Genomic DNA, 227033 nt, shown 5'->3' on the forward strand with positions numbered 1-227033 from the left:
AGCCATGGTCGGCAGCCGCCTGAGAGCCACACCCAGCTCCCCTGGGCGCCCTCACCCTACGAATGGGAGGACCAGCCCGCTCAAGAACGTAGAGCCGCCTGAGGGCCAGGCGGTGGGTGTCGCACAGAATGCGCAGCAGGCACAGCACCGTGGGCCGCGCTGAACAGCCGTGGCGTTGCGTCGGATGCGGCCTCTCTGAACGGGCTTGGGCTTGGTGTCCGCCATGCTCTGGAACCCACTGAAGGCTAACGCCACGGCTACGACGAGCAGCGCGCCTACCCGAGAGAGGTAAGCGCGCTGGTCAGACACAGTGCCCCCGGCAGGATTCGAACCTGCGACACCCGCTTTAGGAGAGCGGTGCTCTATCCCCTGAGCTACGAAGGCGGGGATCTCGGTGAGATCCGGCGACTAGCCTAGCGGATAAGGGATCGACAGTGGCAAGGTTCCCGTTTCCGCAGGTCAGACGGTCAGTCGGGAGGGCCTGCAGGGGACCGCCGAGGACGGTCGGCCCCCGTCACGGAGCGGTGAACAGCAGGACGGCGTTCTGGCCGCCGAAGCCGAAGGAGCAGGTGATGCCCGCGTCCGTTCCGGTCGGGCGTGGGCAGCCGGTCACGATGTCGAGCTTGTGGTCGCCGTCCTGGCCCTCGAAGTTCGCCACCGGCGGGACGCTGCCGTGGCGCAGGGCGAGGACCGTGTACGCGGCCTGGATCGCGCCGGCCGCGCCCAGGGCGTGGCCGATCACGCCCTTGGACGCGGTGACCGGGGGGACCTTTCCGCCGAAGACCCGGGTGAGGGCCGCCGCCTCCGCCGCGTCGTTGAGGGGGGTGGAGGTGCCGTGCGCGTTGACGTGACCGATGTCGCGGGGGCGGCAGCCCGCGTCGGCGAGGGCCGCGGCGAGGGCCCGGACCGCGCCGTCGCCGTCGGGGTGCGGGGCGACGGGGTGGTGGGCGTCGGCGGTGGCGCCGTATCCGCGCAGCAGTGCCAGGACGGGTGCCCGGCGGGCCCGTGCGGTGGACAGCCGCTCCAGGACGAGTACGGCGGCGCCCTCGCCGAGGACGAAACCGTCCCGTGCCGCGTCGAACGGCCTGCTGGCGAGGGGCGGGTCCGTCCCGCGCCGGGACAGCGCCCGCATCCGGGTGAAGCAGGTGGCGGTCATCCGGGAGCGTGCGGACTCGCTGCCGCCGGCCAGCACGATGTCGCACGTCCCCGACCGCAGCAGGTCCCGTGCGACACCGATCGCGGTCGCGCCCGAGGCGCAGGCGCTGGAGGTGGTGAAGCTGGGGCCGCGCGCCCCGAGGTCGATCGCGACCTCGCCCGCGGCCATGCTCGGCACACTGCGCGGCAGCGCGAGCGGCGACACCCGCTCCGGTCTGCCCGCGGCCAGATGGCAGAACTCGGTGACGTAGGTGCTCAGGCTGTTGGATCCGACGCCCAGGACGACCCCGACCCGGTCCCCGTGCCACGTACGGTGATCGAGGCCCGCGTCGGCGACGGCCCGGCGCGCGGCGACCAGGGCGAACTGGATGAAGCGGTCCAGGCGCCGCGCGGGCGACCGGCCGAGCTCCGACCCGGCGTCGAAGTCCCGCACCTGGCAGGAGAAGTCGACGGGCAGCCCGGCGAGTTCGGGGTCGGGGGCGGCCGACGAGCGGCCCCTGCACAGGGCCGTCCAGTTCTCCTCCGCGCTGTGGCCCGCCGGGGTCACCAGGCCCAGCCCGGTGACCGCGACCTCAGGCCGCATCCCGGAACGCCCGGGCCGCGTCACCGAGGGTCGAGCCGGGGGAGAGGTCCTGGGCGTGCTCTGGCAGGACGATCCCGTATTCCTCCTCGGCCGCCACCACGAGCTCCATCAGCGACAGCGAGTCCATGCCGAGGCTCTCGAACGTCGTCGTCGTGTACAGCTCGCCGGGATCGGCCGCCACGTCCAGATGGCCGGTCAGCAGGGCGATGAGCCGTTCGGGAAGGACGGGCTGTGCCGCCGGCCGCGTCCGTTCGGTCCGTTCCGCCTGCTGCGCTGACTGGGTCATGCCGAGGTCTCCTGTTCCATGGCCGCGAACCTCATACCGGTGCGCACGGTGTGAACGTCTGCACGGCAGCCAGGAAACGCTTCGCCACCCGTTCGAGCGAGAGAGACCGGCGCCGACGGTCAGGTCAGGGGTACGGGGGTGAAGCGGGCGGACACATGGAGGTCGGACTCGATGTGAGCGGCCGTCGTGCGCAGGGCGGGGACGAGGTGCTCGACGCATTCCTGGGGGGTGTGGCGGGAGCTGTGCATCGCCGTGTTGAGGGCGGCGACCGCCCGGCCCGTACGGTCGCGGACGGGCACCGCGATCGAGCGCAGCCCTTCCTCCAACTCCTCGTCGACCAGGGCGTATCCCTGCGCTCCGACCTCCTCCAGGGCGCGGGCCAGGGCCTGCGGGTCCGTGATCGTGCGGGGCGTCAGCGGGCGCAGCGGGCCGGTGCCCAGGTGGCGTTCGGCGGGCGGGAGGTCGGCGAGCAGGACGCGGCCCATCGAGGTCGCGTAGGCGGGCAGGCGGGTGCCGACCGTGATGTTCACGCTCATCACGCGGCTCGTGGCCACCCGTGCCGTGTACTGGATCTCGTCGCCCGCCGCCGTCAGGACCGCCAGCGACGTCGACTCGTGGATGCGGTCCGCGAGGGCGGCCAGATGCGGTGCCGCGATCTGCGGGAGGGACGTACGGGACAGGGGCGGGTAGCCGAGGGAGAGGACCTGCGGGGTGAGGCGGAAGGCGCCCGCGCGTGACTGGGTGACCATGCCCAGGTGCTCGTAGGTGATCAGCGCCCGGCGGGCGGTCGCCCGGGCCAGGCCGGTCGCCTTTGCCACCTCCGTCAGCGTCAGCTCCGCCCGGCCCTCGCCGAAGGCCGTCAGTACGGTCAGGCCCCGGGCCAGCGACTCGACGAACTCCCGGCCCAGCTCCTGCTTCGACGCACCCGTCCAGGTCGCGAGCCCCGAGGGGGCCGGCGCGGGCTCGGGCGGGGGCGCCGTGCGCAGGTCCTCCTCCATCGCCGCCACCGCCTCCCGCAGCCGCGGCAGCAGTGTGTCGCGCAGGCCGGCCGCCGTGTGCCGGCTGGTGTGGCTGACCACGCTCGCCGCACAGGCGATCCGGCCGGTACGGGGATCCCGTACGGGCACCGACACCGCCACGAGCCCCGGCTCGATCAACTGGTCGTCCAGTGCCCAGCCGTCCTGCCGGGCCTGCGCCGCCCGCCGCGCGAACTCCTCGGCCGGAGGGGGGTTCTCCCTCGGTGGTACGGCCGGGAAGCCGTGGTTCTCCGGGTCCGCCGCCCGGCGGGTGCGCCAGCGCTGCCAGTCCTCGGAGGTCCACTCCGTCGCGAACAGGGGGCCCGGCGCGGTGCGTTCGGCGGGCAGCAGGTCGCCGATGCGGAAGCTCAGCGACATCGCGCGGCGGCGGGTCGCCTGGTGGATGAAGCGGATGCCGTCGCCGTCGCGGACCGCCAGCGACACCGACTCGTCCAGTGCGTCGGCGAGGGCGTCGGCGCGCGCGTCCAGCAGCGCGGGCAGGCGCAGGGCGGCCAGAAAAGCGTTGCCGAGTTCCATCAGCCGGGGGGTGAGGACCGCGTCCCGGCCGTCGAGGCGGACGTATCCCATCCGGGCGAGCGTGGCCGTGATCCGGTCGACCGTGGAACGCGCGAGGCCGGTGGCCCGTTCCAGGGCGCTCAGGCTCAGGGTTCCGCCCGCCTCGGTCAGCTGCCGCAGGACGGCGATCCCGCGGATCAACGGCGTGACCGCCTCGGCCGGTACGGCGGGGGCGGCGGCCTCGTCGAGCGTGGGATGGGCGGACATCTGTTCTCCGGTACGGCGATCGCGGCAGGCCTACGGTAACGGCGGATCCGCCCGGCGGCGTTCCCGGTGGGCCGCCGCACCGGCTACCGCCGGGTCACCCGCACCATGTGGTTGCCGTCCAGGTCCGCGCCCGCCACCGCGATCCGTATGCCCCGCCGGGGGTCCTCGAAGGTCTCGCCGGGGGTGAAGGGGGCGTCGGAGAGTTCGGCGTGGACGTTCGGGCTGCGGGTGCAGCCGCCGCTGTCGCGCTGGGAGTCGAACACCTTCACCGGGCCGAGACCGGTGTCCACTTCCGCGTCCACCTTGTAGATCAGCACGCCTGCCCGGCACACCGCCTCGTCGTTGCCGTCGCGGGTGCGCAGTTCGACGGCGTAGCCCGTGCGCTTGTCGAGGGGTATGAAGACGAGCTTCGGGCCGCCCTCGCGGGCCAGCGGGGTCAGTGTGTGCTCGGTCGTGCCGTGGGCGGCTGCACAGCTCACCTGGGTCGCGTCCAGCCAGCCGAGCTTCCACTTGTGCCAGCCGAGGAGGTCGTTGTTGGCGCCCCAGTCCTCGCTCATGATGTCCCAGTGGCCGACCGCGCCCCCGCCCTCCTGGGTGTAGAGGTCGGGCAGCCCGAAGACATGGCCGTTCTCGTGCGGCAGGACGCGGAAGCCGGTCTTGTCGTAGGAGCCGGAGCCGTCGTCCTGGCGGGAGTAGACGAAGGACGCGTTCGCGAGGGGTATGCCGTCCGCCGTGGGGGCGTCGCCGTTGCCCGCGAAGGTGACGGACAGGACGGTGTCGAGCGCCGACGGGCCCGCGTTCGGCGTCACCAGCACGTTCAGAAGGTCGTACGCGCGGAAGTCGATCTTGGCGTCGGTCTCCGCCACGATGTCCTGGACCAGCCGGCGGTAGCCGGGTTCGAAGGGCGCGCCGCGCTCTATGCCGTACGCCTTGAACGACTTCGGCATGCGCAGCCAGCCGCGGACCGGGGTCTCGGGCCGGTAGTCGAGGCGGCCGTAGGAGCTGGTGCGGAACCACTCCCGGGTCTGCGGGAAGAACTCGTGGAAGCGGTCCATTGCCTTGCCCTGACCGGGCGCGTCCGAGAAGTCGATCATCAGGGTGAGGGCGCGGACGGTGCCGGTGGAACGGGAGTAGCCGTCGGAGGTCGGTATGCCCTCCGACATCTGGACGTCCAGATCGCTGCGGATCATGCACGGGGTGAGGGCGGAGGGGTGGGCCGGGAGGGTGAGCGGACGCGCCCCCGCCGACACCGAGCCCGCCGTGAGCCGGCCCGTGCCGGCCGATGTGCTGAGCGCGAAGGTCAGCGCGGTCACCGCCGCGAGGGCGGCCGCACGCCGCCTGCGTATCCGGGGGCTGGACGACTGCGGCTGCATGCTTGGACCTTTCGCTCCAGGCAGCCACCGGTCTCCGGCTGCACCCTCTCTCGCTCACCCTGTGCCGGGTGGGGCGCGGGCGCGCGCTGAAGGAGACCGATCGTGGGAATTTCGGGTGCGTAAGGGCCGGTCAGCGGGCCCTTACGGCCATATGGCCGACCTTGTGACGCGGGTCACAGGAAATCTCTCCCGGAGCGGGAAATAACCGGGGAGCGAATCCCCGTTTAACCATGCGTCCGAGCGAAACGGGGATTCGCTCCCCGGATCGTCAGCCCACTGAGCCCGTCCGCCTCACCAGTCCCAGGAGTACGCCGTGCAGACCGCCACTCCCGAACGCCGCAAGGCGAGCCGGCCGCGCGCCGACGCCCTGCGCAACCGGGAACGGATCGTCACCGCCGCCCGGGAGATGTTCGTCGAACACGGCCCCGACGTGCCGCTCGACGAGATCGCCCGCCGGGCCGGCGTCGGCAACGCCACGGTGTACCGCAACTTCCCGGACCGCGACGCCCTCGTCCGCGAGGTCGTCTGCTCGGTCATGGACCGTACGGCCCGGGCGGCCGAGCACGCCCTCGCGGAGAGCGGCGACGCCTTCGAGGCACTGGAGCACTTCGTGCACGCCGCAGCCGACGAGCGGATCAGCGCGCTGTGCCCGATGGTCGCCAGCACCTTCGACAAGCACCACCCCGACCTGGAGGCCGCGCGCGTACGGGTCGAGCAACTCGTCGCGGAGCTCATGGGCCGCGCCCAGGCGGCCGGGCAACTGCGCACCGACATCGGCGTCGGTGACCTGATGATCGTCGTCGCCCAGCTCAGCCGGCCCCCGGCCGGGTCGCCGTGCATGAGCGTCGACCGGTTCGTGCACCGTCATCTCCAGCTGTTCCTGGACGGACTGCGGGCGCCGGCGCCCTCCGCCCTGCCGGGCAGGGCGGTGACCGTGGAGGACCTGCGGCAGGCGTAGACGTCAACAGATCTGCACGTTCCGAAGCCCGACATCCCGAATTCCATTCCCGACGTTTCGAAGTTCCGAAGGTCTGAGTCTCCGAGTTCCGAATTTCCGTCCCGAAGTCCTGAAGTCCCGAAGTGGGTACATCCATGTCTGAAACAGCCCGAAGCGTCCCCGACGCCTCCGCACCCGCCCCTGATCCGGGCCGCTGGAAAGCGCTCGTCTTCATCGCGCTCGCCCAGCTGATGGTCGTTCTCGACGCGACCATCGTGAACATCGCCCTGCCCTCGGCCCAGCAGGACCTGGGTATCTCCGACGGCAACCGGCAGTGGGTCGTCACGGCCTACGCCCTCGCCTTCGGTGGTCTGCTGCTCTTCGGCGGCCGCATAGCCGACCTGTGGGGCCGCAAGCGCACCTTCGTCCTCGGCCTGGCCGGCTTCGCCGCCGCCTCCGCGCTGGGCGGCGCCGCCACCAACGAGGCGATGATGTTCGGCTCCCGCGCCCTGCAGGGCGTCTTCGGTGCCCTCCTCGCGCCCGCCGCGCTGTCCCTGCTCGCCGTGATGTTCACGGACGCCAAGGAGCGCGCCAAGGCCTTCGGCATCTACGGTGCGATCGCCGGTGGTGGCGGCGCCGTCGGTCTGATCCTCGGCGGTTTCCTCACCGAGTACCTGGACTGGCGCTGGACGTTCTTCGTCAACATCCCCTTCGCGGTGGTCGCCGCGGCCGGTGCCTGGTTCGTCATCCGTGAGCCCGAGGGCAGCCGCAACCGTTCCCCGCTCGACATCCCCGGCGTGATCCTGTCCACCCTCGGTCTGGTCGCGCTCGTCTACGGCTTCACCCGCGCCGAGTCGGAGGGCTGGAGCGACTCCGTGACGATCGGCATGTTCGTCGGATCCGCCGTGCTGCTCGCCGCGTTCGTGTTCGTCGAGGCCCGCGTCGAGGCCCCGCTGCTGCCGCTGCGGGTGCTCACCGAGCGCAACCGCGGAGGTGTCTACCTCTCGCTGGGCCTGGCGATCATCGGGATGTTCGGCCTGTTCCTCTTCCTGACCTACTACCTCCAGATCGTGAAGAGCTACTCGCCGGTCAAGACCGGTTTCGCCTTCCTGCCGATGATCGTCGGCATGATCGTGGGCTCGACCCAGATCGGCACCCGCCTGATGACCCGGGTCGCGCCGCGCCTGCTGATGGGCCCCGGCTTCCTGGTCGCGGCCGTCGGCATGCTGCTGCTGACCCAGCTGGAGATCGACTCCTCGTACGCGGCCCTGCTGCTGCCGGCGATGCTGCTGCTCGGCCTCGGCATGGGTACGGCCTTCATGCCGGCGATGTCCCTGGCCACCCAGGGCGTCGAGCCGCGGGACTCCGGTGTCGCCTCCGCGATGGTCAACACCTCGCAGCAGGTGGGCGGCGCGATCGGCACCGCCCTGCTGAACACGATCGCCGCCTCGGCGACGACCTCGTACATCGCCGACCACATCCGTTCGGCCACGTCCCCCGCCCAGCAGCAGGTCGTGCAGCTGGAGGGCATGGTGCAGGGCTACACCAGCGCCATCTGGGTCGCCGTCGGCATCCTGGTCCTCGCCGCGGTGATCGCCGTGACCTTCATCAACGCCGGCCGCCCGGACACCGCCGCGGTGACCGGCTCCGGTTCCGGTGAGGGTGCCGAGGACGAGGTGGCGGTGCCGGTGATCGCACACTGACGCCGTTCGCCGGCTCGTACCCCTTCGGGCCATCCGTACGGACGAGGAGGGGACGCCTCGTCCGTACGACCCCCAGGACCTGCCCTGGTTCCCTGAGCTCGCTCTAGCGGAGCCAGGGCAGGTCCGCTCCCGCGTCATCGGGCTGGAGTCCCTCGGCGACGATCTGCATGATCTCGCCGAGGGACTTCTGCTGTTCCGGGGTGAGCCGATCGAACAGCGCCTGGCGTACGGCGGCCACATGGCCCGGCGCGGACCGCTTCAGCACCTCCATGCCCGCATCCGTCAGCACCGCGAGCTGGCCCCGCTTGTCCGAGGGGCAGTCCTCGCGGCGCACCCAGCCGCTCTTCTCCAGGCGGGCGATCGCGTGCGAGAGGCGGGAGCGGGTGATCTTCGCCTTCATGGCCAGTTCGGTCATCCGCAGCCGGCGGTGCGGGGCCTCGGCGAGTCCGACGAGGAGCCCGTAGTAGACGTGCGGCATGCCCGCGTCGCGCTGGAGCTGGCGGTCGAGGTGGTCCTCGAGGAGCGTGGTGGCATGCAGGTAGGAGCGCCAGATGCGCTGCTCCTCCTCGGTGAGCCAGCGGGGTGCGTCAGCGGATGCGGGTGCCGTGTTCATGGATCCACTGTACGAGCCCTCTTCTTGAATTTTGAACAAACTCGGCGTAGTCTCTTGACCGACAGCTTGAGATTTCAAGTAATCCGTCAGGGAGCCGCCGTCATGTCCGCCGCAGCCGCCCAGGAGCGCATGCCCGCCCTCTACCTCAGCCACGGCGCGCCGCCCCTCGCGGACGACCCGGTCTGGCCCGGCCAGCTCGCCGCCTGGTCCGCCGACCTGCCCCGCCCCAAGGCGATCCTCGTCGTCTCCGCCCACTGGGAGGAGGCCCCCCTCGCCCTCGGTGCCACCCGGACCGTCCCCCTCGTCTACGACTTCTGGGGCTTCCCCGAGCACTACTACCAGGTGCGCTACGAGGCCCCCGGCGCCCCCGAACTCGCCGAGTCCGTACGCAAGCTGCTGCGCGCCCCCGGCATGCCGGTGCAGGACATCCCCGACCGGGGGCTCGACCACGGGGCGTACGTCCCGCTGGTGGAGATGTTCCCCGAGGCCGACCTGCCGGTCCTGCAGGTCTCCATGCCGACCCTCGACCCCGTGCAGCTGATGGGCATCGGCCGCCGGCTGGCCCCGCTGCGTGACGAGGGCGTGCTCATCGTCGGCTCCGGCTTCTTCACCCACAACCTCGCCGCGCTGCGCCACACCGGCGGGGGAGTGCCGAGCTGGTCCTCCGAGTTCGACGACTGGGGCCGGCGTGCGATGGAGGCCCGTGACGTGGACGCCCTGCTGGACTTCCTCCACAAGGCGCCGGCGGGCCGCTACGCCCACCCCCGCACCGAGCACTTCGCGCCGCTGTTCGTGACCATGGGCGCGGCGGAGGTGGCCGGTGAGCTGGATGCGCAGAAGTCGGTGATCGACGGGTTCTGGATGGGGATGGCGAAGCGGTCGGTGCAGTTCGGGTGAACCCCAGGGGGAGGGGCTACAGCTCCTTCTCGTACCAGGCGACGTCCCAGTACCGCCCGAACTTGCGGCCCACCTCCCGGTACGTCCCGACGTACCGGAACCCGAAGCGCTCGTGCAGCCGCGTGGACGCCTCGTTGGGCTGTGCGATGCCGGCGTAGGCACGGTGCAGGTCCTCGCCGGCCAGGGCCTCGAAGAGGGCCTTGTAGAGCAGCGTGCCGATGCCGCGGCGCCCGGCGTGCGGGGCGACGTAGACCGTGGCCTCCACGGAGGTGTCGTAGGCGGGCTTCGCGCGATAAGGGCTGGATGTGGCGTACCCCAGAATTTCCTGTGAGTCCGCGTCCGTGGCAACCATCAGCCGGTGCGGTCCGTCTTCAGGGTGGGAGAGCAGCCAAGGGCGGCGCTCTTCCGGAGTGAAGACCGCGGTATCGAATGTGATGGGCGTCTCACGTACGTAGTGGTTGTAGAGGTCGGTGAGGGCCTCGAGGTCACTCTCGACTCCTGGCCTGACCTGCACCTCTGTACGTCCCGGCCGCATCGCGCCTCCCTGCTCGGCGGGACAGGGTACTGCATGATCAGAAAAATCGAGGGTGGGTGGGGAATTCTGTCCGGATTCCAGTCGTTGTTTCCATCGGATGCAGGGCACCCGAAGAGCCTTAGAGAGCGCCGAGAGTGCTGAGCGTCCGCAGGACCACCCGCTGACCTCACCATCGCAAGGGAGCACGCATGGCAACCCGTGCCGTCGCCCGTCGTACGTCCGCCGCGGGCGAGACCGTCGACGCGCCCAGCAGTGTTCGCGCCCATGGCGGCGAGATCGCGGACCGCGATCTGGTCGGCATGTACCTCGACGAAATCGCGCGTACACCGCTGCTCGACGCCGCAAAGGAGGTCGAGCTGTCCCAGACGATCGAAGCGGGTGTGTTCGCGCGACAGGTCCTCGACGGATACGAGGAGACCCAGACCGACGCCACCCGCGCCGAACTGGAGGCCCTGGTCGCCGAGGGTGAGCGGGCCAAGGACATCTTCATCCGCTCCAACCTCCGCCTGGTCGTCGCCGTGGCCCGCCGCTACCCCCGGAGCGGTCTGCCGCTGCTCGACCTGATCCAGGAGGGCAACGCGGGCCTGGTGCGCGCGGTCGAGAAGTTCGACTACCGCAAGGGCTTCAAGTTCTCCACGTACGCCACCTGGTGGATCCGCCAGGCGATCACCCGCTCCATAGCCGACCAGTCGCGCACCATCCGCCTGCCCGTCCACCTGGTGGAGGAGCTGGGCCGGATCCGGCGCGTGCAGCGCGAGTTCAACCGTGAGCACGGCCGGGACCCGGAGCCCACCGAGGTCGCCGCCGAGCTCGGCTCGTCGCCGGAGCGCGTCATCGACGTGCTCGACTGGGCCCGCGACCCGGTCTCCCTGAACATGTCGGTGGACGACGAGGGCGAGACCCAGTTCGGCGACCTGCTCGAGGACACCTCCGCGGTGTCGCCGGAGCAGTCGGTGCTGACGCTGCTGCGCAGCGAGGAGCTGGACGACCTGATCGGCCGCCTCGACCAGCGCACGGCCTCGATCATCAAGATGCGGTACGGCATCGAGGACGGCCGGGAGCGCACGCTGACCGAGGTCGGCAAGGAGCACGGCCTGACCCGCGAGCGCATCCGCCAGATCGAGAAGCACGCGCTGCTGGAGCTGAAGAAGCTGGCGCGGTCCACCGGGTTCGACGCGGCGGCGTGACCGCCCGTCGGACCGGCGGTCGGCGCCCGACGGGCGCACGGCCCGTGCGGGCGCGTACGCGGGGTGGCGAAAGGCCGCGCAAACATGGCGATGTAACGCCGCTTCAAGCGGCGCGGGCCAGGGAACAAGACCTCCGAGCACGGGAGTTCGGGGGTCCGGCCCCCGGTCGCGGCCGGACCGCATTCGCAACCAGAGCCACGTCCCGACGCACTCCCCCCGGCGCCGGGACCTTCCCCAGCCGGGCTTCGGCGCCTTCCCCCGGGCGTCGGGGCCCGGCTGTTGCTCTTCCGGGCGCGGGCACGACTGGGCGGCGGGGCACCCCGTACCTGAACACCGGGGTGGCCCGCCGGATGGCAGATTGTGTCACATGGACATAGTCTGCCGACGTGAGCAACACCACCTCCGCGCAGAACCCGCGCCGTTCTTCGTCCCATACCTCCCGGTCCTCCGCTTCGTCCTCGCTGACGGAGCGGCGTAAGGCGGCAACGCGGATGGAGATCGCCCGGGCGGCGGCGGGACTCTTCGTACGACACGGCCTGCGCGCCACCCGCGCCGAGGACATCGCCCAGGCCACGGGCATCGCCCCGCGCACCTTCTACCGCTACTTCGCCACCAAGGAGGAGGCGGTCGCCCCGCTCTACGCGGCCGGCGCCCAACGCTGGGCCGAGGCCGTCCGCGAGGCCCCCGTCGGCCTCTCCATACCCGAGGCCCTGGAACACGCCATACGCCACACCCTGACCCCGGGCCTGGGCGTTTCGGCCGCCTCCTGGGAATGGGTCCGCACCCTCATCCACCTGGCCCACACGAGCCCGGCCATCGGAAAGGTGTGGGCAGAGGTGTGCCGGGCGTCGGAGGACATGCTGGCGGAGGTCCTGGCGGAAAGGGCGCGGGCTGGGGCGCCTTCGGTCACAGAGTGTCAGGACAACGTTGCCGACCGGATCACCGTGACCCCGGAACTCCGCTTCACCGCAGCGGTCGCGAGCGCATCGGTCCGCGTGGCCGTCGAATCCTGGGCATCAAGCCCGGCACTGGCTTCAGGCCCGTCCGGCCCAGCGGAGCTGGCGCTGCGAAACCTTGGGGCACTGCGGGGGTTCCGGTGGGAGGGGGCGGCCGAAGCGGGCGGCCACTGATCGCACCCACACGCCGTCAACCCGCGGGCATTCGTGCCTCCCCAGAGGGGCCCCCAGGGCGGCACGGGTGGGCGCGGGCGGCAACCCGCCAGCGCCGGGCTGCGCCGCCTACCCCCACGCTGCGCACCCGTCAATCCACGCCAGCCGCACCCCGCCCAAGCGAACCCGCGCCAGCCTCACCCGGCGTCCACCCCACCCCCACCCGCCCGACTCAACCGCCCACCCAACTCCCGTACGCATTCCACAAGTTCCCCCGGCCCCTCCACAGCGAACTCCACCCCCACCATCGCCAGCCGCACCGCCAACCACTCCACCGGATCCCCGTCGGCGCCCGCCAACCGGCACCGCCCCGCCCCCACCGCCTCCGGCACCCCCAGCCACCGCGGCAGCCGAGCCGCCACCACCTCCGCCGACGCCTCGAACGTGACGGCGAACTCGTACGTCTCCTGCCGCCGTCCGATCGACTGCCGCAGATACTCCGCCGCACTTCCCGTCGGCAACTCCCGCGGAGCGAACCGCACTCCGGTGGCGAACGGCTCGCTCACCCGGTCGACCCGGAACGTCCGCCAGTCCGCACGGTCGAGGTCGTACGCCACGAGGTACCACCGCCGCCCCGTCGACACCAGCCGGTACGGCTCCGTCAGCCGCCGCGACTCGCTGCCGTCCTTCGCCCGATAGGCGAACCGCAGCCGCTCCCGCCCGGCCACCGTGGACGCCATCGCGGTCAGCGTCTCGGGCGCGATACTCGGCCCGTCCCCACTGGTCAGCGGCGTGGTCGCGGCCTGCAGCGTGGTCACCCGGTGGCGTAGCCGAACCGGCAGCACCTGTTCCAGTTTGGCCAGGGCCCTGACCGACGCCTCGTCGACGCCCTCCAGGGCGTGCCCCGCCCCGGCCCGCAGGCCGACGGCGATGGCCACCGCCTCCTCGTCGTCGAGCACGAGCGGTGGCATCGCCTTGCCCGCGACGAGCCGGTAGCCGCCGTCGGCCCCTTTGGTCGCCTGCACGGGATAGCCCAGCTCCCGCAGCCGGTCGATGTCCCGTCGGACCGTGCGCCGCGACACCCCGAGCCGCTCGGCGAGCTCGCCGCCGGGCCATTCGCGGGGCGTCTGGAGGAGGGAGAGGAGCTGGAGGATGCGTGCCGGAGTGTCCGTCGTCATGAGTTCGAGGATGCCGCAGCACTAGGACATGATCTGGCCTAATGCGCCCGTAGGTTTCGGGACATGACCTCCACCGAGACCTCTTTGACCTCATCGGCCGGGGCCGGAGCGGCCGACCGCCGCCGCTGGTTCGCCCTCGCGATCGTGATGACCGCGGCCTTCATGGACCTCGTCGACGTCACGATCGTGAACATCGCGATCCCGTCGATCCAGCGGAACGAAGGCGCCTCCTTCAGCCAGATCCAGTGGATCACTGCCGGTTACGCGCTCGCCTTCGCCGCCGGTCTGATCACCGGCGGCCGACTGGGCGACATCCACGGCCGCAAACGCGTCTTCCTCGTCGGCATCGGCGGCTTCACCCTCGCCTCCGCGCTGTGCGGCCTCGCCGCGAACCCGGAGATGCTCGTCGCCTCCCGCATCCTGCAGGGCGCGATGGCCGCGCTGATGGTGCCGCAGGTTCTGGCGATCGTGCACGCCACGTTCCCGGCGCACGAACGCGGCAAGGTCTTCGGGCTGTTCGGCGCGATCGTCGGCCTCGGCGCGGTCTCCGGTCCGCTGCTCGGCGCCCTGCTGACCGAGTGGAACCTGTTCGGGCTCGAATGGCGCCCGATCTTCCTGATCAACCTTCCGGTGGGTGTGGCCGGCCTGGTCCTGGGCCGCCGTTTCATCACCGAGTCCAGGGCTCCGTACGCCCTGAAACTGGACCTTGTCGGCGTCGCCCTGGTCACGCTGGGTCTGCTGATGCTGCTCTACCCGCTCACCCGTGGCCGTGAGCTGGGCTGGCCGCTGTGGGGATACGTCTCGATGGGCGGCGCGCTGGTGGTGCTCGCGGCGCTGGTGGCGTACGAGCGGCGCAAGGCGGCGCGGGACGGCTCCCCGCTGATCGAACTGTCCCTGTTCAGGGTCAAGAGCTTCGCCGCCGGTATCGCCGTGCAGACCGTCTTCGGGGTCGGGCTCGGCATCTTCTTCCTGGTGTGGACGCTGTACATGCAGATCGGCCTGGGCTGGAGCGCGCTGCGGGCGGGGCTGACCGGGGTGCCGTTCTCGATCGCGGTGTCGGTGGCGGCCGGGATGTCGGTGCAGAAGCTGGTGCCGCGCTTCGGGCGCGGGGTGCTGCAGGCGGGCGCGCTGGTGATGGCGGCCGGGCTGGCGCTCTACGTCTGGGAGTCCGAGCGGTACGGTCTCGCCATCGCCTCCTGGCAGATGGCGCTGCCGCTGATCGTCATGGGCGCGGGCATGGGCCTGATCGTCGCTCCGCTCACGGACGCGATCCTGTCGGAGGTGCCGCGCGAGCACGCCGGTTCGGCGTCCGGCCTCATCAGCACCGTGCAGCAGATGGGCAACGCGCTCGGGCTCGGGCTGGTGTCGGTGGTGTTCTTCGGTGTCGTCGACGACCGGCCGGCTTCGGCGCAGCAGGGGCCGGCGTTCGTGGACGGCTTCCAGCATGCGGTCGGGTGGGTCGCCGTGGTGATGGTGGTGATCTTCCTGCTGATGTTCGCCCTGCCGAGGCGCCCGGCGCAGCATGTGGAGGGCGCGGGGGAGGACTCCCTTGCCTCCGACAGCGAGCCGGTGCTCGTGGGCTGAAGCCCTGGTGCCGTGCCCGTCCTCCGGCGCCGGAGGACGGGCGCACGACCATGCAGGGGTACCTGTTTTCCGCCCCGGAAGTGCACCTTGATATACCGTGATGCCCTCTATAGCGTGACGCCATGTCATCGAGGGAACACGTAACCCCCCGTGAAGCGGCGGGGTCCGGGGAGCCGCCATCCTGGCTCCCGTCCTTGTCGGGTCTGTCGCTCGAGGAGGTCGCGGCCCTTGATGACACCGTTCTTCGGCCGTCGATCGAGCGCCTTCAGAATCAGGTCAGCCGTCCCTTGTCCACGATCGCGGGCAGCGACGGCGGTTAGGGCCCCTGTCGCGACCTGCCGCAGCGTGCCCCGGCCACCTCATGATTCGATGAACGAGGAAATGTCGCGCCGATGCGCCTTCACCACCTCACCGACGCCGTCCTGCAGTCGCTGACCTCCGTCATCGAAGAGAAGGAAGCCGTCGCCTTTCTGCTCGACGCGGAGTCGAGCCGGCGGCTGCTGTTGCTGCGCGCGATTCTGGACGCGGTCAGTGGAGCCGATGCGCGACCGGGGGACGCCGACGAGGTGCGCCGGGCCTGGCGTCTGCTCGAATCCGCCGAGCGGTCGGCTCCGGCAGCCTTCCGCAGGGTGCTCCTCGATCCGCAGACGGGTGTGTGGGCGGCGAACCTGCTGCGCAGACTGTCCCGCCGGAGCCCGGAGGCGACCGCGGGTGAGGTACCCCTGCGCGTGGAGCTGGGGTACCTCAGGCAATGGGCGGCAGCCGTGTTCGCCGCCGCCGGCGTCGACTTCCGCACCCGCGTTCCGCTGCGTGACGGCGGGGTGTTCCTGCCAGGGCTGGGTCGGGCGACAGTCGGCGGCGATCCCTGGGGCACCGCCGAGGTGTGGGGCCGCGACGGTGTGGTCCGGGTCGCGGCGGGCGGCGTGACCGTGACCCTGCCGGAGGAGACGGAGCGCGACGTACCCGGTTGGGAGGGACAGCGGCGGCTGCGTGCCGAGCACGCGGGAGTGCACCTGACCCTCGCACTCGACGACCTCGGGCCGTACGTGCCGGTGCCGGAGCTGGGGGCACCCAGGAGGCTTTCGGAAGCCCAGTTCGCTTCCTGGCAGCACTGGTTCGAGTGCATGTGGCGTGTGCTGGTGGACGACCACACCGACAGTGCCCGGGCTCTGACCACGGGGCTGCTGTCCCTCGTACCGTTGCCCCGAGGGGAGCGGCTGCGCGCGCGGGCGGCCTCGTCGAGCGACGCCTTCGGGTGCCTGCTGCTGTCCGAGCCGGACGACGACGGCGTTCTCCCGGTGCAGCTCGGGGTGGCCGTCCTGCACGAGTTCCGGCACACCTTGCTCAACGGACTCCTCTTTCTGTCGCCGCTGTTCGAGGAGTGTGACGAGGCCTTCTACGCGCCCTGGCGGGATGATCCGCGCCCGCTCGGCGGGCTCGCTCACGGGGCGTACGCCTTTTCGGGGGTGGCGCACTACTGGCGCGCACGCGGTGGGGAGGGGCTTGCGGGCTTCGAGTTCGCGCTGTGGCGCAACGCCGTACGTACCGTGTTCGAGACGCTGCGCGACCATTCCGCCCTCACTCCGCTGGGACAAGCGCTGATCGGCAGCCTGGACGAGCAGACCGCGGGTTGGCACGCCGAGCCGGTGGGCGCGTGGGAACAGCGCCTCGCGCATCTCTCGGCCGTACACCATCGTGCGACCTGGCGCGCACACCATCTCCGCGTACCGTCGGCGCACGCCCGGGAGTTGGCGGATGCCTGGCGCGCGGGGCGGCCCGCGGACTCGGCCTCCCGCCCCGACCCCACGCTGGACGCCGACCCGCACGCCTGCCGGCTGGACACGCTGGCGCTGCTGGCGCGGCTCAGACTCGTCGCGCCCGGCGAGTTCGACGCCCTGCACGCGATGACGGACCCCGGGAGTGTGGTTCCCGGTGTGGTTCCGGCCGATCTGGCCCTGGTGGACGGCGACGCCGCGACCGCGGCCAAGCTGTACGCCGACGAGCTCACCTCACCCGGCGCCAGACCGGCAGCCTGGGCGGGGCTCGGCCTGGCCCTGGCCGAGTGCGGAGAGCGGGGCGCCGGGACCGCCCTCACCGAGCGTCCCGAACTCGCCCTGGCCGTTGGCCACTCGTTGCCCTCCCCGCCGGATCCGGTGGCGTTGGCCCACTGGCTCGCGGGGTAGCGGCACGCGCGGCTACGCCGGGGCGCGGGCGGTGCACCGGGCGCCGTGCCCGGGCGGCCGGCGCGGCCCGGGGCCGTCAGAGGGGCATCGGGTCGATGTCGCAGTCAGCGCGGTGGTCCCAGTCGGCGACCTGGGCGACCGCAGGGTGATCGCCGCCCAGCTTGCGACTCAGACGCTCGCGGGTGTCGGTGCGCATCGCCTCCGCCTCCTCGACGCGGTTCACCGCACGCAGGTCCATCGCGAGGTTCGCGGCACAGGCCAGGGTCGAGGGGTGGTCGTCGTCGAAGACCTCCCGGGACCGGCGCAGCGTCTCGGTGTCGAGGTCCAGCGCGTCGGCGGCGTCACCGAGGGCGTAGTGGTCGCTGGCGAGATTCGTGCGGCACACCAGCGTGGACGGGTGCGTCGGGCCCAGCTGCTCGGTGAGCTGTTCCAGGGCCACGGCGTCGATGTACTGCGCGGCCGCCGCGTCGCCCAGCAGGCGATAGGTGATGGCCAGGTTCACGGCCGCCGACAGTGCGTGGGGGTGGTGCTTGCCGTACGTCTCCTCATACCGATGGCAGATTTCCGTACCCAGCCGCAGCGCCTCCTCCAGGTTTCCCCGGTGCCGCAGGTGGATGGTCAGCTCCAGGGTGGCGGCCATGGACTCGGGGTTGCGGTCGCCGTACCGGCGCAGGAGCTCGGCGTGGATCTGTTCGGCCGTCGCCGCAGCCTCCTCATGCTCGCCGGCCTTGCGCAGTGCGACGGCCAGCAGGCGGACACAGTGCAGGGTGAACGGATTGCTGCTGCCGAGCAGCGTGGTGGCCTGCTCGGTTATCTCGTGGTGGTACATCAACGCCGTGTGATAGTCGCCGAGTTCACGAAGGTCGACGATCAGGCTCAGCCAGGTGCGCAGCGAGTGGATGTGGTCCTGGCCGAAGACCTCCGTGCGGCTGCGCCACGTCTGCTCGTCCAGTTCCAGGGCACGGTCGAACTTTCCCACCAGACGTAGGCTCACACCGAGGTTGTGCGCGGCGCGGAGCGTCTCCGGGTCGTCCGGACCGATGAGTTCCACATACTGCTGGTGCACGGATTCGGCGAGTTCGAGTGCCTCTGAGAACGCGCCGCGTACCCGGCGGTCTATGGCGACGTGCTGGATCGCGGCGAACGTGTCCTGATGGTGGGGGCCCATCGACCTGAGATACGCCTCCAGGGTCGCCGCGTTGAGTTCGGCGGCCTCCTTGTAGCGGCCCATGCTGAACTGGAGGAATCCCAGCAATCGGGCGATCTCCAGCGTTTGCGGGTGCTCTTCGCCCAGTCGGCCGGACCATTCGCCGTGGGCGGAGCGGGCCAGTTCCAGGCAGGACTCGTAGTCGCCCCAGCGCAGCAGGTACCCGACCTCATTCACGACCAGCCGGCGAACCCAGGTCTCGTCGGACCGCATCGCCTCGGAGACGACCACGTGGGGATACAGGGTGCCGTAACGGTCCCAGCGAAGCGCGTTGGTGGGGTCGTTGGGATCGCTCGCCACCAGCAGCATGTGGGCGCCGTGGCGCATGGTGGCCCGGTCCTCCTCGGTCATCCGGAACTGCAGGGCCGCCTGCACCAGCCGGTGCATCTGCAGGGAATTGGTGCGGTGGTTGAAGCGGGCCAGCGAGTAGCGGCCGATGTCGCGTATGGCCTGGCCGAGGCGGATCGGATCCTCCAGGGCGGCGTCCAGCTCGGGGGTGAGGGGGCTGAGCGGCATCCGCATGAACATGCTCCGGTCGATCGGCTCGGGAGCAAAGAAGGAGCACACCTGGAGCAGCTGGTACGCGGCCGGGTTCTTGACCTCCAGCTGGTCCAGCGAGATGTTCCAGGCGGCTATGACGGGATGCTGGTTGTCGAGCGGCGCCGTGCCCCGCAGCAGGTCCACGCGCTTCTCGTCGAGCAGGCGCAGGTACTCGTCCACGGGCATGCCGGTCTCGGCGTGCCAGGCGGCGGCCTGCTCGATGGCCAGCGGCAGGTCGCCGAGGGCCTGTGCGAGCCGGTCGGCGTCCTCGTCACTGATTTCGGGACCACGTACACGCAGCAGTTCCTTGCTCTCCTCCCGCATGAAGACGTCGACCTCCAACGGCCGGGCGAGGGAGGCCCATTGGGGATTGCGTGAGGTGACGAGGATGTTCCCGGGCCCGCCCGGTGGGAAGAACTGCCCCACGGCTTCCGGGCTTTCCGCGTTGTCGAAGACCAGGATCCAGTTGGCGTAGGGCACGCCGACGCGCAGGGCCTCCAGCACCGCGGCCACGGTCGACGAAGCGTCGGAACCGGTCGGCACGCCCAGCCGCGGGGCCAGTTCCACCAAGGACAGGGAGATCTGTGCCGTGCGTTCGGCGGAGATCCACCAGACCAGGTCGTAGTCGGTCATATGGCGGTAGAGATACTCGACCGCCAGCAGGCTCTTGCCGACGCCGCCCATTCCATGCAGCGTGTGGGGCAGCACAGCGGTCGCCTTCTCCCGCAGCAGCCGCTGGTGCAGCTCCTCGAGGAGTGCCTCGCGGCCGGTGAAGTTCGGATTTCTCGGCGGGATGTTTCCCCATACCGTGGGGGTGCTCCTGGTGCGTCCGTTGCCCACCGTGCTCGCCGGGGCCTGCTGCGGCATCACCGGCCTCCTCTCCCCGTGATCGGTCGGTCGGTCGGCGTCCCCCGACTGCCGGGCGACGGCATGACCGAATGCTGTGGGTGTGGTGGTGCCGTTCTGCTGTGCGTGCTGCGGGCCTTGCCGACCGGCCGTGGCGGCTGCGAGGGCCTCGTCGACCTCCCTCGCCGGCTTCAGGAACGGTCCGGACAAGGCGTGGAGCACCGCGCTCTCCGCCACGAGCCACGGCCCGGACTCCTCGTCGACCGGCGGAAGTCGGTGCACGGCGGCACCGCCCAGCAGCCGGGGCAGTCGCCACAAGTGTTCCCCACCGGATCCCCGGCGATCCCCCATCAGCTCGACGACCCGCAGGACGTCGGCGCGCCGCCCGGTGGCCAGCAACTCCTCACGGACACCGGGCAAGAAGGCGAATGCCGTGTCCCCGCAGGCCGTGGGAACGACCAGGCCGTACACCAGCAGGTGTGCGAAGTCGGCGACGGAGCTGCCCGGGACCAGTGCGCGCTGCACCTCGTTGATCAGCTCGGCGGTGAGGGGGACGGCGGCGAGCATGGTGGCGAGCGTGAACACGCTGCCGGGCACGGACGAGCGGAAACGCGCGACCCTGGCCGCCGGCGTGGGAACGGGCTCCTCCTCGGTCTCTGCGGACCCGGCGGGCACGCGCGCGCGGGGGAACATCACCGTCATCGGCAGCCATGCCGGTGGTGCCCCGCCCAGCAGCCTGGACCAGGCCTCCAGCCAGCGGGGGGTGAGTTCGAGCACCGGAACCGCCAGGTCAGGACGGTGGCCGGACGGCGTGCCTTCCTGGACGTCGGGGCCCAGTCCGCGGGGCCGCCAGCGCATCCGGTGGCCGGCCGCGCCCGGGGCGGGGGAGCGCAGCAGCACCTGCCAGCCGCGCAGCCCCGTCGCGTGCCACACCGAGTGGGGCAGCAGGTGGATGAGCGCGGTCGGTCCGGACTGTCCCCAGCGGCGCAGTAGCGGTTCCACCTCACGGGTGCGCCAGCGCGGGCCCGCGCCGTCGGTGAGGAGCAGCGTCAGCCGGGTGCCGGCACCATGACGCGGCAGCGTCGCCGGATCGGAGCTGTGGGCGAACGGCAGCCGGTGTGTGGTGATCCGCCCGAAGGAACCGTCCCGGTGCAGTTCCCTGGCGAAGTCGTGCGCCGTCTGCTGCCACAGGCCCATCGTCGGACCCGAGTCGACCACCAGCGCCACGTCCCTGATACGGCCCCGTCCGAGCGCGGTGCCGATGCGCCGTAGCGCGTCCGATAGCCCTGGTGGGAGGACGGCGGGAAACGGGCCAGGGGGAGACGGCTGCGCCCGCTGGGATTCCGGGGTCCGCCCGGGCGGCCGCGGTCCGGAAGCGGCGCCCGGTTCGACCGGGAGCGGCTGTCGGCGGGGTCGGTTCATGGCTCCTCCGGCGTGGTCCACCGCCACAGGGTCTCGACGGCCTCCTGCCAGTCGCCGTCCTCGGCCATGGCCTGCAGAACGCCGTCGGCGGCGAGCCGGAGGGCGTCCAGGAACCGTTCCACGACAGGCCCCTCGGCAGCGCAGGCCCGCTCGACGAAGGCGTCGACCACGTCCTCGGCCAGGCCGGGACCTCCCGGCTCCGGCGGGAAGCGGTTCGCGGCGAGGGCACGCAGCAGCTCCGGGCCGGGCCGGTGCGTCCGCAGGGTCACACAGCGGCGTACGAGATCCAGCGGCAGGTCCCGCTCGCCGGTGGTGGTGATCACGACGACGGGGAAGGCATGGCAGCGCACGGACCCGTCCGGCAGCTGCACCGCTGCCGACGGATCGTCGTCCGTCGACACCCGCAGGTCGGCGGGGACGGCGCAGGGCAGGACGAACCCCCCGCCTCCCAGCACCGTGCACAGGTCTTCGGGCAGCGCGATCTCGGCCCGGTCCAGCCGGTCGATCAGCAGCACGCGCGGCCTGCGGTACGGCAGGAATGCGGTCCCCAGCGGTCCGAGCCGGATCCCACGCCCGTACCCGCCCTCGTGCCCGTCCCCGTACAACCCCTCGCGAAGTGTGCTCAGGGACGTGATCCGCCAGTGCAGGACGCGGCCCAGGCCGAGTTCCCGGCTGATGCGGTACGCGAGGGACGACTTGCCGGTGCCGGGCTCGCCCATGAGGAGCAGCGGGCGACGCAGGTGCAGCGCCGCGTTCACGCGGGCCACCTCGTCCGGAGGGGCCGGCAGGGGCTGTCGTCCGGCGCCCAGCACCACGGGGGCATACGGGTCGTCGACGGGTGGTGGGGGAAGGTCGGGGCCGCCTCCGAAGCTGCGCCAGGCCGGTGCGTCGGGCCACTCCTTCTCGGTTGCCCCGGGCAGCCCCGTGCCTCGGTACGGTCCCCACGACTCGCTGTTCGACGGCATCTGCGGCGTCCCTCCGGATGACGGCTGGGGTGTGATGGGCGGACCGGACACGGCCGGACACGCTGGCAGGTGGTCACGGCGGCTCGGGAAAGACGGGTTTGCGGTCGGGGTCGTCCCACAGGACCGTGAGATGACGGCCGATGTGTGCCGCGCTCCTGTCGTCGGCGGAGTCGATGGCCGCCCGGCGGCGATAGGCGGCCATCCTGGCCGGGAACCGCGGCAGACCGTCGGCGAGGAGCCCGTCGAGAACGTCCCGGAACTGCTTCGTGGAGCGGCCCGCACGGTGCCAGATCACCACGGGCAGCCCGCTGCGCAGCGCCGCCTGCAACTCGCGGCGCCCGTGTTCGTGGCCGGGCAGCGGCGGCTCGCTCAGCACCAGGGCGACGCAGCTCTCGTTGTCGCTGAGGCGGGCCTCCAGACCGCGCAGATGGTTGCCGTTCCTGCGTGCGATGTTGACATACACCGACTGCGACGTGTCCTCGTCCCGCTGCAGCTGCTGCCAGCGGGTGCGCCAGAACCGGTACCAGTCGGGGTTCTGCAGCCGGTCCAGGCTGCGGACGACGACCGGGTAGTCCACCGCGAGCGGCACATGCGGCACTTCGGCGGTGTCCCGGGGCCACCAGTCCACCGGCAGGTTGAGCAGTTCGAAGGGCAGGACGAACTCCAGCCACACGTCGGCCAGTCGGTCGCCGCCGACTCCCTCGACCGTCTTGATGACGTGGCTCACGGCCTGCTGCAGCCCGTCGGTGGGCACCCGGGGGATCGGCTCGCCGTGCTTCCAGCTCGGGCCGTGGGCGTCGGACATGAGGGAGTGCGAGACGGTGTAGTGCCCGTTCTCCAGCGGGTCGGGCGTGATGTGGATCGCCAGGTACTCCTGGTTCGGCCTGACCGCCGGGGGGACCGGAGACCTGGCCCGGTCGAGATCGAGCAGCTCGGCCAGGCCGCAGCTCAGGGCCCACTGACGGTTGCGCGCGAGCAGCTCGCCCGCGAGTGGCCGGTCCATCACATCGGCGATGCGGTCCAGATAGACCATCCACGGCGGCAACCCACCTCGCGGAGCGCCCTGTCCTGCCATGTGCAGGAAGTCGTGCCAGCACGTCTCGGCCTGCGGCGGAGGCGCGGAGACCCTGGCGTCGGTGGCCACCCGGACGAGTGCGGTCCGCATGCCGTACGACAGCGTCAGCGCCCCGAGGGCGTCGCCGAGGAAATCCCAGGAATCCGTGACGTCGGGCAGGCCGTGCAGCGCGTCCACGGCCGTCCACTCGTCGGCGAGCCGTTGCACGACCTGCGCCTGCGCGCACCCCGGCTCCAGCAACGACAGCTTCCGTGCCAGGGCCGGCAGCCCATCCTGGTGCCGAGTGCAGAAACGGAACAACTCCAGCAACTGCAGCGGCACAGTGGTGTGCTCCCGCAGGTCGGCCCGGCGACCCACGGCCTCGCCGACCAGCTCGATCAGCAGGGCCCGCGCCGGCCGGTCCTGGAGCGAGGGGACCTCGAGCAGCGCGGCCAGCGTCTCCTCCCCGATCCGGTCCCGTATCCGTACCACCGGATTGCCGCGGTCCGCGCCGCCTTGTCCCGTCAACGTCGCCCCGCCGGGTCGGGGAAGGAAGGCGGGGAGGCGGCCGGTCCGGCGCGGCCTGTGGGGGTGGCGCCGACGGCGTGGAGCAGCCGGGCCCGGGCCTCGTCCTCGCCCAGCCCGGTGAGGTCGGTGTACGGCACCTTGGACAGGGGCCACTCGGGTCGGCAGGGCTGCACCACGACCGGCACGAGTGTGTCCGCGAGGCCTTCCGGATCCTCTTGGTGCATGACCCACCAGGGCCGGAGCACCTGTACGGATTCGATGTAGGCCGGGGACAGCAAGGCGATCACGCGTTCGCCCTGTTCCGGCTCGGTCCGCGGGCCGATGCTCGCGTTGCCCTCCAGGACGAGTACGCGCAGTCCCGCGTTCTCCAGCTGCCAGGCGGTCCAGCCGGCCCAGGAGCGGTCGGCCGCGACGCAGGACACGAGGAAGCGGACCGGTGCGCCGGCGGCGGCCGACCCCACGGGGCGGATCTGGTCCGTCCACGCCCTGCCGTCCCACCAGCGCTCGGTGGCGGGACCGTCACTTGTCCGTCCGGGGTCGGGGTACCACCCGGGAGGAACTACCTGCGGCACCGGGGCGGGAGTGGTCCTGGTAGCGAACTCCCGCACCAGACGACTGACGGTCTCGGCGGTCCGGCTGTGGCCTTCCAGCAGCGACACGGCGTGGGACAGCGCAGACAGCCCGTCGTTCCCCGCGCGGATGCAGAACCGCACCAGCTCGAGCATGTGCAGCTGCAGGGTGGCCTGCTCCCGCACCACCACCGGCCGCCCCAGCTCGTCGCCGATCAGCTCGGCCAGCATCGCCCTGGCGTTGCGGTCGTAGAGGATCGGCGAGTCGCACAGCGTGTGGACCACGGCTTGCTGCCAGTCATGGTCCGGGCGGGCACGGAGACCGTCCCTGTCCACAACACCCCCCGAGAAGCTGTGTCCCGGAATCCAGGATACGGACGCGGTGACACGGCGTCAGGGCTTCTGCAGTGCCGTCCGGCTTGATCCGGAGGTCCTGCTTCTCGGGCAGAAACCAAAGCCCGTTTGTGCCCGACTGAGTCTGAACCTGTTTACTTTCTGGAAATCCAGGCGTAGTCTCCGAGTGAAACCACACGTTCGGGCATGGTTCGGAGGCGATCGGGCATGTACGCACCGGAGCGGCAACAGGAGATCGTCCGTCTCGCCCGTGACGGCGGCCGGGTGGACGTGGTGTCGCTGGCCGAGGAGTTCCAGGTGACGGCGGAGACGATCCGCCGCGACCTGAAGGCCCTCGACCGTGCGGGCCTCCTCCGCCGGGTGCACGGCGGCGCCATCCCGGCCGGCCGGCTCGACTTCGAGCCGGACCTCGCCGAGCGCGAGTCCACCGCGGCCGACGAGAAGGACCGCATCGCGAAGGCGGCCCTGGCCGAACTGCCCACCGAGGGCACGATGATCCTCGACGCCGGTACGACCGTGGCGCGGCTGGCGGCCGCCCTCCCGCCGGAGTCCTCGCTCACCGTCGTCACACACAGCCTGCCGATCGCGGCCCGCCTCGCGGACCACCCCGGCATCCAGCTCCACCTCGTCGGCGGGCGCGTACGGCATCGCACGCGCGCCGCCGTGGACGCCTGGGCGCTGCGGGCATACGGCGAGATCCGGGCGGACGTCCTCTTCGTGGCCGCCAACGGCTTCTCCGCCGAGCACGGCCTGACCACCCCCGACCTCGCCGAGGCCGCGGTCAAGCGGGCGGCCCTCGCCGCCGCCCGCCGCGTGGTGCTGCTCGCCGACTCCTCCAAGCACGGCCAGGAGCACTTCGCCCGCTTCGGCGACCTGAGCGATGTGGACCTGCTGATCACCGACACCGAGCTGAGCCCCGAAGACGCCACCGCCATCGAGCGCGGCGGCACGGAAGTAGTGCGCGCATGATCCTCACCGTCACCCCGAACCCGTCCCTCGACCGCACCTACGAGGTCCAGGCCCTGAAGCGCGGTGAGGTCATTCGCGCCGAGACCGAGCGCGTGGACCCCGGTGGCAAGGGCGTGAACGTCTCGCGCGCCGTCGCGGCCGCCGGGCGGCGCACGGTGGCGGTGCTGCCGCTGGGTGGTGCGCCGGGGGCGCTCGTCGCGGACCTGCTCGACGCGCAGGGCATCGAGGTCGCGCCGGTCCCCGTTGCCGGCGCCACCCGCTCCAACATCGCGCTCGCCGAGGCCGACAGTGTCCTGACGAAGATCAACGCGCCCGGCCCGGAGCTGTCGGCCGACGAACAGGAGCTGCTCTTCGAGACCGTACGCCGGCAGTCGCGCGACGCCGACTGGATCGCCTGCTGCGGCAGCCTGCCCCGGGGCCTCGCGCCGTCCTGGTACGCCGACCTGGTCGCGCGGGCGCACGCCGACGGTGCGCGCATCGCACTGGACACCTCCGGCCCCGCGCTGCTCGAGGCGCTGCGCGAACGGCCCGACGTGGTGAAGCCGAACGCCGAGGAGCTCGCGCAGGCCGTCGGGCGCCCGCTGATGACCGTGGGTGACGCCGTGAAGGCGGCCGAGGAGTTGCGCCAGCGGGGGGCGCGCGCTGTGCTGGCGAGCCTGGGCGCCGACGGGCAGCTGCTCGTGGACGGTGCGGGCATCTGGTTCGGCAGCGCGCGCGTCGACGTCGTGCGCTCCAACGTGGGCGCCGGCGACTCCTCGCTCGCCGGCTTCCTGATCGCCGGCGGCAGCGGCCCGGAGGCACTCGCCTCCGCGATCGCGCACGGCGCGGCCGCCGTTCAGCTGCCCGGCAGCGTGATGCCGGCGCCGGGCGACCTGGACCCGGCCGCGGTGACGGTGACGGCCGAGGTCCCGGTGGACCGCGAACTGACGGAGCCGGCGTCATGACCGTACGGACGACGTCCTCCATGCCACCCCCCGAACCGGCCACGCAGCGGCGACACTCCCCGTTACTCGCCGCGGCCGCCGGACGGCAGGGCACCCTGAGCCGCCCTGCCGTCCGGTGGAGGCGGGGTCTCCCCGGCCCCGCCTCCACCTCACCCCCGACCCCCCACTGCACCCCCGTCCCCTCTTCCGCCCACCCCACTGACCGGGCGATACGCGTGCGAAGGAGCCCGCGATGAGCGACATGATCACCGCGGACCTGGTCGACCTCGACCTGTCCGCCGAGACCAAGGAAGCGGCGGCGCGCGCCCTCGCCGAACGCATGGTGACCCTGGGCCGGGTGACCGACCTGGAGGGCTTCCTCGCCGACGTGGCCGCCCGCGAGGCGCAGATGCCGACCGGCCTCGACGGCGGTATCGGCATCCCGCACTGCCGCAGCGAACACGTCACCGAGCCGACGCTCGGCTTCGGGCGCAGCGCCGCCGGCATCGACTTCGGTGCCGCGGACGGGCCCGCCGACCTGATCTTCCTGATCGCCGCGCCCGCCGGCGCCGACGACGCCCACCTGACGATCCTGTCGTCGCTGGCCCGGCAGCTGATGAACACCGAGTTCACCGACGCGCTGCGCTCGGTGGGCGACGCGGCGGCCGCGGCGGCGCTCATCCGCGGGGAGGAGCCCGAGGCGGCTACGGCCGAGGGCACCACCGAAGGCGCCGAGGGCGCCACCGAAGACTCCGTGGCGGCGTCGGTGGCGGCCTCCGCCGATGCCGCCACGGGTGACACCGCCGACGCATCCGACGGCAACCGCCCCTTCCGTATCGTCGCCGTCACCTCCTGCCCCACCGGCATCGCCCACACGTACATGGCGGCCGAGTCGCTGGAGAACGCGGGCCGCGAGGCGGGCGTCGAGGTGGTCGTCGAGACGCAGGGCTCGGCCGGATTCACCCGGCTCGACCCGAACGTCATCGCGGCGGCGGACGGCGTGATCTTCGCCCATGACCTGCCGGTCCGCGAGAAGGACCGCTTCGCCGGGAAGCCGACCGTCGACGTCGGTGTGAAGGCGGGCATCAACCGTGCCGCCGAGCTGATCGCCGAGGTGCGCGGCAAGGCGGAGCGCGGCGAGGTCACGGCCGCCGCCCGACCCGGCACGCCGGTGGAACGCGCCGGTGAGCCGGGTGAGGGCTACGGCACCAAGCTGCGCAAGTGGCTGATGTCCGGCGTCAGTTACATGGTCCCGTTCGTCGCGGCCGGCGGTCTGCTGATCGCCCTCGGGTTCGCGATCGGCGGCTACGAGATCAACAAGGCGCCGTCGGTGATGGACCACTTCGTGTGGACCCAGGCGGACAGCTGGGGCGCGCTGTTCTTCCAGATCGGCGGCGTGGCCTTCAACTTCCTCGTCCCTGTCCTGGCCGGCTACATCGCCTATGGCATGGCCGACCGCCCCGGCCTCGTCCCCGGCTTCGTCGGCGGCTCGATCTCGCTCACCATCAACGCCGGCTTCCTCGGCGGCCTGGCCTCCGGTCTGATCGCCGGTGCGGTGGTGATGGGTATCCAGAGGGTGCGGATCCCGGCGTCCCTGCGCGGCATCATGCCGGTGGTGGTGATCCCCCTGATCTCCTCGGCGATCGTCGGCTTCCTGATGTTCGTCGTGATCGGCAAGCCCATCGCCTCCGCGCAGGAGGGGATGACCGACTGGCTCAACGGCCTCACCGGCACCAACGCCATCCTCCTCGGCATGCTCCTCGGTCTGATGATGTGCTTCGACCTCGGCGGCCCCGTCAACAAGGTCGCGTACACCTTCGCCACCGCCGGCATCGCCGTCGCCAACCCCAGCGACTCCGCCATGAAGATCATGGCCGCGGTCATGGCGGCCGGTATGGTCCCGCCACTGGCGATGGCCCTGGCCACGACCGTGCGCGGCAAGCTCTTCACGCAGACCGAGCGCGAGAACGGCAAGGCCGCCTGGGTGCTGGGCGCCTCCTTCATCTCCGAGGGCGCGATCCCCTTCGCGGCGGCTGACCCGCTGCGCGTCATCCCCTCGTCGATGGTGGGCGGCGCGGTCACCGGCGCCCTGACGATGGCCTTCGACGCCACCCTGCGCGCCCCGCACGGCGGCATCTTCGTGGTCCCGCTGATCGGCAACCCGTTCCTCTACCTGATCGCCATCGCAGCGGGCGTGTGCGTCACGGCGGCCCTGGTCGTCGTACTCAAGAGCCTGCGCAAGCCGGCGGCCGGAGCGGTGGCGCCCGGAGTGACCCCTGTGCCGACGGAGACGAAGCAGGCCGTGGCGGCGTAACCGCCGACCGCTTCTCCCCACAGCACGGTCCGGGACTTCGGTCCCGGACCGTGCTGGGCTCTTGCTCATCTACGAAAGCTGCGCAGCTCTCCGCTCCATCGCGTCCCGCGCCGCGTCCTCCGTCGTGTACACCTCGCACATGTGCCGGCCGTCCGGTGTGGCCGTGTGCTCCACCTCCCAGAGGGAGATTTCCTGCCCGTCGTGCAGCAGGAACGCATGCTCGTAGAGCGAGAAGCACAACCCGGCACGCCCCGCGCGGCAGGGGCGCCCGAAGGCCTGCGTGATCTGGTGCGCGCATGCCGTGGCCAGCAGCGCGGCCGTCTGCGCACCGGGCCGGTCCGGGTTCTCCGCCCGGCGCAGCAGCCGACGCGCGTGGTCCGCCGAGTCGTCGGGCACGTACACATGCCGCGGTTCGAGAACCGGCGACAGCTGCATCACCATCGGCAGCTCGAAGTCCGGTGGGTCCGGCGGCAGCGGCAGCCGGGCGCCGGCGGCGCGCAGCTCCTCCGCGTCGACATACACCTCGTGCTGTGGGGCACCGCCCGGCGTGGTGTTGTGCACGAGCTCCCAGAGCGTGAGCGCCGAGCCGTCGGCGAGCAGCCAGGTGTGCCGGTACGTCTCGCGGTGCAGGCCCGCGCTGTGGTGCGCGGAGTGCAGCGAACTGTCATGTGCGAGCGCACCCTCGAGCCGCCCTATCGTCTCGTCGGGCAGCTCGAACGAGTTCAGGGCACGGCCGAGCAGTCGCGTGAGGTGCTCCTCCGGAGACTCGGGCGACTCGGGTGGTTCGTACGCTGCCGTCTCGTACGGAACGCTCAAGGTTTCTCCCGGCGTTGCTGCATGTCACCTTGTGGGTGCATACCGTAGCCCCTCGGTCGGACATCATGTCCGGGAACCGAGAAAACGTACGCCCGGAAAACGGGCGGGCCGCGGATGAGGTTCCCATGCGACCCGACGTCTCATCAAAGGCGGCTGGTGAGGGGCGACTTGCGGCGATCTGTTGATCCCGGCGGTCAGGTGGCGCTGCCGGCGATCCACTCGTTCCACGTCATGTTCCAGCCGTTGAGGCCGTTGTCCGGCGCCACCGTCGTGTCGGGAGAGTTCTTGACGATCACGACGTCCCCGACGAGCGAGTTGTCGTAGAACCACTTGCCGGGAGTGTCACCCTGCGCGCCCTGCACGTCCTGCAGCCCGACGCAGCCGTGGCTGGTGCCCTGGCGGCCGAAGGGCGGACTGCCCTTGCTGTACCAGTAGTTGCCGTGGATGAACGTGCCGGACCTGGTCAGTCGCATCGCGTGCGGCACGTCCGGGATGTCGTACTCCCCGCCGAAGCCGACCGTCGAGCCGTTCATCCGGGTCTGCTCGAACTTCTCGGAGATCACCATCCGGCCGTTGTACGTGCTGTGCTGCGGGCTGCCCGCCGAGATCGGCACCGTACGGATGGTCCTGCCGTCCCGCACGACCGTCATGGTCTGCGTGCCGGTGTCGACCGTGGAGACCTGCGAACGCCCGATGGTGAAGGTGACGGTCTTCTTCTGCACCCCGTAGACGTCGTTCGCGCCCTCCACGCCGTCCAGGTCGATCTTCATCGTGACCTTGGAGCCGGCCTTCCAGTAGTCCTCGGGCCGGAAGTCCAGCCGCTGCGACCCGAACCAGTGCCCGACCACCTTCTGTCCGCTGCTCGACGTGACCGTGATGTGCGACTGCACGGCCTTCTTGTCGCTGATCGCCTTGTCGAACTCGAACGACACCGGCATCCCCACCCCGACCGTCGTGCCGTCGTCCGGGGTGTACGTCCCGATGAAGCTGTTGGCCGAAGTGACGGTGGTGAAGACGGAGTCGGCGGCGGCGGTCCTGCCGTCCGCGTCCTTCGCGGTCGCCGCGATCTCGTACTTCGTCCCCCGCTCCAGCTGCTCCTTCGGCTTCCAGCTCCTGCCGTCGGAGGACAACACCCCCGGTACGGCCTGCCCGGTCTCCGCCACCGTCATCTTCACGTCGGTCAGCCGCCCGTCGCTGACCTTCACGCCCGTCGTGTTGATCGACGCGCCCGTCGAACCGTCCTTGGCCGAGATGGCGATCCTCGCCGCTGAGGTCTTCGCGTCGTCCTTGCCGCCGTCACCGCCCTTGCCGTCGCTGCTGGCCTTGGCGCTGCCGCCACAGGCGGTGAGGGCGAGGGCGCCGACCACCAGGGCGGCACTGGCCACCAGCGCGCGCCGCTTTGCCATGTCCGGCGTTGTCACGGGCTGCTCCCCATTTGTGTGATGTGCGTGATCCGCTCCAAGCGTCGAGAAAGAGGGGATCGGCGACCGGTGGGGTTCCCTCCGGTCGCGCTCAACGCCATCACGTGACAGAACCGGGACAAACGGCCCGGCCGGGTGGGCGCAGCACCCGATCAGCGCCGGGCCGCGTCACTCCCGTACAGCTCCGTGTACGACGGCCACACCCCACCCGGCCCGTCCACCGACTTCGCGGCGCGCACCGCGCGTACGATCGCGCGCGTCACCACATCCGCGCCGGCCGCGAGGATCTCGTTCAGCGCGAGGGGCTGCCCGGCGTCGAGCCCGCGCGCCCCCGTCGCCAGCGCGAACACCGTGTCGCCGTCGTTGAGCAGATGCACCGGCCGCACGGCGCGCGCGATCCCGTCGTGCGCCGTGCCCGCCAGCTTCTGCGCCTGCGCCTTCGACAGGTCCGCGTCGGTGGCGACCACCGCGAGCGTGGTGTTCAGCGGAGGCGGCGCGTTCCGGGCCGCGCACTCGGCGAGGCGCCGACGCGCCGCGTCCTGGACGCGCGCCTCGGGGTAGTTCACCCGCCCCTGGAACAACTCCCCGTACAGGACGCCCGTCTCGGGATCCGTCGCCGACCCCGCCGCGTTGGCCACCACCAGCGCCGCCACCGTGATCCCGGAGCCGAGGACCGTGCTCGCGGTGCCGACCCCGCCCTTGACCGGCCCGACCGTGGCACCCGTACCGGCGCCGACGCAGCCCTCCGCCACGGCCGCGCCGACCTCGCTCGCCGCGGCTGCCTCCACCGCGGCCCGCCCGAGGGCGGCGTCCGGCCGGGCGCGGAAGTCCCCGCCCCGCCCCAGATCGAAGACGCAGGCGGCGGGCACCACCGGCACGACGTGCGCCGGATCCGCCCCCACACGCACGCCCCGCCCCTGTTCCTCCAGCCAGGCCATCACGCCGGACGCCGCGTCCAGCCCGTAGGCGCTGCCGCCGGTCAGCACGATCGCCTCGACCTTCTGCACCAGGTTGCGCGGGTCGAGAGCGTCGGTCTCCTTGGTGCCGGGACCGCCGCCGCGCACGTCCACGGCGGCGACGGCCCCGCCGTCGGGGGCGAGTACCACCGTGGTGCCGGTGAGCCAACCGTCGCCGGTGCGGTTTGCGTGCCCGACCCGCAGGCCCGTCACGTCCGTCAGAGCGTCAACTGTCATGGGATTCAGTCTCGCCTGCTTCGGTGCTCGCCCCCAGGCGCGTGCCTCTGCGTCTGCCCACCGCACACGTGCTCGGCGTCAGGCCGTCGGTGTGGTGGCCCTCGCCGCGCGCCGTCCGACCGGCATACGCGCCGTCAACGTCTCCCCGATCGCCACGGTCAGCGCCGAAACGATGCCGGCTGCGAGGACCGCCCAGTCCCCCAGGAAGGTGCAGCAGATCACCAGCAAGGCCGCGGTCGGCAGCACCAGTTGCTCGGCGATGCCCACCTTGAAGTGGCGCGAGTGCAGTGCCCAGACGGTGAGCAGGTAGAGCGCCGTCGGCAGGGTCACCGCGGCAGAGGCGGACAGGGTGGAGATGTGTGCCTTGCCGACCGCCTGCTCGACCGCCACCTCCAGGCCGGCGCCGATCGCGGCCCCCGAGGCAAAGATCAGATAGTGGCCGTAACCCCACACGAACGCCTGTCTGCTGGACCGCAGATGCCCGTGAATGGGCACTACGAAGTAGATCCACCAGGCGGAGAACACGATCAGCAGGCCGCCCACCGTGATCGGCAGCAGTTCGCCGAGCGCGTCGTTCTCGTCCACGCCCGACTTCACGGCGACCGTGGACGCGGCGATCGTCTCGCCGAGCACGATGATCGTGAACAGGCCGTACCGCTCGGCGATGTGGTGCGGATGCCAGGACGTCATCGAGGCCCGCTCCGCGTAGATCGGCACGCACAGCTCGACGACCGCCATCACCAGGAACCACCAGGGGCGAGCGGGCTCGGGCAGGAGCACCAGCCCCACCCAGCCGACCAGGCAGAGCATGACGCCGACCGCGTACCGCAGTGCCGACGCTCTCGCCCTGCCCTCGGCGGATCTCGCGGCCCGCAGCCACTGGGCGGCCATCGCCAGCCGCATGACGACATAGCCGAGCCAGACGAAGAGGAAGTCATGGTCCTCGAACGCCCGCGAGATCCCGGCGGCGAGCACGAGCACGCCGGCGATCTGCACCAGCGTCACGACGCGGTAGAGGGCGTCGTCGTTGTCGTACGCCGAGGCGAACCAGGTGAAGTTCATCCAGGCCCACCAGATGGCGAAGAAGACCATGGCGTAGTTGAGGATGCCCTCGCCCGCATGTCCTTCGGCGACGGCGTGCACCAGCTGGATGCCCGCCTGTGCGACGGCCACGACGAAACACAGGTCGAAGAAGAGTTCCAGCGGCGTGGCGGCGCGATGTGCCTCGTCGCGACCGCGGGCCGTGAGTCGGCGCAGTGGGCTGCGAGGACGGCCCGGCGCGCCCGCCGACGAGGACGATGGAGTGGGACTGGACGTCATGATGCACAGCACAGCAGATATCGGCCGGAAAGTCGTGTGAACTGATCACGCGGAGGGGAGTCCTCGGCCCCGTACCCTGGGGGCATGAGCACCTCCCCCGCCCCCGAGCAGCGCGACCCCAAGGCCGCGCTGATTTTCGACGACCCGCTGAACGAGCAGTCCGCGGACGACACGGACCGTGGCTGGGGTGAGCGTCCGGGCACCGGCGGGGACACGACGGATGATCTGAAGCGCTTCCTCGACGAGAAGCCACCCCACCACCTGTGAACCGGCAGGGCCCGGCGGACAACCGCCGCCGGGGCCCCGGGAATCAGCCCTAATGCTCGGTGTGGCCCGAGCCGCGCTGCGCGACCAGCGAGTCGCGGATCTCCTTGAGCACCTCCAGCTCGGTCACCTCGATGATCTCGTGCGTGCCCTCCCTCGCCTTCCTGCGGGCCTCTACCCGGGCCAGGTACTTGGCCATCGGCAGGACCATCAGGAAGTAGACCACCGCCGCGGTGATCACGAAGCTGAGCGTGGCTCCCAGCACGGAGCCCCAGAGGATCATGACCCCGCGCGAGACCGAGCCGTCCGTCGCCAGCGTGCACGGGCCCTTCAGGCACGAGCTGTAGCTGTCGAGGTTCTTGGTGCCGATCGCTCCGACCAGCGGGTTGATGACGCCCTTCACCACCGAGTTGACGATGTTGGTGAAGGCGGCACCGATGACCACCGCTACCGCCAGATCGACGACGTTCCCGCGCATCAGGAAGGCCTTGAAGCCGTCCCAGACGCCCGGTTCCTTCTTCTCGCTCACCTCGTGGCCTCTCCTCTTCACCCGCACAGGTTGTGGAACAAACAGCTCCGCAACCTACGTCAGGGCGAGGCAGCACTGTCCAATCCGGTAGCTGGAACGAGGGACTTGTCGGCAATCGGCGCCCCGTCGGCAAGGCTCGGTTCAGCACAACGTCACCGCCAGCCGCGCCGTGGCGCTCGCGCCGGCGAGACGGGCCGCGGTGGAACGCGGTACCGAGAGCACCACCAGCGCACCGCTGTCGACCTCACCGTCCAGCGGCTCGGGCACCTTGGTCACCAGCGCCCCGCGTGCGACCACGCCGGCCTCTCCGCCCGTCGCCGTCTCCTCGGCGGCGACGACGTCGACCCGGTCGCCCGGCTGCAGCAGCCGCACCGTGGCCGCGTCGGCGATCCGTACCGGCGCGGAGACCCGCTCCACCGGTCGGCGCTCCGGCGACCGGTCCGCCACCGGATGGCCGCGGGCCTGCTCGTTGCGCTGGGGATCGGCCGGGCCGCGCGGGCCTGCCGCCACGAGCGCGGCGGCGGTCACCGCGAGGCCGGCCGCGAGGGCCCGCCGCCGGTGCCGTACGAGCCGGTGCAGCAGAAACCGCCCGCCGCGCACGCGGACGGGAGCGAAGTGCGGCACCTCGCACGTCGGGGGCACGTCGCCACCCGGCGGATGCGGATGCGGACGCCGAACGGAAGGAGAGGGGGAGGGCTCCGCCCAGGACGGAGAGGGAGAGGGAGAAAGGGACATGTGGACCACCACCTGCACTGCGGACTGGGCTTGCGAGGCCCACGATGAGGCTTCGCGCCGCAGTCCGCTGAGACAGGTGGACTACCGACAGGTTGTGGAAAACTCCCTCACCCGAACGGGACGTTCCGCGCTACGGCAGCGTGAACCCCGGATCCATCCCGCCGAGCGCCGTCGTGCACAGGCAGTCCCGCTCGTCGTTCGCGGGCAGTGCGGCCACCGCGTCGAACAGCACGCCCCGCAACCGGTCCACGTTCGCGGCGAACACCCGGAGCACCTCGTCGTGCGAGACGCCCTCTCCGGTCTCGGCGCCGGCATCCAGGTCGGTGACCAGGGTCAGCGACGTGTAGCAGAGCTCGAGTTCACGGGCGAGCGCCGCCTCCGGGTGGCCGGTCATGCCCACCACCGACCAGCCCTGCGCCCGGTGCCACAACGATTCGGCGCGGGTGGAGAAGCGCGGCCCCTCGATCACGACCAGCGCGCCGCCGTCCACGGGCTCCCAGTCCCGCCCGCGCGCCGCCTTCAGCGCGGCGGCCCGTCCGGCCGGGCAGTAGGGGTCGGCCAGCGAGACATGCACCACGTTCGGCACGGTGCCGTCGGGCAGCGGCAGCCCGTCGAAGTACGTCGACACCCGGGACTTCGTACGGTCGACCAGTTGGTCCGGGACGAGCAGCGTGCCCGGCCCGTATTCGGGCCGCAGGCCGCCCACCGCGCACGGGCCGAGCACCTGACGCACCCCGAGTGACCGCAGCGCCCACAGGTTGGCCCGGTAGTTGATCCGGTGCGGCGGAAGATGGTGGCCGCGTCCGTGCCGCGGCAGGAAGGCGACCCGTCGGCCGGCGATCTCGCCGAGGAAGAGGGAGTCGCTGGGCGGCCCGTACGGCGTCTCCACCTGGATCTCGGTCACCTCGTCGAGGAACGAGTAGAAGCCGGAGCCGCCGATTACACCGATCTCTGCGTTCGCCATGACCAGCACAGTAGCTGGCGCCCGACGACGCGCAGGGGCCGGTGCCGAAAACACCGAAGACCCTGCCGCCGTACGACGGCAGGGTCCCGTGCGTGTGAATCAGGCGGCGGTGCTGCCGGCCGAGGTGCCGGTGCCCGACGCCTTCGAGTCCGAGGACGACGAGGAGGAGGACGACGTCGACGACGAGGTCGACGGCTTCGACGACGCCGGCGAGCTGCTCGACGAGGAGCCGCGGCTGTCGTTGCGGTAGAAGCCGGAACCCTTGAAGACGATACCGACGGCGGAGAACACCTTCTTGAGGCGGCCACCGCAGTTGGGGCACTCGGTCAGGGCGTCGTCGGTGAACTTCTGCACCGCCTCGAGGCCCTCGCCGCACTCGGTGCACTGGTACTGGTAGGTCGGCACTTGTCTTCCTCCTGGCACTCTCACTCAATGAGTGCTAACGACGGTCCATAGTGACGTATTCCTCGGGTTCAGTCCACTGCGACCGGCGTGCGGTGACCGACGCCACGCGCGACGGTGCGGCTGTGCGGCCGTGCCGTGAGCCGCGAGCGAAGCGCCACCAGCGTCGCCAGGGCGAGTACCGTGCCGCCGAGCGGAACCAGGAACCCGGCGCCGTCCCAGAAGCGGTCCTCCAGCTGTCCGGCCACCGTGACCGCGCCCGCCTGGCCGAGCGCCACCGCGCCGGTCAGCCAGGTGAAGGCCTCGGTGCGCGCCCCGGCCGGAACCAGTCCCTCGACCAGGGTGTAGCCGGTGATCAGGGCGGGCGCGATGCACATGCCGACCAGGAGGCCGAGACCGGCAAGCAGGAGCACCGAGTGTGCCGCCCACAGGCCGGAGGCGGCCAGCGCGAGGGCCGCGTATCCGACGACCAGGCGCCGGTGGGGGGCCGCCTTCCACGCGATGGCGCCACAGGCGATGCCGGAGAGCATGTTGCCGGCGGCGAAGGTCCCGTACAGGACGCCGTTCAGGCCGGGCTCGCCGATCGACTCGGTGAAGGCGGCCAGCGACACCTGCATGCCGCCGAAGACGGAACCGATGCCCAGGAAGGCCACGATCAGAACACGCACCCCGGGGATCCGGAGTGCGGAAACGTGCTGCACACGCGCGTGCCCACCGGCGGAGACCGCGGGCTGGGTGCCCCTCTGCGCGGCGAACAGCAGACCTCCGACCAGGGTGAGCGTCGCCTCCGTCACCAGGCCGGCGGCCGGGTTCACGGCGGTGCACAGCGCGGTGGCGAGCAGCGGGCCGACGACGAAGGTCAGTTCGTCCGTGACCGACTCGAACGCCGCCGCCGCCGTCGTCATCAGCGGCGAGTCCTTGAGCTTCACTCCCCAGCGGGCGCGCACCATGGGGCCGATCTGCGGGACCGAGGCACCGGTGGGGACGGCGGCCGCGAACAGCGCCCACAGGGGGGCGTCCGCCAGCGCGAGCGCCGTCAGGGTGAGGCCGGACAGCGTGTGCACCAGTACGCCGGGGATCAGCACGGCGCGCTGCCCGAAGCGGTCCGCCAGGCGGCCGCTGTAGGGCGCGAACAGCGCCATGGAGACGCCGGTGACGGCCGCGGCGGCGCCTGCCACGCCGTACGAGCCAGTGGTGTGCTGCACCAGCAGCACGATGGAGATCGTGAGCATCGCGAACGGCTGGCGCGCCGCGAAACCGGGGAGCAGGAACGTCCAGGCGCCGCGGGTGCGCAGCAGTTGCCCGTATCCCGGGCGGGAGGAGGGAGCCGGCGAGTCCTTCGACGGCGTGACCGTGGACGCCACGGCCTGGGCCTTTCTGCCGCCTGGTAGCGCGCCCGTGCGGGTACGCCGAGAGCTGTCCTCTTGCGCGGAACTGCGGTAGATACCGGCGCCCACTGAGGGGGGCGTCCCGGCCGCCATACGGTCGCGCCAGCTCTGCGTCAGGCAGAGTTGGTTCGATCAGGGTGCCTTCATCGTACAGGGATCACTGGCCGGTGTACCTGTGAAAACGGGCACCATGGGGCTGTTCGCCTGTGATTGGCAGTAGCGTGAACTGTGCGAAACACACCCTTAACGCTCCGCCCCGCCACCGTTCACGCCCAGCCACCCGGCCAGCTTGCCGCCGCGGCCCACGGCGCGCAGTCGCCGCTCCGCCGCGTCCCGGACCGGATCCGTGGCCACCACGAGGAGCTCGTCGCCGCGCCGCAGTACCGTCGTGGGCAGGGGCACGAAGGACTTCCCCTCGCGCACGACGAGGGTGACCGCGGCCCCGGCCGGCAGCCTCAGCTCGCTGATCTCGACTCCGTGCATCTTCGACTCGGCGGGGATCGTCACGGAGAGCAGATGCCCGCGCAGCCGCTCCAGGGGCGCCGATTCGATGCCGAGGTCGGCGGCCGCGGACTTGTCGCCCAGGCGGAGTTTGCGGGCGACCCAGGGCAGCGTCGGTCCCTGGATCAGGGTGTAGACGACGACCAGGAGGAAGACGATGTTGAAGATCCGGTCGCTGCCCTCGACGTCGCTCACCACGGGAATCGTCGCCAGGATGATGGGCACGGCGCCGCGCAGTCCGGCCCAGGACATGAGGGTCTGTTCCTGCCACGGCACCCGGAACGGCAGCAGGCAGAACACGACGCTCAGTGGGCGGGCCACCATGGTCAGCACGAGCCCGATGACGAGCGCGGGCACGATGTCGTCGCCCAGTTCGTGCGGGGTGACCAGCAGGCCGAGCAGGACGAACATGCCGATCTGGGCGATCCAGCCGAGCCCGTCGGCGAACCCGCGTGTGGCGGGCCAGTGCGGGAGCCGTGCGTTGCCCATCACCATGGAGGCGAGGTAGACGGCGAGGAAGCCGCTGCCGTGCGCCAGCGCGCCCGCCGCGTAGGCCGCGACCGCGATGGCCATGACGGCGATCGGATAGAGGCCGGAGGCCGGGAGGGCCACGTGCCGCAGCGTCCATGTGCCCAGCCAGCCCACCGCGAGGCCGATGGCCGCGCCGATGGCCAGCTCCAGCGCTATTTCGCCGATCAGCACGTACCAGTGCTCGATCGGGCCGGCGGCGGAGAAGGAGACCACCAGGATGACGACGGGAGCGTCGTTGAAGCCGGACTCGGCCTCCAGCGTGCCCGTCACGCGCGCGGGGAGCGGGATCTTCCGTAGTACGGAAAACACCGCCGCCGCATCCGTGGAGGAGACGACCGCCCCGATGATGAGCGCCTGACGCCACTCCAGTCCGACCAGATAGTGCGCGGCCGCAGCTGTGATTCCGACGCTCACGGCGACCCCGGCCAGAGCCAGTGAGGTCGCGGCCGGCAGGACCGGTCTGGTCTCCTTCCACTGCGTGCCCAGACCGCCCTCGGCCAGGATCACCACCAGGGCCGCGTACCCGATGACCTGGGTCAGCTCGGCGTTATCGAAGCGGATGCCGCCGATCCCGTCCTCGCCCATGAGGACGCCGATGCCCAGGTAGACGAGCAGGCTGGGGAGCCCGCTGCGCGAGGAGATCCGGACCGCGGCCACGGCGACGAGCAGGACGATCGAGCAGACGAGCAGGAGCTCATTGAGGTCGTGGATACTCAGCGGCCGTTCCCTTCCCTGGTGCAGTTACTTTGTTACCTTACCTAACTCTTGACTGTTTCTTGACGCTTGCCAGGGCAAGATCGAACGTCCGTCCGTGCTGGTTCCCCAGTCCGCGTCAAGGCCCGTCGGGCCCTGCGCCTATGGTTGCTCCAGCGCTCATTCAAAGTCACAGCCCGACCTGCCGCTCGCGTTAGGACAGCAAGGACAGCGATGCCCCCCAACACCACCGCTCCAACGGGTCAGCAGCCCGGCAAGTCCGGCAGGAAGAAGGGGCGCAAAGCCCGTCTTATCGTGCTCGTGCTGGTGCTGGCCGTCGTCGGCGGCGTCGCGGGCGGGGCGTACTGGTCCATCAGCACCGTCCGCGCCTCCTTCCCGCAGACGAAGGGTTCGATCACGCTGGACGGCCTGTCCGGGCCCGTCGACGTCAAGCGGGACGGCCATGGCATCCCGCAGATCTATGCCTCCTCCGACGAGGACCTGTTCATGGCGCAGGGCTACGTCCAGGCGCAGGACCGGTTCTACGAGATGGACGTACGCCGGCACATGACCTCCGGGCGTCTGTCGGAGATGTTCGGCAAGGACCAGGTCGACAACGACGAGTTCCTGCGCACCCTGGGCTGGGACCGGGTGGCGAAGGAGGAGTACGACACCAAGCTGTCCGCCACCACGAAGAAGTACCTCCAGGCGTACGCCAAGGGAGTCAACGCCTACCTGAAGGGCAAGGAAGGCGAGGACATCTCCCTGGAGTACGCGGCCCTCGGCTTCACCAACGACTACAAGCCGCAGCAGTGGACCCCGGTCGACTCGGTCTCCTGGCTGAAGGCGATGGCCTGGGACCTGCGCGGCAACATGCAGGACGAGATCGACCGCTCCCTGATGACCAGCCGTCTCGGCCCCCAGCAGATCGCCGAGCTGTACCCCCAGTACCCGTACAGCCGGAACGAGGTGATCGTCCAGCAGGGCCAGTACGACGAGCTGAACGGGACGTTCGAGGGGGCCGGTGGCGCGGACGGCACCTCCACGGACGGCACGGCCGCCGGTGGCACCGGTACTCCCGCGAGCGGGACGTCGACGTCCTCCTCTGCCTCGTCGGCGCTGCAGAGCCAGCTGTCGGGCCTCTACGAGGTCCTGGAGGACGTCCCGACGGCCGTCGGCGTGAACGGCAACGGCATCGGCTCCAACTCGTGGGTCATCGGCGGAGCGCACACGATCACCGGCAAGCCGCTGCTGGCCAACGACCCGCACCTGTCGGCCTCCCTGCCGTCCGTCTGGTACCAGATGGGCCTGCACTGCCGCACGGTCTCCGACAAGTGCCAGTACGACGTCTCCGGCTACACCTTCGCGGGCATGCCCGGCGTGATAATCGGCCACAACCAGGACATCTCCTGGGGCATGACCAACTCCGGCGCCGACGTCACCGACCTCTACCTGGAAAAGCTCACCGGCGACGGCTACCTGTACGACGGCAAGGTGAAGCCCTTCGACTCCCGCGAGGAGACCATCAAGGTCGCCGGCGGCACCTCGAAGAAGATCGTCGTCCGGGAGACCAACAACGGCCCCCTGCTGTCCGACCGGGACGACGAGCTCGTGAAGGTCGGCAAGAAGGCCACCGTCGACACCGCCGCACCCGACCGCGGCGACGGCTACGGCATCGCTCTGCGGTGGACCGCGCTGGAACCGGGCACCTCCATGGATGCCGTCTTCGCATTGAACAAGGCGGCCGACTGGGACGACTTCCGCGCGGCGGCCGCCCTGTTCGACGTGCCCTCGCAGAACCTCGTCTACGCCGACACCCAGGACAACATCGGCTACACCCTGCCCGGAAAGATCCCCACGCGCGCGCAGGGCCACGACGGCTCGATCCCGGCGCCGGGCTGGGACGCCAAGTACGACTGGACCGGCTACATCGACCAGGACGAGCTGCCCTACGAGTACAACCCGGAGCGCGGCTACATCGTGACCGCCAACCAGGCCGTCGTGGACAAGGACTACCCCTACAGGCTCACCACGGACTGGGGCTACGGCGCCCGCAGCCAGCGCATCGCCGACCTGATCGAGTCCAAGATCAAGGGCGGCGGCAAGGTCTCCACCGAGGACATGCGCCAGATGCAGCTGGACAACAGCAGCGAGATCGCCAAGCTGCTCGTGCCGCAGCTGCTGAAGATCGACGTCGGTGACAAGGACGTCCGTGAGGCGCAGAAGCTCCTCGAGGGCTGGGACTACACCCAGGACGCCGACTCCGCGGCGGCCGCCTACTTCAACTCGGTCTGGCGCAACGTCCTCAAGCTCGCGTTCGGCCACAAGCTGCCCAAGGAGCTGCGCGTCAAGGGACAGTGCCTGTGGGTCGAGCCGGTCGACACCACCGGTCCCGTGGACGAGGAGCGCCGGGTGCGCGAATGCGGGGCGCGTGACGCCGACCAGGCGCAGCCGGACGGCGGCGACCGCTGGTTCGAGGTCGTGCGGAGCCTCATGGACGACGAGGACAGCGACTGGTGGACGACGCCCGCGTCGGGCGCTCGCGAGGGAGCGGACCGCAACCGCGACGACCTGTTCAAGCGCGCCATGATCGACGCCCGCTGGGAGCTGACCGCCAAGCTCGGCAAGGACATCGACACCTGGAGCTGGGGCCGGCTGCACCGTCTGTTCCTGAAGAACCAGACCCTCGGCGCCGACGGCCCCGGCTTCCTGCAGTACGCCCTCAACCGCGGCCCCTGGAAGCTCAGTGGCGGCGAGGCGACCGTCAACGCGAGCGGCTGGAACGCCGCCGGCGGCTACGGCGTCGTCTGGGTGCCGTCGATGCGGATGGTGGTCAACCTCGACGACCTCGACAAGTCGAAGTGGATCAACCTCACGGGTGCCTCGGGGCACGCCTACAGCGACCACTACACCGACCAGACGGACAAGTGGGCCAAGGGCGAGCTGCTGGACTGGTCCTTCTCGAGGCAGGCGGTCGCCGAGAGCACCAGCGACACGCTCGTACTGAAGCCGTGAGCCGCTGACGGCGAGCGACGCCAAGGGCCCTCCACGCGCGCGTGGAGGGCCCTTTCGCCTTACGAGTGCTACGACTCGCCGGTGAAGCGGCGGACCCCCGACGGCGTCACCACCGCGCGCACCGGCCGGTCGTGCGCCTCCGCGGGGACGCGCTCGACGACCTCGGAGTCGTACAGGAGCACCACCAGCGCCGACCGGGCGCCCGCGTCCTCCAGGCGCGCGAGCACACGGTCGTACGAGCCCCCGCCGCGCCCCAGACGCATCCCGCGCGCATCGACCGCGAGCCCCGGCAGCAGGACGACGTCGGCGGCGGTCACCGCGTCCGGTCCGAGGCGCTCACCGACGGGCTCCAAGAGGGCCATTTTCCCGCCGTGTTGGACGCGCGCGAGAGAGCCCTCCCCGGCGTATGCGCCCCAATCCAGGTCGTTGTCGGGCAGAAGCACCGGAAGCAGGACGCGTACGCCCCGGGCGTACAGTGTGTCGAGCAGTGCGAGCGTTCCGGGTTCGCTCCCCACGGAGACGTACGCCGCCACGGTGCCTGCCTGCGCCAGTTCGGGCAGATCCAGCGCACGCTGGGCCAACGCGACCGAGGCCGCCTGTACGTCATCCGCAGGCAACCTGCCTCTCACTGCGAGGATTTCTCGCCGCAACGTTCGCTTGTCAGGCTCGGCCGCGCGTCCGATGTGACTCATGAGTCGCTCCCGTACCGTCTTCAAAGTGCTCATATGAGAGCCAATTAACCGGAGCCACAGATTCCGCACAAAGGCACCGGATATGGTTGCGGGCATGACTCAGTCGCACCTCAGGATCAGCAAGGCCGTCATTCCCGCAGCAGGCCTCGGCACCCGCTTTCTGCCGGCCACCAAGGCCACCCCCAAGGAGATGCTGCCGGTTGTCGACAAGCCTGCGATCCAGTATGTGGTCGAGGAGGCCGTGTCGGCCGGTCTCGACGACGTTCTCATGATCACGGGCCGCAACAAGCGTCCCCTTGAGGACCACTTCGACCGCAATTACGAACTCGAGTCTGCTCTGCAGAAGAAGGGCGACGCCGGGCGACTCGCCAAGGTCCAGGAGTCCAGCGACCTCGCGACGATGCACTACGTGCGCCAGGGCGACCCCAAGGGCCTGGGCCACGCCGTCCTGTGCGCGGCCCCGCACGTGGGCAACGAGCCGTTCGCCGTCCTCCTCGGCGACGACCTGATCGACCCGCGCGACCCGCTCCTCAAGCGGATGATCGAGGTCCAGGAGCAGCGCGGCGGCAGCGTCATCGCGCTCATGGAGGTCGCGCCCGAGCAGATCCACCTCTACGGATGCGCCGCCGTGGAGACCACCGAGGACAGCGACGTCGTCAAGATCGGCGACCTGGTGGAGAAGCCGGACCCGGCCGACGCCCCCTCCAACTACGCGATCATCGGCCGGTACGTCCTCGACCCGCGCATCTTCGACGTCCTGCGCAAGACCGAGCCCGGCCGCGGCGGCGAGATCCAGATCACCGACGCCCTCCAGCTGCTCGCCCAGGACGAGAAGGTCGGCGGCCCCGTGCACGGCGTCGTCTTCAAGGGCCGCCGCTATGACACCGGCGACCGCGGCGACTACCTGCGTGCCATTGTCCGACTCGCGTGCGAACGTGAAGACCTGGGCCCGGACTTCCGGACCTGGCTTCGCAGTTACGTCACCGAGGAGATGTAGCCACCTTGAGCACCGCCGCGCCCCGCGCCACCGGCCAGGACCACCTGTGGTCGGTGGACGAACACCTGGAGGACATCCTCGAGACCGTCCGCCCCCTCGAACCCATCGAGCTGCAACTCCTCGACGCCCAGGGCTGCGTCCTGGTCGAGGACGTCACGGTGCCGGTCTCCCTGCCGCCGTTCGACAACAGCTCCATGGACGGGTACGCGGTGCGGGTCGGGGATGTCACGGACGCGAGCGAGGAGTTCCCGGCCGTCCTCGAGGTCATCGGGGACGTCGCGGCCGGCCAGGCGGACCTGCTCCAGGTGGGTCCCGGCCAGGCCGCCCGCATCATGACCGGCGCCCCGCTCCCGCCCGGCGCCGAGACGGTGGTCCCCGTCGAGTGGACCGACGGCGGCCTCGGCGAGGGCCCCGTCACCGGGATGCGGGCGCGCAGCCTCGCCCCCGAGGGCGCCACCGGGCACGTGCGCGTGCACCGGCCGGCCGAGGCACGCGCGCATGTACGCGCGAAGGGCAGCGACGTGAAGGCCGGCGACCGCGCCCTGGAGGCCGGCACCATCCTCGGCCCGCCGCAGATCGCCCTGCTCGCCGCCATCGGCCGCGGCACGGTACGCGTACGCCCGCGCCCGCGCGTGGTCGTGCTGTCCACCGGCAGCGAACTCGTCCAGCCCGACGAGGAACTGGGCAGCGGCCAGATCTACGACTCCAACAGCTTCGCCCTCACCGCGGCCGCCCGTGACGCCGGCGCCATCGCCTACCGCGTGGGTGCCGTCGCCGACGACGCCGAGACCCTGCGCACCACCATCGAGGACCAGCTCGTCCGCGCCGACCTCATGGTCACCACCGGCGGCGTGAGCGTCGGAGCGTACGACGTCGTCAAGGAGGCGCTGTCGCACGTCGCCGACGAGGACGAACCGGGCAGCGGCATCGAGTTCCGCAAGCTCGCCATGCAGCCCGGCAAGCCGCAGGGCTTCGGCTCCATCGGCCCCGACCACACCCCGCTGCTGGCCCTCCCCGGCAACCCGGTGTCGTCGTACGTCTCCTTCGAACTGTTCGTCCGCCCCGCGATCCGCACCCTCATGGGGCTGGAGGACGTCCACCGGCCCAGGACCCGGGCGACCTTGACCGCGGACAAGGCGCTGACCTCGCCGAAGGGCCGCCGGCAGTTCCTGCGCGGTACGTACGCCGACGGCAAGGTGACCCCCGTCGGCGGCGTCGGCTCCCACCTGGTGGCCGCCCTCGCGCACGCCGACGCGCTGATCGTGATCCCCGAGGACGTCGAGTCCGTCACGCCGGGCACCGAGGTCGAGGTGGTCCTGCTCGGCTGAGCGCCCCAGGTTGGCGGTACCGTGTCGCGCACAGCAGGCCCGTGCGCCGCACCGCGACGGGCCCGGACCGGGAGCGCCACACCATGACCGTGCCTTCCCGGGGGGAGACCCCCGGACCCCCTGTGCAGGACCGACTGACGCACATCGACGACGCGGGGGCCGCCCGCATGGTCGACGTGTCGGACAAGGACGTCACCGCGCGCACCGCGCGCGCGAGCGGACGCGTCCTCGTCTCGCCCCGTGTGATCGAGCTGCTGCGCGGCGAAGGCGTGCCCAAGGGCGACGCTCTGGCCACCGCGCGGATCGCGGGCATCATGGGCGCCAAGCGCACCCCGGACCTGATCCCGTTGTGCCACCCGTTGTCGGTGTCGGGTGTGACACTGGACCTGTCGGTCGCGGACGACGCCGTGGAGATCCTGGCCACGGTGAAGACGACGGACCGTACGGGCGTCGAGATGGAGGCCCTCACCGCGGTCTCCGTCGCTGCGCTCACCGTGATCGACATGGTCAAGGCGGTCGACAAGGGAGCGGTCATCACGGACGTACGGGTGGAGGAGAAGACGGGCGGCAAGTCGGGCGACTGGAGCCGGGCATGACGTATCGCGCTCTTGTGGTCACCGCCTCCAACAGGGCTGCCGCCGGCCTGTACGAGGACAAGGGCGGCCCGCTGATCGCCGAGGGCCTCAAAGGCTTCGGGTTCACGGTCGACGGACCGCAGGTCGTCCCCGACGGGGACCCCGTGGAGGCCGCCCTGCGCGCCGGTGTCGACGCCGGGTACGACGTGATCGTCACCACCGGCGGCACCGGCATCTCGCCCACCGACCGCACGCCCGAGGCGACCCGCGCGGTACTCGACCACGAGGTGCCGGGCATCACCGAGGCCATCCGTGCGTTCGGACGGGAGAAGGTGCCGGCCGCCGCGCTCTCCCGGGGGCTGGCCGGGGTGGCGGGGCAGACACTGATCGTCAACCTGCCGGGCTCCTCCGGCGGGGTACGGGACGGACTGGCCGTCCTGGAGCCCCTCCTGATCCACGCCGTCGACCAGCTCCGCGGCGGCGACCACCCCAGACCCAGCAGTGGGGGTGCGAGCTGAACAGCCCATCCTGGCCCGTCGAACTGGTGGAGGGCGATGTCGTCCTCCGGCCGATAAAGCTGCGCGACCAGCGGGCCTGGCGTGAGGTCAACCGGCGCAACCGTGACTGGCTGCGCCCCTGGGAGGCGACCATTCCGCCGCCCGCGCCCGGCGGGCCGATCGCACACCGGCCGACCTACCGCCAGATGGTGCGCCATCTGCGCTCCGAGGCGAACGCGGGCCGGATGCTGCCGTTCGTCATCGAGTACCAGGGGCGGCTGGCCGGGCAGTTGACGGTGGCCGGGATCACCTGGGGTTCGATGTGCTCGGGGCACATCGGTTACTGGGTGGACGAGTCCGTGGCCGGACGCGGTGTGATGCCGACGGCCGTGGCGCTCGCCGTGGACCACTGTTTCCGGACTGTCGGGCTCCACCGCATCGAGGTCTGCATTCGCCCGGAGAACGCACCCAGCCGCCGGGTCGTGGAGAAACTCGGATTCCGCGATGAGGGCCTCAGGCCCCGTTATCTCCACATCGACGGAGCCTGGCGCGACCACCTCGTCTTCGCCCTCACCGCGGAAGAAGTGCCCGACGGACTGCTGAGCCGCTGGCGGCGGAACCGGCTGCGGAGCACGGGCGAGAACGGGCAGAGCACGCCGCGCAACCCGCAGAGCCTGCCGTGGAACCCGCAGAACGCCCCGGGCAATCACGCGTAACCCCAGAATTGAATAAATGTTCGAAAATGATCGAGCGGTGACCACTCCGGGGCGTTGAATTCGCGACCTCGGTGACCTACTGATCGCATCGCTCACAAAAAAGCTCGAAATATCAGCCAGATCGTGCGACACACCGGCTCAATTGGCAGATGGCCTCACGCAAACCCCTCTACCGTGTGAGGCGTGAGCAGCAGCGGCCTCATCTACGCAGTCATTGTCGGGGCCTGGGCCGCCTACTTGGTGCCCATGTGGCTCCGTAGGCAGGACGAGCTGAACGAGGCCCGTCCGACGGAGCGCTTCAGCACCGCCATCCGGTTGCTGTCCGGACGGGCGGCCATGGAGCGTCGATACGCCAAGGACCTGCAGGCGCGCTCCACCGACGAGGGGGAGCCCGACCCCGACGACCCGGACGCCGTCACCGACTCGGTGGACGTCCGGGCCTTCGCTGTGTCTCCGGCCAGGCCCCGGACGCAGGCGACGGTCCAGGCGCAGGGCACGGAGCAGACGCAACCGGCACGCGAGCCCGCAGGCGCGTCCGCGGGCGAGGGCGACTCGGCGCCGACGGGCAACCGCGTGCCGTCCGCCCGGCGCGCGCCCACCGCGGAGGCCGCCGCCGCGCGCGCCCAGCGCTCGAAGGTGCTCGCGCGCCGCCGGCGTACGACAGTGGTGCTCTTCTTCGCGTTCACGCTCGGCGCGATCGTCGCGGCCGTGGGCGGGCTCGCCTTCCTGTGGGCGCCCGGTGTGCCCGCAGTGCTGCTCAGCGTGTACATCGCGTATCTGCGCACCCAGGAGCGCCGCCGCTTCACCTACCAGATGGACCGCCGCCGGGCGGAGGCCGCAGCGCAGCACCTGCGCGAGCGGGCACGCCAGCCCCGTCGGCAGGCGGCCGCCGAGATCGACGCCGGCGACCCTGACGAGGGACCCGAGCCGGAGGCCGACCCCGGGCTGTCGGCGCTCGCGGCGGACCGGCGGGCGCTCGTCGAGCAGACCGATCACGCCGAGTGGGTCGACCAGCAGCGGGAGCGGCAGCGCGGGCCAGGCCGGGGCGAGAGCTGGGAGCCGGTGCCGGTGCCACTGCCGACGTATGTGACGGCGCCGGTCGCTCCGCGGGCCACGCCCGATGTCGATCTGGGAGCGCCGGACGCGTGGAGTTCGGCGCGGTCGAGCTCCGTCGCGCGGGACCAGGAGGCCGGGGACGGGGCCTCCACGGCCTCCCCGGAAGGCATGGAGACGGCGGAGCCGGACGAGGCGGCGGACCGTACGGACGGTGACGACCGCAGCGACGCCCGGCGCGCGGCCTCGGCCCGCCGGGCACGGGAACGGGGGCGTACGCCCCTGTTCGACCAGTACGAGGACGGGGAGCGACCGCGGGCGGCCAACGAGTAGGGCACCCCGGGCCTCGGGGGAACGGATTTCCAAGCAGCCCGATCGGGGTGCTAAAGTTTCACTCGTTGCAAGGGCCTGTGGCGCAGTCCGGTAGCGCACCTCGTTCGCATCGAGGGGGCCAGGGGTTCAAATCCCCTCAGGTCCACCGCAACAACTGCCCCGGGGAAACCCGGAGTCGGTTGACAGGAGTCCGCCCGATCGGTTGATCGGGCGGGCTCCTTTTGTTGCCTGCCCCCGGACCGGCTGATGCCGGGTCAGGCGAGGGGCTTCGCGAAACAGCGGCTGGCCTCGTGGAAGCGGTAGTAGCCGAACTTGGTGCACGGCTCGTAGCCGCTGGAGGTGTAGAGGGCGATGGCCTCCGGCTGCTCTGTGCCGGTCTCCAGGACCATGCGGACGCGGCCGGCCGCGCGGGCGTCGTCCTCCAGGGCGGTGAGCATGCGCCGGGCCAGGCCGCGGCCACGCAGCTCCCTGATCACGAACATCCGCTTGAGCTCGGCGTCGCCGTCCTCGTTGCCCTCGCCGTTCTTGTCCTGGCTGCGCCAGCCGCCGGTGGCGACGGGGCGGTCGCTCTCGTCGTAGGCGATCAGGTACACGCCGTTCGGCGGCGCGAAGTCCGACGGGTCGAGGGGGGTGGCGTCGCCGCCGTCGCCGTAGCGCTCGTGGTACTCGGCCTGGACCTCGTCGTTGAGCTTGACGGCGTCGGGGTGGTCGAAGGAGACGCGGCGTATATTCATGCTGGGAATCGTACATCTATGCGGTGACCGAATCCGGACTTCGTCCAGTGTGCCGGTATCGTGCCCGGGTGCTCACTGTGACCTCTGTGAACGTGAACGGGTTGCGGGCCGCCGCGAAGATGGGCTTCGTGGAGTGGCTCGCCGGTACGCAAGCCGATGTGCTCTGCCTGCAGGAGGTGCGCGCCGAGCCGCAGCAGCTGCCCGAGCACGTCCGCGCGCCGCAGGGCTGGCATGTCGTGCACGCCCCCGCGGCCGCCAAGGGGCGCGCCGGCGTCTCGCTGTACACCCGGCGTGAGCCGGACGCCGTCCGCATCGGATTCGGGTCGGCCGAGTTCGACGACAGTGGGCGCTACGCCGAGGTCGACCTGCCCGGTGTGACGATCGCCTCCCTCTATCTCCCCTCCGGCGAGGTCGGGACCGAGCGGCAGGACGAGAAGGTCCGGTTCATGGGTGAGTTCCTCGCCCATCTGAAGGACCTGCGCGAGCGGGCCGCCGCCGACGGGCGTGAGGTGCTCGTCTGTGGCGACTGGAACATCGCCCACCAGCAGGCCGACCTGAAGAACTGGCGCGGCAACACCAGGAACTCCGGCTTCCTGCCGGAGGAACGGGAGTGGCTGGGGCGGGTCTTCGAGGCCGGGAGCGGCGGATACGTCGACGTGGTGCGGGCACTGCATCCGGACGTGGAGGGGCCGTACACCTGGTGGTCGTACCGGGGGCGGGCCTTCGACAACGACACGGGATGGCGTATCGACCTGGCGGTGGCGACGCCCGGGCTCGCCGAACGCGCCGTCAAGGCGGTCGTCGAGCGGGCGGCCACGCATGCGGAGCGGTGGTCGGACCATGCGCCGGTGACGGTGGTCTTCGAGCAGTGATACGGGCTCGCGGCTACGGCTTCTTCCGCAGCCGCCGGTCCATGGCCAGTGACAGCTCCGCCTCCACCACGCTGCGGGCCAGTGGGCGCAGGCGCGGCAGGTCGTCCTCGGTGGCGTGGCGCAGGACCAGGTCGGCGAACAACTCCGCCAGCGCGTCGGCGTGTTCGCGGACCCGTTTGCCCGCCGCCAGGACCTCCGCGAGCGGGATGCCCTCGCGCACCAGTGCGGCGGACACCTCCAGCAGGCGGCGGCTGATGTGGACGATCTCGTCGCCGTCGGTGCCGAGGTAGCCGAGTTCCATTGCGGCGGCGAGGTTCTCGGGGGTGGCCTGGCCCGCGAAGTGGTCGGCGAGTTCCTCGGGGGTGAGGCGGACGGGGGTTTCCTCGGTGGGGGCACCCAGGCCGAGCAGGTCGCCGACGTCCCGGCCGTTGTCGAAGGCCTCGGCCAGCTCCGCTATGCCGCTCAGGGTGTGGCCGCGTTCGAGGAGTGCGCCGATGGTGCGCAGGCGGGCCAGGTGGTGGTCGTCGTACCAGGCGATACGGCCTTCCCGGCGGGGTGGTGGGATCAGCTTGCGTTCGCGGTAGAAGCGCAGGGTGCGCACTGTGATGCCGGCCAGCCGGGCCAGCTCCTCCATGCGGTACTCACGCTTGTCTGCCACGACCGCACCCTAAGTCGTACCGCCGGTAACTTTCCTCGTACCGCCCTCTACCGATCAGTAAGGTCCTCCCCTACGCTCCCATTGCGCCAGTGTTCACTGGCAGAGTACGCAACTGCGCAGAGTCGCGTGGACAGGGAGGGGCGTCGGTATGGCCGAACACGAGCATGTGCGGGTGGCGGTCGTCGGGTCCGGGTTCGGCGGGATCGGGGCGGCCGTGCGGCTGCGCCGGGAGGGGATCACCGACTTCGTCGTCCTGGAACGGGCCGACAGCGTCGGCGGCACCTGGCGGGACAACAGCTATCCGGGGTGCGCGTGTGACGTACCGTCACATCTCTACTCGTTCTCCTTCGCGCCCAACCCGGACTGGCCGCGCACCTTCTCCGGGCAGGAGCACATCCGTGCCTACCTGGAGCGTGTCACCGACGTCTTCCGGCTCCGCCCACACCTCCGCTTCAACTCGGAGGTGAAGAAGATGAGCTGGGACGGCCAGGAGCTGCGCTGGGAGATCGAGACCAGCTCCGGCCGGCTCACCGCCGACTTCGTCGTCTCGGCGACCGGCCCCCTGTCCGACCCGAAGATCCCGGACATCCCCGGGCTCGACACCTTCCCCGGCAAGGTCTTCCACTCGGCCCGCTGGGACCACGACTACGACCTGCGCGGCAAGCGGGTCGCCATGGTCGGCACCGGCGCCTCCGCCATCCAGATCGTGCCGGCCATCCAGCCCGACGTGGCGAAACTGGTCCTCTTCCAGCGCACCCCGCCCTGGGTGATGCCCCGCATGGACCGCGCCATCAGCGGCGCCGAGCGCCGGCTGCACCGCGCCGTTCCGCTGACGACCCAGCTCCGGCGTGGACTGCTCTGGGGCATCCGGGAGTTGCAGGTCCAGGCCTTCACCAAGCACCCCAACGAACTGGGCCTGGTCGAGCAGTTGGCCAAGCGCAACATGGCCCGAGCCGTCAAGGACCCGGCCCTGCGCGCCAAGCTCACGCCCGACTATCGCATCGGCTGCAAGCGGATCCTGCTGTCGAGCGACTACTACCCGGCGCTCGCCCGGCCCAATGTGGACGTCGTGGCGAGCGGGCTCAGCCGGATCGACGGCTCGAAGGTCATCGCTTCCGACGGCACCGAGACCGAGGTCGACGCGATCGTCTTCGGCACCGGCTTCCACGTCACCGACATGCCGATCGCCGAGCGGGTCGTCGGGACGGACGGCCGGACGCTTGCGGAGGTCTGGAAGGACGGCATGGAGGCCCTCCGCGGCGCCTCCGCGGCGGGGTTCCCCAACTGGATGACGATCATCGGGCCCAACACCGGCCTCGGGAACTCGTCCATGATCCTGATGATCGAGTCCCAGCTGAACTACATGGCCGACTTCGTACGGCAGTTGGACGTGCTCGGCGGGCGCGTCGCCCTCGACGCCCGACCGAGCGCCGTGCACGCCTGGAACCGGCGGGTGCAGGAGCGGATGAAGCGCACGGTGTGGAACACCGGCGGCTGCACCAGCTGGTACCTGGACGCGGCCGGCCGCAACACGACCATCTGGCCCGGTACGACAGCGGAGTTCCGGCGCGCGACACGGCGGGTGGATCTCGCCGAGTACGCGGTGCTGCGGCCGCGCACCGATGCCAGGACCGGCGAGCAGGACGCCGTGGAGGCCGCCGTATGAGCCGTCTGCTGCACGTCTCCTCCGGCCCCTACGCCCCGCCCGTCCCCACCCGTGAACTGACCGTCACCTCCGCCGACGGCTCCCGCCTGCACGTCGAGGTGCACGGCCCCGAGCAGGCGCCGCCCGTCGTCCTGGTCCACGGCTGGACCTGCTCCACCGCCTTCTGGGCGGCGCAGATCCGGGCCCTGGCCGCCGACCACCGGGTCATCGCCTACGACCAGCGCGGCCACGGACGCAGCCCCGCGAGCCCGGCCTGCAGTACTGAGGCCCTCGCCGACGACCTTGAAGCCGTACTCGCCGCGACGCTCGCGCCCGGCGAACGGGCGGTGATCGCCGGGCACTCCATGGGCGGCATGACGGTGATGGCCGCGTCCGCGCGCCCCCGCTTCCAGGCGCACGCGGCGGCCGTCCTACTGTGCAGCACGGGCAGTTCACAACTGGTCGCCGAGTCGACGGTGCTGCCGCTGCGCGCGGGCCGGCTGCGCACCGCGCTGACGCGGCGCGTCCTCGGTTCCCGGGCGCCGCTCGGGCCGGTCACGCCGCTCGCCCGGCGGATCCTCAAGTACGCCACGATGGGCGCCGGTTCGGCCCCGCACATGGTGGAGGCCTGTGCGCGCATCGTGCACGCCTGTCCGCGCAAGGTGCGCCACGCCTGGTCGCACGTACTGAATCTGCTCGACCTCGACCACGGCGTACGGGGGTTGGCGGTACCGACGGCGGTGGTCGTCGGGTCGCACGACCGGCTCACTCCACCGGTGCACGCGCGGGCCCTGGTCGCCGCACTGCCACAGTGCGTCGGGCTCACTGAGCTGCCCGGGCTCGGGCACATGACACCGGTGGAGGCGCCCGAGCTGGTCACCGGCAGGATCCGGGAACTCGTCACCACCTACGCGAACAGCGCGGCGGACACCGACGTCAAGGAGGGCGCATGAGCAGGGTCAGCCTGGAGGGGCAGGTCGCGGTCATCACCGGGGCGGCGCGGGGCGTCGGCGAGCTGCTCGCCCGGAAGTTGTCGGCGCGCGGCGCCACGGTGGCGCTGGTCGGGCTGGAGCCGGACGCGCTCAAGGAGGTCTCCGCGCGGCTGCACGGCGACAGCGACCACTGGCACGCCGACGTCACCGACCACGACGCCATGGCGAGGGTGGCCCGCGAAGTCAAGGAACGCTTCGGCAAGGTCGACATCGTCGTCGCCAACGCCGGTGTCGCGACCGGCGGTCCCTTCGTCGACTCCGATCCGGAGGCGTGGCGGCGGGTCATCGAGGTCAACCTGATCGGATCCGCCGTCACGGCCCGGGCGTTCCTGCCCGTGCTGGTGGAGAGCCGGGGCTATCTGCTCCAGATCGCCTCCCTCGCCGCGATCACGCCGGCGCCGATGATGACCGCGTACTGCGCCTCCAAGTCGGGTGTCGAGGCGTACGCGCACAGTCTGCGCGCCGAAGTCGGCTACCAGGGTGTGAAGGTGGGCGTCGCGTATCTGTCGTGGACCGACACCGACATGGTGCGCGGGGCCGATCAGGACGATGTCATGCGGGAGTTGAGGCAGCGACTGCCGTGGCCGTCGAACAAGACGTATCCGCTGGGGCCCGCGGTCGACCGGATCGTCGCCGGGATCGAGCGGCGGTCGAGCCATGTGTACGGGCAGTGGTGGCTGCGCGGGATGCAGGGGGTTCGCGGGTATCTGCCGGGAATCATCGGGACGGTGGGGCAACGGGAGATGCGGCGGTTCGCGGACCGGTTGCAGGGGATGCGGACCGGGCTCGTGGGTGCGGGCGGGGCCGCCGATGAACAGGCCCGCGCTACAGAGCGTAGTTGATCGAAATGCGTGCTTAGTCCGTCCGTGTAAATCTGGTCGAGGCCCGATCCCCTCACCCGCATTGGGAGTGAATCTCATGGGCATGAAGGACCAGTTCCAGGACAAGGCCGAGCAGCTCAAGCAGCAGGCCAAGGAGAAGGTCGGTCGGCAGGACGAGCGTGAGCGCGAACGCAGCGAGCGCGGTGAGCCGATAAGCGAGCGCAGCCGGCGCGAGACGGAGCGCGAGCAGCGGGAGGCCGAGGACCGCTTCGACCAGGACTACGACGTGTGACGTCCGTCAACTTCCGCTCGGCATCGGCCGATTGACGCGGGGTGCCCTTGTGAGGGCGCCCCGCGTTCCTTCGTTCACGGGGGCGGCGCTCAGGTCCGTGGCGGGAGCTTGGGGCGGGAGCGGTTCGGGATGTCGCCGTGGTCCGGGGGTGTTGCCGCCGGATTGGTCGTCAGGAGCTCCAGGGCCAGCCGGACAGCGTCGTCGAGTTGGGCATGGCGGCCCTCCGCCCAGTCGAGGGGGGTACGCAGGGCCTCCAAGTCGGGGGCGACACCGTGGTTTTCGACCGACCAGCCGTAGGCGTCGAACCAGGCCGCGTTCATCGGGACCGTGATGACCGTGCCGTCGCCCAGGCGGTGCCGTCCGGTCATGCCGACGACTCCGCCCCAGGTGCGCTGCCCGACGACCGGGCCCAGGTTCAGGAGTTTGAAAGCGGCCGTGATCATGTCGCCGTCCGAGGACGTGGCCTCGTCGGCCAGCGCCACCACCGGCCCGCGGGGCGCGTTCGAGGTGTACGACACCGGCTGGGCGTTGCGGGTGAGGTCCCAGCCGAGGATCGTGCGGGTCAGCTTCTCGATGACGAGTTCGCTGATGTGCCCGCCGGCGTTGCCGCGCACGTCCACGATCAGCGCGGGCCGCGAGACCTCCATGCGCAGATCGCGGTTGAACTGGGCCCAGCCGGAGCCGCCCATGTCGGGGATGTGCAGATAGCCGCAGCGGCCTCCGCTCAACTCCCGTACCACCGCACGGCGTTTGGCCACCCAGTCCTGGTAGCGCAGCGGCCGTTCGTCGACGAGCGGGATGACGGCGACCCGGCGGGAGCGTCCCTCGCCCTCGGCCGGGGTGAACGTCAGCTCCACCGTCGTACCGCCCGCGCCCGCGAGGAGCGGGTAGGGGCCGGTCACCGGATCCACCGGGCGTCCGTCCACATGGGTCAGGACCGCACCCTCCCGGATTCCCGAACCGGCGAGCGGGGAACGGGCCTTGGAGTCGGAGGAGTCACCCGGCAGGATCCGCTTGACCATCCAACTGCCGTCCCGGCACACGAAGTTGGCGCCGAGCAGGCCCTGCCAGCGCTGGTACTGCGCCGGTCCCTCGTTGCGGCGGGCGGCGGAGACGTAGGCGTGCGAGGTGCCCAGCTCGCCCAGTACTTCGCGGAGCAGGTCGGCGAACTCGTCCGGCGACGCGACCCGGTCGACCAGCGGCCGGTACTGGTCCAGTACCGTGTCCCAGTCGATGCCGCACATCCCCGGGTCCCAGAAGTACGCGCGGATGAGCCGGCCCGCCTCCTCGTACGACTGGCGCCACTCGGCGCCCGGCTCCACCTCGTGCATGATCCGGCGCACGTCGATCCAGGTCGTCGTGTCGCTGTCGCCGGTCTCCGTGGACGGCACCGCGCGCAGGTCGCCCTCGTCGACCACGACGAGCCGGGTGCCGTCGCCGCTGACCGCGAAGAAGTCCAGGTGCTGGACGAGTTCCGACTTCTTCGCCTTGGTGATGTTGAAGTACTCGAGGGTGGGGCGGCCGCTGGTGTCGTCCGGGTTCACGAACGTCTCGCCCAGCGCGCCCGAGATCGGCCAGCGCAGCCAGACCAGCCCGCCGCCCGCGACCGGGGCCAGCGCCGAGTACTTGGAGGCCGCGACCGGGAACGGCGTCACCCGGCTCTCCAGGCCCTCGATCTCCACCATCACCGCGCCGGCCTCGCCGGGCTCCTCCTCGACCGGTTCCAGGCCCCCGGCGGCGGGGCGGCCGTCGGGGTTCAGGGCGAAGGGGGAGGGCGTGGCGGAGGAGAGCGGGACCAGGTACGGGCGGCAGCCCAGCGGGAAGGAGAGGTCGCCGGTGTGGACGTCGTACACCGGGTCGAAGCCGCGCCAGGAGAGGAAGGCGAGATAACGGCCGTCGCGGGTGAAGACCGGGTTCTCGTCCTCGAAGCGGCCGTTGGTGACGTCGACGATGAAACGGTCCCTGATGCGGGCCATCTTGATCTGGCGCAGGGTGCGCCCGATCCCCGGGTGCGACCACGTCAGCCACGCCCCGTCCGGCGAGAACGCCAGGTCCCGCACCGCTCCGTTGATCGACCGGATCAGCTCGGTCACTTCACCGTTGGACCCCTCCGTCGCGTCGATCAGCAGCAGCCGGCCGTCGTGCGCGGCGATCGCGAGCCGCTCGCCCTGCGGATCGCAGACCATCTCCAGGACGCGCCCCAGCTCCCCCTGTGCCAGCCGCCGCGGCCCGCGGTCGCCGGTGGCCCGCGGCAGATAGGCGATCTCGATCGCGTCCTCGCCCTCCGCGTCCGTGATGTAGGCGACCTGGCCGCCCGAGCCGAGCATCTCCGGGAGCCGGACCCGTACGCCGGGCGTGTCGGTGAGCGCGCGCGCCGGTCCGTCCCGGTGCGTCAGCCAGTACAGACTCCCTCGTACGACGACCGCGCTCGCGCGGCCCGTCTCGTCGACGGAGATGCCGTTCACGTGCTGGGCGGCAGGCACCTGGTACGTACGCCGGCCCGCGCGCGGCCCGCTCAGGCGCACATCGAGACGGCGCGGCGCCGAGTCCGCGGCCAGATCGTCGACGATCCACAGGTCGCCCGCGCACTGGTACACGACCCGCGTGCCGTCGCTGGACGCGTGCCGGGCGTAGAAGGCGTCGTGGTCGGTGTGGCGGCGCAGGTCGGAGCCGTCGTAGGCGCACGAGTAGAGGTTGCCGACGCCCTCGTGGTCGGAGAGGAAGGCGATACGGCCGCCGACGAACAGGGGGGAGTGCAGATGGCCGTTCAGGTCGGCGAGCAGGCGTTGCCCGTGCAGCCACAGCCGGCCCATCGCCCCGCCCCGGTAACGCTTCCAGGAGGCCGGTTCGTGGGGTGGGGTGCCGGTGAGGAGAAGGGTCCGGCGCTCCCCCTCGATGTCGGCGACCTGGATGTCGGAGACCGGCCCCCAGGGCAGCTTGCGGCCCGGGTCGCTGTCGGGGGAGACCTTGTAGGCCCAGGTGAAGTGGGAGAAGGGCTCGCCGTGCGAGGCGACGGCGAGGATGTCGCCGTCCGGGGTCCAGCCGCAGACCTGGGTGTCCGCGCTGCCCCAGTAGGTCAGCCGGCGTCCCGCACCGCCCTCCACCGGGGCGAGATGGATCTCCGGGACGAGGCTGCGCCAGCTCGTGTACGCGAGGTGGCGGCCGTCGGGCGAGAAGCGAGGATGGCCGATCTTGGTGCGGTCGACGGTGAGCCGCCAGGCGCGGCCCGGGCCGTCGAGTGGGGCGAGCCAGAGGTCGTCCTCGGCGACGAAGCACAGCAGGTCACCGCTGAGGTGGGGAAGACGCAGATAGGTCACCTTTCCATGCTTTGTCCGGGAACGAACCGTAGCAAATCGTGAAAAAATAACGATGCGTGACGCAGGACACGTACGAAACCGTTTCGTTTCGAATGCGGGCTGCGCTACATTCCTCGTGTACGAAACCGTATCGTTCGGAAGTTGGTTCGACGTGTCGTTCGGAACAGGAAGGTGAGCGGAATGGCTGAGGTCGCAACGCCGCGTCGCAGTCGTATCACTCCCGAGCGCGCGGCCGAGCTGTACGAGGCCGTGCTCGACCTGCTCCGTGAAGTCGGCTACGACGCCCTCACCATGGACGCCGTGGCCGCCAGGACACGCTCCAGCAAGGCCACGCTCTACCGCCAGTGGGGCGGCAAGGCCGAGCTGGTGGTGAAGGCCATCCGGCACAACAAACCCGGTTCCTTCGCCGACGTCGACACCGGCTCGCTCCGGGGCGACCTGCACGCCCACATGGAGCTGGCGGACGACTGCGAGATGGAGCAGAACGCCGCGCTCATGCGGGGTCTGGCCATGGCGGTGCACAACAACCCCGATCTCCTGCGGGAGTTCCGGGAACAGCTCATCGAGCCGGAGATGACGGAATTCCGTCGTGTGCTGCAGCGTGCCATCGACCGGGGTGAGATCCGTGCGGACAACCCGGCGCTGGAATTCGTGGTGCACATGATGATCGGCGCATTCGTCGCCAGGGGGCTGATCGAGGATCAGCCGCCGACCCGGGCCTTCCTCACCTCGTACATCGACGCCGTGGTCCTCCCCGCCCTCGGCGTTCCCACCACCTGAGCAGCATCCCCCTCAGTTAGTACCCGACCAGTACCTGACGCGACCGCTCACGTCGTCGGGCCGATCACCCCTGCCACCCACCGGGTTGATCAACCCTGCCCTGAACACCCCACGACCTGACCGGGAGACGCCCTCGTGGCCACGTTCCTCTACAAACTCGGCCGGCTCGCCTTCCGGCGACGGCATTTCGTCGCCCTGATATGGGTGGCGCTGCTGACGCTCGCCGGTGTCGGCGCCGCCAGTGCCCCCGCTGCGGGCACCACCTCCTTCTCCATCCCCGGCACCGAGGCCCAGAAGGCCTTCGACCTGCTGGAGGACCGCTTCCCCGGCATGAGCGCCGACGGAGCGACCGCCCGGGTCGTCTTCAAGGCGCCCGACGGCGAGAAGATGACCGACGCCGACAACAAGGCGACCGTCGAGAAGGCCGTCCAGGAGCTGTCCGACGGCTCCGAGGTCGCCTCCGTCGCCGACCCGTACCAGGCGCAGGCCGTCAGCAAGGACGGCACGGTCGCCTACGCGGCGGTGAGCTACGACGTCTCCGGCATGGAGCTGAAGGACTCCACCAAGGAAGCCCTGGAGGAGGCCGCGCAGAACGCGCGGGACGCCGGGCTGACCGTGGAGGTCGGCGGTGACGCGCTCCAGGCCACGCCCGAGACCGGCACCACCGAGATCATCGGTATCGCGGTCGCCGCGGTCGTCCTGGTGATCACCCTGGGCTCGCTGGTCGCGGCCGGGCTGCCGCTGCTGACGGCGCTCATCGGCGTGGGCATCGGCGTCGCCACCATCACGGCCCTCGCCAACACGCTCGAACTCGGCTCCACCACCTCCACGCTGGCCATGATGATCGGCCTCGCCGTCGGCATCGACTACGCGCTGTTCATCGTCTCCCGCTACCGGGCCGAACTCGCCGAGGGCCGTGACCGCGACGAAGCGGTCGGCCGGGCGGTCGGCACGGCGGGCTCCGCGGTGGTCTTCGCGGGCCTGACGGTCGTGATCGCCCTGGCCGGTCTCGCGGTCGTCAACATCCCGATGCTGACCAAGATGGGCCTCGCAGCCGCAGGCACGGTCGTCATCGCCGTACTGATCGCTCTCACCATGATCCCGGCGCTGCTCGGCTACGCGGGCCGCAAGATCCAGCCGGCGGGCGCGAAGAGCAAGCTGCTCGGCGGCGGCCGCAAGTCCAAGAACCAGAGCAGCCAGGACAGCCAGACCAAGCCGAACATGGGCACGCGCTGGGCGAGCTTCGTCGTCCGCCGCCCCGTCGCCGTCCTCCTCTTCGGCATCATCGGCCTCGGCGCCGCCGCGGCCCCGGTCGGCTCGCTCGAGCTGGGCCTGCCCGACGACGGTTCGCAGCCGACGTCGACGACCCAGCGCCGCGCCTACGACCTGCTGTCCGAGGGCTTCGGCCCCGGCTTCAACGGTCCGCTGATGCTGGTGGTCGACGCCAAGTCCAGCGACGATCCCCAGGCGGCCGCCGCCACGGTGACCGACGAGATCAAGGACCTGGAAGGCGTCGTCACGGTGACCCCGGCGGTGCCCAACAAGGCCGGTGACACCTACACGATCACTGTGATCCCGGACTCCAAGCCCTCGTCGACGCAGACCGAGGACCTGGTCCACGGCATCCGTGACGCGGGCGCGGACCTCAAGGCCGACACGGGCGCGGAGGTGCTGGTCACCGGCACCACCGCCATGAACATCGACTTCTCGCAGAAGATGAACGATGCGCTGATCCCGTACCTGGCGCTGGTGGTGGGCCTCGCGTTCCTGCTCCTGATCGCGGTCTTCCGCTCGATCCTGGTCCCCCTGAAGGCGGCCCTCGGCTTCCTGCTCAGCGTGCTCGCCGCACTCGGTGCTGTGGTCGCGGTGTTCCAGTGGGGCTGGATGGCCGACCTGATGGGCGTCGAGGAGACCGGCCCGATCATGTCGATGATGCCGATCTTCATGGTCGGCGTGGTCTTCGGCCTCGCGATGGACTACGAGGTGTTCCTCGTGACGCGGATGCGGGAGGCGTACGTCCACGGCGAGAAGCCCAGCCAGGCGGTCGTCACGGGCTTCAGGCACGGCGCGCGGGTGGTCACGGCCGCGGCGGTGATCATGATGGCGGTGTTCGCCGGCTTCATCGGCTCCAGCGAGTCGATGGTCAAGATGATCGGCTTCGGTCTCGCGATCGCGGTCTTCTTCGACGCGTTCATCGTCCGCATGGCGATCGTCCCGGCGGTGCTCGCCCTGCTCGGCGACAAGGCCTGGTGGCTGCCGAAGTGGCTGGACCGCGCCCTGCCCAACGTCGACGTCGAGGGCGAGGGCCTGCGCACCCGCTCCGACGACGACCGCAAGGACCCGGACGAGGAACGGGAGCTGGTACGCGTCTGACGCGCCGGCTTCCCTGAAGACCAGCCGGTGAGGGTTCCGTGGGGACGGGGCTGCCCTCACCGGCTTCCTTCATGCCCCGATTCCCGCACGCCCAGCTCGGCCCAGACCGTCTTGCCCGGCTGGAGCACCTGGGCCGACTTCCTGACGTACGTCGCGACGTGACTGTCGGGGCCGCTCGCTTCTTGGCCAGTGTCGTGCTTCCGCGAGGCGAGTAAAGGGCGCTGCGCGTCGCCTTCGGCGATGGCCCTGCGGGCCACCCTTGACTCGCCTCGCTCCAGCACGGGTGAGAAGCGAGCGAGCGGCCCGGAAAGGCGGGTGGCCGAGGCAGGCGGTCACCTCCGTCGGCTGCGGGGCTGGCCGGGGTTGGCGGGCGCGGCAGCGGGGTGGCGGCACGCCGGGTGGGCTCAGCTGCTTGCGGGCGGTGGGTAGTTGGCGAAGGCCGGGTCGGTGGCATCGGCAGGTCACGGAAGTCACACCAGCCTCAAGGATCGCACCCGGCAGGTAATTGGCCGATTTGGCTCACCGCAGGCAGTCTCCACCTGGGCTTTCTCCCCTGCTGGGTGAGCCAAATCGGCCAATTGCTGATCCAGCACCCGGCATCGGAGCCCCGGAGGAACTGGCTACCAGTCAGAGACCCCGGATGTTGCCCCCGCCCGCTGTCCGCTTGCCGCTGAGCCCACCCGGCGTGCATGTGAGGCGCTGACGCGCCCCCAACCCCGGCCAACCCCCCCAGCCCACCCGCATGGTCGGCCGACCTGGGGCACCCGCCTTTCCGGGCCGCTCGCTCGCTTCTCACCCGTGCTGGAGCGCCCTTTACTCGGCTCGTGGAAGCACGACACTGACAAAGAAGCGGGCGGCCCCGACGGTGACTCCTCCGACTGGCGTCACCTGCGACGACCCCGTGTGCTGATCAGCGGGTAGGAGTTGACGGCGAACGCCGGGTCCCTCAGGAGGGCGTAGAAGCGGGTCAGTTCCTCGTCCGTGACACCGTCCGCGCGCAGGGCGCTCGCCCAGCGAGCCGCTGGTAACCCGGTCGCATGTGCCGTACACGGAACGCTAGCGTGCCGTTCATGACCACTTCGGATGCCGGAACCTCAGGAGCCCATCCCCGTTTCGCCGAGGCCCTCGACGCGCTGGGGCTCCGTGAACTGCACGGTCGTGTCCGCCGGTTCCCGGACGCGACCCGTACCGCCGCCGAGGCCGCCGCCGCGATCGGGTGCGAGTTGAGCCAGATCTGCAAGTCGCTGGTCTTCGCGGCGGACGGGGTCCCGGTGCTCGTCCTCATGGACGGGGCGTCCCGCGTCGACGTGGAGCTCGTGCGGCGGGAGCTCGGCGCCGAGAAAGTCACGCGGGCCAAGGCGGACGTCGTACGCGAGACGACGGGGTATGCCATCGGGGGCGTACCGCCGTTCGGGCACCGGACGGCGACGCGGGTGCTCGCCGACCGGTCGCTGCTCGACCACGACGTGGTGTGGGCCGCCGCCGGGACGCCGTACACCGTGTTCCCGATGGAACCCAAGGCCCTGATCGCCCACGCAGGCGGCACCCTGGTGGACGTGCGCGAGCGGGCTGCGTGACGCCGCTGGTCACGGCGGCCGTGCTGCTGGCCGCCGTTGCCCACGCGAGCTGGAACGCGATCGCCCACCGCATCACCGACAAGCTGGTCGGGTTCGCGCTCATCTCGGGCGGAGGCCTGGTCATCGGGCTCGCGCTCGTGCCGTTCGTGGCCTTCCCGGCCGGGCGGGCGTGGCCGTATCTCTTCGCCTCTGCCGCCATCCACATCGCCTATTACGCGCTGCTGATGACGTCGTTCCGGCTCGGCGACTTCGGGCAGGCGTATCCGATCGCGCGCGGCAGTGCGCCGCTGGCCGTCACCGTGCTCGCCGCCGTCTTCGCACACGAGGTGCCGGACGGCTGGGTCGTCGCCGGTATCGCGCTGAGCTGCACGGGACTCACCGGCGCCGCGCTGTGGGGGCTGCGCGGGCGGCGGCCGGACTGGGCGGCGATCGGGGCGGCGCTGGCGACCGGGCTGTCGATCGCGGCGTACACGGTGGTGGACGGGCTGGGCGTGCGGGCGTCTGGCTCGTCCCTCGGGTACATCGCGTGGCTCATGGCGGTGCAGGGGATGGTGATACCGGCGTACGCCGTGTACCGCTGGCGTACACAGACGCCCGCGCGCCTGCGGCCGTTCCTCGGGCTCGGGCTGCTGGGCGCGGGGCTCTCCGTGGGGGCGTATGCGCTGATCCTGTGGGCGCAGACCCGCGCGGAACTCGCGCCCATCTCCGCCCTGCGCGAGTCGTCGGTCATCGTGGGCGCGGCCATCGGGGCAGTGGTGTTCAAGGAGCGGTTCGGTACGCCGCGGATCGTGGCCGCCGGGCTGCTGGTGGCCGGAATCGGGTTGATGCTGCGGTGAGTTGAGGTACGGCGTGGTCGCGGGCGGCCCGGCTGCGGGCGCCCGGATCGGGCTCGTGCCGCCGTGACCCGGATCGGCTCACGCCGCCGTGAGCTGCCCCGTTGCCGGATCCCGGGGGGCCGGGCGGGTGATGCCGGACAGGTCGTGGGCGCGGACGCTGTTGCGTTCGGTGACCGAGCGGCCGAGGGCGTAGTGCGGCCACAACCCGCCCGCCACCCGGCGGCTGCGTTCGGCCCAGGCGCGCGCGGGGGCGTCGCGGGGCGTGTAGTGGTTGAGGGCGTAGCCGCCGGTATGGAGCCGGAGCAGGCTGAAGCCGCCCGGGTAGTCCTTCACGGCGCTGACCTCCTGGAAGGTGACGTGCGGGGCCTGCGGCAGCACCGTGCGTTTGTTGCGGTGGGTGTGGCCGGCGTGGTGGAGGAAGACGCCGCGCGCGTCGGCGTACGCGGTGAGGATCGCGCGTGCCTCGCGCCGGGACAGGCGCTGGCCCGCGCTCACCGGGAAGAGCGAGTCCCGCACGGTCAGCGGGTGGTGGCCGAAGACGAGCGTCGGCTGTTCCCTCGCCTCCCGCAGTCGCGTCCGCAGCCATGACAGCTGTTCCGCGCCCATCCCGCCCGCGTCGGCGCCGGTGCCCGCCTTCGCGTAGGTGTCGAGGCCGATGATGCGAAGGCCGCCCAGGTCATGGGCGAAGTAGGGGAGGCCGGGGAAGCCCGTCCGGAACGCGTCGCCGTCGGGTCCGGCGCGGTCGTGGTTGCCGCGTACGACGAAGTAGTCGCGGCCGAGGGCACCGAAACCGTCCAGGATGCGGCGGGCCGTGGCCAGGTCGCGGGCCGCGCCGCCGGCCGATATGTCCCCGGCGGCCAGCAGGAGGTGCGCACCGCGGCGCCGTGCCTCCGTCACCACCGCCCGCGTCGTGATCTCCGGGTACGGCGCTCGGCCCGGGGCTTGGGAGACCCCGCGCAGCAGGGGCAGGCCGGCCACCAGACCGGCCGTGGTCTCGCCGAGGTGCAGGTCGTTGCAGAGGGCCAGGGAGAGCAGGTGGCGGCCGGGTGGGGGCTGGGGAGTGGTGAAGGAGTAGGGGCCGCCGGGGGAGCCGAGGCCGTGCCGGGAGGTGCCGACCGCGTTGCCGCCGGTCAGGTGGAGCGGGGTGGGTGTGGCGGCGACGCCCCGGGAACGGGCCTGGTAGTAGTACGTCTGGCCGGGCTCCAGGCCGGTGAGCTCGACGTGATGGTGGGCGGTGGGGCGGTCCTCGCCCGCGACCCGGTTCAGTCGCGCGGGATGGGTGCCGTACACCACCTCGCCCTCGGTGATCGCCGGCACCATCCGGCCGAGGCTGTCGTCGGTGCCGGGCACGCCGGTGAACCAGGTGAGGACGGCGTGGTCCTCGGTGAGGGTGACCAGTTCCAGGTGGACGGCGGTGACGACGTCGGCGTGCCGGGCGGGGGCCGGGGTGCGCAGGCCGTGCAGGAGGACGGGGGAGAGCAACGCGGCGGAGCGCAGGACGTGGTGGGGAGCGGGGAGCGCAGACAGGGCGGACAGAGCGGAGAGGCAGCAGCGCATGCCGTCTTCGTGCCCCACGGCAGTGAACGGCGGCCGTGGTCACGGCGGCGGCCTCGGGTCCGTAACGCGACAAGTGCGACGGGAACGCGACAACTCAGGCATCGAAGGAGCACCCTGGAAGCAACCCTGGAAACACGGGTTCCGGAGGAGATCGTCATGATGCACACCGCTGTGGGATGGCATGTCGAGCTGGAGTTCCAGGAAGACGACACGCACACGAAGGCAGCCGCGTTGGTGCGTTTGCCCGACGGGAGCGAGGTTCGGGCCCACGGGCACGCCAGCCGGCACCACACCGACCCTAATCAGCCGAGGGTCGGCGAGGAGATCGCCGGGGCGCGGGCGCTCAACGAGCTCGCGATGCAGCTGCTCACCAAGGCGCACGGCGAGATCGACGCGGTGTCCGGGCGGACGTCGCACCCGATCCACGTCTGATCGCCGTACGTCCTAGTCGTACGTCCTATCCGCGTACGTCCTGGCCGTACGCACAACCGGAGGTGGCCGTCAGGTCGCCCGACCGGGGGAAAGGCCTGGTCAAACGGGTCCAGGGCGGTTCACTGGAGGCGACGACGCGGCACGATCGGCGCATGACGCAACAGCCTCTGAGCCGACGCCGTGCGCTCGGCACCGTCGCCGCCACCAGTCTGGCCGCCCTGTTCACCGCCGGTGCCCCCCGGGCGGCGGCCGCCACGAGCCGGCCGGCGCCCCTTGCCGGCGGGACCTACACCATCGCCAAGAACCCCGGGCAGCTCCTCACCGCCCAGGGCGTCGACGAACCCCTCGTCATCCTGCCGCCCGGTGCGGCGCCGGGCGCCCAGGAGTGGGAGGTGGTGCGGCTCACCCACGGCAACATCGCCCTGCGCAACATCCGGCAGAACACCTACGTGGGCCATCAGGGCACGTTCCGGCCGCACCGGTTCGCCGTGACGACGAGCACTCCGTACGAGTGGGGGCTGAGCCCGGCGCCGCGCACGGGTAAGGGCTTCCTCGCCTTCCACCTCCAGGCTCCCGACAGCGAACTGGTCCTCGACCGGAGCCCGTTGGCGGTCTACCCGCCCCGCGTCGACCTTCAGCTCCCCCGGAAGGGCGACATGCGTCAGGCGTGGCAGTTCCGGGCCGTCACGAAGTGACCCACCCGTGGTCGCTACGCGATCGCCTGGCGTACCGCGCGTACCAGTGCCTGGGCTCTCGGGTCCGCCGTGACGCTCTTGCGGAAGCCGTTCGTGACATAGCCGAAGGCGATGCCGGCCTCCGGGTCGGCGAAACCGAGGGCGCCGCCGCGGCCCGGGTGGCCGAAGGAGGCCGGGGAGAGCAGCGGGGAGGCGGCGCCGTCCAGCATGTAGCCGAGGCCGAAGCGGGTGGTGACGACGAGGGTGCGGTCGGGGCCCGCGGACTGCTCGGCCCGGGCGAGTTCGGCCGTCTCCGGGGTGAAAAGACGCTGCCCGCCGTCCACGTCGCCGATCAGCGAGGCGTAGAAGCGGGACAGGCCCTCCGCCGTGCCGATGCCGTTGGAGGCGGGGAGGGCGGCGGCGCGGTAGGCGGCGTCGTTCTCGTCGGGCAGGGGCGTGATCGCGGCGAAGGCGCGCCGGGTGAGGGACGCGGGGTCGGCGTAGGCGTCGGCCACGGCTCGCTTGGGGCGCGTCTTCAGTGCGCCGGCCGTCTCCGGGGGCGCCACCTGCCCGACGCGTCCGACCCGGGCGGCCCGGTCCGCGGGGAGCCCGAGCCACAGGTCGGCGCCGACCGGGCCCGCGATCTCGTCCGCGATCCACTCACCGACCTCACGCCCGGTGACCCGCCGCATCAGCTCGCCGACCAGCCAGCTGTACGTCTGCGCGTGGTACCCGTGGTCCGCTCCCGGCTCCCACACCGGCGTCTGCGCGGCGACCGCCGCGGCGCCGAGGTCCGGGTCGGCCGCCTCCGACGGGGTCAGCGGACGGTCCAGGACCGGCACCCCCGCGCGATGCGTGAGCAGATGCCGTACGAGGGTCCGCTCCTTGCCGGCCGCCTTGTACTCCGGCCACCACTCGCCGACCGGCGCGTCCAGGTCCAGCTCGCCGCGCTGGTGCAGCAGCAGGAGTGCGGCGGCGGCGACGCCCTTGGTCGCCGAGCGCACGATCTGTGCAGTGCCCTGCTCCCACGGCTCACTGCCGTCGACGTCCTTCGTGCCGCCCCACAGGTCGACGACCTTGTGCCCGTCGCGGTGGACGACCACGGCCGCGCCGCGGTCGCCGAGCGCCTCGAAGTTCCGTACGAACGCTGCCCTGACCGGCTCGAAGCCCTCGGCAACCGTGCCGTGCACATCCACGTCCGTACTCCGTTCACTCACGCCTGTGACGGTGGGTGCAGCGCGGACGTACAGCCGGCGATTCCTTGGTTCCGGGTGGTTTTCGTCACCCCAGCAGAATCGTGACGTCGATGTTGCCGCGGGTCGCGTTCGAGTACGGGCAGACCTCGTGGGCCGCGTCGACCAGCTTCGTGGCGATGTCCGGGTCGAGGACCGGCAGGGAGACGCTGAGCGCGACCGCGAGGCCGTAGCCGCGCTGCTTGTTGGGGCCGATGCCGACCTTCGCGGCGACCGCGGAACCCGTCAGGTCGTAGCCCGCCCGACGGCCGACCAGGACCAGCGCGTTGTGGAAGCAGGAGCTGTAGCCGGCCGCGAACAGCTGCTCCGGGTTGGTGCCGTTGCCGTCGCCGCCGAGCTCCGGAGGCATCGCCACCTTCAGTTCGATCTGGCCGTCCTGACTGGTGACATAGCCGTCCCGGCCGCCGTGCGCGGTGGCCTCGGCGACATACATGATCTTCGTCGGGCGGGTGTCGAGGACGGTGTCGACGGCGGTGTCGACAGCGGTGTCTTCGGTCACGGCAGGACCTCCCCCAGAGCGGACACAACGGCAGACAGCACAGCGATGTGCAAGTACATCGTGCACAAGGTACTGGCGGGTAGGGCTTGTTGGGCTACTGGGGGGTAGTGACCGGAGGTAACACCGTGCGCGGTGCGCTGTGCGCGTCGTCAGCGGGCGCTCTCGGCCGCCGCCCCCGCCCGTTGTGCGAGCTGCCACAACTCCTCGCGCAACCGTGCGACTTCCGCCGCGCCGAGCCCCGTCGTCGCAAGCAGCGCGCCCGGCACGCGCGCCGCACGCTCCCTCAGTTCCTCCGCGCGCCCCGTGCAGGCAACCAGCACCGAGCGCTCGTCGTGCGCCGCGCGCTCCCGGCGTACGAGCCCCGCCGCCGCAAGCCGCTTGAGCAGCGGCGACACCGTGCCGTAGTCGAGCCGGAGCGCCGCCGCCAGCTCCTTGACCGTGGTCTCGCCGCGCTCCCACAGGACGAGCAGCACGAGGTACTGCGGGTAGGTCAGACCGAGCTCGTCGAGGAGCGGGCGGTATGCGGCCGTCACCGCGCGCTGGGCGGCGTACAGCGCGAAGCACAGCTGCTCGTCCAGCAGCAGCGACCCGGCGTCCTCGTGTTCCGTCACGCGCCCATTGTCACGGACGCCGGGGAACGGCGGTCACGGAAACGCGTCACGCGGGCCCCGACCCGGCCGGCACCGACCGCGGGTCGAAGCCGAAGGGCAGCTCCAGACGGTGCGCCCGCATGAGCTCGTCGTCGCCGAGCAGGTCGCCGGTCGGACCGTCGGCGGCGATGACACCGTCGCTCAGGATCAGCGAGCGCGGGCACAACTCGAGGGCGTACGGCAGGTCGTGGGTGACCATGAGCACGGTCACGTCCAGGGAGCGCAGGATGTCGGCCAGTTCGCGACGGGAGGCCGGGTCGAGGTTGGAGGACGGCTCGTCCAGGACGAGGATCTCCGGTTCCATGGCCAGCACGGTCGCGACGGCCACCCGGCGCCGCTGCCCGAAGGACAGATGGTGCGGGGGCCGGTCCTGGAAGCCGGCCATCCCCACCTGTTCCAGCGCCCGCTGCACGCGCGCCTGGAGTTCCGCCCCCGTCAGCCCGGCCGCGGCCGGCCCGAAGGCGACGTCCTCGCGGACGGTCGGCATGAAGAGCTGGTCGTCGGGGTCCTGGAAGACGATGCCGACGCGGCGCCGGATCTCGGCCATGTTCTTCCTGTCGACGGGCAGCCCGGCCACCCGCACCGAGCCCGTGCCGCCGCTCAGGATGCCGTTGAGGTGCAGCACCAGCGTGGTCTTGCCGGCACCGTTCGGCCCGAGCAGCGCGACCCGTTCGCCGCGTTCGACCCGGAAGTCCACGCCGAAGAGGGCCTGGTGGCCGTCGGGGTAGGCGAAGGCGAGGCCCGAGACCTCCAGCGAGGCAGAAGCAGTCACAACACCCATCCCAGCAGACAGACGACAAGAGCGGCACACGGCAGCGCGAGGGCGTACGACCACTGCGCCCGGGACGCGGTCACCTCGTCGATCACCGGCATCACACCGGCGTAGCCACGGCTGACCATCGCGAGATGCACGCGCTCACCGCGCTCGTAGGAGCGGATGAAAAGGGCCCCGGCGGACTTCGCCAGCACCCCCCAGTGCCGTATGCCGCGCGCCTCGAAGCCCCGTGACTCCCGCGCGATGCGCATCCGCCGCATCTCGTCGGTGATGAGATCGCCGTACCGGATCATGAAGGACGCGATCTGCACCAGCAGCGGCGGCAGCTTCAGCCGCTGCAGGCCCAGCAGCAGCTCCCGCAGTTCGGTGGTGGAGGCCAGCAGCACGGACGCGGCGACGCCCAGCGTGCCCTTGGCGAGCACGTTCCAGGCGCCCCACAGTCCGCTGACGCTCAGCGACATGCCCAGCACCTCGGTGCGCTCGCCCTCCGCGACGAACGGCAGGAGCACGGCGAACGCGACGAACGGCACCTCGATCAGCAGCCGTTTGAGCAGAAAACCGGCGGGCACGCGCGCGACGGCGGCGACGACGCCCAGCAGCACGGCGTACGCCCCGAACGCCCACATCGCCTCCCGCGGTGTGGACACCACGACCACGACGAAGGCGAAGGTGGCGGCGAGCTTGGTGTGCGGCGGCAGGGCGTGCACGAGTGATGACCCCGACCGGTAGAGCTTGTGGGCGTGGCCCGCACCCATGTCAGACGCCCGTGTTCGTGGGCGAGGCGGGCGACACGTCGGTTCCCTCGTCGTTGCGCCGGCGGCGCACCGCCCAGAAGATGCCGCTGCCCGCGACGACGGTGACGCCGACGCCGATCACACCGGCGAGGCCGCCGGACAGACGGGCGTTGTCGACGTCCTTGACGCCGTAGTCGGCGAGCGGGGAGTCGGCGATGTCGTGTTCCTCGGCGGACTCGGCGAAGCCCTTGTCCTCGGCGACCTTCTCCAGGCCGTCGGGGCTGGCGGAGGCGTAGAAGCTGACGAAACCGGCGAGGACGAGGGAGGTGACGAGGCCCGCGAGCCAGACCTTGCGGTGAGACCGCGCGGCGACCGCGACCGGCTCCGCGGCGGGCGCGTCGACGAGCTCGCCGCCGACCCGCAGCTTCAGCGGCCGGCGCAGGTCACGGGCGCCGTACACGAGGTCCGGCCGGACGGCGACGACGGCGCCGACGGTGAGCGCGGTGATCGCGGCCTCGCCGATGCCGATGAGGATATGGACGCCGACCATGGCGGTGGTGACCTTGCCGATGGAGACGTCGGTGGTGCCGCCGACCGCGTAGAACAGGGTGAAGGCGAGGGCGGCGGTCGGCACCGACACCAGCGCGGCGACGAAGGAGGCCGCGGTGACCGAGCGCCGGCTGCGCGGCAGCACCTTCACCAGGCCGCGGAAGACGACGTAGGCGACGACGACGCCGACGATCGCCATGTCGGTGATGTTCACGCCCAGTGCGGTCAGGCCGCCGTCCGCGAAGAGGACGCCCTGCATCAGCAGGACGACGGATATGCACAGGACGCCGGTGTAGGGGCCGACGAGTATCGCGGCGAGGGCGCCGCCCAGCAGATGTCCGCTGGTCCCGGCTGCGACCGGGAAGTTCAGCATCTGCACCGCGAAGATGAACGCCGCCACGAGACCGGCCAGCGGCGCGGTGCGCTCGTCGAGCTCGCGGCGCGCGCCGCGCAGGCTGACGGCGACGGCGCCCGCGGCGACGACTCCGGCCACGGCGGAGGTGGGGGCGTTGATGAATCCGTCAGGTACATGCACCGTTCGATGATAGTGGCTTAATGCGAATGCCTTGCAAGAGCGAGTCAGTCTCCTGTTGTTCCATGCGCATGCATGGGAGATCGCCCGTCCGGCGAGCGTAATCCCGAAAATATGGGACATTGGAGTGGAAGCGGATTCACAGCTTCCGCACAGCTCACGCAGGGTGAAGGGGCCGTCCGATGTCTGTAGTCGAACAGTACGCACGAGCCCAGATCGTCACGGACGAGGACGTCCAGGTACTCGAGGAGAAGGGAGCGGTTCCGGTCGTTCTGCGCTATGACCCCGATATCGACCCGCGCGCGGTCCGCATACGTCTGCCCGGCCCGCACGAGTGGTCCTTCTCCCGGTCCCTGCTCGAACAGGGCCTGCGCGCACCGGCCGGCTCCGGCGAGGTACGGGTGTGGCCGTGCGGGCGGGTGCAGGCCGTGGTCGAGTTCCACTCCGCGCAGGGCACGGCGGTCGTGCAGTTCGAGACGAAGACCCTGATCCGCTTCCTGCGCCGGACGTACATGGCGGCCGCGACACCGGTCCACAGCTGAGCGGGTCGGGCGAAGTGCCCTGAAGGGGCGCGGGGCTGTATCGATGTGCGGCTCCGCCGCGTGGGCGCGACCAGCCACGATGGCGCCGCAGACGACCGACGGCCCATGCCGGCACTCCCAGCGGAGCGCTTGCGCGTCAGCCGCCCTTCTTCAGCAGCGCCGCCACGATCGGCCCCGCCGTCTCCCCGCCGTGCCCGGCCGACTGGACGACACCCGCGGCGGCCAGGTCGCCCCGGTACGCGGTGAACCAGCCGTTGGGCTTCTTCTGACCGTCGACCTCGGCGGAGCCGGTCTTCGCACCGACGTCACCGGTGACTCCCGCCATCGCCTCCGCCGCCGTACCGTACGCCGCCGTGTAGGCCATCAGCTCCCGCAGCTGCGACAGCGCGGACGCGGACAGCGTGCGCGACGCCGTGGCCAGCTTGCGCCCGTCCACCGACGGGGCGACCAGGTACGGCTGGTGGAAGACGCCCGACTTGATCGTCGCCGACACCGACGCCATGTTCAGCGGGTTCATCCGCACCCCGCCCTGGCCGATGAGCGACGCCGCCATCTGGGCGTCGGACTGCACCGGCACGGCGCCGTCGAAGGTCGGTACGCCGACTGACCAGTTGTTCTGCGACAGACCGAACACCTGCTGCGCCTGCTTGGTCAGATCGTCGTCGGACAGCTCGGGCGCCTGGCTGATGAACGCCGTGTTGCAGGACCGCGCGAAGCTCGCCTTGAACGTCCCGTCCTTGATCTGGAACTTGTCGTCGTTCTGGAACTTCCAGCCCCCGTACGAGAAGTACTTGGGGCACGGATGCTGCTTGTCCGCGGACGCCAGCCCCTTCTCGATCAGCAGCGACGACGTGATGACCTTCATCGTCGAACCGGGCGCCAGCGAGCCCTGGAAGGCGGTGTTGAAGCCGCGGGAGGCGTTCGCGACCGCCAGGATCTCGCCCGTCGAGGGCCGCAGCACGACCACCGACGCCCGCGCCTTCGAGGCGACCTGGTCCTCCGCCGCCGCCTGCATCGACGGGCTGAGCGTCGTCTTCACCTTGCCCGGCGTGCCCTCGCTCAGCTCCAGCAGCGTCTTGTCGGACAGCTCCTTGGCCTGGGAGGCCTTCCCGCGGACCACCTGGAGCTCGACGCCCGCCTTGCCGCCCGCCGTCTTGCCGTACTTCTCGCGCAGCCCGTCCAGCACCGGCCCCAGCGACGGGTACTCCTTCGCCGTCAGCTCCCCGCCGTCCCGGTCCAGCGCCGTCACCGGCGGCGTCCCGGACTCGCCGGTCACGAGCCGGTCTCCGTCACGCAGGTCGGGGTGCACGACGGACGGCTCCCAGGCGACGATCGGCGTGCCGTCCGAGTCCTGTCGTACGACCTTCAGTGAACTCTCGTACGACAGCGGCTTGCTGACCCCCTTGTACGACACCGTGCCCTTCACGGTGAACGGGAGCCGGTCGCCCGTGCGGGTACCGGGGGTGAGCGTGACGTCCTCGAGGTGGGCGTCCTTGGCGTAGGCGGTCAGCAGGGTCTTCGCCGCGGTGGCGTCGTCCGTGGCAGCCGCCGCCTGTGTCACCTGGCCCTGCTGCCAGGCCGTGAGGAACTCCCGGGCGGCGGTGGTGACCTCGGTGGCCGACAGCGGGCCGGTCTTCACGGACTTCTTCCCGCCGGCGGAGGCCGCCGACGTGCCGTCCTCGGCCGCGGCCCCGCCACCGAACAGCGCGTAGGCGCCGATCCCGGCACCGCCGACGACCACGGCGATCATCCCGCCGATGACGGCGGGCTTCGTCTTCCGTCGCTCGGCGACGCGCCTTCTCTTGCCCACTGCTTCCCGATCCTCCGCGCATTCCCGGGTCACGCCGCCCGCATGGCCGGCTACGACCCGTGCGGCCGTACCGGCCTCGTAGCACTCACAGTCCCCAACGACGGCCCCACCCTAGAGTCCCGTCCTGTGTGGGGGACATGTGGGTGACATCAGCCACCCGCCCGCAGGACGGCCGCCACGATCGGACCGGCCGCGTCACCGCCGCGACCGCCCTGCTGGGCCATGGCCGCCGCCGCAACGTCGTTGCGATAGCCAGTGAACCAGCTGTTGGCCTTGGCCTGCCCGTCCACCTCCGCCGAACCGGTCTTCGCCCCGATGTCGCCGCCCAGCCGGGACATCACGCCGGCCGCGGTGCCGCTGGTGGCGGTGCGGTTCATCATGGCGCGCAGCTGGGCGACGGTGTCGTCCGACAGGCCCTGCGCCCGGGCCAGTTCACGGCCGTCGAGGCGCTGTGGCACGATCACCGGCTGCCGGAACGTGCCCGTCATCGCCGTCGACGTCACCGAGGCCATGTTCAGCGGGCTCATCTGGACCTGGCCCTGGCCGATCATGTTGGCCGCGGTGTCCGGGCCGCCGGAGGCGGGGACCGAGCCGTCGAAGGAGGGGATGCCGACCTGCCAGTCGTCGCGGCCGAGCCCGAAGCGGTCCTGCGCCTCCTTGGTCAGGGAGTCCACCTTCACCTCGTCCGCGAACTTGATGAAGGCCGTGTTGCAGGAGCGGGCGAAGCTCTCGGAGAGGGTCGCGTTCTCGTTGGGCGTCATGCCGGTGAGGTTGTGGAAGGTCTGGCTCTGCCATACCGCCGAGTCGGGACAGGGCGCCGGACCGTTCATGGAGGTGAGGCCGTTGTCGATGAGGGTCGCCGCGCTGACTATCTTCATCGTGGAGCCGGGTGCCACCTGGCCGAGGAACGCCGCGTTCCAGCCGTCCGTGCGGTTGTTGGCGACCGCCAGCACCTCGCCGGTGCTCGGTTTGACGGCGACCACGGACGACTCGTCGTACTGCTTGACCGCCTTTTCGGCCGCCGCCTGCGCGCTCGCGCTGAGCGTCGTCGGCAGTTTGCCCGGCTTGCCCTCGGACAGGGTCAGCAGCGAGGTGTCGGCCGCCTCGCCCGCCGTGTGCCGGACGGCGAGTTCGACGCCGGGGGTGCCGCCGGCCTTGTCGCCGTAGCGGGCGCGCAGCTCGTCCAGGATCGGACCCAGCGAGGGGTACTTCTCCTTCGTCAGGACGGTGCCGTCGCGGTCGACCGCCTCGATGGGCGGGTTCGCCGCCTCCTCGGTGACGAGGGTGTCGCCGTCCTTCAGGGCGGGATGGACGACGGACGGCTTCCAGTCGACCAGCGCCCGCCCGGTGGTGACCCCGCGGACGACGGTGAGGCGGCTGTCGTACGCGAGCGGCTTGGACTTCCCGCCGTACGACACCGTCGCCTTCACCGAGAAGGGGACCGTACGGCCGGTCGCCTCACCGGGCGTGATCTTCACTGCGGTGATGTGCGCGTCCTGCCCGAAGGACGTCAGCAGCGGCTCGGCCTCGGCCTCGTTGTTCGTGTACGACGCCGCCTTCACGCCATGCGCCTTCTCCCACGCGGCGAAGAACGCGCGCGTCGTCTCCTCGACCTCCGCACTGCTGGGCGGCCCGGTCTTGACGGCCTCCTCACCGGCCGAGCCGGCTGAGCCGTCACCGTTCAGCGCGGACACGAGGTTGAAGGCGCCGTACCCGGCCCCTCCCACCATCACGGCGAACACACTGCCGACGACGGCAGCCTTGACCCCCTTGCGCACGATGCGCCCCCTCCCCGTTCTCGATCTCCGCACTCTAAGGGGGACCTGTGAACGACGGGGCGGGTGTTTCTCAGATTGTTAGACCCGTCATCAGACCCAGGTGTCCAGCCACATCCGTGAACGCCAGTCGTCGATCGGAATCGCGGTGCCGGTGTACAGGGGCCAGAAGTAGACGAAGTCTGCGCGGTGGGGCCCGGCGGGGCCCCGACCAGCGCGTTTGTCTCCGGCCCGGGCCGGATTAGGCGGCCTGGGCCGTCTCTGGGCCGTGATCTTGAGGATTCGACGCCAGATAGAGGCTGTCGACGGCCTTCCGTGTGCGTCCCTCACTGCTCGGCATGAGGTGCGTGTAGGTCCGGAGTGTGAACCCCGGGTCGGCGTGACCGAGGTACGAACTCAGGGCCCGGATGCTCTCGCCCGCGTCCAGCAGCACGGACGCGTAGAAGTGCCTGAGCGCGTGCATGCCGTCTTCGGGAGCCGACGCGTACCGCTCACCCGGCTCCCGCGCCGGGATGATGCCTGCGGCAGCGAGAGCGGGCTTCCAATGGTGGTCGTTGAAGTTGCTCACACGGACGTGCCGTCCCTCGACTCCGCTGAAGATGAGCTGCTTCGTCACTGGGGGACCATCGGGCGTGCGCCACGGCAGAGTCACGTAGATCGGCTCGAACTCCTTCGAGTGGTCCCGGAGCGCGGTGGCCACTGCCTTGGGCAGCGGCACGTCCCGGACCTTGCCACCCTTCGGCAGGGCGAAGACGTACTTGCCCCGGATGCGCTTGAGCTGATGGCCCACGGTCAGCCATCCGCCCTCGTAGTCGAGTTCCTCGACGGCCAGACCGAAGATCTCACCCTGCCGCAGTCCGCAACCCGCCCCGATGTCCACGGCGGCCTGGTAGCGCTGGGGAAGGGCGGCGCGTACGCCGAAGACCTGCTTTGCCGTCCACGGCTCGACACGCGGCTTGCCCGGTTTCGGGAGCTTCACCGTACGAGCGCGGCAAGGGTTCTTGCTCAGTAGCCCGTCCTCGACGGCCGCGCTCAGCGCTGCAGAGACGGTACCGACGATGATGCGGCGATGCGACTCCGCCGGCACGGTGGCTTCCAGGTCGGCGATCCAGGCGCGGATGTGCTCCGGCTTGAACGAGCCGAGCGGGCGCGAGCCGATGTGGGGGTAGGCGTGCAGCCGCAGACGACGCTCCGCAGCCTCACGGCTGTTGATCTCGCCGGTGTGCGTCTTGACCCAGCGTTCCGCGTACTGCCGGAACGTCGTTCGAGCGGCGCGTGGGTCGACGTACTGACCGCGCGACATGTCCGCTTCGATCTGCGCGAGCCACTGCTTCGCCAGCCGCAGTTCCTTGTCGCGGAACGACTTGCTCTTTTCGGTGCCGTCCGGGCCGACGTACCGGGCGCGGTACCGCAGGCCGGTTCCGTGGCGGTCGGTCTTGACCTTGACGGGCTTTCTGTCAGGGCCGGTAACGGTCTTGAACCATCGGTCTTGGATGTGGCCAGCCATGTAAGGCGTAGTCCCTTCTGGCATGGGAAGGGGAGGGCCACGGTGTGACCCTCCCCGGGGAGTTGGGTGGTGCGGTGTGTGGCCGCGCTATGCGGCGTCGATGTCGGCGTTCTTGCGTTGGGTGACGTAGGAGCGCACGTCGGCGGGGTCGTAGCGGAGGTGCTTGCCGATGCGGAAGCCGGGCGGGCCGGTCCGCTTCTTGCGCCACTGGTAGACGGTTTCGAGGGGCACCTCGAACATCTCGGCGATGTCGTCGGGGGTGAGATACCGGTCCGGGAGGCCACCCCGAAGGGTTTCGCGCGGGTCGGCATGAGTAGGTGAGGGCGTGCTCATCGAATGCCCTTCATTGCGCATGTCGTCGTGGGGCCTCTGGAGAATCCGCAACATCCGCCACGCCGCAACATTGCAGGTCAGCGGCTTGAATCTGTTGCGGATGCCGGTTGTGTTGCGGATAGGTGCCGCCGCGCGGGGGCGCGGCGGCACGGTGAGGCGGGGGGTGGTCAGCCTGCGATGCGCAGTGGGCGTGTGTCGGCTTCCGCGAACATGTGGCGGTTCTCGGCAGGGGCTTCCGCCACGGATTCACCCACGCTGACCTGCGATGTTGCGGACGTTGCGGATGTTGCGGACTTCTCGGGGGGCGGGGGGCAGTAGCGGGCCCAGGCGTCAGCCAAGTCGTCCGCGTAATAGCCCTTCGGGGTCCCGCTGCCGACCCGGATACCCCGGGGCCGGATCGGGGTGTTGTCGGGACGGACGTACTGGCTCAGGAGCTTGGACAGGCCGCGGGCCGTGAGCGGCTTGCCGTCGTCGTTCAGGTCAGCCCAGGGCGCGTCATCAAGCCCGTGGAGGACTTCGAGGATGGCGGCGGTGGGCATGCGGTCGGCACCGCAGAACACGCGGTCGCGCAGGTCGGTCAGCAGACGCACCCCGAGGGAGGCTTCGTCGCCGTCTTGGGCGGCCTTGATGAGTTCGACGCAGGCGGCGCGGGCCCGCTCGGGCCAGTGCCCGCCGGCCGCGTCGGCGACCGCAAGGAGCGGTTCCCACACGTCGGCGGGCCGGTCGGAGACTCCCTCGGGCATCTCCGGCCACGCTTCGGCGACCTGGTCGTGCACGGTGGCGGCCCACTCGGCGAGCCGGTCACGCAGGGCGTGGCCCTGCTTTTCGTGGACGCGCCGCCGGTACGGTTCGGCCTTCTCGTTGGGGGCCTTCTTGCGCATCCGGATGATGACCGAACGGGTCAGGATCGTGTCCGGCAGCGAGCCGAGACCGGCCACGGCGACCGCGCAGAACGAGGAAAACCACTCCGTGCTCTGGTTCGAGCCGTCCCCGACGCAGCGCAGGGACTTAGCGCCGCGCCGGTACCCGGAGTTGAGGAACCCGCGGACCTCTTCGTTGCCCCCGGCCTTGGGACCGAACACGGTGTCGATCTCGTCGAAGAGCAGGGTCGGGGTTCCCCCGTCGGCCTCCACCAGCCGGAAGAGCGCGTTGGCGGAGGCGTTGACCGTGGTGGCCGCGCGCGGGGTGAGAGTCTCCACGATCTCCAGGGCGCGGGACTTGCCCGATCCCGGTTCCGGGGAGAGGAACGCGAGGCGGGCGGTGCCGTCGAACGCGTCGATGAGGTGCGCGTGCGCGTCCCACAGGGTGACGGCGACGTATGCGGCCTCGGTGGGGAAGACGTTGAATCGGCGGTGGAACGCTTCGACCTCGTCCAGCAGTGCGGCGCCGTCGATGGCGGGTGGGTTGGTGCTGGTCATGCGGCGTTCCTCCCTTCCTGGGTGGTGCGGAGCGGGCAGTGGTCGCGGTGGGCTTCGTGGTCGGCGATCAGGGCGTGCACCTTGCGGTGGCCGATGGCGCTGCGGTCCCGGCCGCACAGACACACCGATGTGGCGGTGGGGGTGGCGCCGCGGGGCGCGCGGATGTGGAGCCAGGCCACGGGGAAACGCCCGTCGCCCCGGGGCGGGGCGCTGGGGTGCTGGTTGGGTGGAAGGGCTGAAAGGACGCCCTGACGGGCGGCCTTTCCTCGGCCGCACCCCTCAGCCGGGCCTACCGCGCCGGTGGCGGAGTCCGGCCGATCGGCCGTGTCCGGTGGGCATTTGGGCTGCGGGCTGGGCGGGTTGTGGCTCATGCCGTCTCCCGGGCGCGGCAGGTGCGGGCGGAGTAGGCCAGCGCGTCGCGGATCGTGGCGCGGCACTCGGCCGCCGGCAGTCCGGCCGCCTCACCGGCCGCCCCAAATGCCTCCTCGACCACGTCTTGGGCGATCTCGCCCCAGACGACAAAGCGTCCGATGGCGATCGTGCGGGTGAGCAGGAGGTGATGGCGTTGCCCCTCCGGCGCCTTGCTGACCCGTGCGGTCTCCCGCTCCAGTGCCACCGTGGCCCGGCGGGTGGCCCCACCCGGGATCAGCAGCGGGGCGGGCGCCGCGGCCGGTGTGGGCGCGGGCCGGAGGCGGTGCAGCAGCCACGCGGGCAGCACCGCCACGGGCACGTTGTCGGCCACCTCGTACGCCCCGGACTCGGTGACGCTGCCCGCGGCGACGATGTTGCCGCCCCACGCGCGGGTGTCGACGTTCGGCGCCACGGTCTTGGCCGTGCAGGGCAGATGCACGCCGGGCGGGGCGGTGAAGTACAGGTGCATGCCGCCGGAGGGCGTCCGCACCGTGTAGGTGGTCGGCCAGGGCACTCCGGCGCGCTCGCAGAGCGCCGAAAAGGTCGTCGCGCCGCAAGGCGCGTCCGAACTGCCCTTCCCGCTTTTCTGCTTGGGCACGTCCAGGTCGACGACGACCAGGCCGGAGGGCCCGGTGGCAATGCCGACGTTGAACGCGCCCGCGGACCATGCCCGGCGGATGCGGTCGGGGTCGGTGGTGGCCCGCTGTTCCCACTTCACGTGGCCGCCAGCGCACTCACCGGTGTGGGGGCAGGCGTGTTCGCCGTGCAGGGCGGATGCCTTGCTCCCGGGCCGGAGCGGATGGACGTGCCAGCCGCGCGCGGCGGCTTCCAGCGCTGCGGACAGCAGCGCGTGGGGGTTGGGTTGGGGCATGCTGGAGGTTCTCCTGTTCTGTGGTCAGGACAAGGGAGCCGGGGCGGCCACGGACTTTGGCGAGACGGTGGCCGCCCCGGGCCGACCTAGAACGGGGGCTTGGCGGCGTTGCCGTCGGTGGCCCACGGGTCATCGGACGGGGTGCCGCCGTTGGTGCGCTTGCCGTTGATCGTGACCGTGGTGAAGCGCAGGGAGGCGCCGATCTCGTCGACCTCGACGGCGAGCATGGAGCGGTTCTCGCCCTCCGGGGTCTTCCAGTCGTGCTGACGGATCCGGCCGGACAGCACCACCCGCGAGCCCTTCGTCAGGGAGTCGGCCACGTGCTCCGCGAGCGCGCGCCAGGCGGCGCAGCGGAAGAACGTGGACGTGCCGTCCTTCCACTGGTTGGACTCGCGGTCGAAGGTGCGCGGGGTGGAGGCGACGGTGAACTTGGCCAGGGCCTGGCCGGAGTCGGTGACCTTCACCTCCGGGTCGGCGGTCAGATTGCCGATGATGGTGATCGGGGTCTCTCCGAACGACATGGGATCACTCGCTTTCGGGTGTGGTGGGCCGGTGGTCGGCGGTGATGTACAGGCGGGTGCGCTTGCCGTCGCGGGTGGGGTACTGGCGTGCCGGGCCGATGTCGAACGCGGCGGCCAGGGCCTGGCGGATGCGATCGGCGTCCTCCGGCGCGCAGATGACGCGGATCTTGAACACGGCTCCTCCTGGGCTCACTTGGAGCGAGCCAGTTTGAGGGTGATGCCGCCGACGCCGATGGGTCCGGCGGCGCCGGCGATGACGGTGGCGGTGTGCGCGGCGACGTCCAGCAGCCAGCACAGGGCGGCGACCACGCCCCACGTGCCGAGCGCGGCGGCACCGGCGATCGCGAACGGCAGCAGCAGGCGCCGCCAGGGGACGCCGGCGGTGGCGTCGTGGACGACGAAGACGACCGGCTGTCCGGTGGCTTCGGCGCGGCGCCAGTCGTCGGCGGGGATGTGCGGGGCGATGATCCCCGGCGGATCGCGGTGCGTCATCGGGGCTCCCTCGGGTAGGCCGCGGGCCCGCGTCAGGAGGTGGCGCGGGCCCGCGGAGGTGATGGGTTGTGGTGGTGCTGGCTTGTCGCGTTGCTTGTCGTCTTCCTTGTCGTGGGGCTTGTCGCTTGTCTTGTCTTGTCGCTTGTCGCCTTGCAGGTCACAAGCCGTTTCCGGGGCATTCAGACGCCCCGCAGCGGCATGTGTTTTGGCGTGGCGACAGGCGACAAGTGATCAGCTTTCGGGGGGCGGTTCGGGGGCGTGGGAGCGGTGGACGTAGCGGGCCTTGGTGCCCTCTCCGACGCGGACGGCGCTGCCGTCCTGCACCCATGCCTTGAGCCAGCCGACGACCGTCTGACGGGTGGTGCCGTGCTCGTCCGCGAGCGCGCGGGCGATCGCGGACGCCCCGGTGCCCTCCCGCCCGGCGGCGAGCAGCAGGGCGAGCGCGGCTTGTTGGGCGGGGCTGTCCTGCTCGCCCCGCAGCGCCGACAGGTTCAGCCCACCCGATCCGGTCGGCGGAGCCTGCTCGGTCGGGGTGTGCGGGTCGGGGGCGGTGGCGAACTGGGCGTCGATCTCCGCCCGGAACCGGCGCAGCATCTCGTCTTCCGGCGAGACCTGCTCCGTCTCCTGACTGCTCAGCGCGGACAGCTTCAGCCCCGCCGCGGACGGCCCGTCGGCGCTGTCGGTGCCGGGGGTGTGATCGCGCATCCATGCGGTGCGGTCGGCGTCCCAGCGGCGGGCGTAGGCGGGACCGGCGGCCTTGGCGGACACGTCATCGAGCGTGGGGTGGCGGTCGGAGGTGGCGGCGATGATCTCCCGGATCTGGTTCGGCAGGATCCGCCAGGCCTTGAACAGCGCGGCCGGGGACTCCGGGGTGCCCATGAACCCGGCGCCCTTGTACGGGGCCTGGTCCACGCGCAGGCCACGGGAGCCGGGGAACATCTTGCCCAGGTCCATGCCCTCGGTCTCACCGCCGGTGAGCGCGACGCGGACCTTGGCCTCCCGGCGGATCATCAGGTTGCCCAGCACGCTGCCGGTCGCCCCGAGCGCGGTCAGGACGGTGCGCAGGCCCATGGCGCGGGCGATCCGGATGACTTCCAGGATCTTCTCCGCGAGCTTGCGCATCTGCCGGTCGGGGCTGGCTAGGATCTCCGCGCCCTCGTCGATCACGAGCATGATCTGAGGGATTCGCGCACTGATCGGCAGCAGGTCCGTGTTGGCCTTGGCCAGCAGGTCCTGGTAGCCCATCTTGCGCTGCTTGGCGACCCGGACCGCGGTCTCCAGCATCGTCATGGCCTCGTCGAACGTGCCGGCGAGCCAATCGATGCCGGGCCGCACGGGCTTGCCGTCCTCACGCTCGATGTCGCCGTTGAGGGCGGGCAGCACCCAGGGCAGACCGGCCGATCCGGCGTTGAGGTCGATCACCCAGGTCAGCACGTCCTCGGCGCGGGCGAACCCGGCGAGGATCGCGTGCACCATGTTCGTCTTGCCCGACCCGGTCGGGCCGACCACGAGGGCGCACTGTTCGCGCAGGTAGGCGAGGATGCTTGCCGCGTTGGTGCGGTAGCCCCACGGGATGCCGGTGAGCACCGAGAGAGGGCCGTAGTCGGCGGGGTAGGTGCGCTCCTCTTCCAGGACGTTGACCGTGGTCACGTCGATGATGACCCGGCCCTGGTCGATGCCGGGCGAGGCGGTGGCGGTGCAGCCGTGCGGCAGCCTCGCGTCCGCGGAGAGACGCGGGGACTCGGCGGCGATCTTGTGCCAGGTGGCGCCGCCGGGCGGGAGCTCGGCGTCGATGGAGAACCCGGCACCGGTCTCCCACATCTCCACCCCCAGCACGCGCACGGTGATGGAGCACACCCGCTGGATGCGGTCCACCCACTCCGCGGCGATCGCCCGCCGCTCCGCGGACAGCTCCCGCGCGATCTGCCGCTGCTCCGCGGCAGTCGCCTCCTCCTCCCGCGCTTCCTCGTACAGCGCCGCGGAGCGGGCGGCGGCGCCGATGCCGACGCCGATCGTGGCCAGCGAGCCGAGCGCGGCCCAGGTCAGGGGCCCGTGGGTCATGGCCCAGGTGGTCCAGCCGGCGCCGACGAGCCAGGAGGCGGCGCGGGTGGCCAGGGTGCGGCCGGCGTTGCGCACCCGCAGCCCGACGACGGTGTGCCCGAGGGCGCCGGCGGCGCCGACCGCGAGTGCCCAGCCGGGGGGCATGCCGGTGGCGGCGCCGGTGGTGGCGACGGCGAAGGCTCCGGTGGTGGCGGACAGGGCGCCGGTCACGGGTCCGTGACCGGCCGCCCAATCCAGCACCGGGCCACTGCTGTTGTTGGCGGTGGCGGTGCTGCTCATCTCAGACGTTCCAGCCCTTCTCGGCCTCGGTGCCGTTGCGGGGGTCCTCGTGCCGGGCGATGTCCTGCTCGTGGACCTGCCGGAACAGCGGGCCCATGTCCTCGGCGACGGCGACGGCGCTCATCAGGGCGCCGAAGATGTCGTTGAAGCCGTCCGCGACTTCCTTCTCCAGCGGGAACTCGCTGTCGGAGCGCTCGGCGAGGATCTTCATCACGTTCGCCACGCTGGTCAGCGCGGCGGGCAGTCCCTCGACCATGGCCAGGATCTCCATGGCGTTCTCGGGGTCGTAGGAGTTGGCTGCCTGCTCCATCTCGGAGGCGGCCTCTTCGAACCGGAATCCGGACACGTGCTCTCCTTCGCTCACCTCGGGTGTGGTGCTGGTGGGGACTGTGGACGCGGGCCGCTCGACGCTGTCCGCGATGCCCTCCGTGCCGTCCTGCTCTGCCTCCGCATCGGCGGCGGCCTCCTGCTCGCGCAGGTTCTTGCGGGTGGCCTCGTCCCGGTCCGCGCGCTGCTCGCCCGCCGTGTCGACCATCCGCCGGTACAGGCGACGGCCGGGGTGCATCAGGCCCGGGATGTTGAACTTGCGGCCGATCCAGGTGGTCAGGCAGCCCAGCAGCCCGACGGGCAGGGCGAGCAGGGCGGCCAGCAGGCGGCGGCCGTGGAAGCGGGCCGCGGACCGGCGCAGCGCCTTCCGGGCCGCCTTACGGGCCGGGGCTTTGCGAACGTTGGCGCGCTGCGCCGCGATCGCGCCGCCGGTCTGGGCGTCGCGCCGGGCGCGGTGCTTGGCGATCGCCGCGTCCCGCGCGGCCCGCGCCTTGCGGGCGGCACCGCCCATCAGGCGGCCCGTCAGACCGGCACGCTTGCCCAACCGGGCGTTGCCGGCCGGGGCCTTGGCGTTGCGGCGGGCGTCGGCGACCGCGCGCCGTGCGGCGGTGGTCTGCGCCCGCTGCCCGGCCCGCGACCCGGCCGCGGCCTGCTGCGCGGCGCGCAGCGCCTTGACCTGCCCGACCCGGCTCGCGGCCTTACGGGCGCTGCCGGCCGCGTGCTTGGACGGGCCGTGACCGGCCTTGCGGGTCTTTCCGCTGGTGGCGGTGCTGCCGTGGCGGGCGGCCGGGCCGGTGCCGCGGCGGTGCTGGCCCGGCACCTTGCCCGACCGGCCACCGGAGCGACCGGCACGAGACCCAGCCGAACGGCTTGCGGACTTGCCGCCCGTGCTCGCACCGCCGCGCCGCAGGCCCGCGCTGCGGGCGGCCGAACGGCCGGCGGCGCGGGCCGCGGCCCGACGGGCATCCCGGCGGGCGTTGGGCGTGCGGGAGCGGGTGGCGGCGACCGTGCCGAGCACCACCATCCCGGTGGCGGCGACGGCCGCGGCGATCGGGCCGCCGGCCAGGGAGGCGGCGGCCACCGTGCCCACGGTGCTGTTGGCCCCGGCGACCGCGAGGGGGACAACCGGCCAGCCGCCGGGCGTGTGCTCCACCTCCGTCACATCCTGCGCCGTGGTGGGCGGTGTGTCGGGCGGCGGGGGCGGGGAAGTCGGGGCAGCCTGGACGGCTACCGGCTCGGTGCTGAGTTCCGTCATGCTGTGAGCACTCCTTTTGGGGAGTAGGGCCCGGCCGGTTGCTGTGGAAGGTGGGCGGCCGGGCCTGCCGAATACGGGGTGAGCGCGGCAGCTCAGCCGCACTTGGCTTTTCGCGGGATGTCGCCCGCGGAGGGTGTGGGGCCAGCTCGCCGGGTCTGCGAGGGTGCCGCTCGCCGGGGCTCACCGGGTCTGCTTCACTGGTGCGGTCGACTGCTTCCGGCAGTCGCAACGACGGCCAGCCCAATTCGCCTGGGCTGGCCGTCATTGGTGGTGCCGGACGGTTGTTACGCCTCCGCGTCCTCCGCGTCGATCAGGGCGGCGTAGGCCTTGCGCACCCGCTCTTCCTTCGCGGAGAAGCCGGCCGCGCGGTACGCGGCCAGAGCCTTGCGGTAGCTCAGCGGGGGATTCTCGGAGTGGCGCAGCCACCGCAGGACAACCGTGAGCTGTTCCTCGCTCAGCGGCTCACCCGGCTGCGGCGTCGCGACGCCCGCCACGGCCGCCACCTCGGCAAGCCCCGACAGGTCGAGCGGGGCGTGTCCCGCGCCCTGCGGCGCGGCGATGGCCGGTACCGAGGACACGGGCCCGACCTGCGGGGACACAGGGGACACACCGGGGGACACACCCTCCCCCGACCACTGGCCCAGCACCCGGGCGAGATCCTCATCCGAGAACAGCGCCGGAACCTCCTGCGGGACGTCGGCCACCGGGTGCTCCGCGGTGACCTTCGTCAGCTCCTCGGCCGCCTCGTGGCGCACCTTCTGCGCCTGCCCGCGGGCCTTGCGCTCCTCGCGCTCCAGGATGGCTGCCGTCTTCTGCCGGTCGACCTTGGCCCGGGTGACGGCACAGCCGATGGCGACCTGGTCCCGCGTAGCGCTGCGCACGGCGTCAATCTGCCGCTGCGCCTCAGGCGAAATGCGGGTGGCCTCCCGCTCCACCGCCATAATCAGCGTCGCCTTAGCGGCAGCCGGAACCACCGCGCCGATGACCGCGACGACCGGCGTCGCGTACATCAGGCCGTGCGTGAACAGCACACCGACCGAGGTGACCAGGAACAGCCAGCCGAGAACGGCGGGCAGCATCCCCTTGGATCCCTGCCGGCGGTGCGCGGTCTCCATGGCCAGCGCGTACAGCCACACCGCGTCGTAGATGCCGGCCACGGTCAGCGCGAGCGGCGCCGGGGCCTGGCGGGAGAGGATTTCCCCCACCGCGTAGACGGTCCACCCGAGCGACAGGCCGGTCAGACCGACCGGCAGGCTCCAGTGAACCGCCCTTTGCGTTGCTGCCTTCCAGTTCATGTACTCACTCCATTTCTTGTTGCTGGTCGTCGGGGTAGGCGCAGGGGACGCACACCCCGAGGGAGGTGGGGATGACGTATCCGGCGTCGGTGCGGCACTGCGGGCAGGTGCGGCGGGCGCGCATCGCGCACGCCAGCGCCCGGCGTTTCGCCTCAGTCATTGGCCGTACCGGCTTGGCCTTGTCGAGCCGGTAGAGGTAGGCGACCAGCGGCCCGCGCTGGTAGCGCGGACGGAGCAGCTGCGCTGCGACCGGCTGACCGCCGGGGCGCAGGCCGCGGGCCCGTAACTGCCGTCTGGTGGCCAACCCGTCCGGCGCACAGCGCCACGGGTAGGTCGGGATGCCGTGCCGGGCGCCAGCCGGGTCGAAGCACTTGCCCAGCGCCGCCATCAGACCGGAACCTCGGCCGTCGCCGGGTCGGGAACGGGGGCGAAGCCCACCAACTCCAGTTCGGCGCCCGCATACTCGACGGACACCCGCAGGACGCGCGTCCGTCCGCTGCTCTGTGTGCTGTGCTTCACGGCGTCCGGGGCGATGCCCAGTGCATCCCGCCACGCCTCGAACTCGGCCAGGTCGTCGTGGAGCGAGAGCTCCAGCCGGTTCGGGAAGATGTTGGACAGATGCACGGCCGGTGCTGGCAGGTGCCCGAAGTCTGTGGCCAGCAGGCGCAGTGCCCGCAGCGACACGACCAGGCCGTCCAGCGGCAGACTCTTGCTCATGCCGCAACCCCCTTGCGCGCCGCGCGGCGGCGGGCGGGGCGGGCCAGCGGGACCACGTTGAACAGGTCCGGGTGGTCCTCGATGACCCGTGCAGCCAGGTGAATCAGGTCGTCGGGCAGGTCGCAGTATTCGGGGTCGGCAAGGATGTCACGCGCCGCGTCCAGGCGCGCCGCGCGCTCCTCGTCGCTCTCGCCCTCCACCCCGAGCCACAGTTCAACCGGGGTGCCCAGCGCCAGTTCCGCGAACTCCGCTGCGGTGACGGCCTGATGACCGGCAACGATGTACTTCATGGAGGTCTCTCCTCACAGTGGAACGGCCCGAACGCGCCCGGAGGTGCCTCTACGGGGCGCGCGCCGTGGGAAAGGAACCGCACCGGATGCGGTGCGGGTGGGACCTTCGAAAGTCCTCATCAAACGGGCAGGGCGCCGACGTTGCTGCCGGCGCCCTGCCCGCATGACGAGTGACGGGGAAGCCCGTCACTGTCGTCTCGCGGCTCCGTACGCGCCTTGCTCCGCCTCCTTTGGACGGCGCGTCGGTGACCGCGCCACTCAGTCGCTACTCGCTGAGTGGTTGCTCCCATCCCTTCCGGGTGTCATGGACCGGGTGCAGCCCAATCACCGGGGTCCCCGTGATCCGGTCCCTGGGTCTACGCCCGAGGGTCAGACCAGCGGCTTAGCCGATGACACCGGTCGATCCGTGAAGACGACGGACTTTTACGTCTCCCCTGCCGCCCAGGCCGCGTGTAAGCGGGCCCGGCGGGGTCCTGCTGCGAGCACGCACCGCGAACGGGATGTAACTCGCCATCTGGTGCGCACCAGTAGACTGCATCTGGTGCGCACCAGAGTCAAGGTGGTTCGCCGATTTGGTCGGTGGACGCCCCTCGCCGTGCATCTCCAGGAGACAGTTCGAGACAGGGGGCTCGGTAGCCAACAGGGCTTAACTCCCGTCCTGTTAACCCCTGTTGACCTGCGGCGATGTGAGGCACCATGGGGGGCAGTGATCGGAACTAACGCCGGGCGGTGGCCTGTGAGTTCAGGACTTCGGAGTGCGCGAACGGCGCGCGGCTGGTCTCAGGAGCGGCTTGTTCGCGAGATCGAGCAGTACGCCCGACAGCACCTCACCGACGTGGCCTCAACCGCGAGTCTGCGGGTGTACGTGTCCGAGTGGGAGAACGGCAAGCGCACCATCTCGGACCGCTACGCCGAGATCCTGCGTCGCCTCCTCGGCGTCACGGACGCTGAGCTGAGGAGCAGTGCGAACGCCGTAGCCCTGCCCATGGTCGACGGATACGACGAACTGTTGAACAGGATCGATTCAGCCAGCAGCGTCAGTGAGTCCATGGTGAAGGCGTTCAACGACCAGACTGAACTACTACGCACCATGGACCGGCAGTTGGGAGCGTCCGGCCTTGTCGACCAGATGACGGGCCACCTTGCGCGCCTTGAGGACGCGCTGAACTTCGCGGTGCTGCCGAACACACGTCGGCCCGTGGCCCTTGCGCTTGCCGGAGCGTCCACCCTGGCGGCGTGGCAGGCGATCGACTCAGGCGCGGTCGAACGAGCCTGGCGACACTACGAGTTGGCGAAACGGGCAGCACGTGACGCTGAGGCTCCGATGTACCTGGCGCACGCCATGGCAGAGCAGGCATACGTGCTGTGCGAGGCTGGCCGGCCAGCGCTCGGTGTTGAGCTGGTTCGCGATGCACAACGCACCCTTGGCCAGGGCGGATCGCCCCGTCTCCGGGCATGGCTCTACGCCGCTGAAGCGGAGATGTGCGCCCATGTCCCGGGAATGGCGGACGATTGCCGACGCGCGCTCGATGCCGCCATGGCGAGCATTCCGCCAGGCCTTGAGGATCGCGACCCGGACATGTTGAGCATCTTCCTCAACGGCGCCCACCTGACGCGATGGCGCGGCAACGTCCTTGCCCTGCTGGGCGACGACGAGGCGGTGACCAGCCTCTATGACGCCCTGGAAGTCGTCGACCCGACGTTCGTCCGAGCGCAAGCCGGTCTGCACGCTGATCTGGTGCAGGCCCACTTGGCGCGAGCCGAGTACGACGAGGCGAACACCCACCTGAGGCAAGCGCGGCTGTTGGCGAGCCGCACCGGTTCGGTGCGGCAGCGCCGTCGTGTCGACCTGCTCAGTGCACGGCTGTGACTCCTTGCTTGCCGCGGTTCGCCAGGATGTGGAGCAGGGCTACGAGGGTCCCGGAACCCATCAGCTCTCCGCGAGCCATGAGCCCTGGAATGTCGGCCAGCGGAACCCACTCGATGTGGCCGGCCTCTTCGAGATCCGTCGGTGAACCGACCTGCTCAGCGCCGTAACCTACGAAGATCTCGTGAGGCGAGTCGACCATGCCGACCATGGGTTGATAGGTGACGACGTGTTCCAGTGACTTCGGCCGCCAACCCGTCTCTTCCACGACTTCCCGGAGCGCCGTCTTCGCAGGGTCCTCCCCTTCGTCCACGATGCCGCCCGGGAGCTCCCAACCGAACTGTTGCGGGACGAAGCGGTACCGCCACATCATCAGCACGCGGTCTTGGTCGTCCAGCACTGCCGTAACGGCAACGTGGTGCAGCTTCACCACGTGATGCTCGAACCGCTTCACGCCGGGTGGCTCCACGTCCCAGAGCTGAAGTTTGACCCATCGGTTGTCGTAGAGATCGCGTTCGCCGTGGATGCGCCACGGCTCCAGCCCCTCCGGGGCCTTCACGCTCACTGCCCCGGGAATCCGGTACGAGCTTCGGCCGCGAACCTCCAGGGCGCCCTCAGCGACGAGACGGGCAAGCACTTGCCGGAGCGCGGTCCGGCCGATGCCGAGCTCTTCAACCAGCGTGCGCTCCGACGGGAGCTTGTCACCGGGGGCGTACTCGCCGGAGGCGAGCCGTGCGCGAAGCGTCTCGTAGACCTTGGTCGTCTTCGGTCCCATCCGCGGAACACTCTCCGTTCTGCCGTGGTGCGTACCAGCGTAGCGGGCCAGTGTCACATCGCCTCCGGTCTCATATCGAGGTCATAGCCCTGGTGGCAGCGGGAGGGGAAGGCTTGAACCAGTGATCTTCTCCAGGTCATCGAGCAGGCCCAGCAGTGATTGAAGTCCTTCGGGGCCGGTGCTCTCCCAGCCACGAAGCAAGGCACGTACACGCTCGACGAGATCAGGATGGAGCACGGCAATACGCGGCCCGTCTTCAAGCAGGATCCGGAGCGCGTAGTCGAAGTCCCCCTCGAAGAGGCGGCCGTCAGCTTCGTAGGACGTCTCCAGCTCGCCGATCAAAGCGGCCGCTGCAAGGTGGTGGAGCGCGAGGTACAGCCCCCACGCAGCCTTTCGGGTGTCCTCATCCACGGCGCCACGGTACGCCTCTGGGCAGGAAGACAGAGGCGTACATGAGCGGCCTGTGTGACCAGGCGTCATCCGGCGAGATCGGGGGGCCGGAACCTGAAAAACGCCTGCCAGCAGGACTAACCCGCCACTAGGCTGCCGTCCCTGATCCAAGGGGGGACGCATGGGCGCATCAGGAGACATCTCAGGGTTCGTCGTCGAAGGGTCACAAATTCAGGTCACGACGCACCGGGCCGACCGATCTGGCCAGATTGCGATGAGAGCGGGCGTCGCTGGCGGTGTGCTGTCCGCTGTGGCAGTCCTCGGGGCAGTCGCATCGGACGATCAGAAATTGGGCCAGCCCATCGACCGCAGCGAACTACTCGTATTGGAGGTCATGGTCAGCGTTGGTCTCATCGTGATGCTGGCGTTCTTCATTCCGTGGTTTGTCACGCGGCGCACATACATGAAGAACCAGAACGTGCACTTCGCGGAAAGACTGAAAGCCGAGCAGGAGCGCCACCGTCAAGCGCTGGAACAGCTGAAGAAGACCACCGAACTGGCCACGCTCATGGAGCTGAACCAGGGGCAGATCAAGACGTACCACGACATCGTCACCGAACAAGCCGACAAGTCGTTCAAGTCGTCCCGCACCGCGATGCACGTCGGGCTGCTGCTCCTAGTGGCCGCCGCTGTCGGAGGTGTGAAGGTACCGATCGAAGAGATCCGCTGGTTCATCGGCGCACTCGCCCTCTTCAGTACCGTGTTCTCCGCCTACCTGTCCCGCACCTACCTGCTCCTGTACCGGGAGTCGATCAGTCAGCTCAACCGGTACTTCGATCAGCCGGTCCTGAACAGCTTCTACCTGACCGCTGAACGCCTCACCGCTGGTCTCGACGCGCGGCACGCCCAGACTGTACGGCAGCAGATCATCGACCAGGTCCTGGAGACCAGTACACGCATCGGCGGCAGGCCCCAGCCGCAGAGGGAACAGAAGCCGAAGTCCGTCACGACCAAGCCGAAGAAGCGACGGCCGAGGAAACGATCGGCTTCTGTGAACGGCACTCCGCAGGCATAGCCGTAGGCCGGCACTCGCGATGACCATGCGGGGGCCGAATCACGGTGCGGCGGGCGCACCAGGGGGTGGCGTTGTCCAGTCGTCGAAGTAGCCGAGCACCTGACCGCACGGCGTCCAGTGGTCCCGAGGGGCGGCGCCGCGGGCGTCGGCGTCGGTGCAGGCGCTCGGCGTGGGCAGGCTCGACAGGGCATCGTCGATGACCTCGTCCGGGACGTCGTCAGACAGGCTCGGCTGTATGACTGGGAGCTTGGTGACCGTGACGGTTGGCGCCGGAGTGGGCTCATCGTCGGAGCTGAACAGGAAGTTGAGCCCGCCGACGAACAGGACGCCGGCGCAGGCGGCGAGGAACAGCCACCAGAGGGCGACGAGCAGGCTGGGTTCCGGGGCGGGGCGGCGGGTTGGCATGGCTCATCTTCCCGTTCAGCGGGCGCTGGCGGCAGGGGTTGGCACGACGCGTTGTGCGCGCCTGCTGGGTCCCACTGGGTGAAGACGGCTTCGAGGCGAGAGGGAGCAGTCATGATCGTTCACAAACCAGGATGCACGCGGAAATCCGCAGGTCAGAGGGCTTGCAGTGGCACGATCTTGAGGGGACTGTAAATGCTCCACCATCCGACGGACGGGGCACGGCGCCACATTTGAGTTGGCAGGTGGCCAGCCAGCGGGCCCCGTGGGCACATCGCCGCTCGGGGGCGGAGAACTCGATGGCCTGTGGTTAGTGGCCCACCTTTTTCCGGTGGTTGGTGACACTTGCTGGCGCGCCGCGGTACTCGCACTCGGGGCACATCACCCAGATCGCGCAGGCACTTGCCGTCCACCGCGATCGCCCGGCGCCTGCGCCGCACCGGCTCGGCCTGGGTGGCAGCCTGGTGGGCCCGGCGCTGTTCGCGCTCTGGGCCGCCGTCGGGCATCAGCGGGGCGGGAGTTGCGCGCTCGTCGGGGAGCAGGGACTTCAGGTAGGCGAACCCGGCCGTGCTGAGCTCGGCCGGATCGAGGCGTCCCAGCACGCTGCGCAGGGCCTTCTCACTTGGCACCCGGTAGCGGCCCAGGAGCGGGTGGTAGGGCAGGCAGAAGGCGGCCAGTTCCTCAGGTGCCGCACGCCGGCACCACTCCGCTGCTTCTGGGGCTCGCCGCCGACATCAACCCATCCAAGTTCGGACGAGCCGGGCAAACGTTGGGGTTCTGGGTGACCGGGCCAGCGCGCGAGCTGACACCTTCACCTTCATCGAGACCTACTACAACCGCAGGCGCTGCGCAGGCACCCCGAGTGGGACTACCTCACGCCCCACGAAACCCGCCAGCGCCACCAAGGAACGAAACCAGACCACGCCCTCGCCGCGCGACAGAAGCGTGTCCAAGATCACGGGAAGCTTCAGTGGCGATGTGGGGCGCGCTCTGCGTATGGCCGTGCTGACCTCCTGCCGGCCGTGCTGACTCCTGTCTTGACAGTCCTGTCCGGGCTAACCAGAGTGAGGACAGTAGAAGTTCTCAATATGACGCGCCCGTCAGCGTGGTCGAGTGCCAGGGGCCGGGGCGCTGACGCTGCGGGGATAGAGCGGCCATGCAGGCCCCAGAGCACGGAACGCAAGCCCTTACCACCCAGAGTCTGCACGTGGTCAGCGGCCCGGGTTCGGGTACTAGGGTTCCTCTCGATCGGCCGGAGCTGTGGCTGGGATGGGACTCTCCGTTCCTGCATCCCGCTTCGGACTCGGGCCTGTCGCGGCGGCACGCACTGCTCCGCCGCACTTCCCAGGGAGCCTGGGTCATCCAAGACATGGGTTCAACCAACGGCACCTACGTCAACGATGTGCGCATCAGTGGGCCGACGGTTGTGAGCCCGGGAGACGAGATCTGCCTGGGGATGACCCGGCTCCGGCTCGTCGGCGACCCGATGGCTGCGCGGACCTCGGTGCTGCCTCCGTCGGGCGCTGCGGCCACATCGCCCGACCCCGCCCAGGCGATCGAGCGGGGGCGCCGGATGTACGCGGAGCGCCGGTACGAGGATGCGGAGCGCCTGTTCGCCCAGGTCGCGGGCAAGCCGCCCTACCAGGCCGAGGGCCACTTCGGCCTGGGGATGATCCGGTACGCGCGCGGCGATCCCGTCGGAGCCGAGCAATTCTTCAGACGCTGCCTCGATCTGGGTTCTCGGCACGCCGGTGCCCGCTACATGCTCGGCGTGCTTGCCGAGCAGCGGGGCGACCTTGCCGGTGCGCGAGCCCGGTACCAAGACGCCCTAGCCGCCCAGCCGGACCAGCCAGAGGCGGCTACAGCACTGGCACGCCTGGGAGGAACCCCAGCATCCCGGCCCGAACCCACACGCACCCCATCACCGCCGCCAGCTACTCGGTCCAGTTCAGTACCCAATCACGTGGCCGAGGCGTACGGCGTCTATGAGTACCTCTCCCAAGATCCATCACCGCTTTCCCGCAGGACACTGCGGACCATGGACGCCTTGCGGCTGCGACGGCACCCATCCGTGACCGCTTATCTGGGGCCGATTCTCGGCTGGGTAGCAGCGCTCATGATCGCCGTTCTGCTCGTGCGCATCCTTACGACGAACGTCGCCGTGCAGGGTGCCGACGAGTTGGCCCTATGGTCCGAGAGGGTCGGCTTCGCGGTAGTCCTGATCGGCGTCGCTGCGCTCGCCCTGTACCTGGTACGCATCCTCACCACCCGTTTCACCCTCGAACGGGGCCGACTCCAGATAGAGCAGGGCATCTTCCACCGGAAGCTGACCAACCTGGAGCTGTGGCGGGTGGAAAGCATCGAGCTGCACCGCACGCTGCTCCAACGGATGACCAGGGACGGAAAGCTGGTGATCGAGGAAGTCCACAAGTCCAAGAAACCGCTGGAGGTCGTCGGGCTAGCCCGGGGAAGCGAGCTGCGGCAGATCTACCAGGAAGTGCTGAATCTCGTCTTCCTGCTGCGCGGGAACCCGGTCGTCAAGGGCATTATTACCTGACGTCCGCCGCACAGCGGGGCTGCGGAGGCTCCCATGGCCACCAGCGCCGAAGGGTCCTACTCTGTCGATCTCGCCCGGGCCACCCGCGCCGAGCTGGAGAGCGCGCGCCAGGCCGTCGGGGAACGGCTGGCGCGACCCGGCAGCTACACCGACCGCGCCGCGGACGCGCGCACTCACGGTCAGTTGCAGCGGGAGCTGGCGCATCGCGAGTATCAGGATGCTCGAGTGCGGTTGGCCTCCGAGGAGAGCTACACCGACCGCGAACGCGACCAGCACTTCGTGGACGCCTTCAACCGCTCCTTCGATCAGGGGCTGTTCCACATTCAGCGGCACCTCAAGGACCGGCTCCTCTCCTCGGCCGACACTTTCAAGAAGGCGCTCACCCGCCAGGGTCGCAGCGTCGAGAACATCAGCATCAGCCGCGACTGGGCCCATCCCGGTGGCTATCGGATCTCCGCCACCATCCGGCTGCCGGGGATCACCCACTACCAGCCCCGCACCGGTGCCGAGTGGCACTCTCCCGATCGGTTGGAGGAGGTAACCATCGGCTACGCGTGGCCAATGGCTGATCGCCAGGGCTTCCCTGACGTCCGATTCGTGACCCCGGCCGAACGCGACTCGCAGCTGGGCGTTGCGCAGTCCGAGGACAACCCCATTGAGACCTTCTTGGACATCAAGGATCTGGTCACGCTCGTCCCTGGTCTGATCAAAGGGATGGTCAAGGGAGTGGTCAAGGAGGCTAGCGAGGCGGCAGCGGAGAAGATCACGCGGGAGATGGTCGAGGACGTGGGCAAGGGGGCGGCCAGCCAGATCGACGACATCGCAGGCCGCGAGGCGGGCGAGGCACTGGGAGGAAAGGCCGCAGGCCGCCAGGCCGGACACGATCCGTCACCCGAGATCTCGGAACGCGAGATCGCAGAAGGTACGGCAAGCACGCCGCCGAAGGAATCCGCAGACCACCCGGAGTGGTACCGGGGTGAACCCGCACCGCCCCCAGGCCGCCATGAGGTTGCACCGCAACCCAACATCTACACGGCCCACAACGACGCGGTCCGAAGCGTCGAAGCCCAAAGGGCGCATCTGGCCGAACTCGTCGCCGACAAGGATCAAATCATCGCCGAACAGGGGGCCGACGCGTGGCGCCGCGGGTTCGCGTCGGCCCGAACGAACCTCTACAACGCCCTTGAGCACCGATTCGTCACCGGCCTCCAGGCAACGCATATCGACCGGATCTTTTGGGAACAGGCCCGGATCATGGGGCTGCGCACCCCTGAGGGCGAGTTCCTTCCCGTCCCCTCCGGCCGTGCCCGCATCGCCGACTGGATCGAACTAAAAGACGGCTATGGCCAACTCGGCGAACTCAAATCGAAGTGGACCCTACAGCGCAGCGCTGGCGTCTCCCCGAGCCCCGGGCGGGCACCCGACTTCGACGAGGTCGTCGGCTCCTTCAAGTCCAGCTCCGCCATCGGCAGGCAGCTCGACAACGAGCGCTGGCTCGTCGAATGGGCACGCAAGCACCCCGGCGCCAAGCTGGAGATCACCGCCCGGGATCCCCGCGACGGAACCGCACGCACCATCCTGCTCGACGCGGACATGTTGAAGGGGTCCCGGGTCACCGACTACACGACCCACCCGGATACCCTCCTCGACGTCCAGAAGACCGAGCCCCCACCCGCAGCTGCCCCTGCTCCGGCTGCCCCCGCTCCGGAATCCGCCGAGACGGCATCGCTGATGTCTCGAGGGCCAGTCCTCGACGACCGAGCTGGCCCGGACATCGACTCTGGGGCCGAGGGTCTCCCGCCGGGCGCGTCCGACGCGATACCGACCGCCACCGCCACGGATCAGGGGTGGCCGTCCGGGCCGACGCTCGTGGACCAGTCGAGGGACGACGCTGCCAGCGAAGCGGGCGAACCTGTGTCGGACGCCTCGCACACCCCAGGCACCTCTCCGCCCGCCGACCAGAGCGTCTCCGCCCCCCCACCTGGCTTCCCCACCAGCGGTCCCATGTGCGTGGACGACCAGATATCCGAGCCACCTGCGAATACAGTTACAGTTCCGCAACCCTCAATGGAATCGGCATCGCAGCCAGCGCCGGGCCAGATGCCCGCGGACCCGGGTGGGCTCTGGAGCACACCCGATCCCGGAGGTGTCCAGCAGGCCGACCCTGGCGCTAGCGGCGGAGCACCGTGATCCCAATGGCGTCGGATGAATGGGAAGAGGCACGGTTCAAGCATGCCAAAGGTCGGTATGGGCGTTACGCCGCCTGCCTCGAGCCATGGCGTCGGCGGGCGATTGAAGGGCCGCCTTTCGTCGGTGCTGCGGGCGTCCGTGCCACGACCGGCGGGCGGGGAGGTGCGTGCCTACCCCGACTGATGGGGTCCCACTGGGGCACAACTTGTTCCGCCCTATGAAAGGCCAGTTCAGAGCGGGTTTCATGCGCGGTCTGTAAACCTGCTGAGGTTCAGAGCGGGGCCGCCCTCGGGCCGTCCGAGGGGGACCGACGACAGCCACTAACGACCAACAACGACCACGAGGGCGCGGCCGCCCGCCGCGCCCTCGTAGCGTGTCTGTCCAGCTAGACCCAGGTGTCCAGCCACATCCGCGACCGCCAGTCGTCGATCGGGATCGCGGTGCCGGTGTACAGGGGCCAGAAGTAGACGAAGTTCCACGCGATCAGCAGCACCAGCACGCCCGCACCCGTCGCGCCCGCCACCCGGCGGGTGTCGCTCGAGCGGGCCGGACCGACCAGCGCGCCGGCCAGCATCGCCACCGCCAGGCACAGGAACGGTACGAAGACCACGGCGTAGAAGAAGAAGATCGTCCGCTCCTGGTACATGAACCAGGGCAGATAACCCGCCGCGATCCCGCAGGCGATCGCGCCCGCCCGCCAGTCGCGGCGGAAGAACCAGCGCCACAGGACGTACAGCAGCGCGAAGCAGGCCACCCACCACAGCATCGGCGTGCCCAGCGCCAGCACCTCGCGGGCGCACTTCTCGCCCGCGTCGACAGGGCAGCCGTCCTTGCCGGGGGCGGGGGACTCGTAGAAGTACGACACCGGGCGGCCGGTGACGAGCCAGCTCCACGGGTTGGACTGGTACGTGTGCGGCGAGGAGAGGCCGACGTGGAACTCGTACACCTGGTTCTCGTAGTGCCACAGGCTGCGCCACCAGTCCGGGAACAGCCAGGACCAGCTGCTGTCCTTGCCGTCGGTGGCCGCCCAGTTGCGGTAGTAGCCGCCGGAGCCGTCCGTGGCGGAGAGGATCCAGCCGGTCCAGGAGACGATGTAGGTGGCGACGGCGACCGGCACCGTGCACAGGAACGCCCAGCCCAGATCGCGCTTGATCACCGCCATGTACGGGTGACGGGCGCCCGCGACCCGGCGCGAGCCGACGTCCCACAGCACCGCCATCACACAGAACGCCGCCAGGAAGTACAGGCCGTTCCACTTGGTGCCGATGGCCAGGCCCAGCATCAGACCCGCCGCCAGCCGCCAGGGGCGCCAGCCGATCCGTGTGTTCTCCGCCGTGTACGCGTCCGGGCGGACCCGGCCGTCGACGTCCGCCGGGAGCGCGGCGGCCAGTTTCTCCCGCGCCTTGTCGCGGTCGATCAGGAGGCAGCCGAAGGCTGCGAGGACGAAGAACATCAGCACGCCGTCCAGCAGCGCCGTACGGCTCATCACGAAGTGCAGACCGTCCACCGCCATCAGCGCGCCCGCGAGACAGCCGAGGAACGTGGAGCGGAAGAGGCGGCGGCCGATGCGGCAGAGCATCAGGACGGAGAGGGTGCCCAGCAGCGCGGTCATGAACCGCCAGCCGAACGGGTTGAACCCGAACATCAGCTCGCCGAGCCCGATGACGTACTTGCCGACCGGCGGATGCACCACATACGCCGCGTCCGTCGGGATCGGAACGTTTCCGTTCGAGGAGAGGATGAGGTCGTTGACGTTCTTGTCCCAGTTGACCTCGAACCCGCGGTGGACGATCGCCCACGCGTCCTTGGCGTAGTACGTCTCGTCGAATATCACCGCCTTCGGGTTGCCCAGGTTCCAGAACCGCAGCACGCCCGCGAACAGCGTCACCAGCAGCGGACCGCCCCAGCCCGACCAGCGGACGATCCGTTCGGCGAGCGTGTGCCGGATGCCGAGGCTCGCCCACAGCCGCGGGGAGGGCTCGGTGTACGGCGGCACCAGCCGGTCCCGGACATCGCCGCGGGATCCCGACGGCACGTATCCGAAACGGCGCAGCCGCTGCTGCCACGAGGGCCGCTGCTCGTGGGGGGCCTGCTCCTGCCGGGTGTCCGTGGAGGACGCGGTACTGGTCACCGCGCCATCGTAGGGAACAGGTCTGTGGGAGTCCCGTGGACCGCCCCTGCGAGGATGGAAACGTGACTGGAACCCTTGTACTGGCAGGCACTCCCATCGGCGACATTGCGGACGCCCCGCCCCGGCTCGCCGAGGAGCTGGCCGGGGCCGACGTGGTCGCCGCCGAGGACACCCGGCGGCTGCGGCGGCTCACCCAGGCGCTGGGCGTCACGCCCAAGGGGCGCGTCGTGTCGTACTTCGAGGGCAACGAAGCCGCCCGTACGCCGGAACTGGTCGAGGAACTGCTCGGCGGCGCGCGCGTGCTGCTGGTGACGGACGCCGGGATGCCGTCGGTGTCGGACCCGGGGTACCGGCTGGTCGCGGCGGCCGTGGAGAAGGACATCAAGGTCACGGCCGTGCCCGGTCCGTCCGCCGTACTCACCGCGCTCGCACTGTCCGGGCTGCCCGTGGACCGGTTCTGCTTCGAGGGGTTCCTGCCGCGCAAGGCGGGGGAGCGGCTGTCGCGGCTGCGGGAGGTCTCCGGCGAGCGCCGGACGCTCGTCTACTTCGAGGCTCCGCATCGGCTCGACGACACGCTCGCCGCGATGGCCGAGGTGTTCGGGACGGAGCGGCGGGCCGCCGTGTGCCGGGAGCTGACCAAGACGTACGAGGAGGTCAGGCGGGGTTCGCTGGGGGAGCTCGCGGAATGGGCCGCGGAGGGGGTACGGGGGGAGATCACCGTCGTGGTCGAGGGAGCGCCGGAGAAGACCGAGGCTGTCGACGCGGAGGAGATGGTGCGGCGGGTTCGGGTGCGGGAGGAGGCGGGGGAGCGGCGGAAGGAGGCGATTGCTGCGGTGGCGGTGGAGGTGGGGGTGCCTAAGCGGGTTGTCTTCGACGCGGTGGTTGCCGCAAAGCGGCGGTGAGGTTCGGCTTCGCGGCGGTCTGCGGCTTGTGGGTGGTTGATCGCGCCCACGCGGCGGAGCCGCATATTGACGCAGCCCCGCGCCCCTTTGGGATGCTGTCCCACGCGTGGGTAAAGAGCGCGGGCGTTTTGGCAAGGTACGGCCAAGTCCGGCCCAATACTGGACAGGTTTCGTGCGTTCGCTCCCGCCTGGGAGTCCACTGGGTGACGGGACGTAACCCGTCCCTCCAGCGGACAACAGGAGCTGGTAATGAGCGAGATCACTGGACAGACCGGCCTTCGCAACGGGGCGACCGCCGTGGCCAACGAGTCGTATTCCTTCGCCTGCATGCGCTGCGGGCACGGCTGGGAGCAGTCGTACGAGATCGAGCACCACACGGACGCGGAGGGCCGCGAGTTCGTGATGTACGTGGCGGACGGGCGGGTGGTGCCGTCGCCGCTGAGCCGGCCCACGTGCCGGAACTGTGACGGGCATGTGGTGCGCATCATGCGGGCCGGACAGGTGTCGTCGGTCCGTGATGCGGCGCGCCGGCGCGGGCCGGTCCCTCCGGCGAGGTCCGCCGAGGCGCCGACGGGTGACGGGGAGCACCGCCACCACTGGCACCTGTCCGATCTCCTGCACCCGTTCCAGCGCCGGGCCAGCTGAGACGGCCGGCGGCTCGGGGGAGGCGTGCCCTTTTCGTAGGATCGGGGCATGCCTTCCCCCGCCGAAGCCCCGCCCTTGCCCGACCCCCTCCGGGTCCCGGTCGCCGACTCCCACACCCACCTCGACATGCAGTCCGGCACGGTGGAGGAGGGTCTCGCCAAGGCCGCGTCGGTCGGTGTGACGACGGTCGTGCAGGTGGGGTGCGACGTGAACGGCTCCCGGTGGGCGGCCGAGACGGCGGCGGCGTACGAGAACGTCCACGCGGCCGTCGCGCTGCATCCCAACGAGGCCCCGCGCATCGTCCACGGCGATCCCGACGGCTGGTCGCGACAGGGGGCGCGCGAGCCGGGCGGTGACGCCGGGCTCGACGAGGCGCTCGCCGAGATCGACCGGCTGGCCGCGCTGCCGCAGGTGAAGGCCGTCGGGGAGACGGGGCTGGACTACTTCCGCACCGGGCCGGAGGGCAAGGAGGCGCAGGAGCGGTCCTTCCGCGCCCATATCGAGATCGCCAAGCGGCACGGCAAGGCGCTGGTCATCCACGACCGCGAGGCTCATGCGGATGTGCTGCGGGTCCTGAAGGAGGAGGGCGCGCCCGATCGGACCGTCTTCCACTGCTACTCCGGTGACGCGGAGATGGCGGAGCTGTGCGCCCGCGCCGGTTACTACATGTCCTTCGCCGGAAACGTCACCTTCAAGAACGCCCAGAACCTGCGCGACGCGCTCGCCGTGGCCCCGCTGGAGCTGGTGCTGGTGGAGACCGACGCGCCGTTCCTGACGCCGGCGCCGTACCGCGGACGGCCCAACGCCCCGTATCTCGTTCCGGTCACGGTGCGCGCGATGGCCGCCGTGCGCGGCATCAGCGAGGACGCGCTGGCGACGGCCCTCGGCGCGAACACGGCGCGTGCCTTCGGTTACTGACCCATAACTCACCACGCTGTGTAGTCGCGTCGTTTTGGAGAGTGACGACAGCTCGGCTAGGTTCTGGGGGCCCGATCCGGACCCCTCCGGCCCCTGGAGCGTGTCGGTGTGAGCAACTCGCAGTTCGAGATGTACAAGCCGTATGAGCCGTATGAGTTGTACGAGCCATATGAGACCTACGAGGCATATGGCACCTATGAGCCGTCGGCGTACGCCGGTTTTGATGTGCACAGTGCGCCGACGTTGGCGTATGGCGCCACGTATGACACATACGACACGTGCGACACAGACGGTGACACGTACCGGCCTGCTTACGAGATGCCCGATCCTGTGCTGCCCCGGCAGGGCGGGTCGCGCGCCGGAGCGGAGCGGCGGGGGGCGCGCCGGCGCAGGGGACGGTACGCCGAGCGCGCGGACGGTTCCGTGCGCCGTCTGCTCCCGCAGGCACTGGTCGTCGCCTTCCTCGCCGGTGGCACCACCGCGTTCGTCGCCGAGGACAAGGCCGTCGAGCTGAGCGTCGACGGCGAACCGCGCCGGCTGCACACCTTCGCCGACGATGTGACCGAGCTGCTCGCCGAGGAGGGCGTGGAGGTGGGGGCGCACGACGTGGTCACACCCGCCCCCGGCACGGAACTCGCCAACGGCGACGAGATCGCCGTGCACTACGGGCGGCCCGTCCGGCTCACCCTCGACGGCGAACGGCGCGAGGTGTGGACGACGGCGCGCACGGTGGAAGGGGCGCTCAAGCAGCTGGGGGTGCGTGCGGAGGGCGCGTACCTGTCCGCCTCGCGCTCCCGGCGTATCGGGCGTGCGGGCCTCACGCTCGACGTGCGCACCGAGCGGTCCGTGACGATCATGGCGGACGGCCGCGCCCGCACCATCCGGACCAACGCCGCCACCGTGGGCGAGGCCGTCGACGAGGCCGGGATCACCCTGCACGGCCAGGACGCCATCTCCGTCCCGGCCGACAGCTTCCCGCGCGACGGGCAGACGGTCAGCGTGCTGCGGATCACCGCCACGAGGGAGGTGATCGAGGAGCAGATTCCGTTCCAGGTGCGGCGGATCGAGGACCCGACGGTGTTCCGGGGCACGGAGGTCATCGAGCGGGCCGGGCAGCCGGGCCTGCGCCGGGTCACGTACTCCGTGCGCAGCGTGAACGGGGTCCGGCAGAAGCCGCGGCGGATCGGCTCCGAGGTCGTGCGCGAGCCGACCGCGCAGGTGGTGAAGGTGGGGACGCAGCCGTTGCCGACGTCCGTGCAGAGCGCCGACCACCTCAACTGGCAGGGCCTCGCGGCATGCGAGTCCGGCGGCCGCCCCGGCGCGGTCGACGCCTCGGGAACGTACGGCGGCCTCTACCAGTTCGACACCCACACCTGGCACAGCCTCGGCGGCACCGGCCGCCCCCAGGACGCCCCGGCCACCGAACAAACCCTCCGAGCAAAGAAGCTCTACGTACGCCGAGGCACGGCCCCCTGGCCACACTGCGGCAGCCGGCTGCACTCGTAACCCACTCAGCTGCGGGCAGTCGTGCCTCCCCCAGTGCCTTAAGGGCCTGGGGGACCCCCAGGGCGGCACGGGTGGGCGCAGCGGCACCCCGCAACGCCGGGCTGCGCACCCCCCGGCCGTCAGCCCCACCCCCGAGCAACCGAAGCACCCGGCCCACCCACCGCCCCGTACCCTTGTCGGGTGACCAGCCCCACCCCCGACGCCCTCCTGGGCCCCGCCGACATCCGTGACCTGGCGGAAGCCCTCGGCGTACGCCCCACCAAACAACGCGGCCAGAACTTCGTCATCGACGCCAACACGGTCCGCCGCATCGTCCGCACCGCGGACGTCCGCCCCGACGACGTGGTCGTCGAGGTCGGCCCGGGGCTCGGCTCCCTCACCCTCGCCCTGCTCGAGGCCGCCGACCGCGTCACCGCCGTAGAGATCGACGACGTACTCGCCGCAGCACTGCCCGCGACGATCGCGGCCCGCATGCCGGACCGCGCGGAGCGCTTCGCGCTGGTGCACTCCGACGCGATGCACGTGACCGAGCTGCCGGGCCCGCCCCCGACCGCGCTGGTCGCCAACCTCCCCTACAACGTCGCCGTCCCCGTCCTCCTCCACATGCTCGACACCTTCCCGAGCATCGAGCGCACCCTCGTGATGGTGCAGGCCGAGGTCGCCGACCGCCTTGCCGCGGCGCCCGGCTCGAAGGTGTACGGCGTGCCGTCCGTGAAGGCGAACTGGTACGCCGAGGTCAAGCGGGCCGGCGCCATCGGCCGCAACGTCTTCTGGCCCGCGCCCAACGTCGACAGCGGGCTCGTCTCGCTCACCCGTCGCCCCGAGCCGCTGAAGACGACCGCCACGAAGCGCGAGGTGTTCGCCGTGATCGACGCGGCGTTCGCCCAGCGCCGCAAGACCCTGCGGGCCGCGCTCGCGGGGTGGGCCGGTTCGGCGGCGGCCGCCGAGGCGGCGCTCGTCGCGGCCGGGGTCTCGCCGCAGGCGCGTGGCGAGGCGCTGACCGTCGAGGAGTTCGCCCGTATCGCGGAGCACAAGGAAGCCGGCGCCCAGCACAAGGAGTCCGAGTAAGTGAGCGCGAGCGTCACCGTACGCGTCCCTGCCAAGGTCAACGTCCAGCTCGCGGTCGGCGCCGCCCGCCCCGACGGCTTCCACGACCTGGCCAACGTCTTCCTGGCGGTCGGGCTGTACGACGAGGTCACGGTCACCGCGGCCGACGAACTCCGCGTCACCTGCGCCGGCCCGGACGCCGGCCAGGTCCCCCTGGACCGCACGAACCTCGCGGCCCGCGCGGCCGAGGCGCTGGCCGAGCGGTACGGCCGCACCCCCGACGTGCACCTCCACATCGCCAAGGACATCCCTGTCGCCGGCGGCATGGCGGGCGGCAGCGCGGACGGTGCGGGTGCGCTGCTGGCCTGCGATGCACTGTGGGGCACGGGCGCATCCCATGACGAACTCCTCGACATCTGCGCCGAGTTGGGCAGCGACGTGCCGTTCAGCCTGGTCGGCGGGGCGGCTCTCGGTACGGGACGCGGCGAGAAGCTGACGACGCTCGAAGTCGGCGGCACCTTCCACTGGGTGTTCGCGATGGCGGACCGGGGGCTGTCGACCCCGGCGGTCTTCCGGGAGTTCGACCGGCTCGGCGAGGGCATGGACATCCCCGAGCCGGTCGCCTCCCAGGCACTCCTCGACGCCCTGGCCAAGGGCGACCCGGACGCGCTCGCCGCCGCCGTGTCCAACGACCTCCAGCCGGCCGCCCTCTCCCTGTTCCCCGAGCTCGCCGACACCCTCACGGCCGGCCGCGCCGCCGGCGCCCTCACCGCGCTGGTCTCCGGCTCCGGCCCGACGACCGCGTTCCTCGCCCCCGACCCCGAGTCCGCGGCGAAGGTGGCCGAGGCGCTGCGCGCGTCGGGGACGTGCCGGACGGTGCGTACGGCTTCGGGGCCGGCGCCGGGGGCGACGGTGCTCGGCTGACCACGGCGGCGAGAGCTCGGCAACCTCCCTTTCCTTACCCGATCTCCACGAGAACTTCGGGTAGTTGTGGTGCTGGTGGGTCAAGCGGGACCACTAGATTTTCTTGAATGTTGGATGAATCCACCCCCTCCTCCCATCGCAAGAAGAAGCACCTGTCCCGCCGTGGTGTGATCGGCGCCGCCGGTGCCGTGGCCGCTGGGGCCGCGCTCACCCCGGTGGTCTTCGCGGCCGGCGAGTCCGACGACTCCGCCACCACCGCAGACGCCGGGACGAAGCCGGAGACCTTCCCGGCCACCCGCTCCGCCGCCGCCACCGGAACCGCCGCCACCGCTTTCGCCGCCTCCTACGTCGCCGTCCGCTGGAAGGGCGCCACGGACGGCGCCGGGATCCGCTTCGGCGACGGTGCCTGGCAGCCCCTGACCGCCGGCTGCGCGACCGTCGAGGACGGCGGTACGGCGCTGGTCGCAGCCGACGCGGCCACGTCGTACGAAGTGAAGGCGCCGGACGGAGCGACCGGTGTGCGCTCGCTCGCGATCGACACCACCGACGGACCCGACCGCACCTTCAGGGTGCCGTCCGAGCCCACGCGCATGCGGGGCGTGCGGTATCTGTCCCGCCCGGCGTGGGGCGCCGACGAGTCGCTTCGCTACAAGGACGGGCAGGTCAATTCCCCCGAGCAGTACTTCCCGTTGCAGACGATCACGGTCCACCACACGGCCACGCCCAACGCGGACCCGGACCCGGCGGCCACGATCCGGGGCATCTACGAGTTCCACGCCGTCACCAACGACTGGGGCGACATCGGCTACCACTTCCTCATCGACGAGGCGGGCGTCATCTACGAGGGCCGCTACTCCGGCGACGACGGCCTGCCCGCCTTCGACCCGGACGGCAACCTCGTCACCGCCTTCCACACCGCCGGCTTCAACTCCGGCAACCTCGGCATCGCCCTCATCGGCACGCTGAACGACCAGGGCCCCACGGACGCCGCGAAGGCCGCACTGACCCGGCTGATCAAGGTGATCGCCCGCTTCAAGGGCCTGGACCCGCAGGCGAAGGTCACCTTCGTCAACCCGGTCAACGGCGTGACCAAGAACGTGCCGGTGATCAGCGGTCACCGCGACTGGCTCCAGACCGACTGCCCCGGGCAGACGATGCACGACCTGCTCACCGAGGTCCGCGCGGCAGCGGCACCTCGCTGACCTGCGCGTATCAGTCACCTCCCGGCGCGCACTACGCTGGGAGGCTGACCGATCCCCGCGAGCAGGAGCGAAATGGCCGTCAATCTGGTCAATGTCGAGAACGTCAGCAAGGTGTACGGCACCCGCGCCCTTCTCGACGGCATCTCCCTGGGCGTCTCGGAAGGGGACCGCATCGGCGTCGTCGGCCGCAACGGCGACGGCAAGACCACGCTGATCCGGATGCTCGCCAAGCTGGAGGAGGCCGACACCGGCCGGGTCACCCACTCCGGCGGCCTGCGCATGGGCGTGCTCACCCAGCACGACTCCCTCGACCCCGAGGCCACCGTCCGTCACGAGGTGATCGGCGACATGGCCGACCACGAGTGGGCGGGCAACGCCAAGATCAGGGATGTGCTCACCGGCCTGTTCGGCGGGCTCGACCTGCCGGGGTTCCCGAAGGGCCTCGACACGGTCATCGGGCCGCTCTCCGGTGGCGAGCGGCGGCGTATCGCGCTCGCCAAGCTGCTCATCGACGAGCAGGACCTGATCGTCCTCGACGAGCCCACCAACCACCTCGACGTCGAGGGCATCTCCTGGCTGGCGCAGCACCTGCGCGAGCGCCGCTCGGCCCTGGTCTGCGTCACCCACGACCGCTGGTTCCTCGACCAGGTCTGCACCCGCATGTGGGACGTCCAGCGCGGCGCGGTGTACGAGTACGAGGGCGGCTACTCCGACTACGTCTTCGCCCGTGCCGAGCGCGAGCGGATCGCCGCGACCGAGGAGGTCAAGCGGCAGAACCTGGTCCGCAAGGAGCTGGCCTGGCTGCGCCGCGGCGCCCCCGCCCGTACGTCCAAGCCGCGCTTCCGCGTCGAGGCCGCCAACGAGCTCATCAAGGACGTACCGCCGCCCCGGGACAGCTCCGAGCTGATGAAGTTCGCCTCCTCCCGGCTCGGCAGGACGGTCTTCGACCTGGAGGACATCACCGTCCAGGCGGGTCCCAAGGTGCTGCTCAAGCACGTCACCTGGCACCTCGGCCCCGGCGACCGCATCGGCCTGGTCGGCGTCAACGGCGCCGGCAAGACCTCCCTGCTGCGCGCCATGGCCGACGCGGCGCGGACCGAGGGCGAGGCGCAGCCGGCGGGCGGGCGGATCGCCGTGGGCAAGACGGTCAAGCTCGCGTACCTGTCGCAGGAGGTCGCCGAGCTGGACCCGAACTGGCGGGTCCTGGAAGCCGTCCAGCGGGTGCGTGAGCGCGTCGACCTCGGCAAGGGGCGCGAGATGACCGCGGGCCAGCTGTGCGAGACGTTCGGCTTCAACAAGGAGAAGCAGTGGACGCCGGTCGGCGACCTGTCCGGCGGTGAGCGCCGCCGCCTTCAGCTGCTGCGCCTGCTCATGGACGAACCCAACGTCCTCTTCCTCGACGAGCCGACCAACGACCTCGACATCGAGACCCTCACCCAGCTCGAGGACGTCCTCGACGGCTGGCCCGGCTCGATGATCGTCATCTCCCACGACCGGTTCTTCATCGAGCGCACCACCGACCGCGTGTACGCCCTCCTCGGCGACGGCACGCTGCGGATGCTGCCGCGCGGTATCGACGAGTACCTGGAGCGGCGCCGGAAGATGGAGGAGGCGGCGGCCGCCGCGTCCGCCCCGGCCGCCCCGGCGAAGCCCGCCGCCGAGAAGAGCGCCGCCGACCAGCGTGCCGCCAAGAAGGAGCTGCAGAAGATCGAGCGGCAGCTGGACCGGATCTCCGAGAAGGAGACCAAGCTGCACGCCCAAATCGCCGAGAATGCAACGGACTTCGCAAAGGTGGCCGAACTCGACGCCGAGCTGCGGCAGTTGACGGGGGAGCGCGAGGAGCTGGAGCTGCGCTGGCTCGAACTCGCCGAGGACGCCTGAGCACCTGCCCGCGGGGCGCGCACGCCTCGTGAAGGGGGCGTGAAGGCGCGTAACGAGGGCATCACGGGCCGGTCCTCCCTTGGGAACAGGGGAGGAACCGGCCCCATGTTGTGTCGGTCCCGGGTGATAGAAAGGCCGTCTGAGAACCGTCTGAGAAGCATGGATGTGGCGGAAACACAGCGCCACCGGGCGCGGGCCACATCGGTCACATGCTCATCAGCCACAAGGGGGAACCGCTGATGACCCAGCCGCCCAACCAGCCGCCGAACGGCGGCTTCGGCGCGCCACAGGACCCGCCGCCGGGCGGCTTCGGCGCACCGCAGGACCCGCGGCAGGGCACACCCCCTCCGCCCGCCCAGCCGCCCCGGACGCCGCCGCCCCCGCAGGGCGCCCCGCAGCCTGGTTACGGCTATCCGCAGCAGCAGCCCGGCCCGTACGCCCAGCCGGGCCCGTACGGCACCCCCGGCCCCTACGGGCAGCCGAACGCCCAGGGCCCGTACGGCCAGCCGCAGCAGCCCGGCCCTTACGGCCAGCAGCCCGGCTACGGCTACCCGCAGCCCCAGTACCCCGGCGCCCAGCCGCCCGGCTCCGGCTCGCGCAACCCCTTCAAGGGCCGGCCCGCCCTGGTGATCGGTGCCGCGGTGGCGGCGCTGCTCGTCATCGGCGGCACCGTGTTCGCGGTGACCAGCGGCGGTGACGACGACAGGAAGAAGAAGCCGGTCGCCGGGCCGAGCGACGACGCCAAGCCCACCGCCTCCGACGACCCGGTCAACCCCGGGGACGGAAGCGGTGACGGCGGCGAGGACCCGGAGGACCTCAACGCGGGCCGCCAGGCGGGCGAGGCAAAGGTGCTCTGGTACAAGGAGGCGCCCGACGCGCCCGGTTCCGGCGCCGACGCCCCCGGTATGTGGATCACCGACAAAGCGGCGGTGAAGGCGGCGTACAAGCAGCTCCTCGCCTTCAACGTCGGTGACGGCAACCCCACTTGGGACCCCATCACCTTCCCGCAGAAGATCTGCGCAGTCACCCCGCAGAAGACGGCCGACGACAAGGTCGTCGTGGCGTACATGAACGGCGCCAGCGACCGCGCCAAGTGCAACCAGATCCAGCAGGTCGACCTCAACACCGGCGCGAAGGGCTGGAGCGGCGAGGTCGCCGACGGCGCGCTGTTCGACAGCGCGCTCACCATCGAGCTGTCGCTGACCGGCAACACGCTGATGGTGGGCCGCTCGCAGTCCGGCACGGCGTACGACATGGCCAGCGGCGACAAGCTGTTCGACAAGAAGAAGTACGGCGACGCCTGCTTCCCGTCCGCGTTCGCGGGCGGCAGCCGGCTGATCTCCGTCGCGTCCTGCGGTGCGGCCACGTCGAACGAGCACGACGAGATCCAGGAGCTGGACCCGCGCACCGGCCGGGTCCTGTGGACCCAGAAGTTCGACAAGGGCTGGCGGGTCGCCCGCACCTACTCCGTGGACCCCCTCGTCGTCTACAGCACCAACGACGACAAGGACGCCTGGAACATCTCCACGCTCGACGCCAAGGGCGGGTTCCGCTCCCAGGTCGCCGTCGACGAGGACTTCGCCCCCGAGTGCGGCTGGTCCGTCCTCCAGCGCGACCTGACCGGCTGCGTGGGCGTCGCCGCCGACGCGAACACGCTCTACCTGCCCACCGAGGCCACCGGCGGCGCCAACGAGATCGTCGCGATCAACCTCGCCAACGGCAAGGAGAAGTGGCGCGTCAAGTCCCCCGCGGACGAGTCGATGCTGCCGCTGAAGACCGAGGGCGGCAAGCTCATCGCCTACGTCGAGGCGTCGTACGACGCCGGCGGCCAGATCGTGTCCATCCCGACGACCGGCAGCAGCCACAAGCCGACGAAGCTCCTGCAGAACCCCGCCGGCGCAGCGGACGTCGAGGACAGCTTCTTCTCGCGGGACATCGACTGGGTGGACGGCCGCTTCTACCTCTCCTCCACGCGCCTGTCCGGCGACGACGAGGCGAAGGAGAAGCTGATGCTCGCCTACGGCAAGTGACGCGCTCCCCCGACTTCCTCCGTCCCCGTTCTTCCGAGGTACCCACGTCATGACCCAGCCGCCGCCCCCGCCGCCCAACCAGCCCCCGCAGGGGGGAGGTTACGGCGCTCCGCAGTCCCCGCAGGGCCAGCCCGCGCAGCAGCCGCAGCCGCCCGGCTTCGGTGCGCCTCAGGCACCGCAGACGCCCCCGCCGCTGGCTCAGCAGCCCCCGCAGACTCCGCAGCCTCCGCAGGGACAGCCCGGCTACGGCTACCCCCAGGCGCCTCAGGGCCCGCCGCAGCCCCCGCAGGGCACTCCGCCGCCCGGCTACGGCTACCCCGGCCAGCAGCCGAGCCCGTACGGCTACCCGGGCCAGCAGCCGAACCCGTACGGCCAGCAGCCCGGTTACGGCTACCCGCAGCAGACCGTGCCGATGCACCCGCAGGCCGGGGGCGGCCGGAAGCCGAACGCGCAGCTGCTCATCATCGTCGCGGCCGTCGTGGCGATCGCCGTGATCATCGGTGGCGGCGTCTGGTACGCGAACTCCTCCGGCGACAAGGGCAAGGACGACACCGCGAGCTCCAGCGGCGGCACCGGCGGCGACGACAAGGGCGGCACCTCCTCCAAGGGTTCGGAGAAGGTGCCGTCCGACCCGAGCTCCAAGGTGCTGTTCCAGATCCCGCAGCCGGAGGTCGCCGAGGACGAGAGCGTCGTGGTCGAGGGCTCCTGGCTCACCGACAAGGTGTACGCCAAGAGCGGTGTCGCCGAGATCGTCGGCTACGACCCCGACAAGGGCACCAAGCTGTGGACGATCCCGCTGCCAGGCCCGGTCTGCGAGGCCAGCCGGCACGTCTCCCAGGACAACAAGACGGCCGTCCTCTTCCAGCCGAAGATGCCCGCCAAGAACTCCTCCGAGGGCTGCAGCCAGGTCGCGGCGATCGACCTCGACACGGGCAAGAAGCTGTGGACGAAGACCGCCACCTCCGGTGACCAGCCGATCAGCTTCGACAACGTCACCGTCAGCGCGAACACGGTCGCCGTGGGCAGCTCCAGTGGCGGTGCCGCCTTCGACCTCGCCACCGGCGACGCGCTGTGGACGCCGAAGCCGGCGGACACCTGCTACGACGCCGGGTACGGCGGCGGCGCCAAGCTCGTCGCCGTGCGCAAGTGCGGTTCTTACGACGCGCGCGAGCTGCACATCCAGACCATCGACCCGAAGTCCGGGAAGGTGATCTCCGAGTACAAGATGGCCAGGGGCATCGAGTACGCCAGCGTCGTGTCGACCGACCCGCTGGTCGTCGCGGCCGACGTGGGCGACTCCGCGGGCGACGGCAGCGGCATCTCGGACTTCTTCTCCATCGACAACAAGACCGGCAAGCTGCTCACCCGTATCTCCGCGCCGGGCGACATCTACGCAGCCGACTGCGAGGGCATCACCCGGATCGAGGACTGCTCCGGGGTGGCGATCGGCAACGACCGGCTGTACCTGCCGACCGAGGAGGAGGACGGCTCCGACGACTACGGCCGGACCAACAAGATCGTCGTCTTCGACCTGGCCACCGGCAAGCAGACCGGCCAGCGTGCCGACGCAGGCGACGGTTACACGATCACGCCGCTGCGTATGGACGGCGGCAACGTGATCGCGTACAAGCGCGGGCCCTACGACAAGGGCGGTCAGGTCGTGTCCATCGACGGCAGCACCTTCAAGGAGACGAAGCTGCTGGAGAACCCCTCCACGGAGTCGGTGCTGGACGTGGAGCGGAGCATGTTGCCCGACTCCGCGGAGATCCTGTACGGGCAGGGCCGGCTGTTCATGTCGGACGTCTACGCGAGCGACTTTGGCAGTACCGGTGACGAGGTGGAGTACCTGGTGATCGCATTCGGCGCCAAGTGATCGTTGCTCGTGCCGGTGTTGCGGCCCCGTCCCTGCTCAGGGGCGGGGCCGTGCACTTACCGCTCATCACCCTCGAATGAGAGGAATTTCGGCGATCCGGGCACTTCTCACCAGTAGGGGCAGCGCAACGTCGAACAAGCGTGTAGCTTCCGGGGGCATGAAGGACGTCAGTGCCGGGGGGCCTGCGTCCTCGGGTCTGTCCGGGCCGGCTTTCCGGGTCCGTCAGACCCGCGTTCTGGGTCTGTCCGTGGGGACCTGTGGGCATCCATAGTGGGCGTCCACTGGGGGGACTGGGGGGTTCGATGGGAGTGCGGCTCATGGTGGTCGACGACCACCGATTGCTCGCCGAGGCACTGGCCTCGGCACTGAAGCTGCGGGGACATCGGGTGCTGGCCGCGGCGGCGCCGGCCGCGGGGGCGGCGGAACTGGTGATCGCCCGGGCGCCGGAGGTGTGCCTGCTGGGTACGGCGACACCGGCCGAGCCGGGGGCGTTCGACCCGGTGGTACGGATCAAGCGGGAGCGGCCGCAGGTGGCGGTGCTGGTGCTGGGCCCGGTACCGAGCCCGCGCGGAATCGCCGCAGCCTTCGCGGCAGGTGCGTCCGGCTACGTCCGTCACGACGAGCGCATAGAGGGCGTCGAGCGGGCGATCATGAAGGCGAGGGGAGGCGAGGCGGCCGTCGCGCCGCAGCTCCTCCAAGGGGCGTTCAGCGAGCTGCTGAACCCCGCGGCCCAGCCCGACGACGAGGGCCAGCGGCTGCTGCAGATGCTCACGCCGAGGGAGATCGAGGTCCTGGTCCGCGTGGCCGACGGCGAGGACACCCGCCTGATCGCCGCGGGCATGGGCATCGCCCCCTCCACCGCCCGCACCCACGTCCAGCGGGTCCTGATGAAGCTGGGGGTGGGGTCGCGGCTTGAGGCGGCGGCGTTGGCGGCGCGCACAGGGCTGCTGGACCGTGCAGGACCTCTCCCGCACGAACCGCGCCAATCGGATTCCTGATCCGCCCCTACGGCGGCGTACGCGTTGTGTCCCAGCCCTCGGCATAGATCTCGCCGGCGCTTGGCTTGGAGGCGGCCGTCGCCAGGAGGCGATCGTCGCGCCGCCCGCGCTGTCCTTCACGCCGTAGCGCAGGTACAGGCGGTAAGAGGCGTCGGAGCGCCGCAGCAGGTCGGGCGCGCCGTCGGCGTCGTGGTCGCCCACCGAGACGAGGTCCCGTTGGAGTCAGGCCGTTGAGGCAATCTTGGTGCCATCAGGAAGGACGATTCGGTGTAGCGCTCGAAGGCCGCAGTCACTACCGCCGCCAAGCCGCCCTTCCAACATGAAGCACGTGTCACCGGCGCTGATATCACCGCCCACGGCCGCCGCCACCGGCGACGGCCCGATCTCGCCTCCGAAACCTCTGGCACATTTCCCGGCCGCCTGGCTCTTCCTCGGCCAGCAACTCGACCACCGCACAGCCGGGCCTCCCCTGCGGCCAGCTACTTCTCCAGCCCGGCGATCTGCGAGCGCAGATCCTCCACCCGAGCACGCGACGCCGACGCCCTCGCCCGCAACCTCTCCAGCAGCGACACCACGAACCGCCTCTTCGCCCCGAGGCTGGTATCCACCGACTCACAGACGTGACTGCAGAGTTGAAGGAAGGCGCCCACCCCCTCGGACAGGGGGTCGCAGAACAGCGAAGGGCGCGCGGGCCGGTCCGATGACCGGGGCCCCGGCCTGCCAGCTGGAGAAGCTCGGCATGGCCTGGTCGGTGGCCGATGAGCAGTTCTGGGAGAACCTGGAAGCCGCCCGGGCGTAACTGCGACGAGCACTGGACGCTGTGCGCACCGCGTGGTGCTGGGAAAGCCCGTGGGGCAGCTTCTGTCGAATTTGCGCTGCCCTAGTGTGCGGGACAAGCATCCGGAACACGCCGCGGCGCTCGCGGACTCGCTGTTATCTGGGTCACATGATCATTTGAGGGATGGGTGGTGTGCTCTTGAACCTCTAGGATCCCCTGCGGCAGACCGTTCCAATCCAATTGCTAGGGGATCCTTGACACTTCGCCGTGGACTCACCGTGGGGGCCGCCGCTGTAGCGGCGCTTGCCTTCGCCGCGTCACCCGCGTCCGCCGCCGACGTGTACGCCCAGGCCGTCGGCTCCCAAGGCTGGGGCGACTTCTCCTACAACAGCAGGACCAGCGTGTACAGCATCATCCTGACTGTGCAGGACACCAAGGCTGACGGGCACCACGTCCGGGTTCGAGCGCAGTCCCAGGACCCGCTCGGCAGCATAAGCAGCTACTCGTGGCGTTACAACTACGAGGGCTACGGTGCCAAGATCAGTTGGTCGACCTCGCTGACCGACTCGAGCGGCATCAGTGCGATGCGCGTCCAGGTGTGCACGTACGAGGGCGACACCCCGCTTTCCTGCGACACCTCGGCATGGAACGCCAACCCCTACTACTGATCCCGCGAGCGGGCAGGGGTGGGTGCTGCCCCTGCCGTTGGCACAACAGCGAACCTCGCCGACAGCCGCCCGCAGCCAGAATGGCGGAAGGTACCCACCCGCATGGGCGGTGGGCCGTAGAACAGCAGCGCGCGTACGTGCCGGGCAGGTGCGGTTTGCGGGTCTGCGGCTCGCCGAGTGCCTGAGCGGCGCTGTGCGTGTCGCCGAGTCGCGTGGCGTGCGTCTGGGCGTGCCGTGCCTCGAGAGCAACGAGGACGTCGAGGACGACGAGATGGGCGACAGCAGCCCAGGAGGATCCTCTTGAGTCCCCGTGCCGTGTACCGCTTCATCCCGCACACCATCCGCCACGCACCGGAAGGCGGAGTGGTCTACGAGGCCCACTGCGCGCAGCCCGGCTGCTCGGCGGAATCCGGTGCCCACGAGGTCCAGGAGGCTGCCCAGGACTGGGCACTGCGGCACACCGGACGCACCGGTCACGCGCTGTTCCGCCGCGTCGTGACCGATTACGCGCGCGTCGCCCGCGCTGAGTAGTCCGTGCGAAGTGCGCCGGCCTGGCCCGGCGATCACCGGCGGACACGGACGCCGAGGACGCGAACACGACGGCACCAGCCACACGCGGTCGCACCGGCCCTCCGGGCCCACGGCCGCAAGGGGGGTGCCCCTACGGTGCCGGCACCCGGCGCCTCCGGGCCACCGGCCCGCACCCGTGCGCATGTGGTTCGCGGAAGGCGCGATACAGATTTCTGTATAGTCGCGGGTGTGAGTGATCCGTGGCTGATCGAGATCGAGCCGGAGGTGCGCCAGTGGCTGGAGCTCCTCTCGGATCAGCAATACGACAAGGCCGAGCGTGCTGCCGACATGCTCGCGGCCCAGCCGACCACCCTGGGGGAGCCCTACTCCCGGCACCTTGGTGGCAAGCTGCGAGAGCTGCGGTTCACGATGGAGGGGAACGCGGTCCGCATCACGTACTGGCTCGCTCCCGAGCAGCGGGTCGTGCTCCTGACGGTGTTCCGCAAGACCAGGCAGCGGGAGGAGGCCGAGGTCGAGCGGGCTCGGCAGGCACAGAAGGTGTGCGAAGCGGAGCATGGTCCGGCTGAGCACAGCTACGACCGGAGTGAGGAGGAGAAGTGGTGAACCACTCCCAGTGGAAGACCCGGCGGACCCGGAAGCTGCTGGGGGAGCAGGTCGAGGAGTCCGCGGCCTACGTGGAGGCCGGGTACGCGTTCGCCCTGGGACAGGCCGTCCATGACCGGCGTAGGGAACTCGGGCTGTCGCAGGCCGAGCTGGCGCGCCGCGCCGGAATGACCCAACCGCAGATCTCCAACATCGAGGGCGGCGACTCCGTACCGACACTGCCCCTGCTCACCCGTCTGGCCAAGGCTCTGGACGCATCGCTGACCATTGATCTCGATGGCGACAGTTCGACGTTCGTCTTCACTGCGCACGACCGCGACCGGTCGTCCGATGCTCCGTCGGACGGAGGCTCCTCTGCTGCTTGAGCCGCGCGCACCGCTGTCGTCATGCCGGGGCGTGTGAGGGTATCTCTGCGTGTGCCTGGGAGCAGGTGCCGAGCGCCGAGGGAGTGCCCGCCCCTCTTCATCGACAACGGGCACGGCCTGGGCGGACGTACATCTCCGTCTGGTGCGCCGAAGACCCGCAGATATGCCGGCCGGGCCGGAGCCCCCGGCGTGGGCTCCGGCTCCGTACCCGTACCCCCGACCGCGTTGTTACTCCGGCGTTTTCTCGTCCGGCAGGACAGCCGGCGGAGCCAGCGGCCGCAGCTTCAGCCACGCCAGGAAGAACAACCCGAGCAGCAGCATCCCCACTCCGGTCCACAGGTTGACGTTCACCCCCTCGGCCTTGGCGATCGCCGCATCGTCGTCGGTCAGCCCGGCGATCGTGACGATCACGCCGTAGATCACGAACAGCGCACCGATGGTCCGACGGATGTCGAACAGCCGTGCGGCGGTAGCGGACTTGCCCTCCAGCTCGGTGACTTCCCGCTGGACGTCCTTCTCGGAGAATCCGTGGTCCTCGGACATGGTCTCTCAATCCTCCCGCGGTCAGAACGAGAACGGGATGTAGCAGACGGCGGCCAGAATCACGGCACCCCAGCCGAGCAGCGCCGGCTTGCGGTACCACGCGTCGTCACCCACGGCGGGCGGCTCGGCCACACCGGGGGCCCGGGTGCCGTAGACCAGCCCCTGGAGTTCCTCCGCGGGCTTCGGCGCGGTGAAGAGCGACACGGCCACCATCACCACCGCACCGGCGACGAACCCGGCGATCGCGGAGACGAAGTTGGCGCCCTGGTCGGAGGGGATGCCGATGACGCCCTGCCGGTAGAAGACGAAGTAGTTCACCATCGCGGCGGTGGTGCCGGCGAGCAGACCCCAGAAGCCGGACTTCGCGGACGCCCGCTTCCAGAACATGCCGATGATGAAGGCGACGAACATCGGGACGTTGAAGAAGGAGAACAGCGTCTGGAGGTAGGCCATGATGTTCGAGAACGTCGACGCGAGGAACGCCGTGCCGATGGACGCGAGCACACCGATCGCCGTGATGAGCCGCCCGAACCGCACGTAGTACTCGTCCTCGCGGCCCTTCACCACGTACTTCGCCCAGATGTCGGACGTGAAGACGGTGTTGAAGGCCGAGATGTTGGCCGCCATGCCCGCCATGAAGGCCGCCAGGAGACCGGTGACCGCGATGCCCAGGACGCCGTTGGGCAACAGGTCCTGCATGAGGTACGGGATCGCGTCGTTGTACTGCAGGTCCGACTGGGGCGTACCGATCTGCGGCACCAGCGCCGCGGCGACCAGGCCCGGGATCATCACCAGGAAGACGATGAAGATCTTCGGGAACGCGGCGATCAGCGGCGTACGCTGCGCCGCGGACAGGTTCCTCGCCGACAGCGCGCGCTGCACCTCGGCGAAGTTCGTCGTCCAGTAGCCGAACGACAGCACGAACCCGAGGCCCAGGACGATCGTCAGCCAGTTCGCGCCGAGCGGGTTGTCGTGGCCGATGCCGGTGCCGCCCCACGCGGTCATGAAGTTCTCGCCGCGGCGTTCGGTCAGCGTGTCGGACAGCCCGTCCCAGCCGCCGACCTTCTTCAGGCCGAGCACCGAGATCGGGATGAGCGCGGCGAGGATCACGAAGAACTGCAGCACCTCGTTGTAGATCGCCGACGACAGACCGCCCAGGGTGATGTACGCCAGCACGAAGAAGCCGGCGATCACGATCGCCACCCACTGCGGCCAGCCGAGCAGCGCCTCGACGACGATCGCGAGGGCGTAGAGGTTGACGCCGGCGATCAGGATGGAGGCGCAGGCGAACAGGATCGAGCTGAGCAGGTGCGCCGACTTGTCGAAGCGCAGCAGCAGGAACTCGGGAACCGAGCGGACCTTGGAGCCGTAGTAGAACGGCATCATCACCAGGCCGAGGAAGACCATGGCGGGGATGGCGCCGACCCAGTACCAGTGGGTGGTGTAGACGCCGTACTGCGCGCTGTTGGCAGCCATGCCGAGGATCTCGGTGGCGCCGAGGTTGGCCGCGATGAACGCCAGGCCCGTGACCCAGGCGGGCAGGGAGCGGCCGGACAGGAAGAAGTCGAGGCTGGTCTTGACCGACCGGCGGGCGGCGAAGCCGATGCCGAGGACGACGACGAAGTAGATGCCGAGGATCGTGTAGTCGAGCCAGTTGGTGGGGAGCCGTAGCTCGGCGGCCAGGTATGTGGGGGTTTCCATACGCACTCGCTTCGTTGCGGGACTTCGTTGCGGGAACTGAGCCGAACCGATTCCTGAACTGATCCAGAGCGGAACCTACGCCTCCGCGTTCGCTAATTGAACACGCCCGATGTCGAGCTTTGATTGATTGTGATGTTGACTGTCGTGGTGAGTTGTGTTTTGGTGTGTTGAGTTCTGTTGATTGCTTTGGGTGGCTCGAATGAGGAGTCCGCGGTGAAGAAGACCTCGACCCGTCTCGCCGACGGTCGTGAGCTGATCTACTACGACCTGCGCGACGACGCCGTGCGCGACGCGGTCGACCGCCGTCCGCTGGACCGGACCGTCACGACCTCCGAGATCCGCCGTGACGAGCTGCTCGGCGACGCGGTCGCCATCGCCTCGCACCGCCAGGGCCGCACCTACCACCCGCCGGCCGACGAGTGCCCCCTGTGTCCGACGCAGGGCGACCGGCTGAGCGAGATCCCCGACTCGTCGTACGACGTCGTGGTCTTCGAGAACCGTTTCCCCTCGCTGGCCGGCGACTCCGGCCGCTGCGAGGTCGTCTGCTTCACCTCCGACCACAACGCCTCCTTCGCCGATCTGAGCGAGGAACAGGCCGGGCTGGTCCTGGACGCGTGGACCGACCGCACCTCCGAGCTGTCCCATCAGCCCTCCGTGGAACAGGTGTTCTGCTTCGAGAACCGCGGCGCCGAGATCGGCGTCACGCTGGGCCACCCGCACGGGCAGATCTACGCCTACCCCTTCACCACCCCCCGCACCGCCCTGATGCTCCGCTCGCTCGCGGCCCACAAGGAGGCGACGGGCGGGGAGAACCTCTTCGACGCCGTCCTGGAGCGTGAACTCGCCGACGAGCGGATCGTCCTCGCGAGTGAACACTGGGTGGCCTTCGTGCCGTACGCCGCGCACTGGCCGTACGAGGTCCACCTGTACCCGCGCCGCCGGGTGCCGGATCTGCTCGGGCTCGACGAGGCGGCGCGCTCAGAATTCCCCCAGGTTTATCTGGAACTCTTGAGGCGCTTCGACCGGATCTTCGGCGAAGGTGAACCGCCCACGCCGTACATTGCGGCCTGGCACCAGGCCCCGTTCGGCCAGCTGGAGGAGTTCGAGGGCGTCAGCCGTGACGACTTCGCGCTTCACCTGGAGCTTTTCACCATCCGCCGTACTTCCGGCAAGCTGAAGTTTCTCGCGGGTTCCGAGTCCGGCATGAGCGTGTTCATCAACGACGTGCCGCCGGAGCGCGCGGCCGAGCGACTGCGAGAGGTAGCGAGTTCATGAGCGGGAAGTACCTGGTCACGGGTGGTGCGGGATACGTCGGCAGCGTGGTCGCCCAGCATCTGCTGGAGGCCGGTCATGAGGTGACGGTCCTCGACAACCTCTCGACCGGCTTCCGAGAGGGCGTGCCCGCCGGCGCCGCCTTCGTCGAGGGCGACATCCGGGACGCCGCCAAATGGCTGGACTCCTCGTACGACGCCGTGCTCCACTTCGCCGCGTCCTCCCAGGTCGGCGAGTCGGTCGTGAAGCCGGAGAAGTACTGGGACAACAACGTCGGCGGCACGATGGCCCTGCTCGGCGCGATGCGCGAGGCGGGCGTACGCAGGCTGGTCTTCTCCTCCACGGCGGCGACGTACGGCGAACCGGAGCAGGTCCCGATCGTCGAGACCGCGCCCACCGCCCCGACGAACCCCTACGGCGCCTCCAAGCTCGCCGTCGACCACATGATCACCGGCGAGGCGAAGGCCCACGGCCTGGGCGCGGTGTCGCTGCGCTACTTCAACGTCGCGGGCGCCTACGGCGCTTTCGGCGAGCGCCACGACCCCGAGTCGCATCTCATCCCGCTGGTCCTCCAGGTCGCCCAGGGCAGGCGCGACGCGATCTCCGTCTACGGCGACGACTACCCGACGCCCGACGGCACCTGCGTCCGCGACTACATCCACGTCGCCGACCTGGCCGAGGCGCACCTGCTGGCCCTGACGGCGGCGACCCCCGGCGAGCACCTGATCTGCAACCTCGGCAACGGCAACGGCTTCTCCGTCCGCCAGGTCATCGAGACGGTCCGCCAGGTCACCGGCCACCCGATCCCGGAGGTCGTGGCCCCGCGCCGCGGCGGCGACCCGGCGGTCCTGGTGGCGTCGGCCGACACGGCCCGCGCCCGCCTCGGCTGGAACCCGTCCCGCGCGGACCTCGCGGGAATCGTCGCGGACGCGTGGGACTTCGCGCAGCGGCACGGCAAGTAGAACGTACGGAAGGTCAGGGGTCAGGGATATGAGCAGCGAGGCCGGCGAGGTCGCCGCAGGGACTGTCGCCGAGCGGTTCAAGGAGCTGTACGGGGCCGAACCGGACGGCGTGTGGGCCGCACCGGGCCGGGTCAACCTCATCGGCGAACACACCGACTACAACGACGGCTTCGTGATGCCGTTCGCGCTGCCGCACACCGCGGTCGCCGCGGTCTCGCGCCGCGACGACGGCGTACTGCGCCTGCACTCGTCGGACGTCGAGGGCGGCGTCGTCGAACTGGACGTCGACGCCCTGGAGCCGGAGTCGGACAGGAACTGGACGGCGTACCCGGCGGGCGTGGTCTGGGCGCTGCGCGCGGCCGGCCACGAGGTGACCGGCGCGGACGTCCACCTGACCTCCACGGTCCCGGCGGGCGCGGGCCTGTCGTCGTCGGCGGCCCTGGAGGTCGTGATCGCCCTGGCGCTCAACGATCTTTACGAACTGGACCTGAAGGGCTGGCAGTTGGCCCGCCTGTGCCAGCGCGCCGAGAACGTCTACGTCGGCGCCCCGGTCGGCATCATGGACCAGACGGCCTCCGCCTGCTGCACCGCGGGCCACGCCCTGTTCCTGGACACCCGCGACCTCTCCCAGCGCCAGATCCCCTTCGACCTCGCGGCCGAGGGCATGCGCCTGCTGGTCGTCGACACCCAGGTCAAGCACGAACACAGCACCGGCGAGTACGGCAAGCGCCGCGCCGGATGCGAGAAGGGCGCGGCCCTGCTGGGCGTCGACGCCCTCCGCGACATCCCGTACGCCGAGCTGGACGCGGCCCTGGCCCGCCTGGGCGACGAGGAGGAGGTCCGCCGCCTGGTCCGCCACGTGGTCACGGAGGACGAACGAGTCGAACGAGTCGTCGCCCTCCTGGAATCGGGCGAGACCCGCACGATCGGCCCGATCCTCACCGAGGGCCACGCCTCACTGCGGGACGACTTCCGCATCTCGTGCCCGGAGCTGGACCTGGTCGTGGACACCGCGCTTTCGGCGGGGGCCCTGGGAGCGCGCATGACGGGCGGCGGCTTCGGCGGCTCGGCGATCGTCCTGGCCGACGTCGCCGACGTGGACACCATCACCAAGGCAGTGGAGGAGGCCTTCGCAGCCGCCGGCTTCACCACGCCGCGCGTGTTCGAGGCGGTGCCTTCGGCGGGGGCACGACGGGTGAGCTGAGTTTCCGCCGGTCTGCTGGTGGCAGGCGGTGGCGGCGAATCAGAACTCGGTGCCACCGCCCGCGAAGCGCACCGGCGACACGAGGGCGATGCGGATCAGGCCGGGCTCGGGCGGCGGGGCGTCGTAGACGTAGGCAACGGTGAGAGCGGGGCGGGTGTCCGTTGCTTCAAGGCGCGTTGTGCAGAGCTTCATGTCCCCGACGGCGCTCCGGGCTCGCTTCGTTTCTCAGCGCCCCCCGAGCCTCTTCGTCAGCGTGAACTCCGTGATCCCCGGGGGATAGTCCGGGATCGCGCACACCACGTCGTACCCCTGTTTCTCGTAGAACTTCGGCGCCTGGAAGTCCCACGTCTCCAGCCGGGATGCCGAGCAGCCCCGCTCCGCCCGCGCCACCCGCTCCGCCTCGGACAGCAGTCGCGAACCCAGCCCCGCACCCCGGTGGCGTTCGTCGACCCACAGGTACGTCACGTGCAGCCACGCCGCCCACGTATGCCCCACCAGCCCGCCCGCCAGGGCGTCCGAGCCGTCCAACACCCACACGTGGAGGGGGACTTCGCGTTCGGCGGGGGTTCCACGCAGGTCGCGCAGGACGGGGGACGCGGCCGTATTGCTGTTGCGGAGCCGGGTGCGGAGAAGATCGCGCCGGGATTTGTCGACTTCTGTCTCCATACGAAACATGCGGCTCACCATAAACGCGTCGGACAACCAGTTCTGCAAATTACCTTCCGCTCCCGGTCCCCGGCCGTACTCTGATGAGCAGCGCCGGTGGGGGCCGGTGCTGTTCAGGGGGCGAGACGAGTTCGGGTACGACGCCCGAAGTGGGGGTAGCAGTTTCTGCACGGCGGCGGCCGTGCGGCTGCGGCGACCCCGTCCTGGGGAACGGCAGAAACAACAACCCGGGAGCGCTTCGGGCGTCGTACCCGCACCGGTCGGCGGCTCCCGACGATGGATCCCCTGCTCTTGGAGAGCGTGGGGGAGGGGGTTTTGTGGTTCGCATCCGAGTCCTGGTCGTCGACGACCACCGCATCTTCGCCGAGTCCCTCGCCGCGGCCCTGGCCGCCGAGCCCGACGTCGACGTCTCCGCGGCCGGCAGCGGTCCCGCCGCGCTGCGCAGCCTGGAGCGCGCGGCCGCCGAGGGCCGCCGGTTCGACGTACTGCTCGTCGACGCCGATCTGGGCGGGAACGTACCCGCAGTGCGGCCCACCGTGCCCGTGCCCGTGCAGGAGGGCGGCGTGGACGGGGTCGTGGACGGGATCTCCCTCGTCGCGGCGGTCCGGTCGGCGCAGCCCGCGGCGCGGATCGTCGTACTCGCCGAGAAGGACGATCCGCGGCGTGCCGCCCTCGCCCTGCAGGCGGGGGCCGGCGGGTGGGTCGCCAAGGACTGTTCGCTGTCCCGGCTGCTCACGGTCGTACGAGGTGTGCTGCGCGACGAGACGCATCTGCCACCAGCCCTGCTCACCGGGGTGCTGCGCGAGCTGACGGCCGCCCGGAAGCACCGCACCGAGAGCGAGCGGCTGGTGGAGTCCCTCACCCCGCGGGAGCGGGAGGTGCTGCGGTGCATGGTCGCGGGGCTCGGGCGCAAGGCCGTCGCCGAGCGGCTGTATCTGTCCCCGCACACCGTACGGACGCATATGCAGAACGTCCTCGGCAAGCTCGGCGTCCACTCCACCCTCGCCGCCGTCGCGCTGGCGCGCAGGGCGGGGGTCGGGCCCGTGGACCTAGCTGGGGATGTTGTCGAACGGGGCGGTCAACTGGCGTAGTAGCGCTGCCAGTTCGCTGCGCTGGGCGTGGGACAGCTCCGCGAGGATCGCCCGCTCCTGGTCCAGCAGGCCCGCCAGCGCCTGGTCGGCGCGGTCCCGGCCCTCGTCGGTGAGGCGGACCAGGACGCCACGCCGGTCGCTGGGGTCGGGCAGGCGTTCCACCAGGCCCTTCTTTGCCAGGCGGTCGATACGGTTCGTCATCGTGCCCGAGGTGACCAGGGTCTGGGTCAGCAGCTGTCCGGGGGAGAGCTGGTACGGGGTGCCCGCGCGGCGCAGTGCCGTCAGGACGTCGAACTCCCAGGGCTCCAGGTTGTGCTCGGCGAAAGCCAGCCGGCGTGCGCGGTCCAGGTGCCGGGCGAGTCTGCTCACCCGGCTGAGCACCTCGAGCGGTTCCACGTCGAGGTCCGGGCGCTCCCGGCGCCATGCTGCGACCAGCCGATCGACCTCGTCCTCCATGGCGATCAGTGTAGTGGTTGTGTCGACGTGAAGTCTCTTGACGTCAAGATACCTTGCGGGGCAAGCTGGGGCCGACCTACGGTGACTTCAAGGAAGGCCCGCCATGTCTGCCGCCGCCACCTGGGACCCCGCCCAGTACCTGCGTCACGCCGGCCACCGCGCCCGCCCCTTCGCCGACCTCCTCGCCCACGTCCCCGATCTCCCCGCCGGCCGGCCCCGCATCGCCGACCTCGGCTGCGGCCCCGGCAACGTCACGGCCCTGCTCGCCCGGCGCTGGCCCACCGCGCACATCACCGGCTACGACAACTCCCCGGAGATGCTCGCCGACGCCCGGGCCCAGGCGGGCCCCACCCCGGCCGGCGGCCGCCTCGACTTCGCCCACGCCGACGTGCGCACCTGGACGCCGACGGAGCCGCACGACCTGATCATCAGCAACGCCACGCTCCAGTGGGTGGCCGGCCACGCCGACCGCTTCGGCGACTGGATCGCCGGGCTCGCCCCCGGCGGCACCTTCGCCTTCCAGGTCCCCGGCAACTTCGATGCCCCCAGCCACCGCCTGATGCGCGACCTCGCCGCCGCCCACCCCCGCCTCTCGGGCGTCCTGCGTCACGACGAGGCGGTCCTGGCGCCCGAGGCCTACCTCGAACATCTCACCGCCCTCGGCTGCACGGCCGACGTCTGGGAGACCACGTACATCCATCTGCTGACCGGCGAGGACCCCGTCCTCGACTGGGTGAAGGGCACGGGCCTGCGCCCCGTCCTCACCGCCCTCGCGGACGACCCCGCGGCGAAGGACGAGTTCCTGAACGACTACCGAGCCGCCCTGCGTCGCGCCTACCCGTCAGGCAAGCACGGCACCCCGTTCCCCTTCCGCCGCATCTTCGCCGTGGCGTCCACGCCGCTGTGAGGTGCGGGAGGTGGGGATTCAGGGCGTTCGGCCCAGGTGGGTGACGAGGATGTGGATCACGTCGTCGTCGATGACGTACAGAACCCGGTAGTCGTTGACGTACAGGCGGCGCACATCTTGTGAGCCGTAGGGGACGGAACCGTGTGGGCGGGGTTGAGTGGCCAGGGCGTCCACAGCTTCGTAGACAGCGGCCAGCCCCGTGGGGTCGTCCTTGAGGAACCGCACGGCCGCGTTGGTGGCGCGCGGTTCCCAGATGATCTCGTAGGTCACTTACCGCAGTCCCAGCATTCGGCCGACCTCTTCGTGCGGGATGCCCGGCCCGAGTGTTCCGCGCTCCTTCTTGAGCTCGTACTCGGCCACCGCAAGGGCATCTTCGAGATCCTCTATTACCTGGGGTGAGATCAGGAGCGCGGCCACGTGTCCATGGTCGGTGAGGGCGATGGTCTCGCGGGAGTGGGCGGCACGGCGGACCAGGTCGCCGAGCTGGGAGCGGGCCGCGCTGATCGCAATCTCAGTCATGTGCACATGCTGACACAAGATTAACCTTGTTGTCTCTTGGTTCAGCTCTTTCGATGCCCGATCAACCGCGGCTTCTGCTCCAGCCCGTCCAGCCCGTGCCACGCCAGATTCACCAGATGCGCCGCCACCTCCGCCTTCTTCGGGCGGCGTACCTCCAGCCACCACTGGCCGGTCAGCGCGACCATGCCGACCAGGGCCTGGGCGTACAACGGAGCCAGCTTGGGGTCGAAGCCGCGGCTTTTGAACTCGCGGCCCAGGATGTCCTCCACCTGGGTGGCGATGTCCGAGATGAGAGACGCGAAGGAGCCGGTCGACTGCGGGATGGGGGAGTCACGGACCAGGATGCGGAAACCGTCCGTGTACTCCTCGATGTAGTCCAGCAGCGCGAACGCTGCCTGTTCGCACAGCTCACGCGGATGGCCCGCGGTCAGCGAGCTGGTCACCATGTCCAGCAGGCGCCGCATCTCGCGGTCCACGACCACCGCGTACAAACCCTCCTTGCCGCCGAAGTGCTCGTACACCACCGGTTTGGACACCCCGGCCTTCGCCGCGATCTCCTCCACCGACGTGCCCTCGAAGCCCTTCGCGGCGAAGAGGGTGCGACCGATCTCCAGCAGCTGCTGGCGACGCTCCGCACCGGTCATACGGGTACGGCGCGTGCGCCGCGGCTTCTCGTTGCTGGGAGTGCTGCTGGAGTCGGTCGCCACGCCGTCAATCATGCCGCCTCGGCGGTCTCCCGCCCGCGCCGGGAGCCGTCTCCCCCGGTGTTCCGGCGGGAATCGATACGCGAGCGTGATGGCCAGCGCACGTCGTAGGCCCACCCGGCCAGCTCGAACCAGCGGATCAGCCGGGCCGAGGAGTCGATCTGGCCGCGCTCCACACCGTGCCGCGCGGAGGTCGGGTCGGCGTGGTGCAGGTTGTGCCAGGACTCGCCGCAGGACAGGATCGCCAGCCACCACACGTTGCCCGAGCGATCACGCGACCTGAACGGGCGCTTGCCGACCGCGTGGCAGATCGAGTTGATCGACCACGTCACGTGATGCAGCAGCGCCACCCGGACGAGTGACCCCCAGAAGAACCCGGTGAACGCGCCCCACCAGGACATCGTCACCAGGCCGCCGATCAGCGCCGGCAGGGCCAGGGACACCACTGTCCACAGGATGAACTGACGGGAGATGTTCCGCAGCGTCCGGTCCTTGATCAGGTCCGGCGCGTACTTGTCCTGCGGCGTGCGCTCCTCGTCGAACATCCATCCGATGTGTGCCCACCACAGACCCTTCATCAGGGCCGGCACGGTCTCGCCGTAACGCCACGGGGAGTGCGGGTCGCCCTCCGCGTCGGAGAACTTGTGATGCTTGCGATGGTCGGCCACCCAGCGCACCAGGGGGCCCTCGACCGCCAGCGAGCCCGCGATCGCCAGTGCGATCTTCAGGGGCCGCTTGGCCTTGAACGAACTGTGGGTGAAATGGCGGTGGAAACCGATCGTGATGCCGTGGCAGCCGAGGAAGTAGAAGAAGACCAGCAGGCCGAGGTCCAGCCAGCTCACGCCCCACCCCCACGCCAGCGGCACCGCCGCGATCAGCGCGAGGAACGGGACGATGATGAAGAGCAGAAGCGCGATCTGCTCCGCCGAACCCTTGCGGTCGCCGCCCAGGGTGCCGACCGGCTGGGAGGCGGAGGTGTCCTGGGAGGTCGCCTTCGGGGCGTCGTCGATCACATCGGAGCTCGTGGTCATGGGGCGTCCCCTGTGGGGTTTCGAGGGTTGAGATAGGTGCCATGGCTGGGGGAAGTCCGCGAGAGGGGCTCGAAAGAGCCTTCCCTACGGTTCCGTAACCTACGGCGTCGTAAGTATGTCAGTGCGCCGCCCGGCGGCAAGAGCCCGTGAGCTGCGCGTCCCGGCCGACACCTATCCTGGAGTCGGTCGGACAGCGCGGTCCGCTCTGTTTACTTCCCGGATGATCCGGCCCGTATGCGGCACCCCGCCGCGCGAACGGGTCACCGGGTTCCCTCCCTCACGAGCTTCAGACGAGCTTCAACACTGCAAGGAGCCGCACCTGTGAGCAGTGCCGACGACCAGACCACGACGACCAGCAGTGCGCTGCGCGCCGACATCCGCCGGCTGGGCGATCTTCTTGGTGAGACACTCGTCCGCCAGGAGGGCCCTGAGCTGCTGGAACTCGTAGAGAAGGTGCGCCGCCTCACCCGCGAGGACGGCGAGGCCGCCGCAGAACTGCTGCGCGGCACCGAACTGGAGACCGCGGCCAAGCTGGTCCGCGCCTTCTCCACGTACTTCCACCTGGCCAACGTCACCGAGCAGGTCCACCGCGGCCGCGAACTGCGCGCCAAGCGCGCCGCCGAGGGCGGACTGCTCTCCCGTACGGCAGACCGGCTGAAGGACGCCGACCCGGAGCACCTGCGGGAGACGGTCCGCCACCTCAATGTTCGTCCGGTGTTCACGGCCCACCCCACGGAGGCCGCCCGCCGTTCGGTCCTCAACAAGCTGCGGCGCATCGCCGCGCTGCTGGACACCCCCGTCATCGACGCCGATCGGCGCCGCCACGACACCCGTCTGGCCGAGAACATCGACCTCGTATGGCAGACCGACGAGCTGCGCGTCGTACGCCCCGAACCGGCCGACGAGGCCCGCAACGCGATCTACTACCTCGACGAGCTGCACGCGGGCGCCGTCGGCGACGTCCTCGAGGACCTCACCGCCGAGCTGGAGCGCGTCGGCGTCAGGATCCCCGACGACACCCGCCCGCTCACCTTCGGCACCTGGATCGGCGGCGACCGCGACGGCAACCCCAACGTGACCCCCGAGGTCACCTGGGAGGTGCTGATCCTCCAGCACGAGCACGGCATCAACGACGCCCTGGAGATGATCGACGAGCTGCGCGGCTTCCTGTCGAACTCCATCAGGTACACGGGCGTCACCGAGGAACTGCTGGACTCCCTCCAGACGGACCTGGAGCGGCTCCCCGAGATCAGCCCCCGCTACAAGCGACTGAACGCCGAGGAGCCCTACCGCCTGAAGGCCACCTGCATCCGGCAGAAGCTGGAGAACACCAAGCAGCGCCTCGCCAAGGGCACCCCGCACGAGGCGGGCCGCGACTACCTCGGCACCAGCGAGCTGCTCCACGACCTCAAGCTGATCCAGACCTCCCTGCGCGAGCACCGCGGCGGACTGTTCGCCGACGGCCGCCTCGACCGCACCATCCGCACGCTGGCCGCCTTCGGCCTCCAGCTCGCCACCATGGACGTACGCGAACACGCGGACGCCCACCACCACGCCCTCGGTCAGCTGTTCGACCGACTGGGTGAGGAGTCCTGGCGGTACGCGGACATGCCGCGCGACTACCGTACGAAGCTGCTCGCCAAGGAACTCAGGTCGCGCAGGCCGCTGGCCCCGACGCCCGCGCCCGTCGACGCGGCCGGCGAGAAGACCTTCGGCGTCTTCCGGACCGTCAAGCGGGCCCTGGAGGTGTTCGGGCCCGAGGTCATCGAGTCGTACATCATCTCGATGTGCCAGGGCGCCGACGACGTCTTCGCGGCGGCGGTGCTGGCCCGCGAAGCCGGCCTGATCGACCTGCACGCCGGCTGGGCGAAGATCGGCATCGTGCCGCTCCTGGAGACGACGGACGAGCTCAAGGCCGCCGACTCCATCCTCGAGGACATGCTCGCCGACCCGTCCTACCGGCGCCTGGTCGCCCTCAGGGGCGACGTGCAGGAGGTCATGCTCGGCTACTCCGACTCCTCGAAGTTCGGCGGCATCACGACCTCGCAGTGGGAGATCCACCGCGCCCAGCGGCGACTGCGTGACGTCGCCCACCGCTACGGCGTACGGCTGCGCCTCTTCCACGGCCGCGGCGGCACCGTCAGCCGTGGCGGCGGCCCCACCCACGACGCGATTCTCGCCCAGCCCTGGGGCACCCTGGAGGGCGAGATCAAGGTGACCGAGCAGGGCGAGGTCATCTCCGACAAGTACCTGATCCCGTCGCTGGCCAGGGAGAACCTGGAGCTGACGGTGGCCGCGACCCTGCAGGCCTCCGCCCTGCACACCGCCCCCCGCCAGTCCGGGGAGGCGCTGGCCCGCTGGGACGCGGCGATGGACGTGGTCAGCGACGCGGCGCACGCGGCGTACCGCAGGCTGGTGGAGGACCCGGACCTCCCGGCGTACTTCTTCGCCTCCACGCCGGTCGACCAGCTCGCCGACCTGCATCTGGGGTCGAGGCCGTCCCGCCGCCCCGACTCGGGCGCGGGCCTGGACGGGCTGCGGGCCATCCCATGGGTGTTCGGCTGGACCCAGTCCCGGCAGATCGTCCCCGGCTGGTTCGGCGTCGGCTCCGGCCTGAAGGCGCTGCGCGAGGCGGGCCTGGACACCGTGCTCGACGAGATGTACGAGCAGTGGCACTTCTTCCGCAACTTCGTCTCCAACGTCGAGATGACGCTGGCCAAGACGGACCTGCGGATCGCCGGGCACTACGTCGACACCCTCGTCCCCGACGAGCTGAAGCACGTCTTCGACGCCATCCGCGCCGAGCACGAACTGACCGTGCGGGAGATCCTCCGCGTCACCGGCGAGGACGAACTTCTCGAGGCCCAGCCCGTCCTGAAGCAGACGTTCACCATCCGCGACGCCTACCTGGACCCCATTTCCTACCTCCAGGTGGCCCTCCTGAAGCGCCAGCGCGACGCAGCGGCCGCGGGCACCGAGCCCGACCCGCTGCTGGCGCGGGCCCTGCTGCTGACGGTCAACGGCGTCGCCGCCGGCCTGCGCAACACCGGCTGACCGGCCCGGACCCGACGGTGCCCCCGTGCTGTACGAGCACGGGGGCACCGCCGGTTGTGCTACGGCCGTCAGCTCTGGCTTGCCTTCCGGCGCCGGAAGACCAGGTAACCGCCGGCGGCGAGCAGCGCGGCGGCGGCGCCGGACAGCAGGCCCACCGGGGCACCGTTGCCGGTCTCGGCGAGATCGCCCTCGGCGGTGCCGCCCTGGGCGGACGGCGAGGAGGACGCGGCAGGAGCGGCACCCTCCTCGGCGGACGCGCTCGGGGAGGCAGCCGGAGCCTCGGTGCCTTCGACCGTCTCCGACGGGGTGGCGGACGGCGTCGTGTCGTCGCTCTCCTCCTCGCAGTCCGTCCAGAACACCTTGTGCTTGGCCGAGCCGTGCTCGCCGTCGAAGTTCCAGAACAGTTTGTAGTGCCCGTCGGGCAGCGACAGGTCGTCCGTACGGCCGTGACCGTCGGCGTCGAGGGTGAGGGCGCCGGCCGTGACCGTCTCGCCCTTGGTGGCGGCGGTCGGGGCCCAGGCCTCGATGTGCCAGTCGATCTGCTGGCCGGCGTCGAAGCCGAAGGCGTCCAGGTAGAACGTGCAGACGTGCGGCTCGTTCTTGCGGAGCTCCTCGCCGGTGGCGGCGTCGTGGATCTTGACGGTGCCGTTGTCGCCCGGGGCGGTCGCGTGGGCGACGGCCGGGGAGGCGAGGAGAGCAGCCGCGGCGACGGCGGACAGGGCGCCGGCGCGAGTGAGGGTACGCATGGGGCAGTCCATCTTCGAGAAACCAATGGGGAAGATGTGGAGGGGGCGGCTCAGCTTCCAGCCCGGCCCGTCGGCAGAACAAGCACGAACAGGCAACGCTCAGATCCTTCACAGACGTGGAGGTCGGCGATGCCGGCCCAGATCACTCAGATCACTCAGATCGCCCAGATCCCTCAGATCACGAGAAAAGCCGCCGTGATCAGCGCGAACCCCGACCCGGCCATGACCCACGCCGCCCGCGTCCGCCCCAGCCCGCCCGCGACCACCACCGACGCGAGCAGCAGCGCCCCGCCCAGCGGCACCCAGGAGTAGAGGATCCCGGCGGGACCGGACCGGACGACCTCGCTGCTGCTCGGCTTCATCACGACGGTGTACGTCTCGCCGTCCGCCACGGCGGCCGAGTTCTCGATCACGACCCGCTCCCGGGCCTGCGACCCTGCGGAGATCGGCGTGTAGGGCCCGGTGCAGGTGTCCGCACCGCACCCCGTCACCTCGATGGTCCCGCTCTCCCGCCCCTTGGTGAGCATCACGTACTGGGCGGAACTCCAGGACGCCCACACCCCCGCGATCAGGATCAGCGCGGCGACGACCCCCATCGCCGCGAGCCGCCCGAACCGCAGCACCGTGAACGCGCCCTGAGTGGAGACGACGGCAGTAGGCATGGCCGCAATCCTTGGCCATTGCCTTGCCCAAAGTCAATCTCGGCCGGACGGGAACCGGGGACAGGGGAGTCCAACGTTCTTAAGGTGAAGGGGAGATGGGGACCGGGCAACACGAGGGGGGAGCGGGATGACCGCGCTGCTGTTCGTTCACGGGACCGGTGTGCGCCGTGAAGCGTACGACGGGACGCTTGGCCTGCTGCGGGAGGGCCTGGCGCGCGTCGATGCGCAGCTGCGGGTCGAGGAGTGCTACTGGGGCGACATCTTCGGCGTCCCCTCCGGAGTGGGCGGCGCCGCACTGCCCGGCGCCGTCCCGGCCACCGAACTGGACACCACCACCGCCACCGACCTCAGCGAGACCGACCAGGACGCCGTGCTGTGGGGCCGCCTCTACGAGGACCCGTGGCTGGCGCTGCGCACCCCCGACGACCCCGACGACAGAGGGCGGCCCGCCCTCGGCGAACGCATGGGCCCCGAGGTCGAGGCCCGCGGCCGCACCCTCGCCCGGGCGGCCGAACTCCCCGCCGACCTGCGGCCGTTCCTCCCGGACGAGCAGGCCCGCACCGAATTCGGCGCCGCCCTGACAGCCGTACTCGACAGCCCGGCCGGCCGCCACGCCCTCACCCACGGCGCCGGCCGCGGCCGGCTGCCCCTCGCCATCGCCACCGCCACCGTCGCCTCCCACCTCGGCGGCATCCTCCAGCGCGGCCTGCCGCTGCCCTGGACACCGCAGGAACGCGACGACGTCGTCGGCATCGTCACCCGCGAACTGGGCGGCGAGGCCCGCGGCGTGGGCCGCCACATCTTCCGTACGTCCCTCTGGGCCGCCCAGCGGCTCGGCGTCATGCGGCTCGCCGACCGGCACCGCGCCGACCTCATGACCAAGGCCCACCCACAGGCCGGCGACGTCCTCAAGTACCTCGCCCGCGGCGACGGACTGCGCGCCGTCATCCGACAGCGCGTCGCCGAGACCGCCGACGCCCACGGCCCCGTCGTCCTCCTCGCCCACAGCCTCGGCGGGATCGCCGCCGTCGACCTGCTCGCCCTCGAGCACCTCAGCGGCGTACGCCACCTCGTCACCGTCGGCTCCCAGGCCGCCCACCTGCACGAGATCGGCGCGCTGCCGGGCCTCGCCCCCGGCAAACCCCTGCCCGAGCACTTCCCCACGTGGACCAACATCTACGACCGGCGCGACCTGCTCGGCTTCGCCGCCGCGTCCGTTTTCCCCGACCCCCGCGTCCAGGACCGGGAGTTCAGCTCCGGACAGCCCTTCATCGCCTCCCACAGCGCGTACTTCCGCAACCCCGACGTCCACGCCTTCCTCGCCGGCCTCCTGCGGGACGTACCGTGACGGCACTGCCCCGGGGCGCCTTACCGCAGAACACGTTCGCCGTCCTCGTCGGCGTCGAGGAGTACGAGTCCTCGTCCTTCCCCACCCTCAAGGGCGCCGCCGCCGACGCCCTCCGCCACGCCGAATGGCTGTGCCGGAGCGGGGTGCCGCCCGCCCAGATCCGGCTGTGCCTGTCACCCGACCACAGCCCCGACGTCCAGAACGCCGCCCGCCGCCTCGGCCTCACCGTCCGGCCCGCCCACCAGGCCGGCGTCGAGGAACTGCTGAAAACCGAACTGCCGCAGTGGGAAGGCGACCTGCTGTGGCTCGCCTGGTCCGGACACGGCGTCACCGACCCCCGCACCCGCGAACTCCTGCTGCCCTTCGGCGACGGCACCGACTACGCCGAACAGACCCTCGCCGCCACCAGCCTCCAGGACACCCTCCTCCACCACCCGCACTACCAGCGCATCCCGAAAAAGATCTTCTTCATCGACACCTGCCGCCTGCACGAACGGGTCGCCGAACACTACGGCGTCCTCAAACTCCCCGCCGCCCCCCACGCCACCACCGACACCCGACTCTCCGTCCTCTACGCCACCCAGGACGACGACTACGCCGCCAACGGCCGCCTCGGCTTCACCCAGGCCCTCCTCGACGAACTCAACGGCACACCCAGCCCCTGGCCCCCGGACGTCGACACCCTCGCCACCACCGTCCAGAAACGACTCGAACGCACCGGAGCCGGCACCCAACGCCTCCAACTGCACGTACGCAACTGGCAAGGCCACCGCCGCGACTACGAGATCGGCGACCGCCGCGACCGCCCCGCCTGGCTGCGCACCCACGCCAAAATGCTCACCAGGCTCGACAGCAGCTACCACAACGACCACCTGCCCTACGTCACCCCCCAAGGAGCCGCACACCGGCCGGAAACCCTCCTCGCCCGGCTCGAGAAGAACATCGACCCCGACACCGGGCTGCTCCTCGTCGGAGTCGCCGGCGCCGGCAAAACCCGCACCTGCCTCGAAGTCGCCGGCCTCGCCGCCACCCGACGCTGGACCGTCCTCCACGTCAGCCCTGACACCGACCTGACCGAACCCGTCCTCACCGAGCAGATCCGCCACGAGATCGACCACCGCCCAGGCCGGCCCATCCTGCTCGTCCTCGACTACCTCGACCGCTACAACCAGCTCGACCTGAAAGAACTCGCCGCAGGGCTACGCGGCGAAACCGGCGCCGGCGCACGCGTCGCCTGCCTGGCCGCCGTCCGCCCCGGAGCCCTGCAAAGCGTCCTCGACCGCGGCAGCGCCGACCTGTTCACCCCCATCGACATCGACAAGGACGAACAGCACCAGAAAAACATCACCCAGGCGATCTTCACCTCCTTCGCCAAGGAGCCCCTCGACACCTGGGGATTCGACGAGATGGCCGACATCTGCACCACCCGCCCCGGCATGGCCCGCCTCCTCGCCATCGCCGTCGACAAACGCTTCCAGCAGATGAAGGCCAACGGCGACGACGTCTCCAGCCCCCCGGCATCCATCCCCCGCGACGGCCTCGTCGGCTGGCTCCGCCGCCGCACCCAGGAAGACCTGCCCGCCGACGGCCCCGACCGCACCCTCCTGCACGCCGCCACCGTCACCGCCCTCAGCTGCCCCCACCCCCGCCCCACCGTCGAACACACCGTCGACCGCTACCTCGCACAACACGCCCCCGGCGACCGCGCCGCCGACACCCTCGCCGAACTCGAAGCCATCGGCTGGCTACGGCACGACACCGACGACACCGTCGACCTCGTCCACGACAGCGTCACCGACGCCTTCCTCGACCGAGCCTGCCGCAGCCCCCGCTCCACCCTCGACTCAAGCGCACTCCGCGCCTTCCTCGACGCCCTCCTCGGCAACCTCCACACCTACCGCCAGAGCATCGCCCACCTCGGCCGCTTCGCCGCCGACCTCCCCGAACACGACCACGTCGCCCGCCGCCTCCCCGGCGAATGCGCCACCTGGCTACGCGAACGCAAGCAGACCGTCCTCACCACCCTCCTCACCGAACCCCGCGAAGGCCTGCGCACCCTCGTCGCCATGGTCTCCGCCCCACCCTGGCGGCAAGCCGTCATCGACACCTGGACCGACCTCGCCCAACCCTGGATCGACGCCACCACCCCCACCGACCCGGCAGCCGTCCGCATCCTCCTCATCGACGCCGTCCGCAACCACCCCGGACCCCTCCCCGACGTCCTCCTCGACGCCGCCCGCACCTGGCTCGACCGGCACACCACCACCGACATCAACTCCCTCGCCCTCATCACCGCCCTCCTACGCTCACCCGGCCTCCACCACGACAACCCCGCACACCACACCCACCGCACCCACCTCGAAGAACGCGCCCAGACCTGGCTGCGCCAATACGGCAGACGCCGCGACGGCCTCGCCCGCCACCCCCTCCAAGCCCTGCTCCGCGCACCCGAATGCGGCCCCGCCGTCCTGCGGCCCGCCGCCACCACCGCCCTCGCCCTCGTCTCCCGCACCCCCCACAGACGCGAGAACGAATGGCTCCTCTCCGCCCTGCTCCGCTCCAGCCACCTGCCCGACGAAGCCTGGCCCCGCCTCGCCGAAACCACCCGGACCTGGCTCGCCGAACACGTCCCCCTGCGCTCAGCCACCTACGTCATCGACCGGGCACTCGAACAGCCCGCCATCCCCACCCCGAAAGCACAACAGATCGCCGACCTCGCCCTCACCTGGCTCACCCACAACAAAGAGGACGAAGCCGCCGACTTCGTCCTCTCCGCACTCCTCAAACGCGAAGGCCTCACCGACCCCACCGTCCGACAGGCCATCACCCACATCCACGCCTGGCCCACCTGGCGCAAAACCGCCCTCCGCGCCTCCTTCGTCCTCGCCCCCCTCCTCCACGAAAGCTGCGCCAGAACCGCCCCCGACCTCACCCCCACCAGCGTCGACCTCGCACTCCAGTGGCTCACCGAGCACGAAACCAAACCACAGGCCGGCTTCGTCCTCGCCCCCCTCCTCCGACTGCGCGACCCCGCCACCCACGACCAGGACGCCGCCACCGTCAAACAACTGGCGATCAACGCCGCCCTGCACTGGCTCGACCCCGACCGCCCCTGGGACCGGCGCCTGATCGGCTCACTCCTCGCCCAAGGGCCCCACATGAGCCCCGACCAACGCAACAAAGCCGCCGCCGCAGCCGTACACCGCATGCAAGCCGGCCTACAGGACACCGCCGCCGACACCGACCAGCACACCAGGCCCGGCACCCACCTCGACGACAGCTTCGTCCACCGCGAACTCCTCGAAATGCAAGGCCTGCCCCCCGGACTCCAGAACCCCGCCTTCACCCACGCCCTGACCTGGCTCGACCTCCACGGCGACGAAGCAAGGGCCACGTTCGTCATCGCCCCGCTGCTCTACCGGGCCACCGCCTGCCACGCCGGCCCACAACTCAGCGCCGCCGCCGACCACGCACTGCGCTGGCTGAACACCCACGCCCCCGCCAAAGAAGCCGACTACGTCCTCAGAAACCTCCTCGTCGCCCCCGCAACCCCAGCCGGCGACCTCGAACCCTCGACCGTCGCCCACCGCACCATCGACCACGCCCTCACCTGGCTCGCCGCACACGGCAACGACTCCGTCATCGACTGCATCAACGGCACCGTCACCTGGGGCGCATCCGTACTCGGCCATCTCCTCGACCGCAAGGACGACCTCACCACCGACCAGGCAGCCACCCTGCTCGACATCATCACCAGGCACCTCGGACAACACCCCCGCACCCCCGACACCGCCCACGAGGAGAACCACCTGCTGCGCCGGCTCCTCCGCTTCCCCCTCACACCCCAGCCCGCCGAAGCCCGCACCACCCGCTGGGCACTCGACCGACTCGGCCCCGACCCCCACCTGCCCGGCGACGACCTGACCATCAGCGCCCTCCTGCGCCGCCTCAACAGAACCGGCGCCGACGAACCCGAAGCGGTCCGCTCCGCACTCCACTGGCTCGCCACCCAGCCCACGAAACCGGAGGACTGCTACCTCCTCAGCCGCCTCCTCGAAGCCCCCCACCTCGAACCCCGCGCACGCCGGACCACCGAACAGCACGCAGCCAACTGGCTCAAGGACTACGGCACCACGCCCGAAGCCTCCTTCGTCCTGGCCGGCCTGCTGATCTCCGCCCGCACCACCGGCACCCCGGACCCCGACCTCGTCCACGCCGCCCACGACTGGCTGACCCGCCACCCAGACCTGGAAAGCGCCCCACACGTCCGCGCCGCCCTCGACACCGACAACCCCCGCAACGGCCACCCAGCCCCGACGACCACCAGGAACTGACCGGCAGAAGCTGACGATCAGCAGCCGACGTCAGAAGCCGACCGTCAGGAGTTGTACGTCCCCTGCGCCCGCTCCAACCCCTCGATCACCAGACACTCCACCGCATCCGCCGCCCGGTCCACGAAGTAGTCCAGCTCCTTGCGCTCCGCCGACGAAAAATCCTTCAACACAAAATCCGCGACCTGCTGACGACCCGGCGGACGCCCGATCCCGAACCGCACCCGGTGATAATCCGACCCCATCACCTTCGTCATCGACTTCAGACCGTTGTGCCCGTTGTCACCACCCCCCAGCTTCAACCGCAACGTCCCGTAACCGATGTCCAGCTCGTCATGCACCGCCACGACATTCGCCACCGGCACCTTGTAGAAATCACGCAGCGCGTTCACCGGACCACCCGACAGGTTCATGTACGACATCGGCTTCGCCAGCACCACCCGACGGCTCGCCGGCCCCGGCGGACCGATCCGGCCCTCCACCACCTGCGCCTGCGCCTTCCCCGCCCGCTTGAACCTGCCCCCGATCCGCTCCGCCAGCAGATCAGCCACCATGAACCCCACGTTGTGCCGGTTCATGGCGTACTCCGGCCCGGGATTCCCCAACCCCACGATCAGCCAGGGCGCACCCGCATCGGTCGTCACGTTCATATCTCCTTGATACGCGCCAGCCGCTGCCCCCACAGGGAACAGCGGCTGACAAAACGAGAAAAGTGAGGATCAGGCCTCGGCAGACGCCTCCGCGCCCTCACCCTCGGCAGCCTCCGCGCCCTCCGGAGCCTCCTCGGCCTGCGCGGCCAGCACCTGCAGGACAACCGCGTCCTCGTCGACGGCCAGCGTCACACCGTTCGGCAGGGTGATGTCCTTCGCGTGGATCGAGGCACCGGCCTCCAGACCCTCCACCGACACCGTGACGGCCTCGGGAATGTGGGTGGCCTCGGCCTCGACCGGCAGCGCGTTCAGCACGTGCTCCAGCAGGTTGCCGCCCGGAGCCAGCTCACCCTCGGTCTGCACCGGAATCTCGACGTTGACCTTCTCGCCACGCTTCACCAGCAGCAGGTCGACGTGCTCCAGGAAACCCTTCAGCGGGTCACGCTGCACCGACTTCGGAATCGCCAGCTCGTTGCTCTTGCCGTCGATGTCCAGCGAAATCAGAACGTTCGGCGTACGCAGCGCCAGCAGCAGGTCGTGACCCGGAAGGGTCAGGTGCAGCGGCTGCGAACCGTGGCCGTACAGAACGACGGGAACCTTGTTGTCGCGGCGGATACGGCGGGCGGCACCCTTGCCGAACTCGTTGCGCGTCTCGGCGGTGAGCTTCACCTCGGACATGATCACTCCTCGTAGAGGTCAGAAACGGACGGGGTCACCCGGCCACGAACGGCCTGCTACGAAGAGCGCGTCGATAACGGACCGCCGCAACCCGTCCCAGAACGGACCACGGCCTCCCTCGCCGAGCAACTGCAACAGAGTACTCGCCGAGGAAGGCCGTAGTGAAATCGATCAGACGTGAGAGATCTACTGCTCGTCGAACAGGCTCGTCACCGAACCGTCCTCGAACACCTCACGCACCGCACTCGCGATCGTCGGCGCGATCGACAACACCGTGATCTTGTCAAGATCCCCGCTCAACTCACCCGGCGTGGGCAGCGTGTTCGTGAACACGAACTCGCTCACCCGGGAGTTCTTCAGCCGGTCCGCCGCCGGACCCGACAGCACACCGTGCGTCGCCGTCACGATCACGTCCTCCGCACCATGCGCGAACAGCGCATCGGCCGCCGCGCAGATCGTGCCACCGGTGTCGATCATGTCGTCCACCAGCACACACACCCGGCCCCGAACCTCACCGACCACCTCGTGAACCGTCACCTGGTTCGCGACGTCCTTGTCACGCCGCTTGTGCACGATCGCCAACGGTGCGCCGAGGCGGTCGCACCAGCGGTCGGCGACCCGCACGCGGCCCGCGTCCGGAGAGACCACCGTCAGCTTCTCCCGGTCCACCTTCGCGCCCACATAGTCCGCAAGCAGCGGAAGCGCGAACAGATGGTCCACCGGACCGTCGAAAAAGCCCTGAATCTGGTCCGTGTGCAGATCCACCGTCAGGATCCGGTCCGCACCCGCCGTCTTCATCAGATCCGCGATCAGACGCGCCGAGATCGGTTCACGCCCCCGGTGCTTCTTGTCCTGCCGCGCGTAACCGTAGAAGGGCACGATGACCGTGATGGAGCGGGCCGACGCACGCTTCAGGGCGTCGATCATGATCAACTGCTCCATGATCCACTGGTTGATCGGAGCCGTGTGGCTCTGGATCACAAAACAGTCCGCACCACGCGCCGACTCCTGGTAACGGACATAGATCTCACCGTTGGCGAAGTCGAAGGCCTTCGTCGGAACAACCCCGACACCCAGCTGGTGGGCGACCTCCTCGGCAAGCTCGGGGTGGGCGCGGCCGGAGAAGAACATCATCTTCTTCTCGCCGGTCGTCTTGATCCCGGTCACAGCACTGTCTCCTCAGAGGTGTCTCAGCTGGGTGTTGACACGACGTCTCAACTGGACGAAAGACGTCGTCTCAGCTGGTGGGGTGCGGGTGTGCACTTATCACGGTACGCCGTCCCAGACGCACCTGTTTCCGGTCAGCCCTCACCATCCGACTTCCGGGACGCCACCTCGGCCGCCTTCGCCGACGCACTCCCCGGACGCTTACGAGCCACCCAACCCTCGATATTCCGCTGCTGACCACGGGCCACAGCCAACGAACCGGGCGGCACATCCTTCGTGATCACGGACCCGGCAGCGGTGTACGCACCGTCCCCGACCGTGACAGGAGCCACAATCATGTTGTCCGCTCCGGTCTTGCAGTGCGACCCGACGGTCGTGTGGTGCTTGCTCTCCCCGTCGTAGTTCACAAACACACTCGCAGCGCCGATGTTCGTGTACTCACCGATCGTCGCGTCACCGACATACGACAGATGCGGCACCTTCGTGCCCTCACCGATCGAAGCGTTCTTCGTCTCGACGTACGTACCGATCTTGCCCTTCGCGCCGAGACGGGTACCAGGACGGAGATACGCGTACGGCCCCACCGTCGCGTTCGGCCCCACCTGCGCACCGTCGGCCACGGTGTTGTCCACCCGGGCACCGGCATCGACACGCGTGTCCTTGAGCCGGCTGTTCGGCCCCACCTCCGCGCCCTCGCCCAGGTGGGTGGAACCCAGCAACTGGGTGCCCGGGTGGACGACCGCATCCTGCTCGAAGGTGACAGTGACGTCGATCCAGGTGGTCGCGGGGTCGACGACGGTGACGCCCTCGAGCATGGCGCGGGTGAGGAGCCGGTCGTTGAGGATCCGGCGCGCCTCGGCGAGCTGCACACGGTTGTTGATACCGGCGATCTCGCGATGATCGGCGGCCACGGAAGCGCCGACGCGGTGACCGGCCTCACGGAGAATCCCGAGGACGTCGGTCAGGTACTCCTCGCCCTGGCTGTTGTCGGTACGGACCTTCCCGAGAGCGTCCGCGAGCAACTGCCCGTCGAAGGCGAAGACGCCGGAGTTGATCTCACGGATCGCCCGCTGGGACTCGGTCGCGTCCTTGTGCTCGACGATCGCCGTCACGGCACCGGAGACGTCGTCCCGGACGATCCGCCCATAACCGGTCGCGTCCGGCACCTCGGCGGTCAGCACGGTGACGGCGTTCCCGTCCTGCTCGTGGGTCGTCGCGAGCTGCTTGAGCGTCTCGCCGGTCAGCAGGGGAGTGTCACCACAGACGACCACGACGGTCCCGTCGACGACACCGCCCAGCTCCTCCAGACCCATCCGGACCGCGTGCCCGGTCCCGTTCTGCTCCGCCTGGACAGCGGTGCGTACGTCCGGGGCGACCTTCGCGAGATGCTCGGTGACCTTCTCCCGGGCGTGCCCGACGACCACGACGAGGTTCTCCGGCGCCAACTCACCGGCGGCGGCGAGCACATGCCCCACGAGACTGCGACCGCAGATCTCATGCAGGACCTTCGGTGTGGCCGATTTCATACGGGTGCCCTCACCCGCTGCGAGTACGACGACGGCTGCCGGGCGAATGGCGCTCACGGGATGCCCTTCGGCTGTGGAGGGGGTGGGGTGGACATCCGCAGGATACCGGGGTGGTTCAGGGGGGAGATGGGAGCGGGCCCCGACTTGGCAGTCAGGGCCCGAACCGAGGTCTTGTGTGCTGTGGCTCCCCCGCAAGGATTCGAACCTTGTCCTGCTAGATCCAAAATCTAGTGTGCTGCCTGTTACACCACGGGGGACAGCGCTTCAGACCTTACCGGAGACGTGCTTGCGCGTGGGTGACGATCCCCCTCCACCAGCCCTCGATGCGGTTGTACAGGCCCGCGCTTCTTGCCACTCCGATGACCAGACAGCCGTGATAGTCGTCGCCGGTGTTCTTGCGGACGGTCTTCGGGTTGTGTTTCTTGAGCGTCGGCTTCGCGAAGACTGAGACGTCAACGTCGGCGATCTCTGCCCAGTAACGGTGCGCTTCGTCGACGTCTGCGGACTCGTGGATGAGTACGCGGAAGTGCAGGCGCTCCCGCTCCACGTCCAGCAGGTCGAGCCAGGCCAGGTACACCTGGATCACGCCGGGATCGCTGTTGACGAAGATGGCGCGCTCGCGTCGGTCGTACGGCTTGCTCTTGGAGCCCTCGGCCCAGTACAGCGCGACCCCTGCCATGAACAGCTCGCGGTCCGTCAGCTCCCCGATCTCCTGGTGCGCTGCGAACTTGGTCTTCTTGCGTTCCTCGTCCTCTGCTGCACGGCGCCTTGCCAACCCTTCCCGCATGAGGGCTCGCTGTTCTTCGGGCGTGTAGCGCGGCTCAGGCTTCGGCAGGTCCCGTACCCAGAGTGACACCGAACTCCTGGAGCAGCCCAGCTCTGCCTCGATCTGGTCGTACGTCCAGCCCTGGAGTCGCAGTTCCCGTGCCTTCGCCCGTAGGTCGTCCTTCGCGTTCGGTCGCTTCGTCCACTCCGGCGGCGGCTCCCCCTTCACCAGCTGGTTGAGGATGTCGTTGTTGAAGATCTTCAGCTCGTCGCGGATCTGCCGAAGGCTGTAGCCCCGCCGTCGCAGCGCCACCGCCTGCTCCCGCAGTCCCTCAAGGTCGGCGTATTTGCCCTGTGGATGTGCCATAGGCATACCGTCCGGCCGGAATGATCGATTCCGTGGTCGAACGGTGAGCGATTCAGCAGTTCGAGGGATACCAGCCGGTTTCGCTGTTATTCGATTACGGAGTGTGGTGTGAGCCGGTCGTTGAAACTCGCCGGAAAAGCGCATGCTGCCGCCCGTAGGCTGGAGGCATGACCACGACGGGGGAAGACGGCAAAGGGGACGCCAGGGCCTTGACCGGGCCCTGGTGGTGGACCAGATGGCGTAGTGCGGTGCTCGACGGGTGCCTCGCTTTGGTGTCCGCGGTGGAGTGTGCGGCCGAGGGGATTCCGTTTGCGCGGGATGCGGGGATTCCGTTGGCTGCGGGCGTGGTGTTCGGTGTGGTGGCGGGTTCGACGTTGCTGTTGCGTCGGATGTGGCCGATTGTCGTCGTGCTGGTGTCGGTGGCGATCGCGCCGGCGCAGATGGGTTTTCTGCTGACGGTCGTCGGTCTGTACACGCTGGCGGCGTCGGAGCTGCCGCGCCGGATCATTGCGTCGCTGGCGGGGATGTCGCTGCTGGGGACGTTGGTGGTGACGTTCGTGCGGGCGCAGCAGGACATGACACATGGCGAGTTGGATATGGGGGACTGGTTCGTCCCCTTTATTTCGGTTACTGCGTCTCTTGGTGTGACTGCGCCGCCGTTGTTGCTGGGTTTGTATGTGGGTGCTCGGCGTCGGCTGATGGAGAGTCTTCGGGAGCGGGCGGACAGTCTGGAGCGGGAGCTTCAGTTGCTCGCGGAGCGGGCGGAGGAGCGGGCCGAGTGGGCGAGGAACGAGGAGCGGACTCGGATCGCGCGGGAGATGCATGACGTCGTCGCGCATCGGGTGAGTCTGATGGTGGTGCATGCGGCGGCGCTTCAGGCGGTGGCTCGGAAGGATCCCGAGAAGGCGGTGAAGAACGCGGCGCTGGTGGGGGACATGGGGCGGCAGGCGTTGACCGAGTTGCGGGAGATGCTGGGGGTGCTGCGCATCGGGGATGGTGCGGGGGTGGCGCGGGAGCGTGCGGCGGTGCCGTTGGCGGCGGTGAGGGTGGCGGCGGCTGCGGCGGCTTCGCGTGCGGCGGATGAGGGGGGCGGTTCCGCGGACGGGCCGTGTCTGTCGGAGCTGGATGAGTTGATCGGGCAGTCGGCTGCTGCGGGGATGGTGGTCGATCTGTCGGTGGAGGGGGAGGTGCGGTCGTATGCGCCGGAGGTGGAGCGGACCGCGTATCGCGTGGTGCAGGAGGCGTTGACGAACGTGCACAAGCATGCGGCGGGTGCGAAGACGTATGTGCGGTTGGCGCATCGGGTGTCGGAGATCGCGATGCAGGTGGAGAACGAGCCGCCGTCGGAGGTGTCGTCGGCGCGGTTGCCGTCCGGGGGGAACGGGCTGGTGGGGATGAAGGAGCGGGTTTCGGCGTTGGGTGGGGTGTTTGTGTCGGGGCCGACGGATGCGGGGGGTTTTCGGGTGTCGGCGGTGATTCCGGCGTCGTAGGCCTGTCGTGGGCGGCCTGTCCTGGGCCGTCGGTCTCAGCCTGCGGTGAGGCGTACGGGTTCTGTGCCGGAGATGAGGCCGGTGAGGGCCTGGTCGATGGTGGGGCCCAGGTACCAGTCGCCGGTGTGGTCGAGGGCGTAGATGCGGCCTTCGGTGTCGATGGCGAGGATGGTCTGGGTGTCGGGTTCGGCGCCGAGGGGGCTGACGTCGGTGTCGAGGGCGCGGCCGAGGTCGGCGAGGGTGCGGGCCATGTGGAGGCCGTGGAGGGGGTCGAGGTGGAGGGTTGCGGGGGCGATCTGGCGGCCGGGTCCGGTGGGGGTGATGTGGAGGCTGCCGAATTCGGCCCAGGCTTCGACGGCGGCGGGGAAGACGGCGTGGCGGTGGCCGGCGGGTGAGGTGTGTTCGCGGAGGGTGTCGGCCCAGATTTCGGCTTGTTTGATGTCCCAGCGTCCGGGTTGCCAGCCGGCGGCGCGCAGGGCGGCGTCGACGGGTACGGCGAAGCGTGTGGTGGAGGTGCGGTCGGCGTGCATCTGCCCTCTATCTTGCGTTTGTTCGGGGTGGGGGTCAGGCGTCGGTCGCTGTGGGGTCGATGATGCGGACGCCGAAGTGGGCGCTGAGGGCGGTGCAGGCGCGGCAGGGGGTGGCGAAGCTGCCGTGGAGGGGGTCGCCGTCTTCGCGGATGCGGCGGGCGGTGAGTTTGGCCTGTTTGAGGGCTTTGCGGGCTTCGCCGTTGGTCATGGGTCTGCGGGCGGCGCGTTTGCTGCGGGCGGCGTCGGCGTTGGCGATGTGCCGGGAGATGAGGATGGTTTCGGCGCAGCGGCCGGTGAAGCGGTCGCGTTGGGCGCTGGTGAGGGTGTCGAGGAAGTCCTGGACGAGTGGGTGGAGGGTGGGGGGCTGGTCGCCGCGGGCGGCGGTGCCGGTGAGGGTGGTGCCGCGGACGGAGAGGGCGGCGGCGACGGTGGGGAGTATGCCGTCGCGGCGGTGGCGGAGGGTGGGTGCCTGGTGGGTTTCGGTGGCGCTCCAGCCGATGCGGGGGTCGCCGGATGTGCTGGTGTGTGGTCCCGTTTGCGTCGTGTTCATGATCGTATTTCCCCTCCCGTGCATCCCCCCGGCGGACACAGAGTGCCAAATGCCGTGGCTGGTGCGGAAGCTGGGGCGCTGCGACACGCCCGTGTTCGGGCTGGCTGTCACGGGAGGGTGACTGCTGGTCACGGTGGGCGGAGGGTGGGTTTCCGGTGCTGTGACCGGCGCCGGTGACCGGTTTCGTCGTACCGCATAGGCTGTCGGCACCGCGATGCGCGCGGTCAACGCGTTGGAGAGACAGTCGATACGGGGCGTAGTGGGCCTTAGGGGTTGCTACGGGTCGTACCAGAGTGCCGCAGGGGGCTACCGCCATGACGACAGGTCGGCTCGGGCAGCAAGCCGCGCCGCCGAACGCGGCCTATGCCGGGCAGGTCGTGCATTTCCCGGATCCGGTTCGGGCGGCCCGTCATCCGAGAGGGGTGCGGGTGGATGAGCACGGTTACCCGGACTTCTCGCCCTATGCGCGTGCGGCGGCGGAGATTGCGGAGCCGCCGGAGGGTTTCGGCGTGGACGAGTTGCGGTTGACGGACTATGTGTCGGCGAACGCGGCGCTTGCGGCTTCGGGGCATGAGTTGTGGGACACGGTGCCGTCGGTGGCGACGCCGCACGGCTGGACGTGGCATCACGTGGTGGGGTCGCGGCGGCTGGAGCTGGTGCCGGTCGAGGTGAAGGCGTTGCTGCGGCATCACGGCGGTATCGCGACGGCGGCGGTGGACCAGAGCAAGCGGGGGACGCGGCCGTTGCAGGAGACGCGGCCTGCGCATTTCGGGTTGCCGAAGTCGGGCGTGGCGGTGAGTGAGTCGCAGGTGCTGGGGGTCGAGGAGGATCTGGGGTATCGGCTGCCGGGTGCGTACCGGTCGTTTTTGAAGGCGGCGGGTGGGTGTGCGCCGGTGGGGACGGCGTTGGATGCGGAGTTGGGGCTGCTGATCGATCAGCCGTTCTTCACGGTGCGGGACGAGGCTGCGGTCAATGATCTTGTGTATGTGAACAAGTGTCTGCGCGACCATCTGACCAAGGATTATCTGGGTGTTGGGTTTGTGCAGGGCGGGTTGCTGGCCGTGAAGGTGAAGGGTGACCGGATCGGGTCGGTGTGGTTCTGCGCGTATGACGATGCGCGGGATGTGGATCCTGCGGTGCCGCCGGCGGAGCGGGTGGAGCGGTTGTTGTTGCCGTGCGGTGAGGATTTCGACGCGTTCTTGGCGCGGTTGGCGGGTTCTCCGCCGGAGTTGGAGACTGTGGCGAATCTGATGGTGGACGGTGGGTTCGCGCAGGTGGTGCCCGTCTCTTCGGCCGTGACTGCCGTGGGGGAGTGAGCTGGCGATGGTGACGTTCGCGCAGGCGCAGGAGCGCGCGGAAGAGTGGATCAACGGGGATGTGCCGTCGTACCAGCATCGTGAGGTGCGGGTGCGGGAGTTCGGGCTCGGGTTCGTGGTGTGGGCCGAGGACCGTGCGGACGGGCCGCGTTCGGACGGGGGTGCGCAGCGGCTGGTGATCGCGCGGGACAGCGGTGAGGCGACGCTGTGGCCGTCGCTGCCGGTGGGTGAGGTGATCCGCCGGTACGAGGAGGAGTACGGGGGGCGTGCGGACGCGGCCGCGGATGCGGCGCCGGCTGCTGCGGCTCGGGTGGATCTGAATCAGACGTCGTTCTTGCTGAGTCCGCCGGAGTGGTTGCAGGAGGCGGCGGACAGGTTGGGGATTCCGGAGCGGCGGGCTGGTGCGGGTGCCGGTGCGGCTGCGGGGGCTGGTTCCGTTGGTGGTTCCGGTTCGGGTTCCGGTTCCGGTGCCGGTGGGGCCGGCGCGGCTGGTAGTGGTACGGCGTGGCCGGCGGCCGGCTCCGGTAGTGACAGTGAGGCGGGCGCGGGGGCGCGTGCCGAGGCGGCCGGGGTGCCGGGTGCGCCTGCGGGGGCGACTCCGTGGGCCGGGACGGACACCAACGCGGATGGGGGTGAGGACCGTTCCGTGCCGTTGCCGGAGACGGTTTTCGCGCCGCCGTTGAGTGACGCGGACAGCGACGAGACGCCGCCCGCGGCGGCGCCGGACGCGAAGACGGCGCTGATGTCGGGCGGCAGCCAGCTGCCGCCGACGGCGGTCGCACCGGCCCTCGACGACGCGCAGGCGCCGGGCACGCAGGGTTCGCAGGGGGCGGGTGCGCCGGTCGGCGTCCCGCAGGGCAGCACGCCGCCGCCGGGGTCGGGTGCGTCGACTTACGGGTATCCGCAGGGTTCGGGTGCGGCAGGGGTGCCGGGGACGCCGCCGGGGCCGGGTGCGCCGCCTCCAGGGCCGTCGACTTACGGGTATTCGCAGGGTTCGGGTGCGGGGGCTGTTCCGGGGACGCCGCCTCCGACGCCGGGAGCGGGCACGCCGCCGGGGGGTGCTCCGGCGTACGGCTATCCGCAGGCGCCGGGTGCGCCCCAGCCGTCGGCCGCTCCGGGCGGGCCGGCCGGGCAGCCGCTCGCGCCGAGCGCCGGGGACATCGCCGATGCCGCGACGAGCAAGGCGGCGCCTCCGCCACGCCGTGCGCGGGGCGGCGGCGTGACTCCTCCGCCTCCGCCGGGGGCGCCCGGTGTTCCGGGTGCGCGGCCTGGGAGCACGCCTCCGCCGCCGGGTACGCCGGGAGCCCCGGGTACGCCGGGTGGGCTCGGTGCGCCGGCGGGTGGGTATGTGCCGACGCAGCTCGTGTCGGCGATCGGGCCCGACGGTCCTGAGGTGCCTGGCGGTCCGGGTGCGCCGCAGCCGCCGGGTGCTCCGACTCCTCCGGGTGCCCAGACTCCGCCTGGGGTTCCCCAGCCGCCCGGGGCTCCGGGTGCGCCGGGCGGTACGCCTCCCGGTGGTGTCCACCACGCCGCCACGGTGCTGGCCGATCCCGCCCAGATGGGCCCGGGTGGAGGCGCACCGCAGCCTCCGGGTGCCCCTGGTGCGCCGCAGCCGCCCGGCGTCCCGGGTGCACCGCAGCCCCCCGGCGCGCAGGGCTCCGCAGGCGGCGCGCGAGGTGCCGTGCACCACGCGGAGACCGTGCTGGCCGCACCCCCGGTCGGCGGCCCCGGTGCACCTCCCGTGGGCGGCCCCGGTGTACCCCCGCCGCCAACTCCCGGCGCCCCCGGCATGCCCACCGGCGCCCCGCAGCCGATGCCCCCGGCACCGGGTGCGGTCCCGCCGCCCCCCGGCCAGCCCATGCCCGGCGTGCCTGGCCACCCCGCACCTGGCCGGCCCGTGCCCGGCCAGCAGCCGCCGGCGTACGGCTACCCGCAGCCGGGCGGTCAGCCGACCGTGGGCCCCGGTTATCAGGCCGTGCTGCGCTACCGCGCGCAGGACGGCTCCGAGCAGCAGCTGATCCGGCGTTCCGCGCCGGGTACGCCGCACCCGGAGTGGCAGATCTTCCACGAGCTGCGGGCGATGAACGTGCCCCCGGACCAGGTGCTCGAGCTGCACACCGAGTTGGAGTCGTGTGAGCTGCCGGGTGCGTACTGTGCGCGGATGATCCGGGAGCAGTGGCCGCAGGCGCGGATCACGAGCATCGCTCCGTACGGTACGGATCACGCGAGCCGGCAGCAGGGCATGCAGCAACTCCTCGCTCACCAGGGCGAGTTGCACCAGGTCGCGGACGGCCCCGCGCGGCCTGCCCCGGTGCGGGCGCCGCTTCCGCCGGTGCAGCCGGCGCCGCCGGTTCCGCCGGAGGGTGTGGCGCAGGAGCTTGCGGGGGCGTTCGGGCCGGGGGTCTTCCGGTTCGAGCAGGCGGCGGTGTCCCGGCAGGGCGTGCCGCCGGTCGTGGCGCAGACGCTGGTGATGGCAGGGCTGCCGCTGGACATGGGGCCGTTCTTCTGGGCGCAGGCCCAGCCGGGGCGGCCGGTGCCGACGCTGGCGGAGCTGGCTGCCGAGCGGGGGGTGCAGCCGGCGTCGGACGCGGGCTCGTACCTGGTGATGGGCAGCGATTTCGGCAAGGCGATCTGTGTGCAGTACGGCACGGCGAACATCGTGGCGGTGCCGGTGGAGGCCGGGCCGGGTGGTGCGCCGGTGCCGCCGCAGTTCGTGAACACCGGGCTGCCGGAGTTCGTGCGCTGCCTGGCGCTGCTCGGGCGGATGTGGCGGCTGCGGTTCGGGCTGAACCAGGAGCAGGCGGGCCGTTGGACCGTCGACTTCCAGGCCCAGTTGGCCTCTCTCGATCCGGCAGCGCTGGGTTCGCCGGAGAGCTGGTGGTCGGTGCTGCTGGAGCAGATGTGGGACGGCTTGCTGTGACCCTGGGGTGACGACAGGACGTGTGAAAGGGCCGGGCCCGGTCGTATGACCGGGCCCGGCCCTTTGTTTACGTACCTTGTGCGCGGAGTGTCGCGTTATGAACGCTTCCGTCTGATCCATCAAGATGTGCGCGACATGGACGTCCTTCAAGGGGTTCGAGGGGTTCTGGAATGAGCAGCGCATCAGTGTCGTCGCATGGCTTCGTGACCGTCCGGGGGCGCGGTTATCGCCCCGAGCAGGTCGACGCGTACGCCTTCGCGCTCTGCGTGGATCGCGACGGGGCCTGGGAACGTGCGGCCCGCCTCACCGTGCTCGCCCGGGAGATGGAGACGGAGGTGGAGCGGCTGCGGGAGACGGTCGAGCAGCTCCCTCCGCAGACGTACGAGGCGCTCGGGGAGCGCGCCCGGCTTCTGTTCCAGCTCGCGCAGGAGGAGGCGGCGGTCCTGCACGAGGAGGCGCGGCGTGTGGCGGACGAGTGTGTTGCGGATGCCGAGTCGCGCGCCCTGGAGGTGCGCCGGGCCGCGCAGGAAGAGGCCGATGCGCTGCGCGCGGATGCCGAGGAACGCGCCCGTCAGCGAGTGCTCGCGGCGCAGGCCGAGGCCGACGAGTTCCGGGTCACCGCCCGGCATGAGGTGAAGGAGAGCCGTAAGGAAGCCGTCGCCGCGTTGCGTGAGGTGCGGCAGCGCACGGCGGCGATGCTGGCCGAGCAGGAGAAGGAGCACGCCCAGCGATGGGCGGCCGCCGAGCAGGAGGCCGAGGACAGGACGGCCGCGCTGGATGCGCACTTCGCCGAACGGATGGCCCGCGCCGAGGCCGCGCTGTCCGAGGCGGAACAGGACCTGGCCGCCGCCGCGGAGTCCGCCCGGCAGTGGCAGGAGCAGGCCCAGGCCCGGGCCGAGGAAGTTCTCGCGGAGGCCCGGGCCGAGGCGGACCGTATCGAGCGGGAGACGGAGGGGGTGCTGCGGGAGCACGGGGAGCAGTGGGACAAGGTGCAGGCGCACATGGACTACGTACGCAGCAGTCTGGCCAAGCTGATGGGGAACCGTGCGCAGGCGGAGTGACGTGGGGGCCGGCCGGTCTCACCCCCTGCGCCGCACCGCGCCGGCCAGGATCCACCCCTCCACCGCCTCGTACTGTCGGCGCTGTTCGTCCGACTTCTGCCGGCCGGAGGCGAGCGTGCCCAGCCAGCCGAAGGCGAAGCCGAGGGGGACGGAGATCAGGGCGGTCGTGGTGAACGGGAAGTAGTTGAAGTCGGCCTCGGGGAAGGCGGAGGCGGGGGACCCGGAGACGAGGTTGGTGCCCGGCATCAGCAGCAGGACGGACAGGGAGCCGCCGATGAGGGTGCTCAGCAGGCCGGTGCGGGTGTAGCGGCGCCAGAACAGGCTGTAGACGAGGGCGGGGGCGAGGGCGGAGGCGCCCAGGGAGAAGGACAGCGTCACCAGGGGCTGCAGGCTGCGGTGCTGGACCAGGGTCGCCAGCAGAATGGCCGGGACGCCGACGGCCAGGGCGGAGATGCGGGCGAGGGCCATCTCGCGGCGGGCCGACATCTCCTGTACGCGGCCGGCGAAGACGTCGTGGGCCAGGGAGTTGGCGCAGGCGAGGATCATGCCCGCGACCGAGGCGAGCACCGTCAGGAACACCGCCGTCGTGATCGCCGTGAACAGGAACGTCTCGGCCGTGGACACGTCCGGGCCGAACGCGGCCTGCGAGCCCAGCAGATACGCCGAGTTCCCCTGCGGGTCCGCCCCGGCGATCGTCTCGCGGCCGATCAGCGCGGTCGCGCCGACCCCGACGACCGTGATGACCAGGACGAAGACGACGACGCTCGACACCGCCCAGGACATGGACCGGCGCACCTGGCGGGCGCTGGACGCCGTGTACATGCGCATCGTGACGTGCGGCAGGCAGGCCGCACCGAGGACGACGGCCAGCTGGGAGGTGATCATGTCGAGGCGGGGGGCCGGGCCGCCCGCGAACTGCAGCCCGGAGCTGAGGAAGTCGGACCCCACACCGCTCTGCTGCGCCGCCCGGTCGAACAACGCGGCCGGATTCCAGTCGAACTTGTTCAGGACGAGTACGGCCACCACCGCGCCGGACCCGAGCAGCATCACCATCTTCAGTGCCTGGATGAGAGCGGTGCCCTTCATCCCGCCGATCGCCGCGTAGCTGATCATCAGGACGCCCAGCCCGATGATGCAGCCCGTCTTCAACTCGTCGCCGGAGAAGCCCAGCAGAAACGCCATCAGCTGCCCCGTGCCCGCGAGTTGCACCAGCATCATCGGCAGCAGCGCGGCAAGCGTCACCGCACAGGCGGTCACCCGCACACACCGCCCCGGCATACGGCGCGCGAAGGCATCTCCCATCGTGAAACGCCCCGCGTTCCGCAGAGGTTCCGCCAGCAGGAACATCAGCAGCATCAACGACAGCGCCGTACTCAGCGCGAGGACGATCCCGTCGTAGCCGTACAGCGCGATCACCCCGCCGGTGCCCAGCACGGTCGCGGCGGAGATGTAGTCCCCCGCGATCGCCAGGCCGTTGCGCATGGGGGACAGGGAGCTGTAGCCGGTGTAGAACTCGTCGAGGTCGTCCCGGTCCGGGCCGGTCATCACACACAGCAGCAGCGTGATCGTCACCACGGCGGAGAAGGCGACGAGGGACATCGTCTCCGCCGACTCGCTGAATCCGGTCATCGTCGTGCCGCCTCTCGCTTCGCGTCCACCCGGGCCTGGTGGCGGAGACGCTCCGCGAGCGGGTCGACACGGCGCCGCGCGGTGTGCTCGTACAGCCATATCGCCAGGCAGGTGACCGGCAGTTGCGCCAGCCCGAGCAGCAGCCCGACCGGCAGACCGCCGATCCCCTCGCTCGTCATGAACCCCGGCGCGTACGCCGAAAGGACCAGGAACAGCACGAAGTAGCCGAGCGCGGTGAGCGTCGCCACGCGCCGCTGCCAGCGGTAGGCGCTGCGCAGGATGCGCAGGTCGCTGTGGTGCCCCAGCGGGGCGTGGACCGGCCTTCGCCGGGGCTCGGGTTCGGGCGGGGCGGCGGGTTGCCACGGGTACGTCGGTGAGGAGAACTGGGGCGGGTGCGGGGAGTGCGAACGGTGCGGCGGGTACGACGAGTACGGGTCGGACGACATCCCGTTGCTCCTTGCGTGGCTCGGGTCCGTGGCGGCGGACCGCAGGGAGTGGGGGTGAGCGGGCCACGCACGCTACTCGGAGGGACGGGGACGCGCGACGCTTTGGCCAAACTGAGTGGTCGGTATGCGCTTACTTCGATGAACTGCGCGGTTCCCCACGCTGTTACCCGCGTTAACTCCTACTTTTGCGGGCCGGGGCGAGGCCCTGAACGAGCGAGTCCGGAGTCTTCAGTGGTCCTTGAGGACCGGGAAGCGGCGCGGCGCCAGCACCAGCAGGACCAGGAAGGCGAGCGCCGCCGCGCACGCCGCGCCCAGGTACACCGCGTGGACCGCGTCCGCGACGGCCCGTCGGGTCGTTTCGGACGCGGCGCCCGTGCCGAGGCCGTGGGCGATGGCGTCGAGGTCGCCGGCGTCGCCGAGGCGGCCGGCGAGGACGCCGTTGGCGACGGCGCCGAAGACGGATGCGCCGAGGGTCTGGCCGGTCTGCCGGCAGAAGAGGATGGACGCGGTGGCCGTGCCGCGTTCGTCCCAGCCGACGGTCGACTGGACGCCGACGATGAGGGGAAGTTGGAAGAGGCCGAGTGCGGCCCCGAGGAGGAGCATCAGGAGGGCCGGCTGCCAGGCCTCGCCGGGGTACGGCAGCAGGGGGAAGGCCAGCAGGATCAGGGTCGCCGTGCCGATGCCGAGCATCGCCGTGTTGCGGAAGCCGATCCTGCGGTACACGTGCTGGCTGAGCGCGGCGGAGACGGGCCAGCTCAACGTCCAGACGGACAGGACGAATCCGGCGGCCACGGGACCGAGGCCGAGGACGGACTGCGCGTACGTCGGCAGGAACACGGCGGGGGCCACCATGAGCAGACCCAGCGCCCCGAGGGCGAGATTGACCGCGGCGATCGTACGGCGACGCCAGACCCAGCCCGGGATGATCGGTTCGGCGGCCCGGCGTTCGACGAAGAAGACGAGTACGACGAAGGCAAGTCCGGTACCGAGCAAGGCGATCGACGGCGGCGACAGCCACGCCCAGGCGACTCCGCCCTGCACCAGCGCCGTGAGCAGGACTCCGCCGCACGCGAACACCACAAGGGCGCCCGCCCAGTCGACACGCGCGCGTGCGTCCGTTTTCCGCTGGGGCTCGTGCAGGTGGCGGACGATCAGCCAGAGGGCGAGTCCGCCGATCGGCAGGTTGACGAGGAAGATCCAGCGCCAGTCGGCGTACGCGGTGAGGACACCGCCCACGGCGGGGCCGGCGACCGCGGACACCGCCCACACGGTGGACAGCTTGGCCTGGATCTTCGGGCGTTCCTTCAGGGGGTAGAGGTCGGCGGCGAGTGTCTGGACCGTGCCCTGGAGTGCGCCGCCGCCGAGGCCCTGGACGATACGGAAGGCGATGAGCGCCCACATGTTCCAGGCGAGGGCGCACAGGAGGGAGCCGAGCAGGAAGACGCTCGCGCCCACCACGAGGACCGGTTTGCGGCCGAAGGTGTCGGAGAGCTTGCCGTAGACGGGCAGGGTGACGGTGACGGCCAGCAGATAGCCGGAGAAGAGCCAGGAGAAGACGGAGAAGCCGCCGAGGTCGCCGACGATCTGCGGTACGGCCGTGGAGACGACGGTGGAGTCGAGCGCCGCCAGTGCCATCGACAGCATCAGCGCGGCGACGACGGCTCCGCGCTTGTCGGTCCCGGTGTGCTGTGCTGTGCCGCGTATCGCGGGTCTGGTGCTGCCCACGCAGATTCCTTCCCCTTGCAGCTATCTGCCGTCGGACAGCTTCCCACTTGACCCTCCCGCGACGGGAGGGTGGAGCCTGAGTGGGCCGATGGGTGGACCCGACCCTGAGAAGGACTCCGCCTGAGGGGGGACTGCCCCTAGGGGTCCCTCCGTACCAGGGCTCGGGGAGGGTTCGTACCGGCGGAGGACGAGACGGTACGGGGGTCGTCCTTAACCTGGCTTTACGCCGCGGGGGCGGTGCACCGCACCTTCGGGGGTGGGGTTTTCCTCAGGGCAAGACGGGGTTGAACACCATCGAACGTCACCCCTGCTTGCCGCGAGACTCATCGGCGTAGTACTTCGCACGACTTCACACGGCACGGCTCAGTACGAGCCGCGTGCCGACCAACTGCTGACCGATATAGGAGACATACCGTGACATCGGCTGTAACCATTCCCAGGCACGGGGGCACTGGAGGGCGTACGGCCGTTGCCGCGCGGGCGCGGCAGGTCGTCAAGGCCTACGGGGCCGGGGAGACCCGCGTCGTCGCCCTCGACCATGTCGACGTGGACATCGCCCGCGGCCAGTTCACCGCCATCATGGGCCCGTCGGGGTCCGGCAAGTCCACGCTGATGCACTGCCTGGCCGGGCTCGACACCGTCACCAGCGGGCAGATCCATCTCGACGAGACCGAGATCACCGGTCTGAAGGACAAGAAGCTGACGCAACTGCGCCGGGACCGGATCGGGTTCATCTTCCAGGCGTTCAACCTGCTGCCGACGCTGAACGCGATCGAGAACATCACCCTGCCCATGGACATCGCCGGCCGTAAGCCGGACAAGGCGTGGCTGCAGCGGGTGGTGGAGACCGTGGGGCTCGCTGACCGGCTCAAGCACCGGCCGACGCAGCTCTCCGGCGGACAGCAGCAGCGCGTCGCCGTGGCCCGGGCACTGGCCGCGCGGCCCGAGATCATCTTCGGTGACGAGCCGACCGGAAACCTCGACTCGCGCGCGGGCGCCGAGGTACTGGGCTTCCTGCGGCGGTCCGTGGACGAGCTGGGGCAGACCATCGTGATGGTCACGCACGACCCGGTGGCCGCCTCGTACGCCGACCGTGTGCTGTATCTCGCCGACGGCCGGATCGTCGACGAGATGTACAACCCGACGGCCGATCAGGTTCTGGACCGCATGAAGGACTTCGACGCCCGGGGGCGCACGTCATGACCGTGCTGAAGACCTCGATGCGCAACTTCTTCGCGCACAAGGGGCGCATGGCCCTGTCGGCCGTCGCCGTGCTGCTGTCGGTGGCGTTCGTGTGCGGCACGCTCGTGTTCACCGACACGATGAACACGACGTTCGACAAGCTGTTCGCGGCCACCGCGTCGGATGTCACGGTGAGCCCGAAGGGCGCCTCGGACACCGGTGAGACCACCGCCGACAACGGCAAGCCGCCGGTCATGCCGGCCTCCGTCGTCGACGAGGTCCGCAGGACGGAGGGCGTGAAGTCGGCGCAGGGCACCGTCTTCTCGACGTCGGTGACGGTCGTCGACGCCGACAAGGACAGCCTCTCGCCGTCCGGCGGCGGGCCGACCATCGTCGGCAGCTGGAACTCCAACGAGGCCCGCACGATGAAGATCACCTCGGGGTCCGCGCCCGAGGGCGCCGACCAGGTGATGATCGACGCGGACACCGCGGACAAGCACGGCCTGGAGCTCGGCGACGAGATCGGCGTCATCACCGCTGTCGGCACGCACCGGGCAAAGATCTCCGGCATCGCCGACTTCACCGTCACCAACCCCGGTGCCGCGATCTTCTACCTGGACACGAAGACCGCCCAGCAGACCCTCGTCGGTGAGACCGGCGTCTACACGAACGTCAACGTCACCGCCGAGTCCGGCTTCACCGACGCCCAGGTGAAGAAGAACGTCGCCACCGCGCTCGACGGCGGCTTCAAGGTACAGACGGCCAAGGAGGTCGCCGACGCCAACGCCGAGGACGTCCAGGAGTTCATGGGCGTCATCAAGTACGCGATGCTCGGCTTCGCCGGGATCGCCTTCCTGGTCGGCGTCTTCCTGATCATCAACACGTTCTCGATGCTGGTCGCCCAGCGGACCCGCGAGATCGGCCTGATGCGGGCCATCGGATCCAGCCGCAAGCAGGTCAACCGGTCCGTGCTGGTCGAGGCACTGATGCTCGGTTTCGTCGGCTCCGTGCTCGGTGTGGGCGCGGGCGTCGGGCTCGCCATCGGGCTGATGAAGCTCATGGGCGCCATGGGCATGAACCTCTCCACGGACGACCTGACGGTCGCCTGGACGACGCCGGTGGTCGGACTGGTCCTCGGCGTCGTTGTCACCGTCCTCGCCGCCTACCTCCCGGCCCGCCGCGCCGGCAAGGTCTCGCCCATGGCCGCCCTGCGCGACGCGGGCGCCCCGGCCGACGCGAAGGCGGGTGTCGTACGGGCCGTGCTGGGCCTGCTGCTGACCGGCGCCGGCGGGTTCGGGCTGTATCTGGCGGCTGCCGCCGACAAGGCGAGCGAGGGCGCGCTGTGGCTGGGCGCGGGCGTGGTGCTGTCGCTGATCGGCTTCGTCGTCATCGGTCCGCTGCTCGCGGGCGGAGTCGTCCGGGTGCTCGGCGCGATCGTGCTGCGGATGTTCGGGCCCGTCGGCCGGATGGCCGAGCGCAACGCGCTGCGCAATCCGCGCCGCACCGGCGCCACGGGCGCGGCGCTGATGATCGGGCTGGCCCTGGTGGCCTGTCTGTCGGTGGTCGGCTCGTCGATGGTCGCCTCGGCGACGGAGGAACTCGACAAGAGCGTGGGGACGGACTTCATCATCCAGTCCGACAGCGGGCAGCTGATCACGCCGCAGGCGGTCACGGCCGTGAAGGACGCCGACGGCGTGGACCGCGTCACCGAGTACAAGTGGACCAAGGCCGACTTCAGGACCCCCGACGGGAAGACGTCCAAGGACACCGCCATCACGGCCGCCGACCCGACGTACGCGCAGGACCTGCGGGTCGAGACCGTCGCCGGCAACCTCGACGACGCCTACCGGCCCGACTCCATGTCCGTCCACGAGGAGTACGCCAAGGACCACGGCATCCGCCTCGGCTCCGAGATCGCCGTCGACTTCAAGGACGGCTCCACCGGCCGGCTGACCGTCCGCGCGATCACCAGCAGCGACGCGGTCATCGACCAGGGCGCGATGTACACGTCGATCGACACGCTGGCCACGTACGTCCCCGCCGACAGGATCCCGCTCGACACGGTGCTGTTCGCCTCGGCGAAGGACGGCCAGGAGGCGGCCGCCTACCAGTCGCTGAAGACGGCGCTGGACGACTACCCGCAGTACACCGTGCGCGACCAGACCGACTACAAGGAGGCCCTGAAGGACCAGATCGGCCAGCTCCTGAACATGATCTACGGCCTGCTGGCCCTCGCGATCATCGTGGCCGTCCTGGGCGTCGTGAACACCCTGGCCCTGTCGGTGGTGGAGCGGACCCGGGAGATCGGCCTGATGCGGGCGATCGGCCTGTCGCGCCGGCAGCTGCGCCGCATGATCCGTCTGGAGTCGGTCGTGATCGCCCTCTTCGGTGCCCTGCTGGGCCTGGGGCTGGGCATGGGCTGGGGCGCCACGGCGCAGCAGCTGCTCGCCCTGGAGGGGCTGAACGTCCTTCAGATCCCGTGGCCGACCATCGGCGGGGTGTTCATCGGCTCGGCCTTCGTCGGCCTGTTCGCCGCGCTGGTTCCTGCCTTCCGGGCGGGCCGGATGAACGTCCTGAACGCGATCGCGACCGAGTAGCCACCGCATACGGGGGTTGCGGGGGAGCGGCCCGGTGCCGGGGAGTCTTGCGGACTCCCCGGCACCGGGCCCCGCTTCATGCCCGCAGGAGCGGGACGTCGTACTTCCGGATCGAGGCGTCGCGGCAGTTCCAGGCACGCTCGGGCAGGTCGGGAGGGCCTTCGGCAACCGTCAGTCCACCGTCGTCGCCTCCCCCTCACGCGGCCGGCCTCATCACTCCCCCGGGTGACAACCGCGGCCGCGACGTACTCTGGAGACCCCCGGCCCGCCCCGCGTGTCGGGCCCTTCGCGTTGCCCACCCCCAGTCACCCCCTGTCATCCAGGACGGAAAGCCTCTCCATATGAGCCTGCACGGTCTGCTCGACGCCGTCGTCAAGGACGCCGCACTCGCGGAAGCGATCAAGGCGGCCTCGGACGGCAACCGGATGCACGTCGATCTGGTCGGCCCCCAGGCGGCCCGCCCCTTCGCGGTCGCGGCCCTCGCCCGCGAGAGCGGCCGCCCGGTGCTGGCGGTGACGGCCACCGGGCGCGAGGCGGAGGACCTGGCGGCGGCGCTGCGCTCGCTGCTGCCGCCGGAGGGAGTCGTGGAGTACCCGTCCTGGGAGACGCTGCCGCACGAACGGCTGAGCCCGCGCAGCGACACCGTGGGCCGGCGCCTCGCCGTGCTGCGCCGACTCGCCCACCCCCGCCCCGACGACCCCGAGACCGGCCCGGTCTCCGTCGTCGTGGCCCCCGTGCGATCCGTGCTCCAGCCACAGGTCAAGGGCCTGGGCGACCTGGAGCCGGTGGCGCTGAGGGCCGGGCAGACCGCCGACCTGAACGAGATCGTCGACGCCCTGGCCGCCGCCGCGTACGCGCGCGTGGAGCTGGTCGAGAAGCGGGGAGAGTTCGCCGTACGCGGCGGCATCCTGGACGTCTTCCCGCCCACCGAGGAACACCCCCTGCGCATCGAGTTCTGGGGCGACGACGTCGAGGAGATCCGCTACTTCAAGGTGGCCGACCAGCGGTCGCTGGAGGTCGCCGAGCACGGCCTGTGGGCCCCGCCCTGCCGTGAACTTCTGTTGACGGAAGACGTCCGCACGCGCGCGCGTGCCCTCGCCGAGGCGCACCCCGAGCTGGGCGAGCTGCTCGGCAAGATCGCCGAGGGCATCGCCGTGGAGGGCATGGAGTCGCTCGCGCCCGTCCTGGTCGACGACATGGAGCTGCTGCTCGACGTACTGCCGAAGGGCGCCATGGCCGTCGTATGCGATCCCGAGCGGGTACGCACGCGTGCCGCGGATCTCGTGGCGACCTCGCAGGAGTTCCTGCAGGCCTCCTGGGCGGCCACCGCGGGCGGCGGGGAGGCGCCGATCGATGTCGGCGCGGCCTCGCTGTGGTCCATCGCCGACGTCCGCGACCGGGCCCGCGAGCTGGACATGATGTGGTGGTCGGTGTCGCCGTTCGCCGCCGACGAAGAACTCGACGCGGACACCCTCAAGCTCGGCATGCACGCCCCGGAGACCTACCGCGGCGACACCGCCAAGGCGCTCGCCGACACCAAGGGCTGGCTCGCCGACGGCTGGCGTACGGTCTTCGTGACCGAGGGGCACGGCCCGGCCGCCCGCACGGTCGAGGTGCTCGGCGGCGAGGGCATCGCGGCCCGCCTGGACGCCGACCTGGGGGAGATCTCCCCGTCCGTGGTGCACGTGGCGTGCGGCTCGATCGACCACGGCTTCGTCGACCCGGAGCTCAGAGTCGCGGTGCTCACCGAGACCGACCTGTCCGGCCAGAAGGCGGCCGGCCGCGACGGCGCCCGCATGCCCGCCCGCCGCCGCAAGACCATCGACCCGCTCACCCTGGAGGCGGGCGACTACATCGTCCACGAGCAGCACGGCGTGGGCCGTTACATCGAGATGGTGCAGCGCACCGTGCAGGGCGCCACGCGCGAGTACCTCGTCGTGGAGTACGCCCCCGCCAAGCGTGGCCAGCCCGGCGACCGGCTCTACATCCCCACCGACCAGCTGGAACAGATCACCAAGTACGTCGGCGGCGAGGCCCCGACGCTGCACCGGCTCGGCGGCGCCGACTGGACCAAGACCAAGGCACGCGCGAAGAAGGCCGTCAAGGAGATCGCGGCGGACCTCATCAAGCTGTACAGCGCGCGCATGGCGGCCCCCGGGCACACCTTCGCGCCGGACACTCCGTGGCAGCGCGAGCTGGAGGACGCCTTCCCGTACGCGGAGACGCCCGACCAGCTGACGACCATCGCCGAGGTCAAGGAGGACATGGAGAAGTCGGTCCCGATGGACCGCCTGATCTGCGGCGACGTCGGCTACGGCAAGACGGAGATCGCGGTCCGCGCCGCCTTCAAGGCCGTACAGGACGGCAAGCAGGTCGCGGTCCTCGTACCGACGACGCTGCTGGTGCAGCAGCACTTCGGGACGTTCAGCGAGCGGTACGCGCAGTTCCCGGTGAGCGTGAAGGCGCTGTCGCGGTTCCAGACGGACACCGAGGCGAAGGCGGTCCTGGAGGGCCTGCGGGAGGGCTCGGTGGACGTCGTCATCGGCACGCACCGCCTCTTCTCCTCCGAGACCAAGTTCAAGGACCTGGGACTCGTCATCGTCGACGAGGAGCAGCGGTTCGGCGTCGAGCACAAGGAGCAGCTGAAGAAGCTGCGGGCCAACGTCGACGTGCTGACCATGTCGGCCACGCCGATCCCGCGGACCCTCGAGATGGCGGTGACCGGCATCCGCGAGATGTCCACGATCACGACCCCGCCGGAGGAACGGCACCCGGTGCTGACCTTCGTCGGGCCGTACGAGGAGAAGCAGATCGGCGCGGCGATCCGGCGTGAACTGCTGCGCGAGGGCCAGGTCTTCTACATCCACAACCGGGTGGAGTCCATCGACCGCGCGGCGGCCCGGCTCCGCGAGACCGTCCCCGAGGCGCGCATCGCCATCGCGCACGGGCAGATGTCGGAGTCGGCGCTGGAGCAGGTCGTCGTCGACTTCTGGGAGAAGAAGTTCGACGTGCTCGTGTCGACGACGATCGTCGAGTCCGGCATCGACATCTCCAACGCGAACACGCTGATCGTCGAACGAGGGGACACCTTCGGTCTGTCGCAGCTGCACCAGCTGCGCGGGCGCGTGGGGCGTGGGCGTGAGCGCGGGTACGCCTACTTCCTGTACCCGCCCGAGAAGCCGCTGACGGAGACCGCCCACGAGCGGCTCGCCACGATCGCCCAGCACACCGAGATGGGTGCCGGCATGTACGTGGCGATGAAGGACCTGGAGATCCGGGGAGCCGGAAACCTCCTCGGCGGCGAGCAGTCGGGACACATCGCGGGCGTGGGATTCGATCTGTACGTCCGGATGGTCGGCGAGGCGGTCGCGGACTACCGGCGGCAGCTGGAGACCGGCGAGATCGAGGAGGAGCCGCCGCTCGAGGTCAAGATCGAACTGCCCGTCGACGCCCACGTACCGCACGACTACGCGCCGGGTGAGCGCCTCCGGCTGCAGGCCTACCGCTCCATCGCCTCCGCCAACACGGAGGAGGACATCAAGGCCGTACGGGAGGAACTCGTCGACCGCTACGGCAAGTTGCCGGAACCGGTGGAGAACCTCCTCCTGGTGGCGGGCCTGCGCATGCTCGCACGCGCGTGTGGCGTCGGCGAGATCGTCCTCCAGGGCAACAACATCCGCTTCGCGCCGGTGGAGTTGCGGGAGTCGCAGGAACTGCGGCTCAAGCGGCTGTACCCGGGGACGGTCATCAAGCCGGCGGTCCACCAGGTGCTGGTGCCGCGCCCGAAGACCGCGAAGGTGGGCGGGAAGCCGTTGGTCGGGCGGGATCTGCTCGGGTGGGTCGGGGAGTTCCTGGCGTCGGTTCTGGGGTCTTAGCGGCCGCGGTGATCGAGGGGCGAAGGGCGCACGAAGCCGTCCGCGGGTGGTGGAGTACCGCGGACGGCCTCTGTTCCAAGGTGGTTCAGCGGGCCGCCGGCAGGGAGTTGTGCCCCGTGGCCGGCCAGGTGTCCTCCGTGGGTCTCCGGCCTACGGTTGCTCGGGCGGCCGGTCGCGGTCCATGCCGAGCTGCCCCTCGATCTTCTGCTGGGCGGCGTCGACTTGGCCCTCGTACTTGTTGCCCGTCTTCTCGTTGACCTTCTTCTCCGCGGCGTCGGACATTTGCTTGGCCCTGTCCTGGGCCCCCTTGTGCCTGAACCTGTCGAAGATGCCCATCCAGAGCTCCTTCCGGAGGTGACTCAGAACCGACGATACGCCCGACTTGCGAGGAATGCAGGGTTTGGGGTAACTGTGGTCTGGACCTCTCGGCCGCTACCGTGGCGTCAGGCACCACCCGCCCGTACGGGCGGCCAGGGCAGGCAAGGAGAGGGGCGCACCGTGACGCGTCTGAGGGACGGGGCCGCGGCCGCCGCTGTGGCGCTGCGCGCCGGGGGAGCAGGGAACGCGCGCTTCTTCCGCGCGGCGGCGGCGTTGGCCGCTGCCGCGCTCCTCGTCTCGGGATGCGAGGGTCTCGGCGAAGACGACTCCTCGGCGGGATCCGGACGGGCTGCGCAGGCCGGGCAGGCGGTCAGCCCGCTCAAGAATCCGGACGGTACGAAACCAGGGCTCGCGCCCCTGACGACGGACGCGGACAAGGCCGCGGCCCGCAACCTCATCGAGGAGCTGTCCACGAAGGGGCGGGGGCCGAAGACGGGCTACGACCGCGACGAGTTCGGCTATGCCTGGATGGACACGGCCGACGGGGTGCCGCTGGCGAGGAACGGCTGCGACACGCGTAATGACTTGCTGAAACGCGACGGTCGAAGCATCCGGTTCCGCGCCGGTTCCGACTGCGTGATCGTCTCGATGAAGCTGCACGACCCGTACACGGACAAGGACATCGCCTGGAAGAAGTCGAAGGCCACCGAGGTGCAGATAGACCATGTCGTGCCGCTGTCGTACGCCTGGCAGATGGGTGCGGCTCGCTGGGACGAGGAGAAGCGGCAGCGGGTGGCCAACGACGCGCTGAATCTCCTGCCGGTCTCGGGCTCCACGAACTCCGCCAAACGCGACTCGGGACCGGCTTCCTGGCTGCCACCCAGCAAGGCGATCCGCTGCTCGTACTCGGCGCGGTTCGCGCAAGTGGCACTCAAGTACGAGCTGCCTGTCACGGCGGCGGACAAGAACATGATGCTCCAGCAGTGCGGCGCTTGAGCTCCCCCTGTTTCGCGGCCTGCGGGCACCGCTGTCAGAGCGGTGTGGAACGGTGTGGGGCATGGGCGAACTGGTGGAGCAGGTCGACGATCAGGATCGGGTGCTCGGAGTTGTCGAGCGGGGCGAGGCGGTGCGAAGCGGGTGGCTGCACCGCGTCGCGACGACCGTCTGCCGTCGTCCCGACGGGCGGATCCTGGTGCACCGACGACCGCACACCGTGTCCCGCTTTCCGGGGCAGTACGACTGGCTGGTGGGCGGAGCCGTGGACGTCGGCGAGTCCTACGGGGATGCGGCAGCACGGGAACTCGTCGAGGAACTGGGCGTCAGAGCGTCACCGGAGTTCCTCTTCAAGTACCTGTGCCGTGGGGCCATCAGCCCGTACTGGCTGGGGCTCCACGAAGCAGTGATCACGGACGAGCTCGTTGTGGACGCGTCGGAGATCGCATGGCATGAGTGGCTCACGCCCGACGAGTTCCATGAGGCCAGACAGCGCTGGAGCTTCGTGGAAGACGGGCTCGAGGCATTGAGGCGGTACCCCCTCAACTTCCCCACCGGCGGCAACCCCACGCAGGCGTCGCACCGCTTCCACGCGGATTGAGTGAGGCCGGGTGCGCGAAAATCCGTTCCCCCGCCGCCGGGCCGCCGCTTAGCGTGGCCGTATGGAGCTGAAGGTATCGAGCCTCGCCGAGCGGCCGGACATGCTCGACCGGGTGGCCGGGATGGCCAACACCTGGCCGAAGTTCGTCATCAACGACCCGGTGGGGGACGCCTACTATCCGCAGATCGCCGCCGAACTGCCGCAGTACGTGCAGTTCGCCGAGGACGAGAACGGTGAGGTCGTCGCGCACGCCCACAGCGTTCCCTTCGCGCTCGCCGCCGAGGGCCGTGGTGAACTGCCCGCCCGTGGCTGGGACGAGGTCCTCCTGTGGGCGTTCGCCGACCTGCGTCACGGTGTCCGCCCCGACACGGTCAGCGCGATCTCGGTCACCGTCGCCCCGCATGCCCAGGGCCTCGGCCTGTCCGGCCGCATGCTCACGGCGATGCGCGACAACGCCCGAGCCCTCGGCTTCAACGAGGTCGTCGCCCCCGTCCGCCCCAGCGCCAAGCACCTCGAACCCCGTACGCCCATGGAGGAGTACGCCCACCGAGTGCGCCCCGACGGGCTCCCGCACGACCCCTGGCTGCGCGTCCACGCCCGGGCGGGCGCCACCGTCCACTCCGTGGCGCCGGCGTCGATGGCGGTGGCCGCCTCGCTGCACGACTGGCGCCGCTGGACCGGGCTGCCCTTCGACACCGCAGGCGACATCGAGGTACCCGGTGCCCTGGTGCCGGTGCGCTGCGAGCCGGAGCACGGGTTCGCGGTGTATGTCGAGCCCAACGTGTGGATGCGGCACCGACTGTGAGCGGCACGGGCCGGCGCGTGGTTCGCGGCGGACCTGTTCGACGGCAGTGATCAGTGCCACAACGGTATTGATCAGTGCGACAACGGTTCGGTACAACCCGGGACCGCTTGTCGGTGTCGACCTATACGCTCGAAGCGACAATCGCACGACTGGCGTTGCCCGACGCCGGCCGGCCTCGTACGCCCACCTCAGGCACCAGGAGCAGCCATGCACGGCCACGGCTACACGCAGCCGGTGAAGCAGCCGCCCCCGACGGCGTGGCTGGTCCTCCTGCGTGTGCTGTTCGTGGCGATCTCCGTCCTCAGCCTCGGGTTCCTGACCTGGACGATGCTGCTGCGCCTGGCGATCGTCACCCGCAGGTCGCTGGACTGGGGCCTCTTCGTGGCGGTGCTGGCCATCGACATCCTGGCCGTGGTGCTGCTCGGCAGCGAACCCGGCGAAGAGATCCACACCGCGGGCGGCTGGACCGGCCTCGCACTGCTGCTGGGCACGCTCGTGGCGGTGATCGCGTACTACCTCGCCGCGGACGTACGCCACTTCCACCAGCTCCGCTACGGCGGCGGCTACGCCCCGCAGCCCACCGCGGCGTACGGCTACCCGCAGCCGTCGGCCCAGGCTTCGTACAACACGGCCACGACCGTCCCGCAGCCCCCGCTCACCCGAAGCGCGCCCACCCCGCCCCCGATGTCCCAGGCCGCCACGCCCGTCACCCCCGGCCCGCCGATGCCCGCCCCGCCGCCCCAGCGCCCCGCGCCGGCCCGGATCGACCAGGTGCGTGCCGAACTCGACGAGCTCAGCGACTACCTGCGCAAGCAGGGCGGTCAGCGCGAGGGCCGGCCCGACGGCAACCACGAGGGCGGACGGTGACCGTGACGACAGCACGCGTCGTCGCCGGCCGCTACGAACTGGCCACGCTCATCGGACAGGGCGGCATGGGCCAGGTCTGGACGGCCTACGACCAGCGGCTCGACCGGCGCGTGGCGGTGAAGCTGCTGCGCCCCGACAAGGTGGCCGGGCAGGAGGCCGACGAGTTGCGCCGCCGTTTCGTGCGCGAGTGCCGGGTGACCGCGCAGGTCGACCACCCCGGGCTCGTCACCGTGCACGACGCGGGCAGTGCGGGCGAGGAGCTGTTCCTCGTCATGCAGTACGTCGACGGCGCCGACCTCTCCGACCATCTCGCCGAACACACCCCGTACCCGTGGCAGTGGGCGGTCGCCGTCGCTGCGCAACTGTGCGCCGTGCTGAGCGCCGTGCACGCGGTGCCGATCGTGCACCGCGACCTGAAGCCGCGCAACGTGATGGTGAAGCAGGACGGCACGGTCACCGTCCTCGACCTGGGCGTCGCCTCCGTCATGGACACCGACACCACGCGCCTGACGCACACCGGTTCCCCCATCGGCTCGCCCGCCTACATGGCGCCCGAGCAGGCGATGGGCGGCGCGGTCGGCCCGTACACGGACCTGTACGCACTCGGTGTACTCCTGCATGAACTCCTCAGCGGCGACGTCCCGTTCGCGGGTTCCACGGCGCTCGGCGTGCTGCACCGGCACCTGTACGAGCCGCCGCTGCCCGTGCGCCGGACCCGACCCGAGGTTCCCGAGGCGCTCGAAGCCCTCGTCCTGCGCCTGCTCGCCAAGGACCCGCAGCACCGGCCCGCCTCCGCGCAGGAGGTGTACGAGGACCTGGCGCCGCTCCTGCCCGCGCGCGGCACACCCACCGGGGCGCCCCTCGACCCCACGCGCCCCTTCCTGCGCCCTCACGCCCCGTGGCCGGACCGCGCGCGCACGCCCGCTCCCCAGCCCGCCCCCGTCACGCCGGTCGCCGAGCAGCCGGACGTCGCGAGCGCCGTCGACGAGGTCAAGCGTCTCCTGGGCGAGGGACGCATCACCCAGGCCGTGGACATCCTCGGCGCGATCCTGCCCGCCGCCGCGCAGCAGCACGGCGAGCACTCACCGGTCGTCCGCACCCTGCGCAAGCAGTACGCGGCCACGCTCATGGACGACGGCCAGTACCGGCGTGCGCTCCCCGAACTGCGCCGCCTCGCCGACGAACGTGCCGCCGAGGCCGGCCAGGCCGACCCGCAGTCCCTGCGGTTCCGCTACGAGGCAGCCCAGTGCCTCGAACAGCTCGGCGAACCGGCGGCGGCGCTCGCCGCGTACCGGGCACTGCTGCCGTACTACGAGAACCAGTACGTCTCCGGCGACCCCGAGCTCTCCCACGACGTACGCCGCCGCATCGGCCACCTCCTCCTCGCCGTCGGCGACCGCGCCGCCGCGCACGACACGCTGGCCCGGCTCCTGCACGACGTGGAACGGCTGAACGGTCCCGGGCATCCGCTGGCGGTCGAGGTACGCCGGACGCTGCAGTGGCTGGGCCAGGTACGCGGGTAGTCCTCCTGCGGCCGGGTGGCGCGGCGGTGCCCGAAGTCCTGGTGAATCGTTGGTCGAATGGGTTGGCCAAAGCTGGGCCGCTGCCTACTATCGATCACCGCAAGACTTTGTGCACCGTCGCACAATCTCCTCGGGAGGTTTCCTTGCACCGCCGTCGTCGCACCGCGCTCCTCCTGTCCGCCGCGATCGCCGTGGCCCCCCTCCTCACCGCCTGCGGAAACGATGCGCACCCCGGTGCGGCGGCCGTCGTCGGCGGTCAGCGGATCACCGTGTCCCAGCTCGAGAGCCGGGTGAACGAGGTACGCGCGGCGCAGCGGGCGGCGGTGAACGACGAGGCGCAGTACGCGCAGGCCATCGCCAACACCGGCACCCTGTCCCGCGACACCCTGCACAACATGGTCCTGGACCGGGTGCTGCACCGCGCCGCCCAGGACGCCGGCATCACCGTCAGCCGCAAGGAGGTCCAGGAGATGCGGGCCGGCCTGGAGGAGCAGGTCGGTGGCCCCAAGGCGCTTCGGACGGCCTGGCTGCAGCAGTACAGCATTGCGCCGGAGCGGCTGGACGAGAACCTCCGTCTCCAGCTCGAGGCCCAGAAGCTCGCCGCGAAGCTCGGCACCGACACCAGCCAGCCGGCCTTCTGGAACGCCCTGTCCAAGGCCTCGGAGAAGCTGAACGTCGACCTCAACCCGCGCTACGGCACCTGGGACGTCCAGCGGAGCAGCCGCGTCGACCAGCAGGCGCCGTGGGTACGGGACGTCTCGACGGCGCAGGCGCAGCAGCCGGCGTAACGGTACGGCGGCCTGCCTGTGGACAACTCGGGGGCTTGTCGGCGGCGTGGGTTACGTTCGGATCGTGAACGCAACCAGCTTCGAAGGCGCCCCGGACACGAGCCCCGACCTCATCCCCGGCCGGATCGTCCTGCTCACCACCAGTCACCGTGTCGCGCCCGGCCTGCTCTCCTGGCCGGCGTGGCAGGCGTTGCGCACCGCCGACCGGGTGCTCTGCGCGGACGGGGCACATCCGCAGCTGCCGTACCTGCGCGAGGCGGGGATACCCGTGGCCGAGGAGTCCCCGACCGCGGAGGAACTGGTCGACGTGTGCGCCGACGGGCACACCGTGGTGGTCGTCGCCACGGGCGAGGGCGAGCCCGCGCTGACCGACGGCCTGGCCCGCCTCGCCGGCACCGGACGCGTCCGCATGCCGGAGCTGGAGCTGCTTCCCGCCTCCTACGACCTGCCGGGCGCCCGCCTCCTCGACCTGGTGCAGGTCATGGACCGCATCCGTGCCGAATGCCCGTGGTCGTCCCGGCAGACCCACCAGGGCCTGGCGAAGTACGGCATCGAGGAGGCGTACGAACTCGTCGAGGCGATCGAGGACGGCGACCGCGAGGAGCTGCGCGAGGAACTCGGTGACGTCCTCCTCCAGGTCGTCTTCCACGCCCGGATAGCCGAGGAGGACCCGGACGCGCCCTTCTCGATCGACGACGTGGCGGCCGGCATCGTCGCCAAGCTCATCCACCGCCATCCGCATGTCTTCGGGGACGAGACGGCCTCGACGCCCGAGGAGGTCAAGGAGCACTGGCTGCGCACGAAGGCGCAGGAGAAGCGGCGGACGTCGGTGACGGAGGGCATCCCCCTGCACCAGCCGGGCCTGGCCCTCGCGGCGAAGCTGGCGTCCCGGGTGCGTACGGCGGGTCTGGAGGTGCCCCTGCCGAAGACCGAGGGCGTCGGGTACGAGCTGCTGGCGCTGGCGATGCGGGCCGAGGCGGAGGGCGTCGACCCGGAAGCGGCGCTACGGGCGGCGGCGCGGGCGTACCGGGATGCGATCAGGGAGACCGAGAGCCGGGGACAGGAGGCCGAGAGCGGGGGACAGCGGACGGATTCCGACACAGCCGGGACCGGCGACTGACGTCACCCGCCGACCGGCGACCGATGCCGACCGGCGACCGATGTCACCCGTCCCTCCGCCTCCGGATACCGTCAACGGGTGAGCAGCCAGCCCCACCGCCCGAGCCCCCACCAGGACGCCCCCGAGCTCTTCACGTGGGAGTTCGCCACCAACCCCTACCCGGCCTACGCCTGGCTCCGTGAGCACGCCCCTGTCCACCGGACACGGCTCCCCAGCGGTGTGGAGGCCTGGCTGGTCACCCGTTACGCCGACGCCAAGCAGGCCCTCGCCGACCAGCGGCTCAGCAAGAACCCCGCGCACCACGACGAGCCCGCGCACGCCAAGGGCAAAACGGGTATCCCCGGTGAGCGCAAGGCGGAGCTGATGACGCATCTGCTCAACATCGACCCGCCGGACCACACCCGCCTCCGCCGGCTCGTCTCCAAGGCCTTCACGCCCCGCCGCGTCGCCGAGTTCGCGCCCCGGGTGCAGGAGCTCACCGACGACCTCCTCGACCGGTTCGCCCGCAACGGCTCCGCCGACCTCATCCACGAGTTCGCCTTCCCGCTCCCCATCTACGCCATCTGCGACATGCTCGGCGTCCCCCGCGAGGACCAGGACGACTTCCGGGACTGGGCGGGCATGATGATTCGGCACGGGGGAGGGCCGCGGGGCGGGGTCGCGCGGTCGGTGAAGAAGATGCGCGGCTATCTTGCCGACCTCATCCACCGCAAGCGCGAGTCGCTCTCCGCCGAACCGGCCCCGGGCGAGGACCTCATCTCCGGCCTCATCCGCGCCTCCGACCACGGCGAGCACCTCACCGAGAACGAGGCCGCGGCGATGGCGTTCATCCTGCTGTTCGCCGGGTTCGAGACCACCGTCAACCTGATCGGCAACGGCACCTACGCCCTGCTCACCCACCCCGAACAGCGCACCCGCCTCCAGCAGGCCCTTGCCACCGGCGACCGCGGCCTGCTGGAAACCGGGGTCGAGGAACTTCTGCGCTACGACGGCCCGGTGGAGCTGGCCACCTGGCGGTTCGCCACCCAGCCGCTCACCATCGGCGGGCAGGACATCGCGCCCGGCGACCCCGTGCTCGTCGTACTCGCTGCCGCGGACCGGGATCCGCAGCGGTTCGCCGATCCGGACGCCCTCGACCTCGCCCGCCGTGACAACCAGCACCTCGGCTACGGGCACGGCATCCACTACTGCCTCGGCGCCCCGCTCGCCCGCCTGGAGGGGCAGACCGCGCTCGCGACCCTCCTCACCCGCCTCCCGGACCTCCGACTGGCCGTGGACCCCGGCGAGTTGCGCTGGCGCGGCGGCCTCATCATGCGCGGACTGCGCACGCTGCCCGTGGAGTTCACGCCCATTTCGTAATGGCAGCTCCCCGGATTCGGCCGGAATCCTCCACTCCGGCACCGAAAACGTGACACGACCTCAACTCTGTGATCTTCACGTGATCTGCGCGGCATTAACTTGTGACAAGTGATCGACTGCCGATACGTTCACCCAGCAGCGCGACGTCGAACACCAGTCGCCGCGCCGGTCACTGCTGTCTCGTGAAAGGTCCCCGCATGCTCTCCGGGAACGGTCGTCACCGTCGCCCCCGCCAGGCTCCGGCCCTCGTGGTCGCGGCCGGCGTGACCGGGTCCGCCATCGCCATCCCACTCCTCGGCGCCACCGGCGCGAGCGCGGCCAGCGGCACGACGTGGGACCGGGTGGCGGAGTGTGAGAGCGGCGGCTCCTGGAGCGCCAACTCGGGCGACGGGTACTACGGCGGGCTGCAACTGTCCCAGGAGGACTGGGAGCGGTACGGCGGCCTCGCGTACGCGGCCCGCGCCGACCAGGCCAGCCGTTCGCAGCAGATTGCCGTCGCCGAGCGGATTCTCGCGGACCAGGGTGTGGGCGCATGGGGCACCTGCGGGCTCACCGCCGGTCTCAACGCCGACAAGGGTTCGGCCGACGTGGACACGGGCGTGGCCGGTGACACCTCGTCGGACACTTCCGAGAGCCTGCGCAACTCGCTCGGCTTGTCCAACTCGTCTGGTTCCTCCAGCTCGTCCGATTCGTCTGATTCGGCAGAGTCTTCGCCTGAATCCACCGCGTCATCCCCGTCGTCTGACTCGTCATCGAATGCGACGGATGGTTCCGCGAGCCCGACGCCCACCGACTCCACCCCGGACAACTCTCAGGAATCCGATAGCTCACCCACAGCGGCCCCGAAGGCCACCGAATCGGACAACTCGGGGCAGACTGAAGGTGATTCCGGTCTGGTCGACACCGGTACGGGCAAGCATCGCGGCGACAGCGCCGACGAGGATGCCACCGGCGCTCGTACGACCGAGTCCTCGGGCCGCCACGCCTCGCGCGACAGCGCCTCCGCGCGCGATGCCGCCGACGGGTCGTACACCGTGCGCGAGGGGGACAGCCTCTGGGGCATCGCCGACTCCCTTGGCGTCCAAGGGGGATGGTCCGTGCTCTATGCGGACAACAAGGAGATCGTCGGCGCCGACCCCAACCACATCATCCCCGGTCAGACGCTGGATGTCGGGGTCGAACCGGGCGAAAAGTAGCGGGAGTTCACGTCATGCTTCGCGCCTAATGTCCGGTTTGGTGAAAGTGTGGGATGAGTCTCAGAGGCCCTGATCCTCTTTGAAATTCCGCCAATCGCGTGTCTACGGTCATGACCGCTCGCCAACGCGAGCCCCGGCTGCCGCAACGCCGAATCCTGCCAGCGGCCGTTCGGGAACAGTCGTCGCGTCAAGCGCCGTAGGCAGGAGCGGGGGACCCAAGGTAAGCGCCGCACCGGACAGTTGAGCCGGTACGGCTTGGGGTGAAGTCACGCCTCCCCACAGGGGCGTGGCCGGGCAACTCAACCGGCCCGAACCCGACAGCTCACCTCGCAGGCGTCGGTGAGGGGATCTCTCCATGCTGTTTTCCGGCAAGGGCAAGCACCGTCGTCCGTCCAAGGCCGCTCGCGCCATAGCCGTCGTCGGCGTCACCGGCGCCGCCGCCGTCGCCGCCCCGCTGATGGCGGCCGGCAGTGCCTCCGCCGCCACCGCCTCCGAGTGGGACGCCGTCGCCCAGTGCGAGTCGGGCGGCAATTGGTCCATCAACACCGGCAACGGCTACTACGGCGGTCTGCAGTTCTCCGCCTCCACCTGGGCCGCGTACGGCGGCACGCAGTACGCCGCCACGGCCGACCAGGCCACCAAGGCGCAGCAGATTCAGATCGCCGAGAAGGTGCTCGCGGGTCAGGGCAAGGGTGCCTGGCCGCACTGCGGCACGGGCCTGTCGAACGCCACGTACACCGGCGGTGGCGCGAGTGACTCCTCCCCGGAGGGCTCCTCGCAGAGCAGCACCGAGACCACCACCCGCTCGACCGAGCAGCAGCCGGCCTCCCGTTCGCAGGAGCGCCCGGCGCAGAAGACCGTCACCACCCCGACCGGTGAGAAGGTCGAGAAGGGCGACGGCGAGTACAAGGTCGTCACCGGCGACACCCTCAGCACCATCGCCGCGGAGCACGACGTCAAGGGCGGCTGGGAGAAGCTGTTCCAGCTGAACAAGGACATCGTCGAGGACGCCGACCTCATCTACCCGGGTCAGCAGCTGCACCTGAAGTGATCCGGATCCACCCGGGTCGGCAGCTTCGCCTGACCTGAAGTGATCCGGGCTTCGCAGACCCCCGTGAGGGTCCCCCGTCCCCACGGGCCCCGCCCCGGTGCGTGTTCCCCCGTACGCGCCGGGGCGGGTCTTTTGTGTCACCGCTCGCGCCTCGTTCTTCGCTCGGGGCCCTCGTTCTTCGCTCGGGCCCTCATTCTTGAGGAACCGTCTTTGTTCCGTTCGGAAACAATTTACGATCGGTTTCGTCCACGGGGTGGGCGACCGGCTGGCCGATCCCACGGAGCCGGTTAGGCTCATCTCGCAGAGCCGCTGCGGTCCTGCTAAACCGCGTCACATCCACGAAGGAGATGCTCGTGCCGTCCATCGACGTCGTCGTAGCCCGGGAAATCCTGGACTCCCGAGGCAACCCCACGGTCGAGGTCGAGGTCGGCCTCGACGACGGCAGCACGGGTCGTGCCGCCGTCCCGTCCGGCGCCTCCACGGGCGCCTTCGAGGCCATCGAGCTCCGCGACGGCGACCCCAACCGCTACCAGGGCAAGGGCGTCGAGAAGGCCGTCCTGGCCGTCATCGAGCAGATCGGCCCTGAGCTGGTCGGCTACGACGCCACCGAGCAGCGCCTGATCGACCAGGCGATGTTCGACCTCGACGCCACCGACAACAAGGGCTCCCTCGGCGCCAACGCCATCCTCGGCGTCTCGCTCGCCGTTGCGCACGCCGCCTCCGAGGCCAGCGACCTGCCGCTCTTCCGCTACCTGGGCGGCCCGAACGCGCACCTGCTGCCGGTGCCGATGATGAACATCCTGAACGGCGGCTCGCACGCCGACTCCAACGTGGACATCCAGGAGTTCATGATCGCCCCGATCGGCGCGGAGTCCTTCTCCGAGGCCCTGCGCTGGGGCACCGAGGTCTACCACACCCTCAAGAAGGTCTTGAAGAGCAAGGGCCTGGCCACCGGCCTCGGCGACGAGGGCGGCTTCGCCCCGAACCTCGGCTCCAACCGCGAGGCCCTCGACCTCATCCTCGAGGCGATCAAGGAGGCCGGCTACACCCCCGGCGAGCAGATCGCCCTCGCGCTCGACGTCGCCGCGTCCGAGTTCTACAAGGACGGCTCCTACCTCTTCGAGGGCAAGGCGCGCTCGGCCGCCGAGATGACCGAGTACTACGCCGAGCTGGTCGACGCCTACCCGCTGGTCTCCATCGAGGACCCGCTGTTCGAGGACGACTGGGAGGGCTGGAAGACCATCACCGCCAAGCTCGGTGACAAGGTCCAGCTCGTCGGCGACGACCTGTTCGTCACCAACCCCGAGCGCCTGGCCAAGGGCATCGAGGAGGGCGCCGCCAACGCCCTGCTGGTCAAGGTCAACCAGATCGGCTCGCTGACCGAGACCCTGGACGCCGTCGAGCTCGCCCAGCGCAACGGCTTCAAGTGCATGATGTCCCACCGCTCCGGCGAGACCGAGGACGTCACCATCGCCGACCTGGCCGTCGCCACCAACTGCGGCCAGATCAAGACCGGCGCCCCGGCCCGCTCCGAGCGCGTCGCCAAGTACAACCAGCTGCTGCGCATCGAGGAGATCCTCGACGACGCCGCGGTGTACGCCGGCCGCTCGGCGTTCCCCCGCTTCAAGGGCTGAGCAGGGCCCTGTAGGAAGCGTCGTACGTACGTCCCCGTACTCGGTCCCGTACCGTGTGCGGGGACGTACGCGCGTGTGTGACGGGAGTGGGAGATGGCCGCCAGGGACCGGGACCGTTTCTCCACCACGACCAGGATCCGGCTGCTCGGCGAGCAGACGGCCGCCCGCGTCTACCGCTCCCAGACCCGCCGCCAGGCCCGCCGCTCCCGGCTGACCGGCCGCGCAGCGCTGCTCGCGCTCGTCGTCTGCTCGCTGGTGGTCGCCCTCGCCTATCCGATAAGGCAGTACGTCGCCCAGCGCGCCGACATTGCCGACCTCCAGCGGCAGCAGGAACAGGCCCGGCAGCGGGTCGAGGAACTGCGCGACCTCAAGGCACGCTGGCAGGACGACGCGTACGCGGAGCAGCAGATCCGGGAGCGACTGCACTATGTGATGCCGGGGGAGACCGGTTACGTCGTGATCGACCCGGACGCGGCCGAGCAGTCGCACGCCGACTCCGGGGCGGCCGACCGCCCCTGGTACGCGAACGTCTGGGACGGCGTCGACAAGTCCGACGCCTCCGACCAGTGACCACAAGAGAAAGAACGTCATGGAAACCCCCCCGCCGCCCACCCCGCGCACCGAGCCCACCGACGCGGACGTCGAGGCCTTCAAGCAGCAGCTCGGCCGGCCGCCGCGCGGGCTGCGCGCCATCGCGCACCGGTGCCCGTGCGGGCAGCCGGACGTCGTGGAGACGGCCCCGCGGCTGCCCGACGGCACGCCCTTCCCGACGCTGTACTACCTGACCTGCCCCAAGGCGTCCTCGGCGATCGGCACCCTGGAGGCGAACGGCGTGATGAAGGAGATGACGGCCCGCCTGGAGACCGACCCCGAGCTCGCCGCCGCCTACCGCGCCGCGCACGAGGACTACATCCGGCGCCGGGACGAGATCGAGGAGCTGAAGGGCTTCCCGAGCGCCGGCGGCATGCCGGACCGGGTGAAGTGCCTGCACGTCCTGGTCGCCCACTCGCTGGCCGCCGGACCCGGCGTGAACCCCCTCGGCGACGAGGCCCTCGCCATGCTGCCGGAGTGGTGGCGCAAGGGCGCCTGTGTGACCGTCACGAACGAGGAGAACGACCAGTGACCCGAGTGGCCGCCATCGACTGCGGCACGAACTCCATCCGGCTGTTGGTCGCCGACGCCGACCCGGCCACGGGCGAACTCGTCGACCTGGACCGTCGCATGACGATCGTGCGGCTCGGCCAGGGCGTCGACCGCACCGGCCGCCTGGCGCCCGAGGCGCTGGAGCGGACCTTCGCGGCCTGCCGCGAGTACGCCGCGATCATCAAGGAGCACGGCGCGGAACGGCTCCGCTTCGTCGCCACCTCCGCCTCCCGGGACGCCGAGAACCGGGACGACTTCGTGCGCGGCGTCATGGACATTCTGGGCGTCGAGCCCGAGGTCATCACCGGGGATCAGGAGGCCGAGTTCTCCTTCACCGGCGCGACCAGGGAACTGGCAGAACACGACCATCTCCCCAAGCCCTACCTCGTCGTGGACATCGGCGGCGGCTCGACCGAGTTCGTCGTCGGCGAGGACCACGTCCGCGCGGCGCGCTCGGTCGACGTCGGCTGTGTGCGGATGACCGAACGGCACCTGGTCCGCGACGGCGTGGTCTCCGACCCGCCGACCGAGGAGCAGATCGCCGCGATGCGGGCGGACATCGAGGCGGCCCTCGACCTCGCCGAGGAGACGGTGCCGCTGCGCGAGGCGCACACGCTGGTCGGCCTGGCCGGCTCGGTGACGACGGTGTCGGCGATCGCGCAGAACCTGCCCGAGTACGACTCGGCCCGCATCCACCACTCCCGTGTCTCCCACGACAGGGTCCGCGAGATCACCGACTGGCTGCTGCACTCCACCCACGCCGAACGCGCGGCCGTCCCCTCCATGCATCCGGGGCGGGTGGACGTCATCGCCGCGGGGGCTCTCGTCCTGCTGTCGATCATGGAACGGATCGGCGCGGAGGAGGTCGTCGTGAGCGAGCACGACATCCTCGACGGCATCGCGTGGTCCGTTGCGTGAACTGCAGCGGCCGGCCGTGACTTCCTATACCGGCGCCGTCTTCAACAACGGGATGGTGGCGAGGCTCGTCGACATCCTCGCCTCGGCACGCGAACGAGGCGGGACGGCACCGTTCGCCGACGAGATCGCACGCATCAACCGAACACTGGACAGCTGCGCCACAGCGAGGTGGGCCATGCCGAGCGCCACGCTGGCAGCCCTCCTCGACCTCATCGCCGAGGAGCTGAAGACATCCCCGGACCAGGATCTGCCGCCAGGCTTCCTCACGAGGCTGGATGCGGCCGCCGGGGATCAGGACCGGCTGGAGTTCCTGACCCACACGGCCTCATCGCTTCGCACGTCGAAGCGAGAAGGGATCGCCCGCTTCGAGGAACTCCCGATGTCTTCCTGGGAGGCGGAGCTGCGGTACGCCCGCCTGCGGGACTTCTCCTGGTGGGTCGAGTCGGATGAGTACGAGACCTTCGAAGCAGGCGTGCTCGCCGGTGTGACCAGCGAGCATCCAGGAGGCTGCGCGCACCGGCTCCCTCCCCTGATCGCGGAGCTGCACGCGGCTCTGCTGCTCGACAAGGACACCCGCTCCGCCGCCTGTCTCCGGTCCGTGGTCCCCTGGGCCACGCCGACGATCCTGCGGGAAGTCCTGCGGGCCGCCTCCTCCCACCTCCTTGAAGCGCACTGAGGCCTGGCGGCGCGTGGTCGGTGACGCAGGTCGCTCGGGCAGGGTGGTCCGGGTCTCGTTTGCTACTGGCCAGTAGTCATCAGTTGAGCAGGTCGGCTAGCGTATGAGCTCATCCGAAGGGCCTCCGTGAGCCCCTTCGCGACGCCCCGTCGGAAAACTTCGTGAAGTTCTTCACAAGGAATTGGGCCCTGTCGGAGGGCGGAAAGGGCCCGGTTGCCCCTTCCAGGGGCCCAACAGCCCTTGAACGCGTTCAGAAGGCTGCTGTAGGGGCGTACTGGAAGGCTCTCGCGGAAGCGTGTTTCGACCGGCTCACAGGGGGGCCGGCGACCCAGAGAGGCAGCTCACGCGGCATTGACAACGGGTCGCACCGCCCCTCGGTTCCCGGGCGTGACCATGACCTGCGTCACGCGGGCCGGGGAGTGTAACACAGGGCATGCAGGAGCTTGTGAAGGGGCGCACGAACTACCCCCCTGAGGCGGGTGGATACTCGATGGCATGAGCACCACGGAGCGTCCCAGGATCCTCGTAGTAGGCGGTGGGTACGTAGGCCTGTACGCAGCTCGGCGCATTCTCAAGAAGATGCGCTACGGCGAGGCGACCGTCACGGTCGTCGACCCCCGGTCGTACATGACCTACCAGCCCTTCCTCCCCGAAACCGCCGCCGGCAACATCTCCCCGCGACACGTCGTCGTCCCGCTGCGACGCGTGCTCCCCAAGGCGGAGGTGCTCACCGGCCGGGTCACCACCATCGACCAGGACCGCAAGGTCGCCACGATCTCCCCGCTGGTCGGTGAAGCGTACGAGCTCCCCTTCGACTACCTCGTCGTCGCGCTCGGCGCGGTCTCCCGCACCTTCCCGATCCCCGGCCTCGCCGAGCAGGGCATCGGTATGAAGGGCATCGAGGAGGCCATCGGTCTGCGCAACCACGTCCTCGAGCAGCTCGACAAGGCCGACTCCACCACCGACGAGGAGATCCGCCGCAAGGCGCTCACCTTCGTGTTCATCGGCGGTGGCTTCGCGGGTGCGGAGACCATCGGCGAGGTCGAGGACATGGCCCGCGACGCGGCGAAGTACTACAACAACGTGTCCCGTGAGGACATGCGCTTCATCCTCGTCGACGCCGCCGACAAGATCCTCCCCGAGGTCGGCCCCAAGCTCGGCCAGTACGGCAAGGAGCACCTGGAGAGCCGCGGCGTCGAGATCTACCTGTCCACCTCCATGGACTCCTGCATCGACGGCCACGTGGTGCTGAAGAACGGCCTCGAGGTCGACTCCAACACCATCGTGTGGACCGCGGGCGTCAAGCCGAACCCGGTCCTGGCCCGCTACGGCCTCCCCCTTGGCCCGCGCGGCCACGTCGACACGGCGGCGACCCTCCAGGTCCAGGGCACCGACTACATCTGGGCCGCGGGCGACAACGCCCAGGTCCCGGACCTCGTCGGCCGCAAGGCCGGCAACGAGAACGCCTGGTGCCCGCCGAACGCCCAGCACGCCCTCCGCCAGGCCAAGGTCCTCGGCGACAACGTGATCTCCGGCATGCGGGGCTTCCCGCAGAAGGAGTACTCCCACGCCAACAAGGGCGCGGTGGCCGGGCTCGGCCTCCACAAGGGCGTCGCGATGATCGTCATGGGCAAGATGAAGATCAAGCTCAAGGGCCGTCTCGCCTGGTACATGCACCGTGGCTACCACGGCATGGCCATGCCGACCTGGAACCGCAAGATCCGGGTCCTCGCCGACTGGACGCTGGGCATGTTCCTCAAGCGCGAGGTCGTCGCCCTCGGCGCGCTGGAGTCCCCGCGCGAGGAGTTCTACGAGGCGGCCAAGCCCGCGCCGGTCGCTGCCGCGACCAAGACGGAGGAGAAGGCCAAGGCCTCCTGACCTCCGGTCACTTGAACACCCCGAAGGGGCCACCCGCCGTCCGTGGTGCGGGTGGTCCCTTCGGCGTTTGCTCAGTCAAGTCACCGGCATGAGCCGGGCGTACTGCCTGGGTGAATCGAGTACGAGCGCCCATGTGCCTGTTCAGCCCGTGCAGTTGGGTGGAGCACATGGGGACAACAGACCGAACGCTGCCGTGCCGCGTGCGTTGATCTCGACCGTGATTACGCTCCCGGCAAGCTTCCTGGCCTTCTTCTTCGGCGGGCTCACTCCCATAGCCTGCGACTCCTGCAACGGGGCGGAGGCCGAGCGTTTCAACCAGAGCTTCGACACGGCCTTCGCGGTCCTCCAGATGGGCCTCGCGGCCTCCTCCACCTGGCTGCCGGTCAGCTGGTGGCCAAGGAACGAGTAGAACACAATCCGCCGCGGCGCCTTCGCGGCACTGGCGCCGAACACCGTGTTGGCACTCGAGGTGAGTTGAGACTTCGAACACCTCCCTCAACGGCACGGGAGCCTCGTGCGTTGCGGACCCGATCCCCTCACCCGATCAGTGGCCACGCTGAAAGAGCTCCTTGACTCCGTGCTAAGGAGAAGAGGGGCCGCGGACGGGTCCCAAGCCGCGCACGGTGCAGTCCCGGACGACCTGGCCATGCCGGTGTCGGCAGCAGAAGACCCCGGGGCTGTGACGGCCCGGCGTCCTACGCTGAGGCTTCACCGATCGCACGCACTTCAGCCGCCTGTTCCGGGGCCACCTACGGGATACCGCGGGACTACAGAAATCTGCTGCCCAAGGCATGCGCGAATCGTCAACAATTCTGCACGGAATGACAAGGCCGGGTGCTGTCCTGTTCGGCATCGTGGATGCCGAACACCGAAACAGTCCTCATCCATGCCTTCGCCCAGGCCGCTGAGCCGTCGGCGCAGAACACGGTGTGGTTACTTAAGGGAGGGGAAATATGAGAGGCGACAATACATCAACCCGTACCAGGGGCTCCCGGAGTCTGCGGCACGCCGGGTACACGGCTGCAGTGGGGCTCGCCACTGGAAGCCTGATTCTCGCGACCAGTTCTGTGGCGAACGCAGCGGAGCTGACCAGATACAGCGGTAATTCCTGTGGGGTCGCCTTCCTCGACTACAACTACAGCCTTGAATCAGGTGGCACCTACCATATTAATTACGGGGGGAACTTTGGTTGGTACTCCGGGCGGCCGACATGTGGAAACTGGGACGACCCGTACGAGCCCGTGCTTCAATGGAAAGGTACGCGGTGGGGACAGTCTTTCGGGCCGACAGTGGCTCCTAACGGGTACGACGATGACGGCTGGATCGAGAACTTCTCAGGTTCGGGGTTCAATGATGTGAGATTCCGTGTGTGCAACCGGAACACGGACACCGGATATATCGGTACGTGCGGTAGCTTCTGACGCAGCCGGGCCGGAGTGCTACTTGTCGGGTGGTGGCAGCGGTGGCCGCCGGGAACGTGTTTGAGTTCGCGGTAGTCGCACTCGACGCGCCAGCGCATCTTGGCCCATCGCACCAGGTTGGCGATCGGGGTGCAGGGGGGCCAGTCGGTCGTTGCCGAGGAACCGGACGTCGCCGAACACCTCCCAGGGGTGCGCCCGTCGGTGACCTTCGTCAGCAGCACGCCGAGAAGCCTGCTGGTGTCGTCGGCGAACTTCCACCAATCGTCGTCCTCGATGCCCGTGTCGGCGATCAGGAGGGTGAGGTTGCGGATGCTGTACTTCCGTGCGACGCGGACGGCGACTGCGAGGGACCCGATGCCGCCGCTGAACTGGACGACGTGTCGCCGGACGGTGAGGCGTCCCCCGGCCGGGGGACGTCTGCAGGGACATGGGCGGAGCTCCCTCTCGTGAGGTGAGCCGGTGGAACCGTCGGCCAGGCGTTGCCGCACCTGGCCGACGGGTTGAGCATCGGTGCGGGACCAGGAGGGGCCCGGACCGCGGTGAGGGGTGGATCAGGCGGCCAGGGCCAGGCTGGGAAGCAGCCGTTCGCCGGGGAGCCGTAGCCCATGGTGAGTGGTGGTCCGTAGCTCGCCGATGGTGCGAAATGGGCGCAGAGATCTCGCAGCCGAGACTCGTCAGCCCTGTGCAATGGCTTCGACAAACACGGCAAATGCGTCAGCACTCACGGCGAGTCCGCGCCGGCCAGGAATCTTGGAATCGCGTATGCCCACCCACGCCGGGACGACGTGGGAAACCTCCACGCACTCGTTGTCTGCTGCGCTGTAACTGCTCTTGAACCAGCCTGCTGCTGCGAACTGGTCAGAGGTCGGCGTCTCGTTCATCGTGCGAGCTCCTGTCGTGCTGCGGCCAGCAGCTCGAGGCTGACCGACGTGTCGGCCGCTTGCGATCGCAGGTAGTCAAACATGAGTTTGTAGCTCTGCACATCGGCGGGAGCGTCGAGATAGAGCCCACGCTTGTGGAGTTCGAGATAGACGACGTTCATGCTGTCGAGCGGGTCGCCTTCGTCATCGCGGCCGAGGATCAAGAAGTGTCCGCCTGAGCCGGCCGCGTGTGCGCCCGCGGTGAACCGGAGCACCTGGATGTCCACGTTGGGACGCTGCGCCATGGCATGAAGATGGTCGATTTGCTCGACCATCACGTCGGTGCCGCCGACGCGGCGCCTGAGGACCGCGTCGTCGAGTACCACCCACAGGTGCAGTGCGGGGGAGCGTTTCAGGATGGTCTGACGCTTGATGCGGGCGTCCACTTTGCTTGCGATGACGTCGGCTTCGGTGCGGATGTCCTGTGCTTCGTGCAGGGCGAGTGCGTAACGCGGGGTCTGGAGCAGGCCCGGTACCAGTGAGTTCGCGAAGACGTGCTCGTATTCGGCGACATCCTCGAAGGACATCAGCGGATCCATGACCTCCGGCACGGCTGGATGGTCCATCCACCAACCATTCTCCTGGTTGCGGACGAGTTGGATCAGCGTGTCCAGCTCTTGGGGGGTGGCGCCGCACGTATCGGCAATCGCTCTCACTGTGGGGATCCTCAGCTTGGCGCGGTCTTGCCATGTCTCGTACCGGTTCACGGTCCCGACGGAAACCCCCGCGCGCTTGCCCACTTCGGACTGCGTGAGGCCGGCCCGGGTGCGAAGTGCCTTGAGCCCACGGGCGATCTGCATGCGGCCAGCGGGTCCCGCTGATCCTCGTACGGTCACCGTCTCGTCTCCCACTTGGCCGTCGTCGTTGCTGATCCCTTGTTCTGCGGAGCGGCATGCAGAGCGTACGCAGCGCCGGTGCTCACAGCTCCCGCCTTGAAGTTCACCTTGTCGGGGGAGAGTTGAGCCAATCGACCCTCGAAGGTTGAAATTCAATGGCAGCATACTCAACGAACGCGGTGCGTGATGAGTCGGTCGCCAATCGTGATGAACGGCGTTGCGTGTGTACAGAGTGCCGCGGGTCGCATCTCGCCAAAGGAGTCCTCATGCGACGACTGATCAGGCAACTCGTCAACCGGACACGGCTGTTCCTCACACCAGTCGGCCGCCATCGAGCGAAGTGCCTGCCGCCTCCGGTCCACCCGCCACGGGCCGTTCGCTCCTTGGCTCTTCATGCAGAGCCGTCCCGTCCGACCCTCGCATCGAGCGTCCGACGCTGGTACGAGCCCATCGACGGCACCTCCACGCCCCTCGTCCGCCCCTACCTCACCGCCCACGAACGCGAGGAGAAGGCCCGCCTCCAGCGCCTGCGCCGCGACACCCTCTGGTGTGCCACGTACGGTGTCGACCTCGATGCTCGTGACATCCACGCCGTACTGGGAGCGGCGTCATGAGTGAGGAAGCGGACCGCGTACGACTCCTGCCCTGGACCGCCGCACACGGTCAGCCCTGTCTGCTGCTCACGGACGGCGACGGCGGCCCCGCCTCCCGGCTTGCCGACCGGATCGAGGACGTGCAGCTCGGGCTCGCGGAGCGACTGCTGGGGCGTGCGCGTGAGGTGCTTCCTGGGTGTGGCCCAGGTGGTGGCGCGGAATGCGCCGGTCTCGCCGGTCAGTTGGCGGATGCGCTCCAGGACGTGTTGCTCATCGCCGTATCGCGGGGTGCCCTGCTCGCCAGGGATCGGCGGGCCCGAGAGGGCCGGCCGGCCTCCGCGTCGTTGCCGACTGTCCTTCACGACGCACTGGCGCACAGCCCCACCGAATCCCGCGCATTCGGTCTGCTCACACTCCGCGGTCGCGACCTCGCCTCCGCAAGCGCCGCCCGGCGCTACGTACGCGAGACGGCCCGGTCGTGGGGTCTGCCGGCCGGTACGACGGACGATCTGGAAACGATCACCGGAGAGCTCGTCGCCAACGCGTTGGAGCACACCGACAGCCGCACCATCACGGTCACCTGTGCTCTCACCTCCCGGATGGTCACGATCAGCGTCACCGACGAGGGCAACGGGTACGCGCCGATGCCGTCCCCGGGCACGGCAGGGCTGCCAGTCCTGGAGCAGGAGCACGGCCGCGGACTGCTGATCACCGCCGCACTGGCCGACCGGTGGGGAACGCGGCGGGCGGGTAGGGGGCTGACCGTCTGGGCCGATGTTGTCGTCGCTGGTGCGGATGCTGCCGGATGACCGTGCCAAGGACGGGGGGTCTGGCCCCGGAGCCCGAAGAGTCCTGACGTCACTCTTTGTAATGACGATCATCCATTCCGGCGGCTACCGTGGATGGGCAGGCCGAGAATCCCGCCCATGGGAGGAATCATGACCGCCGAGCCCCTCGCCGAGCCGACCTCCGAGCCCGGCTGCCGCTGGCCGGTGCCGCCCCGGGACGGATACACCGTGGACGACCTGTTCACGTTGCCCGACCTCCCGCCGCACACCGAGCTGATCGACGGGAGCCTGGTTTTCGTGAGTCCGCAGCGGGATTTCCACAGCACCATGATCGACCTTCTGGTGACCGGCCTGCGCCGTACGGTTCCCAGGGAGCTGAAGGTCCGCCGCGAGATGACCGTCGTCCTGGACCGCCGCAACGGCCCCGAGCCCGACATCTCCGTCGTCCGCGCCGAAGCCGTCACCAGCAGGGAGCAGACCCGCTTCCAGGCCGCCGACGTCTTGCTCGCCGCCGAGGTCGTCTCCCCCGACTCCGAAGCCCGCGACCGCGACACCAAGCCCCACAAGTACGCCGGCGCCGGCATCCCGTACTTCTGGCTGGTCGAGATGACCGGTGCGCACCAGCGCCCCGTCGTGCGGACGTACGAGCTCGACCCCGTGTCCAAGACGTACGCCCTCACCGGCACTCACCGCGACCGGCTCAAGCTCGACGACCCGTACGACATCGACATCGACATCACACCGGACGCGCTCGACGAACTCTGACAGCTCCCCCCTGACAGGGGTTTGCTCAGCCGTAACGCGCGTGGGGGACTGCCAGCAAGCCCCGCAGGTGCTTACGTGGTGTTGGACATTCCGGGATGACCGTCACGGAGGTGTGCGCCATGGCTGACGCCGCGCCGCGGCTGAAGGGGCTGCTCGAACAGGTGCTGGGAACTCCGATCCCGGTGCGCATCCGCGCCTGGGACGGTACGCAGGCGGGCCCGCCGGGCGCGCCGGTGCTCGTCGTACGCAACCGGCGGGCCCTGCGCCGGCTGTTGTGGAAACCGGGCGAACTCGGCCTCGCCCGCGCCTGGGTCGCCGGGGACGTCGATGTGGACGGTGATCTGTACACCGCCCTCGACCTGCTCGCCGGGCTGATCTGGGAGCGCGATGAGGACGCCCGCGGTCTCGCCGAGGCGTTGCGCGAACCCGAGGTGCGCGCCGCCGTCCGCGGCCTGGTGCGGCTGGCCGGGCCCGCGTTGCCGCCCGCCCCGCCCCGGGAGGAGGTCCGCAGACGCCGTCATCTGCACACCCGGCGCAGCGACAGGCGGGCCATCAGCCACCACTACGACGTCGGCAACGACTTCTACGAGCTCGTGCTGGGCCCGTCGATGGTCTACTCGTGCGCCTATTGGGAGGACGCCGGCACTCTCGAGGACGCCCAGCGCGACAAGCTCGAACTCATCTGCCGCAAGCTCGCCCTGAAGCCGGATCAGCGGCTTCTCGACGTCGGCTGCGGCTGGGGTTCGATGGCCATCCACGCCGCCCGCGAGCACGGCGTGAGCGTCGTCGGCATCACGCTGTCGCAGGAGCAGGCGGCGTACGCCCGTAAGCGCGTCGCCGACGAGGGGCTCACCGACATGGTCGAGATCCGGGTGCAGGACTACCGGGACGTCGGCGACGGGCCGTACGACGCGATCTCGTCCATCGGCATGGCCGAGCACGTCGGCGCCCAGCGCTATCTGGAGTACGCCGACGTCCTGCACCGCCTCCTCAAGCCGGGCGGCCGGCTGCTCAATCACCAGATCGCGCGTCGCCCGCACCGCGAGGAGTCGACCTACCACGTGGACGAGTTCATCGACTCCTACGTCTTCCCGGACGGCGAGCTCCAGCCCATCGGCATCACCGTCACCCAGCTGGAGCGGGCCGGCTTCGAGGTGCGGGACGTCGAGTCGATCCGGGAGCACTACGCCCTCACCCTGCGCCGCTGGGTCGCCAACCTGGAGGCCGACTGGGCGCGCGCGGTCAAGCTGACCAGCCCCGGTCGCGCCCGCGTCTGGCGGCTGTACATGGCGGCGTCCGCGCTGTCCTTCGAACGCAACCGCATCGGCGTCAACCAGGTACTGGCGGTCAGAACGCCCGAGTCCGGCGCCTCCGGGATGCCGCTGCGGGCGCGTACCTGGAATGCCTGACAACGACCGACGACGAAGGGCCCCGCTTCCCGGAGGAAGCGGGGCCCTCAGCGTCGTACCGAATCCTCGACCGGCTATTCGGACTTGATCGCGCTGAGCATGTTCAGGCGGGCCGCGCGGCGGGCCGGCCACAGGGCCGCCAGGACCCCGACCGTGGCCGCGAGGAGCAGGAAGACGGCCATCCGGGTCCACGGCAGGACCAGTTCGTACGTCGCCATCGTCGACGCCAGCAGTTCACCGGCCGCCCAGCCGAAGAACACGCCCAGGCCGATGCCGAGCACACCGCCGAACAGGGAGATCACCAGGGACTCCAGGCGGACCATCCGCTTGATGCCCTTGCGGTCCAGGCCGATCGCGCGGAGCATGCCGATCTCCTGCGAGCGCTCGAAGACCGACATGGCCAGGGTGTTGATGACACCCAGGACCGCGACGATCACCGCCATGGCGAGCAGGCCGTACAGCATGTTCAGCATCAACGTGAACATCTGGGCGATCTCGTTGGATATGTCCTTCTTGTCCTGGACCTTGATGGCCGGGTTGGAGCCGAGGGCCTCCTCCAGCCGGTCCTTCGTGGCGCCGGACGGGCCGTCGGACGTCTTGACCATGACCTGCATGTCGGTCGGGTCCGCCACATGCGGGGTGAGGGTCGCGTTGTCGAGCATGATGCCGCGGATCATCTCGTTGCCCTCGTAGACCCCGGCCACCGTCAGCTGCCGCTTCTTGCCGTCCTCGAACGAGGCGGTGAAGGTCGAGCCGGCCTTCCAGCCGTGCGACGCGGCGGTGTCGTCGTCCACGACGACGTCCGTGCCGCCGACCTTGAAGGTGCCGTCGTCGACCTTGAGGTCGGTCAGCTCGCCGATCGTGCCGCCGGTGACGCCGGTGAGGTACTCGGTCTCGCCGTCGATGCGCGAAGGCGCGTTGCGCAGCGGGCTGGTGGCGGTGACGCCGTCGGTGGCCTTCAGCTTCCGGTCGACGTCGGGAGAGAGGGTGTTGCCGTTCGCCATGGAGACGACGTAGTCCGCGCTGAGCGCCGACGAGGCCATCTTGTCGATCGACTGCTGCAGGCTGCCCGCCATCACCGTCATGCCGGTGATCAGGGTGAGGCCGATCATCAGCGCGGAGGCGGTGGCGGCGGTACGGCGCGGGTTGCGCACCGAGTTCTGGCGGGCGAGCTTGCCCGACACCCCGAAGATCCGCAGCACCGGGGCCGCGGCCGCGATCAGCGGGCGGGACAGCAGCGGGGTCAGGATGAACACGCCGATGATCAGCAGCACCGCGCCCATTCCCATCGGGGCCTGGCCGTCCGAACCGCCCATCGTCGTCGCCGCGAGGATCACGGCGACGCCGGCCGCGGAGAACAGGGCGCCGATCGTGTTGCGCAGCACCAGCGACTTCACGGTCGCCTGGGCGTGCACGCTGCTCATCGCCGCGACCGGTGGGATCTTGGCCGCTCGGCGGCCCGGCAGCCATGCCGCCAGCATGGTGACGAGGATGCCGACCGCGAGAGCGGCGCCGATCGTGCCGGGGGAGATCACCAGCGGTCCGGCGGGGACCGTGGCGTCGAGCGCGCCCATCAGGGAGCGCAGTCCGGCGCCGATGCCGACGCCGGCGATCAGGCCGGTCACGGCGGCGACCGCGCCCACCACGAACGCCTCGATCAGCACCGACCGGGTGACCTGCTTGCGCGAGGCACCGACCGCCCGCAGCAGCGCCAGCTCCTTGGTGCGCTGGGCGACCAGCATGGTGAAGGTGTTGGCGATGATGAACGTGCCGACGAAGAGCGCGATGCCCGCGAACACCAGCAGGCCCTGCTTCAGACCGCTCATCGACGAGGCGATCATCTCCGCCTGGTCGTCGGCGAGCTGCTTGCCGGTGGTGGTCTCGACGACGTCCTTCGGCAGCGCCTTGTCCAGTTCGGCCTTCAGTGCGGCCTGGGTGACGCCCGCCTTCGCCGTCACGTCGATCTCGTCGTACGTGCCCGTCTTGCCGAACAGCTGCTGGGCGGTGGCGGTGTCGAAGAGGGCCAGGCTGCCGCCGGCGGCGACATTGCCGTCGTCGGTGGTGAAGATGCCGGTGATCTTCGGGGTGAGGACCGGGCCGTCGACCGAGAGGCGCAGGCTGTCGCCCACCTGGTAACCGGCGCGCCGTGCGGTCTCCGAGTCGATGGCGACCTCGTCCTTGCCGTGCGGGGCGGCGCCGGACTTCAGCGGGTACCGGGGGTCCTTGTCACCCCAGTAGTTGCCGCCCTGCGACTGGAAGCCGCCGCCGATGAGCTTGCCGTCCTTGTCGGCGATGGCGGTGAAGCCGCTCACGACACCGGTGGCGGAGGCGGCCCCCGGCACCTTCGCGGCGTCGTCGAGGAGGGCCTGGGTCAGTTCGGGGGTCCTGCCGATCGTGTCGCCGGTGTCCTCCCGGCCCTCGGCCGTCACGGCCACGTCGACGTGGCCGAAGCCCTTGGCGGAGCTCTTCTGGTAGGCGTCCGAGATGGTGTTGGTGAAGACCAGCGTCCCCGACACGAACGCCACGCCGAGCATCACGGCGAGCACGGTCATCAGGAGCCGGGCCTTGTGCGCGAGTACGTTGCGCAGGGCGGTGCGGAACATGGGAAGTCTCAGTTCTCAGTGTGAGGGTGAGGGGGCGTCAGCTGGTGCGGCCCTTGGCGTCGAACTGCTTCATGCGGTCCAGGACCGAGTCCGCCGTCGGCCCGTACACCTCGTCCACGATCCGGCCGTCCGCCAGGAACACCACCCGGTCCGCGTACGCCGCGGCCACCGGGTCGTGGGTGACCATCACCACCGTCTGCCCCAGCTCCCGTACGGAGTTGCGCAGGAAGCCCAGGACCTCGGCGCCGGAACGGGAGTCGAGGTTTCCGGTGGGCTCGTCACCGAAGATGATCTCGGGCCGGGAGGCGAGGGCGCGGGCGACGGCGACGCGCTGCTGCTGGCCGCCGGAGAGCTGGGAGGGACGGTGACCGAGCCGGTCGGCGAGGCCCACCATCCCGATGACGGTGTCGAGCCACTGCTTGTCCGGCTTGCGGCCCGCGATGTCCATCGGGAGGGTGATGTTCTCCAGGGCGGTCAGTGTCGGCAGCAGGTTGAACGCCTGGAAGATGAAGCCGATCTTGTCGCGGCGCAGCTTGGTGAGCTGCTTGTCCTTCAGGGAGCCCAGCTCGGTGTCGCCGATGCGCACGGAACCGGAGGAGAAGGTGTCGAGACCGGCCACGCAGTGCATCAGGGTGGACTTGCCGGAGCCGGAGGGGCCCATGATCGCGGTGAACTCGGCCTGCCGGAAGTCGACGGAGACCCGGTCCAGGGCGACCACCTGGGTCTCGCCCTGTCCGTAGATCTTCGAGAGATCCGTGGCGCGTGCGGCCACGGCGGTGGCCCGGTCGGCGACGGGTGTGGTGGTCACGGAAAGGTGCTCCTGTCGGACGACGGTGTGGGGATGCGATCCATCGTCTCGGCCGTACGGCGCCCTGTAGTCACCCGCTGTTCCGGTTCCGAAGGCAGACTGCGGTCGGACCGTGGGTGCCGGTGTCATACCTGGGGATGACGGACGACCCCGAGGGGACGCCGCGTCGAGCCCGATGCGGAGGCCTTGTCGAGAACGGGTGGATCCCCCTCGTTCGGGCGGTGAAATTCCGTCATTCCGCATGCGCGGCCGACTGTCGCACGCAAGGCTATTGGCAAGTGCTGACGGCGCTTACCCAGTGCTGATGCACCCTCAGACGTCAATAAAATAAGACAACATCGGTCCGTGCTTCCGCTGTTCGGGGGAAGCGTCCCGATAGGCTCGGAACCTCGATGCGGAGTCCATGGCCTGCCCGGATGGTGGAATGCAGACACGGCGAGCTTAAACCTCGCTGCCCCTTGCGGGCGTACCGGTTCAAGTCCGGTTCCGGGCACTTCCGCCTGCACGACGTCCGGGCGAGAGCCCCCGCTGTCCCTCCCCGCGATCGGACGCCGGTCGGGCTGCACCCGGGGCGGTGAGCGGGGAGTATCGGTGGTGAGGGTGGTGTGAGCCGACGCGCTCCCCCCGAGGCGTCGACACCGTTCGCCGCCCGGCATCCCACGGGAGGGAGCCGACCATGAACATGCCCGGTACGCGTACCTCCGCCGACGCCAGCGCCCGCCCCGCGCCGCGGGTGGTGAGCGCCGGCGATGTCGGCATACTCCTGCTGCGGCTGGCAGTGGGTGTGATCCTGGCCGGCAGTGGAGCCCAGAAGCTGTTCGGCTGGTTCGGCGGGGCGGGCCTGGACGCCACGGGGAAGTACTTCACCGATCTCGGCTACGACCCCGGTGTCTTCTTCGCCGGCCTGGCGGGCGTCTCCGAAGTCCTCGGCGGGCTGGGGCTGGCCGTCGGCCTGCTGACCCCGCTCGCCGCGGCGGCCGCGGTCGGGGTCATGATCAACGCGATGGCGGTCGCGCCCGACGTGACGCTGTGGTCTGCCGAGGGCCCGGCCTTCGCCTACCCCATGATCTTCGCCGTCGCCGCGCTCACCATCGCTGCGGTGGGTCCGGGGCGTCTGTCGCTCGACGCGTTCTTCCCCTGGCGGGACGGTGGGTGGGTGCCCGCGGCGGTCGCGCTGGTCCTCGGCGTCGCCGGGGGAGTCGTCATCCTGGCGCTGTAGTTTCCCGCCCTGCCGCTTTCATCGGGGACTGCTGCCCCTCCTGTCGGCGACTTCAGTGCGGGGCCGTTGACACTCGGCTGACGGGAGCGGAGACTCATAACCGAAAATTGGTGAAGTAATTTTCACTATACGAACAATCGTCCATGGCTGAAACGACGCGGCAAAGACGCCCACCCGAAGGGAACGCCCGATGCGCACCACCGTCGGCATCATCGGAGCCGGCCCCGCCGGCCTGCTCCTCGCGCGGCTGCTCCACAACGCCGGTATCGGATCGGTCGTCCTGGAGAGCCGGGACCGTGCGTACGTCGAGCGGCGGCAGCGGGCCGGGATCCTGGAGCAGGGAACGGTGGACGTACTGCGTGCGGCCGGGGCCGCGGAACGCATGGACCGGGAAGGGCTGCGGCACGACGGCATCGAACTGCGCTTCGACCGCCGCCGTCACCGCATCGACTTCCCCGCCCTGACCGCCGGGCGCTCCGTGATGGTCTACGCCCAGACGGAGGTCTGCAAGGACCTCATCGCCCTTCAGCTCAAGGAGGGCGGGCCGTTGTTGTTCGAGGCGGAGGCGCTCGCCGTCGAGGGTGCCGAGAGCGAGCGGCCGTGCGTGCGCTTCCGGTACGAGGGACGCGAGGACGTCCTCGAGTGCGACTACGTCGTCGGGTGCGACGGGTTCTGGGGTGTCTCCCGCACAGCGGTGCCGGCCGCCCTGTCCCAGGTCTTCGAACGGACGTACCCGTTCGGGTGGCTCGGCGTCCTCGCCGACGTACCGCCCTCGCACGACGAGCTCGTCTACGCCCGCCACGACCGCGGCTTCGCCCTGCTGTCCATGCGCTCCCCGTCCGTCTCCCGCCTCTACCTCCAGGTGCCCGAGGGGACCGACGCCGAGGACTGGAGCGACGACGAGATCTGGGCGGAGCTGGAACAGCGCTTCGAGACCGCCGACGGCTGGCGCCTGGAACGCGGGCCCATCACCCAGAAGTCGGTCACGCCGATGCGTTCCTTCGTCCACGAGCCGATGCGGCACGGCCGCCTCTTCCTCGCCGGCGACGCCGCGCACATCGTGCCGCCGACCGGCGCCAAGGGGCTCAACCTGGCCGTCGGGGACGTCGTCACCTTCGCTCGGGCCCTGACGTACGAGAAGGAGACGGGATCCACCGAGCTGCTGGACGCCTACTCGGAGACCTGTCTGCGCCGGGTCTGGCAGGCCGAGCGGTTCAGCTACGACATGACGACGCTTCTGCACCGCGCACCCGGCGCCACGCCCTTCGAGGAGCGGCTGCAGCTCGCCCGGCTGGCGCGCATCACCTCGTCCCGCGCCGCCGAGACCGACCTCGCCGAGGCATACACGGGCTTCCCCCACGACTGATCAGCGGCCGGTGATCACCGGCCGGTTCCGGCCATGTTCCGAGTTCGTCATGAATGAGGCCCTCGGCTGCCGGGAATCACGGACCCGGCTAGCGTGTTGGCCAGCACGAGGAGGGAAAGATCCTCCCCAAGCACTAGGGTCATTCCTTTGCCTGTCCATTACTCTTGAGCCAAGGCTACGCAGGGTGGCCATGGAGGAGTGAAATGAGGAGCAGCAACCCGGTCTTCTCGCGACGGGGGTTCAGCCGCGACAACGGCTACGCGGGCTTCAACACCGCGCCGCAGGCCGGGGGCGCAGCTGTGGGCACACAGGGCAACCCGTACGCGCAGCCCAGCGCCGGCAACCCCTACGCCCAGAACCCTTACGCCCAGAACCCCTACGCCCAGCAGGACCTTCAGTACGGCGCGCCGCCGCAGGCACCGGTCACCACCGACCGGATGACGATGGACGACGTCGTCATGCGCTCGGCGATGACGCTGGGCACGGTCGTCGTCGGTGCCGTGCTCGCCTGGGCCGTGCTGCCGGTGTCGTCCAGCAGCTTCGGCCTGGCGATCGGTGCCGCGCTCATCGCCTTCGTCCTGGCGATGGTCCAGTCGTTCAAGCGCACCGCCTCGCCCGCGCTGATCCTGTCGTACGCCGCCTTCGAGGGCGTCTTCCTCGGCGTGATCAGCGAGATGTACAACAGCCAGTGGTCCGGCGCGCCCTTCCAGGCCGTGCTCGGCACCATGGCGGTCTCGGCCGCGACGCTGCTCATCTACAAGGCCGGCTGGATCCGCGTCACCGCGCGCTACGCCCGCATCGGCATGGCCATCGCCATCGCCTTCGTCCTGGTCATGGCGGTCAACCTGCTGCTCGTCGCGTTCGGCGTCGCCGAGGACGGCGGACTGCGCAGCATGGGCCCGCTCGGTGCGATCGTCGGCATCATCGCGATCGTGCTCGGCGCGTTCTTCCTGACCCTCGACTTCAAGCAGATCGAGGACGGCATCGCCTACGGTGCGCCCCGCAAGGAGGCCTGGCTGGCCGCGTTCGGCCTGACCATGACCCTGGTGTGGATCTACGTCGAGATGCTGCGGCTGGTCGCCATCTTCAGCGGCGACGACTGATCGACGCGGCGCGCTCCGCTGATGAGCGCGTGAGTGTGAAAGGGCCCCGGGTTCCCCTCCCGGGGCCCTTCGTCGTGTCCGGTGGGTTGACGGTGGTGCGCGCTCAGAGCAGTTTGCGCGCGGCCCTCCTCAGGTCGTACTCGTGAATGATCGCCTTGGCGTGGCCGTACGCGAGATTGTGCTCGTGGCGCAGCCAGCTGACCTTCTCCTCGAAGCGGAGAGCGGGGCCTTCTTCGACGGTGCGCAGCCAGTCGGCGACTTCACGACCGGTGCAGTGAGGGATACGAGCGAGCAGATTGCGATGGGTCTCCTCGGAGAAGACTTGGGACATCGGCGCCTCCGGACGCAATCGGGTGTAAGCCGGTCCTTCAGGTCACCGTGCCTGAGCGTTCGCCCGTTGGCAACAGTGCGGGAGCTGCGCGTAGTCTCGCGGCGTGGTGGATACGACGCGTCTGATCGGTGCGGTGGACCAATTTGCTGATCGGTTGAGGGCGGCGCCGCAGAGTCGGTTGCAGCGGGGGGCTGCCGCGGAGGCGCTGGCGCTGGCCCGGCGGTTGGCTGAGTGGGCGCAGGCTTTGGAAGAGCCGGGTGCTGAACCTCGTGAGATGCCGGATGCCGGGATGTTTGCGGCCGCGGATCAGATCACCGTTGCGGGGCGGGATTTGGCGGTTGTGTTGACCAGTGAGGCTGAGGTGGAAGAGGCCGTGCGGGTGGTGGGGGAGGCGCAGAAGCGGGCGGGGGTGTGAGGTTCGCCGGCGGGTGCGGGTTCGTTGTGGTTGATCGCGCAGTTCCCCGCGCCCCTATCGGGGCGCTTCCCACGCCCGGCGTTCCCGATCAGAAGGACGCTATGACCCTGTCCGCCAGGATGTAGACGTTTTCCTCGCCGCACGCGAACGTCAGGGTGTAGGCGCCTGAGATGCCTGAGCCGCCCAGGAGGTACGGGGATTCGCCGGAGTGGAGGGCGGTGGCCAGGCGGTCGGCGGTTTCGCGGTGGCCGGGGGTCATGCACAGGGTCGTGCCGTTGGCGAAGACGTAGACGTCGAGGGTGCCCAGCGGGCCGGGGCGGACGTCGGTCAGTTCGACGCGGGAGGCGGCCAGTTCCTCGAGGGTTTCGACCGTGCGCTCATGGTCGTTCACGACCGGTGAGGCGGTCGGCGTGAAGTCCGGGTGAGAGGGGTGGCGGCGGCGGGCCGCTGCCAGCTCCGGGGACTCCCCGGCGAACTCGTCGACCTCGGGGCTCGGCTCGGACACCGGCTCCAGCGGCTCCAGGGCCGCGAAATCGGCCTGTCGCGGGAGGAAGAGGTCGCTGTCCGTCAGGCCCAGCAGTGACGGTGCGTCGGAGACGTCACGCGCCTCCTGGGCGGCCCAGAAGGCGCGCGCCTCGGCCAGCTCCCGCTCCCGCTCCTCGGCCAGCGCCTCGGCCACGGCCGCGCGTATCTCGTCGGCATCGGCGGCCGTGCGGGCGGCGGGCACGAGGGTGCGCACGGCGGCGCGGCCCTCAGCGAGCTCGGCGTGCAGGTTCGCGACCTGGCGGCGCAGCTGCAGGAGGGTGCGCAGGACGGCGACGCCCACGGCGCCCGTGGCGGCCGTGGTGACCAGCAAGGCGATCGGCATGGGGCTCACTGACGTACTCCCGGTTCAAGGTCGACCCCCGACTTCCTACATCAGCTTGATGGGTGAACTAACCAGCTGTCAGTGCGTAACGTCACGAAACGGACAGGGAATTCTGTCTGACGTTTCTGGCGGGGATGCGCTGACCTGCGGTGATCCCTGTTGCGAGGGAGATAGGTCACATCCTGGGGGAGATTGGGTCACAAACCGGCCCAGAACCCCGGTGGTGACGAGGTTCTGGGCCGGTGGGTGACGCCGGGTGCCGGTGCGGCTACCCAGGGGTCAGCTGAGGCGCTCGATGACCATCGCCATGCCCTGGCCGCCGCCGACGCACATCGTCTCCAGACCGAACTGCTTGTCGTGCCACTGGAGGGAGTTGATGAGCGTGCCGGTGATGCGGGCGCCGGTCATGCCGAAGGGGTGGCCGACGGCGATGGCGCCGCCGTTGACGTTCAGCTTCTCCAGCGGGATGTTCAGGTCGCGGTAGGAGGGGATCACCTGGGCGGCGAACGCCTCGTTGATCTCGACCAGGTCGATGTCATCGATGGTCAGGCCGGCGCGGGCCAGGGCCTGCTTGGACGCCTCGACCGGGCCGTAGCCCATGATTTCGGGGGACAGGCCCGAGACGCCGGTGGAGACGATGCGGGCGAGGGGGGTCAGGCCCAGCTCGCGCGCCTTCGTGTCGGACATGATGATCAGGGCCGCGGCGCCGTCGTTCAGGGGGCAGCAGTTGCCGGCGGTGACCAGGCCGTCGGGGCGGAAGACGGGCTTGAGGCCGGCGACGCCCTCCAGGGTGACGCCGGGACGCGGGCCGTCGTCCTTGCTGATCACGGTGCCGTCGGGGAGGGTGACCGGGGTGATCTCGCGCTCCCAGAAGCCGTTCTTGATGGCTTCCTCGGCGAGGTTCTGCGAACGGACGCCGAACTCGTCCATCTCCTGGCGGCTCACGCCCCAGGAGTGGGCCAGGTTCTCGGCGGTCTGGCCCATCGCGATGTACGGATCGGGGATCAGGCCGTCCTCGCGCGGGTCGTGCCAGGTGGTGCCCTCCTGCTCGGCGACCGCGGCGGTGCGGGCCTCGGCCTCGGCGAAGAGCGGGTTGCGGGTGTCGGGCAGGCTGTCGGAGTTGCCCTTGGCGAAGCGGGAGACCGTCTCGACGCCGGCCGAGATGAAGACGTCGCCCTCGCCGGCCTTGATGGCGTGCAGGGCCATGCGGCTGGTCTGGAGGGACGAGGAGCAGTACCGGGTGATCGTGCAGCCGGGGAGGTGGTCCATCCCCATCTGTACGGCGACGACACGGCCGAGGTTGTTGCCCTGCTCGCCGCCGGGGAGGCCGCAGCCGAGCATCAGGTCGTCGATGTCCTTCGGGTCCAGCTCGGGGACCTTGGCGAGGGCGGCCTGGATGATCGTGGCGGTGAGGTCGTCGGGGCGCAGGTCCTTGAGGGAGCCCTTGAAGGCGCGGCCGATGGGGGAGCGGGCGGCAGAGACGATCACGGCTTCGGGCATCACGGCTCCATTGGCGTACGTACGGGTTGGGTGGGCTGGTTGGGAAGTTACCCGTACGTATGGTCTGGGTCACGTGTGTGGGTGTGTGACCCTGGCCGCAGTTTTCTAAGCGCTTGCTTTTTTGGTGCCGGGGGATGGGGCTGGGGTGGGGGTGGGATGGCGCAGCCCGGCGCTGCGGGGTGCCACTGCGCCCACCCGTGCCGCCCCAGCGGCACGACTGCCCGCAGCTGCGCTCGATTAAGAGGGTTGCGGTGCCGGCTCCGTGGCCGTGACCCGGCGGCGGCGTCGGCGTTTCAGGAGGGCCCACGGCCCCCGTGGTCCCGTCGGCATGGCTGCTGTGACCTCCGTGCCGGCCTCCGAGGCGGCCTCGGCGGCGGCGCGGGCGACGGGGAGGTAGCCCTCGTGGCGGGTGACGTCGGGGCGTTCCTCGTCCGCCGGCCAGAGGCCCAGCGCGGCGCAGAGGGTGGGGAGGACCGCCATCGCGGCGGTGGCGTAGCCCTCGGCCGAGGGGTGGTAGTTGTCGGGGCCGAAGAGTTCACGCGGGTTGGCGGCGAACTCGGGGCCCAGCAGGTCGCCCAGCGACACGGTGCGGCCGCCCTGTTCGACGACTCCGATCGTCTGGGCGGCCGCCAGCTGGCGTGATGCCCGTCGGGCCAGCCAGCGCAACGGCTGTTGCACCGGCTCGATGGTGCCCAGGTCGGGGCAGGTGCCGACCACCACCTCCGCGCCGGCCGTGCGCAGCCTGCGTACCGCCGCCGAGAGATGACGCACCGATTCGGTCGGCGGCATGCGGTTGGTGACGTCGTTCGCGCCGATCATGATCACGCAGACGTCGGGGACCAGGGCCGGGTCGGACAGGGACAGCGTCACCTGGCGGTCCAGGTCGTCCGACCGGGCGCCGGGCAGGGCGACGTTGCGCATCCGTACGGGGCGTTCCGCGACGGCGGCGAGGCCGGAGGCGAGCAGTGCGCCCGGGGTCTGGCCGACCCGGTGCACGCCCTGGCCCGCGGCGGTGGAATCGCCGAGGACGGTGAGGCGGAGGGGTGGATCGCCCTGGGTGTCGTACGTACGGCCGTACAGTCCGTCCGCGTTCGGCACATGGGGCTCCGTGCCGTTGCCCACATGGCGCCTGGCCAGCCGGACCTCGGCCAGCACCAGACCGACGACCGCGGCACCGGCCAGGCCGATACCGCCGCCGCCGTACGCCGCACCGGCCGCGATGCGCCGGGCCACCCTCGCCCTCGACATCCTCGTCATGCGTCGCCGACACCTCCTCGTACCCGTTCAACCACTTGCTTGCCCCGAAGCGACCGCCCGCCAATCTCAACGGCGAGTGAACGCAGGTGGCAGGTGGCAGGCCATAGGCTGGCGGCACTACAACGACCACCTCTTCTGCAGCATCCGGAGACAACGGTGCAGTTCCACGACTCGATGATCAGCCTCGTCGGCAACACCCCGCTGGTGAGGCTCAACAACGTCACCAAGGGGATCCGGGCGACCGTCCTGGCCAAGGTGGAGTACTTCAACCCGGGCGGTTCCGTGAAGGACCGCATCGCCCTGCGCATGATCGAGGCGGCCGAGCAGAGCGGGGAGCTCAAGCCCGGCGGCACGATCGTGGAGCCGACCAGTGGGAACACGGGCGTCGGGCTCGCCATCGTGGCTCAGCAGAAGGGGTACAAGTGCATCTTCGTGTGCCCCGACAAGGTGTCCACGGACAAGATCAACGTGCTGCGGGCGTACGGGGCCGAGGTGGTCGTCTGCCCGACCGCCGTCGCGCCCGAGCATCCGGACTCCTACTACAACGTCTCCGACCGGCTGGTGCGCGAGACGCCGGGTGCCTGGAAGCCCGACCAGTACTCCAACCCGAACAACCCCCTCTCGCACTATCACTCCACCGGCCCCGAGCTGTGGGAGCAGACCGAGGGGCGGATCACGCACTTCGTGGCCGGTGTCGGCACCGGTGGCACCATCTCCGGAACCGGTCGGTACCTGAAGGAAGCCAGTGACGGGCGCGTCAAGGTCATCGGCGCCGACCCCGAGGGCTCGGTGTACTCCGGTGGCTCCGGGCGGCCGTATCTCGTCGAGGGCGTCGGTGAGGACTTCTGGCCGACGGCGTACGACCGTACGGTCGCCGACGAGATCGTCGCCGTGTCCGACAAGGACTCCTTCCAGATGACCCGGCGGCTGGCCAGGGAGGAGGGGCTGCTGGTCGGCGGGTCGTGCGGCATGGCCGTCGTGGCCGCGCTGCGGGTGGCCGAGCGGCTCGGACCGGACGACGTCGTGGTGGTGCTGCTGCCGGACAGCGGCCGCGGATACCTGAGCAAGATCTTCAACGACGAGTGGATGGCCGACTACGGCTTCCTCGAGGACGAGGGCCCGAGCGCGCGCGTCGGCGACGTGCTCAACGACAAGGAGGGCGGCGCCATCCCCTCCCTCGTCCACATGCACCCGGACGAGACGGTCGGCCAGGCCATCGAGGTGCTGCGCGAGTACGGCGTCTCGCAGATGCCGATCGTGAAGCCGGGCGCCGGGCACCCGGACGTGATGGCCGCCGAGGTCGTCGGCTCGGTCGTCGAACGGGAGCTGCTCGATGCGCTGTTCACCAAGAGCGCCTCGCTGGAGGACCCGCTGGAGAAGCACATGTCGCCGCCGCTGCCGCAGGTCGGCTCCGGCGAGCCGGTCGGGGACCTGATGTCCGTGCTCGGCGAGGCCGACGCGGCGATCGTGCTGGTCGAGGGCAAGCCGACCGGGGTGGTCAGCCGGCAGGACCTGCTGGCCTTCCTCGCCAAGAGCGCGAAGTAGGGCCGGACGGCAAACCTGCGGTGAACGGACCGTGCCGGCGGCGAACTTGCGGCGACGTGCGTGTTTGTTGGTCTTCTCGGAAGTGGTACGAGCGTGTCACGTCCGCGCAGCACCCGCTTAACACGGGTCCGGCACAGTAGTGGGTGTCGGCAGGGCGGGAGCGGCTCCCCGCCCCGGCCGGCACCGAACGGCGCCAAGGACCTCCGGAGCGGCTCCCGGACCTCCATGGACGCCACGGACGCGCAAGCCCGGCCCTGACCCGGCCCGCGTCCCTCGCGGGGACCGCCGTCGTCCCGCCCCCCGTCAAGGGGGTGCGGCGGTCCCCGCGCACCCCCTTTGCGCCTAAACCGGCGCCGCTTTCGCGGTCGTGGTGCTCGCCGTCGTGGTTCCTCAATTGATGGTTGCGGTCGTCTTCGCTGGAAGAGCGCTTAGTCTTCCCAGCCGCTGTCCTGATTCGACTTGCCGCGCCTGCGGAACAGGCCCGGATTGACGCGGGCTGCCTGGAAGGCGTTGACGCCCACGATGCCTGCCCAGGCGACGAGGAGGCCCGGGAGCTGGGCCACGCCGCCGCCGATGGCGGAGAGCGGGACCGCCAGGACCAGCGAGACGATGCCGAAGCCGAAGCGCTCGCCCCAGGAGTCCGTCGGCTTCGGTGACCGGGAGTCCCGGGCCACCACCATCTGCTGCTCGGCCAGCTGCCGGCGCACCCGGCGCTCGACGGCGCTGTCGATGCGCTGGTCGACCTTCTCCAGGAACGAGTCGACCAGCGCGGACTCGTACTCCTCGCCCAGTTCCCTGCGGGCCTGCAGGGTGGCGTTGAGTTCCTTCTTCAGCTCGGCGTCCCGCGCGTCCATTCCGCTCATACGCACCACGGTAGGGAGCGGGCACGCGGGCCGCACTGGGGTTAGCCCCCCTGTCGCGAGCGGGTCAGCCGGTGGCCGTCAGCCCCTTGCGCTCCGCATACGCTCGGGCCACGTCCTCCGGGTCCTTCTTGTCCTTGTCGACCTGGCGGTTGAGTTCGGTGAGGTCGGCGGTGGTGAGGACGTTGCCGAGCCCGGCGAGCGCCTTGCGGACGGTGGAGTCGGCCTTGCGGTCGGCGATCAGGGGGACGACGTGCTGGCCGGGGATCAGGTTCTCGGGGTCCGTCAGCACCACCCAGCCCTCCGCCTGGATGTCGGTGTCCGTGGTGAAGAGGTTGGCCACGTCGACGTCGCCCTTCTTCAGCGCGCCCTTGACCAGCGGGCCGGAGGAGTCGAGGGACTTGAACTCCTTGAACTCCACTCCGTACACGTCCTTCAGTCCGACCACGCCGACCTGCCGCGTCTTGACCTCCGCAGCCGCGCCGATGACCAGCTTGCCGTTCTGCTTCTTCAGGTCCGCGAGGGAGGTCAGGCCGTACTTCTCCGCCGTCTCCCGGGTCACCGCGAAGGCGTCGGAGTCCTCGGCCATGCCGTACGGCAGGACCTGGAGACCGGACGGCAGCGCGACGGTCAGGGCGTTCTGCATCTCGCCCTCCTCCGTCGCCGTGGCCTCGGGGGCGACGTAGTGCAGCAGGGCGCCCTGGTACTCGGGGAGGAGGTCGATGTCGCCGCCCTTGATGGCGGGGATGAGGATCTCGCGGGTGCCGAGGTTGGGGCGGACGGTCGTCTTCACTCCGGCGGCGTCGAGGACGGCCGCGTAGAGGTGGCCGAGCACCTGGTTCTCGGTGAAGTTGGCGGTGCCGATGGTGAGGCCGCCCTCGCTGGAGCCACCGCCGGAGGTGGTCGTGCCCTCGCTGTCGAGGGAGGTGATGCCGCTGGAGCAGGCGGAGAGAGCGGGGACGGAGGCTGCGGCGAACAGGCCGCCGAGGAGAGTGCGACGGTTCATTTCGGGTTCCCTAGACGGTGCGGTGGCGGAAGAGGACGCGCTGGAGGGCACTCAGCAGAAGGTCCAGGGCGATGGCGACCACGGCGACCAGCACCGCGCCGCCCATCACCTGTACGAGGTCGCGCTGGGCCAGGCCGTCGAAGACGTACCGGCCGAGGCCGCCGAAGGAGACGTACGCGGCGATCGTGGCCGTGGCCACCACCTGGATCAGCGCGAGACGCAGGCCCGTCATGATCAGGGGGAGGGCCAGCGGGAGCTCCACCTGGAGGAGGACCTGGTGGCCGCGCATGCCCTGTCCTCGCGCCGCGTCCTTCACGTCCGGGTCGACGGCGGTCATTCCGGCGTAGGTGTTGGTGACGATCGCCGGGACCGCGAGGGCGACCAGCGCGACGTAGACGGGCCACATCGAAAGGCCGCTGGCGAGGAAGACCAGCACGACCAGGCCGACGGTGGGCAGCGCGCGGCCGAAGGACGACAGGTTGATCGCGACGAACGCGCCTTTGCCGGTATGGCCGATCAGCAGGCCCAGGGGGAGGCCGATCGCGGCGGCGATGAGGGTGGCGAGGAGCGAGTACTGGAGGTGTTCGGCGAGGCGGGTGGCGATGCCGTCGGGGCCGGACCACTGCTCGCCGCTGGTCAGCCAGTCACCGAGGTTCTTGAAGAGTTCGTACATCTCAGGCTCGCCGCCTCGTCCACGGGGTGAGTGCGTACTGGACGGCGACCAGAGCTGCGTCCGCCACCACGGCCAGCAGGAGGGTGAGGACCACGCCCACGATCACCGGGGTCGGGAAGTTGCGCTGGAAGCCGTCGGTGAAGAGCTGGCCGAGGCCGCCGTCGCCGATGTAGGTCGCCACGGAGACGAGGGAGATCGACATGACCGTGGCGATCCGGACGCCCGCCATGATCACGGGGAGGGCCAGCGGGAACTCGACGGTGAGCAGGGTGCGCAGCGGGCGCGTGCCCATGGCCTTCGCCGCCTCCTTGGTCTTCGTGGGGACCGAGTCGAGGCCCTCGACGGTGTTCCGGAGCAGGACGACCAGGGTGTAGATCGTCAGGCCGATGACCGTGGTGGTGCGGGTCAGGCCGGAGACCGGGAGGAGGAGCACGAAGACCGCGATCGACGGGATGGTGAACAGGACGTTCGAGAGGCCGAGCAGAAAGCCGCGCAGGGGGCGGACGCGGTGGGCGACCACCGCGAGCGGGAGCGAGATCAGCAGGCCGAAGAGAACGGCGGACAGGGCGGCCTGGAGGTGGGAGACCGTCAGGGTGGTCAGGTCGTCGGTGTGGTCGGATATCCAGGACCAGTCGATGGTCATGCGGCCACGACCTCGGTGTGCGCCCGGTTCGCGTGCTCGTGGATGTCGTCGCGGGAGGAGACCCCGGTGAGTACGCCGGCCGTGTCGACGCGGGCGATCAGGCCGGTGGGGGAGGCGACCGACTCGTTGAGCGCCGACAGCAGGGAGTCGGTGTCCTGCAACGGTCGTACGGGGAGTTCGGCGTCCTTCGACGCCCAGTGCAGCGGCTTGCGACCCTCGTCGAGTACGAGCGTCCAGGTCCCGCCCTCGGGTGCCGGGCCCTGGGGGACGTCCGCGAGGGTCCTGAGCGAGAGGAGCTTCAGGCCGCGCTCGGCGCCGAGGAAGTCGGCCACGAAGTCGTCGGCCGGGCGGGCGAGGAGTTCGGCGGGCTCGGCGCACTGGACCAGGTGGCCGCCGGTGCGGAAGATCGCGATCCGGTCGCCGAGCCGGACGGCCTCGTCGATGTCGTGGGTGACGAAGACGATGGTCTTGCTCAACTCCTTCTGGAGCCGGAGCAGTTCGTCCTGGAGCTGGGTGCGGACCACCGGGTCGACCGCGCCGAACGGCTCGTCCATCAGCAGGACGGGCGGGTCGGCGGCGAGGGCGCGGGCGACGCCGACGCGCTGCTGTTGGCCGCCGGAGAGCTGGTGCGGGTAGCGGCGGCCGGCCTCGGAGGTGAGGCCGACGGTCTCGAGGAGTTCCGCGGCCCGGGCGCGGGCCTTGCGGCGGCCCCAGCCGAGCAGCAGCGGCACGGTGGCGATGTTGTCGAGCACCGTGCGGTGCGGGAAGAGGCCCGACTGCTGGATGACGTACCCGATGGACCGGCGCAGCTCGGCGGCGTCCTGCTGCTGGACGTCCTTGCCGCCGACCAGGATGGTGCCGGAGGTCGGTTCCACCATCCGGTTGATCATCCGCAGGGTGGTCGTCTTTCCGCAACCGGAGGATCCGACGAGGACGGTCACGCCGCCCTCCGGCATGGCGAGGGAGAGGTCGTGGACTGCTGTCGTGCCGTTGGGGAAGCGCTTGTGGACCGCGTCGAACTGGATCATGAGTTGTCCCTTGCCCGGCCTGTATAACGTCATGCAGAGTTCTTGGTGTCTGAATAGGTTGTCAATGCTCCGGCGTTAATCCGCGGTTACGGATGGCCGATGGGCAAGATCAGGTGTCCGATTTGAGGAGGGTATGCGCGTGATGTCGTCTCGGATCGTGGACGCCCCGGAGGGTGTGGCCCCCGGCCTCGTCGTTCTCGACGGGCGTGGGCTCGGCGTCGCGGATGTCGTCCGGCTCGCCGACGGGGCCGCGCGGCCGGTGCCGGGGACCGAGGCGATGAAGCGCGCCGAGGAGTCCTGGGACGCCGCCCGCCGGATCGCCGCGACCGGTCGCGTCTACGGCCGCTCCACCGGCGTCGGCGCCAACCGGAACGAGGACGTACCCACCGAGGCGGCCGCCAGCCACGGCCTGAGGCTGCTGCGCAGCCACGCCGGCGCCATCGGGGAGGAGCTGCCCGCCCGGCAGGTACGGGCGATGCTCGCCGTACGCGCCAACCAGCTGCTGGCCGGGGGTGCCGGGCTGCGGCCGTCCGTCGTCACCGCGCTGTGCGAGGCGCTGGAGACCGGGGCGTACCCGGTGGTGAACGAGTTCGGGTCGGTCGGGACGGGAGACATCGCCGCGCTCGCGCAGGTCGGGCTGGCGCTCGCCGGGGAGCACCCGTGGCGGGGAACGGCCGCCCCCGCGCCCCAACCCCTCGACAACAACGATGCGTTGGCCCTGATCAGCAGCAACGCCCTCACCCTCGGCCAGTCCGCGCTCGCCCTGCACGAACTGCGCGGCCTGCTCGCCGCGACCCAGGTCGTCGCCGCGCTGTCCCTGCTGGCCGTCGACGGCTCCCACGAGGCGTACGCCGCCCCCGTGCACGCCGCCCGCCCGCACCGCGGCTCCGCCGAGGTCGCCCGGCGGATGCGGGAGCTGATCGGTGCCGCCGACCGGCCCACCCCACCGCTCGGCCGGATCCAGGACCCGTACGGCTTCCGCTGCCTGCCCCAGATCCACGGCCCGGCGCACGACGCCGCCGACGCCCTGGAGGACGTCCTCGCCGTGGAGATCAACGCAGCCGCGGAGAACCCGCTGATCTCCCCCGAGGACATGGCTGCGTACCACCACGGCGGTTTCTACCAGGCCCAGCTCGCTCTCGCCCTGGACCACTTCAGGCTGGCCATAACCCAGGTCGCCCGCCTGTCCACGTCACGGCTGTCGACGCTGAACGAGCCCGCCTACACCCGCCTGCGCCCCTTCCTCGCCGACCACGAGCCAGCCTCCTCCGGCGTGATGATCCTGGAGTACGCCGCCGGCGCCGCCCTCGGCGATCTGCGCGCGTTCTCCGCGCCCGCGTCGCTCGGCCACGCTGTACTCTCCCGAGGCGTCGAGGAACAGGCCAGTTTCGCCTCGCTCGCCGCACGGCAGACGCTGCGTGCGTGCGGCGCGTACCGTCTCGTCGTCGGCTGCGAACTCGTTGCCGCGGTGCGGGCGTTGCGGCAGCGCGATCTCCGCCCCGAGCCGGAGCTTCCGGCGGGCCGGGCGCTGGAGCTCGCCGAGTCGGTGCTGGACGCGGATCCGGCCGACCGGCCGCTCACGCACGACGTGACGGTGGCGTCCGAACTGCTCGACCGGTTCACGGACCTCTGGAGGGGGAGCACGTCATGAGCGGTACCGAGAGCCGTACCGAGGGGCGGATCGACAGCCCTGCCGCGCGGCTGCAGGCGCTCTTCGAGGGGCACCGACTCACGCCGACCCAGCGGCGCATCGCGCACAGCATGGTGCGGCGGGCCGCCGATGTGCCGTTCCTGTCCAGTGTCGAGCTCGCCGAACTCGCCGGGGTCAGCCAGCCGTCCGTCACTCGCTTCGCGGTCGCCCTCGGCTTCGACGGCTACCCGGCCCTGCGCAAGCACCTGCGCGAGGTGGCGCCCGCCGAACAGAGCGCGGACTCGGCTGCGTACAACGAGTACCAGCAGGCCGTCGAGGCCGAGATCGAGAACCTGAAGCACCTCGCGGAACTGCTCGCCGATCCGCGGCCGGTGCAGGAGGCGGGCCGGCTGCTGGCCGCCTCCCGCCCGCTGCCGGTGCTCGGCCTCAGAGCGGCGGCCTCCCAGGCGTACGGCTTCGCCTACTTCGCCGCCAAGGTCCATCCGGACGTACGGCTGCTCCACGAGGGCGGCACGATGATCCACGACCGGATCGACGGAGCCGTACGGGCCGGCGCCTCGGCGCTGCTCTGCTTCGCGCTGCCCCGGCATCCGCGCGAGGTCGTGGACACGCTGGCGTATGCGAAGGAGGCGGGCCTGTCCGTCGTGACCGTCGCCGACTCCGCCTTCGCGCCCGTCGCCAAGGTGTCCGACCTGCTGCTGCCGGCCGCCGTCGGCACGGGGCTCGCCTTCGACACGGCCTGCGCGCCGATGCTGCTCGGGCGGGTCCTGCTGGAGGCGATGTGCGACGACCTGCCGGACGCGCAGGCCCGGTTGGAGGAGTTCGACGCACGGGCGGCGGCGCGGGGGCTGTTCGTGGAGTAGGGCCTGTACGAGGGCTGCTTCTCAGACGCGTCTCACCTTCACTCGCTAATCTGCACGGCCGACAGGACTGTGCCAGGGCGACAAGGAGGCGGAACGTGGCACGCGGAGGTCAGGGGCTGGCTCGGGTGGCCTGTGTCGTACGGGCGGGGGCCGCACCACTGTGGTGGCTCGGAGTGTTCGCGGCCGGTATCGGCGTACTGGTCCCCGGCGTCACCGGGCGCAGGATCGGTGTGCTCGCCGGGGCGGCGCTGTTCATCGTCGCCGCCGTCACGGTGGCCTTCCGCCGCCGCAGGCGGTACGCCGCCCTCGCCCGCGGCGCGGCCCGCGCCGGGAAGCACGACGTGCTCCAGGACCGCGCGGTGACCGTCCGCAACTGGCGGCGCGGGCACCGCTGGTGGCTGCTGCTCGCCTTCCTCGCCGCGCTCGGCAGCTCCTACGCGGTGCCCGCAGCGGGCGGCATGCTGCTCGCCGGGACCGGTGCGGGACTGTGGCTGAAGGCCGCGTGGCTCGGGCGGCGCGAGCGGGCCGAGGAGGCGCTGCTGTGGGTGCGCGTCGACTGGCTCGCCCGCGACGGCGGCCGCCCGGCCGGCAAGGCGGTCAGGGCGTACCGCAGCACGGGCATCGCGGCGGGCGACGCAGCCCCGGGCGGCTCCCGCCGCCGCACCGCCGCGCTGGTCTGACCGCCCGTCAGACCTCGAGCTCTTCCTCGATCCGTCGCAGCTGGTGCCGGGCCATGGCGAGGTTGGACCGCTTGGCGTCCAGAACCAGGTAGAGGAAGAGCCCGTTGCCGCCGCGGCCGCTGAGCAGCCGGATCAGGTGGTACTGGTCCGACAGCGTGATCAGGATGTCCTCGATCTGGCCCTTGAGCCCGAGGTGTTCCATCGTGCGCATCTTCGCGCGGACCACGTCGGTGTTGCCGGCGGCGGCGACATTGAGGTCGAAGCTCTTGCTGCCGCCCATCGTGCCCAGGGCCATGCCGCTGGTGTAGTCGACGAGGGCGACTCCGGTCGCGCCCTCGATGGAGGCGAGTGCTTCTTTCAGCGCGGTCTCGGTGTTGGCCATGGCTGCGGTTTCCTCTCAACTTTCCGTGGTAGTGGGTGTGTTGGTGCGTGGGGGGCGTGGGGTTCGTGGCGTGCGGACGGCCTTCTGACGGGCGGGGGCGGGCTTGGCGGGCGGCTCGGGGGCCGTGTCCCGTACGGCGTCACCGACCAGTTCGCCGATGCGGGCGCCGGTGCGGCGGCCTTCCAGGTGCAGGCGGCCGACGTTGACGCGGTCCTCGGCGAGCAGCGTCAGCACGGCGGTACGTCCCGCCGCGTACGTCGCGACATAGCCGTCCACCCCGCGCACGAGCAGTTCCCGGAGGTCGCCCTGACCGGTCACGTCGGCCATCCGCACGGCGACGCCGAGTGCGGCTGCGGTGAGCGCGGCCAGGCCCTCCGGCTCCACGCCCGGGGTGTCGTGGGCGATGACCAGGCCGTCCACGCCGGCGGCGAGGGCGCCGGTCAGCTGGGGCATGCGGGTTCTCAGCCGGTGGAGTTCGTCGAGTATCGGGGGTTCCACCGCCATCAGGGGGCTCCTCTCGGCGGGCGGGTGAGATGGGTGGTGCGGCGCCCGCTGCCGCGGTTGCTGTCGTTCAAAGGGCCTCCAGCGCATCCCTGACCCTCTTCAGCAGCGCGATGTCGGGGGCGGCGGGGGGACCGTCGGGGGCGGCGATTCCGGTTCCGGCGCGGGCGGCCGCAGCCCCGGCGGGAGTCGGCGGCGTCCGTGGAGCCACCAGCCCGGCCGCTGCCAGTCGCCGTACCGCCACCAGGGTGTGGAACGCCGGCCTGCCCAGTTCGCGGGCGATGTCCGCCGCGGTGCGTATGCCGTCCACCCGGGCCAGCACCGCGCTCTGCCGGGGCGCGACCGCGGGGGCCGCGGCCGTGTCGACCCGTTCCAGGGGTGCGCTGTCGCTCGCCGGGTCCGGCCAGATGCGGTGCAGCAGGCTGCGCCGGCGGAGCGTCTCGTGCTCCACGGCGGCGACCGGGACGGGGTGGACCGATCCGAGCCAGTGCGTGGTGCCGTACTGAAAGCGGCCCGGCGTACTGCTCGGGCCGAGGGCGAAGTACGCGGCGTCGTACAGCGCGCTCAGATGGCACAGTTCCAGCGCGCCCGGGGCGAGACGGCCGCCGTCGAGCAGCAGGCGGTCGGCGTCATGCCTCCGGTCGGCCCGGTCGACGGCGTCCTGCCAGGCCCGCGCGTCGAGCGTGCCGTGCGCCGTGAGGATCACGTCGAGTCCGGGGGCGAAGGGGCTCTCGGCGTGCACCACCCGGCCCTCGGTGAGGTACAGCGTGCCGCCCTCACGGACCAGGACTCCGGTGGCCTGCTCGGCGGCGAGCCGGGTCAGCATCGGCGAGACGCCGCCCGAACGGCTCCCGGCCGCCTTGTTCCGCACCGGCAGCCGGGGCGGTGGGGTCGTGCCGACCATCGTCATCCCAGCACCAATCGTCCGGCCATCTCGCCCAGCCGGATGCGGGCCAGTGCGAGGTTGCCGTCCGCCCGGGCCAGCCAGAGATGCAGGAACACGCTGCTGTCGAACGACGTCCGCACGAACCGCAGCACGTGATAGCTGTCCCGGTTGCTGAGGATCAGGTCCTCGACCGGCGGGTCGGCCGCCTCCTCCCCGTCGTCGTCGGGTGCGAACGCCCGCTGCTCGGCGGCCAGGCGCGCCAGCTCCGCGGCCTCGGCGGCCGCCGTCTCGTGGTCGCCGCCCGGCGGTTCACCGACGGTGCCCAGGGCCAGTCCGCTGGTCCAGTCGACCAGTGCGGCCCCCCGCGCACCGGGCAGCCGCATGGCCTCCAGCAAGCACTCGTCGATTCCGGGCACCCTGACTCCCCTCCCGCCTGGGTTCGGCTGAGTAACCCTGAGGCTACGCAACGTGTGTGCGGCGGGTGAGGGTTCTGGCATTTTCCAGTGGAACTTGCCCGGAGCTACTAGGGTGGGTCAACTGGCCCTGTTTTCAGGCCAGTTGATCAACCACGTCCACCGGTCGGCGTCAACGGCGGTCCGGCGTGCGCAGGATGGTGAGCGCGGTCGCGTGCGCCCCTCCCGACTCGGCCACGATCTCCTCGAGGGTCTGCGGAGTGCGTACGGTCGCGAAGGCCACGCCCCCGGCACCGTCCGGGGCGAAGCCGTGAATGCCCGGCCGCGTGAGGGAGTTGTACGCGTAGTGGTGGGCGAAGTAGTACGCCCCCGTGTCCAGCGCCGCCGCGTAGTCCCCCTGCTCCAGCAGCGGCAGCGCACGCCCCTCGGCCAGCAGGTCCCCCGCGAAGCAGGCCGGTCCCGCCACGTCCTGCACCACCGCCGGCCCCTCCTTCGGCCGCCCCTTCGCGTCGTACGCGGCGATCCTCAGCGGCCACGCCCCCGGCGCGTACACCGTCCGCGTCGCGACCTGCACGCCCGCGTGCGTCACCGCGACGGGCCGCCCGCCCGCGCTCTTGGCGTACTCGACCCGCGCCACCACCGTCCCGTGCTTGGCCAGCAGGGACCGCCCGAACTCGGTCACCAGCCCGTACCGCCCGTCGAACAGCCCCGGCACCGCCTCCCTCAGCATCCGCGCGTACTGCGCGTACGACGGTGTCGTCGCCTCCGAGGCGAAGTTCACCGGCAGTCCGCCGCCGATGTCGATCGTGTCGACCTGCCGCCGCCCGATCCGCCGGTTGATCTCCTCCGCGAGCGCGTACGTCTGCGCCACGCCGTCGGTCATCCGGGACAGCGGGATGCCCTGCGAGCCGGTGTGCGCGTGCAGCCGGGTCAGCCAGGGGCGTTCCGCGTACGCCCGCACCACCCACTCGCGCGCCCCCTCGTCTCGCAGCGCCACCCCGAACTTCGAGGTCTCCGTGGCGGTCGAGAGCGCCTCGATGGAACCTCCGCCGACCTGCGGATTGACCCGTATCCCGATGGGAGAGTGGCTCGGGGCCGACCGCATGAGACCGTCGATGCGGTCCAGTTCTTGCGGGTTGTCCGCGTTGACCGCGATGCCCAGCGCCAGCGCCTCGCGCAGCTCCGCCGGGGTCTTCGCGGGCGAGTCCAGCACCGTCCGCTCCGGCGCCACCCCGGCCGCCCGCGCCAGCGCCAGCTCGCCCGGGCTCGCCACCTCCGCGCCGATGCCCTCGTCGCGCAGCAGCCGCAGCACCGGCACCAGCGGGGTCGCCTTCACCGCGAAGGCGTGCAGCACCGGCGTGCCGGGCGCCACGACGGCGTCGAACGCCGTGCGCAGCTCGGCCGCCGACTCCCGGATGCCGGTGATGTCGAGCAGGCCGACGATGGGGGTGCCGGGCCCGAGCAGCCCCTGCTCAACCGCCGCCCGTACCGCCTCGTCGCGCCGGGCGGCCCGCTCCCCGCCACCACCCACGTGATCCTCGTGGCCGTTGTCCATGCCGTCCCCCGTTCTGCCGATGTCCGAGCCCATGCATCCAGCCAAACATCCACCGTGCCCCCGCGCCGAGGGGCCAAGGTATTGACTAGGTCTATTCAGAAAGTCAGGATGTGAATAACCGCAGCAACATTCCGCCGGGAGCAATCCACCAGGAGGCAGACCATGTCAGGACCTCGCCCTGTCCGAGCGCCGCGCGGTACGGAACCGAGCGCCCTGGGATGGCAGCAGGAGGCCGCTCTGCGGATGCTGCAGAACAACCTCGACCCGGAGGTCGCCGAGCACCCCGACAGGCTCGTCGTGTACGGCGGGACCGGCAAGGCGGCGCGTGACTGGCGCTCCTTCGACGCGATGGTCCGCACGCTGAGGACCCTCAAGCAGGACGAGACGATGCTCGTCCAGTCCGGCCGCCCGGTCGGCGTCATGCAGACCCACGAATGGGCGCCGCGCGTCCTCATCGCCAACTCCAACCTCGTCGGCGACTGGGCCAACTGGGAGGAGTTCCGCCGGCTGGAGCAGCTGGGCCTGACCATGTACGGCCAGATGACCGCCGGCTCCTGGATCTACATCGGCACCCAGGGCATCCTCCAGGGCACCTACGAGACCTTCGCCGCCGTCGCCGCGAAGAAGTTCAACGGCACCCTCGCCGGGACGATCACCCTCACCGCCGGCCTCGGCGGCATGGGCGGCGCCCAGCCGCTCGCCGTGACCATGAACGACGGTGTGGCGATCTGCATCGACTGCGACCCGCGGGCCATCGAGCGCCGTATCGAGCACCGGTACCTCGACGTGCGCGCCGACTCGCTGGAGCACGCCCTCCAGCTGGCCGTCGAGGCCCGTGACGCCCGGCGCCCGCTGTCCATCGGCCTGCTCGGCAACGCGGCGGAGCTGCTGCCGCGCATGCTCGCCGAGGGGGCGCCCATCGACATCGTCACCGACCAGACCTCGGCCCACGACCCGCTGTCCTACCTGCCGCTCGGCGTCGACTTCGACGACATGGCGTCCTGCGCGGCGAAGGACCCGGCCGGTTTCACCACCCGCGCGCGTGAGTCCATGGCCCGGCACGTCGAGGCCATGGTCGGCTTCATGGACGCCGGAGCGGAGGTCTTCGACTACGGCAACTCCATCCGCGGTGAGGCCCAACTCGCCGGATACGACCGGGCGTTCGCCTTCCCCGGCTTCGTCCCCGCCTACATCCGGCCGCTGTTCTGCGAGGGCAAGGGTCCCTTCCGCTGGGCCGCGCTGTCCGGTGAGGCCTCCGACATCGCGAAGACCGACAAGGCGATCCTGGAGCTCTTCCCGGAGAACGAGTCCCTGGCCCGCTGGATCAAGATGGCGGGGGAGCGGGTCCACTTCCAGGGACTCCCGGCCCGTATCTGCTGGCTCGGCTACGGCGAGCGCGACAAGGCCGGTGAGCGGTTCAACGACATGGTCGCGAGCGGTGAGCTGGCCGCGCCGATCGTCATCGGACGCGACCACCTCGACTGCGGTTCCGTTGCCTCCCCGTACCGGGAGACCGAGGCGATGCTCGACGGGTCCGACGCGATTGCCGACTGGCCGCTGCTGAACGCGATGGTGAATGTGGCGTCGGGCGCGTCCTGGGTGTCCATTCACCACGGCGGCGGCGTCGGCATGGGGCGGTCGATCCATGCGGGGCAGGTGACGGTGGCGGACGGCACGGCGCTGGCGGGCGAGAAGATCCGGCGCGTGCTGACGAACGACCCGGGCATGGGCGTGATCCGGCATGTGGACGCCGGGTACGACATCGCGGAGTCGGTGGCGGGGGAGCGGGGCGTGCGGGTGCCGATGCGTGAGGGTGACGACGCGTGATCCAGGAGCAAGGCGGGCGCGGCAACCGTCCGGTGGAGGCTGAGGTCTCGTCGCCGGGTGCGGGTTCGGCTGTGCCCACCCGTTCCGCCCTGCGGAACGACTGCCCACAGCCTGTGGCGGGTGGCGGCGGCCCGCAGCCGATGCGGCAGCCCGCACCGACTGCCGACTCGTTCCACGAGATGTGGCGCGAGTTGCGCCCCATCGGTCGGCATCCCGATACCGGTGGCTATCGGCGCTTCGCCTGGACCGGTGCTGATGGTGAGTGTCGGGAGTGGTTCAAGGCGCAGGCGGAGTCGCGTGGGCTGACGTACGAAGTCGACCGCAACGGCAACCAGTGGGCCTGGCTCGGGGACCCCGCCCGAGGGGACGCCGTCGTCACCGGGTCGCATCTGGACTCCGTGCCCGATGGCGGGGCCTTCGACGGCCCCCTCGGCGTCGTGTCGTCCTTCGCTGCGCTCGACGAACTGCGCAGCCGCAACGCGCACTTCACCAAACCCCTCGCCATCGTCAACTTCGGTGACGAGGAGGGCGCCCGCTTCGGGCTCGCCTGCGTCGGGTCGCGGCTGACCGCCGGGCAGCTCACCGTCGAGCAGGCGCATCGGCTGACCGACGGCGACGGGGTCACGTTGCCGCAGGCCATGGAGGCCGCCGGGTACGACCCCGGTGCCATCGGACCGGACCCGGAGCGGCTTGCGCGCATCGGTGCCTTCGTCGAGCTGCACGTCGAGCAGGGGCGGGCGCTGGATCTGTCCGGCGACCGGGTGGGCATCGCCAGCGCCATCTGGCCGCACGGTCGGTGGCGGTTCGACTTCCGGGGCGAGGCCAACCACGCGGGAACCACGCGGCTGGTGGACCGGCGTGACCCCATGCTGTCGTACGCCGAGACCGTGCTGGCCGCCCGCCGGGAGGCGCAGCTCGCCGGTGCCGTCGCCACCTTCGGCAAGATCGCCGTCGAGCCGAACGGCGTCAACGCCATCCCCTCCCTGGTGCGCGGCTGGCTCGACTCCCGCGCCGCCGACCAGGCGAGCCTCGACGCGGTGGTCGGCGGCGTCGAGAGGGCGGCCCGCGAGTACGCCGACGCCCACGGCGTCGACCTCGACGTCGTCCGGGAGTCCTTCACACCCGTCGTGGAGTTCGACCACGCCCTGCGCGACGAACTGGCCCGCATCCTCGGCAAGGACACCGACCTCACGGTCCCCGTCCTGGGTACTGGTGCCGGACACGACGCCGGGATCCTCTCCGGGAGCATCCCGACCGCCATGCTGTTCGTGCGCAACCCCACGGGCGTCTCGCACTCCCCGGCCGAGTTCGCAGCCGAGGACGACTGCGTGGCCGGGGTGACCGCACTCGCCGACGTACTGGAAGGGCTGGCCTGCTCGTGACGCAGACGCAGACGTACTGGCTGGAGCACGCCTGGCTCGGCACGCACGTCGAGCCGGGCGTGGCCGTGGACACGGACGACGGCCGTATCACCGCCCTCCGGACCGATGTCCCCACCCCGTCCCCCGGCGCCGAGATCCTCCGCGGGCTGACGCTCCCCGGCCTGGCGAACGCCCACTCGCACGCCTTCCACCGCGCCCTGCGCGGCACCGTTCAGGTCGGCTCCGGGACCTTCTGGACCTGGCGCGAGGTCATGTATTCGTTCGCCGACAGGCTGACCCCGGAGACCTACCACGCCCTCGCCCGCGCCGTGTACGCCGAGATGGCACTGGCGGGGATCACCGCGGTCGGCGAGTTCCACTACGTTCACCACGCCCCGGGTGGCACCCCGTACGCCGACCCCAACGCCATGGGCGAGGCCCTGATCGCGGCCGCCGCCGAAGCCGGCATCCGTATCACCCTCCTCGACACCGCCTACCTGTCCTCCGGCTTCGGACAGCCCCCCAACACCCACCAGCTCCGCTTCTCCGACGGCAGCGCGGAAGCCTGGGCGGAACGCTGTTCAGTTCTCAAGGAACGGGATCACGCGCGGATCGGGGCGGCGATTCACTCCGTACGGGCCGTGCCCGCCGACCAGTTGGCGACCGTGGCGCGGTGGGCGGAGGAGCGGCGGGCCCCGCTCCATGTGCACCTGTCCGAGCAGACCGCCGAGAACGAGGCGTGCCTGGAGGTCCACGGCTGCACCCCGACGCAGCTCCTCGCCCTGCACGGCGTGCTCGGGCCGCGCACCACCGGTGTCCACAACACCCACCTCACCGCTGAGGACATCTCCCTCATCGGTGGCAGCGGCACCGGCACCTGTATGTGCCCGACGACCGAGCGGGACCTCGCGGACGGCATCGGGCCGGCCGTCGCCCTGCAGAACGAAGGCTCCCCGCTCTCCCTCGGCTCCGACAGTCACGCCGTGATCGACCTGCTGGAAGAGGCGCGCGCGATGGAGCTGAACGAGCGGCTGCGCACCCGTACGCGAGGTCACTGGACGGCGGCGGCCCTTCTGCGGGCGGCCTCGGCCGACGGCCACGCGGCCCTCGGCTGGGACGACGCGGACACCCTGGAGCCGGGCGCACGCGCCGACTTCGCGACGATCGCGCTCGACTCGGTCAGGACGGCAGGGCCGCTTCCGCGGCTCGGGGCCGAGACGGCCGTATTCGCTGCGTCGGCAGCAGACGTGTCGCATACGGTCGTGGGCGGTCGGCACGTCGTACGGGACGGGGTTCACACCCTCGTACCGGATGTGCCGAAAGCCCTCGCGGACGCCGTCGAAGCCCTGCGCGGATGACCCCGGGCCGCGCACCCGCGCGGCCCGCCTCCGCCTCCGCCCCCGAACCCGACCCCACCGCCGACCAGGCCAGCAAGGACGCCATGAGCAACGCGACGACCGTCAGCCCCGCCCACTCCGCGAGCACCGCAAGCACGCTCATCACCAACATCGCCGCCCTGGTCACCAACGACCCCTCCCTCGGTGACGGATCCCCCCTCGGACTGATCCAAGACGCGGCCGTCGTCATCGACGGCGACCGCATCGCGTGGACCGGTGATCAAAGCAAAGCACCCGCCACTGACAATCGGGTCGACGCCGGCGGCCGGGCGGTCATCCCCGGCTTCGTCGACTCCCACTCCCACCTCGTCTTCGCGGGCGACCGGACACAGGAGTTCAACGCCCGGATGTCGGGGCGGCCGTACAGCGCGGGCGGCATCCGTACGACGGTCGCGGCCACCCGGGCGGCGAGCGACGAGGAACTCGAGGCGAACCTCACCCGCTACCTCGAAGAGGCCCTCCGCCAGGGCACCACCACCTTCGAGACCAAGTCGGGCTACGGCCTGACCGTCGAGGACGAGTCCCGCGCCCTGCGCATCGCCGCCGCCCACACCGACGAAGTCACCTACCTCGGCGCCCACATCGTCTCCCCGGACTACGCCGACGACCCCGCCGCCTATGTCGCCCTCGTCACCGGCGAGATGCTCGACGCCTGTGCCCCGTACGCCCGTTGGATCGACGTCTTCTGCGAGAAGGGCGCCTTCGACGGCGACCAGGCCCGCGCGATCCTCACCGCGGGCAAGGCCAAGGGCCTGCACCCCCGCGTCCACGCCAACCAGCTGTCGTACGGCCCCGGAGTCCAGCTCGCCGTCGAACTGGACGCCGCCAGCGCCGACCACTGCACCCACCTGACGGACGCGGACGTGGACGCCCTCGCGAACGGCAACACGGTCGCCACCCTCCTCCCCGGCGCCGAGTTCTCCACCCGCGCCGAGTGGCCGAACGCCCGCCGCCTCCTCGACGCGGGCGTCACCGTCGCCCTCTCCACCGACTGCAACCCGGGCTCGTCGTTCACCTCCTCCGTCCCCTTCTGCATCGCGCTCGCGGTACGGGACATGGGGATGACGCCGGACGAGGCGGTCTGGTCGGCCACGGCGGGCGGCGCGGCAGCCCTCCGCCGCGACGACATCGGCCGCCTCACCCCGGGCGCCCGCGCCGACCTCGTCCTCCTCGACGCGCCGAGCCATGTGCACCTGTCCTACCGGCCCGGCGTGCCCCTGGTCACCGGCGTGTGGCGGCGGGGCGAGCGGCTGGTCTGAGGAGCCGGGCCCGGCGTCAGGCGGTGAGCGTGGCCGGGGCGAGCGGCAGGAGCCCGGTGACGTCCTCCCCGGCGGCCGCCCGGACCGGGCACACCGCGGACAGGCGCGACACGCGCCGACCCTCGCCGAGCACGCCTCCGTCCGCGCCGAGCAGGTGCGCCGAGCGAGCCGCGACGTCGGCAGCGAGCCGGGGCCCGCGCAGGGCCGGCCGCTCGGCGAGGGCGGCGGCCAGCGCGACCACGGCCACCCGGGCCCGGCGCACCAGGCACAACTCCGGGTGGACGGCCCACACGGGCAACCCTCGAGCCGCCTCCGCCAGCGCGGTGAACGACGGCAGACCACAGTCCGCCACCACCAGCACCGCCCGATACCGTCCCGCACCACCTGCCCGCGACAGCGCCCGTAGCATCGGGGCCAGCCGGTGCTGCGGCACGAGCAGGACGAGCACGTCTCCACCGGAACCGACGGCTTCCCGGTGACCAGCGATCGGCCCGGGCCCGGCCTTCTCCACCGCCACCGTGAGGCCGGACCGCCGGGCCAGCTCGGCGAGGGTCTCCGCCGGGGCATCCTCGCTCTCCGCGTACGTCACCGTCAGCGCCGTGGCGCCCAGGGCGAGGGCGCTGTCGTGCAGCGCGCCGGCCAGCCGGGCGTCGTCGGGTGCCCAGGTCACGGCGGGGGAGCGGCCCCGCACGAACGGCAGCAGGGACGCGAGCCCCGCCCGCTCGTAGGCCGGCAGCGCGCCGTCGGCGACCACCGGATCCGCGTGGCCGACGACCGCTGCGTAGGCGCCGGCAGCGACGGTGTCCCCGATGCCCGGGGCCTCGTGGTGCACGTGCCATTCGGCCGCGTCCGGGGCCACGGTACGGATCCGGTCCACCTCGGCGAGGAGTACCGCCCCCGCGGCCGTGAGCGGTCCGGCCAGCGGGGCGACGACGGCGACGGCCGGTCCTGGCACGGCGTTCAGCCCCAGATGAGCGAGTCGGTCGAGCCGGACGCGACGACCGCCCCGGACTCCGGTACGCCGACGGCTGCCGCCGCCGTGCCGACCAGCAGCGCGGTGAGGGCCGCGGCCGGCAGCGCGCGGAGAGCGGAGGTACGGCGGCCCGTGCGCACCCGGCGTCGGTGAGGTCGCGGAACAGTCGTGGCGGACAGGGACGAGCGCGTCGTCACGGGCACAGGAACCTCCAGGTTGTCGGCGTGGGGTGCGGTGCCAGCATGTGCCGGGCCGATCACCGTCGGCCATGCCTTACCGGCTTCCGGGACCGGTCATGGCCAGGCCCGGACGCGCCCAAGCGCTCCGCTGGAAGTCCGGTACGCCACCTGCGGATGCGTCGTGGCTGGTCGCGCCCGCGGTGGGGGTGGGGGGAGCAGCCGAGAGTGGGGGAGGAGCCGCATGTCGATACAGCTCCGCGCCCCTTTGGGGCGCTGCCGGATCGCACCGGACTTCGCCGAGCGCGCTCAGCAACACCACGCCCCGGCCGCCACGTCCGCATGGCGGACCGCGTCTGGCCAGGTCAGGGGCATGTTTCTAAGATCCGTTCGGCGGCGGGCCGGGGACGGGCGCGTCGGGTCGATGGATCAGGGGGATTCCATGGATGTCCGGGAGCGTGCTCAGGAGCTGTACCGCGTCGCGCTCGACGACGCGGCCTGGAGACCGGAGGCCGTGACCGGGGAGCACGGCTGGAGCGACACGGAGTTCGCGGAGGCGCTGCAACTTCTCACCCGGCTCAGGCTGTTCGTGCCCGCGCCGGACAGCGACAACGGCTGGACGGCCCTGACGCCCGACACCGCCCTGCGGAATCTCCTGACGGAGGAGGAGCGGCACACCAGCGCCCTGCTGGGCGCCGTACAGCAGACGCGTTCTGCGCTGGCCCGCGTCCTCGCGGACTTCCAGCCCGTACACGCGCGCGAGCTGCTCTCCGTACGGATGGAAGTGGTGACCGGCGCCGCGAACGTGTCCGCCGCACTGGAGGACGTGGCCCGGCGGGTCGAGGAGGAGGTGCTGTCTCTGCACCCCGGACGCGCGTTGCCCGCCGACATGGTCGAGGCGGGCCTGGAACGGGACCGGGCGGCGCTCGGGCGCGGTGTGCGGGTTCGGACCATCCATCTCGGCGCCGCGGCCGCCGTACCGCACATGGCGTCGTACCTGCGTCGGCTGAGCGCCGCGGGGGCGCAGGTGCGTACGGCGCACACGCTGCCGCTGCGGCTGATCGTGGTGGACCGTTCCACGGCGATCGTGCCTGCCCCGCCGTCGGACGACGACGGGATCGCGGCGGTGGTCCTGCGCGGCGAGACGCTGGTGGGGGTCTTCCGGGAGATCTTCGAGCACTGCTGGGCGGCGGCGAGCGTGCTGACCGACGCGGCGCCCGGGCCCGACGGGGAGTGGCGTCCCGAAGGCCGGCACCGTGAGGTGCTGCGGATGCTCGCGGGCGGACTCACCGACGAGGCGATGGCCCGCAAGCTCGGTATCTCCGAGCGCACGGTCCGCCGCCTCGTCTCCGAGCTCACCGAACGGCTGGGCGCGGCCAGCCGTTTCCAGGCGGGCGCCTGCGCGGTACGCCTGGGCTGGCTGGACGGCTGAGCCGGGCCCTAGGTTGCGGGGGTACCGGCCGCCGCGGGCTCGGTGGCCTCCCCGGACTCGGTACGCCCCGCGGGAGCGGCCCCGGCAGACACTGGGGAAGCCTCCGCCGCCTGCCCCCGATCGGCCACCGCCCGCCCCCAGGCCGTGCCCACGAGGACCAGCACCGCGCCCACCAGGCCCAGCCACCCCGGCCGGTCCCCGGCCAGGGCGATGCCCACGGCCGCCGCCCACACCGGCTCCGTGCCGAGCAGCAGGCTGACCCGGGACGGCGAGGTGCGCCGGACGGCCCACATCTGCACGAAGAACGCGAACAGTGTGCAGAACGCGGAGAGATACAGCAGCCCCAGCCAGTCCCCGACACCGAAGTCGGCCGCGGCCGCCCACGGCGACGCACCCGTCCCCGGCAGCGCGAAGAGCACGCCGAACACCACCACCGCGCCGCCCAGCTGGACCGTGGTCAGTGACAGGGCGTCGGCGCCGCGCACGGAGTCCATGCGTGCCATGGCGAGCACATGCACGGTACGGGCGACGGCGGCCCCCAGCATCAGCAGATCGCCCACGGACGGGGCGGTGAACCCGGCGCCCTGGGTCAGCAGCGCCACGCCGAGCACCGACACCGCTGCGGCCGCCATGAAGGAGCCCGGCAGCCGCGTCCCACGCACCCGGCTCTCCGCGAGCGGCGTGAACACCATGGTGAGGCTGATGATCAGCCCCGCGTTCGTCGCCGAGGTGTGCACCACGCCGTACGTCTCCAGCAGGAAGATCCCGGCGAGGATCAACCCCAGCATCCCCGCGCCGCGTATCTGAACGGCGCTCAGCGCCCGCAGCCGCCGCCACCCCGCCACCACGAGCACGGGCAGCGCCACGGCGAACCGCAGCACCAGCACGGCCAGCACGGTCTGCGCCGTGGTGACTTCCTTGGCGGCGAGGTAGCTGGAGCCCCACACCACCGCGACCAGCAGGACGGGAAGATCGGTCAGCCGGCCAAGACGGGCCGCGGTGACGCTCATGGGGCTCCTCTGCGAAGGTGTTGCAAGGGACGGGGACGTAAGGGGGCGTCGGCTCAGCGCGCGGTGTAGGCGATCACCAGGACGTCGCGGTGGGCGGGCAGCCCCGGGTCCACCGGACGCACCGGGGTCACCGAGTGCAGCGTGCGGCGGTCGTCGCCCAGCAGCAGGTCACCGGGCTCGGACAGCGTAGTCGTGAGCAGATGGGCGCCGGTGTCGGCGTACACGCCGCTCTCCCCGCCGACGACGTTGACGCGGTCGATGAGCAGCGAGGTGATGAAGGTGACGCCGTCGCGGTGCCGGCCCTCGGGCGCGGGCTGGCCCTCCTGCTCGGTGGAGGCGTTGATCCGGTACGGGTGGAGCTTGATGTTCCACCGCCGGGTGCCGTCGGTCTCGGTGAAGATCCGGCCGAGCGTGACCAGCACGGAGCGCAGCAGCGGGTCGGCAACGAACGACTCCGTCAGCGGGTCGAAGATCCGCTCGATGCCGCCGTTGAGCGGGTTGACGTCCGTCTCCTGCCGGTACGGCCCGTGCGGCAGCAGGGTCAGTTCGCCGGAGTCCGCGTCCAGGTCGAACTGCCCGTAGCGGCGGAAGCGGTACGTGCCGCCGTCGGCCATGTAGGTGTCCAGCGTCAGCTCGTCCCAGTGCGCGGCGAACCGTGCCCAGTCGGCGGCCTCCACGCCGACCAGCGAGGACAGCGCGGCGGACGGCATGAGGTGCCCACCGGATCCGGAGAGGGCGGCGACGGCGTCGACGGCGGCGGGGTGGGCAAGGGCGGTGGTCATCGGAAACTCCGTACGTCGGTGGCGGGGGTGGGCGGCGAGGGAAGACGGCCGGGTCATGCGGCCGCGGTGAGCAACGGGCCGGCGCTGGGCGCGAAGGGCGCAGTCTCGGCGGCGATGGAGTCCTCCTCCCACTCCTCCCGCGCGCGCAGGTACAGCGGTCGGCCGGCGGTGATGGAGCGGGTGTCGGCGCCCCCGGTGCGCAGCCGCCAGGTGACGCTGCCGCTGGTGCGCAGTGCGCAGCTGTCGACGAACGACTGTGCGGCGAGCCGGAGTTCGCCGAACCAGCGGCCCTCCAGCGCCTCGCGCACCCATACCTGCTCCAAGTGCCGTTTCTCGCGGATGAGTTCGGCGTCCAGGCAGGCGCTCTCGATGTGCCGGTAAGTGCTGAGCAGCAGCCAGGCGGCCGGCATCTCCCGGATCTCCAGGACCTTCTCGCCGTGGTCCAGATGCTCCAGACCCGAGTAGCGGCCCAGGCCGTAGGCGCCGACGCGCCGGTTGAGCCGGTCGATCAGCTCGGTCAGCGGCAGCGCTTCGCCGTCCAGCGCGACGGGGCGGCCGTGCTCGACGGCGACGGTCAGCAGCTCGGAGGAGCCCGGCGCGGCGGTGGGCCGGCTCCAGGTGTACATCTCCTCCGGCACCTCGTGCCGTTCGGGGTCGTCGAGGATCCCCGACTCGAACTCGCGGCACCACAGGTTGGAGTCGCCGCTGACGATCCGCCCGGCGAGCAGGTCCACGCCCGCGGCGCGCAGAGCGATGAGCTTGTCCTCGCGGGTGACGGGGTCGAGGTCGTACGGGCTGCCGTACGCGCCCTCGTAACCGAGCAGCCGCAGCGCGCCGTTGAGCCGGCGCAGGGTGTTCTGCGAGCGGTTGGCCGTGTGCAGGACGGCCTGGGCGCCCAGGGAGCGGGCCAGTTCCACCGCGCCGTGCGCGATGAGCGGACGGCTGAGCGTGGAACTCACCGGGTGGATGCCGAGGTAGACGGCCTGCGCGGCGATGGCGGGGGCGACGTACCGGTCGGCGAACTCGGCGCGCCGGTCGAGGAGGTGGATCCTCGCGCCGAGTGCCTCGGCCACCTGGCGTTTGTACGGTCCCGACTCGTCCTCGCCGATGTCCACGCTCACGGCGTGCACCTCGCGCAGCCCCATCCGGCGCAGCCGGAGCAGCAGGTACGAGCTGTCGAGCCCGCCGCTGAACAGGGTCACGACCGGGCGGTCGGGATCCAGATCGGCGAGCTGGGAAAAGGATCGGACGAGCGGCGGCCGAGCGGTCTTCACAGCCTCAGTTGTGGTCACGACCAGCAGGTTTCCGCCCGCCCGGCCCCCGCGGCAACGGATTCCCCCGGCCGCGCCCGGCCATGTCCGGAGCCGGACGCGGCCACGACGCCGGCCGAACCGCCGGGTCGCACCGTGCGGTCAGGTCACGCCGCGCCCGCCCGCCACCGCTGCCCGCTTCCCCCGTTCACCGGCAGCAGCGCCAGGCCGCCGTCCCCGTCCGGTGTCACCGCCGTCTCGACCGCGACCGCCGGACGGATCACCCCGTCACCGCCCACCGCGAACTTCAGGTTCTGCCCGTTGCGCCCGTCGACCGACGCGCACTCCCAGATGCCCACGCCCTTGTCGGTGGAGCCGCGGCTGTCCAGGCAGTAGTCGGGGTCGGCGGACGACTGGACGACACCCCGTCCCGCGTCGACCCGCCACCGCTGCGTAGGGGACGCGCCGCACGGCGCCGTGACGACATCCGTGCCCTTCTCCAGCACCCCGTCGCGGATGTCCAGGCACAGCCCGGAGGCGACGTTCACGACCTGGGCGTAGGAGCCGCTCGGCGGATGTGTCGGCGGAGGCGTTGGTGAGGGCTTCGGGCTCGGAGTGTGCGGCGGAGTCGAACTCCTCGTCGGTGACGGGGACTTCGTGGTGGGCGTCGGCGGGCTTGCCGACACCGTCGCCGTGACCGTCACGGGGGGCGGGACCACCGGTGTGGTGATGGGGCCGGGATCGGTCCTGTCCTGGGAGGCGGTCTCGCCCGGTGCGAGCAGGACGACCAGCAGCGGCACCAGGGCCGCGCCGAGTACCGCGGAGGTCAGCGCGAGGCGGCGGCGGTACGGCGGCCGATTCCGTTGCCGGATACGGAGGTGGACGCCCGGCTCGCCGTCGCGTGTGACGTACGCCGTGCCCGCCCACGGCAGCAGCCCCTCGGCCAGCGCGGTGCGCGGGGAGTCGCGCAGGGCGGTCAGCTCCTCGTACGCCGTGGCGCAGTGCACGCAGCGCGCCATGTGGGCGTCCAGGTCGGGGCTGTGGCGTGGGCCGTCGGGCCGTACCGACTCCTCGATGAGCCGGCGGAAGTCCCGGCAGCGCGGGTCGTCGGAGGCCGCGAGCCGGGACGTCAGACAGGCCCGGCCCAACGCCTGGAGGGCCTGTTCTGTGCCGTATGTCACGTCCTCGCGGGTGCGGCCGAGCAGTGTGGCCGTGCGCTCGTCGGGCTCGCGCTCCACCACCGCGTACCAGAGCTGCCCCTGGGTGCGGGACGGCAGGGACTGGTACGCCGCGAGCATGGGCGGGACGGGGCCGACCGGGCCTGCCGTGTTCAGGACCAGCAGCAGACCCGCGTCGAGACCGGCGGACCGTTCGTCCGCGGCCCAGTCCGTGGCCACCCGCACAGTGAGCAGCAGGAGGTGGTGCCGCAACGGTACGGCGGGGTCGGTGCCGCGGGCCGTCTCCCGGGCCGCGAGCGTGAAGGCCTGCGTCGCGAGCTGCCGGGCGGTGGACTCGCTCGTCGTGCACAGCCGGGCGTAGGCGAGGACCGATGCGCGGTGGCGGGCGCGCAGTTCCTGGAGGGCCGGATACGCGGTGGCGGTGTCGGCGCGCAGCAGTTCCGTCAGCCGTGCGTCGGACGCGCCGGAGTGCGGTGCGGCTCCGGCATCCCTGCCGGTCCCGTCGGCCCGAGCCATCCACCCGCCTCCTCGTGACCCCGTGACAGGTCAAGATCCCTGACGTACCGGCCAGTTTGCGGGTGACCATAGTGGTGGAAGGCGGCCCGTGGGGAGGCCTTTCCGCCAACAACCCGATAACCGAGAGGTTTCCGGGCACGGCTCGTCCGGAGCCCCGGAAGGCGCCGGACGACGAGCCGTCACTGTGAGGCGGTCGTCACTCCTCGACCGTCAGCGCCTTGCGCAGTCGCCCCAGCGTGCGCGACAGCAGCCGTGACACGTGCATCTGCGAGATGCCGAGTTCGTCGCCGATCTCGGACTGAGTCATGTTGGCGACGAAGCGGAGGGAGAGGATCTTCCGGTCCCGGTGCGGGAGTTCGGCGATCAGCGGCTTCAACGACTCGACGTACTCGATGCCTTCGAGCCCGTGGTCCTCGTAGCCGATCCGGTCCGCGAGCGCACCCTCGCTGTCGTCCTCCTCGGGCTGGGCGTCCAGCGACGAGGCGGTGTACGCGTTCGACGCGGCCATGCCCTCGACGACCTCGTCGTGGGAGATGCCGAGGCGCTCGGCCAGTTCCCCCACCGTGGGGGCGCGGTCCAGCTGCTGGGCCAGTTCGTCACCGGCCTTGGCCAGGTCGAGGCGGAGTTCCTGCAACCGGCGCGGCACGCGCACCGACCACGAGGTGTCGCGGAAGAAGCGCTTGATCTCACCGATGATGGTGGGCATCGCGAAGGTCGGGAACTCGACGCCGCGGCTGAGTTCGAAGCGGTCGATCGCCTTGATCAGGCCGATCGTGCCGACCTGGATGATGTCCTCCATCGGTTCGCTGCGGGAGCGGAACCGGGAGGCGGCGAACTTGACCAGAGCGAGGTTGAGTTCGACGAGCGTGTTGCGGACGTACGAGTACTCGTGCGTGCCTTCCTCGAGGGACTCCAGCCGCTCGAAGAGGGTCTTGGACAGGGCCCGTGCATCGACGGGGCCGACCTCGTCGTACGGGGGGATCTCCGGAAGTCCGGCGAGTACGTCGTCCTGCAGGGCGAGTACGTCGTCCCTGACGGCGAGTGCGTCGGTGTGATCGCCGTTACGCTCGATGGGATCCAGATGTTCCGGAGGGGGTGTCGACGTCGCCGTCCGGGTATGCGATGCGTCGAGCCGGGGTGACATGATGTCCTCCATCGTTCTCGGCATATGGCTGCCGAAGCCAGTACGTGCACTGCGGTGTGCGGCGCCTCCAAAGCCGGCCGTGTCGGTTACGTGTCTCTACTAGCCCTACCCGCTTTCCCGAGCCGATCGCAAGTCCGTTCTGTGCGGAAATGTCCGTTTCTGGGCGGATGTTCGGCTGTCGAAGGACGAAGGGAAGGCGTAGTGTTCGAGGGCAAACGTCAGCAGCCACGACCTCGGGAGAGAGACGGCATGGACCACGGGACGGTCGGCAGCGCACAGTCGGGCCGGCTTCTGGTGGAGGTGCGGGAAGAGGGCCCCAGCGCCGTCGTGACTCCGGCAGGTGAGTTGGATCACCACACTGCCGATCTGTTGCGTGAACCACTCGAGGAATGCCTCGCCAAGGGTTTCAGCCGGCTTGTCGTCGACTGTTCCCGGCTGGAGTTCTGCGACTCCACCGGGCTCAACGTGCTGCTGGGCGCCCGGCTCAAGGCCGAGGCCGCCGGGGGCGGGGTGCATCTGGCGGGCATGCAGCCCGTGGTGGCCCGCGTCTTCGAGATCACCGGCGCCGAGGCGGTCTTCACCGTCCACGATTCGGTCGAGGCAGCCCTGGCCGGTGAGGACGAGTCCGACTGAGCGCGCCGGTCGTGCCGAACAGGGGGGTGTCCCGCCGGTCGGGCCGGGCAGGAGACATCCTGAACATGTCGGCGGCAATCATGACGGGGGTGGCACGGCGGACCGGGCGAACCGGTCACTTTCCTGCGTGCGGTGTACGGGCCGTGTGTACCCGTGCCGACCGTGTGACCCACACTGAGTATCGAACACCGAGCACCCCGCGTGTTCGGAAGGCACTCTTGAAACGTGAACCGGTGAATCGGTGAGGTGAAGCGCTGATGAGCACCACCCGGCCCTACTCGCCGGGCGACCGCGGCCCGGAGCCCAGCGGCGCTTCCGGGGCGTCCGAGGGGGGCGCGTCAGGGACCGGGGCGTCCGTGTCGTCGGCGGCGCGTCAGGCCCGCAGGCTGAGCTTCGAGGGCGCGAGCGGCGTCGTCCCGCTCGCCCGCGACTTCGCCCGCCAGGCGCTGTACGCGTGGGGCTGGCTGCCGGCCGCCACCGCGGACCAGCGGGCCGCCGCCGAGGACGTGCTGCTCGTCGTCTCCGAGCTGGTCACCAACGCCTGTCTGCATGCGGAAGGGCCGGACGAGCTGTGGATCGCCTGTGACAACAAGGTGATGCGCATCGAGGTCTCCGACCGCGGCGCCGGCCAGCCGGCCCCGCGCACCCCGCACCGCGCCGGCCGCCCCGGCGGCCATGGCATGTTCATCGTCCAGCGCCTGTGCCTGGACTGGGGGGTTGTGCGCACGCCCGGCGTCGCGGGCAAGACGGTGTGGGCCGAACTCGGAGCGCCCGCGTAACGCCCGCCTGGGGTTACCCGGGGTTCGAACCCCTCTTCGTACGTCACCGCACGCACGCCGGATCGTCACAACTCCGGCGTGCTCCGCGTCTTCCCTCCTCAACTCCCCGGGCGTACCTTGACGGCCGATCTGATGTGCCGTCAGGAATGAGGGGACGATGTCGTACCGGAAACGAACCGCCGCGCTCGCGTCCGCCGCGGCCCTGGCCGGCTCGGCGGTGCTGCTCGCCGCCCCGACGGCCCACGCCGAGGTCGTCGACGTCAACTACCAGTGCAAGACGCCGATCGGCGACAAGAGTGCCGTCTCGCCGATCGACATCAAGGGCGTCAAGAGCGGCAGCGGCTACAAGATCACCATGTCCTGGCAGAAGGGCGTCTCCTCCAGCCCCGTCGAACTCGGCAAGGGCGCGATGAACCCGAGCGCCACCATCGAACTCGGCGGCGCCGACAGCGGCACCATGAAGGTCACCGGCCCCGCCAACCAGGAAGCGATTCCCGCCGACACCCCGATCAAGATCAACGACCTGTCCGGCACCTACACCCCGAAGAAGACGGGCAAGGTCACCTTCACGGCGGGCGTACTCACCATCAAGGCCCTCGGTACGACCACCACCTGCACGCCCAGCAACGATCCCGGACCGTCCCTGACCCTCGACGTCACGGCGGCGGCCGGCGGTGGCTCGACCGGCACCCAGAGCGGCAGCGACTCCGGAGCCGAGCTCCCGCAGACCGGCCCCGAGGACTCCGCGATCGCCCTCGGCACGCTCGGCGGAACGGTCCTGCTCGCGGGCGCGGCGGGCGCGCTGTGGCTGACACGCCGGAACCAGGCGGTACGCGTCCGCCGCTGACCGTTCCGGTATTCCCGCCCGTCGCTTCTCAACGAGGCGTTGATGGAGCCGCCGATGTCGTATGCCGCCCGTGTCGTGGGCCTGTCCCTCCTCGCCCTGCTGTGCGCCGCCCCGACGGCGACCGCTGCCGACGGCTGGTCCGTCGCGCCCGCCGGCGGCGGCCGCCCGTCCTTCTACGCCGAGGGCACGCCCGGAACCGCCCTGCAGGACACGGTGTCCGTGACCAACCGTGCCGGGCGCCCGGTCACCGTACGGCTGCGCGGCACCGGCGTCCCGGTCACCTTCGCCGACGCCGAGGTGCGCGTGCCCGCCCGCACCCGCGCCGACATCCCGTTCACCGTGACCGTTCCCGAGGGGGCCGTGCCGGGGGACCGCGCGGGCACGATCGTCGTACGCGACGGCGACGGCCGCTCCCGGTCCGTCCCCGTGCGGCTGCGCACCGGCGGTCCGACGCTGTCCGCGCTGACCGTCGAGCACGTGGCCGTGGACGGTGACGGCATCACGTACGACCTGGTCAACCGGGGTACGACGGTCCTCGTACCGACCCTCGCCGTGCACGCCGACGGCGTCCTCGGCACCGTCCTCGACCGGTCCCCGCGCACCCTGCCGCTCCAGCTGCCGCCCGGCCACCGGGTGCGGCTCGACGAACCGTGGCCCAACCGGCCCGCCCTGGACGCGGTCGACATCCGGCTGACGGTGACCGCGGCGGGTGGGGCGCGCGACACGGCGCAGGCGTCGGCGCGGTTCGTGCCGTGGGGCGGGGTGGCAGGGGTCGGTGCGCTGATCGTCGTGGCGGCGGCCGGGGCGGTCGTACGACGTCGAAGGCGCCGTACGACCGAGAGCGAGCCGGAACACCAGTGGGACCAGGCCGAGTTGACGGGAGCGATGCGGTGAAGACGCGGATCCCTGTGCTGATCGCGGCACTTGCGCTGCTGCTCGTGCCCCCCGCGTCGGCCGCTGCCGCCGACGGGCCCACCGTGAAGCTGTCCAAGTCCCAGGCGGGAACCGGTGGTTCGGTCACCGTGACCGGCAACGGGTGGCGGGAGCGGGCGCTGCTCATGATCCTGATCTGCGGGCAGTCGGTGCCGTCCCGGGGCGTGATCGGCGGCACCAACTCCTGCGCCAACGCCGACGGCCGGGCCGTCACCACCGACGCCGAGGGCCGCTTCCGCAAGGAGCTGCCGGTCGCCGAGCCGCCGGTGCCGTGCCCGTGCGTGGTGCACGTCGCCACCGTGACCGGGGCGAAGGCGCAGGCCGACGCGATCTTCCAGGTCGCCGGGCACGCCGTCGAACCGCTGCCCGCGGAACCGGCCGGCGGCCGGCTGTCGGTGCTCAACGACACCCGGCTGGACGGCTCCAGCGGGCTGCTCACCTGGTTCGGGGCGCCCCCCGCCCGCACCCTCGTCTTCACCGTCGGCAACGTCGGCACCTCGGCGATCAAGAACCCGGTCTTCCAGGTCGGCACCTCGCACGGCGTGTTCGCCCCGCAGTGGGAGGAGCAGCAGTGGCGGGGCACCATCGAGCCCGGCCGCAAGGCACAGATCAGGCTG

Annotated in this window: 204 protein-coding genes, 4 tRNA genes, 3 pseudogenes and 1 riboswitch (1 of these 212 running past the window's edge); of the genes and pseudogenes, 105 read left to right on the forward strand and 106 right to left on the reverse strand. The window is 70.6% G+C overall.

The features are described 5' to 3' along the window. Nucleotides 1-311: 311 nt before the first annotated feature. The 5 genes from ACFVJQ_RS18855 to ACFVJQ_RS18875 all read right to left on the reverse strand — a co-directional run bounded on the left by ACFVJQ_RS18855 (nt 312) and on the right by ACFVJQ_RS18875 (nt 5196). Nucleotides 312-384, reverse strand: a tRNA-Arg gene (locus tag ACFVJQ_RS18855). Nucleotides 385-514: 130 nt separating this feature from the next. After that, nucleotides 515-1738: a beta-ketoacyl-[acyl-carrier-protein] synthase family protein gene (locus ACFVJQ_RS18860; RefSeq protein WP_385785148.1), complete on the reverse strand. Its 1224-nt coding sequence runs from the start codon at nt 1736-1738 to the stop codon at nt 515-517. Beyond that, a complete protein-coding gene (locus ACFVJQ_RS18865) occupies nt 1728-2024 on the reverse strand; it encodes a phosphopantetheine-binding protein (RefSeq protein WP_385785151.1) in 297 nt (98 codons plus the stop codon). Before ACFVJQ_RS18865 ends, ACFVJQ_RS18860 begins: the two co-directional genes overlap by 11 nt. 119 nt (nt 2025-2143) lie before the next feature. Beyond that, nucleotides 2144-3823 (reverse strand): IclR family transcriptional regulator C-terminal domain-containing protein, encoded by a 1680-nt coding sequence (locus tag ACFVJQ_RS18870; protein ID WP_385785154.1) that lies wholly within the window; start codon nt 3821-3823, stop codon nt 2144-2146. An 83-nt stretch (nt 3824-3906) separates the two neighbouring features. Then, nucleotides 3907-5196: a M6 family metalloprotease domain-containing protein gene (locus tag ACFVJQ_RS18875; RefSeq protein WP_385513425.1), complete on the reverse strand. Its 1290-nt coding sequence runs from the start codon at nt 5194-5196 to the stop codon at nt 3907-3909. A gap of 313 nt (nt 5197-5509) precedes the next feature. Between ACFVJQ_RS18875 and ACFVJQ_RS18880 the strand changes: the two genes are divergently transcribed. Next, nucleotides 5510-6154: a TetR/AcrR family transcriptional regulator gene (locus tag ACFVJQ_RS18880; protein WP_385513426.1), complete on the forward strand. Its 645-nt coding sequence runs from the start codon at nt 5510-5512 to the stop codon at nt 6152-6154. Nucleotides 6155-6288: 134 nt separating this feature from the next. After that, on the forward strand, nt 6289-7836 hold the full coding sequence (locus ACFVJQ_RS18885) for an MFS transporter (RefSeq protein WP_385785159.1): 1548 nt from the start codon (nt 6289-6291) through the stop codon (nt 7834-7836). A gap of 103 nt (nt 7837-7939) precedes the next feature. On the opposite strand, the gene ACFVJQ_RS18890 is transcribed toward ACFVJQ_RS18885, so the two are convergent. Continuing rightward, nucleotides 7940-8449, reverse strand: coding sequence for a MarR family winged helix-turn-helix transcriptional regulator (locus tag ACFVJQ_RS18890; RefSeq protein ID WP_385513428.1), 510 nt, complete (start codon nt 8447-8449; stop codon nt 7940-7942). Between the two features lie 102 nt (nt 8450-8551). Here ACFVJQ_RS18890 and ACFVJQ_RS18895 point away from each other — a divergent pair, with 102 nt between their 5' ends. Beyond that, nucleotides 8552-9346 (forward strand): dioxygenase, encoded by a 795-nt coding sequence (locus ACFVJQ_RS18895; RefSeq protein WP_385785162.1) that lies wholly within the window; start codon nt 8552-8554, stop codon nt 9344-9346. A 16-nt stretch (nt 9347-9362) separates the two neighbouring features. Here ACFVJQ_RS18895 and ACFVJQ_RS18900 read toward each other — a convergent pair whose 3' ends face one another. After that, entirely contained in the window at nt 9363-9881 is a 519-nt protein-coding gene (locus ACFVJQ_RS18900) for a GNAT family N-acetyltransferase (RefSeq protein ID WP_385513430.1), read from the reverse strand. A 188-nt stretch (nt 9882-10069) separates the two neighbouring features. Between ACFVJQ_RS18900 and ACFVJQ_RS18905 the strand changes: the two genes are divergently transcribed. Beyond that, the gene (locus ACFVJQ_RS18905) at nt 10070-11068 is read left to right on the forward strand and encodes an RNA polymerase sigma factor RpoD/SigA (protein WP_385513431.1); all 999 of its coding nucleotides are present in this window, start codon (nt 10070-10072) and stop codon (nt 11066-11068) included. A 491-nt stretch (nt 11069-11559) separates the two neighbouring features. After that, nucleotides 11560-12198 (forward strand): TetR/AcrR family transcriptional regulator, encoded by a 639-nt coding sequence (locus tag ACFVJQ_RS18910; protein ID WP_385513520.1) that lies wholly within the window; start codon nt 11560-11562, stop codon nt 12196-12198. A 176-nt stretch (nt 12199-12374) separates the two neighbouring features. Here the strand turns inward: ACFVJQ_RS18910 and ACFVJQ_RS18915 are convergent, their stop codons facing one another. Continuing rightward, entirely contained in the window at nt 12375-13355 is a 981-nt protein-coding gene (locus ACFVJQ_RS18915) for a helix-turn-helix transcriptional regulator (protein ID WP_385785166.1), read from the reverse strand. A 63-nt stretch (nt 13356-13418) separates the two neighbouring features. Between ACFVJQ_RS18915 and ACFVJQ_RS18920 the strand changes: the two genes are divergently transcribed. Beyond that, nucleotides 13419-14939, forward strand: coding sequence for an MFS transporter (locus tag ACFVJQ_RS18920; protein WP_385785168.1), 1521 nt, complete (start codon nt 13419-13421; stop codon nt 14937-14939). Between the two features lie 392 nt (nt 14940-15331). Next, a complete protein-coding gene (locus ACFVJQ_RS18925) occupies nt 15332-17122 on the forward strand; it encodes an HEXXH motif domain-containing protein (RefSeq protein ID WP_385785171.1) in 1791 nt (596 codons plus the stop codon). A 76-nt stretch (nt 17123-17198) separates the two neighbouring features. Here ACFVJQ_RS18925 and fxsT read toward each other — a convergent pair whose 3' ends face one another. The 6 genes and pseudogenes from fxsT to ACFVJQ_RS18955 all read right to left on the reverse strand — a co-directional run. Continuing rightward, nucleotides 17199-21137 carry an FxSxx-COOH system tetratricopeptide repeat protein gene (gene fxsT, locus ACFVJQ_RS18930; protein WP_385785173.1) on the reverse strand — a complete coding sequence of 1313 codons (3939 nt, stop codon included), beginning with the start codon at nt 21135-21137 and terminating at the stop codon, nt 17199-17201. Continuing rightward, a complete protein-coding gene (locus tag ACFVJQ_RS18935; protein ID WP_385513436.1) occupies nt 21134-22102 on the reverse strand; it encodes a MoxR family ATPase in 969 nt (322 codons plus the stop codon). Before ACFVJQ_RS18935 ends, fxsT begins: the two co-directional genes overlap by 4 nt. A gap of 73 nt (nt 22103-22175) precedes the next feature. Continuing rightward, nucleotides 22176-23684 carry a hypothetical protein gene (locus tag ACFVJQ_RS18940; RefSeq protein WP_385785176.1) on the reverse strand — a complete coding sequence of 503 codons (1509 nt, stop codon included), beginning with the start codon at nt 23682-23684 and terminating at the stop codon, nt 22176-22178. Beyond that, on the reverse strand, nt 23681-24145 hold the full coding sequence (locus tag ACFVJQ_RS18945; protein ID WP_385785528.1) for a toll/interleukin-1 receptor domain-containing protein: 465 nt from the start codon (nt 24143-24145) through the stop codon (nt 23681-23683). The genes ACFVJQ_RS18940 and ACFVJQ_RS18945 overlap by 4 nt, the downstream gene beginning before the upstream one ends. Continuing rightward, nucleotides 24119-24256 (reverse strand): annotated as a pseudogene (locus tag ACFVJQ_RS18950) (DUF2510 domain-containing protein); the annotation flags it as partial. The pseudogene ACFVJQ_RS18950 and the gene ACFVJQ_RS18945, both read right to left, overlap by 27 nt. 42 nt (nt 24257-24298) lie before the next feature. After that, nucleotides 24299-24589 (reverse strand): annotated as a pseudogene (locus ACFVJQ_RS18955) (hypothetical protein); the annotation flags it as partial. Between the two features lie 225 nt (nt 24590-24814). Between ACFVJQ_RS18955 and ACFVJQ_RS18960 the strand changes: the two are divergent. The 3 genes from ACFVJQ_RS18960 (at nt 24815) to ACFVJQ_RS18970 (ending at nt 28813) form a co-directional block, all read left to right on the forward strand. After that, nucleotides 24815-25576: a DeoR/GlpR family DNA-binding transcription regulator gene (locus ACFVJQ_RS18960; protein ID WP_385513438.1), complete on the forward strand. Its 762-nt coding sequence runs from the start codon at nt 24815-24817 to the stop codon at nt 25574-25576. Next, nucleotides 25573-26520: a 1-phosphofructokinase gene (gene pfkB, locus ACFVJQ_RS18965; RefSeq protein WP_385513439.1), complete on the forward strand. Its 948-nt coding sequence runs from the start codon at nt 25573-25575 to the stop codon at nt 26518-26520. The genes ACFVJQ_RS18960 and pfkB overlap by 4 nt, the downstream gene beginning before the upstream one ends. 232 nt (nt 26521-26752) lie before the next feature. Beyond that, on the forward strand, nt 26753-28813 hold the full coding sequence (locus ACFVJQ_RS18970; protein WP_385785179.1) for a fructose-specific PTS transporter subunit EIIC: 2061 nt from the start codon (nt 26753-26755) through the stop codon (nt 28811-28813). 69 nt (nt 28814-28882) lie between these two features. On the opposite strand, the gene ACFVJQ_RS18975 is transcribed toward ACFVJQ_RS18970, so the two are convergent. From ACFVJQ_RS18975 to ACFVJQ_RS18990, 4 genes are all read right to left on the reverse strand, one after another. Next, nucleotides 28883-29629: a DUF6227 family protein gene (locus ACFVJQ_RS18975; protein ID WP_385513441.1), complete on the reverse strand. Its 747-nt coding sequence runs from the start codon at nt 29627-29629 to the stop codon at nt 28883-28885. 194 nt (nt 29630-29823) lie between these two features. Beyond that, nucleotides 29824-31050: an Ig-like domain-containing protein gene (locus tag ACFVJQ_RS18980; RefSeq protein ID WP_385513442.1), complete on the reverse strand. Its 1227-nt coding sequence runs from the start codon at nt 31048-31050 to the stop codon at nt 29824-29826. A gap of 152 nt (nt 31051-31202) precedes the next feature. Then, entirely contained in the window at nt 31203-32243 is a 1041-nt protein-coding gene (locus tag ACFVJQ_RS18985) for a P1 family peptidase (protein WP_385785183.1), read from the reverse strand. Between the two features lie 78 nt (nt 32244-32321). Continuing rightward, on the reverse strand, nt 32322-33563 hold the full coding sequence (locus ACFVJQ_RS18990; RefSeq protein ID WP_385513444.1) for a low temperature requirement protein A: 1242 nt from the start codon (nt 33561-33563) through the stop codon (nt 32322-32324). Between the two features lie 84 nt (nt 33564-33647). Here ACFVJQ_RS18990 and ACFVJQ_RS18995 point away from each other — a divergent pair, with 84 nt between their 5' ends. Further along, nucleotides 33648-33830, forward strand: coding sequence for a hypothetical protein (locus ACFVJQ_RS18995; RefSeq protein ID WP_385513445.1), 183 nt, complete (start codon nt 33648-33650; stop codon nt 33828-33830). A 49-nt stretch (nt 33831-33879) separates the two neighbouring features. Here the strand turns inward: ACFVJQ_RS18995 and mscL are convergent, their stop codons facing one another. From mscL to ACFVJQ_RS19025, 6 genes are all read right to left on the reverse strand, one after another. After that, nucleotides 33880-34356, reverse strand: a complete 477-nt coding sequence (gene mscL, locus ACFVJQ_RS19000; RefSeq protein ID WP_385513446.1) for a large conductance mechanosensitive channel protein MscL — start codon at nt 34354-34356, stop codon at nt 33880-33882. 141 nt (nt 34357-34497) lie between these two features. Then, a complete protein-coding gene (locus ACFVJQ_RS19005; protein WP_385785187.1) occupies nt 34498-35091 on the reverse strand; it encodes a hypothetical protein in 594 nt (197 codons plus the stop codon). A gap of 130 nt (nt 35092-35221) precedes the next feature. Beyond that, nucleotides 35222-36055, reverse strand: coding sequence for an S-methyl-5'-thioadenosine phosphorylase (locus tag ACFVJQ_RS19010; RefSeq protein WP_385513448.1), 834 nt, complete (start codon nt 36053-36055; stop codon nt 35222-35224). Between the two features lie 99 nt (nt 36056-36154). Beyond that, nucleotides 36155-36460, reverse strand: coding sequence for an FmdB family zinc ribbon protein (locus ACFVJQ_RS19015; RefSeq protein WP_385785191.1), 306 nt, complete (start codon nt 36458-36460; stop codon nt 36155-36157). Between the two features lie 68 nt (nt 36461-36528). Further along, nucleotides 36529-37821 (reverse strand): MFS transporter, encoded by a 1293-nt coding sequence (locus ACFVJQ_RS19020; protein WP_385785194.1) that lies wholly within the window; start codon nt 37819-37821, stop codon nt 36529-36531. 267 nt (nt 37822-38088) lie between these two features. Next, nucleotides 38089-39618 (reverse strand): potassium/proton antiporter, encoded by a 1530-nt coding sequence (locus ACFVJQ_RS19025; protein ID WP_385785531.1) that lies wholly within the window; start codon nt 39616-39618, stop codon nt 38089-38091. A gap of 186 nt (nt 39619-39804) precedes the next feature. Between ACFVJQ_RS19025 and ACFVJQ_RS19030 the strand changes: the two genes are divergently transcribed. Then, nucleotides 39805-42585 (forward strand): penicillin acylase family protein, encoded by a 2781-nt coding sequence (locus ACFVJQ_RS19030; RefSeq protein ID WP_385785197.1) that lies wholly within the window; start codon nt 39805-39807, stop codon nt 42583-42585. Between the two features lie 68 nt (nt 42586-42653). Here the strand turns inward: ACFVJQ_RS19030 and ACFVJQ_RS19035 are convergent, their stop codons facing one another. Beyond that, nucleotides 42654-43277, reverse strand: coding sequence for a 5-formyltetrahydrofolate cyclo-ligase (locus ACFVJQ_RS19035; RefSeq protein ID WP_385513452.1), 624 nt, complete (start codon nt 43275-43277; stop codon nt 42654-42656). 94 nt (nt 43278-43371) lie between these two features. Between ACFVJQ_RS19035 and galU the strand changes: the two genes are divergently transcribed. The 7 genes from galU to ACFVJQ_RS19070 all read left to right on the forward strand — a co-directional run bounded on the left by galU (nt 43372) and on the right by ACFVJQ_RS19070 (nt 48921). Then, complete coding sequence (gene galU, locus ACFVJQ_RS19040) at nt 43372-44274, forward strand: UTP--glucose-1-phosphate uridylyltransferase GalU (protein ID WP_129799962.1); 903 nt, start codon at nt 43372-43374, stop codon at nt 44272-44274. A gap of 5 nt (nt 44275-44279) precedes the next feature. Next, nucleotides 44280-45602 carry a gephyrin-like molybdotransferase Glp gene (gene glp / locus ACFVJQ_RS19045; protein WP_385785202.1) on the forward strand — a complete coding sequence of 441 codons (1323 nt, stop codon included), beginning with the start codon at nt 44280-44282 and terminating at the stop codon, nt 45600-45602. 83 nt (nt 45603-45685) lie between these two features. Next, complete coding sequence (gene moaC / locus ACFVJQ_RS19050) at nt 45686-46198, forward strand: cyclic pyranopterin monophosphate synthase MoaC (protein WP_224733605.1); 513 nt, start codon at nt 45686-45688, stop codon at nt 46196-46198. Further along, a complete protein-coding gene (locus tag ACFVJQ_RS19055) occupies nt 46195-46695 on the forward strand; it encodes a molybdenum cofactor biosynthesis protein B (RefSeq protein WP_385785205.1) in 501 nt (166 codons plus the stop codon). Before moaC ends, ACFVJQ_RS19055 begins: the two co-directional genes overlap by 4 nt. 26 nt (nt 46696-46721) lie before the next feature. After that, the gene (locus ACFVJQ_RS19060) at nt 46722-47390 is read left to right on the forward strand and encodes a GNAT family N-acetyltransferase (protein WP_385785208.1); all 669 of its coding nucleotides are present in this window, start codon (nt 46722-46724) and stop codon (nt 47388-47390) included. 183 nt (nt 47391-47573) lie between these two features. Beyond that, nucleotides 47574-48776 carry a gephyrin-like molybdotransferase receptor GlpR gene (glpR, locus tag ACFVJQ_RS19065; protein ID WP_385513456.1) on the forward strand — a complete coding sequence of 401 codons (1203 nt, stop codon included), beginning with the start codon at nt 47574-47576 and terminating at the stop codon, nt 48774-48776. A 71-nt stretch (nt 48777-48847) separates the two neighbouring features. Beyond that, a tRNA-Ala gene (locus tag ACFVJQ_RS19070) sits at nt 48848-48921 on the forward strand. 109 nt (nt 48922-49030) lie between these two features. On the opposite strand, the gene ACFVJQ_RS19075 is transcribed toward ACFVJQ_RS19070, so the two are convergent. Further along, nucleotides 49031-49510, reverse strand: coding sequence for a GNAT family N-acetyltransferase (locus tag ACFVJQ_RS19075; RefSeq protein WP_224733601.1), 480 nt, complete (start codon nt 49508-49510; stop codon nt 49031-49033). A 68-nt stretch (nt 49511-49578) separates the two neighbouring features. Between ACFVJQ_RS19075 and ACFVJQ_RS19080 the strand changes: the two genes are divergently transcribed. Next, entirely contained in the window at nt 49579-50382 is an 804-nt protein-coding gene (locus ACFVJQ_RS19080) for an exodeoxyribonuclease III (RefSeq protein ID WP_385785212.1), read from the forward strand. Nucleotides 50383-50395: 13 nt separating this feature from the next. Here ACFVJQ_RS19080 and ACFVJQ_RS19085 read toward each other — a convergent pair whose 3' ends face one another. Beyond that, complete coding sequence (locus tag ACFVJQ_RS19085) at nt 50396-51040, reverse strand: MerR family transcriptional regulator (protein ID WP_385513458.1); 645 nt, start codon at nt 51038-51040, stop codon at nt 50396-50398. Nucleotides 51041-51188: 148 nt separating this feature from the next. On the opposite strand from ACFVJQ_RS19085, the gene ACFVJQ_RS19090 reads away from it, so the two are divergent. The 4 genes from ACFVJQ_RS19090 (at nt 51189) to ACFVJQ_RS19105 (ending at nt 54790) form a co-directional block, all read left to right on the forward strand. Then, complete coding sequence (locus tag ACFVJQ_RS19090; RefSeq protein ID WP_385513459.1) at nt 51189-52706, forward strand: flavin-containing monooxygenase; 1518 nt, start codon at nt 51189-51191, stop codon at nt 52704-52706. After that, nucleotides 52703-53638 carry an alpha/beta fold hydrolase gene (locus ACFVJQ_RS19095; protein ID WP_385513460.1) on the forward strand — a complete coding sequence of 312 codons (936 nt, stop codon included), beginning with the start codon at nt 52703-52705 and terminating at the stop codon, nt 53636-53638. The genes ACFVJQ_RS19090 and ACFVJQ_RS19095 overlap by 4 nt, the downstream gene beginning before the upstream one ends. After that, nucleotides 53635-54519 (forward strand): SDR family oxidoreductase, encoded by an 885-nt coding sequence (locus tag ACFVJQ_RS19100; protein ID WP_385513461.1) that lies wholly within the window; start codon nt 53635-53637, stop codon nt 54517-54519. Before ACFVJQ_RS19095 ends, ACFVJQ_RS19100 begins: the two co-directional genes overlap by 4 nt. Before the next feature lie 82 nt (nt 54520-54601). Next, nucleotides 54602-54790: a hypothetical protein gene (locus ACFVJQ_RS19105; RefSeq protein ID WP_385785217.1), complete on the forward strand. Its 189-nt coding sequence runs from the start codon at nt 54602-54604 to the stop codon at nt 54788-54790. 89 nt (nt 54791-54879) lie between these two features. Here the strand turns inward: ACFVJQ_RS19105 and ACFVJQ_RS19110 are convergent, their stop codons facing one another. Then, nucleotides 54880-58107 carry a S41 family peptidase gene (locus ACFVJQ_RS19110; protein ID WP_385785220.1) on the reverse strand — a complete coding sequence of 1076 codons (3228 nt, stop codon included), beginning with the start codon at nt 58105-58107 and terminating at the stop codon, nt 54880-54882. 180 nt (nt 58108-58287) lie between these two features. Between ACFVJQ_RS19110 and ACFVJQ_RS19115 the strand changes: the two genes are divergently transcribed. Next, a complete protein-coding gene (locus ACFVJQ_RS19115) occupies nt 58288-58887 on the forward strand; it encodes a TetR/AcrR family transcriptional regulator (RefSeq protein ID WP_385513464.1) in 600 nt (199 codons plus the stop codon). 135 nt (nt 58888-59022) lie between these two features. Beyond that, entirely contained in the window at nt 59023-61260 is a 2238-nt protein-coding gene (locus ACFVJQ_RS19120; RefSeq protein WP_385513465.1) for an MMPL family transporter, read from the forward strand. 56 nt (nt 61261-61316) lie between these two features. On the opposite strand, the gene ACFVJQ_RS19125 is transcribed toward ACFVJQ_RS19120, so the two are convergent. Further along, nucleotides 61317-61517 (reverse strand): hypothetical protein, encoded by a 201-nt coding sequence (locus ACFVJQ_RS19125; RefSeq protein ID WP_385513466.1) that lies wholly within the window; start codon nt 61515-61517, stop codon nt 61317-61319. A gap of 780 nt (nt 61518-62297) precedes the next feature. On the opposite strand from ACFVJQ_RS19125, the gene ACFVJQ_RS19130 reads away from it, so the two are divergent. Then, a complete protein-coding gene (locus ACFVJQ_RS19130; RefSeq protein ID WP_385785225.1) occupies nt 62298-62837 on the forward strand; it encodes a YbaK/EbsC family protein in 540 nt (179 codons plus the stop codon). Continuing rightward, nucleotides 62834-63673 (forward strand): EamA family transporter, encoded by an 840-nt coding sequence (locus tag ACFVJQ_RS19135; protein WP_385785227.1) that lies wholly within the window; start codon nt 62834-62836, stop codon nt 63671-63673. Before ACFVJQ_RS19130 ends, ACFVJQ_RS19135 begins: the two co-directional genes overlap by 4 nt. A 78-nt stretch (nt 63674-63751) precedes the next feature. On the opposite strand, the gene ACFVJQ_RS19140 is transcribed toward ACFVJQ_RS19135, so the two are convergent. Next, nucleotides 63752-65248, reverse strand: a complete 1497-nt coding sequence (locus ACFVJQ_RS19140; RefSeq protein WP_385785230.1) for a metallophosphoesterase — start codon at nt 65246-65248, stop codon at nt 63752-63754. 138 nt (nt 65249-65386) lie between these two features. Here ACFVJQ_RS19140 and ACFVJQ_RS19145 point away from each other — a divergent pair, with 138 nt between their 5' ends. Both ACFVJQ_RS19145 and ACFVJQ_RS19150 read left to right on the forward strand, forming a co-directional pair. Further along, nucleotides 65387-65662: a DUF1876 domain-containing protein gene (locus ACFVJQ_RS19145; RefSeq protein ID WP_385513470.1), complete on the forward strand. Its 276-nt coding sequence runs from the start codon at nt 65387-65389 to the stop codon at nt 65660-65662. 152 nt (nt 65663-65814) lie between these two features. Then, nucleotides 65815-66357, forward strand: coding sequence for a hypothetical protein (locus ACFVJQ_RS19150; protein WP_385513471.1), 543 nt, complete (start codon nt 65815-65817; stop codon nt 66355-66357). 14 nt (nt 66358-66371) lie between these two features. Here ACFVJQ_RS19150 and ACFVJQ_RS19155 read toward each other — a convergent pair whose 3' ends face one another. From ACFVJQ_RS19155 to ACFVJQ_RS19180, 6 genes are all read right to left on the reverse strand, one after another. Next, nucleotides 66372-67532 (reverse strand): serine hydrolase domain-containing protein, encoded by a 1161-nt coding sequence (locus tag ACFVJQ_RS19155; RefSeq protein ID WP_385785534.1) that lies wholly within the window; start codon nt 67530-67532, stop codon nt 66372-66374. Nucleotides 67533-67617: 85 nt separating this feature from the next. Further along, nucleotides 67618-68088 carry an organic hydroperoxide resistance protein gene (locus ACFVJQ_RS19160; protein WP_385513472.1) on the reverse strand — a complete coding sequence of 157 codons (471 nt, stop codon included), beginning with the start codon at nt 68086-68088 and terminating at the stop codon, nt 67618-67620. 149 nt (nt 68089-68237) lie between these two features. Beyond that, the gene (locus ACFVJQ_RS19165) at nt 68238-68699 is read right to left on the reverse strand and encodes a MarR family winged helix-turn-helix transcriptional regulator (protein WP_385513473.1); all 462 of its coding nucleotides are present in this window, start codon (nt 68697-68699) and stop codon (nt 68238-68240) included. A gap of 46 nt (nt 68700-68745) precedes the next feature. Then, nucleotides 68746-69519, reverse strand: a complete 774-nt coding sequence (locus tag ACFVJQ_RS19170; RefSeq protein WP_385785235.1) for an energy-coupling factor ABC transporter ATP-binding protein — start codon at nt 69517-69519, stop codon at nt 68746-68748. Further along, nucleotides 69507-70268: a cobalt ECF transporter T component CbiQ gene (cbiQ, locus tag ACFVJQ_RS19175; protein ID WP_385785238.1), complete on the reverse strand. Its 762-nt coding sequence runs from the start codon at nt 70266-70268 to the stop codon at nt 69507-69509. Before cbiQ ends, ACFVJQ_RS19170 begins: the two co-directional genes overlap by 13 nt. A 1-nt stretch (nt 70269) precedes the next feature. Beyond that, complete coding sequence (locus ACFVJQ_RS19180) at nt 70270-71331, reverse strand: energy-coupling factor ABC transporter permease (RefSeq protein ID WP_385785241.1); 1062 nt, start codon at nt 71329-71331, stop codon at nt 70270-70272. A gap of 179 nt (nt 71332-71510) precedes the next feature. On the opposite strand from ACFVJQ_RS19180, the gene ACFVJQ_RS19185 reads away from it, so the two are divergent. Then, complete coding sequence (locus ACFVJQ_RS19185; protein ID WP_385785244.1) at nt 71511-71870, forward strand: SsgA family sporulation/cell division regulator; 360 nt, start codon at nt 71511-71513, stop codon at nt 71868-71870. Between the two features lie 136 nt (nt 71871-72006). On the opposite strand, the gene ACFVJQ_RS19190 is transcribed toward ACFVJQ_RS19185, so the two are convergent. The 16 genes from ACFVJQ_RS19190 to ACFVJQ_RS19265 form a co-directional block, all read right to left on the reverse strand. After that, nucleotides 72007-73680, reverse strand: coding sequence for a penicillin-binding transpeptidase domain-containing protein (locus ACFVJQ_RS19190; protein WP_385513478.1), 1674 nt, complete (start codon nt 73678-73680; stop codon nt 72007-72009). A 149-nt stretch (nt 73681-73829) separates the two neighbouring features. Then, nucleotides 73830-75458 carry a penicillin-binding transpeptidase domain-containing protein gene (locus ACFVJQ_RS19195; protein ID WP_385513479.1) on the reverse strand — a complete coding sequence of 543 codons (1629 nt, stop codon included), beginning with the start codon at nt 75456-75458 and terminating at the stop codon, nt 73830-73832. A 238-nt stretch (nt 75459-75696) separates the two neighbouring features. Further along, the gene (locus ACFVJQ_RS19200) at nt 75697-76962 is read right to left on the reverse strand and encodes a tyrosine-type recombinase/integrase (protein WP_385785248.1); all 1266 of its coding nucleotides are present in this window, start codon (nt 76960-76962) and stop codon (nt 75697-75699) included. Between the two features lie 87 nt (nt 76963-77049). Then, nucleotides 77050-77295 (reverse strand): helix-turn-helix domain-containing protein, encoded by a 246-nt coding sequence (locus ACFVJQ_RS19205; RefSeq protein ID WP_385785251.1) that lies wholly within the window; start codon nt 77293-77295, stop codon nt 77050-77052. Nucleotides 77296-77462: 167 nt separating this feature from the next. Then, nucleotides 77463-78713: a DUF3631 domain-containing protein gene (locus ACFVJQ_RS19210; protein ID WP_385785254.1), complete on the reverse strand. Its 1251-nt coding sequence runs from the start codon at nt 78711-78713 to the stop codon at nt 77463-77465. Further along, complete coding sequence (locus ACFVJQ_RS19215; protein ID WP_385785257.1) at nt 78710-78892, reverse strand: hypothetical protein; 183 nt, start codon at nt 78890-78892, stop codon at nt 78710-78712. The genes ACFVJQ_RS19210 and ACFVJQ_RS19215 overlap by 4 nt, the downstream gene beginning before the upstream one ends. 188 nt (nt 78893-79080) lie before the next feature. Next, complete coding sequence (locus tag ACFVJQ_RS19220; protein WP_385785260.1) at nt 79081-79995, reverse strand: bifunctional DNA primase/polymerase; 915 nt, start codon at nt 79993-79995, stop codon at nt 79081-79083. Nucleotides 79996-80081: 86 nt separating this feature from the next. Then, a complete protein-coding gene (ssb, locus tag ACFVJQ_RS19225; protein WP_385785263.1) occupies nt 80082-80516 on the reverse strand; it encodes a single-stranded DNA-binding protein in 435 nt (144 codons plus the stop codon). Nucleotides 80517-80520: 4 nt separating this feature from the next. Continuing rightward, on the reverse strand, nt 80521-80691 hold the full coding sequence (locus ACFVJQ_RS19230) for a hypothetical protein (protein ID WP_385785266.1): 171 nt from the start codon (nt 80689-80691) through the stop codon (nt 80521-80523). A gap of 14 nt (nt 80692-80705) precedes the next feature. Then, nucleotides 80706-81008, reverse strand: a complete 303-nt coding sequence (locus tag ACFVJQ_RS19235; RefSeq protein WP_385261971.1) for a hypothetical protein — start codon at nt 81006-81008, stop codon at nt 80706-80708. 231 nt (nt 81009-81239) lie between these two features. Further along, complete coding sequence (locus ACFVJQ_RS19240) at nt 81240-83348, reverse strand: hypothetical protein (RefSeq protein WP_385785269.1); 2109 nt, start codon at nt 83346-83348, stop codon at nt 81240-81242. 1 nt (nt 83349) lies between these two features. Beyond that, nucleotides 83350-84930 carry a hypothetical protein gene (locus ACFVJQ_RS19245; RefSeq protein WP_385785272.1) on the reverse strand — a complete coding sequence of 527 codons (1581 nt, stop codon included), beginning with the start codon at nt 84928-84930 and terminating at the stop codon, nt 83350-83352. 284 nt (nt 84931-85214) lie between these two features. Then, nucleotides 85215-86225, reverse strand: a complete 1011-nt coding sequence (locus ACFVJQ_RS19250) for a hypothetical protein (RefSeq protein ID WP_385785275.1) — start codon at nt 86223-86225, stop codon at nt 85215-85217. A 4-nt stretch (nt 86226-86229) separates the two neighbouring features. Beyond that, nucleotides 86230-86613, reverse strand: a complete 384-nt coding sequence (locus tag ACFVJQ_RS19255; protein ID WP_385785278.1) for an RRQRL motif-containing zinc-binding protein — start codon at nt 86611-86613, stop codon at nt 86230-86232. Next, a complete protein-coding gene (locus tag ACFVJQ_RS19260) occupies nt 86613-86942 on the reverse strand; it encodes a hypothetical protein (protein ID WP_385785284.1) in 330 nt (109 codons plus the stop codon). The genes ACFVJQ_RS19255 and ACFVJQ_RS19260 overlap by 1 nt, the downstream gene beginning before the upstream one ends. Continuing rightward, nucleotides 86939-87232, reverse strand: coding sequence for a hypothetical protein (locus tag ACFVJQ_RS19265; protein WP_385785287.1), 294 nt, complete (start codon nt 87230-87232; stop codon nt 86939-86941). Before ACFVJQ_RS19265 ends, ACFVJQ_RS19260 begins: the two co-directional genes overlap by 4 nt. An 859-nt stretch (nt 87233-88091) precedes the next feature. Between ACFVJQ_RS19265 and ACFVJQ_RS19270 the strand changes: the two genes are divergently transcribed. Next, nucleotides 88092-89102 (forward strand): XRE family transcriptional regulator, encoded by a 1011-nt coding sequence (locus ACFVJQ_RS19270; protein WP_385785537.1) that lies wholly within the window; start codon nt 88092-88094, stop codon nt 89100-89102. Here the strand turns inward: ACFVJQ_RS19270 and ACFVJQ_RS19275 are convergent. Both ACFVJQ_RS19275 and ACFVJQ_RS19280 read right to left on the reverse strand, forming a co-directional pair. Then, complete coding sequence (locus ACFVJQ_RS19275) at nt 89086-89874, reverse strand: NUDIX domain-containing protein (protein ID WP_385785289.1); 789 nt, start codon at nt 89872-89874, stop codon at nt 89086-89088. The two genes, ACFVJQ_RS19270 and ACFVJQ_RS19275, sit on opposite strands and share 17 nt — an antisense overlap. Nucleotides 89875-89955: 81 nt before the next feature. Then, nucleotides 89956-90285: a hypothetical protein gene (locus ACFVJQ_RS19280; RefSeq protein WP_385785292.1), complete on the reverse strand. Its 330-nt coding sequence runs from the start codon at nt 90283-90285 to the stop codon at nt 89956-89958. 160 nt (nt 90286-90445) lie between these two features. Between ACFVJQ_RS19280 and ACFVJQ_RS19285 the strand changes: the two genes are divergently transcribed. After that, nucleotides 90446-91339: a hypothetical protein gene (locus ACFVJQ_RS19285; RefSeq protein ID WP_385785295.1), complete on the forward strand. Its 894-nt coding sequence runs from the start codon at nt 90446-90448 to the stop codon at nt 91337-91339. A gap of 39 nt (nt 91340-91378) precedes the next feature. Here the strand turns inward: ACFVJQ_RS19285 and ACFVJQ_RS19290 are convergent, their stop codons facing one another. Together ACFVJQ_RS19290 and ACFVJQ_RS19295 are read right to left on the reverse strand one after the other, a co-directional pair. Further along, nucleotides 91379-91744 carry a hypothetical protein gene (locus ACFVJQ_RS19290; protein WP_385785298.1) on the reverse strand — a complete coding sequence of 122 codons (366 nt, stop codon included), beginning with the start codon at nt 91742-91744 and terminating at the stop codon, nt 91379-91381. A 389-nt stretch (nt 91745-92133) separates the two neighbouring features. Then, nucleotides 92134-92454 (reverse strand): annotated as a pseudogene (locus tag ACFVJQ_RS19295) (ISAs1 family transposase); the annotation flags it as partial. Between the two features lie 443 nt (nt 92455-92897). Here ACFVJQ_RS19295 and ACFVJQ_RS19300 point away from each other — a divergent pair. After that, nucleotides 92898-94298, forward strand: a complete 1401-nt coding sequence (locus ACFVJQ_RS19300) for an FHA domain-containing protein (RefSeq protein WP_385785300.1) — start codon at nt 92898-92900, stop codon at nt 94296-94298. 33 nt (nt 94299-94331) lie between these two features. After that, entirely contained in the window at nt 94332-96488 is a 2157-nt protein-coding gene (locus ACFVJQ_RS19305) for a hypothetical protein (RefSeq protein WP_385785303.1), read from the forward strand. Between the two features lie 385 nt (nt 96489-96873). On the opposite strand, the gene ACFVJQ_RS19310 is transcribed toward ACFVJQ_RS19305, so the two are convergent. Then, entirely contained in the window at nt 96874-98619 is a 1746-nt protein-coding gene (locus ACFVJQ_RS19310; RefSeq protein WP_385513480.1) for a dolichyl-phosphate-mannose--protein mannosyltransferase, read from the reverse strand. Between the two features lie 62 nt (nt 98620-98681). Between ACFVJQ_RS19310 and rsmI the strand changes: the two genes are divergently transcribed. From rsmI to ACFVJQ_RS19365, 11 genes are all read left to right on the forward strand, one after another. Then, entirely contained in the window at nt 98682-99521 is an 840-nt protein-coding gene (gene rsmI, locus ACFVJQ_RS19315; RefSeq protein WP_385513481.1) for a 16S rRNA (cytidine(1402)-2'-O)-methyltransferase, read from the forward strand. A gap of 249 nt (nt 99522-99770) precedes the next feature. After that, nucleotides 99771-100166 carry a hypothetical protein gene (locus ACFVJQ_RS19320; RefSeq protein ID WP_385513482.1) on the forward strand — a complete coding sequence of 132 codons (396 nt, stop codon included), beginning with the start codon at nt 99771-99773 and terminating at the stop codon, nt 100164-100166. A 48-nt stretch (nt 100167-100214) separates the two neighbouring features. Beyond that, nucleotides 100215-101084: a TatD family hydrolase gene (locus tag ACFVJQ_RS19325; RefSeq protein WP_385513483.1), complete on the forward strand. Its 870-nt coding sequence runs from the start codon at nt 100215-100217 to the stop codon at nt 101082-101084. 108 nt (nt 101085-101192) lie between these two features. Continuing rightward, complete coding sequence (locus ACFVJQ_RS19330) at nt 101193-102590, forward strand: ubiquitin-like domain-containing protein (RefSeq protein ID WP_385785308.1); 1398 nt, start codon at nt 101193-101195, stop codon at nt 102588-102590. A gap of 180 nt (nt 102591-102770) precedes the next feature. Continuing rightward, entirely contained in the window at nt 102771-103658 is an 888-nt protein-coding gene (gene rsmA / locus ACFVJQ_RS19335) for a 16S rRNA (adenine(1518)-N(6)/adenine(1519)-N(6))-dimethyltransferase RsmA (protein ID WP_385513485.1), read from the forward strand. Beyond that, a complete protein-coding gene (locus tag ACFVJQ_RS19340; RefSeq protein WP_385785311.1) occupies nt 103659-104561 on the forward strand; it encodes a 4-(cytidine 5'-diphospho)-2-C-methyl-D-erythritol kinase in 903 nt (300 codons plus the stop codon). It begins immediately after the preceding gene. 107 nt (nt 104562-104668) lie between these two features. Next, the gene (locus ACFVJQ_RS19345) at nt 104669-105763 is read left to right on the forward strand and encodes a peptidoglycan recognition family protein (protein WP_385785314.1); all 1095 of its coding nucleotides are present in this window, start codon (nt 104669-104671) and stop codon (nt 105761-105763) included. A gap of 72 nt (nt 105764-105835) precedes the next feature. Beyond that, a complete protein-coding gene (locus ACFVJQ_RS19350) occupies nt 105836-107644 on the forward strand; it encodes an ABC-F family ATP-binding cassette domain-containing protein (protein WP_385785317.1) in 1809 nt (602 codons plus the stop codon). A 239-nt stretch (nt 107645-107883) separates the two neighbouring features. Beyond that, the gene (locus tag ACFVJQ_RS19355; RefSeq protein WP_385785319.1) at nt 107884-109674 is read left to right on the forward strand and encodes a PQQ-binding-like beta-propeller repeat protein; all 1791 of its coding nucleotides are present in this window, start codon (nt 107884-107886) and stop codon (nt 109672-109674) included. A 49-nt stretch (nt 109675-109723) separates the two neighbouring features. Continuing rightward, nucleotides 109724-111547 (forward strand): PQQ-binding-like beta-propeller repeat protein, encoded by a 1824-nt coding sequence (locus tag ACFVJQ_RS19360; RefSeq protein WP_385785322.1) that lies wholly within the window; start codon nt 109724-109726, stop codon nt 111545-111547. Between the two features lie 302 nt (nt 111548-111849). Continuing rightward, on the forward strand, nt 111850-112545 hold the full coding sequence (locus tag ACFVJQ_RS19365) for a LuxR C-terminal-related transcriptional regulator (RefSeq protein ID WP_385785325.1): 696 nt from the start codon (nt 111850-111852) through the stop codon (nt 112543-112545). A 479-nt stretch (nt 112546-113024) separates the two neighbouring features. On the opposite strand, the gene ACFVJQ_RS19370 is transcribed toward ACFVJQ_RS19365, so the two are convergent. Continuing rightward, entirely contained in the window at nt 113025-113153 is a 129-nt protein-coding gene (locus ACFVJQ_RS19370) for a hypothetical protein (RefSeq protein ID WP_385513492.1), read from the reverse strand. 424 nt (nt 113154-113577) lie between these two features. Here ACFVJQ_RS19370 and ACFVJQ_RS19375 point away from each other — a divergent pair, with 424 nt between their 5' ends. From ACFVJQ_RS19375 to ACFVJQ_RS19390, 4 genes are all read left to right on the forward strand, one after another. After that, on the forward strand, nt 113578-113991 hold the full coding sequence (locus ACFVJQ_RS19375) for a hypothetical protein (protein WP_385785328.1): 414 nt from the start codon (nt 113578-113580) through the stop codon (nt 113989-113991). A gap of 300 nt (nt 113992-114291) precedes the next feature. Continuing rightward, nucleotides 114292-114522 carry a hypothetical protein gene (locus tag ACFVJQ_RS19380; protein ID WP_385513494.1) on the forward strand — a complete coding sequence of 77 codons (231 nt, stop codon included), beginning with the start codon at nt 114292-114294 and terminating at the stop codon, nt 114520-114522. A 228-nt stretch (nt 114523-114750) separates the two neighbouring features. Then, on the forward strand, nt 114751-115125 hold the full coding sequence (locus tag ACFVJQ_RS19385) for a type II toxin-antitoxin system RelE/ParE family toxin (protein ID WP_385513495.1): 375 nt from the start codon (nt 114751-114753) through the stop codon (nt 115123-115125). Continuing rightward, a complete protein-coding gene (locus ACFVJQ_RS19390; RefSeq protein WP_385785332.1) occupies nt 115122-115490 on the forward strand; it encodes a helix-turn-helix domain-containing protein in 369 nt (122 codons plus the stop codon). Before ACFVJQ_RS19385 ends, ACFVJQ_RS19390 begins: the two co-directional genes overlap by 4 nt. Before the next feature lie 228 nt (nt 115491-115718). On the opposite strand, the gene ACFVJQ_RS19395 is transcribed toward ACFVJQ_RS19390, so the two are convergent. Together ACFVJQ_RS19395 and ACFVJQ_RS19400 are read right to left on the reverse strand one after the other, a co-directional pair. Further along, nucleotides 115719-116033, reverse strand: a complete 315-nt coding sequence (locus tag ACFVJQ_RS19395) for a hypothetical protein (RefSeq protein WP_385513497.1) — start codon at nt 116031-116033, stop codon at nt 115719-115721. A 21-nt stretch (nt 116034-116054) separates the two neighbouring features. Then, complete coding sequence (locus ACFVJQ_RS19400) at nt 116055-117734, reverse strand: sodium:solute symporter family protein (RefSeq protein ID WP_385513498.1); 1680 nt, start codon at nt 117732-117734, stop codon at nt 116055-116057. A gap of 213 nt (nt 117735-117947) precedes the next feature. Here ACFVJQ_RS19400 and galT point away from each other — a divergent pair, with 213 nt between their 5' ends. From galT to galK, 3 genes are read left to right on the forward strand one after another with little or no spacing between them, the layout of a single operon-like run. After that, complete coding sequence (gene galT, locus ACFVJQ_RS19405; RefSeq protein WP_224735018.1) at nt 117948-119009, forward strand: galactose-1-phosphate uridylyltransferase; 1062 nt, start codon at nt 117948-117950, stop codon at nt 119007-119009. Further along, nucleotides 119006-119968 carry a UDP-glucose 4-epimerase GalE gene (gene galE / locus ACFVJQ_RS19410; RefSeq protein WP_385262407.1) on the forward strand — a complete coding sequence of 321 codons (963 nt, stop codon included), beginning with the start codon at nt 119006-119008 and terminating at the stop codon, nt 119966-119968. Before galT ends, galE begins: the two co-directional genes overlap by 4 nt. A gap of 28 nt (nt 119969-119996) precedes the next feature. Beyond that, entirely contained in the window at nt 119997-121172 is a 1176-nt protein-coding gene (galK, locus tag ACFVJQ_RS19415) for a galactokinase (RefSeq protein ID WP_385513499.1), read from the forward strand. A 39-nt stretch (nt 121173-121211) separates the two neighbouring features. Here the strand turns inward: galK and ACFVJQ_RS19420 are convergent, their stop codons facing one another. Further along, a complete protein-coding gene (locus ACFVJQ_RS19420; RefSeq protein ID WP_385513500.1) occupies nt 121212-121364 on the reverse strand; it encodes a hypothetical protein in 153 nt (50 codons plus the stop codon). 33 nt (nt 121365-121397) lie between these two features. Continuing rightward, complete coding sequence (locus ACFVJQ_RS19425; RefSeq protein WP_385513501.1) at nt 121398-121859, reverse strand: GNAT family N-acetyltransferase; 462 nt, start codon at nt 121857-121859, stop codon at nt 121398-121400. Nucleotides 121860-122155: 296 nt separating this feature from the next. Here ACFVJQ_RS19425 and ACFVJQ_RS19430 point away from each other — a divergent pair, with 296 nt between their 5' ends. Continuing rightward, the gene (locus tag ACFVJQ_RS19430) at nt 122156-122929 is read left to right on the forward strand and encodes a LuxR C-terminal-related transcriptional regulator (RefSeq protein WP_385785339.1); all 774 of its coding nucleotides are present in this window, start codon (nt 122156-122158) and stop codon (nt 122927-122929) included. Here ACFVJQ_RS19430 and tamR read toward each other — a convergent pair. Beyond that, nucleotides 122888-123385 carry a MarR family transcriptional regulator TamR gene (gene tamR / locus ACFVJQ_RS19435; protein WP_224735024.1) on the reverse strand — a complete coding sequence of 166 codons (498 nt, stop codon included), beginning with the start codon at nt 123383-123385 and terminating at the stop codon, nt 122888-122890. The two genes, ACFVJQ_RS19430 and tamR, sit on opposite strands and share 42 nt — an antisense overlap. A 103-nt stretch (nt 123386-123488) precedes the next feature. Here tamR and ACFVJQ_RS19440 point away from each other — a divergent pair, with 103 nt between their 5' ends. After that, nucleotides 123489-124292, forward strand: coding sequence for a trans-aconitate 2-methyltransferase (locus ACFVJQ_RS19440; protein WP_385513503.1), 804 nt, complete (start codon nt 123489-123491; stop codon nt 124290-124292). Between the two features lie 18 nt (nt 124293-124310). On the opposite strand, the gene ACFVJQ_RS19445 is transcribed toward ACFVJQ_RS19440, so the two are convergent. Genes ACFVJQ_RS19445 through ACFVJQ_RS19460 form a run of 4 tightly spaced genes read right to left on the reverse strand, consistent with a single transcriptional unit; the run spans nt 124311 to nt 126546 of the window. Further along, the gene (locus tag ACFVJQ_RS19445; protein WP_385513504.1) at nt 124311-124562 is read right to left on the reverse strand and encodes a type II toxin-antitoxin system RelE/ParE family toxin; all 252 of its coding nucleotides are present in this window, start codon (nt 124560-124562) and stop codon (nt 124311-124313) included. Beyond that, nucleotides 124563-124811: a type II toxin-antitoxin system Phd/YefM family antitoxin gene (locus ACFVJQ_RS19450; RefSeq protein WP_385513505.1), complete on the reverse strand. Its 249-nt coding sequence runs from the start codon at nt 124809-124811 to the stop codon at nt 124563-124565. Nucleotides 124812-124852: 41 nt separating this feature from the next. Beyond that, nucleotides 124853-125530, reverse strand: coding sequence for a TetR/AcrR family transcriptional regulator (locus tag ACFVJQ_RS19455; RefSeq protein ID WP_224738088.1), 678 nt, complete (start codon nt 125528-125530; stop codon nt 124853-124855). Continuing rightward, complete coding sequence (locus tag ACFVJQ_RS19460; protein ID WP_385513506.1) at nt 125527-126546, reverse strand: acyl-CoA desaturase; 1020 nt, start codon at nt 126544-126546, stop codon at nt 125527-125529. Before ACFVJQ_RS19460 ends, ACFVJQ_RS19455 begins: the two co-directional genes overlap by 4 nt. A gap of 321 nt (nt 126547-126867) precedes the next feature. Between ACFVJQ_RS19460 and ppc the strand changes: the two genes are divergently transcribed. Then, a complete protein-coding gene (gene ppc, locus ACFVJQ_RS19465; RefSeq protein WP_385785345.1) occupies nt 126868-129600 on the forward strand; it encodes a phosphoenolpyruvate carboxylase in 2733 nt (910 codons plus the stop codon). 68 nt (nt 129601-129668) lie between these two features. Here ppc and ACFVJQ_RS19470 read toward each other — a convergent pair whose 3' ends face one another. Together ACFVJQ_RS19470 and ACFVJQ_RS19475 are read right to left on the reverse strand one after the other, a co-directional pair. After that, the gene (locus ACFVJQ_RS19470; RefSeq protein WP_385513508.1) at nt 129669-130346 is read right to left on the reverse strand and encodes an LPXTG cell wall anchor domain-containing protein; all 678 of its coding nucleotides are present in this window, start codon (nt 130344-130346) and stop codon (nt 129669-129671) included. Between the two features lie 173 nt (nt 130347-130519). Next, nucleotides 130520-131008 carry a hypothetical protein gene (locus ACFVJQ_RS19475; protein WP_385513509.1) on the reverse strand — a complete coding sequence of 163 codons (489 nt, stop codon included), beginning with the start codon at nt 131006-131008 and terminating at the stop codon, nt 130520-130522. Nucleotides 131009-131135: 127 nt separating this feature from the next. Here ACFVJQ_RS19475 and ACFVJQ_RS19480 point away from each other — a divergent pair, with 127 nt between their 5' ends. Together ACFVJQ_RS19480 and ACFVJQ_RS19485 are read left to right on the forward strand one after the other, a co-directional pair. After that, nucleotides 131136-132356: a hypothetical protein gene (locus ACFVJQ_RS19480; RefSeq protein ID WP_385513510.1), complete on the forward strand. Its 1221-nt coding sequence runs from the start codon at nt 131136-131138 to the stop codon at nt 132354-132356. Continuing rightward, a complete protein-coding gene (locus tag ACFVJQ_RS19485) occupies nt 132353-136690 on the forward strand; it encodes a caspase family protein (protein WP_385785348.1) in 4338 nt (1445 codons plus the stop codon). The genes ACFVJQ_RS19480 and ACFVJQ_RS19485 overlap by 4 nt, the downstream gene beginning before the upstream one ends. Nucleotides 136691-136734: 44 nt before the next feature. Here ACFVJQ_RS19485 and pth read toward each other — a convergent pair whose 3' ends face one another. The 6 genes from pth to ACFVJQ_RS19515 form a co-directional block, all read right to left on the reverse strand. Then, nucleotides 136735-137337 carry an aminoacyl-tRNA hydrolase gene (pth, locus tag ACFVJQ_RS19490; protein ID WP_385785351.1) on the reverse strand — a complete coding sequence of 201 codons (603 nt, stop codon included), beginning with the start codon at nt 137335-137337 and terminating at the stop codon, nt 136735-136737. A 69-nt stretch (nt 137338-137406) separates the two neighbouring features. Next, nucleotides 137407-138015 (reverse strand): 50S ribosomal protein L25/general stress protein Ctc, encoded by a 609-nt coding sequence (locus tag ACFVJQ_RS19495; RefSeq protein ID WP_385513513.1) that lies wholly within the window; start codon nt 138013-138015, stop codon nt 137407-137409. Between the two features lie 186 nt (nt 138016-138201). Next, nucleotides 138202-139182, reverse strand: a complete 981-nt coding sequence (locus ACFVJQ_RS19500; protein ID WP_129799914.1) for a ribose-phosphate diphosphokinase — start codon at nt 139180-139182, stop codon at nt 138202-138204. Nucleotides 139183-139316: 134 nt separating this feature from the next. Beyond that, nucleotides 139317-140765 (reverse strand): bifunctional UDP-N-acetylglucosamine diphosphorylase/glucosamine-1-phosphate N-acetyltransferase GlmU, encoded by a 1449-nt coding sequence (gene glmU, locus ACFVJQ_RS19505; RefSeq protein WP_385513514.1) that lies wholly within the window; start codon nt 140763-140765, stop codon nt 139317-139319. Between the two features lie 124 nt (nt 140766-140889). Beyond that, nucleotides 140890-140965, reverse strand: a tRNA-Gln gene (locus ACFVJQ_RS19510). A 14-nt stretch (nt 140966-140979) separates the two neighbouring features. Beyond that, nucleotides 140980-141840 (reverse strand): helix-turn-helix domain-containing protein, encoded by an 861-nt coding sequence (locus ACFVJQ_RS19515; protein ID WP_385785356.1) that lies wholly within the window; start codon nt 141838-141840, stop codon nt 140980-140982. A 167-nt stretch (nt 141841-142007) separates the two neighbouring features. On the opposite strand from ACFVJQ_RS19515, the gene ACFVJQ_RS19520 reads away from it, so the two are divergent. Then, entirely contained in the window at nt 142008-143330 is a 1323-nt protein-coding gene (locus tag ACFVJQ_RS19520; protein WP_385785359.1) for a sensor histidine kinase, read from the forward strand. Between the two features lie 35 nt (nt 143331-143365). Here the strand turns inward: ACFVJQ_RS19520 and ACFVJQ_RS19525 are convergent, their stop codons facing one another. Then, nucleotides 143366-143860 carry an SUKH-3 domain-containing protein gene (locus ACFVJQ_RS19525; RefSeq protein WP_385513516.1) on the reverse strand — a complete coding sequence of 165 codons (495 nt, stop codon included), beginning with the start codon at nt 143858-143860 and terminating at the stop codon, nt 143366-143368. Between the two features lie 34 nt (nt 143861-143894). After that, nucleotides 143895-144410 carry a YwqJ-related putative deaminase gene (locus tag ACFVJQ_RS19530; protein ID WP_385785363.1) on the reverse strand — a complete coding sequence of 172 codons (516 nt, stop codon included), beginning with the start codon at nt 144408-144410 and terminating at the stop codon, nt 143895-143897. Nucleotides 144411-144724: 314 nt separating this feature from the next. Between ACFVJQ_RS19530 and ACFVJQ_RS19535 the strand changes: the two genes are divergently transcribed. The 3 genes from ACFVJQ_RS19535 (at nt 144725) to ACFVJQ_RS19545 (ending at nt 149707) form a co-directional block, all read left to right on the forward strand. Further along, a complete protein-coding gene (locus ACFVJQ_RS19535; protein ID WP_385785366.1) occupies nt 144725-145726 on the forward strand; it encodes an SMI1/KNR4 family protein in 1002 nt (333 codons plus the stop codon). Nucleotides 145727-145733: 7 nt separating this feature from the next. Further along, complete coding sequence (locus tag ACFVJQ_RS19540; RefSeq protein WP_385785369.1) at nt 145734-148646, forward strand: SUKH-4 family immunity protein; 2913 nt, start codon at nt 145734-145736, stop codon at nt 148644-148646. 170 nt (nt 148647-148816) lie between these two features. Next, nucleotides 148817-149707, forward strand: a complete 891-nt coding sequence (locus ACFVJQ_RS19545) for a cellulose-binding protein (RefSeq protein WP_385785372.1) — start codon at nt 148817-148819, stop codon at nt 149705-149707. A gap of 18 nt (nt 149708-149725) precedes the next feature. Here ACFVJQ_RS19545 and ACFVJQ_RS19550 read toward each other — a convergent pair whose 3' ends face one another. The 3 genes from ACFVJQ_RS19550 to ACFVJQ_RS19560 all read right to left on the reverse strand — a co-directional run bounded on the left by ACFVJQ_RS19550 (nt 149726) and on the right by ACFVJQ_RS19560 (nt 153507). Continuing rightward, nucleotides 149726-151336, reverse strand: a complete 1611-nt coding sequence (locus ACFVJQ_RS19550; protein WP_385513618.1) for a cation acetate symporter — start codon at nt 151334-151336, stop codon at nt 149726-149728. Beyond that, nucleotides 151333-151782, reverse strand: a complete 450-nt coding sequence (locus ACFVJQ_RS19555) for a DUF485 domain-containing protein (protein WP_385785375.1) — start codon at nt 151780-151782, stop codon at nt 151333-151335. The genes ACFVJQ_RS19550 and ACFVJQ_RS19555 overlap by 4 nt, the downstream gene beginning before the upstream one ends. A 228-nt stretch (nt 151783-152010) precedes the next feature. Beyond that, entirely contained in the window at nt 152011-153507 is a 1497-nt protein-coding gene (locus ACFVJQ_RS19560; RefSeq protein WP_385785378.1) for an MFS transporter, read from the reverse strand. A 414-nt stretch (nt 153508-153921) separates the two neighbouring features. On the opposite strand from ACFVJQ_RS19560, the gene ACFVJQ_RS19565 reads away from it, so the two are divergent. The 3 genes from ACFVJQ_RS19565 to mfd all read left to right on the forward strand — a co-directional run bounded on the left by ACFVJQ_RS19565 (nt 153922) and on the right by mfd (nt 161161). Continuing rightward, complete coding sequence (locus tag ACFVJQ_RS19565; protein WP_385513616.1) at nt 153922-154710, forward strand: ABC transporter ATP-binding protein; 789 nt, start codon at nt 153922-153924, stop codon at nt 154708-154710. Beyond that, on the forward strand, nt 154707-157286 hold the full coding sequence (locus ACFVJQ_RS19570; protein WP_385513615.1) for an ABC transporter permease: 2580 nt from the start codon (nt 154707-154709) through the stop codon (nt 157284-157286). Before ACFVJQ_RS19565 ends, ACFVJQ_RS19570 begins: the two co-directional genes overlap by 4 nt. Nucleotides 157287-157627: 341 nt before the next feature. Further along, complete coding sequence (mfd, locus tag ACFVJQ_RS19575; protein WP_385513614.1) at nt 157628-161161, forward strand: transcription-repair coupling factor; 3534 nt, start codon at nt 157628-157630, stop codon at nt 161159-161161. Between the two features lie 150 nt (nt 161162-161311). On the opposite strand, the gene ACFVJQ_RS19580 is transcribed toward mfd, so the two are convergent. Then, nucleotides 161312-161497 carry an antitoxin gene (locus ACFVJQ_RS19580; protein ID WP_385513613.1) on the reverse strand — a complete coding sequence of 62 codons (186 nt, stop codon included), beginning with the start codon at nt 161495-161497 and terminating at the stop codon, nt 161312-161314. 204 nt (nt 161498-161701) lie between these two features. Between ACFVJQ_RS19580 and ACFVJQ_RS19585 the strand changes: the two genes are divergently transcribed. From ACFVJQ_RS19585 to ACFVJQ_RS19665, 17 genes are all read left to right on the forward strand, one after another. After that, a complete protein-coding gene (locus tag ACFVJQ_RS19585) occupies nt 161702-162475 on the forward strand; it encodes an HNH endonuclease family protein (RefSeq protein WP_385513624.1) in 774 nt (257 codons plus the stop codon). A gap of 61 nt (nt 162476-162536) precedes the next feature. Continuing rightward, nucleotides 162537-163073, forward strand: a complete 537-nt coding sequence (locus tag ACFVJQ_RS19590; RefSeq protein WP_385785383.1) for an NUDIX hydrolase — start codon at nt 162537-162539, stop codon at nt 163071-163073. A gap of 61 nt (nt 163074-163134) precedes the next feature. After that, nucleotides 163135-163878, forward strand: coding sequence for an N-acetyltransferase (locus tag ACFVJQ_RS19595; RefSeq protein ID WP_385785386.1), 744 nt, complete (start codon nt 163135-163137; stop codon nt 163876-163878). 207 nt (nt 163879-164085) lie between these two features. Further along, the gene (locus ACFVJQ_RS19600; RefSeq protein ID WP_385785389.1) at nt 164086-164745 is read left to right on the forward strand and encodes a hypothetical protein; all 660 of its coding nucleotides are present in this window, start codon (nt 164086-164088) and stop codon (nt 164743-164745) included. 38 nt (nt 164746-164783) lie between these two features. Further along, the gene (locus ACFVJQ_RS19605) at nt 164784-166268 is read left to right on the forward strand and encodes a protein kinase (protein WP_385785540.1); all 1485 of its coding nucleotides are present in this window, start codon (nt 164784-164786) and stop codon (nt 166266-166268) included. 143 nt (nt 166269-166411) lie between these two features. Then, nucleotides 166412-167056 (forward strand): SurA N-terminal domain-containing protein, encoded by a 645-nt coding sequence (locus ACFVJQ_RS19610; RefSeq protein WP_385513609.1) that lies wholly within the window; start codon nt 166412-166414, stop codon nt 167054-167056. A 64-nt stretch (nt 167057-167120) separates the two neighbouring features. Beyond that, nucleotides 167121-168176, forward strand: coding sequence for a nucleoside triphosphate pyrophosphohydrolase (locus ACFVJQ_RS19615; RefSeq protein WP_385785392.1), 1056 nt, complete (start codon nt 167121-167123; stop codon nt 168174-168176). A gap of 78 nt (nt 168177-168254) precedes the next feature. Continuing rightward, the gene (locus ACFVJQ_RS19620; protein ID WP_385785395.1) at nt 168255-169535 is read left to right on the forward strand and encodes a cytochrome P450; all 1281 of its coding nucleotides are present in this window, start codon (nt 168255-168257) and stop codon (nt 169533-169535) included. Between the two features lie 197 nt (nt 169536-169732). Continuing rightward, nucleotides 169733-170731, forward strand: a complete 999-nt coding sequence (locus ACFVJQ_RS19625; RefSeq protein WP_385513606.1) for a transglycosylase family protein — start codon at nt 169733-169735, stop codon at nt 170729-170731. A gap of 182 nt (nt 170732-170913) precedes the next feature. Then, nucleotides 170914-171082: riboswitch (cyclic di-AMP (ydaO/yuaA leader) on the forward strand. A gap of 4 nt (nt 171083-171086) precedes the next feature. Next, nucleotides 171087-171782, forward strand: a complete 696-nt coding sequence (locus ACFVJQ_RS19630; RefSeq protein WP_385513605.1) for a transglycosylase family protein — start codon at nt 171087-171089, stop codon at nt 171780-171782. Between the two features lie 353 nt (nt 171783-172135). Next, nucleotides 172136-173416 (forward strand): phosphopyruvate hydratase, encoded by a 1281-nt coding sequence (gene eno / locus ACFVJQ_RS19635; protein ID WP_224738658.1) that lies wholly within the window; start codon nt 172136-172138, stop codon nt 173414-173416. A 93-nt stretch (nt 173417-173509) separates the two neighbouring features. Then, nucleotides 173510-173986: a septum formation initiator family protein gene (locus ACFVJQ_RS19640; protein WP_385513604.1), complete on the forward strand. Its 477-nt coding sequence runs from the start codon at nt 173510-173512 to the stop codon at nt 173984-173986. A 19-nt stretch (nt 173987-174005) separates the two neighbouring features. After that, the gene (locus tag ACFVJQ_RS19645; RefSeq protein ID WP_385513603.1) at nt 174006-174539 is read left to right on the forward strand and encodes a DUF501 domain-containing protein; all 534 of its coding nucleotides are present in this window, start codon (nt 174006-174008) and stop codon (nt 174537-174539) included. Further along, on the forward strand, nt 174536-175477 hold the full coding sequence (locus ACFVJQ_RS19650; RefSeq protein ID WP_385785400.1) for an exopolyphosphatase: 942 nt from the start codon (nt 174536-174538) through the stop codon (nt 175475-175477). Before ACFVJQ_RS19645 ends, ACFVJQ_RS19650 begins: the two co-directional genes overlap by 4 nt. A 16-nt stretch (nt 175478-175493) precedes the next feature. Then, nucleotides 175494-176153, forward strand: a complete 660-nt coding sequence (locus ACFVJQ_RS19655; protein ID WP_385785403.1) for a hypothetical protein — start codon at nt 175494-175496, stop codon at nt 176151-176153. 495 nt (nt 176154-176648) lie between these two features. Beyond that, nucleotides 176649-178031 carry an NAD(P)/FAD-dependent oxidoreductase gene (locus ACFVJQ_RS19660; protein ID WP_385513600.1) on the forward strand — a complete coding sequence of 461 codons (1383 nt, stop codon included), beginning with the start codon at nt 176649-176651 and terminating at the stop codon, nt 178029-178031. A 217-nt stretch (nt 178032-178248) separates the two neighbouring features. Continuing rightward, the gene (locus ACFVJQ_RS19665) at nt 178249-178440 is read left to right on the forward strand and encodes a hypothetical protein (protein WP_385785405.1); all 192 of its coding nucleotides are present in this window, start codon (nt 178249-178251) and stop codon (nt 178438-178440) included. Nucleotides 178441-180126: 1686 nt separating this feature from the next. Here the strand turns inward: ACFVJQ_RS19665 and ACFVJQ_RS19670 are convergent. After that, the gene (locus ACFVJQ_RS19670; protein ID WP_385785407.1) at nt 180127-180333 is read right to left on the reverse strand and encodes a DUF397 domain-containing protein; all 207 of its coding nucleotides are present in this window, start codon (nt 180331-180333) and stop codon (nt 180127-180129) included. Further along, complete coding sequence (locus tag ACFVJQ_RS19675) at nt 180330-181172, reverse strand: helix-turn-helix domain-containing protein (protein ID WP_385785410.1); 843 nt, start codon at nt 181170-181172, stop codon at nt 180330-180332. Before ACFVJQ_RS19675 ends, ACFVJQ_RS19670 begins: the two co-directional genes overlap by 4 nt. Nucleotides 181173-181591: 419 nt before the next feature. On the opposite strand from ACFVJQ_RS19675, the gene ACFVJQ_RS19680 reads away from it, so the two are divergent. The 4 genes from ACFVJQ_RS19680 (at nt 181592) to ACFVJQ_RS19695 (ending at nt 184763) form a co-directional block, all read left to right on the forward strand. Further along, the gene (locus ACFVJQ_RS19680; protein WP_385785412.1) at nt 181592-181822 is read left to right on the forward strand and encodes a hypothetical protein; all 231 of its coding nucleotides are present in this window, start codon (nt 181592-181594) and stop codon (nt 181820-181822) included. Beyond that, nucleotides 181819-182610 (forward strand): ATP-binding protein, encoded by a 792-nt coding sequence (locus tag ACFVJQ_RS19685; protein WP_385785415.1) that lies wholly within the window; start codon nt 181819-181821, stop codon nt 182608-182610. Before ACFVJQ_RS19680 ends, ACFVJQ_RS19685 begins: the two co-directional genes overlap by 4 nt. Before the next feature lie 129 nt (nt 182611-182739). Next, a complete protein-coding gene (locus ACFVJQ_RS19690; protein ID WP_385785418.1) occupies nt 182740-183354 on the forward strand; it encodes a Uma2 family endonuclease in 615 nt (204 codons plus the stop codon). A 119-nt stretch (nt 183355-183473) separates the two neighbouring features. Continuing rightward, nucleotides 183474-184763 (forward strand): class I SAM-dependent methyltransferase, encoded by a 1290-nt coding sequence (locus tag ACFVJQ_RS19695; RefSeq protein WP_385513592.1) that lies wholly within the window; start codon nt 183474-183476, stop codon nt 184761-184763. Nucleotides 184764-184837: 74 nt separating this feature from the next. Here ACFVJQ_RS19695 and ACFVJQ_RS19700 read toward each other — a convergent pair whose 3' ends face one another. Beyond that, complete coding sequence (locus ACFVJQ_RS19700) at nt 184838-187366, reverse strand: ABC transporter permease (protein WP_385785421.1); 2529 nt, start codon at nt 187364-187366, stop codon at nt 184838-184840. A 37-nt stretch (nt 187367-187403) separates the two neighbouring features. Beyond that, nucleotides 187404-188174: an ABC transporter ATP-binding protein gene (locus ACFVJQ_RS19705; RefSeq protein WP_385513590.1), complete on the reverse strand. Its 771-nt coding sequence runs from the start codon at nt 188172-188174 to the stop codon at nt 187404-187406. Nucleotides 188175-188584: 410 nt separating this feature from the next. On the opposite strand from ACFVJQ_RS19705, the gene ACFVJQ_RS19710 reads away from it, so the two are divergent. The 4 genes from ACFVJQ_RS19710 to ACFVJQ_RS19725 all read left to right on the forward strand — a co-directional run bounded on the left by ACFVJQ_RS19710 (nt 188585) and on the right by ACFVJQ_RS19725 (nt 191862). After that, a tRNA-Leu gene (locus ACFVJQ_RS19710) sits at nt 188585-188667 on the forward strand. A gap of 183 nt (nt 188668-188850) precedes the next feature. Beyond that, a complete protein-coding gene (locus ACFVJQ_RS19715; protein ID WP_385513589.1) occupies nt 188851-189393 on the forward strand; it encodes a DoxX family protein in 543 nt (180 codons plus the stop codon). Between the two features lie 190 nt (nt 189394-189583). Beyond that, nucleotides 189584-190759 (forward strand): 4-hydroxybenzoate 3-monooxygenase, encoded by a 1176-nt coding sequence (locus ACFVJQ_RS19720; RefSeq protein WP_385513588.1) that lies wholly within the window; start codon nt 189584-189586, stop codon nt 190757-190759. 203 nt (nt 190760-190962) lie between these two features. Further along, a complete protein-coding gene (locus ACFVJQ_RS19725; RefSeq protein WP_385513587.1) occupies nt 190963-191862 on the forward strand; it encodes a Bax inhibitor-1/YccA family protein in 900 nt (299 codons plus the stop codon). Nucleotides 191863-191965: 103 nt separating this feature from the next. On the opposite strand, the gene ACFVJQ_RS19730 is transcribed toward ACFVJQ_RS19725, so the two are convergent. Next, the gene (locus ACFVJQ_RS19730) at nt 191966-192193 is read right to left on the reverse strand and encodes a DUF4287 domain-containing protein (protein WP_129799881.1); all 228 of its coding nucleotides are present in this window, start codon (nt 192191-192193) and stop codon (nt 191966-191968) included. 103 nt (nt 192194-192296) lie between these two features. On the opposite strand from ACFVJQ_RS19730, the gene ACFVJQ_RS19735 reads away from it, so the two are divergent. After that, on the forward strand, nt 192297-192608 hold the full coding sequence (locus ACFVJQ_RS19735) for a hypothetical protein (RefSeq protein WP_385513586.1): 312 nt from the start codon (nt 192297-192299) through the stop codon (nt 192606-192608). Between the two features lie 88 nt (nt 192609-192696). On the opposite strand, the gene ACFVJQ_RS19740 is transcribed toward ACFVJQ_RS19735, so the two are convergent. The 3 genes from ACFVJQ_RS19740 to ACFVJQ_RS19750 form a co-directional block, all read right to left on the reverse strand. Further along, nucleotides 192697-193476 carry a hypothetical protein gene (locus ACFVJQ_RS19740; protein ID WP_385513585.1) on the reverse strand — a complete coding sequence of 260 codons (780 nt, stop codon included), beginning with the start codon at nt 193474-193476 and terminating at the stop codon, nt 192697-192699. 279 nt (nt 193477-193755) lie between these two features. Next, nucleotides 193756-194976, reverse strand: a complete 1221-nt coding sequence (locus ACFVJQ_RS19745) for an acetyl-CoA C-acetyltransferase (RefSeq protein WP_385785427.1) — start codon at nt 194974-194976, stop codon at nt 193756-193758. A gap of 237 nt (nt 194977-195213) precedes the next feature. Continuing rightward, a complete protein-coding gene (locus ACFVJQ_RS19750; protein ID WP_385513584.1) occupies nt 195214-196233 on the reverse strand; it encodes an SGNH/GDSL hydrolase family protein in 1020 nt (339 codons plus the stop codon). Nucleotides 196234-196389: 156 nt separating this feature from the next. On the opposite strand from ACFVJQ_RS19750, the gene ACFVJQ_RS19755 reads away from it, so the two are divergent. Then, nucleotides 196390-197778, forward strand: a complete 1389-nt coding sequence (locus tag ACFVJQ_RS19755) for a cystathionine beta-synthase (RefSeq protein ID WP_129799876.1) — start codon at nt 196390-196392, stop codon at nt 197776-197778. 428 nt (nt 197779-198206) lie between these two features. On the opposite strand, the gene ACFVJQ_RS19760 is transcribed toward ACFVJQ_RS19755, so the two are convergent. From ACFVJQ_RS19760 to ACFVJQ_RS19780, 5 genes are all read right to left on the reverse strand, one after another. After that, nucleotides 198207-198632, reverse strand: coding sequence for a hypothetical protein (locus ACFVJQ_RS19760; protein ID WP_385513621.1), 426 nt, complete (start codon nt 198630-198632; stop codon nt 198207-198209). Between the two features lie 73 nt (nt 198633-198705). Beyond that, entirely contained in the window at nt 198706-199644 is a 939-nt protein-coding gene (locus ACFVJQ_RS19765) for an ABC transporter substrate-binding protein (protein WP_385785430.1), read from the reverse strand. A gap of 10 nt (nt 199645-199654) precedes the next feature. After that, on the reverse strand, nt 199655-200317 hold the full coding sequence (locus ACFVJQ_RS19770; protein WP_385513582.1) for an ABC transporter permease: 663 nt from the start codon (nt 200315-200317) through the stop codon (nt 199655-199657). A 1-nt stretch (nt 200318) separates the two neighbouring features. Next, nucleotides 200319-200960, reverse strand: a complete 642-nt coding sequence (locus tag ACFVJQ_RS19775; RefSeq protein ID WP_129799872.1) for an ABC transporter permease — start codon at nt 200958-200960, stop codon at nt 200319-200321. After that, entirely contained in the window at nt 200957-201988 is a 1032-nt protein-coding gene (locus ACFVJQ_RS19780; RefSeq protein WP_385513581.1) for an ABC transporter ATP-binding protein, read from the reverse strand. Before ACFVJQ_RS19780 ends, ACFVJQ_RS19775 begins: the two co-directional genes overlap by 4 nt. A gap of 142 nt (nt 201989-202130) precedes the next feature. On the opposite strand from ACFVJQ_RS19780, the gene ACFVJQ_RS19785 reads away from it, so the two are divergent. From ACFVJQ_RS19785 to ACFVJQ_RS19795, 3 genes are all read left to right on the forward strand, one after another. Further along, on the forward strand, nt 202131-203639 hold the full coding sequence (locus ACFVJQ_RS19785; protein WP_385785435.1) for an aromatic amino acid ammonia-lyase: 1509 nt from the start codon (nt 202131-202133) through the stop codon (nt 203637-203639). Continuing rightward, the gene (locus ACFVJQ_RS19790; protein ID WP_385513579.1) at nt 203636-204502 is read left to right on the forward strand and encodes a MurR/RpiR family transcriptional regulator; all 867 of its coding nucleotides are present in this window, start codon (nt 203636-203638) and stop codon (nt 204500-204502) included. Before ACFVJQ_RS19785 ends, ACFVJQ_RS19790 begins: the two co-directional genes overlap by 4 nt. Nucleotides 204503-204597: 95 nt before the next feature. Beyond that, on the forward strand, nt 204598-205182 hold the full coding sequence (locus ACFVJQ_RS19795) for a hypothetical protein (protein ID WP_385785438.1): 585 nt from the start codon (nt 204598-204600) through the stop codon (nt 205180-205182). Between the two features lie 7 nt (nt 205183-205189). On the opposite strand, the gene ACFVJQ_RS19800 is transcribed toward ACFVJQ_RS19795, so the two are convergent. From ACFVJQ_RS19800 to ACFVJQ_RS19820, 5 genes are all read right to left on the reverse strand, one after another. Continuing rightward, nucleotides 205190-205564, reverse strand: a complete 375-nt coding sequence (locus ACFVJQ_RS19800; protein WP_385262271.1) for a hypothetical protein — start codon at nt 205562-205564, stop codon at nt 205190-205192. Between the two features lie 15 nt (nt 205565-205579). Beyond that, nucleotides 205580-206068: a roadblock/LC7 domain-containing protein gene (locus ACFVJQ_RS19805; protein ID WP_385513577.1), complete on the reverse strand. Its 489-nt coding sequence runs from the start codon at nt 206066-206068 to the stop codon at nt 205580-205582. 67 nt (nt 206069-206135) lie between these two features. After that, a complete protein-coding gene (locus tag ACFVJQ_RS19810) occupies nt 206136-206975 on the reverse strand; it encodes a transcriptional regulator (RefSeq protein ID WP_385785442.1) in 840 nt (279 codons plus the stop codon). Beyond that, nucleotides 206972-207367 (reverse strand): hypothetical protein, encoded by a 396-nt coding sequence (locus ACFVJQ_RS19815; RefSeq protein ID WP_385785445.1) that lies wholly within the window; start codon nt 207365-207367, stop codon nt 206972-206974. Before ACFVJQ_RS19815 ends, ACFVJQ_RS19810 begins: the two co-directional genes overlap by 4 nt. A gap of 169 nt (nt 207368-207536) precedes the next feature. After that, nucleotides 207537-208919 carry a diaminopimelate decarboxylase gene (locus ACFVJQ_RS19820; protein WP_385785544.1) on the reverse strand — a complete coding sequence of 461 codons (1383 nt, stop codon included), beginning with the start codon at nt 208917-208919 and terminating at the stop codon, nt 207537-207539. Between the two features lie 162 nt (nt 208920-209081). On the opposite strand from ACFVJQ_RS19820, the gene hutU reads away from it, so the two are divergent. From hutU to hutI, 4 genes are all read left to right on the forward strand, one after another. After that, nucleotides 209082-210746, forward strand: a complete 1665-nt coding sequence (gene hutU / locus ACFVJQ_RS19825; protein WP_385513573.1) for a urocanate hydratase — start codon at nt 209082-209084, stop codon at nt 210744-210746. A gap of 140 nt (nt 210747-210886) precedes the next feature. After that, complete coding sequence (locus ACFVJQ_RS19830) at nt 210887-212128, forward strand: allantoate amidohydrolase (RefSeq protein ID WP_385513620.1); 1242 nt, start codon at nt 210887-210889, stop codon at nt 212126-212128. Continuing rightward, on the forward strand, nt 212125-213465 hold the full coding sequence (locus ACFVJQ_RS19835) for a formimidoylglutamate deiminase (RefSeq protein WP_385785448.1): 1341 nt from the start codon (nt 212125-212127) through the stop codon (nt 213463-213465). Before ACFVJQ_RS19830 ends, ACFVJQ_RS19835 begins: the two co-directional genes overlap by 4 nt. Next, nucleotides 213462-214763, forward strand: a complete 1302-nt coding sequence (gene hutI, locus ACFVJQ_RS19840) for an imidazolonepropionase (protein WP_385785452.1) — start codon at nt 213462-213464, stop codon at nt 214761-214763. The genes ACFVJQ_RS19835 and hutI overlap by 4 nt, the downstream gene beginning before the upstream one ends. Before the next feature lie 16 nt (nt 214764-214779). Here hutI and ACFVJQ_RS19845 read toward each other — a convergent pair whose 3' ends face one another. Next, nucleotides 214780-215718 (reverse strand): hypothetical protein, encoded by a 939-nt coding sequence (locus ACFVJQ_RS19845; protein WP_385785455.1) that lies wholly within the window; start codon nt 215716-215718, stop codon nt 214780-214782. Nucleotides 215719-215723: 5 nt separating this feature from the next. After that, the gene (locus ACFVJQ_RS19850; RefSeq protein ID WP_385513569.1) at nt 215724-215876 is read right to left on the reverse strand and encodes a hypothetical protein; all 153 of its coding nucleotides are present in this window, start codon (nt 215874-215876) and stop codon (nt 215724-215726) included. A 478-nt stretch (nt 215877-216354) separates the two neighbouring features. Here ACFVJQ_RS19850 and ACFVJQ_RS19855 point away from each other — a divergent pair, with 478 nt between their 5' ends. Next, complete coding sequence (locus tag ACFVJQ_RS19855; RefSeq protein ID WP_385513568.1) at nt 216355-217344, forward strand: LuxR C-terminal-related transcriptional regulator; 990 nt, start codon at nt 216355-216357, stop codon at nt 217342-217344. Nucleotides 217345-217352: 8 nt separating this feature from the next. Here the strand turns inward: ACFVJQ_RS19855 and ACFVJQ_RS19860 are convergent, their stop codons facing one another. From ACFVJQ_RS19860 to ACFVJQ_RS19880, 5 genes are all read right to left on the reverse strand, one after another. Further along, a complete protein-coding gene (locus tag ACFVJQ_RS19860) occupies nt 217353-218354 on the reverse strand; it encodes a DMT family transporter (protein WP_385513567.1) in 1002 nt (333 codons plus the stop codon). Between the two features lie 53 nt (nt 218355-218407). Then, nucleotides 218408-219136 carry a 2OG-Fe dioxygenase family protein gene (locus ACFVJQ_RS19865; protein ID WP_385513566.1) on the reverse strand — a complete coding sequence of 243 codons (729 nt, stop codon included), beginning with the start codon at nt 219134-219136 and terminating at the stop codon, nt 218408-218410. Nucleotides 219137-219189: 53 nt separating this feature from the next. Next, complete coding sequence (locus tag ACFVJQ_RS19870) at nt 219190-220428, reverse strand: argininosuccinate synthase-related protein (protein ID WP_385513565.1); 1239 nt, start codon at nt 220426-220428, stop codon at nt 219190-219192. Nucleotides 220429-220553: 125 nt separating this feature from the next. Further along, nucleotides 220554-222080: an RICIN domain-containing protein gene (locus tag ACFVJQ_RS19875; RefSeq protein WP_385785460.1), complete on the reverse strand. Its 1527-nt coding sequence runs from the start codon at nt 222078-222080 to the stop codon at nt 220554-220556. Between the two features lie 196 nt (nt 222081-222276). Next, complete coding sequence (locus ACFVJQ_RS19880) at nt 222277-223224, reverse strand: RNA polymerase sigma factor SigF (RefSeq protein WP_385513563.1); 948 nt, start codon at nt 223222-223224, stop codon at nt 222277-222279. 249 nt (nt 223225-223473) lie between these two features. Here ACFVJQ_RS19880 and ACFVJQ_RS19885 point away from each other — a divergent pair, with 249 nt between their 5' ends. From ACFVJQ_RS19885 to ACFVJQ_RS19905, 5 genes are all read left to right on the forward strand, one after another. Then, nucleotides 223474-223857 carry an STAS domain-containing protein gene (locus ACFVJQ_RS19885; protein WP_129799859.1) on the forward strand — a complete coding sequence of 128 codons (384 nt, stop codon included), beginning with the start codon at nt 223474-223476 and terminating at the stop codon, nt 223855-223857. A gap of 257 nt (nt 223858-224114) precedes the next feature. Continuing rightward, nucleotides 224115-224636, forward strand: a complete 522-nt coding sequence (locus tag ACFVJQ_RS19890) for an ATP-binding protein (protein WP_385513562.1) — start codon at nt 224115-224117, stop codon at nt 224634-224636. A 157-nt stretch (nt 224637-224793) separates the two neighbouring features. Further along, the gene (locus ACFVJQ_RS19895; RefSeq protein WP_224734557.1) at nt 224794-225483 is read left to right on the forward strand and encodes an LPXTG cell wall anchor domain-containing protein; all 690 of its coding nucleotides are present in this window, start codon (nt 224794-224796) and stop codon (nt 225481-225483) included. Nucleotides 225484-225537: 54 nt separating this feature from the next. Beyond that, on the forward strand, nt 225538-226377 hold the full coding sequence (locus ACFVJQ_RS19900; RefSeq protein WP_385513561.1) for a hypothetical protein: 840 nt from the start codon (nt 225538-225540) through the stop codon (nt 226375-226377). Continuing rightward, a protein-coding gene (locus tag ACFVJQ_RS19905) for a hypothetical protein (protein ID WP_385513560.1) crosses the window boundary here: on the forward strand, nt 226374-227033 show its 5' portion. Its footprint extends 408 nt past the window's final position; the window shows 660 of its 1068 coding nt (coding positions 1-660); its start codon is at nt 226374-226376; the stop codon falls past the right edge of the window. Before ACFVJQ_RS19900 ends, ACFVJQ_RS19905 begins: the two co-directional genes overlap by 4 nt.

The sequence above is a fragment of the Streptomyces sp. NPDC127197 genome (genome assembly GCF_042672405.1).
GTDB lineage: Bacteria > Actinomycetota > Actinomycetes > Streptomycetales > Streptomycetaceae > Streptomyces > Streptomyces flavusporus.

What these genes read in the sequence shown, in the direction of transcription:
- ACFVJQ_RS18860 (WP_385785148.1), bottom strand. Translation starts at nt 1,738, where the DNA reads ATGCGGCCTGAGGTCGCGGTCACCGGGCTGGGCCTGGTGACCCCGGCG.
- ACFVJQ_RS18865 (WP_385785151.1), bottom strand. Translation starts at nt 2,024, where the DNA reads ATGACCCAGTCAGCGCAGCAGGCGGAACGGACCGAACGGACGCGGCCG.
- ACFVJQ_RS18870 (WP_385785154.1), bottom strand. Translation starts at nt 3,823, where the DNA reads ATGTCCGCCCATCCCACGCTCGACGAGGCCGCCGCCCCCGCCGTACCG.
- ACFVJQ_RS18875 (WP_385513425.1), bottom strand. Translation starts at nt 5,196, where the DNA reads ATGCAGCCGCAGTCGTCCAGCCCCCGGATACGCAGGCGGCGTGCGGCC.
- ACFVJQ_RS18885 (WP_385785159.1), top strand. Translation starts at nt 6,289, where the DNA reads ATGTCTGAAACAGCCCGAAGCGTCCCCGACGCCTCCGCACCCGCCCCT.
- ACFVJQ_RS18890 (WP_385513428.1), bottom strand. Translation starts at nt 8,449, where the DNA reads ATGAACACGGCACCCGCATCCGCTGACGCACCCCGCTGGCTCACCGAG.
- ACFVJQ_RS18895 (WP_385785162.1), top strand. Translation starts at nt 8,552, where the DNA reads ATGTCCGCCGCAGCCGCCCAGGAGCGCATGCCCGCCCTCTACCTCAGC.
- ACFVJQ_RS18900 (WP_385513430.1), bottom strand. Translation starts at nt 9,881, where the DNA reads ATGCGGCCGGGACGTACAGAGGTGCAGGTCAGGCCAGGAGTCGAGAGT.
- ACFVJQ_RS18905 (WP_385513431.1), top strand. Translation starts at nt 10,070, where the DNA reads ATGGCAACCCGTGCCGTCGCCCGTCGTACGTCCGCCGCGGGCGAGACC.
- ACFVJQ_RS18910 (WP_385513520.1), top strand. Translation starts at nt 11,560, where the DNA reads ATGGAGATCGCCCGGGCGGCGGCGGGACTCTTCGTACGACACGGCCTG.
- ACFVJQ_RS18915 (WP_385785166.1), bottom strand. Translation starts at nt 13,355, where the DNA reads ATGACGACGGACACTCCGGCACGCATCCTCCAGCTCCTCTCCCTCCTC.
- ACFVJQ_RS18920 (WP_385785168.1), top strand. Translation starts at nt 13,419, where the DNA reads ATGACCTCCACCGAGACCTCTTTGACCTCATCGGCCGGGGCCGGAGCG.
- ACFVJQ_RS18925 (WP_385785171.1), top strand. Translation starts at nt 15,332, where the DNA reads ATGCGCCTTCACCACCTCACCGACGCCGTCCTGCAGTCGCTGACCTCC.
- fxsT (WP_385785173.1), bottom strand. Translation starts at nt 21,137, where the DNA reads ATGAACCGACCCCGCCGACAGCCGCTCCCGGTCGAACCGGGCGCCGCT.
- ACFVJQ_RS18935 (WP_385513436.1), bottom strand. Translation starts at nt 22,102, where the DNA reads ATGCCGTCGAACAGCGAGTCGTGGGGACCGTACCGAGGCACGGGGCTG.
- ACFVJQ_RS18960 (WP_385513438.1), top strand. Translation starts at nt 24,815, where the DNA reads ATGTACGCACCGGAGCGGCAACAGGAGATCGTCCGTCTCGCCCGTGAC.
- pfkB (WP_385513439.1), top strand. Translation starts at nt 25,573, where the DNA reads ATGATCCTCACCGTCACCCCGAACCCGTCCCTCGACCGCACCTACGAG.
- ACFVJQ_RS18970 (WP_385785179.1), top strand. Translation starts at nt 26,753, where the DNA reads ATGAGCGACATGATCACCGCGGACCTGGTCGACCTCGACCTGTCCGCC.
- ACFVJQ_RS18985 (WP_385785183.1), bottom strand. Translation starts at nt 32,243, where the DNA reads ATGACAGTTGACGCTCTGACGGACGTGACGGGCCTGCGGGTCGGGCAC.
- ACFVJQ_RS18990 (WP_385513444.1), bottom strand. Translation starts at nt 33,563, where the DNA reads ATGACGTCCAGTCCCACTCCATCGTCCTCGTCGGCGGGCGCGCCGGGC.
- ACFVJQ_RS18995 (WP_385513445.1), top strand. Translation starts at nt 33,648, where the DNA reads ATGAGCACCTCCCCCGCCCCCGAGCAGCGCGACCCCAAGGCCGCGCTG.
- ACFVJQ_RS19005 (WP_385785187.1), bottom strand. Translation starts at nt 35,091, where the DNA reads ATGTCCCTTTCTCCCTCTCCCTCTCCGTCCTGGGCGGAGCCCTCCCCC.
- ACFVJQ_RS19010 (WP_385513448.1), bottom strand. Translation starts at nt 36,055, where the DNA reads ATGGCGAACGCAGAGATCGGTGTAATCGGCGGCTCCGGCTTCTACTCG.
- ACFVJQ_RS19030 (WP_385785197.1), top strand. Translation starts at nt 39,805, where the DNA reads ATGCCCCCCAACACCACCGCTCCAACGGGTCAGCAGCCCGGCAAGTCC.
- ACFVJQ_RS19035 (WP_385513452.1), bottom strand. Translation starts at nt 43,277, where the DNA reads ATGAGTCACATCGGACGCGCGGCCGAGCCTGACAAGCGAACGTTGCGG.
- galU (WP_129799962.1), top strand. Translation starts at nt 43,372, where the DNA reads ATGACTCAGTCGCACCTCAGGATCAGCAAGGCCGTCATTCCCGCAGCA.
- moaC (WP_224733605.1), top strand. Translation starts at nt 45,686, where the DNA reads ATGACCGTGCCTTCCCGGGGGGAGACCCCCGGACCCCCTGTGCAGGAC.
- ACFVJQ_RS19055 (WP_385785205.1), top strand. Translation starts at nt 46,195, where the DNA reads ATGACGTATCGCGCTCTTGTGGTCACCGCCTCCAACAGGGCTGCCGCC.
- ACFVJQ_RS19075 (WP_224733601.1), bottom strand. Translation starts at nt 49,510, where the DNA reads ATGAATATACGCCGCGTCTCCTTCGACCACCCCGACGCCGTCAAGCTC.
- ACFVJQ_RS19090 (WP_385513459.1), top strand. Translation starts at nt 51,189, where the DNA reads ATGGCCGAACACGAGCATGTGCGGGTGGCGGTCGTCGGGTCCGGGTTC.
- ACFVJQ_RS19095 (WP_385513460.1), top strand. Translation starts at nt 52,703, where the DNA reads ATGAGCCGTCTGCTGCACGTCTCCTCCGGCCCCTACGCCCCGCCCGTC.
- ACFVJQ_RS19100 (WP_385513461.1), top strand. Translation starts at nt 53,635, where the DNA reads ATGAGCAGGGTCAGCCTGGAGGGGCAGGTCGCGGTCATCACCGGGGCG.
- ACFVJQ_RS19105 (WP_385785217.1), top strand. Translation starts at nt 54,602, where the DNA reads ATGAAGGACCAGTTCCAGGACAAGGCCGAGCAGCTCAAGCAGCAGGCC.
- ACFVJQ_RS19115 (WP_385513464.1), top strand. Translation starts at nt 58,288, where the DNA reads ATGGCTGAGGTCGCAACGCCGCGTCGCAGTCGTATCACTCCCGAGCGC.
- ACFVJQ_RS19130 (WP_385785225.1), top strand. Translation starts at nt 62,298, where the DNA reads ATGTGCCGTACACGGAACGCTAGCGTGCCGTTCATGACCACTTCGGAT.
- ACFVJQ_RS19145 (WP_385513470.1), top strand. Translation starts at nt 65,387, where the DNA reads ATGATGCACACCGCTGTGGGATGGCATGTCGAGCTGGAGTTCCAGGAA.
- ACFVJQ_RS19150 (WP_385513471.1), top strand. Translation starts at nt 65,815, where the DNA reads ATGACGCAACAGCCTCTGAGCCGACGCCGTGCGCTCGGCACCGTCGCC.
- ACFVJQ_RS19170 (WP_385785235.1), bottom strand. Translation starts at nt 69,519, where the DNA reads ATGGGTGTTGTGACTGCTTCTGCCTCGCTGGAGGTCTCGGGCCTCGCC.
- cbiQ (WP_385785238.1), bottom strand. Translation starts at nt 70,268, where the DNA reads ATGGGTGCGGGCCACGCCCACAAGCTCTACCGGTCGGGGTCATCACTC.
- ACFVJQ_RS19185 (WP_385785244.1), top strand. Translation starts at nt 71,511, where the DNA reads ATGTCTGTAGTCGAACAGTACGCACGAGCCCAGATCGTCACGGACGAG.
- ACFVJQ_RS19200 (WP_385785248.1), bottom strand. Translation starts at nt 76,962, where the DNA reads ATGGCTGGCCACATCCAAGACCGATGGTTCAAGACCGTTACCGGCCCT.
- ACFVJQ_RS19205 (WP_385785251.1), bottom strand. Translation starts at nt 77,295, where the DNA reads ATGAGCACGCCCTCACCTACTCATGCCGACCCGCGCGAAACCCTTCGG.
- ACFVJQ_RS19210 (WP_385785254.1), bottom strand. Translation starts at nt 78,713, where the DNA reads ATGACCAGCACCAACCCACCCGCCATCGACGGCGCCGCACTGCTGGAC.
- ACFVJQ_RS19220 (WP_385785260.1), bottom strand. Translation starts at nt 79,995, where the DNA reads ATGCCCCAACCCAACCCCCACGCGCTGCTGTCCGCAGCGCTGGAAGCC.
- ssb (WP_385785263.1), bottom strand. Translation starts at nt 80,516, where the DNA reads ATGTCGTTCGGAGAGACCCCGATCACCATCATCGGCAATCTGACCGCC.
- ACFVJQ_RS19235 (WP_385261971.1), bottom strand. Translation starts at nt 81,008, where the DNA reads ATGACGCACCGCGATCCGCCGGGGATCATCGCCCCGCACATCCCCGCC.
- ACFVJQ_RS19240 (WP_385785269.1), bottom strand. Translation starts at nt 83,348, where the DNA reads ATGAGCAGCACCGCCACCGCCAACAACAGCAGTGGCCCGGTGCTGGAT.
- ACFVJQ_RS19245 (WP_385785272.1), bottom strand. Translation starts at nt 84,930, where the DNA reads ATGACGGAACTCAGCACCGAGCCGGTAGCCGTCCAGGCTGCCCCGACT.
- ACFVJQ_RS19250 (WP_385785275.1), bottom strand. Translation starts at nt 86,225, where the DNA reads ATGAACTGGAAGGCAGCAACGCAAAGGGCGGTTCACTGGAGCCTGCCG.
- ACFVJQ_RS19255 (WP_385785278.1), bottom strand. Translation starts at nt 86,613, where the DNA reads ATGGCGGCGCTGGGCAAGTGCTTCGACCCGGCTGGCGCCCGGCACGGC.
- ACFVJQ_RS19260 (WP_385785284.1), bottom strand. Translation starts at nt 86,942, where the DNA reads ATGAGCAAGAGTCTGCCGCTGGACGGCCTGGTCGTGTCGCTGCGGGCA.
- ACFVJQ_RS19265 (WP_385785287.1), bottom strand. Translation starts at nt 87,232, where the DNA reads ATGAAGTACATCGTTGCCGGTCATCAGGCCGTCACCGCAGCGGAGTTC.
- ACFVJQ_RS19275 (WP_385785289.1), bottom strand. Translation starts at nt 89,874, where the DNA reads ATGGGACCGAAGACGACCAAGGTCTACGAGACGCTTCGCGCACGGCTC.
- ACFVJQ_RS19285 (WP_385785295.1), top strand. Translation starts at nt 90,446, where the DNA reads ATGGGCGCATCAGGAGACATCTCAGGGTTCGTCGTCGAAGGGTCACAA.
- ACFVJQ_RS19290 (WP_385785298.1), bottom strand. Translation starts at nt 91,744, where the DNA reads ATGCCAACCCGCCGCCCCGCCCCGGAACCCAGCCTGCTCGTCGCCCTC.
- ACFVJQ_RS19300 (WP_385785300.1), top strand. Translation starts at nt 92,898, where the DNA reads ATGCAGGCCCCAGAGCACGGAACGCAAGCCCTTACCACCCAGAGTCTG.
- ACFVJQ_RS19305 (WP_385785303.1), top strand. Translation starts at nt 94,332, where the DNA reads ATGGCCACCAGCGCCGAAGGGTCCTACTCTGTCGATCTCGCCCGGGCC.
- ACFVJQ_RS19320 (WP_385513482.1), top strand. Translation starts at nt 99,771, where the DNA reads ATGAGCGAGATCACTGGACAGACCGGCCTTCGCAACGGGGCGACCGCC.
- ACFVJQ_RS19325 (WP_385513483.1), top strand. Translation starts at nt 100,215, where the DNA reads ATGCCTTCCCCCGCCGAAGCCCCGCCCTTGCCCGACCCCCTCCGGGTC.
- ACFVJQ_RS19345 (WP_385785314.1), top strand. Translation starts at nt 104,669, where the DNA reads ATGTTGGATGAATCCACCCCCTCCTCCCATCGCAAGAAGAAGCACCTG.
- ACFVJQ_RS19350 (WP_385785317.1), top strand. Translation starts at nt 105,836, where the DNA reads ATGGCCGTCAATCTGGTCAATGTCGAGAACGTCAGCAAGGTGTACGGC.
- ACFVJQ_RS19355 (WP_385785319.1), top strand. Translation starts at nt 107,884, where the DNA reads ATGACCCAGCCGCCCAACCAGCCGCCGAACGGCGGCTTCGGCGCGCCA.
- ACFVJQ_RS19360 (WP_385785322.1), top strand. Translation starts at nt 109,724, where the DNA reads ATGACCCAGCCGCCGCCCCCGCCGCCCAACCAGCCCCCGCAGGGGGGA.
- ACFVJQ_RS19365 (WP_385785325.1), top strand. Translation starts at nt 111,850, where the DNA reads ATGGGAGTGCGGCTCATGGTGGTCGACGACCACCGATTGCTCGCCGAG.
- ACFVJQ_RS19395 (WP_385513497.1), bottom strand. Translation starts at nt 116,033, where the DNA reads ATGTCCGAGGACCACGGATTCTCCGAGAAGGACGTCCAGCGGGAAGTC.
- ACFVJQ_RS19400 (WP_385513498.1), bottom strand. Translation starts at nt 117,734, where the DNA reads ATGGAAACCCCCACATACCTGGCCGCCGAGCTACGGCTCCCCACCAAC.
- galE (WP_385262407.1), top strand. Translation starts at nt 119,006, where the DNA reads ATGAGCGGGAAGTACCTGGTCACGGGTGGTGCGGGATACGTCGGCAGC.
- galK (WP_385513499.1), top strand. Translation starts at nt 119,997, where the DNA reads ATGAGCAGCGAGGCCGGCGAGGTCGCCGCAGGGACTGTCGCCGAGCGG.
- ACFVJQ_RS19420 (WP_385513500.1), bottom strand. Translation starts at nt 121,364, where the DNA reads ATGAAGCTCTGCACAACGCGCCTTGAAGCAACGGACACCCGCCCCGCT.
- ACFVJQ_RS19425 (WP_385513501.1), bottom strand. Translation starts at nt 121,859, where the DNA reads ATGGTGAGCCGCATGTTTCGTATGGAGACAGAAGTCGACAAATCCCGG.
- tamR (WP_224735024.1), bottom strand. Translation starts at nt 123,385, where the DNA reads ATGGAGGACGAGGTCGATCGGCTGGTCGCAGCATGGCGCCGGGAGCGC.
- ACFVJQ_RS19440 (WP_385513503.1), top strand. Translation starts at nt 123,489, where the DNA reads ATGTCTGCCGCCGCCACCTGGGACCCCGCCCAGTACCTGCGTCACGCC.
- ACFVJQ_RS19450 (WP_385513505.1), bottom strand. Translation starts at nt 124,811, where the DNA reads ATGACTGAGATTGCGATCAGCGCGGCCCGCTCCCAGCTCGGCGACCTG.
- ACFVJQ_RS19455 (WP_224738088.1), bottom strand. Translation starts at nt 125,530, where the DNA reads ATGATTGACGGCGTGGCGACCGACTCCAGCAGCACTCCCAGCAACGAG.
- ACFVJQ_RS19460 (WP_385513506.1), bottom strand. Translation starts at nt 126,546, where the DNA reads ATGACCACGAGCTCCGATGTGATCGACGACGCCCCGAAGGCGACCTCC.
- ACFVJQ_RS19470 (WP_385513508.1), bottom strand. Translation starts at nt 130,346, where the DNA reads ATGCGTACCCTCACTCGCGCCGGCGCCCTGTCCGCCGTCGCCGCGGCT.
- ACFVJQ_RS19475 (WP_385513509.1), bottom strand. Translation starts at nt 131,008, where the DNA reads ATGCCTACTGCCGTCGTCTCCACTCAGGGCGCGTTCACGGTGCTGCGG.
- ACFVJQ_RS19480 (WP_385513510.1), top strand. Translation starts at nt 131,136, where the DNA reads ATGACCGCGCTGCTGTTCGTTCACGGGACCGGTGTGCGCCGTGAAGCG.
- pth (WP_385785351.1), bottom strand. Translation starts at nt 137,337, where the DNA reads ATGAACGTGACGACCGATGCGGGTGCGCCCTGGCTGATCGTGGGGTTG.
- ACFVJQ_RS19495 (WP_385513513.1), bottom strand. Translation starts at nt 138,015, where the DNA reads ATGTCCGAGGTGAAGCTCACCGCCGAGACGCGCAACGAGTTCGGCAAG.
- ACFVJQ_RS19515 (WP_385785356.1), bottom strand. Translation starts at nt 141,840, where the DNA reads ATGGCACATCCACAGGGCAAATACGCCGACCTTGAGGGACTGCGGGAG.
- ACFVJQ_RS19520 (WP_385785359.1), top strand. Translation starts at nt 142,008, where the DNA reads ATGACCACGACGGGGGAAGACGGCAAAGGGGACGCCAGGGCCTTGACC.
- ACFVJQ_RS19525 (WP_385513516.1), bottom strand. Translation starts at nt 143,860, where the DNA reads ATGCACGCCGACCGCACCTCCACCACACGCTTCGCCGTACCCGTCGAC.
- ACFVJQ_RS19530 (WP_385785363.1), bottom strand. Translation starts at nt 144,410, where the DNA reads ATGAACACGACGCAAACGGGACCACACACCAGCACATCCGGCGACCCC.
- ACFVJQ_RS19535 (WP_385785366.1), top strand. Translation starts at nt 144,725, where the DNA reads ATGACGACAGGTCGGCTCGGGCAGCAAGCCGCGCCGCCGAACGCGGCC.
- ACFVJQ_RS19540 (WP_385785369.1), top strand. Translation starts at nt 145,734, where the DNA reads ATGGTGACGTTCGCGCAGGCGCAGGAGCGCGCGGAAGAGTGGATCAAC.
- ACFVJQ_RS19545 (WP_385785372.1), top strand. Translation starts at nt 148,817, where the DNA reads ATGAGCAGCGCATCAGTGTCGTCGCATGGCTTCGTGACCGTCCGGGGG.
- ACFVJQ_RS19550 (WP_385513618.1), bottom strand. Translation starts at nt 151,336, where the DNA reads ATGACCGGATTCAGCGAGTCGGCGGAGACGATGTCCCTCGTCGCCTTC.
- ACFVJQ_RS19555 (WP_385785375.1), bottom strand. Translation starts at nt 151,782, where the DNA reads ATGTCGTCCGACCCGTACTCGTCGTACCCGCCGCACCGTTCGCACTCC.
- ACFVJQ_RS19570 (WP_385513615.1), top strand. Translation starts at nt 154,707, where the DNA reads ATGACCGTGCTGAAGACCTCGATGCGCAACTTCTTCGCGCACAAGGGG.
- mfd (WP_385513614.1), top strand. Translation starts at nt 157,628, where the DNA reads ATGAGCCTGCACGGTCTGCTCGACGCCGTCGTCAAGGACGCCGCACTC.
- ACFVJQ_RS19580 (WP_385513613.1), bottom strand. Translation starts at nt 161,497, where the DNA reads ATGGGCATCTTCGACAGGTTCAGGCACAAGGGGGCCCAGGACAGGGCC.
- ACFVJQ_RS19590 (WP_385785383.1), top strand. Translation starts at nt 162,537, where the DNA reads ATGGGCGAACTGGTGGAGCAGGTCGACGATCAGGATCGGGTGCTCGGA.
- ACFVJQ_RS19595 (WP_385785386.1), top strand. Translation starts at nt 163,135, where the DNA reads ATGGAGCTGAAGGTATCGAGCCTCGCCGAGCGGCCGGACATGCTCGAC.
- ACFVJQ_RS19600 (WP_385785389.1), top strand. Translation starts at nt 164,086, where the DNA reads ATGCACGGCCACGGCTACACGCAGCCGGTGAAGCAGCCGCCCCCGACG.
- ACFVJQ_RS19625 (WP_385513606.1), top strand. Translation starts at nt 169,733, where the DNA reads ATGCTCTCCGGGAACGGTCGTCACCGTCGCCCCCGCCAGGCTCCGGCC.
- ACFVJQ_RS19630 (WP_385513605.1), top strand. Translation starts at nt 171,087, where the DNA reads ATGCTGTTTTCCGGCAAGGGCAAGCACCGTCGTCCGTCCAAGGCCGCT.
- ACFVJQ_RS19640 (WP_385513604.1), top strand. Translation starts at nt 173,510, where the DNA reads ATGGCCGCCAGGGACCGGGACCGTTTCTCCACCACGACCAGGATCCGG.
- ACFVJQ_RS19645 (WP_385513603.1), top strand. Translation starts at nt 174,006, where the DNA reads ATGGAAACCCCCCCGCCGCCCACCCCGCGCACCGAGCCCACCGACGCG.
- ACFVJQ_RS19660 (WP_385513600.1), top strand. Translation starts at nt 176,649, where the DNA reads ATGAGCACCACGGAGCGTCCCAGGATCCTCGTAGTAGGCGGTGGGTAC.
- ACFVJQ_RS19670 (WP_385785407.1), bottom strand. Translation starts at nt 180,333, where the DNA reads ATGAACGAGACGCCGACCTCTGACCAGTTCGCAGCAGCAGGCTGGTTC.
- ACFVJQ_RS19675 (WP_385785410.1), bottom strand. Translation starts at nt 181,172, where the DNA reads ATGCAGATCGCCCGTGGGCTCAAGGCACTTCGCACCCGGGCCGGCCTC.
- ACFVJQ_RS19685 (WP_385785415.1), top strand. Translation starts at nt 181,819, where the DNA reads ATGAGTGAGGAAGCGGACCGCGTACGACTCCTGCCCTGGACCGCCGCA.
- ACFVJQ_RS19690 (WP_385785418.1), top strand. Translation starts at nt 182,740, where the DNA reads ATGACCGCCGAGCCCCTCGCCGAGCCGACCTCCGAGCCCGGCTGCCGC.
- ACFVJQ_RS19695 (WP_385513592.1), top strand. Translation starts at nt 183,474, where the DNA reads ATGGCTGACGCCGCGCCGCGGCTGAAGGGGCTGCTCGAACAGGTGCTG.
- ACFVJQ_RS19700 (WP_385785421.1), bottom strand. Translation starts at nt 187,366, where the DNA reads ATGTTCCGCACCGCCCTGCGCAACGTACTCGCGCACAAGGCCCGGCTC.
- ACFVJQ_RS19715 (WP_385513589.1), top strand. Translation starts at nt 188,851, where the DNA reads ATGAACATGCCCGGTACGCGTACCTCCGCCGACGCCAGCGCCCGCCCC.
- ACFVJQ_RS19720 (WP_385513588.1), top strand. Translation starts at nt 189,584, where the DNA reads ATGCGCACCACCGTCGGCATCATCGGAGCCGGCCCCGCCGGCCTGCTC.
- ACFVJQ_RS19725 (WP_385513587.1), top strand. Translation starts at nt 190,963, where the DNA reads ATGAGGAGCAGCAACCCGGTCTTCTCGCGACGGGGGTTCAGCCGCGAC.
- ACFVJQ_RS19730 (WP_129799881.1), bottom strand. Translation starts at nt 192,193, where the DNA reads ATGTCCCAAGTCTTCTCCGAGGAGACCCATCGCAATCTGCTCGCTCGT.
- ACFVJQ_RS19740 (WP_385513585.1), bottom strand. Translation starts at nt 193,476, where the DNA reads ATGCCGATCGCCTTGCTGGTCACCACGGCCGCCACGGGCGCCGTGGGC.
- ACFVJQ_RS19745 (WP_385785427.1), bottom strand. Translation starts at nt 194,976, where the DNA reads ATGCCCGAAGCCGTGATCGTCTCTGCCGCCCGCTCCCCCATCGGCCGC.
- ACFVJQ_RS19750 (WP_385513584.1), bottom strand. Translation starts at nt 196,233, where the DNA reads ATGACGAGGATGTCGAGGGCGAGGGTGGCCCGGCGCATCGCGGCCGGT.
- ACFVJQ_RS19760 (WP_385513621.1), bottom strand. Translation starts at nt 198,632, where the DNA reads ATGGACGCGCGGGACGCCGAGCTGAAGAAGGAACTCAACGCCACCCTG.
- ACFVJQ_RS19765 (WP_385785430.1), bottom strand. Translation starts at nt 199,644, where the DNA reads ATGAACCGTCGCACTCTCCTCGGCGGCCTGTTCGCCGCAGCCTCCGTC.
- ACFVJQ_RS19770 (WP_385513582.1), bottom strand. Translation starts at nt 200,317, where the DNA reads ATGTACGAACTCTTCAAGAACCTCGGTGACTGGCTGACCAGCGGCGAG.
- ACFVJQ_RS19775 (WP_129799872.1), bottom strand. Translation starts at nt 200,960, where the DNA reads ATGACCATCGACTGGTCCTGGATATCCGACCACACCGACGACCTGACC.
- ACFVJQ_RS19780 (WP_385513581.1), bottom strand. Translation starts at nt 201,988, where the DNA reads ATGATCCAGTTCGACGCGGTCCACAAGCGCTTCCCCAACGGCACGACA.
- ACFVJQ_RS19785 (WP_385785435.1), top strand. Translation starts at nt 202,131, where the DNA reads ATGTCGTCTCGGATCGTGGACGCCCCGGAGGGTGTGGCCCCCGGCCTC.
- ACFVJQ_RS19790 (WP_385513579.1), top strand. Translation starts at nt 203,636, where the DNA reads ATGAGCGGTACCGAGAGCCGTACCGAGGGGCGGATCGACAGCCCTGCC.
- ACFVJQ_RS19800 (WP_385262271.1), bottom strand. Translation starts at nt 205,564, where the DNA reads ATGGCCAACACCGAGACCGCGCTGAAAGAAGCACTCGCCTCCATCGAG.
- ACFVJQ_RS19805 (WP_385513577.1), bottom strand. Translation starts at nt 206,068, where the DNA reads ATGGCGGTGGAACCCCCGATACTCGACGAACTCCACCGGCTGAGAACC.
- ACFVJQ_RS19810 (WP_385785442.1), bottom strand. Translation starts at nt 206,975, where the DNA reads ATGACGATGGTCGGCACGACCCCACCGCCCCGGCTGCCGGTGCGGAAC.
- ACFVJQ_RS19820 (WP_385785544.1), bottom strand. Translation starts at nt 208,919, where the DNA reads ATGGACAACGGCCACGAGGATCACGTGGGTGGTGGCGGGGAGCGGGCC.
- hutU (WP_385513573.1), top strand. Translation starts at nt 209,082, where the DNA reads ATGTCAGGACCTCGCCCTGTCCGAGCGCCGCGCGGTACGGAACCGAGC.
- ACFVJQ_RS19830 (WP_385513620.1), top strand. Translation starts at nt 210,887, where the DNA reads ATGCGGCAGCCCGCACCGACTGCCGACTCGTTCCACGAGATGTGGCGC.
- hutI (WP_385785452.1), top strand. Translation starts at nt 213,462, where the DNA reads ATGACCCCGGGCCGCGCACCCGCGCGGCCCGCCTCCGCCTCCGCCCCC.
- ACFVJQ_RS19855 (WP_385513568.1), top strand. Translation starts at nt 216,355, where the DNA reads ATGGATGTCCGGGAGCGTGCTCAGGAGCTGTACCGCGTCGCGCTCGAC.
- ACFVJQ_RS19860 (WP_385513567.1), bottom strand. Translation starts at nt 218,354, where the DNA reads ATGAGCGTCACCGCGGCCCGTCTTGGCCGGCTGACCGATCTTCCCGTC.
- ACFVJQ_RS19865 (WP_385513566.1), bottom strand. Translation starts at nt 219,136, where the DNA reads ATGACCACCGCCCTTGCCCACCCCGCCGCCGTCGACGCCGTCGCCGCC.
- ACFVJQ_RS19875 (WP_385785460.1), bottom strand. Translation starts at nt 222,080, where the DNA reads ATGGCTCGGGCCGACGGGACCGGCAGGGATGCCGGAGCCGCACCGCAC.
- ACFVJQ_RS19880 (WP_385513563.1), bottom strand. Translation starts at nt 223,224, where the DNA reads ATGTCACCCCGGCTCGACGCATCGCATACCCGGACGGCGACGTCGACA.
- ACFVJQ_RS19885 (WP_129799859.1), top strand. Translation starts at nt 223,474, where the DNA reads ATGGACCACGGGACGGTCGGCAGCGCACAGTCGGGCCGGCTTCTGGTG.
- ACFVJQ_RS19890 (WP_385513562.1), top strand. Translation starts at nt 224,115, where the DNA reads ATGAGCACCACCCGGCCCTACTCGCCGGGCGACCGCGGCCCGGAGCCC.
- ACFVJQ_RS19895 (WP_224734557.1), top strand. Translation starts at nt 224,794, where the DNA reads ATGTCGTACCGGAAACGAACCGCCGCGCTCGCGTCCGCCGCGGCCCTG.
- ACFVJQ_RS19900 (WP_385513561.1), top strand. Translation starts at nt 225,538, where the DNA reads ATGTCGTATGCCGCCCGTGTCGTGGGCCTGTCCCTCCTCGCCCTGCTG.